General features: G+C 66.2%; 209 protein-coding genes, 3 tRNA genes, 3 rRNA genes, 7 pseudogenes and 1 riboswitch (2 of these 223 only partly in view). Of the genes and pseudogenes, 158 read left to right on the plus strand and 64 right to left on the minus strand.

Annotation, left to right across the window (positions count from 1 at the left end):
• From rpsJ to dsbD, 31 genes are all read left to right on the plus strand, one after another.
• A protein-coding gene (gene rpsJ / locus Bsp3421_RS31225; RefSeq protein WP_004199280.1) for a 30S ribosomal protein S10 crosses the window boundary here: on the plus strand, nt 1-187 show its 3' portion. The gene continues 125 nt to the left of window position 1, outside the view; 187 of the gene's 312 nt are visible here — the last part of the coding sequence; the start codon falls outside the window, past its left edge; its stop codon occupies nt 185-187.
• Nucleotides 188-374: 187 nt separating this feature from the next.
• Entirely contained in the window at nt 375-1,034 is a 660-nt protein-coding gene (gene rplC, locus Bsp3421_RS31230) for a 50S ribosomal protein L3 (RefSeq protein ID WP_274000700.1), read from the plus strand.
• Nucleotides 1,034-1,654 carry a 50S ribosomal protein L4 gene (gene rplD / locus Bsp3421_RS31235; protein ID WP_252988153.1) on the plus strand — a complete coding sequence of 207 codons (621 nt, stop codon included), beginning with the start codon at nt 1,034-1,036 and terminating at the stop codon, nt 1,652-1,654. The genes rplC and rplD overlap by 1 nt, the downstream gene beginning before the upstream one ends.
• The gene (rplW, locus tag Bsp3421_RS31240; RefSeq protein WP_004199275.1) at nt 1,651-1,965 is read left to right on the plus strand and encodes a 50S ribosomal protein L23; all 315 of its coding nucleotides are present in this window, start codon (nt 1,651-1,653) and stop codon (nt 1,963-1,965) included. The genes rplD and rplW overlap by 4 nt, the downstream gene beginning before the upstream one ends.
• Before the next feature lie 2 nt (nt 1,966-1,967).
• On the plus strand, nt 1,968-2,795 hold the full coding sequence (gene rplB, locus Bsp3421_RS31245) for a 50S ribosomal protein L2 (protein WP_274000701.1): 828 nt from the start codon (nt 1,968-1,970) through the stop codon (nt 2,793-2,795).
• A 10-nt stretch (nt 2,796-2,805) separates the two neighbouring features.
• Entirely contained in the window at nt 2,806-3,081 is a 276-nt protein-coding gene (gene rpsS / locus Bsp3421_RS31250; protein ID WP_004199273.1) for a 30S ribosomal protein S19, read from the plus strand.
• Between the two features lie 12 nt (nt 3,082-3,093).
• A complete protein-coding gene (gene rplV / locus Bsp3421_RS31255; RefSeq protein ID WP_004199272.1) occupies nt 3,094-3,423 on the plus strand; it encodes a 50S ribosomal protein L22 in 330 nt (109 codons plus the stop codon).
• An 11-nt stretch (nt 3,424-3,434) separates the two neighbouring features.
• The gene (gene rpsC, locus Bsp3421_RS31260) at nt 3,435-4,235 is read left to right on the plus strand and encodes a 30S ribosomal protein S3 (RefSeq protein WP_274000703.1); all 801 of its coding nucleotides are present in this window, start codon (nt 3,435-3,437) and stop codon (nt 4,233-4,235) included.
• 2 nt (nt 4,236-4,237) lie between these two features.
• Nucleotides 4,238-4,654: a 50S ribosomal protein L16 gene (gene rplP / locus Bsp3421_RS31265; protein WP_006029288.1), complete on the plus strand. Its 417-nt coding sequence runs from the start codon at nt 4,238-4,240 to the stop codon at nt 4,652-4,654.
• Nucleotides 4,655-4,663: 9 nt separating this feature from the next.
• A complete protein-coding gene (gene rpmC, locus Bsp3421_RS31270) occupies nt 4,664-4,858 on the plus strand; it encodes a 50S ribosomal protein L29 (RefSeq protein ID WP_004199856.1) in 195 nt (64 codons plus the stop codon).
• Nucleotides 4,855-5,127, plus strand: a complete 273-nt coding sequence (rpsQ, locus tag Bsp3421_RS31275) for a 30S ribosomal protein S17 (RefSeq protein ID WP_004201274.1) — start codon at nt 4,855-4,857, stop codon at nt 5,125-5,127. Before rpmC ends, rpsQ begins: the two co-directional genes overlap by 4 nt.
• Nucleotides 5,128-5,431: 304 nt before the next feature.
• Nucleotides 5,432-5,800 (plus strand): 50S ribosomal protein L14, encoded by a 369-nt coding sequence (gene rplN / locus Bsp3421_RS31280; protein WP_013696372.1) that lies wholly within the window; start codon nt 5,432-5,434, stop codon nt 5,798-5,800.
• 9 nt (nt 5,801-5,809) lie between these two features.
• Nucleotides 5,810-6,118, plus strand: a complete 309-nt coding sequence (gene rplX / locus Bsp3421_RS31285) for a 50S ribosomal protein L24 (protein ID WP_252984590.1) — start codon at nt 5,810-5,812, stop codon at nt 6,116-6,118.
• Nucleotides 6,119-6,135: 17 nt separating this feature from the next.
• Nucleotides 6,136-6,675 carry a 50S ribosomal protein L5 gene (gene rplE, locus Bsp3421_RS31290; protein ID WP_252984559.1) on the plus strand — a complete coding sequence of 180 codons (540 nt, stop codon included), beginning with the start codon at nt 6,136-6,138 and terminating at the stop codon, nt 6,673-6,675.
• 7 nt (nt 6,676-6,682) lie between these two features.
• The gene (gene rpsN / locus Bsp3421_RS31295; protein ID WP_274000710.1) at nt 6,683-6,988 is read left to right on the plus strand and encodes a 30S ribosomal protein S14; all 306 of its coding nucleotides are present in this window, start codon (nt 6,683-6,685) and stop codon (nt 6,986-6,988) included.
• 14 nt (nt 6,989-7,002) lie between these two features.
• Nucleotides 7,003-7,398, plus strand: coding sequence for a 30S ribosomal protein S8 (gene rpsH / locus Bsp3421_RS31300; protein ID WP_252984561.1), 396 nt, complete (start codon nt 7,003-7,005; stop codon nt 7,396-7,398).
• Between the two features lie 18 nt (nt 7,399-7,416).
• On the plus strand, nt 7,417-7,947 hold the full coding sequence (rplF, locus tag Bsp3421_RS31305; RefSeq protein ID WP_274000713.1) for a 50S ribosomal protein L6: 531 nt from the start codon (nt 7,417-7,419) through the stop codon (nt 7,945-7,947).
• Nucleotides 7,948-7,959: 12 nt separating this feature from the next.
• Nucleotides 7,960-8,325 (plus strand): 50S ribosomal protein L18, encoded by a 366-nt coding sequence (rplR, locus tag Bsp3421_RS31310; RefSeq protein ID WP_006477183.1) that lies wholly within the window; start codon nt 7,960-7,962, stop codon nt 8,323-8,325.
• A 14-nt stretch (nt 8,326-8,339) separates the two neighbouring features.
• Nucleotides 8,340-8,858: a 30S ribosomal protein S5 gene (gene rpsE / locus Bsp3421_RS31315; protein ID WP_007180127.1), complete on the plus strand. Its 519-nt coding sequence runs from the start codon at nt 8,340-8,342 to the stop codon at nt 8,856-8,858.
• 15 nt (nt 8,859-8,873) lie between these two features.
• Nucleotides 8,874-9,056, plus strand: coding sequence for a 50S ribosomal protein L30 (gene rpmD, locus Bsp3421_RS31320; protein WP_252984564.1), 183 nt, complete (start codon nt 8,874-8,876; stop codon nt 9,054-9,056).
• Between the two features lie 28 nt (nt 9,057-9,084).
• Nucleotides 9,085-9,519, plus strand: coding sequence for a 50S ribosomal protein L15 (gene rplO / locus Bsp3421_RS31325; RefSeq protein ID WP_274000718.1), 435 nt, complete (start codon nt 9,085-9,087; stop codon nt 9,517-9,519).
• 44 nt (nt 9,520-9,563) lie between these two features.
• Complete coding sequence (secY, locus tag Bsp3421_RS31330; protein ID WP_274000719.1) at nt 9,564-10,910, plus strand: preprotein translocase subunit SecY; 1,347 nt, start codon at nt 9,564-9,566, stop codon at nt 10,908-10,910.
• Nucleotides 10,911-10,919: 9 nt separating this feature from the next.
• The gene (gene infA / locus Bsp3421_RS31335) at nt 10,920-11,138 is read left to right on the plus strand and encodes a translation initiation factor IF-1 (protein ID WP_004521905.1); all 219 of its coding nucleotides are present in this window, start codon (nt 10,920-10,922) and stop codon (nt 11,136-11,138) included.
• 20 nt (nt 11,139-11,158) lie between these two features.
• The gene (gene rpmJ / locus Bsp3421_RS31340) at nt 11,159-11,275 is read left to right on the plus strand and encodes a 50S ribosomal protein L36 (RefSeq protein ID WP_004199844.1); all 117 of its coding nucleotides are present in this window, start codon (nt 11,159-11,161) and stop codon (nt 11,273-11,275) included.
• Nucleotides 11,276-11,314: 39 nt separating this feature from the next.
• The gene (gene rpsM, locus Bsp3421_RS31345; protein WP_252984566.1) at nt 11,315-11,680 is read left to right on the plus strand and encodes a 30S ribosomal protein S13; all 366 of its coding nucleotides are present in this window, start codon (nt 11,315-11,317) and stop codon (nt 11,678-11,680) included.
• Between the two features lie 28 nt (nt 11,681-11,708).
• Nucleotides 11,709-12,110 (plus strand): 30S ribosomal protein S11, encoded by a 402-nt coding sequence (gene rpsK, locus Bsp3421_RS31350; protein WP_010106947.1) that lies wholly within the window; start codon nt 11,709-11,711, stop codon nt 12,108-12,110.
• 138 nt (nt 12,111-12,248) lie between these two features.
• Nucleotides 12,249-12,872, plus strand: coding sequence for a 30S ribosomal protein S4 (gene rpsD, locus Bsp3421_RS31355; protein WP_274000721.1), 624 nt, complete (start codon nt 12,249-12,251; stop codon nt 12,870-12,872).
• 125 nt (nt 12,873-12,997) lie between these two features.
• The gene (locus Bsp3421_RS31360) at nt 12,998-13,975 is read left to right on the plus strand and encodes a DNA-directed RNA polymerase subunit alpha (protein ID WP_252984569.1); all 978 of its coding nucleotides are present in this window, start codon (nt 12,998-13,000) and stop codon (nt 13,973-13,975) included.
• A gap of 139 nt (nt 13,976-14,114) precedes the next feature.
• A complete protein-coding gene (gene rplQ / locus Bsp3421_RS31365; protein ID WP_252984570.1) occupies nt 14,115-14,510 on the plus strand; it encodes a 50S ribosomal protein L17 in 396 nt (131 codons plus the stop codon).
• Between the two features lie 138 nt (nt 14,511-14,648).
• The gene (gene cutA / locus Bsp3421_RS31370) at nt 14,649-14,975 is read left to right on the plus strand and encodes a divalent-cation tolerance protein CutA (protein ID WP_274000723.1); all 327 of its coding nucleotides are present in this window, start codon (nt 14,649-14,651) and stop codon (nt 14,973-14,975) included.
• A complete protein-coding gene (dsbD, locus tag Bsp3421_RS31375; protein WP_274000725.1) occupies nt 14,968-16,833 on the plus strand; it encodes a protein-disulfide reductase DsbD in 1,866 nt (621 codons plus the stop codon). Before cutA ends, dsbD begins: the two co-directional genes overlap by 8 nt.
• Before the next feature lie 69 nt (nt 16,834-16,902).
• Here the strand turns inward: dsbD and hemB are convergent, their stop codons facing one another.
• On the minus strand, nt 16,903-17,901 hold the full coding sequence (gene hemB / locus Bsp3421_RS31380) for a porphobilinogen synthase (RefSeq protein WP_274000727.1): 999 nt from the start codon (nt 17,899-17,901) through the stop codon (nt 16,903-16,905).
• A gap of 246 nt (nt 17,902-18,147) precedes the next feature.
• Nucleotides 18,148-18,807: a ribosome biogenesis GTP-binding protein YihA/YsxC gene (gene yihA, locus Bsp3421_RS31385; RefSeq protein ID WP_274000728.1), complete on the minus strand. Its 660-nt coding sequence runs from the start codon at nt 18,805-18,807 to the stop codon at nt 18,148-18,150.
• A gap of 215 nt (nt 18,808-19,022) precedes the next feature.
• Here yihA and Bsp3421_RS31390 point away from each other — a divergent pair, with 215 nt between their 5' ends.
• The 5 genes from Bsp3421_RS31390 to msrQ all read left to right on the plus strand — a co-directional run bounded on the left by Bsp3421_RS31390 (nt 19,023) and on the right by msrQ (nt 25,011).
• Nucleotides 19,023-19,676 (plus strand): c-type cytochrome, encoded by a 654-nt coding sequence (locus tag Bsp3421_RS31390; RefSeq protein WP_274000729.1) that lies wholly within the window; start codon nt 19,023-19,025, stop codon nt 19,674-19,676.
• Between the two features lie 124 nt (nt 19,677-19,800).
• On the plus strand, nt 19,801-21,996 hold the full coding sequence (locus Bsp3421_RS31395) for a cytochrome c biogenesis protein ResB (protein WP_274000730.1): 2,196 nt from the start codon (nt 19,801-19,803) through the stop codon (nt 21,994-21,996).
• A 4-nt stretch (nt 21,997-22,000) separates the two neighbouring features.
• A complete protein-coding gene (gene ccsB, locus Bsp3421_RS31400) occupies nt 22,001-23,194 on the plus strand; it encodes a c-type cytochrome biogenesis protein CcsB (RefSeq protein ID WP_274000731.1) in 1,194 nt (397 codons plus the stop codon).
• Nucleotides 23,195-23,353: 159 nt separating this feature from the next.
• Complete coding sequence (gene msrP / locus Bsp3421_RS31405; RefSeq protein WP_274000733.1) at nt 23,354-24,349, plus strand: protein-methionine-sulfoxide reductase catalytic subunit MsrP; 996 nt, start codon at nt 23,354-23,356, stop codon at nt 24,347-24,349.
• Nucleotides 24,350-24,357: 8 nt separating this feature from the next.
• Nucleotides 24,358-25,011, plus strand: coding sequence for a protein-methionine-sulfoxide reductase heme-binding subunit MsrQ (gene msrQ / locus Bsp3421_RS31410; RefSeq protein WP_274000734.1), 654 nt, complete (start codon nt 24,358-24,360; stop codon nt 25,009-25,011).
• 78 nt (nt 25,012-25,089) lie between these two features.
• Here the strand turns inward: msrQ and lysA are convergent, their stop codons facing one another.
• Both lysA and lptM read right to left on the minus strand, forming a co-directional pair.
• A complete protein-coding gene (lysA, locus tag Bsp3421_RS31415; protein WP_274000736.1) occupies nt 25,090-26,361 on the minus strand; it encodes a diaminopimelate decarboxylase in 1,272 nt (423 codons plus the stop codon).
• Between the two features lie 6 nt (nt 26,362-26,367).
• Complete coding sequence (gene lptM, locus Bsp3421_RS31420; protein WP_274004421.1) at nt 26,368-26,658, minus strand: LPS translocon maturation chaperone LptM; 291 nt, start codon at nt 26,656-26,658, stop codon at nt 26,368-26,370.
• Nucleotides 26,659-26,694: 36 nt separating this feature from the next.
• Between lptM and cyaY the strand changes: the two genes are divergently transcribed.
• Entirely contained in the window at nt 26,695-27,021 is a 327-nt protein-coding gene (gene cyaY / locus Bsp3421_RS31425; protein WP_274000738.1) for an iron donor protein CyaY, read from the plus strand.
• Nucleotides 27,022-27,098: 77 nt separating this feature from the next.
• Here cyaY and Bsp3421_RS31430 read toward each other — a convergent pair whose 3' ends face one another.
• Nucleotides 27,099-29,489: a penicillin-binding protein 1A gene (locus tag Bsp3421_RS31430; RefSeq protein WP_274000740.1), complete on the minus strand. Its 2,391-nt coding sequence runs from the start codon at nt 29,487-29,489 to the stop codon at nt 27,099-27,101.
• A gap of 235 nt (nt 29,490-29,724) precedes the next feature.
• Here Bsp3421_RS31430 and pilM point away from each other — a divergent pair, with 235 nt between their 5' ends.
• From pilM to ugpQ, 12 genes are all read left to right on the plus strand, one after another.
• On the plus strand, nt 29,725-30,654 hold the full coding sequence (gene pilM / locus Bsp3421_RS31435; RefSeq protein ID WP_274000742.1) for a pilus assembly protein PilM: 930 nt from the start codon (nt 29,725-29,727) through the stop codon (nt 30,652-30,654).
• On the plus strand, nt 30,651-31,289 hold the full coding sequence (locus tag Bsp3421_RS31440; RefSeq protein ID WP_274000743.1) for a fimbrial protein: 639 nt from the start codon (nt 30,651-30,653) through the stop codon (nt 31,287-31,289). Before pilM ends, Bsp3421_RS31440 begins: the two co-directional genes overlap by 4 nt.
• Complete coding sequence (locus Bsp3421_RS31445; RefSeq protein ID WP_274000744.1) at nt 31,286-32,137, plus strand: hypothetical protein; 852 nt, start codon at nt 31,286-31,288, stop codon at nt 32,135-32,137. Before Bsp3421_RS31440 ends, Bsp3421_RS31445 begins: the two co-directional genes overlap by 4 nt.
• Nucleotides 32,134-33,681, plus strand: coding sequence for a type IV pilus secretin PilQ (locus Bsp3421_RS31450; RefSeq protein WP_274000746.1), 1,548 nt, complete (start codon nt 32,134-32,136; stop codon nt 33,679-33,681). Before Bsp3421_RS31445 ends, Bsp3421_RS31450 begins: the two co-directional genes overlap by 4 nt.
• 84 nt (nt 33,682-33,765) lie before the next feature.
• A complete protein-coding gene (locus Bsp3421_RS31455; RefSeq protein WP_274004423.1) occupies nt 33,766-34,320 on the plus strand; it encodes a shikimate kinase in 555 nt (184 codons plus the stop codon).
• Nucleotides 34,317-35,396, plus strand: coding sequence for a 3-dehydroquinate synthase (gene aroB / locus Bsp3421_RS31460; protein WP_274000748.1), 1,080 nt, complete (start codon nt 34,317-34,319; stop codon nt 35,394-35,396). Before Bsp3421_RS31455 ends, aroB begins: the two co-directional genes overlap by 4 nt.
• 44 nt (nt 35,397-35,440) lie before the next feature.
• Complete coding sequence (locus tag Bsp3421_RS31465; protein WP_443111550.1) at nt 35,441-36,658, plus strand: deoxyguanosinetriphosphate triphosphohydrolase; 1,218 nt, start codon at nt 35,441-35,443, stop codon at nt 36,656-36,658.
• A gap of 80 nt (nt 36,659-36,738) precedes the next feature.
• The gene (gene ugpB, locus Bsp3421_RS31470) at nt 36,739-38,064 is read left to right on the plus strand and encodes a sn-glycerol-3-phosphate ABC transporter substrate-binding protein UgpB (RefSeq protein WP_274000749.1); all 1,326 of its coding nucleotides are present in this window, start codon (nt 36,739-36,741) and stop codon (nt 38,062-38,064) included.
• A gap of 71 nt (nt 38,065-38,135) precedes the next feature.
• Entirely contained in the window at nt 38,136-39,020 is an 885-nt protein-coding gene (gene ugpA, locus Bsp3421_RS31475) for a sn-glycerol-3-phosphate ABC transporter permease UgpA (RefSeq protein ID WP_274000750.1), read from the plus strand.
• Entirely contained in the window at nt 39,017-39,862 is an 846-nt protein-coding gene (gene ugpE / locus Bsp3421_RS31480; RefSeq protein ID WP_274000751.1) for a sn-glycerol-3-phosphate ABC transporter permease UgpE, read from the plus strand. The genes ugpA and ugpE overlap by 4 nt, the downstream gene beginning before the upstream one ends.
• A 25-nt stretch (nt 39,863-39,887) precedes the next feature.
• Nucleotides 39,888-40,973, plus strand: a complete 1,086-nt coding sequence (locus Bsp3421_RS31485; RefSeq protein WP_274000752.1) for a sn-glycerol-3-phosphate import ATP-binding protein UgpC — start codon at nt 39,888-39,890, stop codon at nt 40,971-40,973.
• Between the two features lie 17 nt (nt 40,974-40,990).
• Complete coding sequence (gene ugpQ, locus Bsp3421_RS31490; protein WP_274000753.1) at nt 40,991-41,755, plus strand: glycerophosphodiester phosphodiesterase; 765 nt, start codon at nt 40,991-40,993, stop codon at nt 41,753-41,755.
• 145 nt (nt 41,756-41,900) lie between these two features.
• On the opposite strand, the gene Bsp3421_RS31495 is transcribed toward ugpQ, so the two are convergent.
• Entirely contained in the window at nt 41,901-42,632 is a 732-nt protein-coding gene (locus Bsp3421_RS31495; RefSeq protein WP_274000755.1) for an OmpW/AlkL family protein, read from the minus strand.
• A 190-nt stretch (nt 42,633-42,822) separates the two neighbouring features.
• Here Bsp3421_RS31495 and Bsp3421_RS31500 point away from each other — a divergent pair, with 190 nt between their 5' ends.
• From Bsp3421_RS31500 to Bsp3421_RS34540, 5 genes and pseudogenes are all read left to right on the plus strand, one after another.
• Complete coding sequence (locus Bsp3421_RS31500) at nt 42,823-43,536, plus strand: transposase (RefSeq protein ID WP_274000757.1); 714 nt, start codon at nt 42,823-42,825, stop codon at nt 43,534-43,536.
• Nucleotides 43,537-43,814: 278 nt separating this feature from the next.
• Nucleotides 43,815-48,518, plus strand: a complete 4,704-nt coding sequence (locus tag Bsp3421_RS31505) for a glutamate synthase-related protein (RefSeq protein ID WP_274000758.1) — start codon at nt 43,815-43,817, stop codon at nt 48,516-48,518.
• Between the two features lie 93 nt (nt 48,519-48,611).
• Nucleotides 48,612-50,078, plus strand: a complete 1,467-nt coding sequence (locus Bsp3421_RS31510) for a glutamate synthase subunit beta (RefSeq protein ID WP_274000760.1) — start codon at nt 48,612-48,614, stop codon at nt 50,076-50,078.
• 212 nt (nt 50,079-50,290) lie between these two features.
• Nucleotides 50,291-51,784: an alanine/glycine:cation symporter family protein gene (locus tag Bsp3421_RS31515; protein WP_274000761.1), complete on the plus strand. Its 1,494-nt coding sequence runs from the start codon at nt 50,291-50,293 to the stop codon at nt 51,782-51,784.
• A 34-nt stretch (nt 51,785-51,818) separates the two neighbouring features.
• A pseudogene (locus Bsp3421_RS34540) lies at nt 51,819-51,920 on the plus strand (RNA 2',3'-cyclic phosphodiesterase); the annotation flags it as partial.
• A gap of 23 nt (nt 51,921-51,943) precedes the next feature.
• On the opposite strand, the pseudogene Bsp3421_RS31520 reads toward Bsp3421_RS34540, so the two are convergent.
• A pseudogene (locus Bsp3421_RS31520) lies at nt 51,944-52,126 on the minus strand (FAD-dependent oxidoreductase); the annotation flags it as partial.
• Nucleotides 52,127-52,142: 16 nt separating this feature from the next.
• Nucleotides 52,143-53,405 (minus strand): MFS transporter, encoded by a 1,263-nt coding sequence (locus Bsp3421_RS31525; protein ID WP_274000763.1) that lies wholly within the window; start codon nt 53,403-53,405, stop codon nt 52,143-52,145.
• Nucleotides 53,406-53,555: 150 nt separating this feature from the next.
• Here Bsp3421_RS31525 and Bsp3421_RS31530 point away from each other — a divergent pair.
• From Bsp3421_RS31530 to Bsp3421_RS31540, 3 genes and pseudogenes are all read left to right on the plus strand, one after another.
• A pseudogene (locus tag Bsp3421_RS31530) lies at nt 53,556-54,098 on the plus strand (helix-turn-helix domain-containing protein); the annotation flags it as partial.
• Between the two features lie 63 nt (nt 54,099-54,161).
• Nucleotides 54,162-55,424 carry an IS256 family transposase gene (locus tag Bsp3421_RS31535; protein ID WP_273998330.1) on the plus strand — a complete coding sequence of 421 codons (1,263 nt, stop codon included), beginning with the start codon at nt 54,162-54,164 and terminating at the stop codon, nt 55,422-55,424.
• A 42-nt stretch (nt 55,425-55,466) separates the two neighbouring features.
• A pseudogene (locus Bsp3421_RS31540) lies at nt 55,467-56,156 on the plus strand (ISL3 family transposase); the annotation flags it as partial.
• Between the two features lie 171 nt (nt 56,157-56,327).
• On the opposite strand, the gene Bsp3421_RS31545 reads toward Bsp3421_RS31540, so the two are convergent.
• Nucleotides 56,328-58,094, minus strand: a complete 1,767-nt coding sequence (locus tag Bsp3421_RS31545; protein WP_274000764.1) for an ABC transporter ATP-binding protein/permease — start codon at nt 58,092-58,094, stop codon at nt 56,328-56,330.
• A 240-nt stretch (nt 58,095-58,334) separates the two neighbouring features.
• Nucleotides 58,335-58,458: riboswitch (TPP riboswitch) on the plus strand.
• A 183-nt stretch (nt 58,459-58,641) separates the two neighbouring features.
• Between Bsp3421_RS31545 and Bsp3421_RS31550 the strand changes: the two genes are divergently transcribed.
• The 29 genes from Bsp3421_RS31550 to tatC all read left to right on the plus strand — a co-directional run bounded on the left by Bsp3421_RS31550 (nt 58,642) and on the right by tatC (nt 79,890).
• Complete coding sequence (locus Bsp3421_RS31550; RefSeq protein ID WP_274000766.1) at nt 58,642-59,772, plus strand: FAD-dependent oxidoreductase; 1,131 nt, start codon at nt 58,642-58,644, stop codon at nt 59,770-59,772.
• A 34-nt stretch (nt 59,773-59,806) separates the two neighbouring features.
• On the plus strand, nt 59,807-60,004 hold the full coding sequence (thiS, locus tag Bsp3421_RS31555; protein WP_274004427.1) for a sulfur carrier protein ThiS: 198 nt from the start codon (nt 59,807-59,809) through the stop codon (nt 60,002-60,004).
• A gap of 33 nt (nt 60,005-60,037) precedes the next feature.
• Complete coding sequence (locus Bsp3421_RS31560; RefSeq protein WP_274000767.1) at nt 60,038-60,853, plus strand: thiazole synthase; 816 nt, start codon at nt 60,038-60,040, stop codon at nt 60,851-60,853.
• Nucleotides 60,850-61,983, plus strand: coding sequence for a thiamine phosphate synthase (gene thiE, locus Bsp3421_RS31565; RefSeq protein ID WP_274000768.1), 1,134 nt, complete (start codon nt 60,850-60,852; stop codon nt 61,981-61,983). Before Bsp3421_RS31560 ends, thiE begins: the two co-directional genes overlap by 4 nt.
• Before the next feature lie 84 nt (nt 61,984-62,067).
• Nucleotides 62,068-62,886, plus strand: coding sequence for an ABC transporter ATP-binding protein (locus Bsp3421_RS31570; protein ID WP_274000770.1), 819 nt, complete (start codon nt 62,068-62,070; stop codon nt 62,884-62,886).
• On the plus strand, nt 62,883-63,650 hold the full coding sequence (gene mlaE / locus Bsp3421_RS31575) for a lipid asymmetry maintenance ABC transporter permease subunit MlaE (protein ID WP_274000771.1): 768 nt from the start codon (nt 62,883-62,885) through the stop codon (nt 63,648-63,650). The genes Bsp3421_RS31570 and mlaE overlap by 4 nt, the downstream gene beginning before the upstream one ends.
• 12 nt (nt 63,651-63,662) lie before the next feature.
• Nucleotides 63,663-64,187, plus strand: coding sequence for an outer membrane lipid asymmetry maintenance protein MlaD (mlaD, locus tag Bsp3421_RS31580; RefSeq protein ID WP_274000773.1), 525 nt, complete (start codon nt 63,663-63,665; stop codon nt 64,185-64,187).
• Between the two features lie 26 nt (nt 64,188-64,213).
• Nucleotides 64,214-65,089 carry an MlaA family lipoprotein gene (locus tag Bsp3421_RS31585; protein WP_274000774.1) on the plus strand — a complete coding sequence of 292 codons (876 nt, stop codon included), beginning with the start codon at nt 64,214-64,216 and terminating at the stop codon, nt 65,087-65,089.
• A 120-nt stretch (nt 65,090-65,209) separates the two neighbouring features.
• Nucleotides 65,210-65,836, plus strand: coding sequence for an MlaC/ttg2D family ABC transporter substrate-binding protein (locus Bsp3421_RS31590; protein ID WP_274000775.1), 627 nt, complete (start codon nt 65,210-65,212; stop codon nt 65,834-65,836).
• A complete protein-coding gene (locus Bsp3421_RS31595) occupies nt 65,833-66,102 on the plus strand; it encodes an STAS domain-containing protein (protein WP_274000776.1) in 270 nt (89 codons plus the stop codon). Before Bsp3421_RS31590 ends, Bsp3421_RS31595 begins: the two co-directional genes overlap by 4 nt.
• A gap of 156 nt (nt 66,103-66,258) precedes the next feature.
• Entirely contained in the window at nt 66,259-67,203 is a 945-nt protein-coding gene (locus Bsp3421_RS31600) for an ABC transporter ATP-binding protein (protein ID WP_274000777.1), read from the plus strand.
• Nucleotides 67,200-67,955, plus strand: coding sequence for an ABC transporter permease (locus Bsp3421_RS31605; protein ID WP_274000779.1), 756 nt, complete (start codon nt 67,200-67,202; stop codon nt 67,953-67,955). The genes Bsp3421_RS31600 and Bsp3421_RS31605 overlap by 4 nt, the downstream gene beginning before the upstream one ends.
• 69 nt (nt 67,956-68,024) lie before the next feature.
• Nucleotides 68,025-68,264, plus strand: a complete 240-nt coding sequence (locus tag Bsp3421_RS31610) for a BolA family protein (RefSeq protein ID WP_006406983.1) — start codon at nt 68,025-68,027, stop codon at nt 68,262-68,264.
• Between the two features lie 14 nt (nt 68,265-68,278).
• Entirely contained in the window at nt 68,279-69,631 is a 1,353-nt protein-coding gene (murA, locus tag Bsp3421_RS31615; RefSeq protein WP_274000842.1) for a UDP-N-acetylglucosamine 1-carboxyvinyltransferase, read from the plus strand.
• Nucleotides 69,628-70,284, plus strand: a complete 657-nt coding sequence (hisG, locus tag Bsp3421_RS31620) for an ATP phosphoribosyltransferase (protein WP_274000843.1) — start codon at nt 69,628-69,630, stop codon at nt 70,282-70,284. The genes murA and hisG overlap by 4 nt, the downstream gene beginning before the upstream one ends.
• Before the next feature lie 42 nt (nt 70,285-70,326).
• On the plus strand, nt 70,327-71,649 hold the full coding sequence (gene hisD, locus Bsp3421_RS31625) for a histidinol dehydrogenase (RefSeq protein ID WP_274000844.1): 1,323 nt from the start codon (nt 70,327-70,329) through the stop codon (nt 71,647-71,649).
• A gap of 85 nt (nt 71,650-71,734) precedes the next feature.
• Nucleotides 71,735-72,805 carry a histidinol-phosphate transaminase gene (gene hisC, locus Bsp3421_RS31630; protein ID WP_274000845.1) on the plus strand — a complete coding sequence of 357 codons (1,071 nt, stop codon included), beginning with the start codon at nt 71,735-71,737 and terminating at the stop codon, nt 72,803-72,805.
• A 55-nt stretch (nt 72,806-72,860) separates the two neighbouring features.
• On the plus strand, nt 72,861-73,448 hold the full coding sequence (hisB, locus tag Bsp3421_RS31635; protein WP_274000846.1) for an imidazoleglycerol-phosphate dehydratase HisB: 588 nt from the start codon (nt 72,861-72,863) through the stop codon (nt 73,446-73,448).
• Nucleotides 73,449-73,501: 53 nt separating this feature from the next.
• Nucleotides 73,502-74,122 carry a YchE family NAAT transporter gene (locus tag Bsp3421_RS31640; protein ID WP_274000847.1) on the plus strand — a complete coding sequence of 207 codons (621 nt, stop codon included), beginning with the start codon at nt 73,502-73,504 and terminating at the stop codon, nt 74,120-74,122.
• Nucleotides 74,119-74,760 (plus strand): imidazole glycerol phosphate synthase subunit HisH, encoded by a 642-nt coding sequence (gene hisH, locus Bsp3421_RS31645; RefSeq protein WP_274000848.1) that lies wholly within the window; start codon nt 74,119-74,121, stop codon nt 74,758-74,760. The genes Bsp3421_RS31640 and hisH overlap by 4 nt, the downstream gene beginning before the upstream one ends.
• 163 nt (nt 74,761-74,923) lie before the next feature.
• The gene (gene hisA / locus Bsp3421_RS31650) at nt 74,924-75,679 is read left to right on the plus strand and encodes a 1-(5-phosphoribosyl)-5-[(5-phosphoribosylamino)methylideneamino]imidazole-4-carboxamide isomerase (RefSeq protein WP_274000850.1); all 756 of its coding nucleotides are present in this window, start codon (nt 74,924-74,926) and stop codon (nt 75,677-75,679) included.
• Nucleotides 75,680-75,754: 75 nt separating this feature from the next.
• Entirely contained in the window at nt 75,755-76,528 is a 774-nt protein-coding gene (gene hisF, locus Bsp3421_RS31655; protein ID WP_274000851.1) for an imidazole glycerol phosphate synthase subunit HisF, read from the plus strand.
• Nucleotides 76,528-76,941 (plus strand): phosphoribosyl-AMP cyclohydrolase, encoded by a 414-nt coding sequence (hisI, locus tag Bsp3421_RS31660; RefSeq protein ID WP_274000853.1) that lies wholly within the window; start codon nt 76,528-76,530, stop codon nt 76,939-76,941. Before hisF ends, hisI begins: the two co-directional genes overlap by 1 nt.
• Entirely contained in the window at nt 76,938-77,303 is a 366-nt protein-coding gene (locus Bsp3421_RS31665) for a phosphoribosyl-ATP diphosphatase (protein ID WP_274000855.1), read from the plus strand. The genes hisI and Bsp3421_RS31665 overlap by 4 nt, the downstream gene beginning before the upstream one ends.
• Before the next feature lie 125 nt (nt 77,304-77,428).
• Nucleotides 77,429-77,818: a DUF4870 family protein gene (locus Bsp3421_RS31670; RefSeq protein ID WP_274000857.1), complete on the plus strand. Its 390-nt coding sequence runs from the start codon at nt 77,429-77,431 to the stop codon at nt 77,816-77,818.
• 22 nt (nt 77,819-77,840) lie between these two features.
• On the plus strand, nt 77,841-78,206 hold the full coding sequence (locus Bsp3421_RS31675; protein ID WP_274004428.1) for a histidine triad nucleotide-binding protein: 366 nt from the start codon (nt 77,841-77,843) through the stop codon (nt 78,204-78,206).
• 87 nt (nt 78,207-78,293) lie between these two features.
• On the plus strand, nt 78,294-78,524 hold the full coding sequence (gene tatA / locus Bsp3421_RS31680; RefSeq protein WP_274000859.1) for a Sec-independent protein translocase subunit TatA: 231 nt from the start codon (nt 78,294-78,296) through the stop codon (nt 78,522-78,524).
• Nucleotides 78,525-78,550: 26 nt separating this feature from the next.
• A complete protein-coding gene (tatB, locus tag Bsp3421_RS31685) occupies nt 78,551-79,075 on the plus strand; it encodes a Sec-independent protein translocase protein TatB (RefSeq protein WP_274000861.1) in 525 nt (174 codons plus the stop codon).
• A 38-nt stretch (nt 79,076-79,113) separates the two neighbouring features.
• The gene (gene tatC, locus Bsp3421_RS31690; protein ID WP_274000862.1) at nt 79,114-79,890 is read left to right on the plus strand and encodes a twin-arginine translocase subunit TatC; all 777 of its coding nucleotides are present in this window, start codon (nt 79,114-79,116) and stop codon (nt 79,888-79,890) included.
• A 260-nt stretch (nt 79,891-80,150) separates the two neighbouring features.
• On the opposite strand, the gene Bsp3421_RS31695 is transcribed toward tatC, so the two are convergent.
• Nucleotides 80,151-81,359, minus strand: coding sequence for a Do family serine endopeptidase (locus Bsp3421_RS31695; RefSeq protein ID WP_274000864.1), 1,209 nt, complete (start codon nt 81,357-81,359; stop codon nt 80,151-80,153).
• Between the two features lie 21 nt (nt 81,360-81,380).
• Between Bsp3421_RS31695 and Bsp3421_RS31700 the strand changes: the two genes are divergently transcribed.
• The 7 genes from Bsp3421_RS31700 (at nt 81,381) to Bsp3421_RS31730 (ending at nt 86,478) form a co-directional block, all read left to right on the plus strand.
• Nucleotides 81,381-82,127, plus strand: a complete 747-nt coding sequence (locus Bsp3421_RS31700) for a Nif3-like dinuclear metal center hexameric protein (protein WP_274000865.1) — start codon at nt 81,381-81,383, stop codon at nt 82,125-82,127.
• Between the two features lie 218 nt (nt 82,128-82,345).
• Entirely contained in the window at nt 82,346-82,966 is a 621-nt protein-coding gene (petA, locus tag Bsp3421_RS31705; RefSeq protein ID WP_274000867.1) for a ubiquinol-cytochrome c reductase iron-sulfur subunit, read from the plus strand.
• Nucleotides 82,967-84,349 carry a cytochrome b gene (locus tag Bsp3421_RS31710; protein WP_274000869.1) on the plus strand — a complete coding sequence of 461 codons (1,383 nt, stop codon included), beginning with the start codon at nt 82,967-82,969 and terminating at the stop codon, nt 84,347-84,349.
• A 20-nt stretch (nt 84,350-84,369) separates the two neighbouring features.
• The gene (locus Bsp3421_RS31715; RefSeq protein WP_274000870.1) at nt 84,370-85,128 is read left to right on the plus strand and encodes a cytochrome c1; all 759 of its coding nucleotides are present in this window, start codon (nt 84,370-84,372) and stop codon (nt 85,126-85,128) included.
• Nucleotides 85,129-85,221: 93 nt separating this feature from the next.
• Nucleotides 85,222-85,833: a glutathione S-transferase N-terminal domain-containing protein gene (locus Bsp3421_RS31720; protein ID WP_027797364.1), complete on the plus strand. Its 612-nt coding sequence runs from the start codon at nt 85,222-85,224 to the stop codon at nt 85,831-85,833.
• A gap of 62 nt (nt 85,834-85,895) precedes the next feature.
• Nucleotides 85,896-86,384: a ClpXP protease specificity-enhancing factor gene (locus Bsp3421_RS31725; RefSeq protein WP_274000876.1), complete on the plus strand. Its 489-nt coding sequence runs from the start codon at nt 85,896-85,898 to the stop codon at nt 86,382-86,384.
• Between the two features lie 18 nt (nt 86,385-86,402).
• Nucleotides 86,403-86,478, plus strand: a tRNA-Thr gene (locus Bsp3421_RS31730).
• Nucleotides 86,479-86,593: 115 nt separating this feature from the next.
• Here Bsp3421_RS31730 and Bsp3421_RS31735 read toward each other — a convergent pair.
• Nucleotides 86,594-87,717: pseudogene (locus Bsp3421_RS31735) on the minus strand (IS3 family transposase).
• On the opposite strand from Bsp3421_RS31735, the gene Bsp3421_RS31740 reads away from it, so the two are divergent.
• The 3 genes from Bsp3421_RS31740 to Bsp3421_RS31750 are packed head-to-tail and all read left to right on the plus strand — an operon-like array spanning nt 87,712 to nt 89,920.
• Nucleotides 87,712-87,969 carry a hypothetical protein gene (locus Bsp3421_RS31740; protein WP_274000877.1) on the plus strand — a complete coding sequence of 86 codons (258 nt, stop codon included), beginning with the start codon at nt 87,712-87,714 and terminating at the stop codon, nt 87,967-87,969. The pseudogene Bsp3421_RS31735 and the gene Bsp3421_RS31740 overlap by 6 nt on opposite strands.
• Before the next feature lie 11 nt (nt 87,970-87,980).
• The gene (locus tag Bsp3421_RS31745) at nt 87,981-89,138 is read left to right on the plus strand and encodes a DEAD/DEAH box helicase (protein ID WP_186073685.1); all 1,158 of its coding nucleotides are present in this window, start codon (nt 87,981-87,983) and stop codon (nt 89,136-89,138) included.
• Complete coding sequence (locus Bsp3421_RS31750) at nt 89,135-89,920, plus strand: hypothetical protein (protein WP_274000879.1); 786 nt, start codon at nt 89,135-89,137, stop codon at nt 89,918-89,920. Before Bsp3421_RS31745 ends, Bsp3421_RS31750 begins: the two co-directional genes overlap by 4 nt.
• Nucleotides 89,921-90,628: 708 nt before the next feature.
• On the opposite strand, the gene Bsp3421_RS31755 is transcribed toward Bsp3421_RS31750, so the two are convergent.
• Nucleotides 90,629-91,309 (minus strand): NUDIX domain-containing protein, encoded by a 681-nt coding sequence (locus Bsp3421_RS31755; RefSeq protein WP_274000881.1) that lies wholly within the window; start codon nt 91,307-91,309, stop codon nt 90,629-90,631.
• 86 nt (nt 91,310-91,395) lie between these two features.
• Complete coding sequence (locus Bsp3421_RS31760) at nt 91,396-91,647, minus strand: hypothetical protein (RefSeq protein ID WP_274000883.1); 252 nt, start codon at nt 91,645-91,647, stop codon at nt 91,396-91,398.
• A 391-nt stretch (nt 91,648-92,038) separates the two neighbouring features.
• Here Bsp3421_RS31760 and Bsp3421_RS31765 point away from each other — a divergent pair, with 391 nt between their 5' ends.
• Together Bsp3421_RS31765 and Bsp3421_RS31770 are read left to right on the plus strand one after the other, a co-directional pair.
• Nucleotides 92,039-92,914: a hypothetical protein gene (locus Bsp3421_RS31765; RefSeq protein WP_274004429.1), complete on the plus strand. Its 876-nt coding sequence runs from the start codon at nt 92,039-92,041 to the stop codon at nt 92,912-92,914.
• A gap of 84 nt (nt 92,915-92,998) precedes the next feature.
• Nucleotides 92,999-93,286 carry a hypothetical protein gene (locus Bsp3421_RS31770; protein WP_274000884.1) on the plus strand — a complete coding sequence of 96 codons (288 nt, stop codon included), beginning with the start codon at nt 92,999-93,001 and terminating at the stop codon, nt 93,284-93,286.
• Between the two features lie 288 nt (nt 93,287-93,574).
• Here Bsp3421_RS31770 and Bsp3421_RS31775 read toward each other — a convergent pair whose 3' ends face one another.
• Nucleotides 93,575-94,231 (minus strand): hypothetical protein, encoded by a 657-nt coding sequence (locus tag Bsp3421_RS31775; protein ID WP_274000886.1) that lies wholly within the window; start codon nt 94,229-94,231, stop codon nt 93,575-93,577.
• A 151-nt stretch (nt 94,232-94,382) separates the two neighbouring features.
• On the opposite strand from Bsp3421_RS31775, the gene Bsp3421_RS31780 reads away from it, so the two are divergent.
• From Bsp3421_RS31780 to Bsp3421_RS31805, 6 genes are all read left to right on the plus strand, one after another.
• On the plus strand, nt 94,383-99,278 hold the full coding sequence (locus Bsp3421_RS31780; protein WP_274000887.1) for a YadA-like family protein: 4,896 nt from the start codon (nt 94,383-94,385) through the stop codon (nt 99,276-99,278).
• Between the two features lie 112 nt (nt 99,279-99,390).
• Entirely contained in the window at nt 99,391-100,509 is a 1,119-nt protein-coding gene (locus tag Bsp3421_RS31785) for a helix-turn-helix domain-containing protein (protein WP_274000888.1), read from the plus strand.
• Between the two features lie 732 nt (nt 100,510-101,241).
• On the plus strand, nt 101,242-104,715 hold the full coding sequence (locus tag Bsp3421_RS31790; protein WP_274000889.1) for a type VI secretion system Vgr family protein: 3,474 nt from the start codon (nt 101,242-101,244) through the stop codon (nt 104,713-104,715).
• A gap of 82 nt (nt 104,716-104,797) precedes the next feature.
• Complete coding sequence (locus Bsp3421_RS31795; RefSeq protein ID WP_274000890.1) at nt 104,798-105,133, plus strand: hypothetical protein; 336 nt, start codon at nt 104,798-104,800, stop codon at nt 105,131-105,133.
• Between the two features lie 36 nt (nt 105,134-105,169).
• Nucleotides 105,170-106,579: a LysM peptidoglycan-binding domain-containing protein gene (locus Bsp3421_RS31800; protein WP_274000891.1), complete on the plus strand. Its 1,410-nt coding sequence runs from the start codon at nt 105,170-105,172 to the stop codon at nt 106,577-106,579.
• Nucleotides 106,579-107,214 carry a hypothetical protein gene (locus Bsp3421_RS31805; protein WP_274000892.1) on the plus strand — a complete coding sequence of 212 codons (636 nt, stop codon included), beginning with the start codon at nt 106,579-106,581 and terminating at the stop codon, nt 107,212-107,214. The genes Bsp3421_RS31800 and Bsp3421_RS31805 overlap by 1 nt, the downstream gene beginning before the upstream one ends.
• 30 nt (nt 107,215-107,244) lie before the next feature.
• Here the strand turns inward: Bsp3421_RS31805 and Bsp3421_RS31810 are convergent, their stop codons facing one another.
• From Bsp3421_RS31810 to tssJ, 3 genes are all read right to left on the minus strand, one after another.
• The gene (locus tag Bsp3421_RS31810; RefSeq protein ID WP_274000893.1) at nt 107,245-108,030 is read right to left on the minus strand and encodes a DotU family type IV/VI secretion system protein; all 786 of its coding nucleotides are present in this window, start codon (nt 108,028-108,030) and stop codon (nt 107,245-107,247) included.
• The gene (gene tssK, locus Bsp3421_RS31815; RefSeq protein ID WP_274000894.1) at nt 108,027-109,373 is read right to left on the minus strand and encodes a type VI secretion system baseplate subunit TssK; all 1,347 of its coding nucleotides are present in this window, start codon (nt 109,371-109,373) and stop codon (nt 108,027-108,029) included. Before tssK ends, Bsp3421_RS31810 begins: the two co-directional genes overlap by 4 nt.
• Before the next feature lie 109 nt (nt 109,374-109,482).
• Nucleotides 109,483-110,097, minus strand: coding sequence for a type VI secretion system lipoprotein TssJ (gene tssJ / locus Bsp3421_RS31820; RefSeq protein ID WP_274000896.1), 615 nt, complete (start codon nt 110,095-110,097; stop codon nt 109,483-109,485).
• Nucleotides 110,098-110,472: 375 nt separating this feature from the next.
• Between tssJ and Bsp3421_RS31825 the strand changes: the two genes are divergently transcribed.
• From Bsp3421_RS31825 to tssA, 9 genes are all read left to right on the plus strand, one after another.
• Complete coding sequence (locus tag Bsp3421_RS31825) at nt 110,473-111,150, plus strand: tetratricopeptide repeat protein (protein WP_274000898.1); 678 nt, start codon at nt 110,473-110,475, stop codon at nt 111,148-111,150.
• A 39-nt stretch (nt 111,151-111,189) separates the two neighbouring features.
• Nucleotides 111,190-111,705 carry a type VI secretion system contractile sheath small subunit gene (gene tssB / locus Bsp3421_RS31830; protein WP_252985181.1) on the plus strand — a complete coding sequence of 172 codons (516 nt, stop codon included), beginning with the start codon at nt 111,190-111,192 and terminating at the stop codon, nt 111,703-111,705.
• Between the two features lie 15 nt (nt 111,706-111,720).
• Nucleotides 111,721-113,211, plus strand: coding sequence for a type VI secretion system contractile sheath large subunit (gene tssC / locus Bsp3421_RS31835; protein ID WP_274000900.1), 1,491 nt, complete (start codon nt 111,721-111,723; stop codon nt 113,209-113,211).
• A gap of 72 nt (nt 113,212-113,283) precedes the next feature.
• Nucleotides 113,284-113,787, plus strand: a complete 504-nt coding sequence (locus tag Bsp3421_RS31840; RefSeq protein WP_274000901.1) for an Hcp family type VI secretion system effector — start codon at nt 113,284-113,286, stop codon at nt 113,785-113,787.
• A gap of 57 nt (nt 113,788-113,844) precedes the next feature.
• Entirely contained in the window at nt 113,845-114,327 is a 483-nt protein-coding gene (tssE, locus tag Bsp3421_RS31845) for a type VI secretion system baseplate subunit TssE (protein WP_252985184.1), read from the plus strand.
• An 84-nt stretch (nt 114,328-114,411) separates the two neighbouring features.
• Nucleotides 114,412-116,250 (plus strand): type VI secretion system baseplate subunit TssF, encoded by a 1,839-nt coding sequence (tssF, locus tag Bsp3421_RS31850; RefSeq protein WP_274000903.1) that lies wholly within the window; start codon nt 114,412-114,414, stop codon nt 116,248-116,250.
• Nucleotides 116,214-117,320: a type VI secretion system baseplate subunit TssG gene (tssG, locus tag Bsp3421_RS31855; RefSeq protein WP_274000905.1), complete on the plus strand. Its 1,107-nt coding sequence runs from the start codon at nt 116,214-116,216 to the stop codon at nt 117,318-117,320. The genes tssF and tssG overlap by 37 nt, the downstream gene beginning before the upstream one ends.
• A gap of 33 nt (nt 117,321-117,353) precedes the next feature.
• Nucleotides 117,354-120,017: a type VI secretion system ATPase TssH gene (gene tssH, locus Bsp3421_RS31860; protein WP_274000907.1), complete on the plus strand. Its 2,664-nt coding sequence runs from the start codon at nt 117,354-117,356 to the stop codon at nt 120,015-120,017.
• Between the two features lie 77 nt (nt 120,018-120,094).
• Nucleotides 120,095-121,228 (plus strand): type VI secretion system protein TssA, encoded by a 1,134-nt coding sequence (tssA, locus tag Bsp3421_RS31865; RefSeq protein ID WP_274000909.1) that lies wholly within the window; start codon nt 120,095-120,097, stop codon nt 121,226-121,228.
• Nucleotides 121,229-121,269: 41 nt separating this feature from the next.
• Here tssA and Bsp3421_RS31870 read toward each other — a convergent pair whose 3' ends face one another.
• From Bsp3421_RS31870 to Bsp3421_RS31885, 4 genes are all read right to left on the minus strand, one after another.
• On the minus strand, nt 121,270-122,217 hold the full coding sequence (locus tag Bsp3421_RS31870) for an OmpA family protein (protein ID WP_274000911.1): 948 nt from the start codon (nt 122,215-122,217) through the stop codon (nt 121,270-121,272).
• Between the two features lie 4 nt (nt 122,218-122,221).
• Nucleotides 122,222-123,211: a type VI secretion system-associated protein TagF gene (tagF, locus tag Bsp3421_RS31875; RefSeq protein ID WP_274000913.1), complete on the minus strand. Its 990-nt coding sequence runs from the start codon at nt 123,209-123,211 to the stop codon at nt 122,222-122,224.
• A complete protein-coding gene (tssM, locus tag Bsp3421_RS31880) occupies nt 123,208-127,056 on the minus strand; it encodes a type VI secretion system membrane subunit TssM (RefSeq protein ID WP_274000914.1) in 3,849 nt (1,282 codons plus the stop codon). Before tssM ends, tagF begins: the two co-directional genes overlap by 4 nt.
• A gap of 292 nt (nt 127,057-127,348) precedes the next feature.
• Entirely contained in the window at nt 127,349-128,197 is an 849-nt protein-coding gene (locus tag Bsp3421_RS31885) for a M15 family metallopeptidase (protein WP_274000916.1), read from the minus strand.
• Between the two features lie 123 nt (nt 128,198-128,320).
• Between Bsp3421_RS31885 and Bsp3421_RS31890 the strand changes: the two genes are divergently transcribed.
• Nucleotides 128,321-129,259 (plus strand): phage tail protein, encoded by a 939-nt coding sequence (locus Bsp3421_RS31890; RefSeq protein ID WP_274000917.1) that lies wholly within the window; start codon nt 128,321-128,323, stop codon nt 129,257-129,259.
• A 103-nt stretch (nt 129,260-129,362) separates the two neighbouring features.
• Here the strand turns inward: Bsp3421_RS31890 and Bsp3421_RS31895 are convergent, their stop codons facing one another.
• From Bsp3421_RS31895 to Bsp3421_RS31910, 4 genes are all read right to left on the minus strand, one after another.
• A complete protein-coding gene (locus Bsp3421_RS31895; RefSeq protein ID WP_274000919.1) occupies nt 129,363-130,808 on the minus strand; it encodes a TolC family protein in 1,446 nt (481 codons plus the stop codon).
• Nucleotides 130,805-133,051, minus strand: coding sequence for a peptidase domain-containing ABC transporter (locus Bsp3421_RS31900; RefSeq protein WP_274000920.1), 2,247 nt, complete (start codon nt 133,049-133,051; stop codon nt 130,805-130,807). Before Bsp3421_RS31900 ends, Bsp3421_RS31895 begins: the two co-directional genes overlap by 4 nt.
• Before the next feature lie 13 nt (nt 133,052-133,064).
• Nucleotides 133,065-134,327, minus strand: coding sequence for an HlyD family secretion protein (locus tag Bsp3421_RS31905; RefSeq protein ID WP_274000921.1), 1,263 nt, complete (start codon nt 134,325-134,327; stop codon nt 133,065-133,067).
• Nucleotides 134,328-134,477: 150 nt separating this feature from the next.
• Entirely contained in the window at nt 134,478-134,702 is a 225-nt protein-coding gene (locus Bsp3421_RS31910) for a hypothetical protein (RefSeq protein ID WP_274000922.1), read from the minus strand.
• A 528-nt stretch (nt 134,703-135,230) separates the two neighbouring features.
• Between Bsp3421_RS31910 and Bsp3421_RS31915 the strand changes: the two genes are divergently transcribed.
• The gene (locus Bsp3421_RS31915) at nt 135,231-136,277 is read left to right on the plus strand and encodes a transporter (RefSeq protein ID WP_274000923.1); all 1,047 of its coding nucleotides are present in this window, start codon (nt 135,231-135,233) and stop codon (nt 136,275-136,277) included.
• A 3-nt stretch (nt 136,278-136,280) separates the two neighbouring features.
• Here Bsp3421_RS31915 and Bsp3421_RS31920 read toward each other — a convergent pair.
• Nucleotides 136,281-136,430: pseudogene (locus tag Bsp3421_RS31920) on the minus strand (DUF1427 family protein); the annotation flags it as partial.
• A 23-nt stretch (nt 136,431-136,453) separates the two neighbouring features.
• On the minus strand, nt 136,454-137,431 hold the full coding sequence (locus Bsp3421_RS31925; RefSeq protein ID WP_274000924.1) for a quinone oxidoreductase family protein: 978 nt from the start codon (nt 137,429-137,431) through the stop codon (nt 136,454-136,456).
• Between the two features lie 127 nt (nt 137,432-137,558).
• Here Bsp3421_RS31925 and Bsp3421_RS31930 point away from each other — a divergent pair, with 127 nt between their 5' ends.
• Entirely contained in the window at nt 137,559-138,479 is a 921-nt protein-coding gene (locus Bsp3421_RS31930; RefSeq protein ID WP_274000926.1) for a LysR family transcriptional regulator, read from the plus strand.
• Nucleotides 138,480-138,602: 123 nt separating this feature from the next.
• Here Bsp3421_RS31930 and Bsp3421_RS31935 read toward each other — a convergent pair whose 3' ends face one another.
• Nucleotides 138,603-140,783 (minus strand): M1 family metallopeptidase, encoded by a 2,181-nt coding sequence (locus Bsp3421_RS31935; protein ID WP_274000928.1) that lies wholly within the window; start codon nt 140,781-140,783, stop codon nt 138,603-138,605.
• Nucleotides 140,784-141,463: 680 nt separating this feature from the next.
• On the opposite strand from Bsp3421_RS31935, the gene Bsp3421_RS31940 reads away from it, so the two are divergent.
• The 3 genes from Bsp3421_RS31940 to Bsp3421_RS31950 all read left to right on the plus strand — a co-directional run bounded on the left by Bsp3421_RS31940 (nt 141,464) and on the right by Bsp3421_RS31950 (nt 144,157).
• Nucleotides 141,464-141,970, plus strand: coding sequence for an LEA type 2 family protein (locus Bsp3421_RS31940; protein WP_274004431.1), 507 nt, complete (start codon nt 141,464-141,466; stop codon nt 141,968-141,970).
• Between the two features lie 114 nt (nt 141,971-142,084).
• Nucleotides 142,085-143,215: a class I SAM-dependent methyltransferase gene (locus tag Bsp3421_RS31945; protein WP_274000929.1), complete on the plus strand. Its 1,131-nt coding sequence runs from the start codon at nt 142,085-142,087 to the stop codon at nt 143,213-143,215.
• A gap of 93 nt (nt 143,216-143,308) precedes the next feature.
• A complete protein-coding gene (locus Bsp3421_RS31950) occupies nt 143,309-144,157 on the plus strand; it encodes a class I SAM-dependent methyltransferase (protein ID WP_274000931.1) in 849 nt (282 codons plus the stop codon).
• 10 nt (nt 144,158-144,167) lie between these two features.
• Here the strand turns inward: Bsp3421_RS31950 and Bsp3421_RS31955 are convergent, their stop codons facing one another.
• Both Bsp3421_RS31955 and Bsp3421_RS31960 read right to left on the minus strand, forming a co-directional pair.
• Entirely contained in the window at nt 144,168-144,749 is a 582-nt protein-coding gene (locus tag Bsp3421_RS31955; protein ID WP_274000933.1) for a DUF1415 domain-containing protein, read from the minus strand.
• 55 nt (nt 144,750-144,804) lie between these two features.
• Nucleotides 144,805-145,419, minus strand: coding sequence for a TetR/AcrR family transcriptional regulator (locus Bsp3421_RS31960; RefSeq protein ID WP_274000934.1), 615 nt, complete (start codon nt 145,417-145,419; stop codon nt 144,805-144,807).
• Nucleotides 145,420-145,566: 147 nt separating this feature from the next.
• On the opposite strand from Bsp3421_RS31960, the gene Bsp3421_RS31965 reads away from it, so the two are divergent.
• From Bsp3421_RS31965 to Bsp3421_RS31975, 3 genes are all read left to right on the plus strand, one after another.
• Nucleotides 145,567-146,850 carry an MFS transporter gene (locus tag Bsp3421_RS31965; protein WP_274000935.1) on the plus strand — a complete coding sequence of 428 codons (1,284 nt, stop codon included), beginning with the start codon at nt 145,567-145,569 and terminating at the stop codon, nt 146,848-146,850.
• A gap of 133 nt (nt 146,851-146,983) precedes the next feature.
• Complete coding sequence (locus Bsp3421_RS31970; RefSeq protein ID WP_274000937.1) at nt 146,984-147,589, plus strand: nitroreductase family protein; 606 nt, start codon at nt 146,984-146,986, stop codon at nt 147,587-147,589.
• 214 nt (nt 147,590-147,803) lie between these two features.
• Complete coding sequence (locus Bsp3421_RS31975; RefSeq protein ID WP_274000938.1) at nt 147,804-149,063, plus strand: Hsp70 family protein; 1,260 nt, start codon at nt 147,804-147,806, stop codon at nt 149,061-149,063.
• A 69-nt stretch (nt 149,064-149,132) separates the two neighbouring features.
• On the opposite strand, the gene Bsp3421_RS31980 is transcribed toward Bsp3421_RS31975, so the two are convergent.
• Nucleotides 149,133-149,336 (minus strand): cold-shock protein, encoded by a 204-nt coding sequence (locus tag Bsp3421_RS31980; RefSeq protein WP_252985999.1) that lies wholly within the window; start codon nt 149,334-149,336, stop codon nt 149,133-149,135.
• A gap of 436 nt (nt 149,337-149,772) precedes the next feature.
• Between Bsp3421_RS31980 and Bsp3421_RS31985 the strand changes: the two genes are divergently transcribed.
• Nucleotides 149,773-151,371, plus strand: coding sequence for an APC family permease (locus Bsp3421_RS31985; protein ID WP_274000939.1), 1,599 nt, complete (start codon nt 149,773-149,775; stop codon nt 151,369-151,371).
• A 95-nt stretch (nt 151,372-151,466) separates the two neighbouring features.
• On the opposite strand, the gene Bsp3421_RS31990 is transcribed toward Bsp3421_RS31985, so the two are convergent.
• The 7 genes from Bsp3421_RS31990 to Bsp3421_RS32020 form a co-directional block, all read right to left on the minus strand.
• Entirely contained in the window at nt 151,467-152,258 is a 792-nt protein-coding gene (locus Bsp3421_RS31990) for a DODA-type extradiol aromatic ring-opening family dioxygenase (protein WP_274000941.1), read from the minus strand.
• 124 nt (nt 152,259-152,382) lie between these two features.
• Nucleotides 152,383-152,979 carry a UbiX family flavin prenyltransferase gene (locus Bsp3421_RS31995; protein ID WP_274000942.1) on the minus strand — a complete coding sequence of 199 codons (597 nt, stop codon included), beginning with the start codon at nt 152,977-152,979 and terminating at the stop codon, nt 152,383-152,385.
• A gap of 10 nt (nt 152,980-152,989) precedes the next feature.
• Nucleotides 152,990-153,301, minus strand: a complete 312-nt coding sequence (gene grxD, locus Bsp3421_RS32000; RefSeq protein WP_252985995.1) for a Grx4 family monothiol glutaredoxin — start codon at nt 153,299-153,301, stop codon at nt 152,990-152,992.
• Between the two features lie 77 nt (nt 153,302-153,378).
• Nucleotides 153,379-154,227 carry a peptide chain release factor N(5)-glutamine methyltransferase gene (gene prmC / locus Bsp3421_RS32005; RefSeq protein ID WP_274000944.1) on the minus strand — a complete coding sequence of 283 codons (849 nt, stop codon included), beginning with the start codon at nt 154,225-154,227 and terminating at the stop codon, nt 153,379-153,381.
• Between the two features lie 10 nt (nt 154,228-154,237).
• Complete coding sequence (prfA, locus tag Bsp3421_RS32010; protein ID WP_274000945.1) at nt 154,238-155,320, minus strand: peptide chain release factor 1; 1,083 nt, start codon at nt 155,318-155,320, stop codon at nt 154,238-154,240.
• 78 nt (nt 155,321-155,398) lie between these two features.
• Nucleotides 155,399-156,697, minus strand: a complete 1,299-nt coding sequence (gene hemA / locus Bsp3421_RS32015; protein ID WP_274000947.1) for a glutamyl-tRNA reductase — start codon at nt 156,695-156,697, stop codon at nt 155,399-155,401.
• A 74-nt stretch (nt 156,698-156,771) separates the two neighbouring features.
• Nucleotides 156,772-157,479, minus strand: a complete 708-nt coding sequence (locus Bsp3421_RS32020) for a response regulator transcription factor (protein WP_274000949.1) — start codon at nt 157,477-157,479, stop codon at nt 156,772-156,774.
• Between the two features lie 179 nt (nt 157,480-157,658).
• Between Bsp3421_RS32020 and Bsp3421_RS32025 the strand changes: the two genes are divergently transcribed.
• Genes Bsp3421_RS32025 through Bsp3421_RS32040 form a run of 4 tightly spaced genes read left to right on the plus strand, consistent with a single transcriptional unit; the run spans nt 157,659 to nt 160,958 of the window.
• Nucleotides 157,659-157,913 carry a hypothetical protein gene (locus tag Bsp3421_RS32025; protein WP_252985990.1) on the plus strand — a complete coding sequence of 85 codons (255 nt, stop codon included), beginning with the start codon at nt 157,659-157,661 and terminating at the stop codon, nt 157,911-157,913.
• A 20-nt stretch (nt 157,914-157,933) separates the two neighbouring features.
• Nucleotides 157,934-159,748 carry an aminopeptidase P family protein gene (locus tag Bsp3421_RS32030; RefSeq protein ID WP_274000951.1) on the plus strand — a complete coding sequence of 605 codons (1,815 nt, stop codon included), beginning with the start codon at nt 157,934-157,936 and terminating at the stop codon, nt 159,746-159,748.
• 35 nt (nt 159,749-159,783) lie between these two features.
• On the plus strand, nt 159,784-160,338 hold the full coding sequence (locus Bsp3421_RS32035; RefSeq protein ID WP_274000953.1) for a cysteine hydrolase family protein: 555 nt from the start codon (nt 159,784-159,786) through the stop codon (nt 160,336-160,338).
• Nucleotides 160,335-160,958, plus strand: coding sequence for an HAD family hydrolase (locus tag Bsp3421_RS32040; RefSeq protein ID WP_274000955.1), 624 nt, complete (start codon nt 160,335-160,337; stop codon nt 160,956-160,958). Before Bsp3421_RS32035 ends, Bsp3421_RS32040 begins: the two co-directional genes overlap by 4 nt.
• Nucleotides 160,959-161,077: 119 nt before the next feature.
• On the opposite strand, the gene ettA is transcribed toward Bsp3421_RS32040, so the two are convergent.
• Both ettA and Bsp3421_RS32050 read right to left on the minus strand, forming a co-directional pair.
• Nucleotides 161,078-162,745: an energy-dependent translational throttle protein EttA gene (ettA, locus tag Bsp3421_RS32045; protein WP_274000957.1), complete on the minus strand. Its 1,668-nt coding sequence runs from the start codon at nt 162,743-162,745 to the stop codon at nt 161,078-161,080.
• Nucleotides 162,746-163,088: 343 nt separating this feature from the next.
• Nucleotides 163,089-163,400 (minus strand): DUF3761 domain-containing protein, encoded by a 312-nt coding sequence (locus tag Bsp3421_RS32050; RefSeq protein ID WP_274000959.1) that lies wholly within the window; start codon nt 163,398-163,400, stop codon nt 163,089-163,091.
• A 320-nt stretch (nt 163,401-163,720) separates the two neighbouring features.
• On the opposite strand from Bsp3421_RS32050, the pseudogene Bsp3421_RS32055 reads away from it, so the two are divergent.
• Nucleotides 163,721-164,067, plus strand: a pseudogene (locus tag Bsp3421_RS32055) (MmcQ/YjbR family DNA-binding protein).
• Nucleotides 164,068-164,169: 102 nt separating this feature from the next.
• On the opposite strand, the gene Bsp3421_RS32060 reads toward Bsp3421_RS32055, so the two are convergent.
• Nucleotides 164,170-164,727 (minus strand): hypothetical protein, encoded by a 558-nt coding sequence (locus tag Bsp3421_RS32060; RefSeq protein ID WP_274000960.1) that lies wholly within the window; start codon nt 164,725-164,727, stop codon nt 164,170-164,172.
• Between the two features lie 97 nt (nt 164,728-164,824).
• On the opposite strand from Bsp3421_RS32060, the gene gabP reads away from it, so the two are divergent.
• The gene (gene gabP, locus Bsp3421_RS32065; protein ID WP_274000961.1) at nt 164,825-166,222 is read left to right on the plus strand and encodes a GABA permease; all 1,398 of its coding nucleotides are present in this window, start codon (nt 164,825-164,827) and stop codon (nt 166,220-166,222) included.
• Nucleotides 166,223-166,279: 57 nt separating this feature from the next.
• On the opposite strand, the gene Bsp3421_RS32070 is transcribed toward gabP, so the two are convergent.
• Entirely contained in the window at nt 166,280-166,759 is a 480-nt protein-coding gene (locus Bsp3421_RS32070) for a hypothetical protein (protein WP_274000963.1), read from the minus strand.
• A gap of 391 nt (nt 166,760-167,150) precedes the next feature.
• Here Bsp3421_RS32070 and Bsp3421_RS32075 point away from each other — a divergent pair.
• A protein-coding gene (locus Bsp3421_RS32075) for an IS3 family transposase (protein WP_443111402.1) occupies nt 167,151-168,280 on the plus strand; the annotation gives its coding sequence in 2 pieces (ribosomal slippage) (nt 167,151-167,412 and nt 167,412-168,280; 1,131 coding nt in all).
• A 166-nt stretch (nt 168,281-168,446) separates the two neighbouring features.
• Here Bsp3421_RS32075 and Bsp3421_RS32080 read toward each other — a convergent pair.
• The 5 genes from Bsp3421_RS32080 to Bsp3421_RS32100 form a co-directional block, all read right to left on the minus strand.
• Nucleotides 168,447-169,001: a hypothetical protein gene (locus Bsp3421_RS32080; RefSeq protein ID WP_274000965.1), complete on the minus strand. Its 555-nt coding sequence runs from the start codon at nt 168,999-169,001 to the stop codon at nt 168,447-168,449.
• The gene (locus Bsp3421_RS32085; RefSeq protein ID WP_274000966.1) at nt 168,988-171,558 is read right to left on the minus strand and encodes a peptidase M23; all 2,571 of its coding nucleotides are present in this window, start codon (nt 171,556-171,558) and stop codon (nt 168,988-168,990) included. Before Bsp3421_RS32085 ends, Bsp3421_RS32080 begins: the two co-directional genes overlap by 14 nt.
• Nucleotides 171,559-171,584: 26 nt before the next feature.
• Nucleotides 171,585-173,675 (minus strand): type VI secretion system Vgr family protein, encoded by a 2,091-nt coding sequence (locus Bsp3421_RS32090; RefSeq protein WP_274000968.1) that lies wholly within the window; start codon nt 173,673-173,675, stop codon nt 171,585-171,587.
• A 270-nt stretch (nt 173,676-173,945) separates the two neighbouring features.
• A complete protein-coding gene (locus Bsp3421_RS32095) occupies nt 173,946-174,464 on the minus strand; it encodes a tyrosine-type recombinase/integrase (RefSeq protein ID WP_274000969.1) in 519 nt (172 codons plus the stop codon).
• Nucleotides 174,461-175,291, minus strand: a complete 831-nt coding sequence (locus Bsp3421_RS32100; protein WP_274000971.1) for a tyrosine-type recombinase/integrase — start codon at nt 175,289-175,291, stop codon at nt 174,461-174,463. Before Bsp3421_RS32100 ends, Bsp3421_RS32095 begins: the two co-directional genes overlap by 4 nt.
• Before the next feature lie 222 nt (nt 175,292-175,513).
• On the opposite strand from Bsp3421_RS32100, the gene Bsp3421_RS32105 reads away from it, so the two are divergent.
• Nucleotides 175,514-176,734, plus strand: a complete 1,221-nt coding sequence (locus Bsp3421_RS32105; protein ID WP_273998400.1) for an ISL3 family transposase — start codon at nt 175,514-175,516, stop codon at nt 176,732-176,734.
• A 67-nt stretch (nt 176,735-176,801) separates the two neighbouring features.
• Here Bsp3421_RS32105 and ychF read toward each other — a convergent pair whose 3' ends face one another.
• The 3 genes from ychF to Bsp3421_RS32120 all read right to left on the minus strand — a co-directional run bounded on the left by ychF (nt 176,802) and on the right by Bsp3421_RS32120 (nt 178,878).
• Entirely contained in the window at nt 176,802-177,896 is a 1,095-nt protein-coding gene (ychF, locus tag Bsp3421_RS32110) for a redox-regulated ATPase YchF (RefSeq protein WP_274000972.1), read from the minus strand.
• A 360-nt stretch (nt 177,897-178,256) separates the two neighbouring features.
• Nucleotides 178,257-178,622: a hypothetical protein gene (locus Bsp3421_RS32115; protein ID WP_274000973.1), complete on the minus strand. Its 366-nt coding sequence runs from the start codon at nt 178,620-178,622 to the stop codon at nt 178,257-178,259.
• Between the two features lie 133 nt (nt 178,623-178,755).
• Nucleotides 178,756-178,878 (minus strand): hypothetical protein, encoded by a 123-nt coding sequence (locus Bsp3421_RS32120; RefSeq protein WP_274000975.1) that lies wholly within the window; start codon nt 178,876-178,878, stop codon nt 178,756-178,758.
• A 232-nt stretch (nt 178,879-179,110) separates the two neighbouring features.
• On the opposite strand from Bsp3421_RS32120, the gene Bsp3421_RS32125 reads away from it, so the two are divergent.
• From Bsp3421_RS32125 to Bsp3421_RS32140, 4 genes are all read left to right on the plus strand, one after another.
• Nucleotides 179,111-180,292: a UbiH/UbiF family hydroxylase gene (locus Bsp3421_RS32125; protein ID WP_274000977.1), complete on the plus strand. Its 1,182-nt coding sequence runs from the start codon at nt 179,111-179,113 to the stop codon at nt 180,290-180,292.
• 96 nt (nt 180,293-180,388) lie between these two features.
• On the plus strand, nt 180,389-181,117 hold the full coding sequence (locus tag Bsp3421_RS32130) for a DsbC family protein (protein ID WP_274000979.1): 729 nt from the start codon (nt 180,389-180,391) through the stop codon (nt 181,115-181,117).
• 93 nt (nt 181,118-181,210) lie between these two features.
• The gene (locus tag Bsp3421_RS32135; protein WP_274000980.1) at nt 181,211-183,013 is read left to right on the plus strand and encodes a M61 family metallopeptidase; all 1,803 of its coding nucleotides are present in this window, start codon (nt 181,211-181,213) and stop codon (nt 183,011-183,013) included.
• 134 nt (nt 183,014-183,147) lie between these two features.
• Complete coding sequence (locus Bsp3421_RS32140) at nt 183,148-183,744, plus strand: FMN-dependent NADH-azoreductase (protein WP_274000982.1); 597 nt, start codon at nt 183,148-183,150, stop codon at nt 183,742-183,744.
• A gap of 646 nt (nt 183,745-184,390) precedes the next feature.
• Here Bsp3421_RS32140 and Bsp3421_RS32145 read toward each other — a convergent pair.
• From Bsp3421_RS32145 to rpe, 8 genes are all read right to left on the minus strand, one after another.
• Nucleotides 184,391-185,158 carry a uracil-DNA glycosylase gene (locus tag Bsp3421_RS32145; protein WP_274004432.1) on the minus strand — a complete coding sequence of 256 codons (768 nt, stop codon included), beginning with the start codon at nt 185,156-185,158 and terminating at the stop codon, nt 184,391-184,393.
• Nucleotides 185,159-185,200: 42 nt separating this feature from the next.
• Complete coding sequence (locus tag Bsp3421_RS32150; protein WP_274000983.1) at nt 185,201-185,824, minus strand: CYTH domain-containing protein; 624 nt, start codon at nt 185,822-185,824, stop codon at nt 185,201-185,203.
• Nucleotides 185,825-185,834: 10 nt separating this feature from the next.
• Nucleotides 185,835-186,620 carry an indole-3-glycerol phosphate synthase TrpC gene (trpC, locus tag Bsp3421_RS32155; protein ID WP_274000984.1) on the minus strand — a complete coding sequence of 262 codons (786 nt, stop codon included), beginning with the start codon at nt 186,618-186,620 and terminating at the stop codon, nt 185,835-185,837.
• 42 nt (nt 186,621-186,662) lie between these two features.
• The gene (trpD, locus tag Bsp3421_RS32160; RefSeq protein WP_274000985.1) at nt 186,663-187,694 is read right to left on the minus strand and encodes an anthranilate phosphoribosyltransferase; all 1,032 of its coding nucleotides are present in this window, start codon (nt 187,692-187,694) and stop codon (nt 186,663-186,665) included.
• Nucleotides 187,695-187,707: 13 nt separating this feature from the next.
• Nucleotides 187,708-188,295: an aminodeoxychorismate/anthranilate synthase component II gene (locus Bsp3421_RS32165; RefSeq protein ID WP_274000987.1), complete on the minus strand. Its 588-nt coding sequence runs from the start codon at nt 188,293-188,295 to the stop codon at nt 187,708-187,710.
• A 13-nt stretch (nt 188,296-188,308) separates the two neighbouring features.
• Nucleotides 188,309-189,802 (minus strand): anthranilate synthase component I, encoded by a 1,494-nt coding sequence (gene trpE / locus Bsp3421_RS32170; RefSeq protein WP_274000989.1) that lies wholly within the window; start codon nt 189,800-189,802, stop codon nt 188,309-188,311.
• A gap of 346 nt (nt 189,803-190,148) precedes the next feature.
• On the minus strand, nt 190,149-190,865 hold the full coding sequence (locus Bsp3421_RS32175; protein ID WP_274000990.1) for a phosphoglycolate phosphatase: 717 nt from the start codon (nt 190,863-190,865) through the stop codon (nt 190,149-190,151).
• Nucleotides 190,862-191,545, minus strand: a complete 684-nt coding sequence (rpe, locus tag Bsp3421_RS32180) for a ribulose-phosphate 3-epimerase (RefSeq protein ID WP_274000991.1) — start codon at nt 191,543-191,545, stop codon at nt 190,862-190,864. The genes Bsp3421_RS32175 and rpe overlap by 4 nt, the downstream gene beginning before the upstream one ends.
• Before the next feature lie 154 nt (nt 191,546-191,699).
• Between rpe and apaG the strand changes: the two genes are divergently transcribed.
• Nucleotides 191,700-192,074 carry a Co2+/Mg2+ efflux protein ApaG gene (apaG, locus tag Bsp3421_RS32185; RefSeq protein ID WP_252984817.1) on the plus strand — a complete coding sequence of 125 codons (375 nt, stop codon included), beginning with the start codon at nt 191,700-191,702 and terminating at the stop codon, nt 192,072-192,074.
• Between the two features lie 82 nt (nt 192,075-192,156).
• Complete coding sequence (mltA, locus tag Bsp3421_RS32190) at nt 192,157-193,386, plus strand: murein transglycosylase A (RefSeq protein WP_274000992.1); 1,230 nt, start codon at nt 192,157-192,159, stop codon at nt 193,384-193,386.
• 115 nt (nt 193,387-193,501) lie between these two features.
• On the opposite strand, the gene paaK is transcribed toward mltA, so the two are convergent.
• From paaK to paaN, 5 genes are all read right to left on the minus strand, one after another.
• Nucleotides 193,502-194,806, minus strand: coding sequence for a phenylacetate--CoA ligase PaaK (gene paaK, locus Bsp3421_RS32195; protein WP_274000994.1), 1,305 nt, complete (start codon nt 194,804-194,806; stop codon nt 193,502-193,504).
• A 42-nt stretch (nt 194,807-194,848) separates the two neighbouring features.
• Nucleotides 194,849-195,304, minus strand: coding sequence for a hydroxyphenylacetyl-CoA thioesterase PaaI (gene paaI / locus Bsp3421_RS32200; RefSeq protein WP_274000995.1), 456 nt, complete (start codon nt 195,302-195,304; stop codon nt 194,849-194,851).
• 1 nt (nt 195,305) lies between these two features.
• Nucleotides 195,306-196,097, minus strand: a complete 792-nt coding sequence (gene paaG / locus Bsp3421_RS32205; protein ID WP_274000996.1) for a 2-(1,2-epoxy-1,2-dihydrophenyl)acetyl-CoA isomerase PaaG — start codon at nt 196,095-196,097, stop codon at nt 195,306-195,308.
• A gap of 52 nt (nt 196,098-196,149) precedes the next feature.
• A complete protein-coding gene (pcaF, locus tag Bsp3421_RS32210) occupies nt 196,150-197,352 on the minus strand; it encodes a 3-oxoadipyl-CoA thiolase (protein WP_274000997.1) in 1,203 nt (400 codons plus the stop codon).
• An 89-nt stretch (nt 197,353-197,441) separates the two neighbouring features.
• Nucleotides 197,442-199,148 (minus strand): phenylacetic acid degradation protein PaaN, encoded by a 1,707-nt coding sequence (gene paaN / locus Bsp3421_RS32215; protein WP_274000999.1) that lies wholly within the window; start codon nt 199,146-199,148, stop codon nt 197,442-197,444.
• A 131-nt stretch (nt 199,149-199,279) separates the two neighbouring features.
• On the opposite strand from paaN, the gene Bsp3421_RS32220 reads away from it, so the two are divergent.
• The 8 genes from Bsp3421_RS32220 (at nt 199,280) to Bsp3421_RS32255 (ending at nt 209,886) form a co-directional block, all read left to right on the plus strand.
• Nucleotides 199,280-200,056 (plus strand): enoyl-CoA hydratase, encoded by a 777-nt coding sequence (locus tag Bsp3421_RS32220; RefSeq protein WP_274001000.1) that lies wholly within the window; start codon nt 199,280-199,282, stop codon nt 200,054-200,056.
• 515 nt (nt 200,057-200,571) lie between these two features.
• Nucleotides 200,572-202,097: ribosomal RNA gene (locus Bsp3421_RS32225) — 16S ribosomal RNA — on the plus strand.
• Between the two features lie 61 nt (nt 202,098-202,158).
• Nucleotides 202,159-202,235 (plus strand) — tRNA-Ile (locus Bsp3421_RS32230).
• A gap of 79 nt (nt 202,236-202,314) precedes the next feature.
• A tRNA-Ala gene (locus tag Bsp3421_RS32235) sits at nt 202,315-202,383 on the plus strand.
• A gap of 294 nt (nt 202,384-202,677) precedes the next feature.
• Nucleotides 202,678-205,548: ribosomal RNA gene (locus Bsp3421_RS32240) — 23S ribosomal RNA — on the plus strand.
• A 184-nt stretch (nt 205,549-205,732) separates the two neighbouring features.
• Nucleotides 205,733-205,846: ribosomal RNA gene (gene rrf / locus Bsp3421_RS32245) — 5S ribosomal RNA — on the plus strand.
• The 16S, 23S and 5S rRNA genes sit together here with 2 tRNA genes alongside, the layout of an rRNA operon.
• Before the next feature lie 160 nt (nt 205,847-206,006).
• Complete coding sequence (locus Bsp3421_RS32250; RefSeq protein ID WP_274001002.1) at nt 206,007-208,082, plus strand: molybdopterin-containing oxidoreductase family protein; 2,076 nt, start codon at nt 206,007-206,009, stop codon at nt 208,080-208,082.
• A gap of 130 nt (nt 208,083-208,212) precedes the next feature.
• Complete coding sequence (locus Bsp3421_RS32255; protein ID WP_274001004.1) at nt 208,213-209,886, plus strand: long-chain fatty acid--CoA ligase; 1,674 nt, start codon at nt 208,213-208,215, stop codon at nt 209,884-209,886.
• A gap of 111 nt (nt 209,887-209,997) precedes the next feature.
• Here the strand turns inward: Bsp3421_RS32255 and Bsp3421_RS32260 are convergent, their stop codons facing one another.
• Nucleotides 209,998-211,179, minus strand: coding sequence for a porin (locus Bsp3421_RS32260; protein ID WP_274001005.1), 1,182 nt, complete (start codon nt 211,177-211,179; stop codon nt 209,998-210,000).
• 277 nt (nt 211,180-211,456) lie between these two features.
• Here Bsp3421_RS32260 and coq7 point away from each other — a divergent pair, with 277 nt between their 5' ends.
• The 13 genes from coq7 to Bsp3421_RS32325 form a co-directional block, all read left to right on the plus strand.
• Nucleotides 211,457-212,083, plus strand: coding sequence for a 2-polyprenyl-3-methyl-6-methoxy-1,4-benzoquinone monooxygenase (gene coq7 / locus Bsp3421_RS32265; protein ID WP_274001007.1), 627 nt, complete (start codon nt 211,457-211,459; stop codon nt 212,081-212,083).
• Nucleotides 212,084-212,469: 386 nt separating this feature from the next.
• The gene (mraZ, locus tag Bsp3421_RS32270; RefSeq protein ID WP_274001008.1) at nt 212,470-212,898 is read left to right on the plus strand and encodes a division/cell wall cluster transcriptional repressor MraZ; all 429 of its coding nucleotides are present in this window, start codon (nt 212,470-212,472) and stop codon (nt 212,896-212,898) included.
• A 23-nt stretch (nt 212,899-212,921) separates the two neighbouring features.
• Entirely contained in the window at nt 212,922-213,863 is a 942-nt protein-coding gene (rsmH, locus tag Bsp3421_RS32275) for a 16S rRNA (cytosine(1402)-N(4))-methyltransferase RsmH (RefSeq protein ID WP_274001009.1), read from the plus strand.
• Nucleotides 213,860-214,189: a cell division protein FtsL gene (gene ftsL / locus Bsp3421_RS32280; RefSeq protein WP_274001010.1), complete on the plus strand. Its 330-nt coding sequence runs from the start codon at nt 213,860-213,862 to the stop codon at nt 214,187-214,189. The genes rsmH and ftsL overlap by 4 nt, the downstream gene beginning before the upstream one ends.
• Entirely contained in the window at nt 214,186-216,021 is a 1,836-nt protein-coding gene (locus tag Bsp3421_RS32285; RefSeq protein ID WP_274001012.1) for a peptidoglycan D,D-transpeptidase FtsI family protein, read from the plus strand. The genes ftsL and Bsp3421_RS32285 overlap by 4 nt, the downstream gene beginning before the upstream one ends.
• Nucleotides 216,018-217,562, plus strand: coding sequence for a UDP-N-acetylmuramoyl-L-alanyl-D-glutamate--2,6-diaminopimelate ligase (locus Bsp3421_RS32290; protein ID WP_274001013.1), 1,545 nt, complete (start codon nt 216,018-216,020; stop codon nt 217,560-217,562). Before Bsp3421_RS32285 ends, Bsp3421_RS32290 begins: the two co-directional genes overlap by 4 nt.
• Nucleotides 217,559-218,965, plus strand: coding sequence for a UDP-N-acetylmuramoyl-tripeptide--D-alanyl-D-alanine ligase (locus Bsp3421_RS32295; protein WP_274001014.1), 1,407 nt, complete (start codon nt 217,559-217,561; stop codon nt 218,963-218,965). Before Bsp3421_RS32290 ends, Bsp3421_RS32295 begins: the two co-directional genes overlap by 4 nt.
• Before the next feature lie 15 nt (nt 218,966-218,980).
• Complete coding sequence (gene mraY / locus Bsp3421_RS32300; RefSeq protein WP_274001016.1) at nt 218,981-220,150, plus strand: phospho-N-acetylmuramoyl-pentapeptide-transferase; 1,170 nt, start codon at nt 218,981-218,983, stop codon at nt 220,148-220,150.
• Between the two features lie 13 nt (nt 220,151-220,163).
• On the plus strand, nt 220,164-221,687 hold the full coding sequence (murD, locus tag Bsp3421_RS32305; protein WP_274001018.1) for a UDP-N-acetylmuramoyl-L-alanine--D-glutamate ligase: 1,524 nt from the start codon (nt 220,164-220,166) through the stop codon (nt 221,685-221,687).
• A complete protein-coding gene (gene ftsW / locus Bsp3421_RS32310) occupies nt 221,684-222,976 on the plus strand; it encodes a putative lipid II flippase FtsW (RefSeq protein WP_274001020.1) in 1,293 nt (430 codons plus the stop codon). Before murD ends, ftsW begins: the two co-directional genes overlap by 4 nt.
• The gene (gene murG / locus Bsp3421_RS32315; protein WP_274001022.1) at nt 222,973-224,076 is read left to right on the plus strand and encodes an undecaprenyldiphospho-muramoylpentapeptide beta-N-acetylglucosaminyltransferase; all 1,104 of its coding nucleotides are present in this window, start codon (nt 222,973-222,975) and stop codon (nt 224,074-224,076) included. The genes ftsW and murG overlap by 4 nt, the downstream gene beginning before the upstream one ends.
• A complete protein-coding gene (gene murC, locus Bsp3421_RS32320; protein WP_274001024.1) occupies nt 224,073-225,467 on the plus strand; it encodes a UDP-N-acetylmuramate--L-alanine ligase in 1,395 nt (464 codons plus the stop codon). The genes murG and murC overlap by 4 nt, the downstream gene beginning before the upstream one ends.
• Before the next feature lies 1 nt (nt 225,468).
• On the plus strand, nt 225,469-225,735 hold the start of the coding sequence (locus tag Bsp3421_RS32325) for a D-alanine--D-alanine ligase (RefSeq protein ID WP_274001025.1). 675 nt of this gene lie beyond the right edge of the window; the window shows 267 of its 942 coding nt (coding positions 1-267); its start codon is at nt 225,469-225,471; its stop codon lies beyond the right edge, outside the window.

The raw sequence follows: 225,735 nt of genomic DNA on the forward strand, positions 1-225,735 counted from the left end.
GCCGACCCGTATCCAGCGTTTCGACATCCTGCGTTCGCCGCACGTCAACAAGACGTCGCGCGATCAGCTCGAAATCCGTACCCACCAGCGCCTGATGGACATCGTCGACCCGACCGACAAGACGGTTGACGCGCTGATGAAGCTCGATCTGCCGGCAGGCGTCGACGTGGAGATCAAGCTGCAGTAAGGGCTGGCGCGCTGTCCGCCCCTGCGGACGGCGCTAAGTCTTTGATTGCTTGCGAAAATCGAAAGGCCTTGCTATAATGCTAGGCTTTTCGCGTATTTGCGTAAAAAGCTGGTTGGCGCGCGTTCTCGCGGGCCCCGGCGTTTTGTAAATTAGCCCCGACCAATCGCAGTCGGGAATGGAGAAAACGATGAGCCTTGGACTCGTAGGTCGCAAGGTTGGCATGACCCGTATTTTCACGGCTGAAGGGGATTCGATTCCCGTCACCGTGCTGGACGTGTCGGACAACCGCGTGACGCAGATCAAGACTGTTGAAACCGACGGCTACACGGCCGTGCAGGTTGCATTCGGTTCGCGCCGCGCCTCGCGCGTGGTGAAGCCGCTGGCAGGTCATCTCGCCAAAGCCGGCGTCGAAGCCGGTGAAGTCCTCAAAGAATTCCGCATCGATGCGGCCAAGGCTGCCGAGCTGTCGAACGGCGCCGTGGTCGGTCCTGATCTCTTCGAAGTAGGCCAGAAGGTCGACGTGCAAGGCGTGTCGATCGGTAAGGGCTATGCCGGTACGATCAAGCGTTACAACTTCGCCTCCGGCCGTGCCACGCACGGTAACTCGCGCTCGCACAACGTGCCGGGCTCGATCGGTATGGCGCAGGATCCGGGTCGTGTGTTCCCGGGTAAGCGCATGACGGGCCACATGGGTGACGAGACGGTGACGGTGCAGAACCTCGAAATCGCGCGTATCGACGCCGAGCGCAAGCTGCTGCTGGTCAAGGGCGCAGTGCCGGGCGCGAAGGGCGGTAAGGTTTTCGTGACGCCGGCCGTGAAGACGCGTGCCGTGAAGGGGGCGAAATAATGGAACTGAAGCTCCTGAATGCCAATGGTCAGGAAGGTTCGGTGGTCAATGCATCGGACGTCGTGTTCGGCCGTGACTACAACGAAGCGCTGATCCACCAGGTCGTGGTGGCTTACCAGGCGAACGCCCGCCAGGGCAACCGCGCGCAGAAGGATCGTGAGCAAGTCAAGCACACGACCAAGAAGCCGTGGCGCCAGAAGGGTACGGGCCGTGCTCGTGCCGGTATGTCGTCGAGCCCGCTGTGGCGTGGCGGTGGTCGGATTTTCCCGAACTCGCCCGAAGAAAACTTCTCGCACAAGGTCAACAAGAAGATGCATCGCGCAGGTCTCTGCTCGATCTTCTCGCAGTTGGCTCGCGAAGGCCGCCTGTCGGTCGTCGAGGACATCATCCTCGAAGCACCGAAGACCAAGCTGTTGGCTGAAAAATTCAAGGCCATGGGCCTCGAATCCGTGCTGATCATCACCGACACGGTTGACGAGAACCTGTACCTCGCGTCGCGCAACCTGCCGCACGTGGCAGTTGTCGAGCCGCGCTACGCTGACCCGCTGTCGCTGATCTACTTCAAGAAAGTGCTGGTCACGAAGGCTGCGGTCGCCCAGATCGAGGAGTTGCTGTCATGAGCGAGATTCGCAAGAACGATCATCGTTTGATGCAGGTCCTGCTCGCACCGGTGATTTCCGAGAAGGCGACGCTGGTCGCCGACAAGAACGAGCAAGTCGTGTTCGAAGTCGCGCCGGATGCCACGAAGCAGGAAGTGAAGGCGGCCGTCGAGCTGCTGTTCAAGGTTGAAGTTGATTCCGTCAACGTGCTGGTCCAGAAGGGCAAGCAAAAGCGCTTCGGCCGTTCGATGGGCCGCCGCAAGGACGTGAAGAAGGCCTACGTGTGCCTGAAGCCCGGCCAGGAAATCAACTTTGAAGCGGAGGCCAAGTAATCATGGCAATCGTTAAAGTTAAACCGACTTCGCCGGGTCGCCGCGCGATGGTCAAGGTGGTCAACAAGGATCTGCACAAGGGCAAGCCGCACGCGGCGCTGCTCGACTCGCAGAGCTCGACCGCCGGCCGTAACAACAACGGCCGCATCACCACCCGCCACAAGGGCGGTGGTCACAAGCAACACTATCGTATCGTCGATTTCCGTCGCATCAAGGACGGCATCCCGGCGAAGGTGGAGCGCCTCGAGTACGACCCGAACCGTAGCGCGAACATCGCGCTGATCGTGTACGCGGACGGCGAGCGCAGCTACATCATCGCATCGAAGGGCATGACGGTCGGCCAGCAGATCGTGTCGGGTTCGGAAGCTCCGATCCGCGCGGGCAACACGCTGCCGATCCGCAACATCCCGGTCGGTACGACGATTCACTGCATCGAGATGCTGCCGGGCAAGGGTGCGCAGATGGCGCGTTCGGCCGGTACCTCGGCGATGCTGTTGGCGCGTGAAGGCGTGTACGCGCAGGTCCGCCTGCGTTCGGGTGAAATTCGTCGTGTGCACATCGAGTGCCGCGCGACGATCGGTGAAGTCGGCAACGAAGAGCACAGCCTCCGCCAGATCGGCAAGGCAGGCGCGAACCGCTGGCGCGGTATCCGCCCGACGGTGCGCGGCGTTGCGATGAACCCGATCGATCACCCGCACGGTGGTGGTGAAGGCAAGACCGCGGCCGGTCGCGATCCGGTGAGCCCGTGGGGCACGCCGGCGAAGGGCTTCCGCACTCGCCGCAACAAGCGCACGACGACGATGATCGTCCAGCGCCGTCACAAGCGTTAAGGAGTAGGCAATGGCACGTTCTGTTAAAAAAGGTCCGTTCTGCGACGCCCATTTGCTGAAGAAAGTTGAGGCGGCTGCAGCTTCGCGCGACAAAAAGCCGATCAAGACCTGGTCGCGTCGTTCGACGATCCTCCCGGATTTCATCGGTCTGACGATCGCCGTTCATAACGGCCGTCAACACGTTCCGGTGTACATCTCGGAAAACATGGTCGGCCACAAGCTTGGCGAGTTCGCACTGACCCGGACGTTCAAGGGTCACGCGGCCGACAAGAAGGCCAAGAAATAAGGGGCAATCAAGATGGAAGTGAAAGCAATTCATCGCGGTGCCCGCATCTCGGCGCAGAAAACGCGCCTTGTGGCTGACCAGATCCGCGGTTTGCCGGTCGACAAGGCGCTGAACGTTCTGACGTTCTCGCCGAAGAAAGCGGCTGGCATCGTGAAGAAGGTTGTGCTGTCGGCGATCGCGAATGCGGAGCACAACGAGGGCGCGGACATCGACGAGCTCAAGATCAAGAGCATCTACGTCGACAAGGCTGCGTCGCTCAAGCGTTTTACCGCGCGCGCCAAGGGCCGCGGTAACCGCATCGAGAAGCAATCCTGTCACATCACTGTGACGGTCGGGAATTAAGGGGTCATACGATGGGACAGAAAATTCATCCGACTGGCTTCCGTTTGGCCGTCAGCCGTAATTGGGCGTCGCGTTGGTACGCGAACAACAACAATTTCGCGGCGATGTTGCAGGAAGACATTGGTGTTCGCGAATACCTGAAGAAGAAGCTGAAGAACGCTTCGGTCGGTCGCGTCGTCATCGAGCGTCCGGCGAAGAACGCGCGCATCACGATTTACAGCTCGCGTCCGGGCGTCGTCATCGGCAAGAAGGGTGAGGATATCGAACAGCTGAAGACGGAACTGCAACGCCGCATGGGCGTTCCGGTTCACGTCAACATCGAAGAGATCCGCAAGCCCGAAACCGATGCGCAGCTGATCGCCGATTCGATCACGCAACAGCTCGAGCGCCGGATCATGTTCCGCCGCGCGATGAAGCGCGCGATGCAGAACGCGATGCGTCTGGGTGCCCAGGGCATCAAGATCATGAGCGCCGGCCGTCTGAACGGTATCGAAATCGCCCGTACGGAGTGGTATCGCGAAGGTCGCGTGCCCCTTCACACGCTGCGTGCCGACATCGACTACGCAACCTCGGAAGCGAAGACGACCTACGGCATCATCGGCGTCAAGGTGTGGGTGTACAAGGGCGACACGCTCGGCCGCAACGATGCGCCGGTCGTGGAAGAAGTGGCCGAGGACAAGCGTCCCCGCCGCAACGCGCGTCCGGGCGATCGTCGTCCGCGTCGTGACGGTGAAGGCGGCGCTCCGGGTGCTCGCCGTGGCGCACCGCGCCGCGCTGCCGGCAAGCCGGAAGACGGCAAGACTGGAGAATAACGATGCTGCAACCGAAACGCAGGAAGTATCGCAAAGAGCAAAAAGGTCGTAACACCGGTATCGCGACGCGCGGCAACGCCGTGTCGTTCGGTGAGTTCGGCCTGAAGGCTGTCGGTCGCGGCCGTTTGACCGCGCGTCAAATTGAAGCGGCGCGTCGTGCCATGACGCGTCACATCAAGCGTGGCGGCCGCATCTGGATCCGTATCTTCCCGGACAAGCCGATTTCGCAGAAGCCGGCAGAAGTGCGGATGGGTAACGGTAAGGGTAACCCTGAGTACTACGTCGCCGAGATTCAACCGGGCAAGATGCTGTACGAAATGGATGGCGTAACCGAAGAACTGGCGCGTGAGGCGTTCCGTCTGGCCGCAGCGAAGCTGCCGCTGAAGACGACGTTCATCGTGCGTCAGCTCGGCGCCTAAGGAGAAAACATGAAGGCTTCCGAACTTCTCCAGAAAGATCAGGCCGCGCTCAACAAGGAGCTGTCGGACCTGTTGAAGGCGCAATTCGGCCTGCGCATGCAACTCGCGACCCAGCAGCTCACGAACACGAGCCAGCTGAAGAAGGTTCGTCGCGACATCGCACGTGTGCGGACCGTCCTGACTCAGAAGGCGAACCAGAAATGAACGATAGCGTGAAAACCTCGCTGAAGCGGACGCTGGTCGGTAAGGTCGTCAGCAACAAGATGGACAAGACCGTTACCGTGCTGGTCGAGCACCGCGTCAAGCATCCGATCTACGGCAAGTATGTCGTGCGCTCGAAGAAGTACCACGCGCACGATGAAGCGAACACGTACAACGAAGGCGATCTCGTCGAAATCCAGGAAACCCGTCCTGTTTCGAAGACGAAGGCCTGGGCCGTGTCGCGCCTCGTCGAAGCAGCCCGCGTGATCTAAGCACCAGGCGGAACCGCTGCAAGGCAGTAGAAGTACTTGAAATCGCAAAGTTTTTGCTTGCGTGACCGGGGTTATTTGTTATAATCCCGGTCTTCCCTCTTTAAGGGAGCCCCGTCGCGGGCGAAGTTACTGGTGGGGGAAGCGGATAGGCGTTCTGCCTGTTCCGAAGGATTCACCGATTTGCGATGGCGGGTTTCGTTAGCCGTCGCTGCTGTTCAAACCCAAGCAGCCGTTGGCTGACGGGACCAAGACTGACCGCATGCGCCATGGTGGTGCGTACGGATTAAGTTGGGAAAGACAAACCATGATCCAGACCGAATCTCGGCTTGAAGTGGCCGACAACACGGGTGCACGTGAAGTCATGTGCATCAAGGTGCTCGGCGGCTCGAAGCGTCGTTATGCCAGCATTGGCGACATCATCAAGGTGACTGTCAAAGAGGCAACGCCGCGCGGGCGCGTGAAGAAAGGCGAAATCTACAACGCCGTGGTGGTTCGCACCGCCAAGGGCGTGCGTCGTCAAGACGGTTCGCTGATCAAGTTCGACGGCAACGCCGCTGTGCTTTTGAATAACAAGCTTGAGCCGATCGGCACCCGCATTTTCGGGCCGGTCACGCGTGAGCTGCGTAGCGAACGATTCATGAAGATCGTTTCGCTGGCGCCGGAAGTGCTGTAAGGAGTCGCGATGAACAAGATTCGCAAGGGTGACGAAGTCATCGTCATCACCGGCAAGGACAAGGGCAAGCGCGGCGTCGTGTTGGCTGTTGGCGCCGAGCATGTGACGGTTGAAGGTATCAACCTCGTCAAGAAGCATGTGAAGCCGAACCCGATGAAGGGTACGACGGGCGGCGTGGAAGCGAAGACGATGCCGATCCGTATTTCGAACGTCGCACTGGTCGACGCGAACGGCAAGGCTTCGCGGGTTGGCATCAAGGTCGAGGAAGGCAAGAAAGTACGCTTCCTGAAGACGACCGGTGCTGTGCTGAGCGCTTGACGCTGCGGAGTATAGAAATGGCACGTTTTCAAGAGTTTTACAAAGAGAAGGTTGTTCCGGGCCTGATCGAGAAGTTCGGCTACAAGTCGGTCATGGAAGTGCCGCGCCTCACCAAGATCACCCTGAACATGGGTCTTGGCGAAGCCGTCGCTGACAAGAAGGTGATCGAGCACGCCGTCGGCGACCTCGCGAAGATCGCAGGCCAGAAGCCTGTCGTGACGAAGGCTCGCAAGGCGATCGCAGGCTTCAAGATTCGTGAAGGCTATCCGGTCGGCGCGATGGTGACGCTGCGTGGCCAGGCGATGTACGAATTCCTCGACCGTTTCGTGACTGTTGCGCTGCCCCGCGTGCGCGACTTCCGTGGCGTGTCGGGTCGTGCATTCGACGGCCGTGGCAACTACAACATCGGTGTGAAAGAGCAGATCATTTTCCCCGAAATCGATTACGACAAGATCGACGCGCTGCGTGGGCTGAACATCAGCATCACGACGACCGCGAAGACCGACGACGAAGCCAAGGCCCTGCTCGCCAGCTTCAAGTTCCCGTTCAGAAACTGAGGTTACCGTGGCTAAACTGGCACTGATCGAACGTGAAAAGAAGCGCGCCCGCCTGGTCGCGAAGTTCGCAGCGAAGCGCGAAGCGCTGAAGGCGACCATCGACGACCAAAGCAAGTCGGAAGAAGAGCGCTACGAAGCACGCCTGGAGCTGCAGCAACTGCCCCGCAACGCAAACCCGACCCGCCAGCGCAACCGCTGCGCGATCACGGGCCGTCCGCGTGGCACGTTCCGCAAATTCGGCCTCGCGCGTAACAAGATTCGTGAAATCGCATTCCGTGGCGAGATTCCTGGCCTGACCAAGGCGAGCTGGTAATAGGAGAAACGTAAATGAGCATGAGTGATCCTATCGCCGATATGCTGACTCGCATCCGCAACGCGCAGATGGTCGAGAAAGTATCGGTCGCGATGCCCTCGTCGAAGGTCAAGGTTGCAATCGCACAAGTCCTGAAGGACGAAGGTTACATCGACGATTTCGCGGTGAAGAGCGAAGGCGCCAAGTCCGAGCTGAACATCGCGCTGAAGTACTACGCTGGCCGTCCGGTCATCGAACGCCTCGAGCGCGTGTCGAAGCCGGGCCTGCGCGTGTACCGCGGCCGCAACGACATTCCGCAGGTCATGAATGGCCTCGGTGTGGCGATCGTGTCGACGCCGAAGGGCGTGATGACCGACCGCAAGGCGCGCGCTACGGGCGTCGGCGGCGAAGTCATCTGCTACGTCGCTTAACCGAAAGGAGAGAGGAACATGTCTCGAGTAGGTAAGAGCCCGATCGCGCTGCAAGGCGCGGAAGTCAAGCTGGCCGACGGTTCGATTACCGTCAAGGGCCCGCTGGGCACCATCACGCAAGCGGTGAACCCGCTCGTGAACGTGGCGAACAACGACGGCACGCTGAACCTGTCGCCGGTCGACGACAGCCGCGAAGCAAATGCACTGTCGGGCACGATGCGCGCGATCATCGCGAATGCCGTGCACGGCGTGACCAAGGGTTTCGAGCGCAAGCTGACGCTGGTTGGCGTCGGTTATCGTGCGCAGGCGCAAGGCGACAAGCTGAACCTGTCGCTGGGTTTCTCGCACCCGGTGGTGCACCAGATGCCGGAAGGCGTCAAGGCTGAAACCCCGACGCAAACCGAAATCGTGATCAAGGGGATCAACAAGCAACAAGTCGGTCAAGTAGCTGCGGAAGTGCGCGGCTACCGTCCGCCGGAGCCTTACAAGGGCAAGGGCGTGCGCTATTCCGACGAGGTTGTGATCCTCAAAGAAACGAAGAAGAAGTAAGGGTGCGCAATCATGGATAAGACTCAATCTCGCCTGCGCCGCGCTCGCCAGACGCGTATCAAGATCGCTGAGCTGCAGGTCGCGCGTCTCGCCGTGCATCGCACGAATACGCACATCTACGCTCAAGTGTTCTCGCCCTGCGGCACCAAGGTGCTCGCCAGCGCGTCGACGCTCGAGGCGGAAGTGCGCGCCGAGCTCGCCGACAAGTCGGGCAAGGGCGGCAATGTTAACGCCGCGACGCTGATCGGCAAGCGTATTGCCGAGAAGGCAAAGGCCGCCGGCATCGAATCCGTCGCCTTCGATCGCTCGGGCTTCCGCTACCACGGCCGCGTCAAGGCGCTGGCCGAGGCAGCTCGTGAAGCTGGGCTCAAGTTCTAAGGAAGGAATTCGTCATGGCAAAGATGCAAGCGAAAGTTCAGGCTGACGAGCGCGACGACGGCCTTCGCGAAAAGATGATTTCGGTCAACCGCGTGACCAAGGTCGTGAAGGGTGGCCGGATTCTCGGCTTCGCCGCACTGACCGTGGTCGGCGACGGCGATGGCCGGATCGGTATGGGCAAGGGCAAGGCGAAGGAAGTGCCGGTCGCTGTCCAGAAAGCGATGGAACAGGCGCGCCGCAACATGTTCAAGGTGCCGCTCAAGAACGGCACGCTGCAGCACGAAGTGCATGGTAAGCACGGCGCGTCCGCGGTCCTCCTCGCTCCGGCGAAGGACGGTACCGGCGTGATCGCCGGCGGCCCGATGCGCGCAGTGTTCGACGTGATGGGCGTGCAGAACGTCGTGGCGAAGAGCCACGGTTCGACGAACCCGTACAACCTCGTCCGTGCGACGCTCGACGGCCTGCGCAAGCAGTCCACCCCGGGCGACATCGCGGCGAAGCGCGGCAAGTCCGTCGAAGATATTTTGGGCTAAGCCCGGGTGGTCACCATGTCTGAAAAAACTGTCAAGGTTCAGCTCGTGAAGAGCCTGATTGGGACCCGCGAAACGCACCGCGCCACCGTGCGCGGTCTGGGTCTGCGTCGCCTCAATTCGGTCAGCGAGCTTCAGGATACGCCGGCGGTGCGCGGCATGATCAACAAGGTCTCGTACCTCGTTAAGGTCATCGATTAAGCGTCCGACTACGGATCAAGGAGTTGATATGGAATTGAATAACCTGAAGCCGGCAGAAGGCGCGAAGCATGCGAAGCGCCGCGTCGGCCGCGGCATCGGTTCGGGCCTCGGCAAGACGGCTGGCCGTGGTCACAAGGGTCAGAAATCGCGTTCGGGCGGCTTCCACAAGGTCGGCTTCGAAGGCGGTCAGATGCCTCTGCAGCGTCGTCTGCCGAAGCGTGGCTTCACGTCGCTGACGAAGGAATTCGTCGGTCAAGTGCGCCTCTCCGACCTCGAAAAGCTGCCGGTCGATGAAGTCGATCTGCTCGCACTGAAGCAAGCCGGCCTGGTCGGCGAGCTGACGAAGAGCGCGAAGATCATCGCCACGGGCGAACTGAAGCGCAAGATCGTCGTGAAGGGTCTCGGCGCCACCAAGGGTGCGCGCGCCGCGATCGAAGCGGCCGGCGGTTCGTTTGCCGAGTGACACGCCTAGCGTGCCGTCACTAGCATTTGCATCGGAGAAGGTACTTGGCTAACAGCCCGAGTCTCGCAAAACCCGGTCGAAGCACGGCGAAGTTCGGCGATCTGCGCCGGCGTGCAATGTTCTTGCTGCTGGCGCTGATCGTCTACCGTATCGGCGCGCATATCCCGGTGCCGGGCATCGATCCTGATGAACTGGCGAAGCTGTTCCAGAGTCAGGCGGGCGGCATCCTGGGCATGTTCAACATGTTCTCGGGTGGCGCGCTGTCCCGCTTCACGATCTTCGCGCTGGGGATCATGCCGTACATCTCGGCGTCGATCATCATGCAGTTGCTGGCGATCGTCTCGCCGCAGCTGGAAGCGCTGAAGAAGGAAGGGCAGGCCGGACAACGGAAGATCACGCAGTACACGCGGGTGTTCACCGTGGTGCTCGCGACCTTCCAGGCATTCGGCATTGCCGCCGCATTGGAGAATCAGCCTGGGCTCGTCACCGATCCCGGCATGGTGTTCCGGCTCACCACGGTGGTTACGCTGGTGACGGGCACGATGTTCCTGATGTGGCTGGGTGAGCAGATCACTGAACGGGGTCTGGGCAACGGCATCTCGATCATCATCTTCGGCGGGATCGCGGCAGGGTTCCCGAATGCCGTGGGTGGTTTGTTCGAGCTGGTGCGTACGGGTTCGATGAGCATCATTTCGGCGATCATCATCGTCGTCCTGATTGCTGCGGTGACTTACCTGGTCGTGTTCATCGAACGCGGTCAGCGCAAGATCCTCGTGAACTACGCGAAGCGCCAGGTCGGCAACAAGATCTACGGCGGGCAGTCGTCGCACCTGCCGCTGAAGTTGAACATGTCGGGCGTGATTCCGCCGATCTTCGCATCGTCGATCATCCTGTTCCCGGCAACGATCCTGAGCTGGTTCAGCTCGGGTGAACGCAAGAGCTGGTTCTCCGACACGCTGCACAACGTGGCGGAAGCACTGAAGCCGGGCCAGCCGGTGTATGTGCTGCTGTACACGCTGGCAATCGTGTTTTTCTGCTTCTTCTACACCGCGCTGGTGTTCAACAGCAGAGAAACCGCGGACAACCTGAAGAAGAGCGGCGCGTTCGTTCCTGGCATTCGCCCGGGCGACCAGACCGCGCGATATATCGACCGCATCCTCACGCGTCTGACGCTGGCCGGTGCGATCTACATCGTCTTCGTGTGTCTGCTGCCGGAATTCCTGGTGCTGCGCTGGAATGTGCCGTTTTATTTTGGTGGAACGTCGCTGCTGATCATTGTCGTCGTCACGATGGACTTCATGGCGCAGGTGCAGTCGTACGTGATGTCGCAACAGTATGAGTCGCTGCTCAAGAAAGCCAATTTCAAGGGCGGCAACGTCCCAATGCGTTGATAAAAAGATATGGCCAAGGACGATGTAATCCAGATGCAGGGAGAGGTGATCGAAAACCTTCCGAATGCGACCTTCCGTGTGAAGCTGGAAAACGGCCATGTCGTATTGGGGCATATCTCCGGGAAGATGCGGATGCACTACATCCGCATCCTGCCGGGCGACAAGGTGACGGTTGAGTTGACGCCTTACGATCTGTCGCGTGCGCGGATCGTGTTCCGGGCGAAGTGATTTGAAAAAAGGGTAATATCATGAAAGTGATGGCATCGGTTAAGCGCATTTGCCGCAATTGCAAGATCATCAAGCGCAAGGGCGTGGTCCGCGTGATCTGCAGTTCGGATCCGCGCCACAAGCAGCGTCAAGGCTGACCGCGCGTTTTGTTTGCGCTTTTTGTTTGAGGAAAAACAATGGCTCGTATTGCAGGGGTTAACATCCCGAATCACCAGCATACCGAAATCGGCCTGACGGCCATCTTCGGTATCGGTCGCACGCGCGCACGCGACATCTGCGTGTCTTCCGGCGTCGCGTTCTCGAAGAAGGTCAAGGACCTGACCGACGCAGACCTCGAAAAGCTGCGTGAAGAAGTGGGCAAGTTTGTCGTCGAAGGCGATCTGCGCCGTGAAGTGACGATGAACATCAAGCGTCTGATGGACCTGGGCTGCTATCGCGGCGTACGTCACCGTAAGGGTCTGCCGATGCGTGGCCAGCGCACCCGCACGAACGCACGTACCCGCAAGGGTCCGCGTCGCGCAGCGCAAGCGCTGAAGAAATAAGCGGCACTGACAGTTACAGGAAAACGTAATGGCTAAGGCTTCCAACTCGGCGGCGCAACGCGTTCGCAAGAAGGTAAAGAAGAACGTCGCGGAAGGCGTGGTTCACGTCCACGCTTCGTTCAACAACACGATCATCACGATCACCGATCGCCAAGGCAACGCGCTGGCATGGGCGACGTCGGGCGGTCAGGGCTTCAAGGGCTCGCGCAAATCGACGCCGTTCGCCGCTCAGGTTGCAGCCGAGTCGGCCGGTCGCGTGGCGATGGAATATGGCGTGAAGAATCTGGAAGTGCGGATCAAGGGCCCCGGCCCGGGTCGCGAATCGGCAGTGCGCGCACTGCACGGTCTCGGGATCAAGATCACCGCGATTTCGGACGTCACCCCGATTCCGCACAACGGCTGCCGTCCGCCGAAGCGTCGCCGCATCTAAGGATGCGTGGGCGTGATGCCTGTCGCCGCGCTGCGTCGACGGGCAGAAGCATTTTGATTGACTAAGTCCACCGTTCGCCCCAAAGGGTGCGGACTAGCGCGGAGCCGATCCGCGTGATGCTAGATAAAGGAATGTAACGTGGCACGTTATACCGGCCCGAAGGCCAAGTTGTCCCGCCGTGAAGGCACCGATCTCTTCCTGAAGAGCGCCCGCCGCTCGCTCGCCGACAAGTGCAAGCTCGACAGCAAGCCGGGTCAGCACGGCCGCATCTCCGGTGCGCGCACGTCCGACTACGGCACGCAGCTGCGTGAAAAACAGAAGGTCAAGCGCATCTACGGCGTGCTCGAGCGCCAGTTCCGCCGCTACTTCGCCGAAGCCGACCGCCGCAAGGGCAACACGGGTGAAAACCTGCTGCAACTGCTCGAGTCGCGTCTCGACAACGTCGTCTACCGCATGGGCTTCGGCTCGACCCGCGCTGAAGCGCGTCAGCTCGTGAGCCACAAGGCGATCACCGTGAACGGTATCGTCTCGAACATCCCGTCGCTGCAAGTCAAGGCGGGCGATGTGGTGTCGATCCGTGAAAAGTCGAAGAAGCAGGCGCGTATCGTCGAAGCGCTGTCGCTGGCTGAGCAGGGCGGCCTGCCGAGCTGGGTGGCGGTCGATGCGAAGAAGTTCGAAGGCACGTTCAAGCAAGTGCCGGAACGCAGTGATATCGCCGGCGATATCAACGAAAGCCTGATCGTCGAATTGTATTCGCGTTAAACCGATTGATAGCCGAGGCATCCTGGGTTGCGTTCCGCAATGCAGGGCCTCGGCTGTTTATTTTCTGGTTGTTACCGGTCAGCCTTATCGGTGTAACGAGCCGAGGGTATTGAAAAGGAAAACCTATGCAAACCAGTTTGTTGAAACCCAAGATCATCTCCGTGGAATCGCTGGGCGAGAACCATGCGAAAGTGGTCATGGAGCCGTTCGAACGCGGCTACGGCCATACCTTGGGCAATGCGCTCCGTCGCGTGCTGCTGTCGTCGATGGTGGGCTACGCGCCGACCGAAGTGACGATCGCGGGCGTGGTGCACGAGTATTCGACGCTTGACGGTGTGCAAGAGGACGTCGTCAACCTGCTGCTGAACCTGAAGGGCGTGGTGTTCAAGCTGCACAACCGCGACGAAGTCACGGTGACGCTGCGCAAGGAAGGCGAAGGCGTCGTGACCGCGGGCGACATCGAGCTCGCGCACGACTGCGAAGTCATCAACCCGAATCACGTGATCGCGCATCTGTCGAAGGGCGGCAAGCTCGACGTTCAGATCAAGATCGAGAAGGGCCGCGGCTATGTGCCGGGCAACGTGCGCCGCTACGGCGAGGAAACCGCCAAGATCATCGGCCGCATCGTGCTGGACGCGTCGTTCTCGCCGGTTCGCCGCGTGAGCTACGCCGTTGAAAGCGCACGGGTCGAGCAGCGTACCGACCTCGACAAGCTCGTGATGAACATCGAAACGAGCGGCGTGATCACCCCGGAAGAAGCGATCCGCCAGTCGGCCCGCATCCTGGTCGATCAGCTGTCGGTGTTCGCGGCGCTGGAAGGCACGGAAACGACCGCGGAAGCGCCGTCGCGCGCCCCGCAGATCGATCCGATCCTGCTGCGTCCGGTGGACGATCTCGAGCTGACGGTTCGTTCGGCGAACTGCCTGAAGGCCGAGAACATCTACTACATCGGCGACCTGATCCAGCGCACGGAAAACGAGCTGCTGAAGACGCCGAACCTCGGCCGCAAGTCGCTGAACGAGATCAAGGAAGTGCTCGCTTCCCGCGGTCTCACGCTGGGCATGAAGCTCGAAAACTGGCCGCCGGCCGGTCTCGACAAGTAATTCCGGCTGTAGCAGTCGCTGGTCAAGATGCGGATTTTCCTTTAAAATCCGCATCTTGCTTTTTTCGTTACCGGCCCGTGCACCGCTTTGCAGGTGCGATAGAAGAGCTGGATCAAAACTTTGAATCTAGGAAACTGAAATGCGCCATCGTCATGGTCTGCGGAAACTGAACCGCACGAGCAGCCACCGTCTGGCTATGCTCCGTAACATGTCCAACTCGCTGATCGAGCACGAAGTCATCAAGACGACGCTGCCGAAGGCCAAGGAACTCCGCAAGGTCGTCGAGCCGCTGATCACGCTCGGCAAGAAGCCGTCGCTGGCGAACCGCCGCCTCGCGTTCAACCGCCTGCGTGACCGTGATTCGGTCGCGAAGTTGTTCGACGTGCTGGGCCCGCGCTTCGCAAACCGCCCGGGCGGTTACCTGCGCATCCTGAAGTTCGGCTTCCGCGTGGGCGACAACGCGCCGATGGCACTGATCGAACTGCTCGATCGTCCGGAAGTCGACGAAGCGGAAAACATCCAGGAAGCCGAATAAGTTTCACCTCGGCAGGACTGCAAAAGGGTCAAGCGCATGCTTGACCCTTTTTGTTTGTGCGTCGTGCCCGTTGTTTAGGCAGACGCCTTGCGCGTGCGCTACGATATGACGTTTCGACAGGTCGCTGGAGGACCGCCGATGGTCGTGATTCTGATGCTGACGACGGTGCCCGACGCGGCCGTCGCGCAGGCGCTGGCCGAGAGCGCGCTGGCCGCGCGGCTCGCGGCGTGCGTGTCCGAGCAGGGCACGGTGCGCTCGCGCTATCACTGGCAGGGCAAGATCGAGACGGGCGAGGAGATCCAGCTGCTGTTCAAGACCAGCGCGGCCCGCGCGCTGGAACTCGAGCGTCACATCCGAGCTCACCATCCGTACGACACGCCCGAAATCCTCTCCTGGCAGGCAACCGCATCGGACGCCTACGGCCAGTGGGTCGCCACTGAAACCCAACGCGCATTCCATGTCTAATCGTCTTTCGCTTCGTCTGTTCCGCGTGCCGCGCGTGCTGTTCGCCGGTTTCTCGCTGTTTGTCCTGCTGCTGGGTTTCGGGGCCGCTGCGCGCGCCGCGGACGATTTCCTCGATCCCGCGGTTGCCTTCAAGTTCAGCTCGAGCGAGGCGCCGGGACAGGTCGACCTCCACTACACGATCGCCGACGGCTATTACATGTACCGCGAGCGCTTCGTGATCGCGGTGAAGAGCGGCGCCGCGGCGCTCGGCGAGCCGCAGATGCCGGCCGGCCATACCAAGTTCGACCAGACCTTCCAGAAGGAGGTCGAGACCTACCGGGGCGAACTGACGATCCACGTGCCCGTGAAGCAGGCGTCGGGGCCGTTCGAGCTGTCGGTCACGTCGCAGGGCTGCGCGGACGAAGGCATCTGTTATCCGCCCGCCGAGCACGTCGTGAAGATCTCGGGGGCGGCGCTGGGCGCGGCCGGCGCGGCGCTGACCGCCGCCGCGCCCACGACGCCGCATGCGGACGACGGCAGCTGGTACGAGCGCGTGACGAGCGCCGACTACGCGCAGTCGCTCCTCGAAGGCCACGGCTTCCTGACGATCATCGCGCTCTACTTCGTCGCCGGGATGGTGCTGAGCCTGCTGCCCTGCTCGTACCCGATGATCCCGATTCTGTCCGCCATCGTCATCGGAGAAGGCACGCGGGCCACTCGCGCACGCGGCTTCGCGTTGTCGCTGACCTACGTGCTCGGCATGGCGCTCGTCTATACGGCGCTCGGCATCGCGGCGGCGCTGGTCGGGCAGAGCCTCGGCGCCTGGCTGCAAAACCCGTGGGTGCTCGGCGCGTTCGGCGCGCTGCTCACCGTTTTCGCGCTGACCCTGATCGGCGGGATCGACCTCGCGCTGCCGCAGCGCTGGCAGGACGGCGCCGCGCAGGCGTCGAACCGTCGCTCGGGCGGGCGTTTCCTGGCGGTGGCGACGATGGGCGCGCTGTCGGCGCTGGTCGTCGGCGCCTGCATGACCGCGCCGCTGTTCGCGGTGCTCGCGTTCATCGCGCATACCGGCAACGCACTTCTCGGCGGCGCAGCGCTGTTTGCGATGGGGCTCGGCCTCGGCGTTCCGCTGCTGATCATCGGGCTCGGCGCCGGCACCGTGCTGCCGCGCGCGGGCGCGTGGATGGACGGCGTCAAGGTGTTCTTCGGCGTGGTGCTGCTCGCGGCCGCGCTGTGGATCGTCTGGCCGGTGCTCGGGGCGGTCGCGCAGCTCGGCCTGAGCGCGTTGTGGCTGTTGGTCGCCGCGGCCGCGCTGGGGTTGTTCACGCCGCAATCGGGCGGTGCGTCGGTGTGGCGGCGTCTCGGGCGCGGCTTCGGCGCGGCGCTCGCGATCTGGGCGGCGACCCTGCTCGTCGGCCTGGCGGCCGGCTCGTCCGACCCGCTGCGCCCGCTCGCGGTGCTGGCCGCGCGGGCGCCGGCCGGCGCCGCCGCCTCGGCGGCGCATGAAGGTCCGGCGTTCGCGGCGGTGCGTTCGAGCGCCGAACTGGATCAGGTGCTGAAGCAGGCGACGCAGCCCGTGATGCTCGATTTCTACGCCGACTGGTGCGTGAGCTGCAAGGAGATGGAGCACCTGACCTTTACCGACCCGCGCGTCTCGGCGCGGCTCGCGCAGATGCAACTGGTGCGCGCGGACGTCACAGCGAACAACGCGGACGACCAGGCGCTGCTCAAGCGCTTCGGCCTGTTCGGGCCGCCGGGGATCATCGTCTTCCGCGACGGCAAGGAACTGGGCCGGGTGGTCGGTTATCAGGCCGCCGATCGCTTCCTGCGCAGCCTCGACCGCGTGGCGGCATCGGACGGCAGCGCGCAGACATCGTAAGCGGCGCGCCATGAAAAACGGCGAGCCCTGCGAAGGGCCCGCCGTTTTTTTCGCCGATACGGCGCGGGCTCAGCGCTGCGCGCGCAGGAGCCGCGCGGCGTCGAGCGCGAAGTAGGTCAGCACGCCGTCCGCGCCGGCGCGCTTGAACGCGAGCAGCGATTCGAGCACCACCTTGTCGTGGTCCAGCCAGCCGTTCTGCGCGGCGGCCTTCAGCATCGCGTATTCGCCGCTCACCTGGTACACGTAGGTCGGGAAGCGGAATTCGTCCTTCACGCGCCGCACGATGTCGAGATACGGCATGCCCGGCTTCACCATCACCATGTCCGCGCCTTCCTCGATGTCGAGCCGCACTTCGCGCAGCGCTTCGTCGCTGTTGGCCGGGTCCATCTGGTAGGTCATCTTGTTGCTCTTGCCGAGATTCGACGCGGAGCCGACGGCATCGCGGAACGGGCCGTAGAACGCGGACGCGTACTTCGCCGAATACGCCATGATCCGAGTATGGATATGGCCTTCGCTCTCGAGCATCTCGCGGATCGCGCCGATGCGGCCGTCCATCATGTCCGACGGCGCGACGATGTCGACGCCGGCTTCCGCGTGCGCGCGCGCCTGGTCCATCAACAGTTCGATCGTCGTGTCGTTGATCACGTAGCCGCTCTCGTCGAGCACGCCGTCCTGGCCGTGGCTCGTGTACGGATCGAGGGCGACGTCGGTCAGCACGCCCAGCTCGGGGAAGCGCTGCTTCAGCTCGCGCACCGCGCGCGGGATCAAGCCTTCGGGATTGGCCGCCTCGGCGCCGTCCGGCGTCTTGAGCGACGGCTCGATCGCCGGGAACAGCGACAGCACCGGCACGCCCAGCTCGACACACTGCTCGGCGACGCCCATCAGCAGGTCGACCGACACGCGCTCGACGCCCGGCATCGACGGCACCGGCTGCTGCTGGTTCGTGCCTTCGACGACGAACACCGGGTAGATCAGGTCGTTGGTGGTGAGAAGGTTTTCGCGCATCAGGCGACGCGAGAAGTCGTCGCGACGCATGCGGCGCGGGCGATGCAGAGGATGGATGCTCATGGTGGAATGGGAGGAAAGGGGCCGGATGGAACCTTACGATTCCCTTCGGTAATTTTTCGAGACAATGGTATATGATAGCGATCGAGCATCGCGTATTACGCGATGTTCCCCGCTTCTCCTCCCTGAGCGGGTGCCTGTCGTTTTTCGATTAGGCTGTTTGACCCGCCGGAATACGGCGGGTTTTTTTATGAGCCCAACGAATGGCAGGTGCCGTCAGGAGCGCGTCCCATCGGACGCGTTGCCCGCTCATTGTGCTACAGCGTCGCCATCTTCGCTGGCGACCGACGGCCGCAGCCAGCTCTCGATCAATGCATGGGCGTCGTCGAGGCCGACCCGCTTGAGCGCCGAGAACAGCTGCACGGTGAGCGTGCCTTCGTAGCCCGCGGCGCGGTAGGCGTCGAGTTCCTTCTGGGTCGAGCGCAGCGCGTTGATGCTTTCCTGGCGCGTCAATTTGTCGCATTTGGTCAGCAGCGTGTGAATCGGCTTGCCGGTCGGTGCAAACCACTCGATCATGCGTCGGTCGAGTTCGGTCAGCGGGCGGCGCGAATCCATCATCAGAATCATCCCGCGCAGCTGCGGCCGGGACTGCAGGTAGCTCGACAGCAGGGCTTCCCAGTGGGCCTTCGCGGCCCCCGGCACTTCCGCGTAGCCGTAGCCCGGCAGGTCGACGAGGTTCGCGACCGGCTCGGCGGCCGGGCCGACGGAGAAGTAGTTGATGTGCTGGGTGCGCCCGGGCGTCTTCGACGCGAAGGCGAGCCGCTTCTGGTTGCACAGAATGTTGATCGCGGTGGACTTGCCCGCGTTCGAGCGTCCGGCGAAGGCGATCTCCGGCTGCACCGTCGGCGGCAGGTCGCGCAGGTGGTTGACGGTCGTGTAGAAGCGGGCTTGATGGAGCAGGAAGGCCATGGGAACCGGAGGGGCAGGGACGGCGCGGGCCGCCCGATGGGGTGGGAGTGGCTCCGCGGTAGCCCGGATAGGCGGCGGAGCTTTCATCGCGATATTGTACAATACGGCGGTTTTACCGAGGCCAGTGAAGCCGGTGCGGGTGCTTGTGCGGTAGACTGGTTGCCGTCGTTTTTTGCAGAACCTCTAATTCCCACAAGACGAAACAAGGTGTGCGAATGAATCGACTGTGCAAGTCTCTGATGGTGCTTCAGGTTGCAGCAGGGTTCGTTGGTTTCGTAGCAGAAGCAGGCGCGGCGGAAGCGGCCAAGCCGGATCTGGATCGCGGCAAGGCGATCGCCTCACAGGTCTGCGCGTCGTGTCACGGTGCGGACGGCAACAGTGCGACGGGCGCGTTCCCGAAGCTCGCCGGCCAGCATCCCGAGTATCTGGTCAAGCAGCTGAACGATTTCAAGACGCAACCCGGCGCGAAGCGGCCCACCCGCAACAACGCCGTGATGGTGGGCTTCGCGGCGGCGCTGAACGAGCAGGACATGCGCAACGTCGCGGCCTACTACGGATCGCAGGCGGCGAAGCCGGGCACCGCGCGCAACGCGGATACCGTGCCGATCGGCCAGAAGATCTATCGCGGGGGCATCGCGGAGAAGGGCGTGCCGGCCTGCGCGAGCTGCCACGGGGCGACGGGGCAGGGGATCCCGGTTCAATATCCCCGCCTGTCGGGGCAGTGGGCGGATTACACCGCCGCCCAGTTGACCGCGTTCCAGCAGGGCGCGGGCGCGCGCAGCAACAACGAGCCGATGCATCAGATCGCCTCGCGCTTGTCGGACAGCGAGGTGAAGGCCGTGGCCGATTACATCGCCGGCCTGCGCTGATGCGGTTCGCACGCGGATGAAACACGCTGGTTGCCAACGGGCGGCCGGTGCAAGAACAAGAAAAGGGTGGGGCGCCGCTGGCAAGCGGCCGCCTTGCCCTTTTTTGTTGTCAGTCGGAGTTTGAATGAGCGTTACCACATCGGGGTTGCAGTCCAAGTCGGGCCAGCGGGCCGCGAAGAGCGCGGTCGAGCTGCTGAGTTCGATGCGCTTCGCCATCGCCTTGCTGGTGGTCCTGTCGATCGCGAGCATCATCGGCACCGTGCTCACGCAGGACGATCCCTATCCGAACTACGTGAACCAGTTCGGTCCGTTCTGGGCCGACATCTTCCGCTCGCTGGGCCTCTACAACGTGTACAGCGCGTGGTGGTTCATGCTGATCCTGATCTTCCTCGTCGTGTCGATCTCGCTGTGCGTGATCCGCAACGCGCCGAAGATGCTCGCCGACGTGAAGAGCTGGAAGGACAAGGTCCGCGAGGGCAGTCTGCGCGCGTTTCACCACAAGGCCGAGTACGCGGTGCACGGCGAGCGCGCGCAAGTCGCCCAGACGCTCGCCGGGTTCGTGCGCAAGGCCGGTTACCAGCACGTCGTGCGCGAGTCGGACGGCGCGACGCTGATCGCCGCGAAGCGCGGCGCGCTGACCAAGTTCGGCTACATCTCCGCCCACCTCGCGATCGTCGTGATCTGCATCGGCGGGCTGCTCGACAGCAACCTGCCGATCAAATTCCAGATGTGGATGTTTGGCAAGAGCCCGGTCAACACGAGCGCGACGATCAGCGAGATCTCGCCCGATCATCGGCTGTCGGCGGCGAACCCGACGTTCCGCGGCTACGCCTGGGTGCCGGAAGGCCAGTTCGTGTCGACCGCGATCCTCAACCAGCCGAACGGCTCGCTGATCCAGGATTTGCCGTTCTCGATCCAGCTCAACAAGTTCATCGTCGACTACTACTCGACCGGCATGCCCAAGCTGTTCGCGAGCGACATCGTCGTGATCGACCGCGAGACAGGCCGCAAGATCCCGGCGCGGGTCGAGGTGAACAAGCCGTTCACGTACAAGGGCGTGTCGATCTACCAGTCGAGCTTCCAGGACGGCGGCTCGCTGATGGAAATGACCGCGTACCCGATGAGCGGCGACAGCCTCAAGACCTTCCCGGTCAAGGGCGCGATCGGCGGCGCGGTGCCGCTGCCCGGCCCCGACGGCGACACGATCGAGTTTTCCGATTTCCGCGCGATCAACGTCGAGAACATCTCGGACGCGAGCGGCAAGACCGATGCGCGCGGCGTCGCGACGACCCGCACGCTGCGCGAGGCGTTCGACGAGCGGCTCGGCTCCGGCGCGAAGACCTCCAAGCCGCTCGAACTGCACAACGTCGGGCCGTCGGTGCAGTACAAGGTGCGCGGCAAGGACGGCCAGGCGCGCGAATTCAACAACTACATGCTGCCCGTCGAGATCGCGGGCGAACGCGTGTTCCTCGCCGGCGTGCGCGCGAGCCCGAACGATCCGTTCCGCTACCTGCGGATCCCGGCCGACAGCCAGGATACGCTCGGCGAATGGATGCGCCTGCGCGCCGCGCTCGAGGATCCGGCCGTGCGCACCGAGGCGGCGCGCCGTTTCGCGCAGCGCTCGCTGTCCGGCGCCGAGGCCGGCCTGCGCGCACGCCTGAACGACAGCGCGCTGCGGGTCTTGACCCTTTTCTCGGCGTCCGACGACAGCGTCGGCCGGGGCGCCGACGGCCAGCCGCTCGGCGGGTTCCAGGCCGTCGCGACCTTCATCGACCGCTCGGTGCCGAAGGGGGAGCAGGAGAAGGCGGCCGGCCTGCTGCTGCGCATGCTCGAAGGATCGATGTGGGAGGTCTGGCAGGTCGCGCGCGAGCGCGCCGGCGAGCCGCCCGTGCAGCAGGGCGCGGATACGATCCGCTTCGTGCAGAGCGCGATCAACGCGTTGTCGGACAGTTTCCTGTACGGCGCCCCCGTTTATTTGCAGCTCGATTCGTTCAAGCAGGTGCAGGCGTCGGTGTTCCAGCTCACGCGCGCGCCCGGCAAGAATCTGGTGTATCTTGGCAGCCTGCTGCTGGTGCTCGGCATCTTCTCGATGTTCTACGTGCGTGAACGGCGGCTGTGGTTCTGGCTCAAGGACACGGGCACGGGCGTCAGCGTGGTGATGGCGATGTCCAGCGCACGCAAGACCTTCGATTTCGAGAAAGAGTTCGTGCAGACGCGCGACGCGGCAGGCGCCGTGTTGGGCGCCGCACCAGGCGACGCCGCCGGCGCGCCTGCCGCCCGCGCCCCGCAGGGCGCCGGCTCCGAGGAAACCATCCGGTAAGATCATGGACCTGACCCAAGTTACTTCCGCTTCTTCGTCGCCGCGCGCTCCCGCCGCGGCGCAGAACCCGCTCTTCGACGAGCGGCCGTTCCTGCGGCGCCTGTCGCTCGTCGACTGGCTGTTCGCACTGGCGCTCGTGGTGGGCGCGGGCTATGCGCTCGTGCATTACCAGGCGCACATGAATTACTACGACAAGGCGGTGCTGGTCGGCACCGTGCCGGCGCTCGCCATTCTCGGCTGGCGCTGGAAGCCCGCGCGGCTCCTGATGGCCTCGATCGCCGTGCTGTCGCTGCTGTCGATCCAGATTTACCAGGGCGATCTCGCCCGCGCCGATTCGGCGTTCTTCCTCAAGTACTTCCTGTCGAGCCAGTCGGCGATCCTGTGGATGAGCGCGCTGTTCGTGCTTGCCACGGTGTTCTACTGGATCGGCATGCTGGCGCGCGCGGAGACGGGCGGCGCGATCGGCCAGAAGCTCACCTGGGTCGCGGTGTTGATGGGCTTCACCGGCCTGATGGTGCGCTGGTATGAGTCCTACCTGATCGGCGCGGACGTCGGCCATATCCCGGTGTCCAACCTGTATGAAGTGTTCGTGCTGTTCAGCCTGATCACCGCGCTGCTCTATCTGTACTACGAAGGTCACTACGGCACGCGCGCACTCGGCGCGTTCGTGCTGCTCGTGATCAGCGCGGCGGTCGGTTTCCTGATGTGGTACTCGATCGCGCGCGACGCGCAGCAGATCCAGCCGCTCGTGCCGGCGCTGCAGAGCTGGTGGATGAAGATCCACGTGCCCGCGAACTTCATCGGCTACGGCAGCTTCGCGCTGTCCGCGATGGTGAGCGTCGCCTACCTGTGCAAGGAGCGCGGCGTGCTCGCGGATCGCCTGCCGACGCTCGAGGTGCTCGACGACGTGATGTACAAGTCGATCGCGGTCGGCTTCGCGTTCTTCACGATCGCGACCATCCTCGGCGCGCTGTGGGCGGCCGAGGCATGGGGCGGCTACTGGAGCTGGGATCCGAAGGAGACCTGGGCGCTGATCGTCTGGCTCAACTACGCGGCATGGCTGCACATGCGCCTGATGAAGGGGCTGCGCGGCACGGTCGCGGCCTGGTGGGCGCTGACGGGCCTGCTCGTCACGACCTTCGCGTTCCTGGGCGTCAACATGTTCCTGTCGGGGCTGCACAGCTACGGCAAGTTGTAAGATTCGCCGCGCTCGACCGACTCATCACCGCCGCTGCACCTCGTGCGCGGCGGTTTTTTGTTGCGCGGCCGGTTTCGCGGCAGGCTGAACGGCGGGCCCGCGCATGTGTCGAACGCTCGTCGGGCCCGTCGCCCGACCGGGCAGAATGGAGCATCAGCCATGTGGATCAAGCCTACGCAGCACGCCGACCTGGCCGGCGACGCAATTCCCCGCAGCGAAATCACCCCGCAAGCCGTGTTCGAGCAGCGCCGCCGCTTCATGCAGGCGGCCGGCGCCGCGGCGGCGGGCGGCCTGCTCGGCGCGAGCGCGCCGGCGTTCGCCGCTTACGCGTCGCCGGACCCGCGCGCGGCCAAGCTCGCCGCGCGCACCAATCCGGCCTTCGTCGTCGCCGACAAGGCCACGTCCTTCAAGGACCTCACCACCTACAACAACTTCTACGAATTCGGCACCGACAAGGGCGATCCCGCGCAGAACGCCGGCACGCTGCGGGCGCGCCCGTGGCGCGTGAGCGTCGAAGGGGCGGTCCGGCATCCCAAGGTCTATGACCTCGACGAGCTGCTGAAGCTCGCGCCGCTCGAGGAGCGCGTGTACCGGCTGCGCTGCGTCGAGGGCTGGTCGATGGTGATTCCCTGGATCGGTGTGCCGCTCGCGGAACTGATCCGGCGCGTGCAGCCGACCGGCAGCGCGAAGTACGTGCAGTTCATCACGCTCGCCGATCCGTCGCAGATGCCGGGCCTCGCCGCTCCGATCCTCGACTGGCCTTATTCGGAAGGGCTGCGCCTCGACGAGGCGATGCATCCGCTGACGCTGCTCACGATGGGCATGTACGGGCAGGTGCTGCCGAACCAGAACGGCGCGCCGGTGCGGATCGTCGTGCCCTGGAAGTACGGCTTCAAGAGCGCGAAGTCGATCGTGAAGATCCGCTTCGTCGAACAACAGCCGCCGACGAGCTGGAATACCTACGCGCCGAAGGAATACGGCTTCTACTCGAACGTGAATCCGAACGTCGACCATCCGCGCTGGAGCCAGGCAACCGAGCGCCGGATCGGCGACGACGGCTTCTTCACGCCGAAGCGCAAGACGCTGATGTTCAACGGCTACGGCGAGGCGGTGGCGTCCCTGTATCAGGGCATGGACCTCAAGAAGTTCTTTTGAGGCGTCGCATGAATTCCGACCTCCATGTGTCCTCGCGGACCGGCGCGCCGGCGCGGGCCGGCGGCGCGCCGCGCTGGATCGCCGCCGCGAAGCTCGCGCTGTTCGTTGCGTGTCTGTATCCGCTCGCGCGGATCGTGCTGTTCGGCGCGACCGGCCGGCTCGGCGCGAATCCGGTGGAATTCGTCACGCGCTCGACGGGCCTCTGGGCCCTCGTGTTCCTGTGCGTCACGCTGGCCGTGACGCCGCTGAGGCAGCTCGCCGGCCTGCCCGCGCTGCTGCGGTTCCGCCGCATGCTGGGCCTTTATGCGTTCTTCTACGCGACGCTCCATTTCACGACCTACCTGTGGTTCGATAAATGGTTCGACGTGCCGGCTATCGCGCAGGACGTCGTCAAGCGGCCTTTCATCACGGTCGGCTTCGCCGCGTTCGTGTTGCTGATGCCGCTGGCCGCGACCTCGCCGCGCGCGATGGTCCGGCGTCTCGGGCGGCGCTGGCAGAGCCTGCACCGGGCGATCTACGCGATCGCGCTGTTCGCGGTGCTGCATTTCTGGTGGATGAAGGCCGGCAAGCACGATCTCGGGCAGCCGAAGTTGTACGGCGCGATCGTGCTCGCGCTGCTGGCGGCGCGTCTGTTCGCGTGGTGGCGGCGCGGCCGCCGGTGACGGCGCAATAAAAAAGGCGATGGCCGGTGCCATCGCCCTTCTTCCTCGCGTGGGTGCCGCGCGCCGAAGCGCGGCGACCTACGCGTTGTCCGGCAGGATCGCCTCGTTGTCGAACAGGCTTTCGATCGTCTCGCGCGGCCGCACGAGGTACGCATTCTCGCCGTCGACGAGCACCTCGGCCGCGCGCGGCCGCGTGTTGTAGTTCGAACTCATCGTGAAGCCGTACGCGCCCGCCGAGCGGATCGCGAGCAGGTCGCCCGGCTCGAGCGCGAGCCGGCGCTCGCGGCCGAGCCAATCGCCGCTTTCGCAGACCGGACCGACCACGTCGTACAGCACCGGTGCGGCGTCGGCGCGCGGCTTCACCGGCTCGATCGCGTGATAGGCCTCGTACATCGCGGGGCGCGCGAGATCGTTCATCGCGGCGTCGACGATCGCGAAGTTCTTCTCCTCGCCCGGCTTCAGGAATTCGACGCGAGTCAGCAGGATGCCCGCGTTGCCGGTCAGCGAGCGGCCCGGCTCGAAGAAGATCTCGCGCTGGCCGTGCCCGCGCGCGTCGATGCGCGCGAGCACGGCGCGCACGAACGCGCCGATCTCGGGCGGCGCTTCGTCGTCATAGGTGATGCCGAGGCCGCCGCCGACGTCGACGTGGTGGATCGGCACGCCGTCCGCCTCGATCTGCTCGACGAGGTCGAGCAGCTTGTCGATGGCGTCGAGATACGGGCTCAGCTCGGTGATCTGCGAGCCGATGTGGCAGTCGATCCCGACGATCTTCAGGTTCGGCAGCGCGGCGGCGGCGCGGTAGGCCGCGCGCGCGTCGCTGAACGCGATGCCGAATTTGTTCCCCTTCAGGCCGGTCGAGATGTACGGATGGGTTTTCGGGTCGACGTCCGGATTCACGCGCAGCGACACGGGGGCCTGGCGGCCGAGTGCGCCCGCGACCGCATTGAGGCGGTCGAGCTCGGGCAGCGATTCGACGTTGAAGCACTTGACCCCGGCCTCGAGCGCGACGCGCATCTCGTCCGCGCTCTTGCCGACGCCCGAGAACACCACGTTCGAGGCCTGGCCGCCCGCCGCCAGCACGCGCGCCAGCTCGCCGCCCGACACGATGTCGAAACCCGCGCCGAGGCGTGCGAACACGTTGAGCACGCCCAGGTTGCTGTTCGCCTTGACGGCGACGTAGATCGCCGCGCGCCGGCCCTGGCAGGCGTCGGCGTAGGCCGTGTAGGCAGCGGTCAGCGCCGCGCGCGAGTATACGTACAGCGGGGTGTCGAAGTGTTCGGCGAGCTTGTCTGCGGGGATGCCTTCGGCGTGCAGCGTGCCATCGACGTAATCAAAGGCGGCTTGAGTCATGCGGAATCATTGGGCGGGGGTAACGCCGGACGCGGGCGTGGGCTGGACGGGAGCCGTGCGCAGGTCGCTCTGCGTGGACAGCTCGGGCGACAGCATGAGCGGCGTGCCGGAGGTATCGGGGACCGTGCCGTCCGGCGCGGATGCGGCGTCTGCATCGGACGCGACGTCGGCGGACGGCGGTTGCATCGGCAGGGCCGGCCTCGGCGGCACGACCGGCATGTACAGCGCGCCGCTCTGGCCGCAGCCGGAGAGCGCCAAAGCCGCTACAATCGCGCTCATCTGGAAAGCGATGCGCATCATCGTCCCTAAACAATTGAATCGACCGAGTTTAGCATGTCCGACACCGAATACCTGACCCGCGCCGAAGCCGTCCTGGCGGCCGTCGAACGCGCGGTCGACGCGGCCAACGAAGGCGACGCCGACATCGATCTGGAACGCAACGGCAGCGTGCTCACGCTGACGTTCGAGAACGGCTCGAAGATCATCATCAACCTGCAGCCGCCGATGAAGGAAGTGTGGATCGCCGCGAAGGCGGGCGGCTTCCACTTCCGTTTCGTCGACGGTGCGTGGCGCGATACGCGCAGCGGCCTGGAATTCTATGCGGCGCTGACCGACTATGCGACCCAGCAGGCCGGCCTGCCGGTGACGTTCGAGGCCTGAGCCGGCGCCGGACCGGCGCGGAATCAGGAAAAAAGCGGCCCTGAAGCCGCTTTTTTCTTGGGGAAGCCCGCGCGGCCTCAGTTGCCGCGGAACAGGTTCATGATGTCCTGCTTCTCCTGCTCGTCGACGTGTTCGGGCATCGGGCCGGATGCATCGTCGGGCGACGCGGCCTGGTTCACGCCGACCGTCGAGACGAAGCCGTGCCCCGGCGTGAACTCGCTGAAATACAGCTCGCCGCCGAGCGTCGCGACGCCGTCCGGCGTCGGCATGCGGTACTCCGGCACGTTCTTGAGCGCGGGCCCCATGTAGTCGATCCACACCGGCAGCGCGAGGCCGCCGCCGGTTTCGCGGTCGCCGAGGCTGCGCGGGCTGTCGTAGCCGATCCACGAGATCGCCGCGAGCGTGTGCTGGTAGCCGGCGAACCATGCGTCGCGCGAATCGTTCGTCGTGCCGGTCTTGCCCCCGAGGTCGCCGCGCTTGAGTACGTTGGTCTTCGCGCCGGTGCCGCGCTGCGCGACGCTCTGCAGCAGGCTGTTCATCACGAAGGCGTTGCGCGGATCGAGCACGCGCGGCGCGTTCTGCTCGGCGACGAGCGGCTGCGCGTGCACGACCACGTTGCCGCTCGGATCGGTCACCTCGGCGATCAGGTACGGATTGACGCGGTAGCCGCCGTTCGCGAACACCGAGAACGCGCCCGCCATCTGCAGCGGCGTGACGAGCCCCGCGCCGAGTGCCATCGGCAGGTAGGCCGGGTGGCGTTCCGCATCGAAGCCGAAGCGCGTGATGTACTGCTGCGCGTATTTCGTGCCGATATGGTTCAGGATCCGGATCGACACGAGATTGCGCGAGCGCTGCAGCGCGGTGCGCATCGACATCGGGCCTTCGAAGCCGCCGCCGTAGTTCTTCGGTTCCCACGGCTGGCCGCCCGTCTCGGCGGCGCTGAAGTACAGCGGGCCGTCGTTGATGATGGTTGCCGGGCCGAGGCCCTTGTCGAGCGACGCCGAGTAGATGAACGGCTTGAACGACGAGCCCGGCTGCCGCCAGGCCTGCGTCACGTGGTTGAACTTGTTCTTGTTGAAGTCGAAGCCGCCCACGAGCGAACGGATCGCGCCGTCCTGCGGCACGATCGAGATGAACGCGCCCTCGACCTGCGGCAGCTGCGTGATCGCCCAGCGGCCGTCGTCGTTCTTCACGACGCGCACGATCGCGCCCGGACGGATGCGCCGGTTCGGCTGCGCGTTCGCCGACAGCGCGCCCGCCGCGAAGCGCAGGTTGTCGCCGTCGACCGTGGCGGTGCTGCCGTTCACGAATGCGACCTGGATCTGGCGCGGGTTCGCGTCGGTCACGACGGCGGCGATCAGCTCGCCGTTGTCGGGGTGTTCGAGGAGCGCGTCGTCGATCGCCTGCTCGCGCTCGTCGCCGCCCGCCGGCAGCTCGATGAAGCCTTCCGGGCCGCGGTAGCCGTGGCGCCGCTCGTAATCCATGATGCCCTTGCGCAGCGCGCGGTACGCGTTGGTCTGATCGGCCGAGTCGATCGTCGTCACCACGTTGAAGCCGCGCGTGTAGGTCTCGTCCTTGTATTGCGCGTACATCATCTGCCGCACCATTTCCGCGACGTATTCGGCGTGCACGCTGTACTCGCGGCTCGCGCCCTTGACGACGAGCGGCTGGGCGATCGCCTCGTCGTACTGCTCGCGGGTGATGAAGTTCAGCTCGAGCATGCGCTGCAGGATGTACTCCTGGCGCACCTTCGCGCGCTTGGGATTGACGACCGGGTTGTACGCGGACGGCGCCTTCGGCAGCCCGGCGAGCATCGCCGACTCGGCGAGCGTCAGGTCCTTCAGGTCCTTGCCGAAGTACACGCGCGCGGCGCTCGCGAAGCCGTAGGCGCGCTGGCCGAGATAGATCTGATTCATGTAGACCTCGAGAATCTGATCCTTGGTCAGCGCACGCTCGATCCGGTATGCGAGCAGCATTTCGTAGATCTTGCGCGTGTAGGTCTTTTCGCTCGACAGGAAGAAGTTGCGCGCGACCTGCATCGTGATCGTGCTCGCGCCCTGGGTGGCGTGACCGTTCGTCAGCGCGACGATCCCCGCGCGCAGGATCCCGGTCAGGTCGACGCCGCCGTGATCGTAGAAACGTGCGTCCTCGATCGCGAGCACGGCCTTCTTCAGCGCGTCCGGCACGTCCTGGATGCGGACGATGTCGCGCCGCTCCTCGCCGAATTCGCCGATCAGCACGTGATCCGACGTGTAGATGCGCAGCGGCACCTTGGGCCGGTAGTCGGTGAGCGCGTCGAGCGACGGCAGGTTCGGCGATGCGACGACGAGCGCATAGCCGAGCACCAGCGCGATGCTGACGGCGATCGCCACGCAAACTCCCGCGAAGGCGAGCAGCAAGGTCAGCCACAGCGGGCGCTTGCGCGGCTCGGGCGCGGGAGGCGGGGACGTAGGAGTCGTGGATTGCATAGGCACACCAAAAAACAGTCCCGCGATTATAGCCGTCCGGTCTGACCGGCCCGGATCGGCCGTCCGGCCGATGGCCGGCGCACGGCGCGGCGCGCCGGCCGCCGGGCGCGGACCGGCGCGAGGTGCCGGCGGGCGCGGCGTTGGCCGTCCGGCCGACTGCCGTCCGCGCGCGCCGCTGCGCAGAATGGTCGCTCCATAGGACGCCTCCGCCGGGGGCGCGAACAGGAGAACCGGGATGCGGGAGCGACGTTCATTGTGGTCGGTCGGCCGGCGCTATGCGGCGGGCATCGACGTGAATTCGCGCGGCGTGCGCGTCGTGCTGCTGAGCCGGCGGCGCGGGGTCGCCGGCCGTGCGCGGATCGACGCGCTCGCGGTGGAGCCGTTGCCGGCGGGCGCCTATACAGGGGACGCGGAGGGCGACTGGGCGAGCGTCGGACAGGCGCTGACGAAGGCGCTCGAACGGGCGCGCCGGGCGGGGCGCTGCCGCGTGTCGCGCGCGGTGATGGCGCTGCCCGAGGCGGCGCTGACGGTCGCGTCGGTCGAACTGGGCGCGGCCGGCCTGCGCGCCGAGCCGATCGTGCTGGCGGCCGCCGAGCAGGTCACCGGGCTGGCGCGCGACACGCTTGCGTGCGACTGGCGGCCGGGCGAGGCGGGGGCGGCGACCTTCGCGGCGGCCGCCCGCGCGCAGGTCGACGCGCGCCTCGAAGCGGCCGCCGCGGCCGGCGTGGCGCTGACGGCGATCGACGGCGACACGTTCGCGGCCATGCGCGCGCTGCGGCTCGTGCTCGCGCGCGAGGCGCCGGGCTGCACGCCTTGCCTCGCGATGTGGATCGGCGACGGCGGCGTGCACGGTTGGCTGGTCGACAACGGCCGCGTCATAGAGGCGATCAGCTATCCGACGCCGGAGCATGCGGATCTCGCGGATGCGCTGCGCGACCTGGCGCGGACCGGGGCGCCGGTGCACGCGCTGGTCGGGGGCGAGATCGGCGAGCCGGGCGGCGCGCGCCTTGCGCTGGCGGACCTTGCGGACCTGCTGGGCTGTGAGGCCCGGCCATTCGGCTGCGTGTCCTTGTGCGAGCCCGGCTGGCCGGTTGACGAGGCGCTGGCCCGCGACCCGGGGTTCGCGGTGGCGGTCGGGCTCGCGCTGCGTGGGGTGGACGAATGATCGGGCATCCGTGGTACGGGCTTCGCGCCGCATGGGAGCGGCGGCGCCTGGCGCTCGGGGGCTTCAATTTGTTGCCCTACCGCGCGCGCGACCGGCGGCGCCTGAGGCGGCAGGTGCTCGGCGAGGTGGTGGTCGCCGCGCTGGCGGGGGCGGTGGGCGTCGCGTTGTGGTGCGGCGGCCAGGTGCTGGAGCGCCGGCGTGTCGACGCGCAGCGCCGGCAGGTCGAGCGTCAGCTCGCGGCGTGGGCGCCGCAGCTGCGGGCGGCGGAGCAGGCGGAACAGCGGCGGCGCGAGGCGCGCGTGCGGGATGCGCTGAGCCGTGAGCGGGCACTGCCGCGCGAGCGGCTCGTCGCGCTGTTCGAGGTGTTGCAGCAGGTCCGGGGCGACGGGGTGCGGCTCAAGTCGATCCGCAGCGGCGAACGCGATGCGCGGCTCGAGGTCGGCGCGCGCGATCCGGGCGCGGCCGCGCGCTGGCTCGGCGAGATCGGTGCGTTGCGCGGGGATTGGGTCATCGAGGTGGCCGGTTTGCAGGCGGGCGCGGGCGCGGCAAGTGGGCTCGGCATGCGCGGGCCGCTGGCGTTCTCCGTGCGGATCCGCTGGGCGGCGTCGGTCCGGCCGGAGCGGGAGGCGCGATGAGCATGGGCGGGTTGGGCCGCGCGCGCCGCACCGATCGGCTGGCGGGTGCGGCGCGCTGCGGGGCGGGCGTGGCCATCGCAGGCGCCGTATGGGGCGGCGGCGTCCTGGCGGGCGGCGCGGCGGACTGGAGCGGGCTCGGGCGCGAGCGCGCCGCATTGGTGGCGGTGGTGGCGCATGAGGCGCGGGCGGCGCAGCAGCTCTCGATACGGCGGGCGCAGGCCCGGGCAAGCGTGGCGCGGCCCGACGGACCGACGGGGTGGGCGCCGGGCGAACGCGTATTGCAACTCGCCGCGCACGCGCAGGCGTGTGGCCTGCAATTGCGCGAGCTGGATCGCGCGCCGGCCGGGCGCGACCCGGAAGCAGCGGGCCGTGCGGCCGAGGGCGGGCCGGACGAGCGGCTCACGCTGGTGGCGGTGGGCGGATTCGGCGCGATCCGGGCGTTTCTGGCCGGCCTGGCGGCGCTGCCGCAACTGGTCGTGCCGGCCCGGGTCGAGGTGCGGCGCGACGGTGAGGCGAATCGGCTGGAGACCCGGCTCGAGGTGTTCTTCAAGCTGGCGTCGCCGGATTCGGCCGTGGCATCGGGCGGCGTCGGGCACGGCGATCCGTTTGCCGGTGAACTGCACGCCGAAGCGGCGTCGCCGGTCTCTGGCGCGGCCCGTCTCGTCGGCGTGTGGCGCGATGCCGATCGCGGGCTTGCACTGTTCGAAGGTGATGGGGCGGCCTGGTCGGTCGAGACGGGCGAGCGTGTCGGCGAGGAGCGGGTGGCGGGGATCGATCTCGGCGGCGTCGTCCTGCGCGGGCGCGGCGCGCAGCGCCGGATACCGTTGCTCGCCGAGGCGGCGGGATGAGGCGCGCGACGGTGTGGCGCTGCCTCGGCGCCTTGCTGGCCGCGGCGCCTGTGCACGCGATGCCGCCGCCCCTCCCGGCAGGCCTGCCCGGCGGCGGCCTGACGATCGATTCCGGCATTCCGCCCGCCGCCTCGGCAGCCGACGACGCGGATGCCCGCCTCGACGCGGGCGCGCTGCGCGACGCAGGGCTTCCCGATGCATCCGGCGCGCGAGCCGTGCCCCTGCCTGCCGAGCCGACGCCCGGAGCGGCGGGGCTCGAAGGCCCGCCGGTGCCGCTCGCACCGGGCGCGCGCATGAGCGCCCCGACGCCGGACGAGGCCGGCCCGGATACGGCGGCCGACGACCGCCCCATTTCACTGCATCTGTCCGGCGCGAGCCTGGCCGCCGTGTTCGACGCCTTTGCCCGCTTCACCGGGCTCGACATCATCGTCAGCGAGCAGGTGCGCGGAAGCGTGTCCCTGCGCCTGAACCAGACGCCGTGGCGCAGCGCGTTCGATGCGCTGCTGGAGGCGAACGGTCTCGCGATGGCGCGGCGCGGGCGCGTGGTCTGGGTCGCGCCGGTGGCCGAACTCGCGGCGCGCGAGCGGCTGCGCTTCGACGCGCATGCGCGGGCCGCCGAGCTGGAGCCGCTCGAAAGCCGCACGTTCGCGCTGCACTATCCGCGCGCCGCCGACGTCCAGCGCCTGCTGGCGGGCGCGGGCGGCCAGCGCCTGTTGTCGCGGCGCGGCGCGGTGCTGGCCGATCCGCGCACCAACCTGTTGTTCGTCACCGACCTCGCCGCGCGCGTCGCGCAGATCGCCGACCTGATCGCGCGGCTCGACCGGCCGTCGCGCCAGGTGCTGATCGAGGCGCGGATCGTCGAGGGCGAGCGCGGTTTCTCGCGCCATCTCGGCGCGCGGCTCGCGTCGCGTCTGACGAATGGGGGCGAGCCGACAGGCCTGGTCGCGGGACGCAGCGGCAGCTTCCTCGACCTGTCGGCGCGGCCGCTTGCCGGGTTCGAAGCCGCCACGGCGGGTCTGACACTGTTTACATCGGGCGCGAGCCGGCTGCTCGACATCGAGCTGAGCGCGCTGGAGGCCGAAGGGCGCGGCCAGATCGTGTCGAGTCCGCGCGTGGTCACGGCCGACCGGATCCGGGCCATCGTCGAGCAGGGCACCGAGCTGCCTTACCAGGCCAAGGTGGGCAACGGGATGTCGGGCGTCCAGTTCCGGCGCGCGACCCTCAAACTCGAGGTGGAGCCGCAGATCACGCCGGACGGGCGGGTGATCCTCGATCTCGATGTCGCGAAGGACAGCGTGGGCGAGCAGACGGCCGCCGGGCCGGCGATCCACACGAAACATGTGCAAACGCGCGTGGAGGTGGACAATGGCGGAACGGTGTCGATCGGCGGCATCTACGCGAGCGACGTCCGCGACGACGTGGCCCGGGTGCCGCTGCTCGGCAGGATTCCGGTGCTGGGGGCGCTGTTCCGGCACCGGGCGCAGCGGGCGCAACGCAGCGAGCTGGTCGTCTACATCACGCCGCGGGTGGTCGGCGGCCCTTGATGGGCGGCCGGCGCAGGCTCGACAAGCCGGCCGCTTTGCCAGTAAGCTGCGCCACACCAGCAAGAAATGAAGCAGAGGAAGCCGTTGCAAGCGCGGGACTCACACGCAAACGTATTTTTCGTCGGGCTCATGGGCGCGGGCAAGACCACCGTGGGCCGGGCGGTCGCGCGCCGTCTCGACAGGCCGTTCTTCGATTCCGATCACGAGATCGAGGCGCGCACCGGCGCGCGCGTGCCCGTGATCTTCGAATTGGAAGGGGAGGACGGATTCCGCGAGCGCGAGGCGCAGATGATTGCCGAGCTGACGCAGCGCGAGAACATCGTGCTCGCCACGGGCGGCGGCGCGATCCTGCGCGACGAAAACCGCGCGCTGCTGAATACGCGCGGCCTCGTCGTCTACCTGCGCGCCAATCCGCACGATCTGTGGCTGCGCACGCGCAAGGACAAAAATCGTCCGCTGCTGCAGACCGAGGATCCGAAGGCGCGTCTCGAGGCGCTGTATGAAACCCGCGATCCGCTGTATCGCGAATGCGCGCATTTTGTGATCGAAACCGGGCGGCCGTCCGTCAACGGGCTCGTCAACATGGTGTTGATGCAGCTCGAGATGGCGGGCATCGTCACCAAGCCACTACAAGCATGATGATTGTCAACGTCGACCTGGGCGAGCGAGCCTATCCGATCCACATCGGCACCGACCTGCTCGGGCGCACCGAGCTGTTCGCGCCGCACATCGCCGGCGCGGCCGTCACGATCGTCACCAATACGACCGTCGATCCGCTCTACGGCGACGTGCTGCGCGCGGCGCTCGCGCCGCTCGGCAAGCAGGTGTCGACGATCGTGCTGCCGGACGGCGAGGCGTACAAGAACTGGGAAACGCTGAATCTGATCTTCGACGGCCTGCTGTCCGCGCATGCCGACCGCAAGACCACGCTGATCGCGCTCGGCGGCGGCGTGATCGGCGACATGACGGGTTTCGCCGCCGCCTGCTACATGCGCGGCGTGCCGTTCATCCAGGCGCCGACGACGCTGCTCTCGCAGGTCGATTCGTCCGTGGGCGGCAAGACCGGCATCAACCATCCGCTCGGCAAGAACATGATCGGGGCGTTCTACCAGCCGCAGGCGGTGATCGCCGACATCGGCGCGCTGCGCACCCTGCCCGATCGCGAACTGGCGGCGGGCCTCGCCGAGGTCGTCAAGAGTGGCGCGATCGCCGATGCGGCGTTCTTCGACTGGATCGAGGCGAACCTCGACGCGCTCAACGGGCGCGATCCCGACGCGCTCGCCGAGGCGGTGCGCCGCTCGTGCGAGATCAAGGCGCGCGTGGTGGCGGCCGACGAACGCGAGGGCGGCCTGCGCGCGATCCTCAATTTCGGCCACACGTTCGGCCATGCGATCGAGGCGGGCCTCGGCTACGGCGAATGGCTGCATGGCGAGGCGGTTGGCTGCGGCATGGCGATGGCGGCCGACCTGTCGGTGCGCCTCGGGCATCTCGACGAGGCCGAACGCGGCCGCCTGAACCGCGTGATCGCGGCCGCGCACCTGCCGACCCGCGCGCCCGCGCTGGGCGACGCGCGCTACATGGACCTGATGCGCGTCGACAAGAAGGCCGAGGCGGGGCAGGTCAAGTTCATCCTGCTCAGGCGCCTGGGCGAGACGATCATCACGCCGGCGCCCGACGACGCAGTCGTCGCGACGCTGGCGGCCAGTATCCGCTGAGGCGGTCCGCGCCGGACCGGCGCGCTTGAGGTGGAGGAGACACGGTGAGCGAAACATCCGGCAAGTTGCCCCGCGAGACCCCCGCCGGCCCGGGCGCGCCACCCGACGGCCCGCGGGTCGCGCCGACGGTCGCGATGCTGGAGGCGCAGCTCGCGCCGTATGCGGCGCACGCGTCGCATTCGCGCGGCAGGCGCTACCTGGAGGCGCCGCCCGCCGCGCGCACCGAGTTCCAGCGCGACCGCGACCGGATCGTGCATTCCACCGCGTTCCGCCGTCTCGAATACAAGACCCAGGTGTTCGTGAACCATGAGGGCGACCTGTTCCGCACGCGCCTCACGCACAGCCTCGAGGTCGCGCAGATCGCGCGCTCGGTCGCGCGCAACCTGCGCCTGAACGAAGATCTCGTCGAGGCGATCTCGCTCGCGCACGATCTCGGCCACACGCCGTTCGGCCACGCGGGCCAGGATGCGCTCAACGCGTGCATGCGCGACCACGGCGGCTTCGAGCACAACCTGCAGAGCCTCGCGGTGGTCGACGAGCTGGAGGAGCACTACGGCGGCTTTGACGGCCTGAATCTCTGTTTCGAGACCCGCGAGGGCATTCTCAAGCACTGCTCGCGCGACAACGCGCGCCTGCTCGGCGATCTCGGCGAGCGTTTCCTGCTCGGCCGGCAGCCGTCGCTGGAGGCGCAGCTCGCGAACATCGCCGACGAGATCGCGTACAACAATCACGACGTCGACGACGGCCTGCGTTCCGGCCTGATCACGATCGAGCAACTGGCCGAGGTCGAGCTGTGGCAGCGCCACTACGAGGCGGCGCTGGTCGAGCATCCGCACCTCGAAGGGCGTCGCCTCGTCCACGAGACCGTGCGCCGCATCATCAACACGCTGATCGTCGACCTGATCGACGAGACGAGCCGCAACCTCGAGCGCGTCGCGCCGGCGTCGCTCGACGAGGTGCGCGCGGCGCCGCCGCTCGTCGCGCACAGCGCGGTCGTGGCCGCCCAGGCCGTGTTGCTCAAGCGCTTTCTGTTCAAGAACCTGTACCGCCACTACCGCGTGATGCGGATGGCGAGCAAGGCGCAGCGCGTCGTCACGGGGCTGTTCGAGGCCTTTACCGGCGATCCCCGCCTGCTGCCGCCCGCCTACGTGGCCACCGACGCCGCGGAGCAACCGCGCCTCGTCGCTCACTACATCGCGGGCATGACCGATCGTTTCGCCTTGAAAGAGTATCAACGCTTGTTTGTCATAGACGACAACTAAACTGCCCGGTTTTGTTCGCCATGGGCGGGCAACCGGCGCGGCGTGCCTACGCCCGCGCCGTCAATCGAGGAGGGAAGTCGATGAAATGCAAGACGCTGGTGGGCTCGCTCGCGGTCGGTGGGGCGCTGTGTTTCGGAGTGCAACAGGTCGCGTGCGCGGCCACGGACATCCAGTTCTGGCATGCGATGGAGGCGGCGCTCGGCGAGCGCGTGAACGCGCTCGCCGCGCAGTTCAATGCCTCGCAAAGCGACTACCGGATCGTGCCGGTCTACAAGGGCACCTATGACCAGGCGCTCGCCGCGGGCATCGCCGCGTATCGCAGCGGCAATGCGCCGGCGATCCTGCAGGTCTACGAAGTGGGCACGGCGACGATGATGCAGGCGAAGAAGGCGGTCGTGCCGGTGTCCGAGGTGTTCCGGCAGGCGGGCGTGCCGCTCGACGAGAAGGCGTTCGTGCCGGCGGTCGCGAGCTATTACAGCGATGCGCGCACGGGCCGCCTGGTGTCGATGCCGTTCAACAGTTCGACGCCCGTGTTGTATTACAACAAGGATGCGTTCCGCAAGGCGGGCCTCGATCCGAACCAGCCGCCGAAGACCTGGGCCGACGTCCGCGCCGACGCCGCCAAGTTGCGCGCCGCGGGCCAGGCGTGCGGCTACACGACCGGCTGGCAGGGCTGGATCCAGCTCGAAAACTACAGCGCCTGGCAGGGCCTGCCGTTCGCGAGCCGCAACAACGGCTTCGACGGCACCGACGCCGTGCTCGAATTCAACAAGCCGCAGCAGATCGCACACATCCAGTTCCTGCAGGACATGGCGAAGGACGGCACCTTCACCTACGTGGGCCGCAAGGATGAGGCGTCGTCGAAGTTCTACAGTGGCGACTGCGCGATCATGACGGGTTCGTCGGCGGCGCTCGCGACGATCCGCAAGTACGCGAAGTTCGAGCTGGGCACGGGCACGCTGCCGTACGACGCGAACGTGAAGGGCGCGCCGCAGAACGCGATCATCGGCGGCGCGAGCCTGTGGGTGCTGGCGGGCAAGGACCCGGCCACCTACAAGGGCGTCGCGAAGTTCCTCGCGTTCCTGAGCCAGCCCGAGGTGGCCGCGAAGTGGCACCAGGACACGGGCTACCTGCCCGTGACGACGGCGGCCTACGACCTGACGCGCGAGCAGGGCTTCTACGCGAAGAACCCGGGCGCCGATACCGCGATGCGGCAGATGATGAACAAGCCGCCGCTGCCGTACACGAAGGGGCTGCGTCTCGGCAACATGCCGCAGATCCGCACCGTCGTCGACGAGGAACTGGAGCAGGTGTGGGCGCAGAAGAAGACGCCGAAGGACGCGCTCGATGCATCGGTCGCGCGCGGCGACGAACTGCTGCGCCGTTTCGAGAAGTCGGGCAGTTGAGCCCGGACGGCGCGTCGCATCGTGCGGCGCGCCGTCGTCCATCCGGTTCGACGTCGCTCGGAGTCCTGTCGATGCAATCCCGTTCCCGCTTCGGCGCTGGTTTGTTGCCGTACCTGCTGGTCGCGCCGCAGCTCGCGCTTACCGTGATGTTCTTCCTGTGGCCCGCGGGCGAGGCGCTGTGGCAGTCGACGCAGGCGCAGGACGCCTTCGGCACGTCCAGCGTGTTCGTCGGCGCCGAGAATTTCACGCGCCTGCTCGCCGATCCGCTGTATCTCGATTCGTTTCGCACGACGCTCGTGTTCAGCGCGCTCGTCACTGTGTCCGGATTGCTGATCTCGCTCGTGCTTGCCGCGTGCGCGGACCGCGTGATCCGCGGCGCGCGGCTGTACCGCACCCTGCTGATCTGGCCGTACGCGGTGGCGCCGACCATCGCCGCGGTGCTGTGGTCGTTCCTGTTCAATCCGAGCATCGGCATCGTCGCGTACGGGCTCGGCAAGTTCGGGATCGTCTGGAACCACGCGCTGAACGGCGGGCAGGCGATGTTCCTCGTCGTGGCGGCGTCGGTGTGGAAGCAGGTCAGCTACAACTTCCTGTTCTTCTACGCGGGCCTGCAGGCGATCCCGCGCTCGCTGATCGAGGCGGCCGCGATCGACGGCGCGGGGCCGGTGCGGCGCTTCCTCGACATCGCGCTGCCGCTGCTGTCGCCCACCAGCTTCTTCCTGCTCGTCGTGAACCTCGTCTACGCGTTCTTCGACACCTTCCCGGTGATCGACGCCGCGACCCAGGGCGGCCCCGCGCAGAGCACCCGCACGCTGATCTACAAGATCTACGCGGAGGGCTTCCAAGGGCTCGACATCGGCAGTTCCGGCGCGCAGTCGGTGATCCTGATGGTGATCGTGGTCGGGCTCACGGTCGTGCAGTTCCGCTTCGTCGAGCGCAAGGTGCAATACGCATGATCGAGAATCGCAAGGGCTTCGACTTCTTCTGCCATGCGGTGCTGATCGCGGGCGTCGCGCTGATCGTGTTTCCGGTGTACGTGGGCCTGTGCGCGGCGACCATGAATGCGCAGCAGGTATTCACGGTGCCGATGTCGCTGGTGCCGAGCACCCATCTGCTCGAGAACCTCGGCGACGTGCTGCGCCACGGCAGCGGCGGCGCGTCGACGCCGTTCGGCGTGCTGCTGCTGAACAGCTTCGTGATGGCGCTCGCGATCGCGTTCGGCAAGATCGCGGCGTCGATCCTGTCCGCGTACGCGATCGTGTATTTCCGCTTCCCGTTCCGCAATACCGCGTTCTGGCTGATCTTCGTCACGCTGATGCTGCCGGTCGAAGTGCGGATCTTCCCGACCGTGCAGGTCGCGTCGACGCTGCACCTGACCAATACCTACGCGGGGCTCACGCTGCCGCTGATGGCTTCGGCCACCGCGACCTTCCTGTTCCGTCAGTTCTTCATGACGCTGCCCGACGAGCTGATGGACGCGGCCCGCATCGACGGCGCGGGCGCGCTGCGGTTCTTCTGGGACGTCGTGCTGCCGCTGTCGAAGACGAGCATCGCCGCGCTGTTCGTGATCACCTTCATCTACGGCTGGAACCAGTATCTGTGGCCGATCCTGATCGCGAGCGACGCGTCGATGTCGACGGCGGTGGTCGGCATCAAGGCGATGATCGGCAGCGGCGACACCGCGACCGAATGGCATCGCGTGATGGCGGCGACGCTGCTCGCGATGCTGCCGCCGCTCGTGGTGGTGCTCGCGATGCAGCGCTGGTTCGTGCGCGGCCTCGTGGATGCGGAAAAATGACTATTTACCTGGAGATGGACGACGTATGGCGGCGCTGAGCTTGAAGGGCGTGAAGAAGACCTATGACGGCCGGCAGCCGGTGCTGCACGGGATCGACGTCGAGATCGCGGACGGCGAGTTCGTCGTGCTGGTCGGTCCGTCCGGCTGCGGCAAATCGACGCTGCTGCGCATGATCGCGGGGCTCGAATCGGTATCGGACGGCGAGATCGCGATCGGCGGCCGGGTGGTGAACGCGCTGGAGCCGAAGGATCGCGACATCGCGATGGTGTTCCAGAACTACGCGCTGTATCCACACATGACGGTCGCGCAGAACATGGGCTACGGGCTGCGGATCCGCGGCCTCGCGCGCGTGGAGATCGACGCGCGCGTCGCGGCGGCCGCGAAGATCCTCGAGCTGGAGCCGTTGCTGCAGCGCCGGCCGCGCGAGCTGTCGGGCGGCCAGCGGCAGCGCGTTGCGATGGGGCGCGCGATCGTGCGCGAGCCGTCGGTGTTCCTGTTCGACGAGCCGCTGTCGAATCTCGACGCCAAGCTGCGCGTGCAGATGCGGCTCGAGATCCAGCGCCTGCACGCGCGGCTCGCGACGACGAGCGTGTACGTGACGCACGACCAGATCGAGGCGATGACGCTCGCGCAGCGCGTGATCGTGATGAACCGCGGCCACGCGGAGCAGATCGGCGCGCCCGTCGATGTCTACGAGCAGCCCGCGACGACCTTCGTCGCGGGCTTCATCGGCTCGCCCGCGATGAACCTGCTGCACGGCCGGCTGGCGGAGGATGGCGCGAGCTTCGAGGTCGCGGGCGGCGGCCCGCGTCTGCCGGTGGCGGGCGCGCCCGGGATCGGCGCGGGCGTCGCGGCCGGCCGCGAGTGGATCCTCGGCGTGCGGCCGGAGCACATGACGCCGCAGTCGGGCCTCGCGCAGGCGCCGCTCGTCGTCGACTCGTGCGAACTGCTCGGCGCGGATAATCTCGCGCATGGGCGCTGGGGCGCGCACGATGTCGCGGTGCGGCTGCCGCACGCGGATCGTCCCGCGAACGGCGCGACGCTGCCGGTCGCGCTGCCCGCGCACCGGCTGCACTTCTTCGATCCCGATACCGGCCGGCGCGCCGGCTGACCGAACCCACGATGACCATGACGACACCGACCGCCTGGCCTTATCCGCGCCTCGTCGCGCACCGCGGCGGCGGCGCGCTGGCGCCCGAGAACACGCTTGCCGCGCTCGACGAGGGGGCGCGGCGTGGTTACCGGATGGTGGAATTCGACGCGAAGCTGGCGTCGGACGATGTTGCGTTTTTGCTACACGACGACACGCTGGAACGCACCTCGGACGGCGTCGGCCCGGCGGCCCGGCTGCGTTACGCGGAACTGGCGGCGCTCGATGCGGGGCGCTGGTTCGACGCGCGCTTCGCCGGCGAGCGGATGCCGACGCTCGAGCAGGCGGCCGCGCGTTGCGCGTCGCTCGGCCTGCTGGCGAATGTCGAGATCAAGCCGTGTCCGGGCCGGGAGCGCGAGACTGGCCGCGTGGTCGCGACCGAAGCCGCGTTGAGCTGGCGCAACGCGGCGGTGCCGCCGCTGCTGTCGTCGTTCTCGCGGACCGCGCTGGAGGCGGCGCGCGACGCGGCGCCCGGGTTGCCGCGCGGCATGCTCTACGAGAGGGTGCCCGCCCACTGGCGCGAAGAGGTGGTCGAGGCGCTGGGCTGCGTATCGTTGCATGCGCACCACGCCCAGTTCGACGAGGCGCTGGTGCAGGCGATCCACGCGGCCGGGCTGCGGATCCTCGTCTATACGGTGAACGACCCTGAGCGGGCGCTGGCGCTCGCGCGCTGGGGCGTCGATCTGATCTGTACCGACCGGATCGACCTGATGCCTGTGGATTTTCTCGGCGCAGGCGCATGAATCTGCCGTCGTGTGCGTAAAATGCGCACGAACCTGTGCTCCCGGCGCGATGCCGGGGCAGGAAATATCGACCGTCTCGTAACGTTGGGAAAATTCCGCTACAAATTGCAGCGGAATTAACCATTCCCCAAATATTCGACTACGCTTAGAAGCGGTAGCCGATGTTCAGGTAGGTGACGATCGGGTTCAGCGAGATCTTCGCCTTCGACGTTTCGGTCAACGTGCCGACCGCGGACTGTCGCGCGGTCGTGAACGTCGCGGTGACGCTGATCGGGATGTACGAGATCGACAGGCCGCCGAACCAGTGCTTCGTGAAGGCGTAGCTGAAGCCGGCGTTGAAGACGGGCGCCCACTGGTTGCTGGTGGTGGCGCTGGTCGGGCCGCCGAGCACGCCCTGCTCGAACGTGCCGTTCGTGATCTTCGCGCCGGTGAACCAGGTGTAGGTCGCGCCGATGCCGACATACGGGCGGAACCGCGATTCGGCGCTGTTGAAGTGGTAGCGGAGCAGCATCGTGGGGCTCCACTGGTATGCGCGCCCCAATACGCCAAACTGGGAGAACTGACCCTTGCCGGTGATGTCGAACTTCGGCGGAATCCCGGCGATGAACTCGGTGGAGATGTGATCGGTGATGAAATAACCGACCGCGAGGCCGAACGTATCGGAGTCGTTGATGCCGGCGCCGGTGTTGGGAACCGCTCGGTTGACGGGCGAACCGCCGACGTTATAGACGAACAACGGATCGCTGCTGTCCTGGGGGGCGAGATGGAGCCAGCCCGTGCTGATGTAAGTAGTCCCTGCCGATTGCGCATGTGCGGCCGTTCCTGCGAGCATGAACGACAGAGCAACAGCCCCCGTAATGGCCAGTTTTTGTTTCATCCCTTGTCTCCTCCGGTAAAGGCGTGCCCATTATGAACACGACGTTTCAAACAGAACAGCGTTGTAAGTTAGAGCTTTCTCCCTAGGATTCGCACGACCGTACTTGTTTCCCGCACCGCGCAGGGCTTTGCGCGAGTGCACCAAATCGGGCCTTCGGGTATTTCCTAACGCGATCAAACGGACATTCAGCATGGCACGGCTAGCACGACTCTATGTTCCCGATCAGCCGCAGCACGTGATTCTGCGCGGCCTGGACCAGCAACCGGCGTTCGTCGACGACCAGGATTACGAACTCTTCATTGATTGCCTGAAGGCGGCGGCGCGCGATCATCACCTCGGGGTGCATGCGTATGTGCTGCTGCCGCGCCAGGTGCAACTGCTCGTCACGCCGAGCGACGAGGCCAGCCTGCCGAAAGCGATGCAGGCGGTCGGCAGGCGCTACGTCGCCCACTTCAACCGCCGCTACGCGCGGCGCGGCACGCTCTGGGAAGGTCGCTACCGCGCGACCGTGATCGAGGGCGAGCGCTACTTCCTGCTCGCGAGCCGCGTCGTCGAGCTGAGCCCGGTGCGCGCGCAGCTGGTGACGGCGCCGGACGCGTACCGCTGGTCGAGCTATCGGCATCACGTCGGCGTCACCGTCGACAGCCTGATCACCGACCATCCGCTCTACTGGGCGCTCGGCAACACGCCGTTCGAGCGGCAGCGCGCCTACAAGGAGCTGTGCGAGCAGCCGCTCGACGAGCGCCAGGCCGACCAGCTGCAACAGGCGACGCTGAAGGGCTGGGTCCTCGGCGGCGACACCTACCGCGAGTGGGCGGCGCGCACCGCGAACCGGCGCGTGTCGCCGCTGCCGCGCGGGCGGCCGCGAAAGGTACGCGAGAACACCCCGCCTGTCCAGCAGTGAGCCCTCGGGCGGACAACGGAGCGGCATCCCCGGATGCCGCTTCTTTTTGCCCCATTTTGATACGCCCCCAATAAAACAGGTAAATCGTGCACCATGATGATAATTAGGGCTCAATCATCGAGCTTTATTTGCTATTCCCTTGATTCGTCGCGTATATTCCGAATTCCGGCGGTCCCGGGCGCAGGTCCGCCCGCCTCTGGCCAGCCGCACCGCCGCAGGGCGGCGGTCTACAAGAAAATGGTTTAACGGCCTTCAGGCCCCTTACAGACGGTGTCCCCATGAACGACCACCAGCAGCCGCACTGCGCGGTTCCCGCCGAGCAAGGTCTGTATGACCCGCACAACGAGCACGACGCCTGCGGCGTCGGTTTCGTCGCTCACATCAAGGGCAAGAAAAGCCACGAGATCATCGAGCAGGGCCTGAAGATCCTGGAGAACCTCGACCACCGCGGCGCGGTCGGCGCCGATCCGCTGATGGGCGACGGCGCGGGCATCCTGATCCAGATTCCCGACGCGTTCTACCGCGAGGAAATGGCCAGGCAGGACGTGCAGCTGCCGCCCGCGGGCGAATATGGGGTCGGCATGATCTTCCTGCCGAAGGAGAACGCGTCGCGGATCGCGTGCGAGCAGGAGCTGGAGCGTACGGTGAAGGCCGAGGGGCAGGTGGTGCTCGGCTGGCGCGACGTGCCCGTCGATGCGACGATGCCGATCTCGCCGACCGTGAAGTCGACCGAGCCGATCATTCGGCAGATCTTCATCGGCCGCGGCAAGGACATCATGGTGACCGACGCGCTCGAGCGGAAGCTGTACGTGATCCGCAAGACCGCGAGCCACCGGATCCAGGCGCTCAAGCTCAAGCACGGCAAGGAATACTTCGTGCCGTCGATGTCGGCGCGCACGGTGGTCTACAAGGGGCTGCTGCTCGCGGGCCAGGTCGGCGTGTACTACCGCGACCTGCAGGATGTGCGCGTGGTGTCGGCGCTCGCGCTCGTGCACCAGCGCTTCTCGACCAACACCTTCCCGGCCTGGGAGCTTGCCCACCCGTACCGGATGATCGCCCACAACGGCGAGATCAACACCGTGAAGGGCAACGTCAACTGGCTGAACGCGCGCACCGGCGCGATCGCGTCGCACGTGCTCGGCGACGACCTGCCGAAGCTGTGGCCGCTCATTTATCCGGGCCAGTCCGACACCGCGTCGTTCGACAACTGTCTCGAACTGCTCGTGATGGCGGGCTATCCGCTCGTCCACGCGGTGATGATGATGATTCCGGAGGCGTGGGAGCAGCACACGCTGATGGACGACAGCCGCCGCGCGTTCTACGAATACCACGCCGCGATGATGGAGCCGTGGGACGGCCCCGCCGCGATCGCGTTCACCGACGGCCGCCAGATCGGCGCGACGCTCGATCGCAACGGCCTGCGTCCGGCGCGCTACGTGATCACCGACGACGATCTCGTGATCATGGCGTCGGAATCGGGCGTGCTGCCGATTCCCGAGTCGAAGATCGTCAAGAAGTGGCGTCTGCAGCCGGGCAAGATGTTCCTGATCGACATGGAGCACGGCCGCATCATCGACGACAAGGAACTCAAGGACAACCTCGCCAACGCGAAGCCGTACAAGAGCTGGATCGATGCGGTGCGCATCAAGCTCGACGAGATCGAGCCGAAGGAGGAGGACGTCGCGGCCGGACGCAGCGAGGGCGCGGCGCTGCTCGACCGCCAGCAGGCGTTCGGCTACACCCAGGAAGACCTCAAGTTCCTGATGGCGCCGATGGCGCAGCAGGGCGAGGAGGCGGTCGGCTCGATGGGCAACGACTCGCCGCTCGCGGTGATGTCGAACAAGAACAAGACGCTCTACCACTACTTCAAGCAGCTGTTCGCGCAGGTGACGAACCCGCCGATCGACCCGATCCGCGAGAACATGGTGATGTCGCTCGTGTCCTTCATCGGCCCGAAGCCGAACCTGCTCGACACCAACAACATCAACCCGCCGATGCGGCTCGAAGTGTCGCAGCCGGTGCTCGACTTCCGGGACATCGCGAAGATCCGCGCGATCGACCAGTACACGGGCGGCAAGTTCAGCGCGTACGAGCTGAGCATCTGCTATCCGGTCGCCTGGGGCAAGGCGGGCATCGAGGCGCGGCTCGCGTCGCTGTGCGCGGAGGCCGTCGACGCGGTGAAGTCCGGCTACAACATCCTGATCGTGTCCGACCGCAAGACCGACGCCGGGCATGTCGCGATTCCCGCGCTGCTCGCGACCTCGGCGATCCACACGCATCTCGTCCAGCAGGGGCTGCGCACCAGCACCGGGCTCGTCGTCGAGACCGGCTCGGCGCGCGAGACGCACCATTTCGCGCTGCTCGCGGGCTACGGCGCGGAAGCCGTGCACCCGTACCTCGCGATGGAAACCCTGGCCAAGCTCGCGGACGGGCTGCCGGGCGACCTGTCGGCGGACAAGGCGATCTACAACTTCACGAAGGCGGTGGGCAAGGGGCTGCTGAAGGTGATGTCCAAGATGGGCATCTCCACCTACATGTCCTACACCGGCGCGCAGATCTTCGAGGCGCTCGGCCTGTCGACCGACCTCGTCGAGAAGTACTTCAAGGGCACGGCGTCGAAGGTCGGCGGCATCGGCCTGTTCGAGGTGGCGGAGGAGGCGATCCGCCTGCACCGCGATGCGTTCGGCGACGATCCGGTCCTGCGCGACATGCTCGACGCCGGCGGCGAGTACGCGTACCGCGTGCGCGGCGAGGATCACATGTGGACGCCCGACACGATCGCGAAGCTGCAGCATTCGACGCGCAGCAATTCCTACCAGACCTACAAGGAATACGCGAACCTGATCAACGACCAGACCCGGCGGCACATGACCTTCCGCGGCCTGTTCGAGTTCAAGGTCAATCCGGCGAAGGCGATCCCGATCGACGAGGTGGAGTCCGCCAAGGAGATCGTCAAGCGCTTCGCGACGGGGGCGATGTCGCTCGGCTCGATCAGCACCGAGGCGCACACGACGCTCGCGATCGCGATGAACCGGATCGGCGGCAAGTCGAACACCGGCGAGGGCGGCGAGGACGAGAACCGCTATCGCAACGAACTGCGCGGCATTCCGATCAAGAACGGCGATACGCTGAAGTCGATCATCGGCGACGAGATCGTGCGCGACATCGCGCTCAAGGACGGCGATTCGCTGCGCTCGCGCATCAAGCAGGTCGCGTCGGGCCGCTTCGGCGTGACGGCGGAGTACCTGGCCTCGGCCGACCAGATCCAGATCAAGATGGCGCAGGGCGCGAAGCCCGGCGAGGGCGGCCAGCTGCCGGGGCACAAGGTGTCCGAGTACATCGGCAAGCTGCGCTACTCGGTGCCGGGCGTCGGCCTGATCTCGCCGCCGCCGCACCACGACATCTATTCGATCGAGGATCTCGCGCAGCTGATCCACGACCTGAAGAACGTGAACCCGGTCGCGAGCATCTCGGTGAAGCTCGTGTCGGAAGTGGGCGTCGGCACGGTCGCGGCGGGCGTCGCGAAGGCGAAGGCGGATCACGTGGTGGTCGCCGGCCATGACGGCGGCACGGGCGCGTCGCCGCTGTCCTCGGTCAAGCATGCCGGCACGCCGTGGGAGCTCGGCCTCGCGGAAACCCAGCAGACCCTGGTGCTGAACCGCCTGCGCGGCCGCATCCGCGTGCAGGCCGACGGCCAGATGAAGACCGGCCGCGACGTCGTGATCGGCGCGCTGCTCGGTGCGGACGAATTCGGCTTCGCGACCGCGCCGCTCGTCGTCGAGGGCTGCATCATGATGCGCAAGTGCCACCTGAACACCTGCCCGGTCGGCGTCGCGACGCAGGATCCGGTGCTGCGCGCGAAGTTCTCGGGCCAGCCGGAGCACGTAGTCAACTTCTTCTTCTTCATCGCCGAGGAAGTGCGCGAGATCATGGCGCAGCTCGGCATCGCGAAGTTCGACGACCTCGTCGGCCGCGCCGATCTGCTCGACACCCGCAAGGGCATCGAGCACTGGAAGGCGAAAGGCCTCGATTTCGCGCGCGTGTTCTACCAGCCGGAAGGCTGCGAGGAAGTGGCGCGCCGCCATGTCGAGAGCCAGGAGCACGGCCTCGAACGCGCGCTCGACCATACGCTGATCGAGAAGGCGAAGGCCGCGATCGAGAGTGGCGAGCACGTGTCGTTCATCCAGCCGGTGCGCAACGTGAACCGCACGGTCGGCGCGATGCTGTCCGGCGCGATCGCGAAGCGGCACGGCCACGACGGTCTCGCCGACGATGCGATCCACATCCAGCTCAAAGGCACGGCGGGGCAGAGCTTCGGCGCGTTCCTCGCGAAGGGCGTGACGCTCGATCTCGTCGGCGACGGCAACGACTACGTCGGCAAGGGGCTGTCGGGCGGCCGCATCATCATCCGTCCGACCAACGATTTCCGCGGCAAGTCCGAGGAAAACATCATCTGCGGCAACACCGTGATGTACGGCGCGCTCGAAGGCGAGGCGTTCTTCCGCGGCGTCGCGGGCGAGCGCTTCTGCGTGCGCAACTCGGGCGCGACCGCGGTCGTCGAGGGCACGGGCGACCACGGCTGCGAGTACATGACGGGCGGCACGGTGGTGGTGCTGGGCGAGACGGGGCGCAATTTCGCGGCGGGCATGTCGGGCGGCGTCGCCTACGTGTACGACCCGGACGGCGCGTTCGCCGGCAAGTGCAACAAGGCGATGGTCGCGCTCGATCCGGTGCTGCAGCAGGCGGAGCAGGAACGCACGGTCGACCGCGCGCTGTGGCACGCGGGCGCCACCGACGAAGCGCTGCTCAAGGGGCTGGTCGAGCGTCACTTCCAGTTCACGGGTTCGCCGCGCGCGAAGTCGCTGCTGGAAAACTGGGATGCGTCGCGCCGCCAGTTCGTGAAGGTGTTCCCGCAGGAATACAAGCGCGCACTCGGCGAACTCGGCGCGAAGAAGGCGGCGAAGGAAGTCCTCGCCGCCTGAGCGCCCCGCCCCCGAACGCATAGCGACAGCGTCCGCCCGTGAAGGGCGGACGCGGCTCCCCTCACCCGATACACAGATTCAGACGAGAACCTTATGGGCAAGGCAACCGGTTTTCTGGAGTTCGAACGCCGCCACGAGGCGTACGAAGCACCGCTCACGCGCGTGAAGCACTACAAGGAATTCGTCGCGGCGCTGTCCGACGACGATGCGAAGGTCCAGGGCGCGCGCTGCATGGATTGCGGGATCCCGTTCTGCAACAACGGCTGCCCCGTCAACAACGTCATCCCGGACTTCAACGACCTGGTGTTCCGCCAGGATTGGCGCACCGCGATCGAGGTGCTGCACTCGACCAACAACTTCCCGGAGTTCACGGGCCGGATCTGCCCGGCGCCGTGCGAGGCGGCCTGCACGCTCGGCATCAACGACGACCCGGTCGGCATCAAGTCGATCGAGCACGCGATCATCGACAAGGCCTGGGCGGAAGGCTGGGTCGAGCCGCAGCCGAACGCGCGCAAGACCGGCAAGAAGGTCGCGGTGGTCGGCTCCGGTCCGGCGGGCCTCGCGGCCGCGCAGCAGCTCGCGCGCGCGGGCCATGACGTGACGGTGTTCGAGAAGAACGACCGGATCGGCGGCCTGCTGCGCTACGGGATTCCCGACTTCAAGCTCGAGAAGTGGCTGATCGACCGGCGCATGCGCCAGATGGAGGCGGAAGGCGTGACGTTCCGCACCAGCGTGTTCATCGGCAAGGAGCCGCTGCCCGCCGAGATCGGCAACATGGCGAAGGACACCCTCTCGCCCGAGACGCTGCGCGACGAGTACGACGCCGTGGTGATCGCGGGTGGTTCGGAAACGCCGCGCGACCTGCCGGTGCCGGGCCGCGAGCTGGCCGGGATCCATTACGCGATGGATTTCCTGCCCCAGCAGAACAAGGTCAACGCCGGCGACAAGCTGGTTGACCAGCTGCTCGCGAAGGGCAAGCACGTGGTCGTGATCGGCGGCGGCGATACCGGCTCCGACTGCGTCGGCACCTCGAACCGTCATGGCGCGAAGCAGGTCACGCAGTTCGAACTGCTGCCGCAGCCGCCCGAGCAGGAGAACAAGGCGCTCGTGTGGCCGTACTGGCCGATCAAGCTGCGCACGTCCTCGTCGCACGACGAGGGCTGCGAGCGCGACTGGGCGGTCGCGACCAAGCGCTTCGAAGGCAAGAACGGCAAGGTCGACAAGCTGATCGCGGTGCGCGTCGAATGGAAGGACGGCAAGATGCAGGAGGTCGCCGGCTCGGAGTTCGAGATCAAGGCCGACCTCGTGCTGCTCGCGATGGGCTTCACGCAGCCGGTCGCGCCGGTGCTCGATGCGTTCGGCGTCGCCAAGGACGGGCGCGGCAACGTGCGCGCGGCGACCGACGGCGAGCGCGCGTATCACACCTCGGTCGACAAGGTGTTCGCGGCGGGCGACATGCGGCGCGGCCAGTCGCTCGTGGTGTGGGCGATCCGCGAGGGGCGCCAGTGCGCGCGCGCGGTCGATGCTTTCCTGATGGGGCATTCCGAGCTGCCGCGCTGAGCGGTTCGGGCAGTTCGCACCGGCAACCGGGCGTCGCGAGACGCCCGGTTTTTTTATGGCCGCGCGCTTTGGCGCATCGCTTCACTTGCTTTCACAATCATCACAAATATTACGTTTTAGTAAGAGTTCGATAAACCTGTCATATCATGACGCCCCTTGCCCGGTCATGACCTGGAGCAAAAATTATCTGACCCCAATCAGGAGGCTAGCGGATGGAAGGATTTGTGCATGCGTTGATCGACGGCATCAACGGCATTCTCTGGAGCTACGTGCTGATCGCGCTGCTGCTCGGCGCGGGCCTGTGGTTCACATTGCGCTTCAGGATGATCCAGTTGCGGGCGCTGCTGCTGAGCATGAAGCTGGTCGGCAGCAAGGGCGAACCGGGCAGCATCTCGTCGTTCCAGGCGTTCGCGACCGGCCTCGCGAGCCGGGTCGGCACCGGCAACATCGCTGGCGTGGCGGTCGCGCTGACCGTCGGCGGCCCGGGCGCGATCTTCTGGATGTGGATGACGGCGCTCGTCGGGATGTCGTCGGCCTTCGTCGAGGCGACGCTCGCGCAGATCTTCAAGGTCTCGCACCATGACGGCACCTACCGTGGGGGGCCCGCGTACTATATTCAGATCGGGCTGCGTTCGCGCGGCTTCGGCGTGCTGTTCTCGCTGTCGCTGATCCTGGCCTTCGGTTTCGTGTTCAACGCGGTGCAGGCGAACGCGATCGCGGAGGCCTTCAACGCGTCGTTCGGCTGGAGCCGCGCGGCGGTCGGGCTGGGCCTCGTGCTGCTGACCGCGCCGATCATCTTCGGCGGGATCCGCCGGATCGCGAACGTCGCGCAGGTGATCGTGCCGGTGATGGCGATCGGCTATCTCGCGCTCGCGGTCTACGCGGTGGCGACGCACGTCGCGATGGTGCCGGAGATGATCATGCTGATCGTGAAGAGCGCATTCGGCCTCGAGCAGGCGGCGGGCGGCCTGACGGGCTACGCGGTGAGCCAGGCGGTGGCGATCGGCGTCAAGCGCGGGCTGTTCTCGAACGAAGCGGGGATGGGCAGCGCGCCGAACGCGGCGGCGACGGCCAGCACGCGCCATCCGGTCACGCAGGGCCTGATCCAGATGCTCGGCGTGTTTGTCGACACGATCGTGATCTGCAGCGCGACCGCGTTCGTGATCCTGCTGTCGGGCCAGTACGAGGTCGGCACCGCGATGGAAGGCGCGGCGCTCACGCAGCGCGCGATCTCGAGCCATGTCGGCGACTGGGGCGGGATCTACATGGCGGTCGCGATCTTCTTCCTCGCGTTTTCCTCGGTGATCGGCAACTACGCGTATGCGGAAGGCAATGTCGAGTTCATCACCAAGCGGCGCGGCGCGGTCCTGGTGTTCCGGCTCGCGGTGCTCGGGATGGTGATGTTCGGCAGTGTCGGTCAGCTGCCGCTCGTGTGGGCGATGGCCGACACCAGCATGGGCCTGATGGCGCTCATCAACCTGCTCGCGATCCTCGCGCTCGGCAAGTATGCGCATGCCGCGTGGCGCGATTACCAGCGGCAGCGCGCGGCAGGCGTCGCCGATCCGGTGTTCACGCGCAAGACGATTCCCGAGCTGGACAAGGTGCTGCCCACCGATGTGTGGGGCGAGCATGGCCCGCTGCCGCAGGGCGAGCGGCGCGGCGCGGCGCGCGAATCGGCCGGCGCACGCGCGGCGGCCACGCGCTGAGCATGGCGCCGGCCGGCCGCGCTGCTTCGTCGCGCTGGATCCCGACGCGGGTTCGCGCGAGGCGCTGGCGGCATTGCCGGTCGCGGCCGGCGCGCGGCGCACGCCGCGCGCGCAGCTGCAACTGACGCTTGCGTTCAACAGATCCTTGAGGAGTTACGCCGGCATCCCCGGCGCGGCCCACGGCGTCACGTAGCCGGGCGCGATGATGCCGGCATTGCCGAGGCTCGTCGCGAGCGCGGCGTCGGGCTCGCGCTCGATCGCCGTGACCTCGCAGCCGGCCTCGCGCAGGTGGAACGCGGTGGCGACGCCGATCGCCCCTGCGCCGAGAACGACCGCATGCATGGCGGCGCCCCGTGCCTCAGCCCGCGCCCACGCCGGCTTCCACGAGCGACTTGCCGCGGGTTTCGGGCAGCACGAGCGCGGCGACCACGACGAGCAGGTAGCCGCCGCCCGCGACGTAGCCGATCGCCTGCACGAGCGACATCGACTGCGACAGCGCGCCGACCGCGATCGGGAACAGCGAGCCGAGACCGCGGCCGAGGTTGTAGCAGAAGCCCTGGCCGGAGCCGCGGATCGCGCCGGGATAGAGTTCCGACAGGTACGCGCCGATGCCGGCGAACACGCCCTGCACGACGATGCCGAGTGGAAAGCCGAGCAGCAGCATGGCGTCGTCGGTGATGGGCAGCATGGTGTAGGCCATGCCGATCGCGAACGAGCCGATCGCGAACAGGATGAACGACGCGCGCCGTCCGATCCGGTCGGACAGGATGGCGCCGACCAGATAGCCGAGGAACGAGCCGGTGATCAGCACGATCAGGTAGCCGCTGGTGTTGAACACGGACAGGTGCCGGACGGTTTTCAGGTAGGTGGGCAGCCAGGTCGTGATCGCGTAGTAGCCGCCCAGCATGCCGGTGCACAGCAGGCTGCCGAAACAGGTCGCCTTCAGGTGCGCGGGGGCGAAGATCTGCAGGAACGGTGTGCGCTCGCCGCGGGCTTCGCGGGCGCGGCGAGCGGCGACGTACAGTTCGGGGTCGCGCACGTGACGGCGGATGTAGAGGATCCACAGCGCGGGCGCGAGGCCGATCCAGAAGCACGCGCGCCACGCATACTGTTCGGGCAGCAGCGCGAAGAACGCCCAGTACAGCAGCGCGGCCAGGGCCCAGCCGACCGACCAGCTGCTCTGCAGGGTGCCGACCGCCTTCGCGCGATGCTGCGGCGAGCGGATCGTCTCGGCCATCATGATCGTCACCACCGACCATTCGCCGCCGAAGCCGAGGCCCTGCAGCGTGCGGGTCGCGAGCAACTGCTCGAACGAGTTCGTGAAGCCGGACAGGCAGGTGAACAGCGCGAAGGTCGCGATCGTCCATTGCAGCACGCGCACGCGGCCGTAGCGATCGGCGAGGATGCCGGCGAGCCAGCCGCCGAGCGCCGACGACACCAGCGCGCTGGTCGCGATCAGACCCGCCTCGCTGCGCGTCATGCCCCATGACGCGATCAACGTCGGGATCAGGAATGAATAGATCATGAAGTCGAACGCGTCGACCCCGTAGCCGCCGAAGCCGGCGTAGAGCGTGCGGCGCTCGCGCGTCGACAGCTCGTGGAACCACTGGAATGCCTGCATGCGCGCCGTTGCTCCCGGTGTCGTGGGGGTCGCGGGCTATTGTAAGGGGCGGGGCGGCGGAGCAAAAAAGAGGTTCATCGCGGGAAACCGTGGAAGCTTTGGGTGCAGTTGGTAATCTGACGCCAGTGGAAACGGGCGTTGGAGGCCAAATTGCTGGATCGCAAAGCACTACAGGCATTGGGATGCTGGACGGGCTACCGGGTTGAGCGAGTGGAATGGCCGTCGGAGGCAAGCCGAACCCTGTCGCTGTATCTCAAGCCGGTCAGCAAAGTGATGGTCTGCGAGCAATGCGGCAAACGGTGCCAGCAGATTCACGAGACGACCGTTCGGCGGGTGCGGGATCTGCCCTTATTTGAATACCGGGTGGTGCTCCATGTGCCGCGCCGACGAGTCTGGTGCGACCACTGCGGCGGCCCTCGGTTGGAGAGGCTGGATTGGCTGGGGCGTTACCAACGGGTCACTGCCCGCTTTGCCAAGGCCTGCGAGATCTTGCTGAAGTCCGCCAGCGTACAGGCTGTTGCTGCGTTCTATGGTCTGAATTGGCACACTGTCAAATCGATCGACAAAGCCAGTTTGCAAGCCAGCATTGTTGAGCCGGATTGGGAACAGGTGCGGTATCTGGCCATGGACGAGTTTGCGCTCCACAAGGGCCATCGCTATGCCACCGTGGTTGTTGAGCCGATCAGCCGGCAAGGGACCTGTCCGGGATTTTGTGGGCGGGGCATATCATGAGAGGTAAAAGTCATGGATATGCCGATGCCGAAAAAACGAACAGCCGCTGCGCAGGCGGCGGAGCGGGGCCCGCTGCCGGACCTGCCCAAAGAACTGCTTGACCAGTTGGTTACTGGTCCAATGACGCCAGCCGAGGTGCAGAACCTGATGCTGGCCTTCAACAAGGCACTCATCGAGCGCGCCATGGGTGCTGAGATGAATTTGCACCTGGGTTACCCGTCCGGACAGCCCAAGCCACCTGGACAGGCCAACGAGCGCAACGGTGCCAGCGGCAAGACGGTCATGACGGAGCGCGGCCCGGTCCGGGTCGAAGTGCCTCGTGATCGCGACGGTAGCTTCGAGCCAATCCTGATTCCCAAGCACGAGCGCCGCTTTACCGGTTTCGATGAGCGCATCATCGCGATGTACGCGCGCGGCATGAGCGTACGCGAGATTCAAGCGTTTCTGGCAGAGAGCTACGGTACCGAGGTGTCTCCCGATTTCATCAGTTCGGTAACCGACGAGGTCATGGCCGAGGCTTTCGCCTGGCAAAGCCGGCCGCTCGAAACAATGTATCCGGTGGTGTTCTTCGACGCGCTGCGGGTCAAGATCCGCGATGACGGAATCGTCAGCAACAAGGCCGTGTATCTGGCACTGGGCATCCAGGCTGACGGCCAGCGCGACGTGCTGGGGCTGTGGATCGAGCAGACCGAGGGCGCCAAGTTCTGGCTCAAGGTATTCAATGAACTGAAGGTACGCGGCTGCCAGGATATTCTGATTGCCGTGGTTGACGGTCTGAAAGGACTTCCCGAGGCAATCGGCACGGTTTATCCCCAGACTACCGTGCAGACCTGCATCGTGCATCTGATCCGTAATAGTTTGGAGTTTGCCAGCTACAAGGATCGCAGCGTACTCGCCAGAGCGTTGCGCCCGATCTATGCCGCGGCCAGTGCGCAAGCGGCCCAGCAAGCGCTACAGGATTTCGCCGAGGGTCCATGGGGAAACAAGTATCCGATGATCGTCCAGTGCTGGCAGCGCGCCTGGGAGCACGTCACACCGTTCTTCGTGTTTCCGCCGGACATTCGGCGAGTGGTTTACACCACAAACGCCATTGAGAGTTTGAACATGCAACTGCGCAAGATCATCAAGACCCGCGGTCACTTCCCACACGACGAAGCCGCCGTCAAACTGCTCTGGCTCGCGCTGCGCAACGTGCTGGCCAAGTCGGTACGAACGACCTTCGACTGGAAATCCGCGATGAACCAGTTTGCTATTCTGTTCGGGGAGCGATTTACGCAAGCCCGCTGATCACTGGTTGTTCAACCGCCTCGCCCACAAAAATGCGGACAGGTCCGCCGGCAAGTGCTATGGATCGGCCAGGGCCGCTCACGCGAAACCGCCCGAGCCTTCTTCGAGCAGCTTCCCGAAGGCGTTGCCGAGCGCATCGAGGCGGTCGCCATCGATATGACGACCGCCTATGAGCTGGAAATCAAGGCGAACTGCCCGCAGGCGGAAGTCGTCTATGACTTGTTCCACGTGGTGGCCAAGTACGGACGTGAAGTCATTGACCGGGTACGAGTCGATCAGGCCAATCAGCTTCGGCATGACCGTCCTGCGCGCAAAGTACTGAAGTCGAGCCGCTGGCTGCTGCTGCGCAATCGCCAGAACTTGCGGGCAGATCAGGCGGTACATCTGAATGAACTGCTGGAAGCCAACCAGCCGTTGCTGTGCGTCTATCTGCTACGCGATGAACTCAAGCGACTCTGGTTCTACCAGAGACCCGCCTGGGCTCAGAAGGCATGGGGACAATGGATCAGGCAGGCTCAGCAGAGCGGCATTACGCCGCTCAAACTGTTCGCTGAACGCCTGCAAAGCTACTGGCACGGCATTCTGGCTCGCTGCAAACACCCGCTCAATACCAGCGTCGTCGAAGGCATCAACAACACCATCAAGGTCATCAAGCGTCGGGCCTACGGCTACCGGGATGAGGAATACTTCTTCCTCAAGATCCGCGCTGCCTTCCCCGGTAATCCGCGATGAACCAAAAAAGAAGCCGCGCTCGGAATGCGTGGGGGGCGGGTCGGGCCGGGAGCCGGGCCGGCGCCGGGGTCCGGCGTCGAACCTCGGCCGGGCGCGAGGCGCCCGGCGTCGCGCCAGCGGCCGGAGACCGCCGGCGTGAACCGACGCGCGCGAGGCGCGCCGGCGCTGGCGCTACGCGGCGAGCTTCTGGTCGGCGCGCTGCACGTCGAGCGTCTCGTGGTGGAAGCTCGCGAGCGATTCGCGGTGCGCGACGCTCACGATCGCGGCCTTCGGCAGGCGCTCGTTGAGCACGTGATAGAAGCGCGCCTCGTTGTCGGCGTCGAGCGCGCTCGTCGCTTCGTCGAGGAACAGGTAGTCGGGCTTGTGCAGCAGCACGCGGGCGCCCGCGAGACGCTGCTGCTCGCCCGGCGACAGGATGCGGGTCCAGTGGCCGGTCTCGGCGAGGCGCTCGGCATAGGCGTCGAGATGGCAGGCGCGCAGCGCGTCGCGGCAGGCCTCGTCGCTGAACGCGTCGGCGCCCGACGGATACGCGAGCGCCGCCTTCAGCGTGCCGATCGGCAGGTAGCTCTGCTGCGGGACGAACATCATGCGCGCGCCGGACGGCGCGTCGATCGCGCCGTCGCCGAACGGCCACAGGCCCGCCAGCGCGCGCATCAGCGTGCTCTTGCCGGCCCCGGAGGCGCCGCGCACGAGCCAGCGCGAGCCGGGGCGGATCGCGATGTCGCCGATCGTCGCGAGCGGCTGGCCGTCGGGCAGCGCGAGCCGCAGGCCGGCCGTCGCGACCCGGTCGGCGTCGACCTGGCGCAGCGCGATGCCGCCGTGGCCGTGGGCCGCGGCCTCGGCGCGCTCATTGTGCGACGCATGCGCGACGCGCTTGAATTCGCGCAGACGGTTGACGGTCGCGCGCCATTCGACGAGCGTGCCGTAGCTGTTGATGAACCACGAGAACGATTCGCTGACGGTGTCGAACGCGGCGCGGATCTGCATCAGCACGCCGAACGAGAACGCGCCCGCGAAGTAGCGCGGCGCGGCGACCACGATCGGGAAGATGATCGCGATCTGGCCGTAGAAGCTGAGCACGAACGAGAGCCGCTTGGTGTAGCGCATGATGCGCCACCAGTTGTCCTTGATGTGCGCGAACACGCCGTTGACGTTGTCGCGCTCCCTGCGCTCGCCGTCGTAGAACGCGATCTGCTCGGCGTTCTCGCGGATCCGGATCAGGCCGAAGCGGAAGTCGGCCTCGACCCGCTGCTGCTGGTAGTTGAGCGGCACGAGCTGGTGGCCGAACCAGTGCGTCATCAGCGAGCCGAATATGGCGTACAGCGCGGCGGCCCACACCATGTAGCCGGGGATCATGACCGGCGAGCCGCCGAGCGTGATGGTGAGCGCGCCCGCGAGCGACCAGAGGATCGTCACGAACGACACGAGCGTGACGACCGTCGACAGCAGGTCGAGGGTCAGCGCGAGCGTGGTGGTGGCGAACGACGCGAGATCGTCGCTGATCCGCTGGTCGGGGTTGTCGGCGAGGCGGTCGCGTTCGATCCGGTAGAACGCGCGCGCGCCGAGCCATTCCTCCAGGAAGCGCTCGGTGAGCCACTGCCGCCAGCGGAAGCCGAGCATCTGCCGCAGGTAGCGGCCGTAGACGAACAGGATGATGTACGCGAATGCGAGCCCGCTGAACACGAGCAGCAGGTGCGGGAAGTCGTGGACGTCCTTCGATTCCAACGCGTTGTAGAACTGCGCGTTCCACTTGTTGAGCTTGACGTTGATCGCGACCATCAGCAGGTTGATCGCGATGATCGTGATGAACAGCGTCCAGGCGATCTTCCATTCGGACGAGACCCAGTAGGGCTTGATGAGCCGCCACGCCGACACGTCGCGCGCGGACGCGGCGGGATCGTGCGGATCGGGGCGGGCGGAGGGGGGCGATTGGCTCATGGGCGTCCTGATGAGTGGACCGGATACCGCGCCGCGCGCGGCGCGCCTGAAAACAGTGCCGCATGGCGGCGGGCGTGCGCCGATTGTGTGGGGCGCGGCTTAAACGGCCCTTAACGCGCGGGCCGGGCGCGACCGGACCCGGCCCGATCATCGGGCATTGTGCCAGCGCGGCGGGGCGTCGGGCGATTTTGCCGCAGGCGCCGGTTTGCGGCCGTTTCCGCTTTTATGGTCTAATGACCGCCGACGAAACAGGGGTGCTTTGCACGCCAGCCGCCCGGCGACGGGCGTGGCGCGACGAGGCTGAGAGAGACCCTTCGCACCCGATCCGGGTAATACCGGCGCGGGAAGTTTCCGATCCCGCCGGGCCGCGCTGGCCGTCATTCCCGTTTCGCCAGCGCCTCGCACGCCCGGCCGGCCCTGGCTGCCGGTTTCGTCCTTTTGGGTGCGCGCGCCGCGTGTTGCGGAAGGATTCGATGACCGTTCATTCTTCATTTGTATGTTTCCCGTGGTCCTGCTGTCGCGCTGCTGCGCGGGCGGGGGGGCGCTCATGACGCCCGGATCGCAAGCCGATTTCGCGGTGCTGGGCGGCGGCCTGGTCGGTCGGCTGGTCGCATGGCGGCTGGCGGGCGAGGGCCATCGCGTCGTGCTCGTCGAGCGCGGCGACGCGGCCGGGTCGGGCGCGGCCGCCTGGGTGGCCGCCGCGATGCTCGCGCCGCTCGCCGAGGCGGCGAGCGCGGAACTGCTGATCACCGAACTGGGCGCCGCGTCGCTCGAGCGCTGGCCCGCGTGGCTCGCCGAACTGCCGGAGCCGGTGTTCTTCCAGCGCAACGGCACGCTCGTGGTCTGGCATCACGCGGATCGCGCCGAGGCGCCGCTGTTCGAGCGCCGGGTGCGCGCGAACGCACCGGCGGCGCTGGTCGACGGCGGCTTCGTGCCGCTTGCCGGCGCGCAGGTCGACGCGGCCGAGCCCGCGCTCGGCGGTCGCTTCGCGCGCGGCCTGCTGCTGCCGCGCGAGGGCCAGCTCGACAACCGCCAGACCTTGCATGCATTCGCGGCCGGCCTGGCCGAGCGCGGCGTCGAGACGCACTGGAATACCGTGGTCGATCTCGCGACCGCGCCGGCGGCGCGCGTCACGATCGATTGCCGCGGGCTGGGCGCGAAGCAGGTGTTCCCGACGCTGCGCGGGATCCGCGGCGAGGTGGCGCGCGTGCACGCGCCGGGTATCGGCCTGAGCCGTCCGGTGCGGCTGCTGCATCCGCGCTACCCGCTCTACATCGCGCCGAAGGAGCATGACCTGTACGTGATCGGCGCGACCGAGGTGGAGGGCGAGGACATGTCGCCCGTCAGCGTGCGCTCGGCGCTCGAACTGCTGAGCGCCGCGTTTTCCGTGCATCCGGCCTTCGGCGAGGCGCGCATACTCGAACTCAACGCGCAATGCCGGCCGACGCTGCCCGACCACCGACCGGCGCTGGTCTGGGACGGCGGCGCGCGGCTGGCCGTCAACGGCCTGTACCGCCACGGCTTCATGATCGCGCCGGAGGTGGCGGATCAGGCGGCGCGTTTCGCGTGCGCGCTGCTCGAACGCCGGGTGACGGATGCCGATACGTTTGCCGCCTGGCGCGCCGACGCCCGCTGGCCGGCGCTGCTGCAACTGGGCGAGGTGCGCGAGCCCGCGTGAGCGCCGCGCCGAACCGATACCGACTTTTCGCATGATGGACATCCAGATCAATCAACAGACGCTGACCCTGCCCGACGGCGCGACGGTCGCCGACGCCCTCGCCGCGTACGGCGCGACGCCGCCGTTCGCGGTGGCCCTGAACGGCGCGTTCGTCGCGCGCACCCAGCACGCGGCGCGTGCGCTCTCCGGCGGTGACCGGCTCGATGTCGTGCATCCGGTGGCGGGCGGCTGACGCCGCCGCTTCCGGCCCAACCAGGATTCTTCGATGACGCCCCTTCCTTCCGCCGACGCGCTCACGCTGTACGGCGAAACCTTCGCGAGCCGCGTGCTGATCGGCACGTCGCGCTATCCGTCCCTGCAGTCGCTGTCCGACTCGATCGCGGCGTCGCGGCCGGGCATGGTGACGGTCGCGCTGCGCCGCCAGATGAACGCGGGCGCCGGCGAGACCGGCTTCTTCGAACTGCTCAAGCGCCACGCGGTGCCGCTGTTGCCGAACACGGCCGGCTGCCAGACGGTCGCGGAGGCGGTCGCCACCGCGCAGATGGCGCGCGAGGTGTTCGAGACCGACTGGATCAAGCTCGAACTGATCGGCGACGACTACACGCTGCAGCCGGACCCGGTCGGGTTGATCGAGGCCGCCGCGCTGCTCGTGAAGGACGGTTTCAAGGTGCTGCCGTACTGCACCGAGGATCTCGTGATCGGCCGGCGCCTGCTCGACGCGGGCTGCGAGGCGCTGATGCCGTGGGGCGCGCCGATTGGCACCGGCAAGGGCGTGCTCAACCCATACGGCCTGCGCGTGCTGCGCGAGCGCCTGCCGGACGTGCCGCTGATCGTCGATGCGGGGCTCGGCGTGCCGTCGCACGCGTGCCAGGTGATGGAATGGGGCTTCGACGGCGTGCTGCTCAACACGGCCGTGTCGCAGGCCACCCATCCGGAGATCATGGCGCGCGCGTTCGCGCAGGGCGTCGAGGCCGGCCGCGCCGCATATCTCGCCGGCCCGATGGACGCGCGCGAGATCGCGCACGCGAGCACGCCGGTGGTCGGCATGCCGTTCTGGCACCAGGACGGGGGTGGGGCGTGAGCCTCGCGTTTCCGGCCGTGTTCTGGCCGCCCGCCGACGAACTGGCCGAGGCGGCCGGGCGGATCCGCCCGGCGCTGGGCGCGTGGCCCGCGCCCGCCGCGCCGCTGCGGCTGTGCGTCGCACGGCCGGCGCAGGCCGGCGCGGGCGACCTGCTGGTGACGCCCGCCGCCGATTGCGCGCCCGCCGACGCGGCGCGGCTCGCGGCCTCGGGCGCGGGCGTGATCACGTTCGTGGAACGCGCGGCGGTGCTGTACTGGGGCGCGGCCCGCTATCCGCTCGACGCCGCCGCGCCGCTCGCGGACGACTGGCTGGCCGCGTTCGCGGCGTTCCTCGACTGCGGCTTCGCGCCGCCCGATGCACTGGTGCTCGCGCTCGCGTGGCGCGACGGCGACGAGGCGGCCGGCGCCGACGCCTGGCCCGTCGATCCCGACCGCTTCCCGCGCGCCGCGGCGCCCGCGCTGCCGCCAGGCCCGGGCTTCGCGCCTTGCCCGGCGCGGCTCGGCCTGTATCCGGTGCTGCCGAGCGCCGACTGGGTCGAACGGGTGCTCGAATGCGGTGTGCGCACGGTCCAGCTGCGCGTCAAGGAGGCCGAGCCGGCCGTGCTGCGCGCGGAGATCGCGCGGGCGGTGGCGGCGGGGCGGCGCTATCCGGACGCGCGGGTGTTCATCAACGATCACTGGCAGCTGGCGCTGGCGGCCGGCGCGTACGGCGTCCACCTGGGCCAGGAGGATCTCGAGACGGCCGACCTCGGCGCGCTCGCGGCCGCGGGCGTGCGGCTCGGCCTGTCGAGCCACGGCTACTACGAGATGCTGGTCGCGCTGAGCGTGCGGCCGAGCTACCTGGCGCTCGGGCCGGTGTTCGCGACCGCCACCAAGGCCGTTGCTGCGCCGCCGCAAGGCCTGGCCCGGATCGCCCGCTACGCGCGCTTCGCGCTCACCCGGGCGCCGCTCGTCGCGATCGGCGGGATCGGCCCCGACACCCTGCCGGCGGTCCTGGCGACGGGCGTCGGCGGCGTCGCGGTGGTCAGCGCGGTGACAGGCGCCGCGGACTATCGGGCGGCCGTCGCCGCCATGCAGGCGCAATATTGCTGCAACGCAACAGCCGCGCCGTCACCATTTGACACTCTCTGACTGAGACCCCGATTCGTGCGTCGCGACATCATTCCAAGGCAGGCCCTATAATTCGGCGTTCTGCGTAAAAGGAATGCCAATTCCGTGAGCCCTCCTCCCGAGACCCTGCTTGAGCTTCGCGACGTCGATTTCGGCTACGGCGACCGTCTTGTCCTGTCGAACCTGAACATGCGTTTCGGACGCGGCCAGGTGGTCGCGGTCATGGGCGGCTCGGGCTGCGGCAAGACGACCGTGCTGCGGCTGATCGGCGGGCTCGTGCGCGCGCGCCGCGGGCAGGTGCTGTTCGGCGGCGCGGACATCGGCGCGCAGTCGCGCGACGGCCTGTACGCGCTGCGCCGCAAGATGGGCATGCTGTTCCAGTTCGGCGCGCTGTTCACCGACATGTCGGTCTACGAGAACGTCGCGTTCGCGCTGCGCGAGCATACCGACCTGCCGGACGCGCTGATTCACGACCTGGTGCTGATGAAGCTCAACGCGGTCGGGCTGCGCGGCGCGCGCGACCTGATGCCGTCCGAGGTGTCGGGCGGGATGGCGCGGCGCGTGGCGCTCGCGCGCGCGATCGCGCTCGATCCCGAGCTGATGATGTATGACGAGCCGTTCGCGGGCCTCGACCCGATCTCGCTCGGCATCACCGCGAACCTGATCCGCACGCTGAACCAGGCGCTCGGCGCGACCTCGATCCTCGTCACGCACGACGTGCCGGAATCGTTCGCGATCGCCGACTACGTCTATTTCCTCGCGAACGGCGGCGTGCTCGCCCAGGGCACGCCCGACGAGCTGCGCGCGTCGACCGACCCGAGCGTGCGCCAGTTCATCGACGGCACGCCGGACGGCCCGTTCCGGTTTCACTACATGAGCCAGCCGCTCGCGGCTGACTTCGGACTTGGCGGAGGGCGGGAATGATCAGCGCGATCGGACGTTTCGTGATCGGCGGCCTCGGCCAGGCAGGCTACGCGGCCCGCATGTTCGCGCGCCTCGTGCTCGAGTTCTTCCCGCTGCTGCGGCGGCCGCGGCTCGTCACGAAACAGATTCATTTCCTCGGTAATTATTCGTTCGTGATCATCGCCGTGTCGGGCCTGTTCGTCGGCTTCGTGCTCGGCCTGCAGGGCTACTACACGCTGAACCGCTACGGCTCCGAGCAGGCGCTCGGCCTGCTCGTCGCGCTGTCGCTCGTGCGCGAGCTGGGCCCCGTCGTGACCGCGCTGCTGTTCGCCGGGCGCGCGGGCACCTCGCTCACGGCCGAGATCGGCCTGATGAAGGCGGGCGAGCAACTGACCGCGCTCGAGATGATGGCGGTCGATCCGCTCAAGACCGTGATCGCGCCGCGCATGTGGGCCGGGATCATCACGATGCCGCTGCTGGCCGCGATCTTCAGCGCGGTCGGCGTGATGGGCGGCTACGTGGTCGGCGTGATCCTGATCGGCGTCGATTCCGGCGCGTTCTGGTCGCAGATGCAGGGCGGCGTCGACGTCTGGAACGACGTCGGCAACGGCGTATTGAAAAGTGTCGTATTCGGTTTCGCGGTGACCTTCATCGCGCTGTTTCAAGGTTACGAAGCGAAGCCGACGCCGGAAGGCGTGTCGCGCGCGACGACCAAGACCGTCGTGTACGCGTCGCTCGCCGTACTCGGCCTCGATTTCCTGCTGACTGCGCTGATGTTCAGCTAAAGCCTTTTTGGGATGACGATGAAAAAGACTGCTCTCGACTTCTGGGTCGGCCTGTTCGTGGTGTTGGGTTTCATTGCGCTGCTGTTCCTCGCGCTGAAGGTCGGCAACATGAGCTCGCTGTCGTTCCAGGCGACCTATCCGGTGAAGATGAAGTTCGACAATATCGGCGGCCTCAAGCCGCGCGCGGCGGTGAAGAGCGCGGGCGTGGTGGTCGGCCGGGTCGGGTCGATCGGCTTCGATACCAACACCTACCAGGCGCTCGTGACGATCGACCTGTTCCAGCAGTATCCGTTTCCGAAGGATTCTTCCGCGAAGATCCTGACCTCCGGCCTGCTCGGCGAGCAGTACATCGGCCTGGAGCCGGGCGGCGACACCGAGATACTGAAGGCGGGCGACACGATCACGATGACCCAGTCCGCGATCGTGCTGGAGAACCTGATCGGCCAGTTCCTGTACAGCAAGGCGGCGGATGCCGGCGCGGGCAAGCCCGCGTCGGGCGCCGCCGCACCGGCCGCGTCCGCGCCGGCCGGCCAATAAACGACAGAGAGAAGAGGGAAACCACCATGCAGACGATGCGCATCAGAAACGCACTGCTCGCGACGGCGGCCGTCGCGGCGATGAGCGGCTGTGCGACCGTGCAAACGCCGACCAAGGGCGACCCGTTCGAGGGCTTCAACCGGTCGGTCTACAAGTTCAACGACACCATCGACACCTATGGCCTCAAGCCGGTCGCGCAGGGTTATGCGTGGGTCGTGCCGCAGCCGGTGCGCGAGAGCATCGCGAACGTCTTCTCGAACGTGGGCGACGTCTACATCGCCGCGAACAACCTCGCGCAGCTGAAGATCGCCGACGGCGTCGGCGACATCATGCGGGTGGTGATCAACACGGTGTTCGGCGTCGGCGGCCTGTTCGACGTCGCGTCGGCCGCGAAGCTGCCGAAGCACAGCGCCGATTTCGGCACCACGCTCGGCCACTACGGCGTGCCGTCCGGCCCGTACCTGGTGCTGCCGCTGCTCGGCCCGAGCACGGTGCGCGACACGGCCGGCCTCGCGGTCGACTATCTCGGCAACCCGCTCACCTATGTGAAGCCCGACAGCGTAAGCTGGGCGCTGTTCGGCGTGAACCTCGTGAACACGCGCGCGAACCTGCTCGGCGCGGGCGACGTGCTGAACGCGGCGGCGATCGACAAGTACTCGTTCGTCCGCAACGCGTACCTGCAGCGCCGTCAGGCTCTGATCTCGGGCACCAACGTGCAGGACTACGGCAGCGAGGCGCTGCCCAAGTACGATCTGCCGGACGACGCCGCGGCGCCCGCCGCGGGCGCCGCGGCGGCCTCGGGCGCGGGCGCGCCGAATCCGGCGAGCGCGACCAACGTGCCGGCGCAGCAGTTCGTGCCGCCGTCGCCGGGCGGCGTGCGCCTGCCGAACATCCTGCGCTGACCCGCGCGGATTTACATTCGTTACAGCCGGAAACGATTCGGCGGGCGGCGGAGCCGAACTTGCGGCGCCGCTCCCGCTCCAAGCATCGCACCGACTTCATTGACGCAGGACCTCAATCCTATGAAGAAAATCTTTCTGATCCCCATGTTCGCCGCGTTCTTCGCGTTCGGCGGCGCCGCCCACGCGCAGGTCGACCAATCGAATCCGCAGGCCCTGATCAAGACCGCGACCCAGCAGGTGCTCGACGAAGTGCGCGCCCAGGCGATCAAGCCGGGCGACATCAACCGGGTGACGGCGATCGTCAACCGCGACATCCTGCCGTACGCCGACTTCCGCCGCACCACGCAGATCGTGATGGGCCGCAACTGGCGCACCGCGACGGCCGCGCAGCAGCAGCAGATCGTCGAGCAGTTCAAGATACTGCTGATCCGCACCTACTCGGGCGCGCTCGCCCAGCTGAAGCCGGACCAGCAGATCCAGTACCCGCCGTTCCGCGCCGATCCGGCCGACACCGACGTCGTGGTGCGCACGGTCGCGATGAACAACGGCCAGCCGGTCCAGATCGACTACCGGCTGTACAAGAGCGCGCAGGGCTGGCGCGTGTATGACCTGAACGTGCTCGGCGCGTGGCTGATCCAGACCTATCAGCAGCAGTTCAACGAGAAGATCCAGCAAAGCGGCGTGGACGGCCTGATCCAGTTCCTGACCCAGCGCAACGAGCAGCTGGCGGCGGGCAAGGCGTCGTGAAGTCCTTCAATGCCGGCGCGACGCTGACCCACGCGAGCGCGACCGCCGCGCTCGCGCAGGGGCTCGCGCAGATCGACGCGGGCGCCACCGTGGTCGACTGCGCGGCGCTCGCGCAATTCGACTCCTCCGCGCTCGCGGTGCTGCTCGCCTGGCAGCGCGCCGCGCGCGCGCGCGGCGTCGCGCTCGACATCCTTCATCTGCCGCCGAAGCTCGCGAGCCTCGCGCAGGCCTACGGCATCGACACGCTCCTCGCCGAGCGACATTGACGCTCGCCGCGTCAGGGCGCGGGTGCGGCTTTCGCGCCCGGCCCACCCTCCCGGTTTGGCCTATAATCGAACGTTTGCGGGCCGGCTGACCGGTCCCCGTTTTTCCCCATTCGCACCAGCACAGAGAAGGCGTCGCGGCCCGGGCCGCGCTCAGTCATGTCAGCCATAGAAATCCGTCACGTCAAGAAGCGCTACAAGGCGCTTCAGGCGCTCAAGGGCGTCAGCCTGTCGGTCGAGGAAGGCGAATTCTTCGGCTTGCTCGGCCCCAACGGCGCCGGCAAGACCACCCTCATCAGCATACTCGCGGGCCTCGCGCGGGCCGACGAAGGCAGCGTCGCCGTCCGCGGCCACGATGTCGTCAAGGACTTCCGCGCCGCGCGCCGCGCGCTCGGCGTCGTGCCGCAGGAGCTCGTGTTCGATCCGTTCTTCTCGGTGCGCGAGACGCTGCGGATCCAGTCCGGCTACTTCGGGCTGCGCCGCAACGACGACTGGATCGACGAGGTGATGGCGAACCTCGATCTCACCGACAAGGCCGACGCGAACATGCGCGCGCTGTCGGGCGGCATGAAGCGGCGCGTGCTGGTCGCGCAGGCGCTCGTGCACCGTCCGCCCGTGATCGTGCTCGACGAGCCGACCGCGGGCGTCGACGTCGAGCTGCGGCAGACCTTGTGGAAATTCATCTCGCGCCTCAATCGCGAGGGCCACACGATCGTGCTGACCACGCACTACCTGGAAGAAGCCGAAGCGCTGTGCGACCGCATCGCGATGCTGCGGCGCGGCGAGGTGGTCGCGCTTGAGCGCACCGCGGCGCTGCTGCAGCGCTTCGCCGGGCTGCAGCTGTTCCTGCGCCTCGCGCAGGGCGCGCTGCCCGCCGAGCTGCGCGCGCTTGAGGCCGATGGGGGCGCGGGCACCGGCGGCGCGCCCGCCCAGCCGGGCGAGCACCTGCTGCGCCTGACGAGCTACGACGAGGTCGAGCGGATCCTCGCGCAATGCCGCGCGGCCGGCTGCGCGTTCGACGAGATCGAGATCCGCAAGGCCGACCTGGAGGATGTGTTCGTGCAGGTCATGAATGGGGCAGAAGTCGTCGAGGGATTGGCATGAGCGGGTTTCGCACGCTGTTCTACAAGGAAATCCTGCGGTTCTGGAAGGTGTCGTTCCAGACCGTGCTCGCGCCGGTCGTGACCGCGCTGCTGTACCTGACCATCTTCGGCCACGCGCTGACGGGCCGCGTCGACGTCTATCCGGGCGTCGAGTACGTGAGCTTTCTCGTGCCCGGCCTCGTGATGATGAGCGTGCTGCAGAACGCGTTCGCGAACAGCTCGTCGTCGCTGATCCAGTCGAAGATCACCGGCAACCTCGTGTTCATGCTGCTGCCGCCGCTGTCGTACGCCGACATCTTCGGCGCGTACGTGCTCGCCTCGGTCGTGCGCGGCCTCGCGGTGGGCGCGGGCGTGTTCGTCGTGACGGTGTGGTTCATCCCGATGAGCTTCGCGGCGCCGCTCTTCATCGTCGCGTTCGCGCTGCTCGGCTCGGCGATCCTCGGCACGCTCGGCCTGATCGCCGGGATCTGGGCCGAGAAGTTCGACCAGCTCGCCGCGTTCCAGAACTTCCTGATCATGCCGCTCACGTTCCTGTCGGGCGTGTTCTATTCGACTCATTCGCTGCCGCCCGTGTGGCGCGAGGTGTCGCGGCTCAACCCGTTCTTCTACATGATCGACGGCTTCCGCTACGGGTTCTTCGGCATCGCCGACGTCAATCCGTTCGCGAGCCTCGCGATCGTCGCCGGTTTCTTCGTGCTGCTCGCGCTCGTCGCGATGCGGCTCCTCTCGACCGGCTACAAACTGCGTCATTGAGATGAAGCGCGCCGCCCGCGCCGCCTGCCGGGCGGGCCGGCGCGCATAGCGTATAGACAGGAGCATTCCATGTTGCCGACTCCCGAACAGGTCAAGCAATACATCGCAGGCGGGCTCGCCTGCACCCATCTGGAAGTCGAGGGCGACGGCCAGCATTTCTTCGCGACGATCGTCTCGCCCGCCTTCGAGGGCAAGCGGCCGATCCAGCGGCACCAGCTCGTCTACGCGGCGCTCGGCGACCGCATGAAGCAGGAAATCCACGCGCTCAGCATGAAGACGCTGACGCCCGCCGAATGGCAGAACGCATAACCGGAATTCACTGAGTGCAAGTCACCGTCAACGAACACGACGCCGTCGAGCGCGTCGCCACGGCAAGCCCGGCCGGCAATCGGGAAGCGCAGGGACATGGGATGGACAAGCTCGTGATCGAAGGCGGCCAGCGTCTGCACGGCGAGATCGCCGTGTCCGGCGCGAAGAACGCGGCGCTGCCGATTCTGTGCGCGGGGCTGCTGTCCGCGGAGCCGGTCGAACTCGACAACGTGCCTAATCTGCAGGACGTGCGCACCACGCTCAAGCTGCTCGGCCAGATGGGCATGCGCACCGAGACGGACGGCGCGCGGGTGCGGCTCGACGCGGGGCGCGTCGACAGCCCGGTCGCACCGTACGAACTGGTCAAGACGATGCGTGCGTCGATCCTGGTGCTCGGCCCGCTCCTCGCGCGCTTCGGCGAGGCGAAGGTGTCGCTGCCGGGCGGCTGCGCGATCGGCGCGCGGCCGGTCGACCAGCACATCAAGGGTCTGCAGGCGATGGGCGCCGAGATCAGCATCGAGCACGGCTTCATCGAGGCGCGCGCGAAGCGCCTGAAGGGCGCGCGGATCGTCACCGACATGATCACGGTGACCGGCACCGAGAACCTGCTGATGGCCGCCACCCTCGCCGACGGCGAGACGGTGATCGAGAACGCCGCGCGCGAGCCCGAGGTCAGCGACCTCGCGCACCTGCTGGTGGCGATGGGCGCGCGGATCGACGGGATTGGCACCGACCGGCTCGTGATCCGGGGTGTCGAGCGGCTGCACGGCGCGCGCCACGCGGTGATTCCCGACCGCATCGAGGCGGGCACGTTCCTGTGCGCGGTCGCGGCCGCGGGCGGCGACGTGACGCTGACGGGCGTGCGCCCGCACATCCTCGACGCGGTGATCGACAAGCTGCGCGAGGCCGGCGTGACGATAGTGGAAGGCGGCGACTGGCTGCGCGTGACGATGGACCGCCGCCCGTCGGCGGTGACCATCCGCACCTCCGAGTACCCGGCGTTCCCGACCGACATGCAGGCGCAGTTCATGGCGCTGAACACGATCGCGAGCGGCACCGCGCAGGTGGTCGAGACGATCTTCGAGAACCGTTTCATGCACGTGCAGGAACTGAACCGGCTCGGCGCGCACATCACGGTCGACGGCAACACCGCGCTCGTGACGGGCGTCGACACGCTGTCCGGCGCGAAGGTGATGGCGACCGACCTGCGCGCGTCGGCGAGCCTCGTGATCGCCGGGCTGCGCGCGGAAGGCGAGACCCTCGTCGACCGCATTTACCATCTCGACCGCGGCTACGACCGGATGGAGACGAAGCTGACGGGTGTCGGCGCGAAGGTGCGCCGGATTTCGGGGAGCGATGCATCATGAACGCACCGTTGACGCTGGCGCTCTCGAAAGGGCGTATCTTCGAGGAAACCGTGCCGCTGCTCGCGGCCGCGGGCGTGCAGGTGGCCGAGGATCCGGAAACCTCGCGCAAGCTGATCCTGCCGACCACCGATCCGAACCTGCGGGTGATCATCGTGCGCGCGTCCGACGTGCCGACCTATGTCGAGTACGGCGCGGCCGACTTCGGCGTGGCCGGCAAGGACGTGCTGATCGAGCACGGCGGTGGCGGGCTGTACCAGCCGATCGACCTCGACATCGCGCGCTGCCGGATGTCGGTGGCGGTGCAGGCCGGCTTCGACTACGCGAACGCGGTGCGGCAGGGCGCGCGGCTGCGGGTCGCGACCAAGTACCTGAACACCGCGCGCGAGCATTTCGCCGCGAAGGGAGTGCACGTCGACCTGATCAAGCTGTATGGTTCGATGGAGCTGGCGCCGCTCGTCGGCCTCGCCGATGCGATCGTCGACCTGGTCAGCTCGGGCGGCACGCTGCGGGCGAACAATCTGGTCGAGGTGGAGGAGATCATGCCGATCTCGTCGCGTCTCGTCGTGAATCAGGCTGCGCTGAAGCTCAGGCGCGCCGCGCTGAAACCGTTTCTCGACGCGTTCGAACGCGCGTCGCTGCGAAGCGGGGCCTGACCGCCTGGCGGTGAACAGCGCATTACCGGAACGGATAACAGCATGTCTATCAAGATTCGCAAACTCGATTCGACGAAAGCGGGCTTCGATGCGGAGCTGCGCGCGGTGCTTGCGTTCGAGGCGAGCGAGGACGAGGCGATCGAGCGCTCGGTCGCGTCGATCCTGGCGGACGTGAAGTCGCGCGGCGACGACGCCGTGCTCGAGTACACGAACCGCTTCGATCGCCTGAGCGCGCCCAGCGTGGCCGCGCTCGAACTGCCGCGGGAAGAACTGGAGGCCGCGCTCGAGGCGCTGGAGCCGAAGCGCCGCGCGGCGCTCGAGGCGGCCGCCGCGCGCGTGCGCGGCTACCACGAGAAGCAGCGGATCGAGTGCGGCAGCCATAGCTGGCAGTACACCGAGGCCGACGGCACGGTGCTCGGCCAGAAGGTCACGCCGCTCGACCGCGTCGGCCTGTACGTGCCGGGCGGCAAGGCGGCCTATCCGTCGTCGGTGCTGATGAACGCGATTCCCGCGCGGGTCGCGGGCGTGGGCGAGATCGTGATGGTGGTGCCGACGCCCGAGGGCGTGAAGAACGAGCTGGTGCTCGCCGCGGCGAGCCTCGGCGGCGTCGACCGCGTGTTCACGATCGGCGGCGCGCAGGCGGTCGGCGCGCTCGCGTACGGCACCCGCACGGTGCCGGCCGTCGACAAGATCTGCGGCCCGGGCAACGCCTACGTCGCGTCGGCGAAGCGGCGCGTGTTCGGCACGGTCGGCATCGACATGATCGCGGGGCCGTCCGAGATCCTCGTGCTGTGCGACGGCACGACCGATCCGCACTGGGTCGCGATGGACCTGTTCTCGCAGGCCGAGCACGACGAACTGGCGCAGTCGATCCTGCTGTGCCCCGACGAGGCGTTCATCGCGCGCGTCGAGAAGGCGATCGCCGAGCTGCTGCCGACCATGCCGCGCCAGGACGTGATCCGCGCGTCGCTCGAAGGGCGGGGCGCGCTGATCAAGGTGCGCGACATGGCCGAAGCCTGCCGGATCGCGAACGACATTGCGCCGGAGCATCTGGAGATCTCCGCGCTCGAGCCGCAGCAATGGAGCCAGCAGATCCGCCATGCGGGCGCGATCTTCCTCGGCCGCTACACGAGCGAGAGCCTCGGCGACTACTGCGCGGGCCCGAACCACGTGCTGCCGACCTCGCGCACCGCGCGCTTTTCGTCGCCGCTCGGCGTGTACGACTTCTTCAAGCGTTCGAGCCTGATCGAGGTGAGCGCGGAAGGCGCGCACACGCTCGGCGAGATCGCGTCGGAACTCGCCTACGGAGAGGGGCTGCAGGCGCACGCGAAGAGCGCCGAGTTCCGCATGAGACAGGGCGGCTGACGCCGTCCGCATCGGTTTCGCCACCGCGCGGGGCGGCTCGCCGCCCCGCCGATCACACGCCGGCGCCAAGCGCGCCGCTCGACCCATGACCACGCCACAAGACATCATCCGCCCCGACGTGCTCGCGATGACGAGCTACCCGGTTCCGGACGCGCAGGGCTTCGTGAAGCTCGACGCGATGGAGAACCCGTACCCGCTGCCCGAGGCGCTCGCGGCCGAGCTGGGCGCGCGCCTCGCGCAGGTCGCGCTGAACCGCTATCCGGCGCCGCGGCCCGCCGCGCTGCTCGACAAGCTGCGCGCGACGATGCGGGTGCCCGCCGGCTGCGAACTGATGCTTGGCAACGGTTCCGACGAGTTGATCAGCCTGATGTCGGTCGCCTGTGCGAAGCCGGGCGCGAAGGTGCTCGCGCCGGTGCCGGGCTTCGTCATGTACGAGATGTCGGCGAAGTTCGCGCAGCTCGAATTCGTCGGCGTGCCGCTCAAGGCCGACCTGACGCTCGACGTCGACGCGATGCTCGCGGCGCTCGAGACGCACCGGCCGGCGCTCGTCTACCTCGCGTATCCGAACAATCCGACCGGCACGCTGTACGCCGACGAGGACATCGAGCGCATCGTCGCGGCGGCGCGTTCGAGCCTTGTCGTGATCGACGAGGCCTACCAGCCGTTCGCGCAGCGCAGCTGGATGCCGCGCGCGGCCGAGTTCGACAACGTGGTCGTGATGCGCACGGTGTCGAAGCTCGGGCTCGCCGGGATTCGGCTCGGCTACCTGGCCGGCCCGCCCGCGTGGCTGACGCAGTTCGACAAGGTCCGCCCGCCCTACAACATCAACGTGCTGACCCAGGCGGCGGCCGAGCTGCTGCTCGACCACGTCGAGGTGCTCGACGCGCAGGCGGCCGAATTGCGCGCCGAGCGCACCCGGCTCGCGCAGGCGGTCGGCGCGCTGTCGGGCGCGACCGTGTTCCCGAGCGCCGGCAACTTCCTGCTGGTGCGGGTGCCGGACGCGGCGGCGGTGTTCGAGCGGCTGCTGACCGAGCGGATCCTGATCAAAAACGTGAGTAAAATGCACCCATTGTTGGCCAATTGCGTGCGTTTGACGGTTGGGTCTCCCGAGGAAAACGCCCGCCTGCTGGCCGCCCTGGCACTTGCGCTGCCCTGACGGGCCAGCGCGCTTCGCAGTCCCCATTTACATCCGTTCAAACCGAGGTATCCCCATGCGTGTGGCGGAAGTCGTTCGCAACACCAGCGAAACGCAGATCCGAGTGAAGCTCAATCTCGACGGCACCGGCCAGCAGAAGCTGGCCACCGGCGTGCCGTTCCTCGACCATATGCTCGACCAGATCGCCCGCCACGGGCTCGTCGACCTCGAGGTCGAAGCGCATGGGGACACGCATATCGACGACCACCATACGGTCGAGGATGTCGGCATCACGCTGGGCCAGGCCGTCGCGAAGGCGATCGGCGAGCGCAAGGGCATTTGCCGCTACGGCCATTCGTACGTGCCGCTCGACGAGGCGCTGTCGCGCGTCGTGATCGATTTCTCCGGCCGGCCGGGGCTCGAATTCCACGTGCCGTTCACGCGCGCGCGGATCGGCAGCTTCGACGTCGACCTGTCGATCGAGTTCTTCCGCGGTTTCGTGAACCATGCGGGCGTCACACTGCACATCGACAATCTGCGCGGCATCAACGCGCACCATCAGCTCGAAACGGTGTTCAAGGCGTTCGGCCGGGCGCTGCGCATGGCGGTGACGCTCGACGAGCGCGCGGCCGGGCAGATCCCGTCGACGAAGGGCAGCCTCTGATTCTCCGCTGACGCGGATCACCCTCTTGGCCGCGGCCTGCGCGGCGGCTTGCGATGGACCTGGTCAAATCATTCATCTCGCTGCTCGCGCTGATCAATCCGCTCGGCGCGATCCCGTTCTTTCTGAGCCTGACGGCGCAGCAGACGGACGTGGAGCGCCGCCACACGATCCGGATCGCCGCGATGTCGGTGTTCTGCGTGATCACGGTGACCGCGCTGCTCGGCCAGCAGATCATCCGCTTCTTCGGGATCTCGGTCGGCTCGCTCGAGGTCGGCGGCGGCATCATCATGCTGTTGATGGCGATCACGATGCTGAACGCGCAGATCGGCAATACGCGCTCGACGCCCGAGGAGCGCGACGAGGCGGAATCGAAGAACAGCATCGCGGTGGTGCCGCTCGCGATTCCGCTCCTGACCGGCCCGGGTTCGATCAGCACGGTGATCGTCTACGCGGCGAACGCGACGCACTGGTACGACCGGCTCGGGCTGGTCGCGATCGGTGCGATCCTCGCGCTGCTGTGCTTCATCGCGATGCGGCTTGCCGAGCCGATCGCGCACTGGATCGGCCGCACCGGCATCAACATCGCCACGCGTCTGATGGGTTTGATGCTGTCGGCGCTGGCGGTGGAATTCATCGTCGACGGACTGAAGGCTTTGTTGCCTGCTCTGAAATGAAAACTTCGATTGCGATTGTGGATTATGGGATGGGCAACCTGCGCTCGGTCGCGCAGGCGCTCAGGAAGGCCGAGCCGGCCGCGGACGTGACGATCGTCGACCAGCCCGCGGCGATCCGCGCGGCCGACCGCGTGGTGCTGCCGGGCCAGGGCGCGATGCCGGACTGCATGCGCTGCCTCGGCGAGTCGGGCCTCCAGGAGGCGGTGCTCGAAGCCGCGCGCAACAAGCCGCTGCTGGGCGTGTGCGTGGGCGAGCAGATGTTGTTCGACTGGAGCGCCGAGGGCGGCACCGACGGGCTCGGCCTGATGCCGGGCAAGGTGCTGCGCTTCGAACTCGACGGCCGGCTGCAGGACGACGGCTCGCGCTTCAAGGTGCCGCAGATGGGCTGGAACCGCGTGCGCCAGAGCCGCGCCCACCCGTTGTGGGACGGGGTGCCCGACGACGCATACTTCTACTTCGTGCACAGCTACTACGTGGCGCCGGCCGAGGCTGCGCTGACGGTCGGCGAGACGCTGTACGGCGCGCCGTTCACGTCGGCGGTGGCGCGCGACAATCTCTTCGCGACCCAATTTCACCCGGAGAAAAGCGCGGAAGTGGGGCTGCGGCTGTACCGCAACTTCGTGCACTGGAATCCGTGAACGTGGCGCGCGTGCCACAGCCGGCGCGCGCAGCGGCCACCGTCCGGTGGGCGTGAGGCACGAATTTACCGAAAGAGTTGTACTAAACTAGCGAGACGACAGGGTGCCGGATGGGCCGGCGCGCGTCTCAACCCTCATTTTTCCCACATAACACCCGATTGCTATGCTGCTGATTCCGGCCATCGATCTTAAAGACGGTCAGTGTGTACGCCTCAAACAAGGCGATATGGACCAGGCGACGATTTTTTCCGAGGATCCCGCGGCGATGGCGCGCAAGTGGGTCGATCTCGGTGCGCGACGGCTGCATCTAGTCGATCTCGATGGCGCCTTCGCCGGCAAGCCCAAGAATCTCGAGGCGATCGAGGCGATCCTCGCGGAGGTCGGCAGCGAGGTGCCGGTTCAGCTCGGCGGCGGCATCCGCAGCCTCGAGACCATCGAGAAGTATCTCGACGCGGGCCTGTCGTACGTGATCATCGGCACCGCGGCCGTGAAGGATCCGGGCTTCCTGCAGGACGCGTGCAGCGCGTTCGCGGGCAGCATCATCGTCGGGCTCGACGCGAAGGACGGCAAGGTCGCGACCGACGGCTGGAGCAAGCTGACCGGCCACGAGGTCGTCGATCTCGCGCGCAAGTTCGAGGATTACGGCGTCGAGTCGATCATCTATACCGACATCGGCCGCGACGGCATGCTGCAAGGCATCAATATCGAGGCGACGGTGAAGCTCGCGCAGGCGGTCGGCATTCCGGTGATCGCGAGCGGCGGCCTGTCGAACCTCACCGATATCGAGCAACTGTGCGAAGTGGAGGAGGATGGCGTCGAGGGGGTGATCTGCGGTCGCGCGATCTATTCCGGCGACCTCGATTTCGCCGCGGCGCAGCGCCGCGCGGACGAACTGAACGGCGAGCTGGACGACGCCTGAGCGGGCGCGGCCCGAGCCGCCCCGTCCCCACCGCCGCCCGCCCGGGCGGCCTTACCGCGGCATTTGCGCAACATCATGGCTCTAGCTAAACGCATCATCCCCTGCCTCGACGTCACCGCCGGGCGCGTCGTCAAGGGCGTCAACTTCGTCGAGCTGCGCGACGCCGGCGATCCTGTCGAGATCGCGCGCCGCTACGACGCGCAGGGCGCCGACGAACTCACCTTCCTCGACATCACCGCGACCTCCGACCAACGCGACCTGATCCTGCCGATCATCGAGGCGGTGGCGTCGCAGGTGTTCATTCCGCTCACGGTGGGCGGCGGCGTGCGCGCGGTGGAAGACGTGCGGCGCCTCCTGAACGCCGGCGCGGACAAGGTCAGCATGAATTCGTCGGCGGTCGCGAATCCGCAGCTGGTGCGCGACGCGGCCGACAAATACGGTTCGCAGTGCATCGTGGTCGCGATCGACGCGAAGCGGGTGTCCGCCGACGGCGAGCCCGCGCGCTGGGAAGTGTTCACGCACGGCGGCCGCAAGGGCACGGGCCTCGATGCGATCGAGTGGGCGCGCCGCATGGCGGAGCTGGGCGCGGGCGAGATCCTGCTGACCAGCATGGACCGCGACGGCACCAAGGCGGGCTTCGATCTCGCGCTCACGCGCGGCGTCTCGGACGCGGTGCCGGTGCCGGTGATCGCGTCGGGCGGGGTGGGCTCGCTGCAGCATCTGGCCGACGGCATCAAGGACGGGCGCGCGGATGCGGTGCTGGCCGCGAGCATTTTCCACTATGGCGAACACACGGTCGGCGAGGCGAAGCGCTTCATGGCCGACCAGGGCATACCGGTGAGGCTGTGATGAGCGATTCCGCAACGACGGGCAACTGGCTCGACAAGGTGCGCTGGGACGCGAACGGCCTCGTGCCGGTGATCGCGCAGGAGGCGTCGACGAACGACGTGCTGATGTTCGCGTGGATGAACCGCGACGCGCTCGCGAAGACCATCGAGACGAAGCGCGCCGTGTATTTCTCGCGCTCGCGCCAGCGCCTGTGGTTCAAGGGCGAGGAGTCGGGCCACGTGCAGCACGTGCACGAGGTGCGGCTCGATTGCGACGAGGACGTGGTGCTGCTGAAGGTCGAGCAGGTGTCGGGCATCGCGTGCCACACCGGCCGGCACTCGTGCTTCTTCCAGAAATTCGAAGGCAGCGCCGACGACGGCGAATGGGTCGCGGTCGATCCGGTGCTGAAAGATCCCGAGCATATCTACAAATGACGTCAACCACCGAAGACACACTGCTGCGCCTCGCGGCGGTGATCGACAGCCGCAGGGGCGGCGATCCCGAGCAGTCGTACGTATCGCGCCTGTTCCACAAGGGCGACGACGCGGTGCTGAAGAAGATCGGCGAGGAGGCCACCGAAGTGGTGCTCGCCGCCAAGGACGTGCGGCAGGGCGGCGCGCCGACGGCGCTCGTCGGCGAGGTCGCGGACCTGTGGTTCCACTGCCTCGTGATGCTGTCGCATTTCGATCTGAGCCCGGCCGACGTGGTGGCCGAGCTGGAGCGCCGCGAAGGTTTGTCGGGCCTTGAGGAGAAAGCGCTGCGCAAGAGCCGCGAGCGCGAGGAAAACGGCGGCTGAGCCGGCTGCGGACTGCGCAGTCGAGGACTGCGCGTCCCTGACCGGGCGTCCCTAACCGGGCGTCCCTGACCGGGCGTCCTTGGCTGGCCGTCCCGGAAAACTGTCATCAATTGGGGGTTAACATCATGCAAGATTCGCCGGGTCAGTTTCCGCCCTCGTACCAGAGCGCGTCCGAGAGCGAGCGGCAGAATTCGTTGCGCACCCTGACGCACGTGCTGTACGCGCTGTACGCGATCCATTGGTTGACGGGCGGCATCACCGGGATCATCGCGATCATCATCAACTACGTGAAGCGCGGCGATGTGGTCGGCACCGCGTACCAGGCCCATTTCGAATGGCAGATCCGCACCTTCTGGCGCGCGCTGATCGCCTATCTGATCGGGTTCGCGCTGCTGTTCGTCGGGATCGGCTTCGTGGTGCTGGGCGCGGTCTGGCTCTGGACGCTCTACCGTATCATCAAGGGCTGGCTGTTCCTGTACGACAACAAGACGCTCGATCCTCAGGCGTGGTTCTGAGCGGGTGGATGCCGGGAGCATGATGGATCACGATCCGAACTGCCTGTTCTGCCGCATCGCGGCGGGCGAGGTGCCGAGCGCGAAGGTGCACGAGGACGACGAGTTCGTCGCGTTCCGCGACATCCGCCCTGCAGCCGAGACGCACGTGCTGGTGATTCCGCGCCGGCATCTGCCGACATTGTCGTCGGCGCGCGCGGAAGACGCGCCGCTGCTTGGTAGAATGATGATCCTCGTCGCGCGCCTCGCCGAACAGCTGGGCTGCGCGTATACGGGCGGCGAGACCGGGTTCCGGACGGTGATCAACACCGGGCCGGGCGGCGGGCAGGAGGTCTACCACCTGCACGCGCATATCCTGGCCGGGCCGCGTCCGTGGCATCGCATGGGGTGACGGGCGTTTCCGTCACGGGACTGAATTGACGCCGGCATCGCCGGCATGTTGCGCCGCCGTCGCGGCGACGCTTGGGAGAGTGGCATCATGGGTGGACTGAGTATTTGGCACTGGCTGATCGTGCTGTTGATCGTCGCGCTGGTGTTCGGCACGAAGAAGCTGCGCAATATCGGCAGCGACCTCGGCGGTGCGGTGAAGGGCTTCAAGGACGGCATGCGCGAGTCCGAGGGTTCGGATGCGCAGCAGCTGCCGCGCGCGGGGTCGGTCGACGTCGACGCGAAGGAAGCGGCGCGTTCGTCCGATTCCCACAAGGCTTGACGCCCGCGCGCTGACGGATCGCCGCGATGCTCGATCTGGGTCTTTCGAAGATGGCGCTGATCGGCGTCGTCGCGCTCGTCGTGCTCGGCCCCGAGCGGCTGCCGCGCGTCGCGCGCACGGCCGGCGCGCTGTTCGGGCGCGCGCAGCGCTATATCAACGACGTGAAGGCGGAAGTCTCGCGCGAAATCGAACTCGATGCGCTGCGCACGATGAAGACGGATTTCGAGGCGGCCGCGCGCAACGTCGAAACCACGATTCACGACAACGTGCGGCAGCACGAGACCGATCTCAACGACGCCTGGCGTTCGACGGTCGATCCCGACAGCGCCGCGGCGACGGCCGCCGCGGCTGACGCCGGCGCGCCCGGGCCGTCCTCGTGGCGCAGCACGGTCGCCGCCGCGCCGAAGCGTCGCAACTGGCGTGTGAAGACGACCGCGACGCCCGTGTGGTACAAGCGCGCGACCGCGCGCCGCGCGCACGTGCAGTCGGGCGCCGCGCGCGTCGCCCGGCATCAGCCGGCGAGCCTGCGTCGCCCCGTGCGCTTCTTCTGAGCGATGATTCGCGCCCATTATTCCAACCGAGGGCCGGTGTGAACGACCCCCAGCGTAATCCGGACGACGCGCCGGAAGAAACCTTCATTTCCCATCTCGTCGAACTGCGCGACCGCATCATCCGGGCGGGCGCGGCGGTCATCGTCGTGTTCCTCGGGCTCGTCTACTGGGCGCCCGACATCTTCCGGCTGCTCGCGCGCCCGCTGATGCAGAACCTGCCGAAGGACGGCAAGATGATCGTCACCGACGTCACCGGCTCGTTCTTCGTGCCGATGAAGGTGACGATGCTGGTCGCGCTCGTGATCGCGCTGCCGATCGTGCTTTACCAGATCTGGGCGTTCGTCGCGCCGGGCCTCTACCAGCATGAGAAGAAGCTCGTCGGGCCGCTCGTCGGCAGCAGCTACGTGCTGTTCCTGTGCGGCATGGCCTTCGCGTACTTCATCGTGTTCCCCACCATCTTCCGCGTGATGGCGCACTACAACGCGCCGCTCGGCGCGGAGATGACGACCGATATCGATAATTACCTGAGCTTCGTGCTCGGGATGTTCATCGCGTTCGGGGTCACCTTCGAAGTGCCGGTGGTCGTCGTGCTGCTCGTCCGGATGGGCGTGCTGACGGTGCAGAAGCTCAAGGAGATCCGCCCGTACGTGATTGTCGGCGCATTCGTGGTGGCCGCGGTGGTGACGCCGCCCGACGTGTTCTCGCAGCTGATGCTCGCGTTGCCGCTCGTGGTGCTGTACGAGGCCGGGATCATCGCGGCGCGGCTGTTCGTCAAGCCGCCGGTGAAGGAAAAGGAAGCGGAAGCCGCGTCGTGAGCGTGCTTGGCGTGCCCGCTTCCGCTGGACGAGCCCTGCACGCTGCTTCCCTCTGCCTGATCGCGCATGGACATCCGGTCGGCGGCTGAGGCGACGCCATCCGCATCTTGTCGGGGCGGTTTTCCGGCCGGCCTGCCAGAATGAAAAACCCCGCGTCTGCATTGCGCAGCGCGGGGTTTTTTGTCGGACGCGTCCAGGCCATCCGCTGTCCGAAGCCCGCGCCGCGCCTCGACGCAACGGCGGGCGCGGCGCGCCGCCCGTTATTCCGTGTCGTCGCCTTCCTGGTCGCTCAGCGCCTGCTTCGGCGGCGGCGGACGCTTGCCGATCACGACCGTCAGGTCGAATTCCTTGCCCTTGCGCACGACGTGAACCTTGGTCGGCGTGCCGGGCTTGATCTGCGCGACGACGTTCAAGAGCCGCGTGGTGTCGGAGATCGTCTCGCCGTTGACCGACACGAGGATGTCGCCCGGCTTGATGCCCGCCTTGTCGGCCGGGCCGCCCTGCAGCACGCCGGCGACGATCGCGCCGCTCTTCTGTTCGAGCCCGAACGATTCGGCGATCTCCGGCGTGACGTCCTGCGGCTCGACGCCGATCCAGCCGCGCGTGACGCCGCCCATCGTGATGATGCTCTCGAGCACGGTGCGGGCGGTGGAGACGGGGATCGCGAAGCCGATCCCGAGCGAGCCGCCCGAGCGCGAGTAGATCGCGGTGTTGATGCCGAGCAGGTTGCCGTTCACGTCGACGAGCGCGCCGCCGGAATTGCCGGGATTGATCGGCGCGTCGGTCTGGATGAAGTTCTCGAAGGTGTTGATGCCGAGATGGTTGCGGCCGAGCGCGCTGATGATGCCCATCGTGACGGTCTGGCCGACGCCGAACGGATTGCCGATCGCGAGCACCACATCGCCGACGCGGGACTGGTCGGAGCGGCCGAGCGTGATCGTCGGCAGGTTGGTCATGTTGATCTTGAGCACGGCCAGATCGGTCTCGGGATCGCTGCCGATCACCTTGGCGGTGGCGGTGCGGCCGTCGGCGAGCGCGACTTCGATCTGGTCGGCGCCGTCGACCACATGCTGGTTCGTTAGAATGTAACCTTCCGAGCTCACGATGACGCCCGAGCCCAGATTCGCCGCCGGCTCCTCTTGTTGCTTGTGCGCATTGCGGTCGCCGAAGAAATACCGGAACAATGGATCCTTCGCGCGCGGATCCGGCGGCAGCGAGCCGTCCTTGCTCGAGAACACGTTGACGACCGCAGGCATGGCCTTTTGCGCGGCGTCCGCATAGGAAGTCTGCGCGGGCGCGCCGCCGACGCCGGGCGCCACCTCGCGCAGCGCCACGATCGGCGCCGCCAGCTGCTTGCCGAGCTGCCCCTGCCGCTGCAGCCATTGCGGCTTGAGCGTCGCGACGATGAACATCAGCGCGAGCAGCACCGTCACCGCTTGGGCGAAGAACAGCCAGAAGCGTCTAAGCATTTGAAGATATTAGAGGTTTATATGGATCGGATCGAACTTGAATTGTACTTGAACAATACCCTCGAAACCGCCCGCTTCAAGGACTATTGCCCCAACGGTCTGCAGGTGGAAGGACGTCGCCGGATCGAGAAGATCGCCACCGGCGTGACCGCATCGGTCGCGTTTCTCGACCGCGCGCTCGAGTGGGGCGCCGACGCGGTGCTGGTCCATCACGGCTACTTCTGGCGCAACGAGGCGCCGTCGATCACGGGCCGCAAGCACCAGCGCCTGAAGCGCCTGCTCGCGAACGACCTGAACCTGTTCGCGTTTCATCTGCCGCTCGACGCGCACCCCGAACTCGGCAACAACGCGCAACTGGGCGAGCGCCTCGGCCTGATCGGCGACGCGCGCTTCGGCGACCAGGACCTCGGCTGGCTGGCGACGCTGCCGATGCCCGTCACGCTCGAGCATTTCACCGCGAAGGTCGAGCAGACGCTCGGCCGCACCCCGCTCGTGCTCGGCGACGCGGATCTGCAGCTGCGCCGCGTCGCATGGTGCACGGGCGGCGCGCAGAGCTATTTCGACGCGGCGATCGAGGCGGGCGCCGATGTGTTCCTGACCGGCGAGGCGTCGGAATTCGTCACGCATGCGGCGGCCGAGAGCGGCGTCGCGTTCGTTGCGGCGGGGCACCATGCGACCGAGCGCTACGGGATCCAAGCGCTCGGTCGCCATTTGTCGGAGAAATTCGATCTCGAGCACCTTTTCATCGACATCCACAATCCGGTTTGAGGGTCCGATTTGGTGCGCTGCACCTAGAAAATCGAATGTAGTAAACGCTTAATATGCGATTGAAATAATCGCTTCGATAGTGCGTGGAAACCCTTATCAATCAAGGGCTTCAAGCAGTATTTCGCATCCGGGCCTTGTAAATGGCGACTCCATTCCCGCACACTAGCGGCGGTATGAAAAGTCGTGACGGAAAATCCAACTCAGAAGTGGGGCGTGTGATGCGAGACAAAGAAGAGAAACGCGTCGACAGCGGCCGCCGTACCTGGCTGATTGCGACATCCGTAGCAGGTGGCGTAGGAGGCGTTGCCACCGTAATACCGTTCGCGGCGTCGCTCGCGCCGTCCGCGAAGGCGAAAGCGGCCGGCGCGCCGGTCGAGGTCGATATCGGCGAGCTGAAGCCGGGCGAGATGCTCACCGTGGCATGGCGCGGCAAGCCGGTCTGGATCCTGAATCGCACCGAAGCGATGCTGACCGACGTCACCAAGGCCGACAAGGAAGTGGCCGATCCGCAGTCGAAGACCCCGTATTCCATGCCGTTGCCCGCGTATTGCGCGAATGAATATCGTGCGCGGGCCGATCGCAAGAACATCCTCGTCGTGGTCGCGGTGTGCACCCACCTGGGCTGCACCCCGACCCAGCGCTTCACGCCGGGGCCGCAGCCGAACCTGCCGGACGATTGGCCGGGCGGCTTCCTGTGCCCCTGCCACGGTTCGACCTACGATCTGGCCGGCCGCGTCTTCAAGAACAAGCCCGCACCGCAGAATCTCGATGTTCCGCCCTACATGTTCACGTCGGCCAACACCCTCGTGATCGGCAGGGACGAGAAAGGAGAAGCGTAAATGGCGACGGATAACAAGGAAGTCTCCACGACAGGTTTCATGGGCTGGGTCGACCAACGCTTCCCGCTCACTTCCACCTGGAAGAAGCACGTTTCCGAGTACTACGCGCCGAAGAACTTCAACTTCTGGTACTTCTTCGGGTCGCTCGCGCTGCTGGTGCTCGTGAACCAGATCGTCACCGGCATCTTCCTCACGATGAACTACAAGCCCGATGCGACCCTCGCGTTCGCATCGGTCGAGTACATCATGCGCGAGGTGCCGTGGGGCTGGCTGATCCGCTACTTGCACTCGACGGGCGCGTCGATGTTCTTCGTGGTCGTTTACCTGCACATGTTTCGCGGGCTGCTGTACGGGTCTTACCGCAAGCCGCGCGAACTGGTGTGGATCTTCGGCTGCGCGATCTTCCTGTGCCTGATGGCCGAGGCGTTCTTCGGCTACCTGCTGCCGTGGGGCCAGATGTCGTTCTGGGGCGCGCAGGTGATCGTGAACCTGTTCTCGGCGATCCCGTTCGTCGGTCCGGACCTGTCGCTGTGGATCCGCGGCGACTACGTGGTGTCGGACGTCACGCTGAACCGCTTCTTCGCGTTCCACGTGATCGCGATCCCGCTGGTGCTGGTCGGGCTCGTGGTCGCGCACCTGGTCGCGCTGCACGAAGTGGGGTCGAACAACCCGGACGGCGTCGAGATCAAGGCGAAGAAGGACGAGAACGGCATCCCGCTCGACGGCATTCCGTTCCACCCGTACTACTCGGTGCACGACTTCCTCGGCGTGTGCGTGTTCCTGATGGTGTTCGCGCTGATCGTGTTCTTCGCGCCGGAGATGGGCGGCTACTTCCTCGAGGCGAACAACTTCGTGCCGGCGAACCCGCTGCAGACGCCGCCCGAGATCGCGCCCGTCTGGTACTTCACCGCGTTCTACGCGATGCTGCGCGCGACCACCGACCCGTTCAAGATCGTGCTGATGATCGTGATCGCGGCGCTCGGCGTGCTGGCGCTGATCCGCGCGCGCGGCAGATGGAAGATCGGGCTGCCGGTGCTGGCCGCCGCCGTGGTCGTCTTCATGTACGTGACCGAGGCGAAGTTCTGGGGCGTGGTGGTGATGGGCGCGGCCGTCGTGTCGCTGTTCTTCCTGCCCTGGCTCGACCGCAGCCCGGTGAAGTCGATCCGCTACCGGCCGCTGTTCCACAAGGTGTTCTACGGCATCTTCGTGCTGGTGTTCCTGACGCTCGCGTTCCTCGGCACGCGGCCGCCTTCGCCCGCGGCGACGCTGATCGCCCAGATCTGCGCGCTCGTGTACTTCGCGTTCTTCCTCGGCATGCCGTTCTGGACGCCGCTTGGCAGGTTCAAGCAGCCGCCCGAGCGCGTGACGTTCAAGCCCCACTAAGCGAGCGAGGAGAACACGACATGAAGAAACTGCTTTCGACGCTCGCGCTGATCGGCGCGACGGCGTGTGCGCTGCTGGCGGCGCCGGCTTGGGCGGATGAGGGTAATTTTCCGCTCGACCGCGCACCGGATAACACGGAAAATCTCGTGTCCTTGCAGCACGGCGCGCAATTGTTTGTAAACTATTGCCTGAACTGCCATAGCGCGAACCTGATGCGCTACAACCGTCTGACGGATCTCGGCATTTCGCAGAAGGAGATCGAGAAGAATCTCCTGTTCACGACCGACAAGGTCGGCAACACGATGTCGGTCGCGATGCGGCCCGACGATGCGAAGAGCTGGTTCGGCGCAACGCCGCCCGATCTGTCGGTCGAGGCCCGGGCGCGCAGCCGCGACTGGCTGTATACATACCTGCGCAGCTTCTACCGCGACGACACGCGTCCGACCGGCTGGAACAACGCGGTATTCGAGAACGTCGGTATGCCCCATGTCCTGTGGCAGTTGCAGGGGCAGCGCACGGCGAAATTCGAAGAAAAGACGGACGAGGAGACGGGCGAGAAGGTGCGCAAGCTCGTCGGCTTCGAGCAGGTGACGCCGGGGACACTGTCGCCGGTGGATTATGATTCTGCCGTGGCCGACCTGGTGGCATACCTGAACTGGATGTCGGAGCCCGCGCAGCAGACCCGCAAGCGGCTTGGCGTGTGGGTGATGCTGTTTCTCGGCGTCCTGACCTTTTTCGCATGGCGGCTCAATGCCGCCTACTGGAAAGATATCAAGTAATCACGCCGTGACCGGCGTGGGGCCGGCGCAAGGAAAGGCCTGCGGGATGGGCTTTCTGCGCGCTGGCCTTCGGCTTTTTGAGGAAACGTAATTATGATGGTTCTGTATTCCGGCACGACTTGTCCGTTCTCCCAGCGTTGCCGGCTGGTGCTGTTCGAAAAGGGCATGGATTTCGAGATTCGCGATGTCGACTTGTTCAACAAGCCGGAAGATATCGCCGTGATGAATCCGTATGGTCAGGTGCCGATTCTCGTCGAGCGGGATCTGATTCTGTATGAATCGAACATCATCAACGAGTATATCGACGAGCGCTTCCCGCACCCGCAGCTGATGCCGGCCGACCCGGTGCAGCGCGCGCGCGCGCGGCTGTTCCTGCTCAATTTCGAGAAGGAGCTGTTCGTGCACGTGAGCACGCTCGAGAACGAGAAGGGCAAGGCGGCGGAGAAGAACCACGAGAAGGCGCGCCTCGCGATCCGCGATCGCCTGACGCAGCTCGCGCCGATCTTTCTGAAGAACAAGTACATGCTGGGTGAAGAGTTCTCGATGCTCGACGTCGCGATTGCGCCGCTGCTGTGGCGCCTCGATCACTACGGGATCGAGCTGTCGAAGAATGCGGCGCCGCTGATGAAGTACGCGGAGCGGATTTTCAGCCGCCCGGCGTATATCGAAGCGCTGACGCCGTCCGAAAAGGTCATGCGTCGTTGAGTCTGGTTGCGGAGCGGCGATGCGGCGGGGGCCGCGTCGTCACTCCCGTTTGAGGACGGTTGATGCAAGAGATTTCCACGAAGCCTTATTTGCTGCGCGCGCTGTACGAGTGGTGTACGGATAACGGCTATACGCCACATATCGCGGTGCGCGTCGACAATTCGACGCGCGTGCCGCGCCAGTTCGTGCGCGACGGCGAGATCGTGTTGAACATCAGCTTCGAGGCGACGAGCCAGCTGCAGATGGGTAACGAATGGATCGAGTTCACCGCGCGCTTCTCCGGTAAGGCCCACAAGATCGAGGTGCCGGTCGCCAACGTGCTCGCGATCTATGCGCGCGAGAACGGGCAGGGCATGGCGTTCCAGGTCGAGGCGGTCGCGGAAGGCGCGGGCGCGCCGTTGGAGTCCGAAGCGGAGGAAGGGGCGACGGTCGAGGAAGCGGGTGCGGCGGATACGGCCGGCAACGAGGCCGCCAAACCCGCCGATGAGCCGCCCGAGCCCGACGGCGACGGCGCGAAGGGCAGCAGGCCTCGCCTCAAGATCGTGAAATGAGGTAGAATTCGCGGCTACGCCGGCTTAGCTCATCTGGTAGAGCAGTTGATTTGTAATCATCAGGTGGCGGGTTCGAGTCCTGCAGCCGGCACCAAATACCTATCCAAGAGCATCCTTGGAAATCCTGAAACCCGTGATAGCATAAGGCTTCGCGGGTTTTTTTATTCCAGCGTTGTCCAGCGCTACCCGTCTGAATCCGGGTGTAGTGGTCAACTAATCCCGGACACTGCATTAAGTTTTTCTTCCGCAACCGCCGGCGCCAGTCCGTCATTGAACTGATGCGGCCGTATCCAGTTGTACCGGTGCATCAGGTAGTGGCTGATGTCCCGCTGTGCCTCCTGCGCCGACATGTAGCCCACTGACGGTAGCCATTCGGTCTTGAAGCTGCGGAACAACCTCTCCATCGGGGAGTTGTCCCAACAATTTCCTCGACGGCTCATGCTCTGCTGTATCCGATAGCGCCAGAGGCGCTGACGGAATCTCCGGCTTGCATATTGACCGCCTTGATCCGAGTGAAACAGCAAGCCTTGCGGTCGACCACGTTGCTCGTAGGCCATCTCCAACGCCTGCACGACCAGATCGGCATCAGGGCGTGTCGAGAACGCCCAGCCAACAGCCCGACGCGTGAACAGGTCGAGTACTACGGCCAGATAATGCCAACGGCCCTGCGCCCAGACATACGTGATGTCACCACACCACACCTGATTCGGCGTACCAACCTCGAATTCGCGATTGAGATGGTTCGGGATATCGATCCGCTCGACCGTGGCCTGCTTGTAGGCATGGCGGCCCGGCTGCTTGCAGATCAACCCGAGTTCTTCCATCAAGCGGCTGACCTTGAAGCGGCCAATCGCCGTACCTTCCTCGCGCATCATGCCCATGATGCTGCGACTGCCAGCAGAGCTTCGACTCTCGATGAATAGTTCGTGTACCCGGCTACGCAGTGCCATTCGCTCGGCATCAACGCGTCGGGTTCGCCCTCGATGGGCATACAGGCAGGACCGCGACACGTCGAATACCGCGCAGATCAGCTCGACCGATTCGCTTGCGCCAATCTGATCAATTACTTCGTACGTTCGATGCCTTCCGACATCAAGAGCGCGGCAGCCTTTTTTAAAATGGCCTTCTCACGCTCAAGGCGTTCGATACGCGCCTCGAGTTACTGAATACGCTGTTGATCCGGCGTGATTGCCTTGCCCTGCGGCGTGACGCCCTGGCGTTCCATCTGAAGTTGCTGCACCCAGCGGCGCAGCACCGTCTCGCCGACGCCGACCGAGCGGCTTGCTTCTATATGGCTATAGCCCTGGTCGAGCACCAGACACGCGGCTTGCATCCTTACTACCAGACGCTGGAAGCAAAGGACTCGATGCACGAATGCGTGCAACAGTACATCTTCGACGCTGTCGCTGAGTTCAAGACTGGCAAATTACTGTCGCGCGTCAACCCTGACAGCGTGCGTAGATTAAAGAATGACTTGTTGCGAGCGCGGGCGGCGCAACTCGACAACGCCGATGCCGAGGTCAGGGCGCAGGCGGAAGCTGATCTGTTCGGGCAAACATCCGAACGCACCGCCGGCGAAGGCTGAAAGGGTGAGGTATGCCTAAATTGACGCCGCGAGGTTGGCAAGTCGAAGCGCTCGCAAATTGGGAGCACGCTAACCATCGCGGTATCGTCAGCGTCGTTACAGGCGGCGGCAAGACGGTGTTTGCGCTGTCATGCATTGACCGCATCCGTCCGGTCGCGACACTAATCGTCGTTCCGACCACCGCGCTACTTGAGCAATGGTGGGAGGAGGCAGCGAGCTACTTCGATCTTGAGCTAGATGAGATCAACGTTATCACTGGAAGTCTGCGCTTTCGCCTTGGGGCGATCAACATCGCGGTACTCAACACGGCCGCCAAGCTGCCTGAACGCATGCAGGAGCAGCACAGGTGTTTCTTGATCGTTGATGAGTGTCACAAGGCTGCATCCGAACAGTACCGCTCGGCGCTTCAGGTTCCGACCTTCGCGTCTTTGGGGCTTTCGGCAACGCCCGAACGGCAGTATGACGACGGCCTAAAGGATGTACTTGTACCTGCCCTTGGAGACGTAATCTACAGCTACGGCTATGCGGACGCGCTGCGTGATGGTGTCATCGTACCGTTTGAATTGAAGAACATTGTCTTCGAACTGGAAGCAGACAGGCAGGCTGAGTACGACAAGCTTAGCAAGGCGATAGCGCGCTCCATTAGCCAGCATGGGATGGAAGCAGAGGAAACCGTCGCCCTGTTCCTGAAGCGCGCTCGCGTCTTGAATCTCAGCCTGAACCGCATCCGCTTGGCGCTAAAGCTCGTGGCGGCAAACCGCGGAAAACGCACGCTGGTCTTTCATGAAGACATCGAAGCCTGCGATCTGATCCATAGCGTGCTAGCGGAGAACGGCGTCAAGAGCGGGGTTTACCACTCCAAGATGCCGCTCCGCGCAAAAGCCGCGATGCTGGGACGGTACCGGCGCGGCGAGATCGATGTGTTGGTTACCTGTCGAGCTCTAGATGAGGGATTCAATGTGCCAGAGACAGAGATCGGCATCATCGCAGCCAGCACGGCAACGCGGCGCCAGCGGATTCAACGGCTTGGCCGCGTCGTGCGTCCCGCGAAGGATAAGGACGGTGCTTCCATCTATACGCTTGTCGCAACTGGACCGGAGATTCAGCGTCTCAAGGAAGAGGAAGAGCGCCTTGAGGGCGTGGCAACCGTGACTTGGAGTCGGGCATGAGAAAGCTTTTAACCGGCGAATGCCACCCGGACAATATTTTTCAACTCGTCGATCCAACGACGTATGTCGAAGGTGACTTCGAAGCGGAAGTCGTCAAAGCGCTGTCGTGTTTGATGCCGGAATATCGTTGCGGCGTGTTTGCTGGAGCGTTCGTCTTGGAGGGCGAGCGTCGCGTTGCGGACTTGGCGCTCGTTCACAGGACTTTGTCCCATTGGTTCGTCGTTGAGGTCGAACTGGCAGGGCATTCGCTGGAACACCACGTTCTTCCTCAAGTTCGCTGTTTCCGCTACGGTGACCCAGAGCAATCTTGCGTTACGAGCTTGGTACGGGCATTCGGAGATCTTAATCGCGAACAAGCCGAGGACCTGCTGAGCTACATACCTCGCTATGTCGCCGTCGTTGGCAATCTGCCTGATCCGATCTGGGCGACGAAGCTTAGCGCAGTTGACACGCAGTATTTGACCGTGTCTGTTTATCAGGATCGCAACGGACGAATAGCGCATGAAGTGGAAGGCCGACTATTTGTCAGAGCGCAGAGCATAGGTTTTGCGCGGTTCTCGGCGATTGACAACTGTTTACGCATCCCGAGCGGCTGCGGGCTTCCGGTTGGGAACATTCAAATCGTGGACCAATACGGCGTCGCTGGGGTATGGACGGTTCGCGACGACGCTGGAAATCTTTGGATTCAAAAAGAGCGTGGACCCGCGCTGATTCCTCACGATAGCCTAGTGCAAATCATCCGAAATTTTGAGGGTCGCATATCGATATTGCTGTCGTCGTAAGTACGGCTCGGGAACGAGGAGCATTCAAACGCGCCATGCCGATCGGTGTACATCGTGGCCGCACGCTTCCCACCGGAATCAGCGTCGGCGAACAAATAGTTTCGCCGGCTAAGCGAAGAGACGCGAGCCCAGTTTTCCGTCAAAGACAGAGCACCTTACTGCTGCTCGAATCGTTTAGTACACAGGGCGGCGAGTTCGCCCTCGGCGCCGTCTGGTACGCTAAAATTGTGCTCAACAGTCAGATGTCGCCGTTAGCTGCGCTCGATTCCGGCGTTGAAGTCGGATGAGCAACCGAATCAGAATGCCCCCAAGGATTGGGGGCACATTTGGGGGCACGTAGAAATTAGCGAGTCTCTCGAAGCCTTATATGACGAGGTTTTTCTGGAAGAATTCAATTCCTGCAGCCGCACCATATCCAGCAAGGGGTTACGCGATGTTTGCGTAACCCCTTCGCGTTTTCGGAGCACTCCCGCGTTTCCCAAACGCGTGCGGCGGTGCTCGTGGACGAACTCGTGCACGAAGAGCACATCCGAATAGGCCGCCGTGCAAGGTCGCATGACCGCGCGGTCGGCGCGGTCCACAACCACCATTCCAATAAGAACAGAGAGAACAGAGTGTGATCGTAGCCGCGCGCTTTGCATGCCGTCACCTCCGGCCAACCGTATTCGGCCAGGCATCGGCCGGCCCTCGGCCCTGTGTCTTGGTCGCCTATTCGGCCAGTCCGAAAAGATCGACGCGCAGATATCTAAGGACGATGTAATACCAGCCGATGTCATCTCGTCCCTTCCATGACTTGATGGTATTCCAGTTGTCGGCCAGCGTGATGTTCCAGACGGCGACATGTTCAAGTTCGTTGTCGTATGGCCAGGGGATTAAATTATTGCGCACGGCATACGACACGGTATTTGAGTAGCCGATCTCGCCTTCCCATTTATTTTCCTTGATTTCGATAATTAGTTTTTCCGCATTCTTCAGGCTGGTGCCGTATATGGTCGCGCCGGTACGTGCCACATCATTCTTATTGTTCGCTTTGAAGTACGCCCCTGTGAACGAACCTCGGTCGCTGAAGGATTGCGCTTTGATGAGTTTATGAGCAGGTAGGTTGACACCGGTCTCCTCGATGAATTCGCGTTCGGCGGCCGCGGCGGCCCCCTCGTTCTTGTGTATCCCGCCGCCGGGAAGCGCGTACTGCCCGGGGCCATTCGTTATGCGTATTCCTTTATGGTAGGCATCTCCCTTGCGGCCGTTTCCAAAATAGAAACCCTCGGTTCTCTTCTTGGCGATGATGAACCAGCCTTCCTCGTCGTATAGGACCGCATATGCAGAGGCCACGGTAATCTCCTTGATGATTTCGGCCGAAACAGGCAACGGAATTGGGAGTCTGCCCATGGGCCGGTTTTCAGCTTAGGACCGTTTTTGGCATGAAGGTAGCTACCATTTATAACAGGAATGGAAGCGCCGAATTATCCGAAACGTTATTTGGGATGTGATGTTGTTGGGAAATCAAATTCATCGATGGTGAGCGCGTCTCCCGGATATTGAGAAGGCTCGACGGGACGCCTTCCCTCCTCATGTGGCGGATCGACGCTGAACCAGCGACGCGAGGCATGGATCTCTCCAGGTCTGGTATGGAAGATCGGAAACTCAATAAATCCTCTTGGCGATTTCGTGGTATCTATGGCGCGCGGGTTAATTCTCGATGATTGTCTGTCGACCTTGTCGATCAAGCTTCATCGATCCCAAGCCCCAGCAGAACAACGATGTACAAGACGGTCTGTCGTATGGCGTGTGCCGGATTCGATGCAAGGGCGGTCGGGGAGTCAGCCGTCAACGCGAGCATGACGTGTCGTGTGTTCGCAATCGCGTCCGTATTGTCCGGTCCCGACACGCTCTATTTGACGACCTGTTCGCCGGCCCCCTCCTGCTGCTGGCTTTCGAATGCCGAGATGGCACAAACCGTCCATCCTCGGCCGCCGGTGTGCTTCCGGTCATTCGATCGATGATCGTTCCCATGTTTGTGTGGAGCATTGGCGGGGCGTGCGGCGGATTCGCGTCGACATCGCTTGATCCTGATAACAACCAATGCCCATCGAATGGCAAAACCTGGAGAGCCGTACCATGCAAGCACCGCTTCACCGCCACCATCTTCTCGCCCTTGCGCTGCTCGCGGCGACCCTTTCCGCCTGTGGCGGGGGAGATGACGGCGGGACATCCAGCACCGGATCAACCGCGTCGCCCCTGCCGGCGTCGCCCGCACCCGAAGCCCCCGCACCGTCGGCACAAGCCGCGTGCCGGCCGAGCGGTCGCTTTACCTATTCCGGCTCGGCTTCCCAGGTGGCGGCGAGCAACGGTCAACTGGCCGTGGTGGTCGTCCCGAGCCTGCCCACGGCGTATCAGAAGAAAAGAAACTTCACCGCACCGGCCGCGCCCGCATCGAGCCTGGTGCAGCAGCCGAGCGGTGGATTCACGACCTTGGCCGCATCGGCTGCGGCGACCGATTGTCTCGGCCTCGATCACGGGATGGTCACGGACATACAGAGCGTCGGCGCCGACGTGGCGATCGGCCGTTGGACTCAGGCCATGGACACGGACCGCAATACCTATAACGGCGAGCAGGGCGTCAGCTATGCGGTGGGGACGCCGTTGACGTTGTCCGCGACGAGCGGATCGCTCGTCTGCACGTCATTGATCGCGGGTCCGGTGGCAAACAACACCGGAGCGGAAGGGGGCTCGCTCGGAACGGCGTCGGCCACGCTCGATCTCGCCGCGCGCACGCTGAACAACCTGAGCCTGTCGATCACGGTGATCAATACGCCCTACACGGTGACGAAAGCGCAGACCCCGTTGAATGGGGTATCGAGCGAAGGAATGCTCACCGTCCAGTCGGTCGTCGTGGGACATGACGCGAAGCGGCCGCTGGTGGCGCTCGGCTACTCGGCAGCGCCGCCGAATACGCAAGGGGTCGGCGGCGTCGTGGTGATGTCGTGCCAGTAGTGATGGGCGCGTGACGTGACGGCGCGGCAATGTCGCGCCGGTCGTCGCGCGAGAGGATCGCCGCCACGCAGCGTGATGCCTGGCATGCAGGCGATCGGCAAAGCCGCCGTGTACTCCGGCGCCGGCGGCTTTTTTGCATCTGCATCTGGCAGCACGGCTTTTCCCGGCGCCAAGTCGGCCACCTACACCTTCAACTGGTATTTCACGCGTCGGCGCGGTTCGGATGGAATCCTCGGCACGTCTTCCACCCAGCCCACCCATCGCTGCGCCGACGTCGCATCCTGCACCGTACTTGCCCGATCCCACCTGGGGCTGCCCTGGCCACAGAGCCGCGAGCCGATGATCCGACGGCGATCACGACGCAATTTATAAATGGAATTGTTTGGAGATATCTGCAATTCAGGTGCTCGATACAGTCAATATTTGGCTGATCGATATTGGAAAACGTTTGCGGAAGAATTGCGTGTAAGAAGAAATAGGCCGTCGAAACGAAAAGAAGAAGCGCTCGATCCGAAATCTCATGATTCGTCGAGGGTGGCGGCCGCGAACTGCTTGCCCATGAAGGAAATGAGACGTACGGCATCATCAAATGAGACAAGGATGATGCGTCGGGATTGCGTATTTCTTGACGAATTTAAGAAATTAATGGTGAGTATTTTTTTAGGAAATTTCAATAGCGTGATTTTGCGAAATTTTACAAACAAGTGATTCGTTTTTACATTTCTTGAAGATTGTAAGTCGATCGTAGTCGATATAATCGTCGCGAAATTTGAGATTGTAAGGACGGACAGGATTGCATGCCGTCCGGAAGGAAGTTCGTGGGTCGGCCCATGACGATGGGGAAGGTGGTCTGTCATGCGGCAAGGCAGGTGATGGGAAGTCGAGTGTGATCCGGTAGTCCTGCGCACGGTGCGCAAATTTTCCACGTATTGGCGACGCGTCGAGCCGAGTGATTGTGCCCATTCGGAATGCATCGTCGCGTGGATCGATTCGTCGATATAGAAGAGCGGCCTTCAAAACCCGGTGTGATATCCGGTTGAAGATGCTTCCGGCCGCGCAGGTGAAAACAGAGACCAAGATGCCATGGAAACGCGAGAGAGTTCCGGGGAAAGCTGCGTCCGCATTCGGCCGTCGATCGGTGGTCGCGCAAATCGCGACGAACGTCGATGCCGTCACGCCGGATTTCAAGGCCGCTTCAATCCGTTTTCCAACGTGTTTCGTGCGTCGCCGCCGCTTGGCGATACCGCGGAAAGTCAGCCCGTAAAACCATAGAAATCGTGCAGACAGCGCGCCCGACGGCGCGTCATCTGCGATCACAGAAATAACACGGATTCGCCGCTGCGTAGTGGCGTCCGTGCGCTTCCTGGCGCTTATCGACGTACAGCCGTCCCCGGATCCTCCTCGCGAGGAAACGTTTCGTATTACTGAATATAAATCAACGCTACTCAAGAACATTAGGAGAGACCAATTGAAGAAGACGCATATTTCGATGCTTGTCACGGCGATGTTCGCGGGCGCCGGCATCCTGGGCGCAGGCACCGTGGCGGCGCAATCGAGCGCGAATTTCGTCGACCGGGGCAACCCCGACAACGCGCTCAACGGGCAATGCATCGACGGCACGACGTCCGGATGCATTTCCACCAAGAGCGGTTCGAACGTCGCGGTGAGCAGCTCGAGCTACAAGGCGGGCAACAACGCGCAAGCGGGCGCCGGCGGCATCGCGATCGGCGATCAGGCCAATGCGAACAGCAAGGGCGGCGCGGCGGGCGGCGGCGCGATCGCGGTCGGCACCGGCGCGCAGGCGCTCTCCAACTCGGCGACGGCGATCGGCACGGTGGCGATGGCCCAGGGCAATACGTCGCTCGCGGTCGGCCGCCAGTCGGCTGCGGTCGGCGATTTCTCGATGGCGGTGGGCAACGTCGCCGATGCGCGCGGCAAAAGCTCGATCGCGCTCGGCCATTCGGCGCTCGCGCAAGGCGACCGCTCGGTCGCGATCGGCGGGGCCAACCCGACGACGAGCGACGGTGTCTCGAACGGCGCATCCTACGACGCGGCCACGCAGACCCGCGCGGCCGGCACGCAATCCGTCGCGATCGGCGCAGGCGCGCAGACGGGCGGCGACAACCAGGTCGCCATCGGTTCCGGCGCGGTCGGCGCGGCGAACAACACGAGTCAGCCGGTGTTCGGCGGCACGGCCGCGCCGGTCGGCGGCGCGGTGTCGTTCGGTTCGACCGGCAAGGAGCGCCAGCTGAAGAACGTCGCGGCGGGTGTCGATGGCACGGATGCCGTCATCGTCTCGCAACTGAAGTCGGTCAACGACGGCCTGACGATGAGCATCAACAAGGTCGATGCGCGCGTGACCAGCCTGAGCACGACGGTCGGCGGCCAGATCGCGAACCTCAACACGTCCTTGTCGACGGCAACCTCGAACATCACGAACCTGCAGGCCGCCGACAAGCAGAACGTGAAGTACACGGACGGCAGCCACACCGCGATCGCGCTCGACGGGCAGGGCGGAACGACGATCGGCAACGTCAAGGCCGGCGTCGCGGATACGGACGCGGCGAACGTGGGCCAGATGAACAGCGGCTTGTCGACGGTGCAGGGCAACGTCAATACGCAGATCAACACCCTGGGCGCGTCGCTGAGCACGTCGGTGAGCAGCGCGACCAAGGACGCCGTTCAATACGACAACGGCCGGCACGACAGCGTGACGCTCGGCGGCGCGGGCGCAACCTCGACGGTCGGACTGCACAACGTGGCCGCGGGCGTCGCCGACACCGACGCCGTGAACGTCAAGCAGTTGAACGGCAGCCTCAGCAGCGCGGTCGCGCCGATCAACCAGAGCATCTCGAACCTGCAGACCTCGATCAGCACGACCAACCAGACAGTCGGCAACCTGAGCACGAGCGTCGCCCGCATCAATACGTCGTTGAGCACGGCGGCATCGAACATCACGCAGCTGCAGCAGCTGGACGCACGCAACGTGAAGTACGACGGCCCGGCGGGCTTCGAGACGGTGACGCTGCAAGGCGCGAACGGCACGACGCTTAAAAATGTCGCCGACGGCAAGGATACGCATGACGCGGTGAACGTCGGCCAGTTGAGCGGCGGCCTGTCGTCGCTCAGCACGAGCGTGACGAACGGTGTCAATGCGCAGATCCAGAATCTCAGCACGACGGTCAACAGCCAGATCGGCGCGGCGACGAAGAACGCCGTGCAGTACGACGACGACAGCCATGCGAGCATCACCCTCGGCGGCTCGGGCGCGAGCGGCCCGGTGAGCCTGCACAACGTCGCGGACGGCGTCGCGAGCCGCGATGCGGTCAACGTCGGGCAACTGAACGGCGCGATCTCGCCGCTTCAATCGTCGCTGTCGTCCGCGGCGACGAACATCACGAACCTGCAGGGCAATGTGAGCAGCCTGAGCACGTCGCTTGGGACGGTGAACCAGAGCGTCGCGAACCTGAGCACGGGCCTGGTCGGCACGCAGGCGGACGTGTCGAGCCTGCAGGTGGCCGACAAGCGCAACGTGAAGTACGACGGCCCCGTGGGCTTCGAATCGGTCACGCTGGCCGGCCCGAACGGCACCAGGCTGACCAACGTGAAGGCGGCGGAGCTGTCGGCGGCCAGCACGGATGCGGTGAACGGCAGCCAGTTGTTCGCGACCGATCAGGCGGTGGCGAAGCAAGGCGATTCGCTCACGCAGCTCGGCGCTCAGGTCACGCAGAACACGACGAACCTCGGCGCGCTGCAACAGGATGCGCTGCAATGGTCGGCGTCGGCGGGGGCGTACGACGCGTCGCACGGCAGCGGCGGCGCGCAGAAGATCACGAACGTGGCGGCCGGCGACGTTTCGTCGACGAGCACGGACGCGATCAACGGTGCGCAGTTGAAGAACGTGCAGGATCAGATCAACACGCAGATCGGCGGCGCGACGAAGAACGCGGTCGTCTACGACACCGATGCGACCGGCAACCGCGCGAACACGGTCACGCTCGCGGGCGGCGCGAATGGTCCGGTGACGCTCAAGAACGTGGCGCAGGGCGCGCTCGACGCGAACAGCACCGATGCGGTCAATGGTTCGCAACTGTTCGCGGCCAACCAGAACGCCGCGGCGCAAGCCTCGCGCGTCGACGCCCTGACGACGAATGTGTCGACGCTGACCAGCAACCTGTCGACGACGAACGCGAACGTGGCGAACCTGCAGGATGCGGACAAGCTGAACGTCAAATACGACGGCAGCGACAGGGGGGGCGTCACGTTCGGCGGCGCGGGGCAGGCGCCCGTCAAGCTGTCGAATGTCGCGGACGGCGTCGCGAACAACGATGCGGTCAACGTCGGCCAGCTGTCGAAGGCGACCGGCAACCTGCAGCAGCAGATCAGCACGCAGGGCGATACGATCACGTCGCTCGATCAGCGCGTCACGACGAATACAGCTGGCATCGCCGCGCTCCAGCAGGACGCGCTGCAATGGAACCCGACACTCGGCGCATACGATGCGAGCCACGGCAGCGCCGCACCGCAGAAGATCTCGAACCTCGCGCAAGGCGTGCAGGGCACGGATGCGGTCAACGTCGACCAGCTGAATTCGGCGGTGAAGAGCGGCGTCGGTGAACTCGATGCGCTCGCGGTGAAGTACGACGATGCGAGCAAGCGCCGGGTGTCGTTCGGCGCGGGCAACGGCGGCGCGCCGGTGCGCGTGACGAACGTGGCGGAGGGTGGCGTGCAGGCCGGCAGCACCGATGCGGTGAACGGCGCGCAACTGCGCTACGCGACGGACAGCGCGGCGGCGGCGCTGGGCGGCGGCGCGACGGCTAACACGAACGGCTCGATCACGGCGCCGAAGTACGCCATCGGCGGCGACACGTTCAACAACGTCGGCGATGCGCTCGGCAACCTCGACGGCCGCGTGACGAGCAATGCGACGACGCTGAGCCAGCACGATACGCGGATCGGCAACGCGGAGACGAGCATCGCCAGCCACACGACGGCCATCGCAGGTCTGGAGAAGGATGCGCTGAAGTTCGACGCGAACCTGGGCGCCTACAGCGCGGCGCGCGACGGCGCGGCCACCAAGGTCTCCGGCGTGGCGGACGGCAGCATCGCGGCGGGCAGCCAGGACGCGGTGAACGGCGGCCAGCTGTTCGGCGTGAAGTCCGATCTCCAGCAGCAGATCACGAACGTGTCGAATCAGGCCGGCGAGGCCGTGAAGCATGTCGTGAAATACGACGTGGACGCGAACGGCAACCGCCTGAACTCGGTGTCGCTCGCAGGCGGCGATGCGGCGTCGCCGGTCGTGCTCAAGAACGTCTCGGCCGGGGTGGACGACACCGACGCCGTGAACGTGAAGCAGCTGAAGAGCGTGCAGTCGAGCCTCAGCCAGCTCGGCGCGCTGGCGGTCACCTACGACGACAGCTCGAAGAGCGTGATCACGCTCGGCGGCGGCGCGGGCGGCACGAAGCTCACGAATGTCCAGGCTGGCACGCTCAGCGCGACCAGCACGGACGCCGTGAACGGTTCGCAGCTGCATGCGACGAACCGGCAGGTCGCGCAGAACACGACCGACATCACGAGCCTGCAGCAGAACGTGAGCAACGTGACCAACGGCAAGGCGGGCCTCGTGCAGCAGCAGGATCCGAACGGCCAGATCACGGTCGGCGCGGGCACGGGCGGGGCCTCGGTGAACTTCGGCAACGGCATCGGCGCGGATCGCGTGTTGACGGGCGTCGCGGCGGGCGTCAACAGCAACGACGCGGTGAACGTCGGTCAGCTCACGAATGCGCTCAAGGGCATGTCGGCTGACCAGGCGGTGAAGGCGGCCGCCACCGATGCGAACACGGGCTGGATCGCGCGGGCGGATTCGGGTGCGTTCGGTTCGTCGTCGACGGCGAGCGGCCGGAACTCGGTCGCGGTCGGACAGGGCTCGGTCGCGGATCGCGACAACTCGTTCGCGGTGGGCGCGAAGGGCAGCGAACGCCAGGTCACGAACGTCGCGGCCGGCACGGCGCCGACCGACGCCGTGAACGTGCAGCAGCTGAACGATAACGTCGCGGCCTCGTCGGCGGCGTCGCGCAGCTATACCGATCAACGCGTCGGGCAGATGTACAACGACCTGAACACCGTGAAGAAGGATATGTTCGGCGGCGTCGCATCGGCGATGGCGGTAGCGGGCCTGCCGCAGCCGACCGCGCCGGGGCGTTCGATGGTGTCGGCGGCGACGTCGACCTATCGCGGCCAGCAAGGCTTCGCGGCGGGCTATTCGTATGTGACGCAGAACGACAAGTGGGTCGTCAAGGCGTCCGTCACGGGCAACACCCGCTCGGACATCGGCGCGGTGGTCGGCGCGGGTTATCAGTTCTGATGACGGCGCTGTCGTAGCGATGCGCGTTCATTGCGCATGAGGTTCACCGGAAGCGACGCGCCCGTGAGGGGGCGTCGCTTTCGCATGCGCCGCGCACGGACGCGGCCGTGCCGTGTCGCTTATCGCGAGCAAAAACATTCGCAGGGAAACAGGCGAGGAGACCATGACTTCCGGGGAAGTCTTCCTTTCGACCGACACGGTCGAGCCCGCGCTGCGGGAGGGTTACTGGCGGCAAGTCATGCGACCGATCGCGGAGGTGGAGCGGGCCGACGGGGAGCCGGTCGCCGGGAGTCCGGCCGAAGGACATGACGATGCGGGGCTCGCCGCCACGCTCGCGTCGCGGATGTGCGGCGATATGCTGCTGTGGCGGGCGTCGGTCAATGCACAGCACTATCGGCGCGACAGCCGGACGATCCAGCAGAGCGGGCTCGATCAATACTGGGTGCAACTCGTGCAAGCGGGCGTGCACGCCGGTGATTTCAATGGCGCAGCGGCGCGGGCGGAGGCGGGGGACGTCTACGTCATCGATCTTGCGCAGCCGATGAGCAGCCGGATGGACGCAGGCGCATCCGTCGCGGTCATCATGCCGCGCGCGGAGCTCGATCGCGCCGCGGCCGGCCGGAACCTTCATGGCGCATTGCTGAAGGCGGGTGCGGGCCTGACGCCGCTGCTGGCCGATTATCTCGTCGGGGTGCATCAGGTCGCCGCACGGATCTCGGCGCGGCAGGCGCGGGTGGTCCAGGATGTACTGGCGGCGCTGCTCGCGACGGCGCTATCGGATACGCCGCGTCCTAGCGGCGGGCGCGCCGCGTCGCAGTCCGCCGCGTTGCGGCGGCGGCTCGTGCACTACATCGCGGAGCATTTGACGGAGCGCGAACTGAGTCCTGAATCGCTGGTCGCGCGCTTTCGTATTTCGCGCGCGCATCTGTACCGGGTGTTCGAGGCAGACGGCGGCGTGGCGCGGTTCATCCGCGAGCGTCGGCTCGATCTCGCGTATCGGGCGCTCGCCGATCCCGACGGGAAGGGCGAGTCGATCAAGGCCGTGGCGCTGCGTCACGGCTTCTCCAGCGGCGATCGGCTGGTGCAGGCGATGCGTCGGCGCTTCGGGGTGAGCGTGCGGGAGATCAGGACGGAGGCGGGGCCGCCGGAAGGGACCGGTGGCGACCTGGCTCGGCTGCATGAGCATTTCGCGCGGTTCGTGGTGCGCCGGGAGGGGGCGCGCGGCGATTGAGGCAAAGCCGGCATGTGATGGGTAAGCATGGGTTCCGTGCCATTCCAGTTTTCAGGGAAAGGCGGACGGGGAACCAGAGATGTCGTGTTCGACACAAGCGTATTCTCGAATGAAATAAGATTCACCCGATCAAGCCGTCGCGTCATCGCGGCGCAGGATCCGGGCCGCTCGGCGCTATCGTCTGCGCCGTTTTCTTCGTCGGGAGTCGTGTTATGGATAATCGGGTGTCAGCGCACTTTAATGCCGACGCTTCATCGTTTTTCTCACGGCATGGATTCGAGTGGCGCGAATCGTGAAAGCCCGGCGCGAACTCAGTAGCGGTATCGGCAGGATTCCACGCGATATGACATCACGACAATTTTTCAGTGGCCGTGACGTCGACGGACTGACTGAATATCGCTGAATGCCGCGTCGCAGCTGGGATCTCAGGGCCGCGTGCCAGCGCTTCCTCATTAGCCTGCTCCTCGCTTCCACTTGTGCATATTGCACCACTGTCGTTTTGATTTCTTTAAATCGGGTTAAATTACCTGCCTATCGAATTGAATCAGGTTTGTAGTCGGAAAAAACTACGTTAATCCATGGTCGCGGCATCGTCTTTTAAAGCGAATGCGTCATCCCACCTTTCATCAAAATCCCTTTCCTCGTTAAAATGACGCCCGACACAAATGCCGATAACGAGACAATCCATCTCGCCACAATCAGAAACCGGGCTGACCACTGAGGGGTAACACGTTGAACATGCAGGATCTGATCCGGGCCATCCAGGGAGGCCTGATCCAGCAAGACCGACTGTTGCGGTTGGACACACCGCTGCCGGCGAACACGTTCGTTCCCAGGCGTGCGTTGGCGGTCTCGGCACTCGGTCGTGATTTCAGCTGGACCCTCGATGTCGTATCCGGGGCGGGCGACGTCGAACTGAAGAAGCTGATCGCGCAGCCCGTCACCGCATGGCTGCAGCAGGCCGACAAATCGTATCGCCCGTTCAACGGCTACGTGCACACGGCCCGCCGCCTGGGCGCGGACGGCGGTCTGACGAGCTATCAGCTGGTGTTCGCGTCGTGGCTGCACTTCCTGCGTTTCCGGCGCGACGAGCGCATCTGGCAGGACCGTCCCGCCGACGCGATCATTGCCGACGTCTTCAACGAACACCCCCAGGCCCGGGGGCACTTCCAGTTCGCGCTGTCGAAGCCGCTGCCGTCGCGCTCCTACTGCCGCCAAAGCGAAACCGACTGGAACTTCGTGCACCGCTTGCTCGAAGCGGAGGGGCTGTACGGCTTCTGGCGCCACGCCGACGACGGCAAGTCGCACACGCTCATCATCACCGACACGCCGCAGTCGCTTGATGCGATGACGCCGGACACGATCCGCTTCCACCGCGCCGATCTCGGCAGCGAGCGCGACGCGCTCACGCAGTGGGCCGGCTCGCGCACGCTGCAAAGCACCGCGTTCGCGTCGCGCACGTTCGACTACAAGCAGCCGTCGACGCCGCACAACCCGAAGGGCACGTCGCTGCCGACCAAGGCGAACCAGGGCGAGCTGCCGGGGCAGACCGAGGTCTACGAATACACGGGTGCGTACACCTACGGCCCGCAGGCGAACGGCGACCGGCTGTCGGCGATCCGGCTCGAGGAATGGGAGTCGCGCGCGAAGCGTTTCCACGGCGCGGGCGGCGTGCGCGGCGCGGACGCGGGCCGCCGTTTCCATCTCGCCGGGCATCCGGAGCACGACCGCGACGCGGCCGAGCAGCGCGAGTTCGTGATCATCGGGATCACGCGCGTGATCGAGAACAACCTGCCGCTGGGCGGCGGGGAGACGAACTTCCCGCACAGCCTCGCCGGCGCGATCGCCGAGGCGCGCGCGACGGGCGCATCCGCCGCGGCGAGCGTGCCGCACGCGGGCGATGGCGCGCAAGGGTTCTACCACGTCGAGATCGAGGCGCAGCGCGCGTCGGTGCCGTACCGCAGCGCGTTCGAGCATGCGAAGCCCGAGATGCATCTGGAGACGGCGATCGTGGTGGGGCCGAAGGGCGAGGAGGTGTATACCGACGACCTGAACCGTCACAAGGTGCAGTTCGTGTGGGACCGCCTGAACGCGGGCGACGAGCGCGCGTCGTGCTGGCTGCGCGCGGCGTTCTCGGACAGCGGGGCGGGCTACGGCGCGGTGCATCCGCTGCGGGTGGGCGAGGAGGTGATCGTCGACTACGTGGGCGGCGACTGCGATCGGCCGCTGATTACCGCGCGGGTTTACAACGGGGCGGTGAAGCCGCAGTGGCATTCGAACGGGATCCTGTCGGGCTACCGCACGAAGGAATACACGGGCAGCGGCTACAACCAGATGGTGTTCGACGATGCGACGGGCCAGAACCGCGCGCAGTTGTTCAGCAGCCAGGGCAATACGCACCTGCATCTGGGCTACCTGATCCAGCAGGACGGGAATGCGCGCGGGCCGTTCCTCGGGCAGGGCTTCGATCTGCGCACGGACGCCTACGGCGCGGTGCGCGCGGGCAGCGGCCTGTATGTGACGACCTATCCGAAATCGGCGGCGAGCCAGCCGTTCGACGCGAGCGACACGCATCGTCAATTGGGCAACGCGCAGCAGCTGCTCGACGCGCTGTCGAACGCGAGCGCGACCCATCACGCGGAGAGTTTGAGCGAAGGGCGCGCGGCGCTGGGCGCGCTGAGCGACGTGACGCGCGACACGAAGCCGGGCGGTACGACGGGCGGACGCACGGCGGGCGGTGGGACGGGCTCGGCGGCGGCGTTCAAGGAACCGGCGATGCTGTTCGGGAGCCCGGCGGGGATCGGGCTGTCGACGCAGCAGAGCACGCAGATCAGCGCGGACCAGCACATCAACGTGGTGAGCGGGAAGAGCACGCACGTGGCGGCGGGGAAGTCGCTGATCGCGAGCGTGACGGAGAAGCTGAGCCTGTTCGCGCAGAACGCGGGGATGAAGCTGTTCGCGGGCAAGGGCAAGGTGGAGATCCAGGCGCACTCGGACAACATCGAGCTGACGGCGCAGAAGACGGTGAAGATCCTGTCGGCGACGCAGACGATCGAGGTGGCCTCGCCGAAGGAGGTGCTGCTGACGTCGGGCGGCGCGTACGTGCGCATCGCGGGCGGCAACATCGAGATCCACGCGCCGGGCAAGATCGACATCAAGGGCGCGACGCACGCGTTCGAGGGGCCGGCGCAGCGCGACTATCCGCTGCCGGCGCTACCGATTCCGGCCGACGCGAAGCGCTTCAGCAACCGCGTCGACTTCTCGGGCCTCGATGCGATCTCGGAGACGGAGGGCGGCGCGCACGCCTGGGCGCATACGCCGTACTACGTGACGGGCGCGACCGGCGCGGTGATCGCGAGCGGCGTGACCGATCGTTTCGGCCAGGGCGAGCGCTTCTTCACGCGCGAGCAGGAAGACGTGCACGTGTGGATGGAGAAGGACGAATGGCTGAGCAGCGAGGAACTGGAAGCACCGGCCGACGCGCCCGGCGCGCCGGCCGGCGTGAAGATGCCCGACTGTTCGTACCTCGACGGCTCGAAGGGCCGCATCGACGCGCCGCCTGATTTCTACACGCCCAAGAACACGGTCACGATGGAGCCGCCGCAGGACACGAAGTTCAAGTTCCCGGGCGGCGGCGAGCAGGATGCGCTGCTCTACAAGGCGAAGATCAACGATCATCCGTTCGACATCCTGGTGCCGAAGAGTGGCGGACCCACCGGCACGGCGCTGCCGGATGCTCAGAGCATGGCGACGGCACTCTCGCGAGTGTCGCCCAAGCAACTGGCCGACCTGAGCCGGGTGTCGATGAACCCGGCTCCGAATCCGGCCGATGCGGACTGGCGCGAAACCTACAACGATCCGAATTTCTACTCGGCGGCGACCGCGAGCATCGCGCAGGGTGTCGCGTTCTATCCGTGGAAGGGCTGGGAGACGATTCCGCAGCAGTACGTCGACAGCACGATGACGCACGAAACCGGGCATCTGTGGAGCGAGGCGCTGTGGAAGAACGCCAAGCTCAAGCAGGACTATCTGGCCGCGATCGCAAAGGACGGCAAGGCGCCGTCCGATTACGGCAGTCATAATCCGACCGAGGATTTCGCGGAATCGGCCAACATGTACTGGTCCAGCCAGGGGACACCGTGTGAACAGGAAGGGAGAAAGCGCTATCCGGCCCGCTATGACTACTTCGACAAGATTGCCAAATGACATTCGCCGCGCGTCGGTGACACTCGTCCTGTCGGCGCTGCTCGTGAGCGGCTGCACGTCAGGCGCATTGGGAGGACACAGCATGAGCAAACCATGGCCCCCGGGGGCACAGGATCCGAAAGCGCCGCATCCCGGCACGATCACGGTGAAATTCGCGTGGGACGGTTCGACCGTCGTCAAGGATGCTTCGAAGATGTCCGATGCATTCATCTTCCGCTGTGGCGATGCGAACGGCAATCAGGTTCCCCGCGCGGAGGCGATCTGGTGCATTCCCGTCGTCGAGATCGAGACGGTATCGGCCGACGAGGCCGGCAAGCCGGTGCCGCCGAGGGGGGCGTATACGGTGTCGAGCTCGGTCTACGGTCCGAATCACCTGTTCCTCGAACACGTCGCGTCGGCGCCGAAGCCGCGCCCATGAGCGTGTTCCCGACCGCCCGCCGCCGAGGGAATCGACATGACGGATGATCCGTCCATCTACACCGTGCAGCCGAACGACACGCTGAGCGCGATCGCGCACCGGAAAGGCGTGCCGTGGAAGGAGATCGCGCGCGCCAATCAGATCCACGATCCGCGCACGCTGCAGCCGGGCCAGCGCCTGAGGATTCCGAAGAAGGCCGGCAAGATCAACACCAACACGCTCGACGCGGAGCACAACCCGCTGCCCGATGCCCCGTACAAGATCCGCAGCGGCGACAAGGAAGTGTCGGGCCGCACCACGAAGAGCGGCCAGCTCTCGGAATTCCTGCCGGACTTCACGGGGCAGACGGTCGAGATCTTTTTCCAGAAGCTGAACGGCGAATGGAAGAAGGTCTACGAGACGGTGGCGGAGGAGACGAACAAGCTGGTCACGCTCGTCAGCCCGCGCCTGCGCATCAAGACCCAGACGGAGCCGCATCCGGAAGGCGGCGGCGCGGCGCCGCGCAAGCCGCAGCAGCCGGCGCCGAAGGCCAAGCCGGCGGGCGACCAGACCGACTCGAAGTTCGGGCCCGACAAGGGCGTGAAGAAGCAGCAGACGAGCGACAAGTCGGGCGCGCCGGACCTGAAGGTCACGAGCGACGATGCCTCGCTCGACGAGTTCCTCGACAAGTACACGGGCGACCCGATCACCGAGCAGGACTTCGCGGACGCCGCGAAGGAGATCGGCTGCAAGGTGAACGTGATCAAGGCGGTGCACCAGACCGAGGTGGGCGGCGGCAGCTTCACGACGGTCGACGGGCGCACGGTGCCGAAGATCCTCTACGAGCGCCACTATTTCTACCGGCTGACGGGCAACAAGTACTGGGACACCAATCCCGACCTGTCCTACCCGATCGGCTATTACCGGCTCGGCACGCGCTACATCAAGAGCACGATGAAGCTGGTCGGCGAGGACGGCAAGACGCACGACGTCGACATCTGGCGGCGCTACAACAAGAAGAAGGACAAGGACCACTTCAAGGAAAGCGAGACCGGCAAGGAACTGCTCGCCGAGGGCGTGCTGGAGAAGGATCGCGACCTGTACGGCTCGCTGAGCTACCGGCGTCTGCGCAAGGCGTTCCGGCTCAATGCGTCGGCGGCGCTGGAATCGTGTTCGTGGGGCGCGTTCCAGATCATGGGTTCGAACTACAAGACGCTCGGCTACGCGAGCGCGCTCGAGATGGTGAGGGCGCTGTCGCGCTCGGAACGCGCGCACCTGAAAGGCTTCGTGGCCTTCGTGAAGGCCAATCCTTCGCTCGTCAAGGCGGCCAAGAACGAGGATTTCGCGAGCTTCGCGGCCGGCTACAATGGCTCGACCTACAAGGAAAACAACTACGACGTGGTCATGAAGGGACACTTCGACGCGTTCGAGAAGGCGGATGCCGCCAAGCAGAAAAAGGGCACCTGATGAAACGTTTCTGGATGGGCTGGGTTGCCGCGGCGACCCTGATGGCGGCGGCGGGCCCGGCGGCCTCGGCCGACGAACTGCGCGCCGGCATCTACGACCTGCGCACCGTGCCGGGCACGACGCTCGACTATCGCAAGGTCTATATCGCGGTCGACCAGGGCCGCGTGTCGGGCTTCTTCGACAATCCGTTCACGACGCCGGCGCAGAACGACCCCGATCGCGATCCGACCTGCCGGTTCCTGCTCGAACCGGCGAGCGTCCAAGGGCGCAGCATTCGCTTCGCGACCGCGTTCGCGGGCGAGCAGGGCGACGCGCTGCAGCTCACGTCGAACGGCCAGGGCGACTGGAAGGCGCAGGTCGGCGGCACGCTGCCGAACTGCGACATCCCGACCATCGAGACCAACGACTACCTGCGCCTGAACACGGAAAAGCCGTGGATCGGCTTCGCGAGCGTCGCGGCCAAGCGCGCGGCGCTGTACACGGCGGCGAACGAGGGCGCGCGCGGCAAGGCGTATCTCGTCAAGAACGACGTGGTGGCCGTGCTGGAACGCATCGGCCCGTGGGCGCGTGTCGATTACTTCTCGCGTGGCACCGACCTGATCCGCTGGATGAAGCAGTCGGACCTGCGCGACTGAGCCGGCGGGCGGGCCCGCCCGCCGCGTCGCTCAGGGCAGCGAGATCGTGAGGTTGGCGGATTCGGGCCCGACCTTGATCACCTGCGAATACGGCGCGAGCGCGCGCAGCGTGCTGTCCTTCAGGTAGCTGTTGAGCCCGAGGAAGGCGAGCAGGCCGACGAGCGCGAACACCGCGCCGATCGTCCACAGCGGCACCTCGCGCTTGAGCCGGTGCGCGATCTGGTCGGGCAGCGGCCAGTGCGGCGCGAACGGCGCGCGCTTGCCCTTCATGTGCGAGATCTCGTCGCCGAGGCGCGCGGTCAGGTAGGCGAGCTTCTCGGGCCCTTCGAGCAGGTACTTGCCCTGGAAGCCGAGCAGCAGGCACATGTGGAACACCTCGAGCGACTGCAGCCGCGCCGCGCCCTGCGCGCGGCATTCCTCGAGATACTGGAAGAACTTCTCGCCCGCGAGCTGCTCGCCGAACAGCACGAGCTGCAAGGGCCGGCGCTCCCATTCCGGACGAATCCGGAACTGCGACGACAGCACCGACTCGTCGATCGCCGCGCAGAACGCGAACTTGGCGGCATAGACGTCCTCGGCGGCGATGTTGAGCTTCTTCGCGCCGCGCTCGAAATCGCCGAGGAATTCCTGGATGCGGGTGCCGAATTCCGCCGCCTCGCCGGGCTCGCGGCCGTTCTTGAGCAGGAACAGCATGAAGAACCCGTCGTACAGCAGGTCCAGCAGCGTGCGGGCCTGGTGGTTCGCATCGGTGGAGGACGCCGAGGGCGGGGCGGCGGGCGGCGCGTTGCCGCCGAACAGGGAAGGCGCGTAGCTCATGATGTGACGGCGATCAGTTCGAATTTGAGGTCGGCGATCCCCGAGGGCGCGTAGATCATCGCCGACTGGGACTGCAGCATGCGGTCATACAGCGCGCTGCGCGCGTCGAGCGCGAAGTAGCACGCGCCGGGCCGCACGGGAATCGCGGGCGGCACCTGCGGCGTGTACGACAGCCGCACGCCCGGCATCGCGGACAGCACCAGCTTGTCGACGTCGTCGGGCGCGCCGATCTTGAAGCGCGCGGGCACGGCGTCGACCAGCTCGACCGACGGCATGTCGGCCGAGACCGCGAGGTAGAACTCGGTCTTGTCGTCGATCTTGCCGGAATCGAGGCGGCCGATGTGGAACGACGGCCGCACCTCTTCGAGCGTGATCGCGAAGTAGCGCGTCGAGATCACGGTTTCGAGCAGGTCGCGCAGGATCGTGTCGAGGCGCGCGAAGCCGGGGCCCGGATCGTCGTGCCGGTAGGCGGGCAGGTCGGCCAGCGCGTAGCCCTTCGAGAACGTCATCAGCTGGCCGGCCAGGCGCAGCAGCTCCTGGAACAGCCGCTCGGGATGCAGCGCCGCGTGCTGGTGCAGGTGCGCGAGCGCGGCGAACGCGGCGCTCGCCGTGTGCAGCAGCCAGAACGACGCGATGTCGCCCGAGCGGAATTCGATGATGTTCTTGCTCGGCTCGCGGTGGAAGCCGTAGAGCGCGTTGACCTTCGCCTGCAGCGCGTCGATCAGCTGGCGCAGGCGCTGGTGCAGGATCGGCGAGGCCTCGATCGCGAGGCACGGCGGCACGAAGCTGTCGTCGATCTCGAAGCCCGAGGTGGCGGTGCGGCGCACGCGCGCGAGCGGGATCGACAGCAGCTGGTCGCGCGGCTCGCTGTGCGCGATCAGCTTGACGTTGGTCTTGAGAAAGGTGATGTCGGCCTCGGCCGCATCGGTGAAGTGGTCGGCGACGGGCGCCTGCTCGCTCACGAAGCGCGACACGAAGCCGGCGTCGCGGTGCTCCGCGTAGTTCGAGCCGTTCTCGCGCAGCGGATGCAGCGCGAGATAGAAGGTGAATTCGTTGATGCCGTCGGGCAGCGTGTCGAGCGCGATCGGCGGCGGCAGCTCGTCGGCCTGCGGCGCGGAATAGAGCGCGCCGTCGGGGAACACCAGCGACAGCTCGCTCGCTCGCAGCACGTTGCTGCCGAGCGCGTCGCGGTCGAAGCGCACCGAGCGCACCCCCCAGTTGTACGGCTGGATCGCCTGGATCGACTCGAACAGCCGAGCCTCGTGGTAGGCGTCCTGTCGCTGAAAGTGCTGGGGCCTCAGAAACAGCCCTTCTCCCCATAGCACCTTGGCCGAATAACTCATGTCGAACCCGGTTTAATGTGATTGCACGGCAAGCCGCTTTATTCGCGCCCTGAATTTAACGCGCAACTGTAAATTCGTGTTAAATGGCGCCATTGTGCCAGTCCTTCTTTTAGCCGCAGCTGACAGATGAAAGTAAATCGAGCCGGCCGGCCGGCACGCCTTGTTGCGGCGAGATTACGGAGCCGCCCGTCACGGTCATCGCGCAGTTGTGCAGGCCGATGATTATGCCGGATTTCTCGGACTTCGCCGGATCGAAAGTGAGCTTCCAGCGCTGCAATGCAGGATCGCGAAACAATGCGACGATGCCGAATGCCTGCGCTTCACGCGAGACTTTCTCGGTGGCGTTGTAACGCTGGCCCGGAATCAGCGTGATTTCGCGCACGCTCAACAGGTCGCCGCCCAGCGCGGCCTTTTCCTTGCCCGCATCGGTAAAACTGTCGAACGGCGCCTGCTGGAACGAGGTCGGGTCCTTGAGCGCGTAGAGGCGCACGACCAGCGCGAGCGGCCGGTTGTCGTTGGCGGCGTTGAGGTTGGGCGCCGCGTAGAGCGTGATGCCTAGATTGCGCGGCGGCTTCTGGGCGTCGGGCAGATCGGGCTTGCCGATCCCCGCCATCTGCAGCGCCGCGCTGCCCGCCGAGCCGAGCAGCGGAACCGCCGCGGCGCAGCCGCCCAGCAAGGCGCACGCGGCGAGCGGCAGGATGTAGCGATTCAAAAGCGAATTCATCGTGTTTCGGGGCGGATGCCCGTCACTCCCTGTCAGAACTACCAGTTCAATCGGATTGCGTGAAAGTGAAATCGCAGCTGGCTGCTCAACTATCGGGCATTAATGCGTTATCCACAAATAACGACGGAAATTTTTTCCGATAATCGTTTGAATGGGTATATTTCGGGTAATTATTGCCAATCGACAGGCTATGCGAATCGCTCCCTGGATTGCTCTCAGCCACAATCGATGCGGAGAACATGCGCTTTAAATGCGCTAAAGCCTCACATGAAGATTGAATTATGAAAAATTGATCGGTACTATACCCGCGCGCTTGTGGCAAAGCAAAACTGCCGATTCTCAACGATTTAAAATTTCCGCGCCGGTGATATAACGATGAAAGACCGTCTCTTCGCAAAACTTTCTGGGGTAGTGTTGGCATGCGGCGTGATCGCCGGCTGCGCTTCGACGCAGACCGCGGCGCCCACGCCCGAAGTGTTCAACAAGTCGTTGGCCGACGCCGACGCAGTGGCGAAGGGCGGCGATCAGGATCGCGCGATCGGCCTCTATCAGGAACTCGCCAAATCGGATCCCACGCGTGAGGAGCCGTGGTCGCGCATCGCGCAGATCCAGTTCCAGCAGGGTCACTACGGCCAGGCCATCGTGGCGGCGCAGGAAGCGCTGCAACGCGACCAGACCGACCGCCAGGCGAAGAGCGTGCTGGCCGTCGCCGGCCTGCGCATCGCCACCACCTCGCTCGGCGAACTGCGCCAGGACGCCTCGCTCGCGGGCGACGCCAAGTCGGATGCGCAGGCGCTCGCGAAGCAATTGCGCGACACCCTCGGCGAACAGGCGCTGTTCCCGGCCGACCAGCAGCCGAAGCCGGTCGTGAAGAAGCGCCGCATCGTGCGCCGCCTGAAGGCGCCCGCGCATGAGGGCGCGCCGGCCGATGCGACCACCGCCGCGGCCCCTGCCGCCGCGCCGGCCGCCGCGCCGGCCGCCACCGCACCCGCGGCGCCCGTCGCGGCCCCGGCGAAGGCCGCCGGCGGCGATCCGTTCAGCGCGCTGCGCTGAGCGTCGCGCGTGATCCATACCTAACCGGGAGCCGTCGAGATGGCCAAGAAAGAAAGCATCCAGAAGCGCTTGCAGAAAATCCGGCCGCCCCGCGTCCAGCTGACCTACGAGGTTGAGCGGGGCGATGCGATCGAGGTCAAGGAGCTGCCGTTCGTGGTCGGGGTCGTCGGCGACCTGGCGGGCCAGTCGGAAGTCGAGCAGCCGAAGCTGCGCGACCGCAAGTTCGTGAACATCGATCGCGACAATTTCGACGACGTGATGAAGGGGGTCGAGCCGCGCGCCGTGTACCAGGTGGAAAACCGCCTGAGCGAAGGCGGCGGCAAGTTCGCGGTCGACCTGAAGTTCAAGTCGCTCGCCGACTTCAATCCGGATGAGGTGGTCGCGCAGGTCGAGCCGCTGCGCCGCCTGCTCGAGGCCCGCTCGAAGCTCGCCGACCTGCGCAACAAGCTCGCAGGCAACGACAAGCTCGAGGATCTTCTGAGCGAGGTGCTGAGCAACACTCAGCAATTGGAGGCTCTGGCGAAGAGCTCGGGCGGCGACAAGCAGGGCGAATAAAGCACGGGGTGTGAGATGAACCAGCAAACAGCCGCCGTCCAGGCGAACGGCGCGGCAAGCAGCACCGAATCCTCGCTGCTCGACGAGATCGTCGAGAAGAGCAAGGTCGCGAAATCCGATTCCGAGCACGCGCGCGCGAAGGACCTGATCGGCGAACTCGTCCATCAGGTGCTCGACGGCACGGTGGTGGTGTCGGACAACCTGTCGGCGACGATCGACGCGCGCGTCGCGGAACTCGACCGGCTGATCTCCACGCAGCTGAGCGCGGTGATGCACGCGCCCGAGTTCCAGCGCCTCGAAAGCACCTGGCGCGGGCTCGACTATCTCGTGAAGGAAAGCAACACCGGCTCGACGATCAAGATCAAGGCGCTGCACGCGCCGAAGCGCGATCTCGTGCGCGATTTCAAGACCGCGAGCGAGTTCGACCAGAGCGCGCTGTTCAAGAAGGTCTACGAAGAAGAGTTCGGCACCTTCGGCGGCGCGCCGTTCGGCGCGCTGGTCGGCGACTACGAGATCTCGCGCCAGCCGGAAGACATGTACTTCATCGAGCAGATGTCGCATGTCGCGGCCGCCGCGCACGCGCCGTTCATCGCGTCGGCCGCGCCCGAGCTGCTCGGCCTCGAATCGTTCGCCGACCTCGGCAAGCCGCGCGATCTCGGCAAGGTGTTCGACACGGTCGAGTACGCGAAGTGGAAGTCGTTCCGCGACGCCGAGGATTCGCGCTACGTGGGCCTCACGCTGCCGCGCTTCCTGGGCCGGCTGCCGTTCAATCCGAAGGACGGCGCGACCGCGGAAGGCTTCAACTTCCTCGAGGAGGTCGACGGCACCGACCACAGCAAGTACCTGTGGTGCAACGCCGCGTGGGCGTTCGCCGCGCGCCTCACGGCCGCGTTCGACGACTTCGGCTGGTGCGCCGCGATCCGCGGCGTCGAGGGCGGCGGCCTCGTCGAGGACCTGCCGACCCACACGTTCCGCACCGACGACGGCGAGATCGCGCTCAAGTGCCCGACCGAGATCGCGATCACCGATCGCCGCGAGAAGGAGCTGAGCGACCTCGGCTTCATCCCGCTCGTCCATTGCAAGAACTCCGACTACGCCGCGTTCTTCGCCGCGCAGTCGGTGCAGAAGCCCAAGAAATACAGCACCGACAGCGCGAATGCGAATGCGGTGCTCTCCGCGCAACTGCAGTACATCTTCTCGGTGTCTCGTGTCGCGCACTACCTGAAGGCGATGATGCGCGACAAGATCGGAAGTTTCGCGTCGGCGCAAAACGTCGAAGTATTCCTGAATCGCTGGATTTCGCAGTACGTGCTGCTGGATGACAACGCGAGTCAGGAACAAAAAGCGCAGTTCCCGCTGCGCGAAGCCTCCGTGCAGGTCGCAGAGATTCCCGGCAAGCCGGGCTCGTATCGTTCGGTCGCGTTCCTGCGGCCGCACTTCCAGCTCGACGAGCTGTCGATCTCCCTGCGTCTGGTCGCGGATCTGCCCAAATCGGCAAACTCATAAACGAAGCAAAATCGCCCGGGCGGGCCGCCCGGGTAGGAAGTTAAAACCACCTCTTTGGGGAGTCGACGCGTCATGTTAGACATCTATCTGAAATTCGGGAACCCGGCCATCCAGGGTGAATCGCAGGACAAGGATCACGCCAACTGGGTCGAAGTGAAATCGTGGGATCACTCGATCGTGCAGCCGCGTTCGGCGACGTCGTCGACCTCGGGCGGCCACACGTCGGAGCGCTGCGAGCACGGCGACATGGTCTTCACGAAGGAAATCGACAAGGTCAGCCCGCTGCTGTACCAGCACGCATCGGGCGGCACCACGTTCGACGAGGTCTCGATCGACTTCATGCGCTCGGACGGCGAAGGCCAGCGCGTCAAGTACCTCGAGATCAAGCTGAAGTACGTGATCATCTCCAGCGTGACGCCGAGCGTGCAGAAGGAAGGCCTGCCGGTCGAGCAGTTCTCGCTGAAGTACGCCGCGGTCCAGTGGAAGCAGACCCAGCAGAAGATCGGCGGCAACCAGGGCGGCAACACCCAGGGCGCCTGGAGCCTGACGAAGAACGACAAGACCTACGCGGTCTAAGCGTTCGACGGAAACGGGGCACGGCGTGCCCCGTTTCCGTTTTGCGTCCTGCCTCCGATGAAACGCTTCGAGCCGAGTTTTCTCGACAAGCTGTTCGACGACGAACCGCATCTGCCGGCCTCTCCGGCCATGCGGCAGTTGTCGCTGGAAGAACTGAAGAACACCGTCGCCCGCGACGTCGAGGCGATCCTCAATACGCGGATCGCGCTGACCGAGCAGGATCTGGCGACGCTGCCGGAGTGCCAGCGCTCGGTGCTGACCTACGGGCTCAACGACTTCGCGGGGCTCAGCCTCGCGAGCCACTACGACCGGACCTTCATCTGCAAGTCGATCCAGCAGGCGATCGCGCGGCACGAGCCGCGGCTGCAGCAGGTCGCGGTCACGTTTGAACTGAACGAGCAGTCGACCAACGCGTTGTATTTCGCGATCCAGGCGCTCCTCGTCGTGCACCCGGCGGAAGAACCGGTGAACTTCGACGCGATGCTGCAGCCGTCGACGCTGCAATATTCGGTGACGCGCACGCGCGCCGCCAAGGTATAGACCAGCCTGCCGCGGCACGCGCCGGGCGCCGCGCGGCGCCCTTCGGCCGGTCGGCAGTGAAGTGTGAGGTTTCGGGGATCATCGATGGAAGAGCTGCTGCCGTACTACGAACGCGAATTATCGTTTTTGCGGCGCTATTCGCACGATTTCGCGAATCGATACCCGAAGATCGCCGCGCGCCTCGCGCTGTCCGGCGAGCACTGCGAGGATCCGCACGTCGAGCGCATGATCGAGTCGTTCGCGCTCCTGGGCGCGCGCATCAACAAGAAGCTCGACGACGACTACCCCGAATTCACCGAGGCGCTGCTCGAAGTCCTCTATCCGCACTATCTGCGGCCGTTCCCGTCGTGCTCGATCGCGCAGTTCGCGCCGTCCGCGACGCTCGCGCAGCAGACCGAGCCGTTCGTCGTCGCGCGCGGCACCGAGCTGAAGAGCCGCGCGATCCGCGGCGTGCAATGCCAGTTCCGCACCGCCTACGACGTGACGCTCGCGCCGATCCGCATCAGCGAGGCGCGCTACGCGTCGATCGCGACCGCGCCGAGCGCGACCGTGCTGCCCGGCAACGCCACCGGCGTGATCTCGATCACCTTCGAGTCGACCGCGCCGCAGCTCGATCTCGCGGCGCTGAAGGTCGGGCGGCTGCGCGCGCACCTGCACGGCGAGCAGTCGTTCGTCGCCGCGCTGTCGGACTGCCTGTTCGCCAATGCGCTCGCGACCTATGTCGAGGCCGAGCGCAACGGCCAGTGGCGCGCGGTGCGCCAGACGCCGTTCGAGCAGGCGGGCTTCGACGAGGCCGACGCGCTGATCGACTATCCGGCCAAGTCGCATCCCGCCTACCGGCTGCTGACCGAGTATTTCGCGTTTCCCGACAAGTTCGACTTCGTCGACTTCGATCTCGCCGCGCTCGCGCGCCAGGCGGGTCGCTGCCACCGGCTGACGCTGCACGTGGTGCTCAAGGAGGTGCGCGGCGACTCGCACGTGGCGCGGCTGCTCGACATGCTGTCGGCGCATCACTTCCGGCTGTTCTGCACGCCGGTCGTCAACCTGTTCAAGCAGCACGGCGAGCCGATCCGGATCAACCATCAGGCGGTGTCCTACCCGGTGATCGCCGAATCGCGGCGCGCCTTCGCCTACGAGGTGTATTCGATCGACTCGGTGCACCTGGTGCGGCAGACCGCGCATGAGGAAGCGGTGATCGAGTTCCGGCCGTTCTACTCGCTGCATCACGGCGAGGCGGCGCGCGCCGGCCACTACTGGTTCGCGCGGCGCAACGACTGGGTCGCGCAGAAGAGCCCCGGCTACGAGACCGAGATCTCGATCGTCGACATCGATTTCGAGCCGGCCGCGCCGCAGACCGACACCCTGAGCCTCGACCTCACGTGCACCAACCGCGACCTGCCGGCGGGGCTCGCGACGGGCCTCGAAGGCGGCGACCTGTTCCTCGACGGCGGCGCGCAGACGGGCGCGATCTCGATGCTGCGCCGGCCGACGCCGAGCGTGCGCTTCGAGCGGGGCCGCTCGGTGCACTGGCGGCTGATCTCGCATCTCGCGCTCAATCACGTCTCGCTCGCCGACCACGGGCTCGCCGCGCTCAAGGAAATGCTCACGCTCTACGACCTGCGGCGCACCGCGGTGTCGATCCGCCATATCGACGGGATCGTCGGCATCGAGCAGAAGGGCGCCGTGCAGTGGCTGCCGGGCAAGCCGTTCGCGACCTTCGTGCGCGGCATCGAGGTGCGCGTGACGGTCGACGAGGAGCATTTCGTCGGCACGAGCCTCGCCTCGTTCGTGCGGGTCATCGACACGTTCTTCGGCCTCTACGTGCACCTGAACAGCTTTGTCCAACTGATCGTCGTGTCGAAGCGCACCGGCGAGGAGATCATCCGATGCAAACCACGCAGCGGCGAATCGATCCTGGCGTAGTCGAGCGGCTGCTCGACGAACCGCACCGCTTCGAGTTCTTCCAGGCGGTGCGGCTGCTCGAGACCTGGTTCGGGCGGCGCGCCTCCGACGTGCGCTACGCGGCGCGGCCGGGCGAGATCGTCGCGCGGCGCATCGGCTTTCGCAACACGATCTCGCTCAGCTTCCCGCCGAGCGAGCTCGAGCGCGCGCGTTCGTTCGACGCGGCGGGCGCGCTGCTCAAGCGCGACGGCGACGGCGCGGCCGGGGAGGCCGAGACCGTACACGAGGTCGAGCGGGTCGAACTGACGCCGGCGTTCTTCGGGCTCCTGGGCGGACAGGGCGCGCTGCCGCTGCACTACACCGAGCAGATCATCGCGCGCGAGCAGATCAAGCGCGACCACGCGGCGCGCGAATTCTTCGACGTGTTCTCGAACCGCGCGACCGCGCTGTTCTACGCGGCGTGGAAGAAGTACCGGCTGCCGCTCCACTACGAGCTGGACCGCGACGAGCGCTACCTGCCGCTGCTGCTGTCGCTCGCGGGCGTGTCGAACGCCGACGCGCGCAGCAGCGTGCAGGAGGGCCCGGGCGCGCTGATCGACGAGGCGATCGCGGGCTATGCGCTGGCCGCGCGGCACCGGCCGGTGTCGGCCGCCTACCTGCAGCGCACCCTGTCCGAGTATTTCCGCGTGCCGATCCGCGTCGAGCAGTTCGTCGGCAAGTGGTACGACGTGCCGCCCGACCAACTGACCGTGATCGGCAACGTCAACGCGACGCTGGGCGCGACGGCGCTGGTCGGCGAGCGGGTCTGGCAGCGCGACATGCGCGCTCGGCTCGTGGTCGGGCCGCTGTCGAAGCGCGACTACGAGGCGTTCCTGCCCGGCGAGGAGCGCGCGGTCGCGCTCGAACGGATGCTGACGCTGCTGGCCGGCGTGACGCTCGAATACGAGGTGTCGCTCGTGCTCAAGCACAGCGAGGTCGGCGCGAGCGTGCTGAGCGGCGGCGCGCGGCTCGGCTGGGACGCGTTCCTGTGCACGCGCGCGGCGGTGCGCGACCGCGCCGACGCGCGCTACGAACTGCATGTCATTCACTGATAACAACGATCGAACCTGAGTGGACCGTATCCCATGAGCACGCCTCTGAAGACCCTGATTGCGAAACTGAATCCGATTTCCCGGAAGGCGACGGAGCGCGCGGCGAGCCTGTGCTTTTCACGCGGTCAGTTCGAGGTCGATCTCGAACACCTGTTCGTCGCGCTGCTCGACGAGGCGACGGGCGACCTGCCGCTCGTGCTGCGCGCGAGCGGCGTCGATCCGCACGCGCTGCGCGCCGACCTGGAGCGCGAGCTTGAAAAGCTGAAGACCGGCAACACGCGCACGCCGGTGTTCTCGGCGCATCTGGCCGGCTTGTTCGAACAGGCGTGGCTGATCGCGTCGCTCGATTCGCAGATCGGCCGGATCCGCTCGGGGCACCTGCTGCTCGCGCTGCTGACCGGGCCGGACCTCGCGCAGTTCGCCCAGCGCATGTCGCTGCAGTTCGCGCGGGTGCGCGTGACCGATCTCAAGCACAAGTTCGACGAACTGACGGCCGGCTCGGTCGAGGCGGAGCCGCGGCAGGGCGAGGCCGATGCGGCGGTGCCCGACGGCAGCGACGCCGGCGCGGCGGCCGGCCCGTCGAAGACGCCGGCGCTCGACACCTACACGACCGACCTCACGCAGCGCGCCCGCGAAGGCCGCATCGATCCGGTGATCGGCCGCGAGGCGGAGATCCGCCAGGCCATCGACATCCTGATGCGACGGCGCCAGAACAACCCGATCATGACCGGCGAGGCCGGGGTCGGCAAGACCGCGGTGGTCGAGGGGCTCGCGCTGCGGATCGCCGCGGACGACGTGCCGCCGCCGCTGCGCGGCGTCGCGCTGCGCGCGCTCGACATGGGCCTCCTGCAGGCCGGCGCGAGCGTGAAGGGCGAATTCGAGAACCGGCTGAAGAGCGTGATCGAGGAGGTCAAGCAAAGCCCGCACCCGATCATCCTGTTCATCGACGAGGCGCACACGATCATCGGCGCGGGCGGCCAGGCCGGCCAGAACGACGCGGCGAACCTGCTCAAGCCCGCGCTCGCGCGCGGCGAGCTGCGCACGATCGCGGCGACCACCTGGAGCGAATACAAGAAGTACTTCGAGAAGGACGCGGCGCTCGCGCGGCGCTTCCAGGTCGTGAAGGTCGAGGAGCCGTCCGAGCCGCTCGCGGCGGCGATGCTGCGCGGCATGGCGGGGCTGATGGAACGCCACTTCAACGTGCGGATCCTCGACGACGCGATCACCGAGGCGGTGCGCCTGTCACACCGCTACATCAGCGGCCGGCAGCTGCCGGACAAGGCGATCAGCGTGCTCGACACCGCCTGCGCGAAGGTCGCGCTCGCGCACAGCGCGACGCCCGCCGCGATCGACGACACCCGCAAGCGCATCGAGCGGATCGAGGTCGAGCTGACCGCGCTCGAACGCGAGGCGGCGGCCGGCGCGCATCATGACGCGCGGCTCGCCGAACTGCGTGCCGAGCGCGACGCGGACCTCGACGCGCTGCGCGCGGACGAGGCGCGCTACGCGGCGGAGCGCGCGCAGGTCGAGGAGATCGGCGCGCTGCGCGCGATGCTCGACGCGGCGCGCGAGCCGTCGGCCGAGGGCGGCCGGATCGACGCTGAGGCGACGCGCGCCCAGCTGGAGTCACGCGTGGCCGCGTTGCGCGAATTGCAGGGCGCGCAGCCGATGGTGCCGCTGCAGGTGGATGCGCAGGTGGTGGCCGAGATCGTCGCGTCGTGGACCGGGATTCCGCTCGGCCGCATGGTGAAGGACGAGATCCAGACCGTGCTGAACCTGCAGGGGCTGCTCGCCGCGCGCGTGATCGGCCAGGATCATGCGCTGGAGGCGATCATGCAGCGCGTGCGCACCGCGAGCGCGAGCCTGGAGGATCCGAACAAGCCGCGCGGCGTGTTCATGTTCGTCGGACCGTCGGGCGTCGGCAAGACCGAAACCGCGCTCGCGCTCGCCGACATCCTGTACGGCGGCGAACGCAAGCTCGTCACGATCAACATGAGCGAGTACCAGGAGGCGCACAGCGTGTCGGGGCTGAAGGGTTCGCCGCCGGGCTACGTCGGCTACGGCGAGGGCGGCGTGCTGACCGAGGCCGTGCGCCGCAATCCGTATTCGGTGGTGCTGCTCGACGAGGTCGAGAAGGCGCACCCGGACGTGCTGGAGATGTTCTTCCAGGTGTTCGACAAGGGCGCGATGGACGACGCCGAGGGGCGCGAGATCGACTTCCGCAACACGCTGATCATCCTGACCTCGAACGTCGGTTCGTCCGCGGTGATGCAGGCGTGCCTGAACAAGACGCCGGAGGAGCTGCCCGATGCGGACGCGCTCGCCGAGACGCTGCGCCCGCAGCTGTACAAGACCTTCAAGCCCGCGTTCCTCGGCCGCATGAAGGTGGTGCCGTACTACCCGATCTCCGACGACGTGCTGGCGGAGATCATCGAACTGAAGCTGGAGCGCATCCGCCGGCGCATCGAGACGAACCACCAGGCGGTGTTCGAATGGGACGAATCGCTGGTCGAGGCGGTGCTCGCGCGCTGCACCGAGGTCGATTCGGGCGCGCGCAACGTCGACCACATCCTGAACGGCACGCTGCTGCCGGAGATCGCCGGGCACGTGCTCGGCCGGATCGCCGACGGCGCGGCGCTGGCGCGCATCGCGGTGCGCGCGGACGACGCGGGCGCGTTCGAGTACACGGTCGAATGACGCCGCGGCGCCCGCGCGACAGGCGGGCGCCGCGCTTACACGGATTCACGCTGTCATGAATTGCTGAGCCTCACACCATGCCGATCAAGCTTTCCGAACTGCTGGCGCCTGTCAGCGACACCTCGCCGTGCGGCGACGATCTCCTGTTCTCGTCGGAATTCGACGCGATCCAGCACGCGCGCAAGTTCGACGATCCGTCGCTCGATCAGGGCGAGTGGATCACCGAGATCAAGGAGGCCGACTGGGGCTTCGTCGTCGATCATGCGGCCGAGCTGTTGCGCGGCCAGACCAAGGACCTGCGGCTCGCCGTGTGGCTCACCGAGGCGCTCGCGCTGGAGGAGGGCGTCACGGGGCTCACGCAGGGCTACGCGCTGCTGACGGGGCTGTGCCGTCAATACTGGGAGCAGGTGCATCCGCTGCCCGAGGGCGACGACGCCGAATACCGGCTCGGCAACGTCGCGTGGCTCGCGACGCGCACGGCCGAGCTGCTGCGCGCGGTGCCGCTGACGGAGGGCGCGTCGAGCGCCTACAGCGCGCTCGACTGGGAGATCGCGCAGCACGTCGCGCAGGCGGTCAAGCGCGATCCCGAGCACGCGGACGACATCGCGCGCGGCAAGCCCGCGGTCGAGCAGATCGAGGCGTCGAAGCGGATGACGCCGGTGGCGTTCTACGCGACGCTGCTCGGCAACCTGAGTGCGTTCGAGGTGGAGCTGAACGCGCTCGAACAGGAACTCGACCAGCGCGCCGGCGATGCCGCGCCGAGCTTCCGGCAGGCGCGCGATGCGTTCCGCGGCGTGTACCTGCTGGCCGAGCGCTTCGCGCGCGAGCAAGGCCTGTCGACCGATGCGCCGAAGGCCGCGCCGGCGCCCGATGCGCCGCCGGCGGTGGGGCGCGCGGAACCGTCGTTCAAGACCCCGCTTCAATTGGAGGAAGCCGTGCCGACCTCAACTGTCGCCGCCCGTCCGGTCACGCCGGCGCCCATCGTGATCGCGGGGATCCAGAACCGCGCGCAGGCCGTCGAGCAATTGCGCTCGGTCGCGCGCTACTTCCGTGCGACCGAGCCGCACAGCCCGGTCGCGTATCTGGCGGACAAGGCGGCGGAGTGGGCCGACATGCCGCTGCACCAGTGGCTGGCCTCGGTCGTCAAGGATGACGGCTCGCTCGCGCACCTGCGCGAATTGCTCGGCGTGAAGTCCGACGAGGGCAACTGAGCGCGCGGAGCACCCGGCCGGACTTGCCGCGCGCCGGACGCTTACTGCCCCGCCCGGAACTCGATCCGGCGGTTGCGCGCGCGCCCGTCGTTGCTGTCGTTCGATGCGATCGGCTGATCCGGCCCGACGCCCGTCGTGCTCAGCTGCTGCGACGCGATCCCCTTCGTGATCAGGTACCCCTTCACCGCATCGGCGCGCGCCTGGCTCAGCGCGATGTTCGAGGTCCGGTTCCCCGAGTTGTCGGTGTGGCCGATGATCTCGACGGTGCGGTTCGTCATCTTGCCGAGCGCGCCCGCCATCTGGTCGAGGATCTGCTTGCCCTGCGGCGTGAGGGTCGCGCTGCCGGTCTCGAACTCGATGGTGCGGTTCGCGAGCGTCTGGTCGAGCAGGCCCTGCTCGGACGCGCTCACGCGCAGCCCGTTGCGGATCGTGTAGGTCGGGTTCAGCGCGTTCGCCATGTCGCTAGCGAGCTGCTGGCGCTGCGCCTCGTTGTGCACCTCGCCCTTCACGTCGATCTGCGTGCCGTCGATCTTCAGCTGCCCCTTGCTGATCTGCTTCAGTTGCGGGCCGATCAGCTTCTGCACGTTCGTCGTCCAGTTCGGCGGCGTCGCGACGTCGCCGACCTCGATCTGGTCGACCACGTTCGCCGCGCCGTAGGTGTCGCGCAGCCGCTGCAGCACGGCGGCCTTGGTCGCCTCGTCGGGCACCTTGCCGCCCACCACCACCTGGCCCGGCGTCGCGTTCGCGGGCGCGGGCGTCGAGACCACCGCGCCCTGTCCGGCGCTGCCCGCGAGCGCGGGCGCGCCGGCCTGCGACGGCGGCGCGAGCACGGTCGTCTTCACCGTGATGCCGCTGTTGTCGACCGGCGTGACGGTCGCGGGCCCGAGATTGTCGGCGTGCGCGACGCCGGCGCAGAGGCCGCCGGCGAGGAGCGCGAGCGGCAGCGCACGCAGCGCGGCAAAGCGGAACGGGAGGCGCTTCTTCGTCATGGCGTCAGGCTCCGATGAACGCTTCGTGGAAGGTGTCGATGCCCACGCGGAGCGACAGTTGCGGCTGTTCGAGGTAGCTGACGAGCTTGCTGATCCCATGGTCATTCTGTGCATGTCCGTCGATCCACTCGGGATCGTCGATGTCGATGTTGTGTTCGGCGTAAGTCTGCGGATCGACCACGCTGTGCAGGGTGCGCGCGGATGCGCCGTTGAAGCCGATGATCAGCCGTTCGCGCTCGGCGATCGTGCCGATGAAGATCGCGAGTTCGAAATCGGCGCGCGACACGAACGGCGCGACGAGTTCGAGCCAGAACGCGGCCACCAGGCTGCGGTAGAACGGATCGACCGGCAGCGGCAGCGTGAGGCCGCGCTCGATGTGCGAGGAGCCGCTTTGCATGACCGGCCGCAGCAGCGAGCCGAGCGCGAGCATCGCGCCGCGCAGCCGCACCGGGTGGCCGCTCGCGAGCAGCATCTGTTCGAGGCCGGCCAGGGTCTGGTGCTCGACGAAGTCGTTGAAGGTGCCGTCGTGCGCGCTGCCCGGGCCGCCCGTGTCGATCGGCACCTGGGTGTCGCCGAGCGCCTGCAGCGCGCCCGGCGGCTCGTCCTTGCCGAGCAGCCCCTGCATCTGCGCGGCCGCGCGCGACCACAGCCGCGCGAACGCGAGCGGGCTGCGCGCGAGGAACGGCAGCGGCCGGTCGACCTCGAGCGCGGTCGCGGCGAGGAACGGGAAGCGCCGGTTCGACGCGTCGTGGCTCGCGACCATGTGGCCCGCGACCGCGAGCTTGCTGCGTGAGCCGAGGAACGCGAAATGCATCGGCTTCGCGCCCTCGTAGACGATCTTCCAGCGCGGATCGTCGGCGAGCAGCTCCATCGCGCGCGCGATCCACTGATCGAGCGTCTGCAGCAGCTGCGGGTTGTGCGGGCTCTTCACGAAGTCGCCGCGCGACGGGATCTTGCCGAAGTAGGCGATCTGGGCCTGGACCGTTTGCGTCATTGCGCCCCCTGTGCGTTCGATGCGGCCGCCGCGGTCACGGCGGCCGGTGCGGCGCCGGACGCGCCGACGGGTGACGGCGCCGCGTTGACGGCGTTGCCCGCGCTCACGTCGGCGACCGACGACGGCAGGCGCATGCCGCGCAGGCTCTGCTGCTGCGGGGCGTCGCCGCTGCTCGCGGTGGGCTGCGAGGTGCTGATGATGCGCATCGTCACCGACAGGGTCACGTTGCCCTGCGTCCAGGTCAGGTCGAAGGTGCCGTCCGGCCGGCGCTTGCGCTGCGCGGAGTTGATCAGCTTCTCGAGACCGTAGCGGCCCGGCTCGTTGACGATCTGCAGCGTGCGGCCGTCGAAGGTGGTCGCCGTCAGCGTCGCGCCCGCCGAGCCCTGCGGGTTTGGCCACACGAAGTTGGTCCACTGCGGCGGCGTGTTGCGGTAGCGCAGCTGCTGGCCGTCGATCGCGATCGTGTACTCGGTCGTGCCGCTGCTCGGCTGCGGCAGGATCTGGAACACGGTCTGCGGCTCGGACGAACCGCCCGCGCTCGCGGCGGCGGCGCCGCCCGCGAGCGGCGCGACCCAGCGCGAGAAGCCGCTCGTGAAGTCCGGCGTCAGCGCGAGCCCCATGTCGCCCCAGGTGCGCGCGGACAGCGAGTCGCCGCGGCGCACCGCGAGCGGCCCGAGCGTCGTGCCGACGAACTTCGCGATCGAGCCGTCCGGCCCGAACACCTGCGCGATCTCGCCCGCGCCGGCCTCGACCTTCGCGCCCGGCGCGAACGGATACTTGTTCGCGAGCGAGCCCTGGAACTGTTGGTAGACCTGCGCGTTCCACACCTTGTTGACCTCGACGCTGGCCGGCTGGATCACCACCGCGAAGGCCTGCATCAGCGGCCGCACGAGCAGCGGCCGCAGCGACTTGCGTTGCGAATCGGTGAGGCCCGTCAGCATCTGCTCGTCGACGAACTTGAGCGAATCCGCGAGTTCCGAGCCGCTGCCGTCGAGCGTCTGCTGCATCAGCTGACGCGCGCCCGGCCCCGGATCGCCCTGGTTCTTGATCACGTTGAAGCGGGTGCGGACCTTCGACAGCGTGTCCATGTAGCCGGCGAGCATCGAGGTGCCGTCATGGGTCGCGACGATCCGGCCCAGGCCGATGAATTCCTGCCCGATCGGGCCCATCGGCGTGTCGGCGGGATTGCCGTTGATGTCGACGTTGGCCGCGAGCTGGCCGCCCGGCTGGCGCGTGAACCACTGCTTGACCCAGTTGACCATGCCCGTCTGCGCTTTCTTGAGCGTCACGTTCGCGAGCGACGGGTTGTCCCACGAGGTCTGGTCGTAGGCGGTTTCGAGCACCTTGCGGATCGGCGAGTCCTGCGGGTCGCCGAGCTTGTTCATGCCGTCGACGGCCTGCCCGAAGCTGCCGAAGCCCTGCACCGCGATGCCCTGCATGAACTTCTGCCAGTGCTGCGCGTACTCGTTCTTGTACATCGCCACCAGGGTCTTCTGGATCTGCTCGGGGCTGCCTTCGAGCGTCAGGTCGTCCTGGGTCGCGGTGTTCAGCACCCAGTCCTTCGCCTGCAGCTCCTTGGTCGCGGCGTCGCGGATCGCGGGCTGCACGTACTGGAACCACGCGTCGCGCGTGAAGGTGCCCGGAATCGCGTAGCTGCCGGCGATCAGGTTGGTGTTGCCCTCGCCGACGATGCGCGCGATCGTCATCGGCGCGAAGCGGGTCGACGCGCGCGCCTTGATCTCCTCATACACGCGCTGGCGCGCCGGCATGCCGCGCACCACGCGGCGCAGGTTCTCGCGGGTCTGGTCGACCAGCGCGAGGTTCGAGTCGATCATCGGCCAGTCGTTGTCGGACACCCGCGACAGGTAGAAGGTGATCATCCGCTCCGCGCTCTTGATCATCTCGTCGCGCGGCATGTTGCCCCGGTTGGTTTCGAGCCAGCCGCGCCAGAAGCGCGCGATCTGGTCGGTCAGATGGGCCTGCTCGACGTGGCGCTTGTCGGACAGCATCAGGTAGGTCTTGAGCGCGTTGTACGCGTCCTCGACGTTGGTCGGCGAGGCGTCGTTGTACAGGCCGCCCTGCGCGTTCGGCGCGGGAACCTTGTCGGACACCGGCACCGCGCCCGATTCGGGCGCGCGCGTCATCGGCGCGAGCTGGTCGGGATGCGCGTTGACGTCCTTGAGGAACGAGGCGAGATTGCCCGCGACCGGCGCGAGCAGGATCTGGCGCACGCCGTTGTAGTACTCGGTCAGCAGGTGCTGTTCGAGACGGTCGCCCTGGTAGAGGCCGAGCGACACCGACAGCGGCTTGTCGCGGCGGAACTGCTCGAGCTGCTCGATGCGGTCTTCGAGGATGTCCATGGCCTGCAGGCGCGACTGCAGGTCGTTGCGGTTCTGCTGGAGGCGCGTCACGTTGTCGAGATCGGCCTGCACGTTGGTGACGAGCTGCTGGTTGCCGATCGTCGACCAGGTCCAGCCGCCGAGCGCGAGCGCGAGCACGGCGACGAAGCCGAAGAAGGTCGCGTAGCGCATCCGGGTCTTGGTCGGGCTCGCGAACTGGCGGACCGTCTGGCGGTCCGCGAAGATCACCTTCGAGAACAGGTCGCGCAGGAAGAAACCGTTTTTCGAGAACGCGCTGGCCGGCTTCGGCAGGCTCGAGGCGTCCAGCCCGAAGCGCGACGCGATGCGCTGCGCGGCCGCGCTGTTGGTTTCGCCCTCCTGCAGCGCGCTGGTGAAGTAGAAGCCGCGGAAGATCGGCTTGTACTGAAACGGATTGTTCTCGAACAGCGTCGCGAGGAACGCGCGCAGCGCGGGCTTGATGGTCGAGAATTCGAGCGGGAAGCTCAGCTGGCCCGGCGACAGCGGCTGGCCGCGATGGATCGACAGCTGCGCGACGCTGATTTCCTTGAGGCCGTCGTACAGTTCCTCGAAACGCTCGTCGAACTGCGCGACGACGTCGCGCTTCTCGTCCGGCTCATAGGGCAGGGTCGCGCCCCACACGCGGTCGTATTCCTGGCGGTCGCTGCTGCTGAAGAACTCGGTGAAGCCGGTGATCAGGTCGGCCTTCGTGAACATCACGTAGACCGGGGCGAACACTTCGAGCTTCTCGGTCAGCTCCTGCACGCGCTGGCGCAGGTTTTTCGCGAGGTTGATGGCGAATTCGGGGCGGTTGCCGGTGAGTTCGGCGATGCTGGCGGTGACGATGATGCCGTTGATCGGCGCCTTCGGACGGTAGCGCTTGAGCAGCCCGAGGAAGCCGAGCCACTCGGTGCGGTCTTCCTCGTGCACCGAGTAGCGGCCCGCCGTGTCGAGCAGGATCCCCTCGGTGGTGAAGAACCAGTCGCAGTTGCGGGTGCCGCCGATGCCGTGGATCACCGCGCTGTTCTTGTCCGCGAACGGGAATTGCAGCCCGGAGTTGATCACCGCGCTGCTCTTGCCGGCGGCCGGATTGCCGATCACGATGTACCACGGCAGTTCGTAGAGCGCCGACCCGCCGGAGACCTGGCCGATCTTCGAGGTCTTGATGGTCTTCACCGTATCGACGAGCCGGGTGCGCAGCGTGTCGAGTTCGGCCTGCTTCGCGGGCTCGGCGGCCGGGGTCGACTTGCCGACCTCGGCCTGCTGTTCGAGCATGTCGCCGAGCTTGCGGTTCGCGCTGCGCACCCGCAGGCGGCGCACGAGCCGGACCAGTAGCCACAGCGCGAGCACGGCGGCGAGCACGACGGCCGGCCACACGTAGGCGATCTGCAGCACGTCGGCGGCGATGAACAGGACAGCCGCGAGCGCGAGGATGCCGACGATCGAGAGCGAGCGTGGATGTGTCAACACGTTGAGGAAGCGTTGCATAGGACGTTCAGGTTCCGGTGCGATTCAATGGGGTGGGGCGCGCATGCGCCGCGCGCGGCGGGTGGGCGCGCGCATCGTTCCGCGTGACGGGGGGCGTCGGGGTCACGCGGTCGGCGATGCAAAACAGCGGGAAGCGGGCCGGGCGGCCGCGCGGGGCGCAGCGCGATGGCCGGAAGCGGGCAGGCCGCGGACGCGGCGCGCGCGGTGCTTGCGATGACCGGTGCAGGTCGCGCCTGCCGCCGGTGGATTGTTCAATTGCCCCATACCGCCCTCATTATTTCTTGCTCGTCCGTTATTGCGGATTCGGACGTCCCAGTTTGAAACCGGGTTTATGGTATTCGACGTGACCGAGATCCATCAATTTCCATCGGCCGCCCCAGGTCAGGCCCACCTGTTCGGCGACCTGACCATATAACTGATAGCCTCGCATGGCCCAGGGATCTTTTTCCGAGATGACCAGCTTGCCGTCGCGCAAAAACGCGTTGTCGGCCGCCAGTCCGTATTGATGGTAACTCTGGAACGCTGCCGCATTGGTGACGCCGCCCATTTGCGCGAGCCGATTTTGCCGTTCGGGGCTGCGATAACCTTCGAGCAGCGCCATTTCATAGCCGTATTGTTCGTGCATTATTTTATAGACGAGCAGCAGACGGGTTCTGAAATCGGCATCCAGCAGGTTCCAGTCGCGGCTCGCGTCTTTCAACGCGGGCCTGACTTGTTCGACTTCGCGCGTGGCGAACACTTCGGGCGGCAACGGCAGCGGCGGCACCAGCTGCTCGCCTTTCAGCAGCGCCGCGATTTTCTCGTCGGGCACGCGCGCGGTGTCGTCGTACTGGAACATTTGCCGGCCCCGCAATGCGATGGCCACCAATGGAGGCGTCGCAAGAATACCTGCCGAGATCATAATCAGCAAGCGCCGCCGAATCAGTAAATTTTGCAAATTGCTCAATGTCGATTGAGACAATTTTGCCGATCGGCTGATTTGGCTGCGGGTGCGCGTGGCGCGATCGAAGGCGCGCCGGCTTAATTTGCCGTGAAACTGGGCGACCGAATCGAATACCGTCGCCCGTACGGCCGGTAATAGCAACAATGCCGCGGCGAGGACCGCGAGCGCGAAATAGGCAACCAGAACGACGGCAATCAAAGAAATCCCCGGAATATGGAATCGATTGTAATTTGCAATGCTTACTCTTAGAATCAGGCCTGCTCCGAGAAGGCCGGGACATATTATTGCGTCGAATTAAACCAGGATTCAATGAGACACTGAATGAGCGCGCCGGAAGATTCCAATTCGAAAGCTCCGCCGAGCCTGCTTTCGGGCGCCCGTCCTGAAAGCGGCGCGAACCACTCGCGTATTCTCGCGAATCTGGAGGGCCGTGTCTCGCCCTCGACCGACGCCGCCGCCCCCCGTTCGCGCAAAACCCCGCTCGCCTTGCTCGCGCTCCTCGTGGTCGCGATCGGCGGCTGGGGCGTGTGGCGCGTGCAACAGCATGCGGGCAGCGGCGCCGAGATAGCGGCCGGCGCGTCGGCAAGCGTGGTGGCGAAGGCGGCCAGCAGTGTCGCGGCGAGCGCGCCGGCGGTCGCGCAAGCGGCCTCCGCGCCGCAGGCCGCGACGATCGTCAACGACGACAGCATCGCGAGCGACGTGAGGGCGGCTGCGCCGGCGTCCGCCGCGGCGGGCGACCGCTTGTCGCGCGCGCTCGCGAACGGCGCATCCGATGTGTCGCCGTCCGAGACGGCGGCAGTCGCGGGCGCGGCGGCGACGACGGCGGCGGCCGCCGCCAAGGCCGCGCATCCGACGAAGAGCGCGCAGGCCAAGCCCGAGGCGAAGCCGGCGAAGGAAACCAAGGCCGAGCTGGCGGCGCGCAAGCGCCACGAGAAGGCCCAGCAGGCGGAACTCGCGCAGGCGAAGAAGGCGCGTCAGGCCGCCGGCCGGAATGCGAACGGCAAGGACGATCCCGATGCCGATCTGCTGGCCGCGCTGGTCGCGCGGACCAAGCCCGCCGATCCGAAGACGAACGCCGCCGCCAAGGCCAATGCCGCGAAGGTCAGCACGGCCGCCGCCGATACGCCGCTCGCCGCGAAGGTGAAAGACTGTAGCCAACGCGGCTTCTTCGAAGACCAGCTGTGCCGCTGGCGCGTGTGCGACGGGCATTGGGGCAAGGATCCCGCGTGCCCGACGGCGGCGTCGCCGAAGCAACCCTGAGGCTGCGCCGGCCCGGGGGCGGCGACGCGCCCTGCCGCTGTCACGATGAGGCTGGCCTCGCCTCGCTGCGTTCCTCCGCGCGCCCGCCTGCCGGGCGCGCCCTTCACTGCACCGACCACAAGCCCAGATTGCCCAGGCTCGCCGCGAGCCGCAGCCGCGAGGTGCGCCACTTCGAGACCGCGAGCACGCGTTGCTTGCGCGCGTCGGCGAGCGCGGCCTGCGTATCCTGTAGTTCGGTGAAGGTGCCGACGCCGGCCTTGTAGCGGCCCCGGGCGATGTCGAGCGCGCGCTGCGCGTCGGCGAGCAGCGCGTGTGAGTTGTCGAGGTTCGCGGTGTCGGTCTGCACGCTCTGGTAGCTTTTCCACACCTCGAGTGAGACCTGCAGCTCGGTGTTGCGCAGTTCGGCCTCGCGCGCGTCGGCCTGCGCCTGGGCCTGTGCGACTCGATAACCGGATGCGAAGCCTTCGAACAAGGGGATCGTGACCTGCACGCCGATCGTGCTGCCGCGGCTCGCCGTGATCGGGACGGATTGCGGCTGCTGCTGATAGGACGGGTTGTTCTGCGAGAGGCTGCCGACCAGCGAGATGGTGGGGCGGCCCTGCGCGCGCACCACGTCGACGTTCTCGCGTGCCGCCTGCAGCTTCGCGCGCGCGGCGACGAGTTTCGGTTGTCGCGCCTTCGCCTCGTCGAGCAACTGATCGACGCCTTGTGCGAAGGCATCGTGCTCCGCGAGCGGCGGCGCGGGCGCGACGCGCAGCGGCGTGTTCGCGTCGAGCCCCATCGCGACGGCGAGCGCGCCGTCCGCGCCGTGCGCGTCGCCCTCGGCGCTCACGCGATCGAGCAGCGCGCGGCGATAGGCGGTCTGCGCCTGCAGCTGATCGCTCAGCGTGCCTGCGCCGGCATCGTGCTTCGCGCGGGCTTCCGCGAGACTCTCGCCGGCGATCCGTTCGGTCTGGCGCGCGGCGTCGAGCGCGGCCTGCGCGTCGCGCACCGCGTAGTAGGCCTGCGCCGCATTGAAGAACACGGTCTGCAGGGCGTCGTCCTGCGCCGCGTTGGCGGCCTCGAGCAGCTGGCGCGCCTGGCGCAGCCCGGCGCTGCGCTTGCCGAAATCGAACAGCACCCAGCTCAGGTTCAGCATGCCGTACTTGCTCGACGAATTTTGCGAATTGCGGATCGAGCCCAGGCCGATTTTCGAGTAGTCGTAGGTGGTCGACAGTGTGTCGCGCTCGTAGCCGCCGGTCGCATTGATCGTCGGCAGGAACGCGGCCTCGCTGACGCCGACGGCCGCGGCCTGCGCGCGCGCGTTCGCCCAGGCGAGGCGCGCCTGCGGGTTCGCGCAGACGGCCTGGAGAATCGCATCCTCGAGTTCGAGCGGGCGGTCGGCGACCTCGGCGACGCACGAGGCGTTCTTCAGCAGCGGCGCGGCGGGCGTGTCGGACACGAGCCGCTGGGTGCGATAGGCGTCGAGCCATTGCGCATGGGCCGCCGGTGAACCCAGCAGCGCGAGCGCCGCGCAGGCGGCGAGGGTAAGCGGCCGTATCGGTTTCATCGTTCCGTCGCGGCCTGTGGTTCGGTGGGCGCGCTCGCGGCGGCGTTCGATGCAGCGGCACCCGATGCAGCGGCACCGGCAGCGTCTCGGCCCGAGGCACCGTCCGCCTGTCCCGCGCCGAGCGGGGAAGTCGGCTGGTCGAGCGCGATCTTGCCGCCGTTCAGCAGGATCACGCGCGACGCCGACGCGATCGTCTCCGGCCGGTGCGCGACGATCAGGCGCGTCATGTTGAGCGACGCGACCGCCGCGTTCACCTGCTGCTCGCGCTGCACGTCGAGGTGGCTGGTGGCTTCGTCGAGCACCAGGATCCTGGGCCGCTTGTACAACGCGCGCGCGAGCAGCACGCGCTGCTTCTGACCGCCCGACAGCACCGTGCCCATGTCGCCGACCAGCGTGTTGTAGCCCATCGGCATCGCGACGATGTCCGCGTGCACCGCCGCGCGCTGCGCGCACTCGGCGACCCAGCGCGGGTCGGCCTGCGGATCGAAGAAGCTGATGTTGTCGGCGATCGAGCCGGCGAACAGCACGTCGTCCTGCAGCACGGTGCCGACCAGCGTGCGCAGCCGCTCGATGCCGAGCCGCTCCACCTCGACGCCGCCGATCCGCACGCAGCCGCCCGTCGGCGCGAGCAGGCCGAGCAGCACGTTGATCAGCGTGGTCTTGCCGCAGCCGGACGGCCCGACGATCGCGACCGATTCGCCGGGCGAGATCGACAGCGACACGCCGTCGAGCACGAGCGGCTCGCCGTCGGCGTAGCGGAACGCGAGCTGGTCGGTCTCGATGCTCGCGACCAGCTCGTCGGCCTCGCCCGGCACGTGGCGCAGGCTCGCGTCGGGTTCGGACTGCGCGAACACGATGTCGGCGAGCCGCTCGCCCTGCAATTGCAGCATCTTCACCTCGAAGTACTTGTCGATCAGGCTGCCGACGCGGCTGTCGAACTGCATGCGGTACGCGTTGAACGCCATCAGCACGCCGACCGTGAACTGGCCGTCCATCACGAGCCGCGCGCCGAGCCAGATGATCGCGATGCCTTCGAGGCCGAACAGCAGCCCGTTCAGTTGCTGATACAGCAATTGCAGCTTCTGCACATGGAGGCCCGCGTTGACCTGTTCGACGAACAGCGTGAGCCAGCTCGCGCGCCGCTCCTGCTGACGGTTGAACAGCTTGATGGTCTTCACGCCGCGCACGGTTTCGAGGAAGTGGCTCTGCTGCTTCGCGGCGTGGACGATCTGCTCCTCGGTCGCGCGCCGCAGCGGCCGGTACCAGAGCCAGCGCAGCAGCGCGTAGAGCAGCATCGCGCCGAGCGCGACGAGCGCGAGCTTCCAGCTGTAGAGGAACATCATGCCGAGCGTGACGATCGTCATCAGGCCGTCGATCACGGCGCTCAGGAACGAGGTGGTGAGGGTCTGCTGGATCGTGTCGACCGCGCCGAAGCGCGACACGACGTCACCGAGGTGGCGGCGCTCGAAGTATTGCACCGGCAGGCTCAACAGATGCGTGAAGACATTGGCGCGCCACTGCACGTTGAGCGTCGTGCCGAGATACATGAGCGCCCAGCCGCGGATCGCGTTGGTGGCCTGCTGCATCACCATCAGGAGTGCGAAGCCGAGGCCGAGCACGGTCAGCAGGTCGCGATCGGCGCTGACGATCACCTCGTCGATCACCCATTGCAGGAAGAACGGCGAGGCGAGCGCGAACACTTCGAGCGCGAGCGCCAGCAGCAGGATCTGCCCGAGCGAGCGCGAGAGCCCGGCGACCGGGCCGAGCAGCGCGCGCAGTTTGACGGCGGGCGCGCGCTCGCGCGGCTCGAAGCCGCCGACCGGCCACAGTTCGAGCGCGACGCCGGTGAACGCGCGCGAGACTTCGGCGAGCGTGAGCTTGCGGATGCCCTGGGCCGGATCGTGGATCGTCACGGTCTGGCCGTTCACCGCGCGCAGCACGACGAAGTGATTGAAGTTCCAGTGCAGCACGCAGGGCAGGCGCAATTGCGCGAGGTGATCGAGATCGAGCTTGAGCGCGCGGGTGCCGAGTTCGAGGCGCTGGGCGACCTCGATCACGCGCCCGAGTCCGGCGCCCTTGAGCGAGACCGGAAAGCGGCCGCGCAGCGTGGCGAGATCGACATGATGGCCGTGGAAGCCGGCGACCATCGCGAGGCAGGCGAGGCCGCATTCCGCGGCTTCGGTCTGCAGGATCATCGGCAGCGGGTTGCCGATGCCGAAGGAAAGCCGGTTGAGAAGGGACATGGGCGGGCGCGGGTCAGAGTTTGCCGGTGAGGCTGTAGAGCGGTTCGAGCACCCACTCGTACAGGCGGCGGCGTTCCTGCAGGATGTCGGCCTGCAGGGCCATGCCGGCCTGCAAGGGCTGCGGCTTGCCGTAGGCGGTGACGGACTGCGACCGCAGTGCGACGGTGACGCGGTAGTAGGTGCCGTCGCCGCTCGCGGGGCCGCCGCTCGACGCGAGGTCGGCCGTCGACAGCGCGGTGCGCGCGATCGAGGTGACGGTGGCCGCGTACTGGCCGAATTTCTGGTACGGGTAGGCCTGGTAGCGGATCAGCACGGGCGCGCCGACGTGGATGAAGCCGACCGCGGCGCTCGGCACGAACAGGTAGGCCTGCCAGTGCGAGCTCGCCGGCACGATACTGGCAAGCGGGTGAGCCGTGTCGACCATCTGGCCGGGTTCGGCGATCACGGCGGTGGCGGTGCCGGTCTCGGGTGCGGTGATCACGAGCTCGCGGCGGGCCTCGCTCTCGATCAGGCTCTGGTCGACTTCGCTGACGTTGCGGCCGAGCTGGGCGAGCTGGTTCTGCTGCTTGAGGGCGAGGCCGTCGAGATCGCTGAGCGCCTGGGTGAGCTGCTGCGTCGTGCCGGCCCGATCGCGCTGCAGGCCGTGCAGCTTCGATTGCTGGTCGAGCAGGTCGGCCTCGCGCTGTTGGGCCTGGTCCTTGGAGATGTAGTCCTTGGCGAGCAGGCCGGCGTAGCGCGCGGCCGCATCGGCCGCGAGCGAGGTGCGCGTGCGCTGGGCGGCGAGCTGGTCGTCGATGCCGGCGAGTTCGGCGCGCAGGCTCGTGATCTTGGCCTGCAGGGTATCGCGCTCGTCGCCCTGCAACTGGCGGGTCTTGGCCATTTCCTGCTGGAGCGAGGACTTGCGCTGGCGGGCCTGATCGATGATGGCGGCCTGGGTGTCGCCGGCGGCGGCGCTCTGCAGGTCGGTGGAGATCGCATAGAGCGGCTGGCCGCGCGTGACGGCGCGGCCCTCGGTCACGTACTTGCGCAGCACGATGCCCGGCTGCTGGGTGTAGAGCTTGACGAGCCCGGTGTCGGGCGTGAGCACGCCTTCGACCGTGGTGCGGCGCGTATAGGCGCCGAACGCGAAGAACAGGATCACGACGAGGGCCATGCTGACGGCCGCGAGCGTCAGGAAACGGAGCGAGACGGGGCGGATCAGGACGATCTCGCCGAGCGTGCGGGTGCGCTGCGCGTCTTGCGCGGCTTCGCGGAACAGGGGCGTGGGCGAGGTCACGGACGGGAGCGGTCGAATGGGGCGGCGTGCTTGGCGATGCGCCGCAAAAGCGACCCGGCATGCACGGCCGGAACCGTGCATGCCGGGCGGGCCGGCGACCGCCGCGAAGCGGCCGCCGGTCGTCGCGCGGGAGACGCTGTGCGCGAAAGCTTACTTCTTGATGCCGAACAGGCTGCCGATCAGGCCCAGCAGGGTGTTGCCCGTGGTGACCGCGACCGTCGTCACCGCTTCGCCCGCCTTGTACGCGGCCAGGCCGACGTTGACCAGGCCCTGGGCATATGATTCGATCAGATTGCCCGCCGTATCGAAAATGGTGCCGCCGTCATAGTGACCGCCCGAAACCAGCGCAACTTCCTGTTGGTTGAGTTCTTGCATGGATCTTCTCCAATAAATGCCAGATGGCCCATCTGGCAGGGTACCGATCTGCCGTGCCTTGTTTGCACTGTGCAAATCAATTCTCTTTAATATTTCGCGATCCTATATTTTCAACCGCGCCCTCATCAGGATTCATGCTCGAACATCGATTCAGAGGGGAATTGAAGGATGGGCGGGGCTGTTTTCCAGGTCGTGCTCGAGACGGCGGTTTTGTCCGATGAAAATTAACAAAGCTTGCGTGAGGTGAAAGTGCGGTAGCGTACTCAGCGTTCAGATTGCTAATTCGAGATAAAGCAGGATCTCGAAATAAGCGTCGTCGAGAATGTTCATTTAGCGGTGCGTAATTAAAAGTCGGTGTGATCCATTACGTCGCGAGGCGTGAGGAACGCGGAATGCCGTCGCTTGTGGGAAAGGCCGGCGCGGCGTCGGGCGAGACGGAATGGAGCCGGATACGCGTCCTGACATCGCCGCGACACACGACTGTGGCATTGGCTACGGATCCGAAATGCTGAGCAGGCGAACACCGCAATGAAACCCGAGTTGATCGTGCAAACCTATGGCGCCGACCTGTCCGGCATGGTGTGCGGCTTCCTGTTCGCGCCCGACGCCGCGGGCGAGCCGGTCGACGCCGGGCAGGTGGTCGAGTGGCTCGCGCGGCAGCCCGACGCGCCGGCGCGCGACGACGGCCGGCGCCCGTTCCTGTGGCTGCACTTCAATCTCGCGCATGGGGCGAGCGAGCGCTGGATGCGCGCGCACCTCGATTTGCCGGAGACGTTCTTCGAATTCCTGCGCGAAGGCTCGCATTCCACCCGGATCGAGCAGCAGGACGGCGCGCTGCGAGCCGTGGTCAACGACGTGATGTTCAATTTCGATCCGACGCCGGCCGAGATCTCGACGCTCTGGGCGTATGCGCACCGGCACCTGCTGGTCAGCGCGCGCCTGAAGCCGCTGCGCTCCGTCGACACGCTGCGCGCCTGCGTGCGGCAAGGCGAGCGCTTCCGCTCGCCCGCCGGGCTGCTGATCCATCTGCTGCGCGATCAGGCGGACCTGATGGTGGAGATCGTGCGGCGCACGAGCGTCGAGATCGACCAGATCGAGGATCGCTTCCTGTCGCAGCGGCCGACCGCGAACCGGATGGAGCTGGGCACGATGCGCCGCACGCTGACGCGCCTGCAACGCATGCTCGCGCCGGAGCCGGGCGCGATCTTCCGGCTGCTCGCGAAGCCGCCGGCGTGGCTCCTGCCCGACGACGTGCAGGCGCTGCGCGAATCGACCGAGGAATTTTCGCGCGTGCTGGCCGATCTCGCGGGGCTGGTCGAGCGGATCAAGCTGCTGCAGGAAGAGATCAGCGCGCGGCTCGCGGAGCAGAACAACCGCACGCTGTTCACGCTGACGCTCGTGACCGTGATCGCGCTGCCGATCAACATCGTCGCCGGTTTCTTCGGCATGAACGTGGGCGGCGTGCCGTTCTCGGAGAACAAGCACGGCTTCTGGATGATGGTGCTGCTGGTGGCGGGCTTCACCGCGCTGGCCGCGTGGTGGGCGTTCCGCCGCAACCGGGGCGGCGACCGCTGACTAGCGCAGCAGCGCGATCGCGCGCTCGCCGAGCACCATGCCGAGCAGGCCGACCAGTGCGACGAGCGGCGGCGCGGGCGAACGCACGTGCAGCAGCGCGTACAGCACGCCGACGCCGAGTCCGACGACGAGCGAAACCAGGTAATCGGTCATGGCCATCTCCTTCGTTGCGAGGCTCAGGGCTTGAGCAGGACACGTTCGCGCGCGCCCGCGAGCACCGCGCGGTATGCATCGTGCGCGCGTTCGAGCGGATACGTGTGATCGGCCGTGATCGGGAAGGCGCGCAGCGTGCCGCCCTCGAAGCCGGGCGCGAGCGCATCGAGGATCCGCGCGCTCGCGGCGCCGTCGAGCGCGAGCGAATCGACGCCGACGTAGGTGTGCTGGCCGCGATAGAACGCGAAGATGTCGAACGGCACGCTGCGTTCGAGCGTCGAGATGAAGATCTGGCGCGCGCCGATCGCCATCGCCGCGTTCGCCGCCGCGAAGTAGGGACTGCCGACGGTGTTGTAGACGAGATCCGCGCCGCGGCCGCCCGTGGCGTCGCGCACCGCGGCGGCGACGTCGCCCGCCGAGGCGTCGATCACGGGCACCGGCCCCGTCGCGTGGCCGCGATACGCGCCCGGACCGCGCTCGACGCCGATCACGGTCGCGCCGCGCGCGCTCGCCAGCTGGATCGCCGCCTGGCCGACCTTGCCGTTCGCGCCGAACACGAGCACCACCTCGCCCTCGGCCGGCAACCCGGCGCGGCGCAGGCCTTCGTAGGCGGTGATGAACGGCACGCCGACGCCGGCCGCCTCGTCGAGCGTCAGGCGCGCGGGCTTGCGGCGCACCTTGGCGGCGTCGAGCGCGAGCAGCGCGGCGTGCGAGCCGTCGCGGCGGATCCCCAGCTCGCCGCCCGAGCCCCACACCGGCGCGCCGATCCAGTCGGCGGGGCCCACGCGCACGATGCCGGACCAGTCGCGGCCCGGCGTGCGCGGCCAGATCGCGTGCGGCATGTGGCCGAGCGCGGCCTTCACGTCGCTCGGGTTCACGCCGGCCGCGTGGATTTCGATGAGCAGGTCGCCCGCGGCCGGGGTGGGCGCGTCGACCTCCCGGACGGCGGCGTCGAGCGCGTCGATGTCGGGGGCGGCGGTGTCAAGGCGGATGCTGCGCATGGCGGGCTCCTGGTGGAAGGCCGCCTCGGGCGGCCGGAGAAAAGGGATGAGGGCAGTGTAGGCAGGCGCGGTTGACGCGGAAAGATGCAAAGGCGCATGATGGTTTTGCATTCAACGCAAAGCCATCATGGACGATCTCCTGTCTCCCCATCTCTCGGTCTTCGTCGACGTGGTCGACCAGCAAGGCTTCTCGGCGGTGGCGCGGCGGCTTGGCGTGGCCGCGTCGTCGGTCACGCGCCGCATCGATCACCTGGAGGCGCAGCTCGGGCTGCCGCTCCTGCACCGGACCACGCACGCGGTGAAGCCGACCGAGGCCGGCCAGTTGCTGTACGAGCGGGCCAAGGGCCTGCTCGCGGAGATCCGCGGCCTGCAGGAGGACCTGCACAGCCGGCACAGCGAGCCGGGCGGGCTCTTGCGCGTCGATTGTCCGGCGCCGTTCGGCCGGCTCCACCTGATGCCGGCCGTCGCGGCGTTCATGCGGCGTCATCCGGCGCTCGACGTGGAGCTGCTGCTGACGGACAGCATGGTCGATCCGCACGGCGAGCGGCTCGGCGCCGAGGTCGATCTCGCGCTGCGGATCGGCCCGCTGGAGGACACGCGGCTGGTCGCGACGGTGCTCGCGCCGCAGCGGCGGGTGCTGTGCGCGAGCCCCGCCTATCTCGAGCGGTGCGGCGCACCCGCGTCGCTCGACGCGCTGGCGGAGCACGACTGCCTCGCCTGGGTCGGCGCGCCGCCGCCGGGCGCGTGGCGGTTCGGCGAGCGCCGGCTGCCGCCGGCGCGGCCGAGGTTCCGCAGCAATCATTCGGAGGCCTTGCTGGCGGCGGCGCTCGACGGGCTCGGCATCGCGCATCTGCCGACCTGGCTCGCGGGCGACGCGCTGCGCGCGGGAACCTTGCAGCGGGTGCTGCCGGCGCTCGGCGCGATCGAGGAGCGCGCGACGATCCACCTGCTGCGCCAGCAGGCGCGCGGCAGCGCGCGCACGCTGCGGCTCATCGAGTTCCTCAAGGCGTGGTTCGCGCCGCCGCCGTGGGAGCGCGAAGCGGGCTGAGCGCGGCGCGCGGGCGAAAAAAAACGGACCTCGCTGACGAGGTCCGTTGGTTGGGGCGGCCGGCCGCGCGGGGCGGCCGGTGTCGCGCGCGCCGTGCGACGGCCCGCGCGATCCGCCGCGCGCTTACTGCGTGTGCACCTGCCGCGGCACGAACTTGCCCTGGTAGCGCAGCGTCGGATAGTCGCGTTCACGTTCGTCCGTCGTGGCCGGCGCGAGCAGCGTGCTGCCGGACGGCACCTGACGCAGCGACATCGCAGCCGGCGAGTTGATCGTGCCGATGCTGCTCGAACGCGAGGCCGGTGCGAGGTTCGAGCCGACCAGCAGCGCGGCTTCGCTCTTCAGGCTTTGCAGCAGCACTGGATCGGTCGTGCGGCCGAGCTGCGGCAGCAGCGCGCTCCACGCGGCGTCGCTGTAGTTCGTCACGTAGTAGTCGTGGCCCGACGGGTTCGCGAGCACCGCCGAGCAGCCGTCGAGACGGATCTGCGTCTGGGTGTCCTTGAGCGCGAGCGTCTTGCGGTTGACGAGGCCGTCGCCGTACGCGAGCGTGACCGGCACCGTCCACTGCGTGCCCGGATACTTGTTGGTATTCGGGTACGGCGCCTGCTTCAGCGTGACGATGGTCTGGTTCTTCGTCAGGTCGCACTGCGTGTCGAGGCTCAGGAGCGGCACGCCGGTCTGGCGCACGTAGCTGTCGCCGATCGGCCCGACCTGCTGGCCGCTCGCCTTCGACAGCGCATCCCACAGCCGCTTCGGCGTGCCGTTGCCGAACGAGTAATCGGTCAGGTACTGCTGCAGACCCTTGCGCAGCGTTTCCTCGCCGAGATAGCCCTCGAGCATCTTCAGCACGTGGCCGCCCTTGTTGTAGACGAACGAGCCGCCGCCGAGCACGAATTCGTTCGAGCCCCACGCGTTGAAGTTCGGCGCGACCGGGAACGCGTTCGGCCCGATGTCGCGATTGATCACGCGATAGCGGTCCTTCACGTCATCGATCCAGTTGAACTGATCCGGGAAGAACTGGATCGTCGTCTTGGTTTCGAAGAAGGTCGCGAACGATTCGTTGAGCCACACGTTGTCCCACCAGTCGGCCGTCACGAGATCGCCGAACCACTGGTGCGCGACTTCGTGCGTGAGCACCTGGTCGCCGTAGCGCGACATCGGCTTGCCCGGCTCGGGCAGGATGTCGTCCGCGAACTCGAGAATCGAGCCCCAGTTCTCCATGCCGCCGAAGTTCAGGTTCTTCTGCGCCTTGAACGCATCGTTCGCGGCGACCGTGTCGAACTTGGTGAGCGGCAGCGGAATGCCCGTATAGCGGTAGTAGAAGTCGAGCGCCTGCTTGGTGCGCTGCATCGCGGGCTTCGCCCAGTCCCGCATGCCGGGCGGCGTGAACACGCGCAGGTGCAAGCCGCGGCCGTCGGGCAGCGGGCTCGTGAAGTCGTCCTCGAGCACGTCGAACTGGCCGCCGCCGAAGAACACCAGATAGGACGGCATCGGCGGCGTCTTCTCGAACGACACCAGCTTGTAGCCGCCGCCGACGTTCGCCGCCGGCTTCTCGGCCGCGTTCGACACCACGCGCCACGCCTGCGGCACCTCGGCCGTCACCTCGTAGGTCGGGCGGAACGCCGGCTCGTCCCAGCCGGGGAACCACTGGCGCGACAGGTCGGTTTCGCCCTGCGTGAGGATCGCGCCGCTGGTCTTGCCGTCGGTGCCTTTCAGGTCGACGCGGAAGATCCCTTCGGCGGCGGAGCAGCCGGGATACGGATCGTTGTCGCAGCTGCCGACGGTGCCCTTGGTCGGGTCGCCCTTCGACATGAAGTTGATGATGCCCTGCCATTCCATGTGCAGCGAATAGTTGCCCGGGGCGATCGAGCCGCTCGCGGGGCGCAGCTGGTAATAGTCGCCCTTGCTCTGTGGCGTGGCGATCAGCGGCACGTTGCCGGGCTGCAGCGTGATCCGGCCGTTGGTGAACTGGATCCGGTGCGCGGCGACGACGATCGCATTGACCGGCTTGAGCACCTTGATCTCGACGTCCGCGCGCCCGTTGAACTGGTTCAGGTCGTCGTTCGGGCGGAACCACAGCCGGTAGTTGACCGGCACCACCGTGTCGGGCAGCTCGACCGGCTTCGCGCTTTTGTCGACCGGGGTGGCCGCCGGCGTGCTGGCGGCGGGGGTGGCCACGGTCGGCGCGTGCGCCGCGCCGAGCGACGTGGCCGAGCCGCCGATGCCGCCGTCGTCGCCGCCGCAGGCTGCGAGCGCGAGCACGCCCAGCAGCGACAGGTAGCGAATCCTATGCGTATTGATCCACATGCTGAAACCTCGAATGGAAGAAAGACCAGACAGTCATGTTTTGCAATCGACCGGCAATAGTTCGCCCTCGCCGTTAATCGACGGCGAATGACGGTATTCCGGTGATATTCGAAAGGCGTGGTAATTGACTAGGTGAAGATAATCATGGAGTGGTGCCCCCTTTTGATTCTGGATTGTCGATCAAACTGCCGGCGCGGCCGAATCGGGCGTCAGCTCGCGCACGGCGGCGACGCGCCGCCGCGGCGCGCTTCACCAAGGCCGGGAGCCATATGGGCCGGCGACTTCCGCCGTCTGGCATAGCTTCGGCGCGCGCTTGAACGCACCCGCCCGCCAGAGCGGCGGAGGCGTGATTGTCAAGCACTTTTAAGGTATGTCAGGCGAATCGAAAGATGTGGGTCAATATACTTGATGATTTTCTGCAAAGGAAACGAAATTTTTCTAAAAATGCATATTACGTTTCTTTCAATGAATATGAATTGAGTGAGTTAATGGACAATATTTTCGGGTGATTGAATTTTCGTAGTGCGGCGCGCGCGGCCGGCGGCGCGCCGCGCGGAAACTACGAGATCCACCGGCCGGGTTCGTCGGACCAGGGCGCGCGCGACGGGGAGTCCGAACGAGGCGACGGGGCGGGCTCGGTACAATGGCCGGTCCGGGTGTTCCAAAGCGAGGTCGTCGTCATGTTCCGTTCGTTCCGTGCCGTTCCACGTGGGTGGCTGCTTGCGCTTGCCATGTTGCTGATGCTGGGCGGCTGCGCGGCGCTGTCCGGTCGCGACCCGGTGCGCGCGAACGTGGTGGGCCTCGAACCGCTGGCCGGCCAGGGGCTGGAGGCGCGTTTCAACGTGATGCTGCGGCTGCAGAATCCCAACGACAGCGCGCTCGACTACGACGGCGTCTCGCTCGATCTCGAGGTGAACGGCAAGGCGTTCGCGACCGGCGTCAGCGATGCGCGCGGCACGGTCCCGCGCTTCGGCGAGGCGGTGATCGCGGTGCCCGTCACGGTGTCCGCGTTCGCTGTCGCGCGGCAGGCGTTCGGCCTCGCCGACGTGGCCGGCGCGGGCAAGCTGCCCTATGTGATGCGCGGCCGGCTCGGCGGCGGTCCGTTCGGCGGCGCGCGTTTTCACGACGCGGGCGAGCTGAGCCTGCCGGCGTCGCCGCTGTTCGGCACCGCTCCCGCGCCGTATTGAGCTGGCGTGCCGCGCGGCCGGTCGCGCGGTTTTGCGGCCGCGGCCCAAAGCGCGCTACTGTGTGGTCCGTGCGATGCACGGCATCGCCTGTGATTCAACCGTTTTCGAGTACGTGTGACTGATTCCACTCTTTTCCATTGGACCGACGCTCAGGGCGCGGACTGTGTCGCGCGCTGGCGCTCCGAAGCGGGCGCGAGCCCGCCGCGGCGCGCGGTGCCGGCCGACGACCGCACCACGGCCGACGTCGCCTATCGCCTCGCGAGCGAGGGCACGGCGCTCGTCTGGCAGGGCGACTTCCAGAATGCGCGGCAACTGCTGCAGGCGCTCGCGCGCCGCCTCGACCGCAAGCCGCGCAAGGCGGCCGCGACGCCCGCCGACGCCTTCAATCTCCATCGGCTCGCGCAGTCGCAGCGCGCGCGCACGCTCGGCATGCTGCTGATCCCGCTCGAGGCGGACTACGGGATCGCGCTGCGGCGCGCGCCCGATTGGCGCGACGCGTGCGAGGAAGCCTACGGGCCGGGCGGCGGCGAGCGCTCGATCGTGTCGCTGCGCGAATTGCTCGGGCTCAACGGCGCGCACGAATGGCGCAAGAAAGGGGTTGAGATCGACGCGCTCGGCGCGCGCATCCATCCGCACTACGGCGTGTTCTCGCCGGTGCGCGGCGAGTACGTGACGCTGGTCGCGCGCGCGCCGCTGCCGTCGAGCGCGCTCGCATTCGACATCGGCACCGGCACCGGCGTGCTGGCGGCGGTGCTGGCGGCGCGCGGCGTGCGCCGCGTGGTGGCGACCGACCAGGATCCGCGCGCGCTGGCCTGCGCGCGCGACAACCTCGCGCGGCTCGGCTATGCCGGGCAGGTCGAGGTAGGCGAGGCGGACCTGTTTCCGGCCGGGCGCGCGCCGCTCGTGGTCTGCAATCCGCCCTGGGTGCCCGCGCGGCCCAGCTCGGCGATCGAGTATGCGGTCTACGATCCGGACAGCCGGATGCTCAGGGGCTTTCTCGCGGGGCTCGCCGCGCACCTGGAGCCGGGCGGCGAAGGCTGGCTGATCCTGTCCGATTTCGCGGAACATCTCGGCCTGCGCACGCGCGAGGCGCTGCTCGGCTGGATCGAGGCGGCGGGCCTGACGGTAATCGGTCGCGACGAGATCCGGCCGCACCATCCGAAGGCGGCCGATCCCGCCGATCCGCTGCATAGCGCGCGCGCGGCGGAGCGCACGTCGCTGTGGCGGCTCGCCGCGCGGGCGTGACGCGCCGCGCTTTTCGGTAAACTGAGGTTTTCTCCGCCTGCCTGTCCGCCGCGCGCCCGATCGATCGGGCGCGCGGCGGCTGCTTTCCGCACGATGTCGAACAAGACCTACGAAATCCGTCCGAACCAGTCGATCGAACTGCTCAAGGAGCTGCACATCCTGACGCGCGACGGCAAGATGAACCAGGACAGCCGTCGCAAGCTCAAGCAGGTGTACCACCTGTTCCAGTTCATCGAACCGCTGCTCGCGAGCGTGCAGCAGGACAAGGGCGGCGTCACGCTCGCCGATCACGGCGCGGGCAAGTCCTATCTGGGCTTCATCCTGTACGACCTGTTTTTCAAGGAGCGGCCGTCCGGCGCGTCGCACATCTACGGGATCGAGACCCGCGAGGAGCTGGTCGAGCGCTCGACCGCGCTCGCGGCGACGCTCGGTTTCGAGGGGATGTCGTTCCTCAATCTGTCGGTGGCCGAGTCGATCACGTCGCCGCGCCTGCCCGAGACGATCGACGTCGTCACCGCGCTGCACGCCTGCAACACCGCGACCGACGATGCGATCCGCTTCGCGCTCGCGAAACGCGCGAGCCATATCGTGCTGGTGCCGTGCTGCCAGGCCGAGATCGCAGGCGTGCTGCGCAGGAACAAGGGCAAGTCGCTCGGCAACGCGCTGACCGAGGTGTGGCGCCATCCGCTGCATACCCGCGAATTCGGCAGCCAGATCACCAACGTGCTGCGCTGCCTGCAACTGGAGGCGCACGGCTATCAGGTGAGCGTGACCGAGCTGGTCGGCTGGGAGCATTCGATGAAGAACGAGCTGATCATCGCGCAGTACAAGGACCTGCCGCGCCGCAAGCCCAGCGAGCGCCTGAACGAGATCCTGGAGATGTTCGGGCTCGCGGAACTGCGCGAGCGCTTCTTCGCGCCGGCCGCGGGCGAGGCCGCCTGACGCGTCTGCGTCAGCTTGCGTCGTCCGGGTGGTCGCCCGCCATCCATTCCCGCCAGCCGTCATGCCCGAGGCGGCGAAGCGTCGCCTGATTGCGTTCGTAGATGTCGGCGGCGTCGGGCACCGCGTCGACCGCGCGCGCGATGCTCGCCTCGCGCAGCAGATGCAGGATCGGATACGGCGCGCGGTTCGTGTAGTTCTCGATGTCGTCGGGCGCGCTGCCGTCGAACTGGTAGCGCGGATGGAAGCTCGCGATCTGCAACATGCCGTCGAGGCGCAGCTGGCGCAGCAGCTGGTCGGCGAACAGCAGCGCGTCGTTGTAGTCGGCGAAATCGGCGAGCGCGTCGGGAACGATCAGCAAGGTCGTGTCGACCTGCTCCGGATCACTTGCCTCGAGCGCGCGCAGCTCGGCCTCGAGGTCGGTCAGCGCGGCTTCGAACGAGGTCGCGCGGCTGATCGCGTAGCGCACCTGGTGCTTCACATGCACGCTCTTTGCGAACGGACACAGATTGAGGCCGATCACCGCGCGCGTGAGCCAGTTGCGGGTGGCGGCGAGGATCGTGGCGTCGTCTTCGGCGGGGCGGGGAACGGTCATGTCGGGCAGCGGCCTGGCGGGAAACGCCGCATTGTAGCGGGCGGCGCGCGCCGGTTCACGCGCAGGCGGCGTCGATCAGGAGCCGCGCGACGCGCGGCGCCTCGCCGATCGGGCTTGCGTCGGGACGGTAGGTCTGGCTTGCCGCGTAGATGCCTTCGATCAACAGCGCGAGCCCATCGGCGAGCGCCTGCGGCTCGCGCGCGCCCGCGCCGTGCGCGAGCGTGACGAGCCGGGTCATCAGGCGGGCCTTGTTGTCGGCGACGAACTGGCGCGCGGGATGGCTCAACTCCGGAAATTCCGCCGCGACGTTCACGAACGGGCAGCCCCGGTAGTCGGGTTGCAAGGCCCGCGCCGACAGATCGTCGAAATACTGGATCAGCTGCGCCTTCGGATCGTCCGGATGCCGGGCGGCGCTGGCGTCGACGCGCTCGAAGAAGCACGCATCCATTCGTTCGAGATACGCGAGCACCAGTTCGTCCTTCGACGAGAAGCGGCGATACAGGCTCATCTTGTTGACGCCGGCGCGCTCGACCACGGCTTCCACGCCGACGGCGCGCACCCCTTCCCGATAGAACAATTCCTCCGCCGCGCGCAGCAGATGCTCGTGCGCGGTGGCGCCCGCGATGGGCGCGCGCGCGCGTCGGACGGGTTTGGCGGCGGTGGCGGACATGAAAGACCTCGTCAGCGTTATTGGCTGCTTGACATGTTACCGAGCGGTCACTAGGATCGCAACCTAATGTGACCGATCGGTAACAGATTGGCTCGTTGTCAACAGAAATGGATGCAGCGTCCGCGCGGCGGACCAGGAGCGAAATCGATGAATTGGGCGGCGACAAGAATCGGCGGGCGTTTCCACTACGGATGGCTGGCGGCGGCGGTGGTGTTTCTGGTGCTGCTCGCGGCGGCGGGCACGCGCGCGACGCCGAGCGTGCTGATGGTGCCGCTCGAACGCGAACTGGGCTGGTCGCGCGCGACGATCTCCCTGGCGATCTCGGTGAACATCGCGCTGTACGGCCTGACCGGGCCGTTCGCGGCGGCGGCGATGCAGCGTTTCGGCGTACGGCCGACGATCCTGAGCGCGCTGACGGTGATGGGCGCGGGAGTCGCGCTGTCGTCGCTGATGACCGCGACCTGGCAGATGGTGCTGATCTGGGGCGTGATGGTGGGCGGGGCGACGGGTGTCGCGGCGCTGACCTTGTCGGCGACCTTCGTCACGCGCTGGTTCAGCGCGCGGCGCGGCCTCGTGATGGGGCTGTTGACGGCCAGCTCGGCGACCGGCCAGCTGGTGTTCCTGCCGATGCTCGCGGCGGTCGCGCAGCGCCACGGCTGGCGGCCGGTGGTGCTGGTGGTCGCGCTCGCGGTCGCGCTGGTGGTGCCGCTGGTCGCGTTCCTGCTGCCGGAGCGCCCGGCCGATCTGCGGCTGCGGCCGTACGGCGAGCCCGCCGACGCGCCGGTCGTGCCCGAAGGCCCGAAGCAGAATCCGCTCGCGGTCGCGTTCGGCACGCTGTTCTCGGCGGCGCGCACGCGCGACTTCTGGCTGCTGTTCTTCAGCTTCTTCATCTGCGGCGCGAGCACCAACGGCTACGTCGGCACCCATCTGATCGCGATGTGCAGCGACTACGGCATGTCGGAGGTGCAGGGCGCGTCGCTGCTGGCCGCGATGGGCGTGTTCGACCTGGTCGGCACGACGCTGTCGGGCTGGCTGTCGGATCGCTACGACAGCCGCGTGCTGCTGTTCTGGTACTACGGGCTGCGCGGGCTGTCGCTGATCTACCTGCCGCATGCGTTCGGCATCGATTTCTTCGGCCTGCCGCTGTTCGCGGTGTTCTACGGGCTCGACTGGATCGCGACCGTGCCGCCCACCGTGCGGCTCGCGACCGACGTATACGGCAAGGCGGCGGCGCCCGTGGTGTTCGGCTGGATCGTCGCGGGGCACCAGCTGGGCGCGGCGTTCGCGGCGCTGGGCGCGGGGCTCCTGCGCGCGAGCCTCGGCACCTACACGCTCGCGTCGATGATCTCGGGCGGACTGTGCATCGTCGGGGCCGTGATCGTGCTGCGGATCAAGCGCGGCGCGCCGCGCGCGCAGGCGGCCGCGGCCTGACGGCGGCGCCGGGAGCAAAGCAGAAAGCGCGATTTGCATTGGTGTGATGGATCGGGCGAGGCGGGGCGCGAGCGGTTATGCTTGCGGTTCTTCCCGGAATGCCGCGCCCTCTTTCATTTCGCAAGGAACCCGCATGACCGTCAAACCCGCCCCGACCTCCGTCTCGATTCACGAACTGATCGCCGGCCGCTGGAGCCCGCGCGCCTACTCGAACGCGCCGGTCAGCGCCGCAGACCTGCTGGCGGTGCTGGAAGCCGCGCGCTGGGCGCCGTCGGCGTACAACGCGCAGCCGTGGCGTTTCATCGTGTTCGACCGCAATCGGGACGAGGCCGCCTACAAGCGCGCGTTCGCCACGCTGGTGCCGTTCAACCAGGGCTGGAATGCTCCCGCGCCGGTGCTGATCGCGGTGACCGCGCACACCGTCAACACGAAGGGCGAGCCGAGTCCCACCGCGCTGTACGACGCGGGCGCGGCCGGCTTGTCGCTGGTGCTGCAGGCGCATGCGCTCGGCCTGGCCGCGCACCAGATGGCGGGCTTCGATGCGAAGGCGCTGCGCGAGGCGTTCCGCGTGCCGGCGGATGTCGCGATTCCCGCCGTCATTTCGCTCGGCCACTATGGCGACGCGGACAAGCTCGATCCGGTGCTGCGCGAGCGCGAGCGCGCGCCGCGTACCCGCCACGCGCTCGGTGAGGTGGCCTATGCGGGGGCCTGGAAGACGCCGTACCCGACCGTCGCCTGAGCGAGCCCGCTCGGGCCGGGCTCCCGACCCCGCGCGAGCGGGGCGTCTGAAAAATCGCTCCGGATCGCGCCCGGTGTCGTGCGCACCCGCGGCGGCGGGCCCGCCCAGGCCCGGACGATGCATGATCCGGGCGAGGCCCGGTTGTGACCGGGCCGCTTTCATGATAAAAACCCGGTCCTTCCGTTTTCGCGCCTGCCCAGCGGCGGCTTGAGCCATGACTTATTGCGCGATTGACTTCGGCACGTCCAACTCCGCGGTGGCGCTGCCGGACGGCGAGGGCGCCATGCGCCTCGCGCCCGTCGAGGGCGAGCACCTGACTCTGCCCACCGCGATCTTCTTCAACAACGACGAGGGCGCCCGCGAGTACGGGCGCGCCGCGCTCGCGTCGTATATCGACGGCTTCGACGGGCGGTTGATGCGCTCGTTGAAGAGCATCCTCGGTTCGGCGCTCGCGGAAACCACGACCGACCTCGGCGACGGCTCGGCGATCGCGTACACCGACGTGATCGCGCAGTTCATGCTGCACCTGAAGCAGAAGGCGCAGGCCTGCGCGGGCGTCGCGCCGCGGCGGGCGGTGCTGGGCCGGCCGGTGTTCTTCGTCGACGACGATCCGCAGGCCGACCGCCTCGCGCAGCAGCAGCTTGAAGCGGCCGCGCGCTCGGTCGGGTTCGAGGACGTGCATTTCCAGTACGAGCCGATCGCGGCCGCGTTCGACTACGAATCGCGGCAGGCGGAAGAGCGGCTCGTGCTGGTCGCCGACATCGGCGGCGGCACGTCGGACTTCTCGCTGGTGCGGGTGGGGCCTGAGCGGATGCGACATCTCGAACGCAAGGGCGACGTGCTCGCGCACCACGGCGTGCACGTCGCGGGCACCGACTACGACCGGCGCGTGGAGCTGTCGTCGATCCTGCCCGCGTTCGGCTACCGCGCGCTCGATCCCGAGGGGCGCGAGCTGCCGAACCGCATCTACTTCGATCTCGCGACCTGGCACCTGATCAACACGGTGTACACGCCCAAGCGCATCGGCGAGCTGAAGCTGATGAAGCACCTGTACCTCGAGGTCCGGCAGTACGAGCGCCTGCTGCGCGTGCTGGAGCAGCGGTTCGGCCACGCGCTGATGGCGCGCGCGGAAGAGGCGAAGATCGGGGTGTCGGCGGGCGGGGAGACGATGATCGACCTGAACGACGTCGAGGAGGATTTGCAGATCGCATTCGATGCGTCGCGGCTGATCGACGCGAGCCGCGACGACACCGCGCGGATCGTCGCGGCCGCGCGCGAGACCGTGCGGCTTGCCGGCATCGCGCCGCGCGAGGTCGGCGCGCTGTACTTCACGGGCGGCTCGACCGGGCTCGCGTTCCTGTCCGGCGCGCTCGCCCAGGCGTTTCCGGACGCGCAGCCGGTTTACGGCGACCGCCTCGCGAGCGTGGCGACGGGCCTCGGCATTTACGCGCGGCGCCTGTTCGCGGGCGCGTGACGTGCGGCGCACGCAAACAAAAAGCCCCGCCGGAGCGGGGCTTTTTTCATGAGCAGCGAAATCGCGCGCTTACAGCGGCTTGATGTTCGCAGCTTGCAGACCCTTCGGGCCGTTCTTGACTTCGAACTCGACCTTTTGGTTTTCTTGCAGCGTCTTGAAACCGTCGATCTTGATTTCCGAGAAGTGCGCGAACAGATCGTCGCCGCCGCCTTCCGGGGTGATGAAGCCGAAGCCCTTAGCGTCGTTGAACCACTTAACGGTGCCGGTTGCCATATTACTTTTTCCTAAAAATGTAAAACAGGGCCGAAGCCCGGGGAGTGCATGAAAATCAAGGAAGGGGGTAATGGGACCAACCGGAGTACCGTTGATGGGCGAACTACGAAAGAACCTATTCACACACTCGCCGCTTGAAATCCTGCCCGAACTTTATACGGCTAATTTTTTCGCCGGTCAACCGGATTTCCGTATTCGCTACAGAATCTTCGGGATAACCCTGAATTCTAGCTTACAAAACTTGCAAATGTGCTCACTTTTTTGTGGGGGCTGATCGATTTTGCGTCCCCATTCAGGTGCAACCGTTTAAACTACGCGCCGCGCGGAAGGGTTGCTCCGATCGGGTAATCCACCCCCCAAGAATGCATGTGCGGGACCGCCCCGGGCACTAGCCGGCGGCGATGTCGACCGTGCTTTTCGAGACACAGGAGAGGTTGTGAAGAGTTCTATTCAACGGAACATCGGTCCGTTCGCATTGATGCTGACCGGGCTGGGTTCGATCATCGGCTCGGGCTGGCTGTTCGGTGCGTGGAAGGCCGCGAAGATCGCCGGCCCGGCGGCGATCTGCGCGTGGATCATCGGCGCGGTGGTGATTCTCGCGATCGCGCTGACCTACGCGGAGCTGGGCGCGATGTTCCCCGAGTCGGGCGGCATGGTGCGCTACGCGCGCTACTCGCACGGCGCGCTGGTGGGCTTCATCAGCGCATGGGCGAACTGGATCGCGATCGTCTCGGTGATTCCGATCGAGGCGGAGGCGTCGATCCAGTACATGAGCACCTGGCCGTATGAATGGGCGCACAACCTGTTCATCAACGGGGAGTTGACAACACCCGGGCTGCTGCTGTCGGCGCTGCTCGTGATCGTCTACTTCCTGCTCAACTACTGGGGCGTGAAGCTGTTTGCGCGCGCCAACACCGCGATCACGATCTTCAAGTTCCTGATCCCGGGCCTGACGATCCTCGGCCTGATCCTGACGAGCTTCCACAGCGAGAACCTCGGCACCACGTCGAACGCCACGTTCGCGCCGTACGGCTGGTCGGCGGTGCTGACCGCGGTGGCGACGAGCGGCATCGTGTTCGCGTTCAACGGCTTCCAGAGCCCGATCAACCTCGCCGGCGAGGCGCGCAATCCGTCGCGCAGCGTGCCGTTCGCGGTGATCGCGTCGATCCTGATCGCGCTCGTGATCTACGTGCTGCTGCAGATCGCCTATATCGGCGCGGTGAACCCGGCCGACGTCGCGAAGGGCTGGTCGCACTTCAACTTCGCGTCGCCGTTCGCGGAACTGGCGATCGCGCTGAACCTGAACTGGCTCGCGATCCTGCTGTACGTCGATGCGTTCGTGAGCCCGAGCGGCACCGGCACCACCTACATGGCGACCACCACGCGGATGATCTACGCGATGGAGCGCAACAACACGATGCCGAAGATGTTCGGCAACGTGCACCCGTTCTACGGCGTGCCGCGTCAGGCGATGTGGTTCAACCTGATCGTGTCCTTCGTCTTCCTGTTCTTCTTCCGCGGCTGGAGCTCGCTCGCGGCGGTGATCTCGGTCGCGACGGTGATTTCCTACCTGACCGGCCCGATCAGCCTGATGGCGCTGCGCCGCGCGGCGACCGACCTCGATCGTCCGCTGTCGATCCCGGGCATGAAGCTGATCGCGCCGTTCGCGTTCGTCTGCGCGTCGCTGATCCTGTACTGGGCGAAATGGCCGCTGACGGGCGAGATCATCCTGCTGATGGTCGTCGCGCTGCCGGTCTACTTCTACTTTCAGGGCAAGTCCGGCTGGACCGGCTGGAGCCGCGACCTGAAGGCGGCCTGGTGGCTCGTCGCCTACCTGCCGACGATGGCCGTGCTGTCGCTGATCGGCAGCAAGGAATTCGGCGGTCATGGCCTGATGCCGTACGGCTGGGACATGCTGATCGTGGCGGCGATCTCGCTCGTGTTCTACTTCTGGGGCGTGAACACCGGTTACCGCACCGAGTACCTGAACGAACGCGAATCGCACGACGAAATCCTGGAAGGCGTCGGCGCCTGAGTCTTTCGTCGCGCGCCGACGTTCCCGCATGCAAAAGCCCGCCGGCGATTCGCCGGCGGGCTTTTTCCTTGCGCGCGAGGATGGCCGCGCGCGGCTCAGGCGCGAGCGGAGCCGAACACGTAGTTCGTCATCGCGAGCATCCGCTGATAGGTGCCGAGCGATTGGATGCCGAGCTGATAGTCGTCGTCGGCCGCGCCGAGCGCGGCGAACACCGGTAGCAGATGCTCGTCGGTCGGGTGCATGAGCGCCGCATGCGGCGCCTGGCGGCGGTAGTCGAGCAGCGCGTCGAGGTCGCGCGCGGCGAGGCGGGACTCGAACCAGTCCGTGAAGACCGCGACGCGCGGGTCGGCGTCGGCGGGCGCCGCGCCGAAATCGGCGGCGCGCAGGTTGTGCGTGATCTGGCCCGAGCCGATCACCATCACGCCTTCGTCGCGCAGCGGCCGCAGCGCACGGCCGACGCGGAAGTGGTGGCCCGGGTCGGCGAGCGGCTGGATCGACAACTGGGCGACCGGGATGTCGGCGTCAGGGAACATCAGCAGCATCGGCACCCATGCGCCGTGGTCGAGGCCATGCGCTTGCGTGGCCGTCTCGATGCCGGCCTCGCCGAGCAGCCCGGCCGCGCGCCGCGCCAGCTCGGGCGCGCCCGGCGCGGGATAGCGCAGCGCATACAGCGGGGCCGGGAAGCCGTGGAAATCGTGGATCGTGTCCGGATGCTCGGCGGTGCTCGCGACCGGCTGCCGGGTGCCCCAGTGCGCGGACAGGATCAGCACCGCGCGCGGGCGCGGCAGCTCGGCGCCGAGCCGGGTGAATGCGGCGGACGGCAGGGCGGGGTCGAGCGGCAGCGTGGGCGCGCCGTGCGACAGGTAGACAGCGGGAAGGCGGGTCATGCGGGGCTCCGGGAAGCAGGTTCTGCCGACCACTATAGAGGCGGATTCCGCATGGATAAATGCGGAAAGAGGATTTGATTGAATCCTTCTGGTTGTTAATCGCTGCGCGGCCGGGGGCCGGCGTTCAACCGTTTTCGTTCAGCCCGGACCACGGCGTGGTGAGGCGCGCGTCGAGCGGGAACAAGTCGAGGACGCGGGCCGCCGTGTGGTCGACCAGTTCGTCGATCGTCTTCGGCATCGCGTAGAACGCGGGCAAGGGGGGGAAGATCACGCCGCCCATCTCGGTCACGGCGGTCATGTTGCGCAGATGCGCGAGGTTGAACGGCGTTTCGCGCACCATCAGCACGAGGCGGCGACGCTCCTTGAGCGTGACGTCCGCAGCGCGCGCGATCAGGTTGTCGGACAGGCCGTGCGCGATGCTCGCGAGGGTTTTCATGGAGCAGGGCGCGACGATCATGCCCTCGGTCGCGAACGAGCCCGACGCGATGGTCGCGCCGACGTCGCGCACCGAATGCACGACGTCGGCGCGCGCGTGCACGGCGTCCTTCGACAGTTGCAGCTCGTGCTGGATGTTGAGCCAGCCGGCCGCGGACACGAGCAGGTGCGTCTCGACGCCGCCCGCCGCGCGCAGCAGATCGAGCACGCGCAGGCCGTAGATCGCGCCCGTCGCGCCGGTGATCGCGACGATCAGCCGGCGCGGGGCCGCGCCGCGTCCATTCACGGCGAGGGGGTCAGGCCGACGCGAACAGCTGCTGCAGTTCGCCGGACTGGTACATCTCCATCATGATGTCCGAGCCGCCGACGAACTCGCCCTTCACGTACAGCTGCGGGATGGTCGGCCAGTTCGAGAATTCCTTGATGCCCTGGCGGATTTCCTCGTCCTCGAGGACGTTGACCGTCTTGAACTGGTCGACGCCGCAGGCCTTCAGGACCTGCACGGCGCGGCCCGAGAAGCCGCACATCGGGAATTGCGCGTTGCCCTTCATGAAGAGCACGACCTGATTTTCGTCGACGATTTGCTTGATGCGTTGTTGGGTGTCCATGACTGACCTTGAAATGCGGGGCAATAGATGCGGAATGATACTGGATTTCACCGCGGCCGGCCGACGCCGGGCGCGCGTCAGCCGGGGCGGCGGCCGCCCGTGGCCCGCTCGATCGCGGCGAGGTCGGTGAGCGATTCGACCGCCTCGAAGCCGGCGTCGGCGAGCAGCGCGCGTACGGCCTCCGCCTGATCGTAGCCGTGCTCGATCCACAGCGCGCCGCCCGGCGCGAGGAAGGCGGCCGCGCCGGCCGCGATCGCGCGGATCGCGCTCAGGCCGTCGGCCTCGTCCGTGAGCGCGCCGCGCGGTTCGAAGCGCAGGTCGCCCTGGTCGAGGTGCGGATCGTGCCGCGCGATGTAGGGCGGATTGCTGACGATCGCCTCGAAGCGCAGCGCCGGATCGAGCGCCTCGTACCAGTCGCTGCGCAGCCAGTGCGGCGCGCCGCCCGGCCGGTTCGCGGCGAGCAGCCTGCGTGCGTTGCGCTGCGCGACGTCGAGCGCGTCTTCGGACTGGTCGAGCGCCCAGATGCGCGCGTCCGGCCGTTCGGCGGCGATCGCGATCGCGATCGCGCCGCTGCCGGTGCCGAGGTCGAGCACGCACGGCGCGGCGATGCCGTCGAGCGCGTCGAGCGCGGTTTCGACCAGCAGCTCGGTTTCCGGCCGCGGGATCAGCACCGCGGGCGTGACCTCGAATTCGAGGCCGAAGAATTCGCGCGTGCCGACCAGTTGCGCGACCGGCTCGCCGGCCGCGCGGCGCGCCTCGAGCGCGAGGTAGCGCGCGATCGCGGCGGCGTCGAGCGGGGCGTCCGCGCGCGTGATCAACTGGGTGCGGGTCCAGCCGAGCGCGTGGGCGAGCAGGATTCGCGCGTCGACCGCGTCGAGCGATGACGCGCGCAGCAGTTCGGCGGCGGTGGCGGGCGTGGCGTGCATCGCGGGCGGGTCAGTCGGCGTCGCCGAGCGACGCGAGCAGTTCGGCCTGATGCTCGCTGACGAGCGTCGCGATCAGTTCGTCGAGATCGCCGTCCATGATCGCTTCCAGCTTGTACAGCGTCAGGTTGATCCGGTGGTCGGTCATCCGCCCCTGCGGGAAGTTGTAGGTGCGGATCCGCTCCGAGCGGTCGCCGGAACCGATCAGGCTCTTGCGCGTGGCGGCTTCCTTGGCGTGCTGCTCGTGATACTGCTTGTCCTTGATCCGCGCGGCGAGCACCTTGAGCGCGCGGTCCTTGTTCTTGTGCTGCGAGCGGTCGTCCTGGCACTCGACGACGATCCCGGTCGGCAGGTGGGTGACGCGCACCGCCGAGTCGGTCTTGTTGATGTGCTGGCCGCCCGCGCCGGAGGCGCGGAAGGTGTCGATGCGCAGGTCGGCGGGGTTGATCTCGATCTCGCCGATCTCGTCGGCCTCGGGCATCACCGCGACCGTGCAGGCGGAGGTGTGGATGCGGCCCTGGGTTTCGGTGGCGGGCACGCGCTGCACGCGATGGCCGCCCGATTCGAACTTGAGCCGCGAATACGCGCCCTGGCCGGCGATCCGCACGATCACTTCCTTGTAGCCGCCCAGGTCCGATGCGCTCTCGGACATCATCTCGACCTGCCAGCGCTTCCGTTCCGCGTGGCGCAGGTACATCCGCAGCAGGTCGCCCGCGAACAGCGCCGATTCGTCGCCGCCCGCGCCCGCGCGAATTTCGACGAAGATGTTGCGCTCGTCATTCGGGTCCTTCGGCAGCAGCATCGTCTGCAGATCGATCTCGAGCTGCGCCATCCGGTCGCGCGACGCGCGGATCTCGTCCTCGGCGAAATCGCGCATCGACGCGTCGCCGAGCAACTCCTCCGCGGCCTGTTCGTCGTTGCGCGCGTGCCGCCATTGCGCGTAGTGTTCGACCACGGGGCCGATCTCCGCATGTTCGCGGGTCAGCTTGCGATATTGGTCGAGATCCGCGGTGACGTTTTCGCGGCTCAGCAGGTCGTTCAGTTCGGCCAGCCGGCTTGAGAGCTGGTCGAGCTTGCTTTGCATGCTCGTTTTCATGGTGTGGAGCGGGGCTCCCGGAGCGTGGAATCGGAGGTGGAAACGGCCGGCCGGACGGCTGGCGGGGCAGGACGGCCGCTAATGATCCGAGGAATCGGACGAGCGGGGCCCGTGCTGGTAAAACCCGCGCATCAGCTCGATCAACGAATCGCGGTCGGCGCCGTTCGCGCGGTTGAGCGCGGTCGTCGGGCCGTGAATCAGCTTGTTGGTGAGCGCCTGCGACAGCGCGTCGAGCACGGCGGCCGGATCGTCGCCGCGCGCGAGCATCTTCTGCGCGCGCTCGACCTCGGCGCGGCGCAGCGTGTCCGCCTGTGCGTGCATGTGGCGGATCACCGGCACGATGCTGCGCGAATCGAGCCACTGCATGAAGTTCTGCACGCGCGTCTCGATGATGGTCTCGGCCTGCGCGACCGCGGCCTGCCGCGACGCATTGCCCTCGCGGACGATCGCGCCGAGGTCGTCGACGGTGTACAGGAACACGTCCTTGAGCTTGCCGACTTCGGGCTCGATGTCGCGTGGCACCGCGAGATCGACCATGAAGATCGGCCGGTGGCGGCGCGCCTTCACCGCGCGCTCGGCGGCGCCGAGGCCGATGATCGGCAGCGTCGACGCCGTGCAGGACACGATGATGTCGAACTCGTGCATCCGCGTGGTCAGATCGGCGAGCGGCATCGCGCGGCCGCCGAAGCGCTCCGCGAGCTGCGCGCCGCGTTCCGCGGTGCGGTTCGCGACCACCAGCTCGCGCGGACCCTGCGCGGCGAAATGGGTCGCGCACAGCTCGATCATCTCGCCCGCGCCGATGAACAGCACGCGCTGATCCGACACTTTTTCGAAGATCCGCTGCGCGAGGCGAACCGCGGCGGCGGCCATCGACACCGACTGCGCGCCGATTTCGGTGGTGCCACGCACTTCCTTGGCGACCGCGAAGGTGCGCTGGAACAGCTGGTTCAGGTAGGTGCCGAGCGCGCCGGCCTCGGTCGCGGTGCGGACCGCATCCTTCATCTGGCCGAGGATCTGGGTTTCGCCGAGCACCATCGAGTCGAGGCCGGAGGCGACGCGGAAGGCGTGACGCACCGCCTCGGATTGCGGCAGCGCGTAGACGTGCGGGGCGAGTTCGGCGGCCGGGATCCGATGGTATTCGGACAGCCAGCGCACCGCGGCCTCCCGCGCCGCGCGGTCGTCGGTCGCGCAGTAGAGCTCGGTGCGGTTGCAGGTCGACAGGATCGCGGCTTCCGGCGCGTTGGGCGCGGCCCGGCCGAGGAAGATATTCTTGAACGTCGCCAATGCAGGCTTGAGCTGCTCGAGCGGAAACGCCACGCGTTCGCGCAAGGCGACAGGCGCAGTGTGGTGATTGATTCCGATCGTGAGGAGCTGCATATCAGAGGCTATCGTTTAGCCTCGCATTATAGCCTTTCGACGCGATTCGCATCGAGACCGCGACAGTTTGGCTTTCAGGGTTTGGGGGGCGGATCAAGCGGAATGGTGTCGAGCTGGTAGCCATAGCCGTAGAGCGGGGTGAGCCGGTAGCCGCGTTCCGGGTGCAGGCGCAGCTTGTTGCGCAGCCGGGAGGCGTGGGTGTCCAGCGTGCGGGAGTTCATGCCGCGGCGTTTCTCCCAGACCGACTCCATGATGTGTACGCGCGACACCGGCCGCGACGTGTTCGCGAACAGCAGCAGCGCGAAGCGGAATTCCTTCGGGGTCAGCGGCACGGCTTCGGAGCCGAAGCGCACGATGCTGTAGGCCGAGTCGAACGAGTACTCGCCGAAGGTGTCGCGGGTGCGGTTCGGCGGGCGCTGCACGCCGGCGCGGCGCATGAGCGCGTTGACGCGGGCGAGCAGCTCGGGGCCGCGCAGGGGCTTCTGGATGCAGTCGTCCGCGCCGGCCTGCAGGCAGGTGACGATCTCGCTCTCGCGCGGCGCTGTCATCGCGACCATCACCGGCACGCCGGGCAGCAGCGCCCGTGCGAGCGGGACCACCTCCTCGGCGGGCTGGTCGCCGGCCCAGCTCGCGGCGATGATGAGATCGCAGGTTTCGCGTTCGAGCCAATCGAGAAAGCGCGCGCTGGTGGGGAACGTGTGGCACAAATGGCCCCCGGCGAACAGCAGCCGGTTTACGAATTCCGCATGGCGCACATCGGGATCTATCAGGGCTATTCGCATGGGCGTGGTGTCAGCAGGGTAATACCAGGGTGCCCTTGCCTTACGTCATGCCGGACCCTAAACTCAACCGCTGCGCGGCGAGCCTGCTGATTTTTGAATAAGAAAGGCCGATGCTAGCTGCGTGAGTCGTTCGCGCCTATGGGACTAATCTGAAAATAGAAGCGAAAAGAGGGCGCTGAATGAACTGGCTTGGAATCGTTGTCCTGGGGATTGCCGTGGGTCTGCTGGGCGGATGGCTGCATCCGTCGCGCCGGGCCCGTCGCGCGCCGCTGTGGCGCGCCGCCGCGGTCGGCGTACTGGCCGCCGCCGCGGCCAAGATGGCCGGCAATGTCTCGGGATTCTTTTACGACGGGGAGACGCTCGAATGGCCGGTGTGCGCCGGCGTCGCGTTGCTTGCCGTTGCCGTGACGGCGGGGTTGTCGGCCCGTCGCTGAATGCTCTCAGGTGAACAATCATGAATGCCCGACTCCCCGAAACCTCGTCCGTGCCCGCGCGCCTCGCCTTGCTGCGCGGCGCGATGGCGCGCGAGGATCTGGCCGCCTATCTGGTGCCGTCCGCCGATCCCCATCTGTCCGAATACCTGCCCGAGCGCTGGCAGGCGCGGCGCTGGCTGTCGGGTTTCACCGGCTCCGTCGGCACGCTGGTCGTGACCGCCGACTTCGCAGGTTTGTGGGTTGACAGCCGCTATTGGGTGCAGGCCGAGGCCGAGCTGGCCGGCACCGGCATCCAGCTGATGAAGATGATGGCGGGCCAGCAGAGCCAGCCCCATGTCGAATGGCTCGCGCAGCACGTGAGCGCCGGCGCGACGGTCGGCGTCGACGGCGCGGTGCTCGGCGTGGCGGCCGCGCGCGCGTTGAAGGGCGCGCTGACCGCGCGCGGCATCGTGCTGCGCACCGATCTCGACCTGCTCGACACGATCTGGCCGCAGCGTCCGGCGCTGCCGGTCGACGCGGTGTTCGAGCATGTCGCGCCGCAGGCCGACACGACCCGCGCGGGCAAGCTCGCGCAGGTGCGCCGCGCGATGCAGGAGCAGGGCGCGCAGTGGCATTTCGTGTCGACGCTCGACGATCTCGCGTGGCTCTTCAACCTGCGCGGCGCCGACGTCAACTACAACCCGGTGTTCGTCGCGCATGCGCTGATCGGCCTCGAGCGCGCGACGCTGTTCGTCGCCGACGGCAAGGTGCCGGCCGCGCTGGCGGCATCGCTCGCGCAGGACGGCGTCGCGGTGCGGCCGTATGCGGCGGCGGGCGCGGCGCTCGCCGCGCTGCCGACGGGCGGCGCGCTCCTGATCGATCCGCGTCGCGTGACCTTCGGTTCGCTGCAGGCGGTGCCGGAATCGGTGCGGGTGGTCGAGGCGGTGAATCCGTCGACCTTCGCGAAATCGCGCAAGACGCCGGCCGAGATCGGGCATGTGCGCGCGACGATGGAGCAGGACGGCGCGGCGCTCGCGGAATTCTTCGCCTGGTTCGAGCAGGCGGTGAACCGCGAGGCGATCACCGAGGTGACGATCGACGAGAAGCTGACCGCGGCGCGCGCGCGGCGGCCCGGCTATGTGTCGCTGAGCTTCGCGACGATCGCGGGCTTCAACGCGAACGGCGCGATGCCGCACTATCACGCGACCCCCGCCGCGCACGCGGCGATCGCGGGTGACGGCCTGCTGCTGATCGATTCGGGCGGCCAGTACCTGAGCGGCACGACCGACATCACGCGGGTCGTGCCGGTCGGCACGGTCACCGATGCGCACCGCCGCGATTTCACGATCGTGCTGAAGGCGATGATGGCGCTGTCGCGCGCGCGCTTCCCGCGCGGCATCCGGTCGCCGATGCTCGATGCGATCGCGCGCGCGCCGATGTGGGCGGCGGGCCTCGACTACGGCCACGGCACCGGTCACGGCGTCGGCTATTTCCTGAACGTGCACGAAGGGCCGCAGGTGATTTCCCACTACGCGGCGGCCGAGCCTTACACGGCGATGGAGGAAGGCATGATCACGTCGGTCGAGCCGGGCGTGTACCGGCCGGGCAAGTGGGGCGTGCGGATCGAGAACCTCGTCGTGAACCGCCCGGCCGAGCGGACCGAATTCGGCGACTTCCTCGAATTCGAGACGCTGACGCTGTGCCCGATCGACACGCGCTGCGTGCTGCCCGCGCTGCTGCACGACGACGAGCGCGCCTGGCTCAACGCGTATCACGCGACGGTGCGCGAGCGGGTCGGCCGTCATCTGTCGGGCGACGCGAAGGCATGGCTCGACGCGCGCACCCGGCCGATCTGAGGCGACGCGCGACAATTCATCTTGCGGGGACGAACATGAGCAACAAGAATGCGGTGATCGTGATCGACATGCAGCGCGGGCTGCTGCAGGGCGCCAACCCTGCGCACCGGGTGGATGAGGTGGTGGCGGGGATCAACCGCCTGACGGCGGCCGCGCGCGCGGCCGGCGCGCCGGTGTGCTTCGTGCAGCACGACGGCGACGCGGACGACGACATCGTGCCCGGCACGCCGGGCTGGGAGCTGCATGCGGGGCTCGAGCGCCGGGACGACGACTGGTCGGTGCGCAAGACCGTCGGCGACGCGTTCCACGACACGCCGCTCGCCGCCGAACTGGACCGGCACGGCGTCGACGGCCTGGTGCTGTGCGGCTACGCGACCGAGTTCTGCGTCGACTCGACCGCGCGCCGCGCGGCGCTGCTCGGCTACCGCACGACCGTCGTTGCGGACCTGCACACGACCAACGACCGGCCGGTGCTGAATGCGGCGCAGGTGGTCGCGCATCACAATTTCACCTGGAAGAACAGCATGCTGTCGGGCAATCCGGTCACGCCGCGTCCGCTCGCCGACGTGCTCGCCACGGAGTTCGCATGAGCATCAAGGCAGTCGTGTTCGATTTCGGCGGGGTGCTGATCGACTGGAGCCCCGAGTACCTGTACAAGCAGCTGATTCCCGACGACGCCGAGCGCGGCTGGTTTCTCGCCAACGTGTGCGCGATGGACTGGGTGGTCCGCCAGGACGGCGGGCAAAGCATCGCGGAAGGCACGGCCGAACTGGTCGCGAAACACCCCGAGCACGAGGCGCTGATCCGCGCGTTCTATGCCCGCTGGCACGAGATGATCGGCGGCGTGCTGACGGCGGGGGAGGCGCTCGTCGACCGGCTCGACGCGGGCGGGATGCCGCTGTTCGGGCTCACCAACTGGTCGGCCGAGACTTTCCCGTACGCGTGGGAGCATTTCCCGGTGCTGCGCCGCTTCAAGGACATCGTGGTGTCGGGGCGCGTGAAACTCGTGAAGCCGGATCCGGCGATCTACCGCGAGATGCACGCGCGCATCGAGGCGCACCTGCCGGGCATCGCGTCGCACGAGCTGGTGTTCATCGACGACAACCCGCACAACGCGGCAGCCGCCACCGCGCTGGGCTGGCACGGTATCCACCATACCGATGCGGCCGTGACGGCGGCGCGCCTGCGCGAGTTGGGCGCGCTCGCCTGAATGAAGCCGGTGCGGCGGCGTGTGTGCCGCCGGGCATGAAAAAAGCGACCCGAGGGTCGCTTTTTTCATGATGTCGCCACGCGCCACGCCGGCCGGACCGGCGGCGGCGCGCGCCGCGTTCAGCGGCTGATCGGCTTGTAGCGCAGGCGCTTGGGCTTCGCGCCTTCCTCGCCGAGGCGCGCACGCTTGTCGGCTTCGTACTCCTGGTAGTTGCCGTCGAAGAACACCGCCTGCGAATCGCCTTCGAACGCGAGGATATGCGTCGCGATGCGGTCGAGGAACCAGCGATCGTGCGAGATCACGAGCACGGAGCCCGCGAACTCCAGCAGCGCGTCTTCGAGCGCGCGCAGCGTCTCGACGTCGAGATCGTTCGACGGCTCATCGAGCAGCAGCACGTTGCCGCCCGCGATCAGCGTTTTCGCGAGGTGCAGCCGGCCGCGCTCGCCGCCCGACAGGTTGCCGACCACCTTCTGCTGGTCGCCGCCCTTGAAGTTGAAGCGGCCGATGTAGGCGCGCGACGGCGTTTCGTACTTGCCGACCGTCAGCACGTCGGCGCCGCCCGAGATTTCCTCGAACACCGTCTTCGAGCCGTCGAGCGCGTCGCGGCTCTGGTCGACGTAGGCGATCTTCACCGTCGGGCCCTGGACGATCTCGCCCGAATCCGGCTGCTCCTTGCCCGTCAGCATGCGGAACAGCGTCGACTTGCCCGCGCCGTTCGGCCCGATGATGCCGACGATCGCGCCCGGCGGGATCTTGAAGTTCAGGTTGTCGATCAAGAGCCGGTCGCCGTACGCCTTGCTGACGTTCTTGAACTCGATGACCTCGTTGCCGAGCCGCTCGCCGACCGGGATGAAGATTTCCTGTGTCTCGTTGCGCTTCTGGTATTCCTGGCTGTTCAGTTCCTCGAAGCGCGCGATCCGCGCCTTCGACTTCGCCTGACGGCCCTTCGGGTTCTGGCGCACCCACTCCAGCTCCTTCTTGATCGCCTTCTGGCGCGCCGACTCGGAGGCCTCTTCCTGCTTCAGGCGGTCTTCCTTCTGGTCGAGCCAGCTGCTGTAGTTGCCCTTCCACGGAATGCCGTGGCCGCGGTCGAGTTCGAGAATCCACTCGGCGGCGTTGTCGAGGAAGTAGCGATCGTGGGTGACCGCGACGACCGTGCCCGGGAAGCGCGTGAGGAACTGTTCGAGCCAGTCGACCGATTCGGCGTCGAGGTGGTTGGTCGGTTCGTCGAGCAGCAGCATGTCGGGCTTTTCCAGCAGCAGCTTGCACAGCGCGACGCGGCGCTTCTCGCCGCCCGACAGGTGCTCGATCTTCGCGTCCCACGCCGGCAGGCGCAGCGCGTCGGCCGCGACTTCGAGCTGCTGCTCGGGGCTGCCGCCGTCGCTCGACGCGAGAATTGCCTCGTACTTCGCCTGCTCGGCCGCGAGCGCGTCGAAGTCGGCATCCGGCTCCGCGTAGGCCGCGTAGATTTCCTCGAGTTTCTTGTTCGCCTGGAACAGGTCGCCGAGGCCGTCCTCGACCGCTTCGCGCACGGTCTTGGTCGGGTCGAGCTGCGGCTCCTGTGGCAGGTAGCCGATGTTCAGGTTCGGCATCGGCGTTGCTTCGCCTTCGATGTCCTTGTCGACACCCGCCATGATGCGGATCAGCGTCGACTTGCCCGAGCCGTTGAGGCCGAGCACGCCGATCTTCGCGCCGGGGAAGAACGACAGGGAGATGTCCTTCAGGATCTGACGCTTGGGCGGCACGATCTTGCCGACCCGGTTCATCGTGAAAACGTATTGGGCCATGTGCGTGTGAAACTCAAAAGTTGCGATCGCCGCGCAGCAGGATCGCGGCGCAGCGTCGGGTGATTCGGTTCGGAGAGCGCCGCAGGTCGTGCGGCGGGATCGCCGCCTGGTCGGCGGCGCGAGCGGCTATTGTACTTCGGCGCAGGCCGCCGCTGGGGTGCGGGGGGCGGGCGTCGCGGCGGCGTGTCGCGCGGGATGGGACGCGATCCGTGCGCGGTCGGGCGTCCGGTGCGCGAGCGGCGCGTCGATCCGGCCGCCGCTTGCGCGCGTGAGGGAGGGTTCCAAGCCGCGACCGGTTCCCGTGCCCGTCGGCGGGCGCTCCGCCGGGGCGCCGCGAGCCGGTCTAGAGCCAAGCGGCGACGCCGCCGTGCCCCGAACAGGTGCCGCGCCGATGGCGGCTGAAGCTATAGGTGCCGTCACGGCAGCGCGCGCTCGCGCCCTCGGGAACGCGGCCCGATTTCGAATGGGCCGGGGCGTGCACGGTTTCGCCGTCGCTGTTCCGGTAGGTGTCGTGGCGGTCGAGGTCGGCTTCGTTGTCGTAGCCGGACGGGGCGCGGTACGCGAAGGCGGGGTGAGGCGCGAGGGTGGCGCACGCGATGAGCAGCGTGGCCGCGAGCCGCGCGATGCGGGTCGCGCGCGAAGCGGATACGGGCATGGTCTCTCTCGGTTCTTGGTATGTCTTGGTATAGGCGGGCGCGACGGCGGCGCGCCCGGTCCGCATGGTAGCCGATACGGCGCGACATGCGGGCTTGGAAGGCGCCCGGATTTGACGCAGGTCTGACTGGCTCGGATGACGCGTTGGTGGCAGCATGCCCGCAGCGGGGGATGGCCGGGCGCGAGATCTGGGTGGGCCGCCTTTTCCGGGTTCGCCGGGCGACGCTCCGGCGTGCGCGGTGTGTACAACGCGGGCCGGTTCGCGCAGGGTCGCGGACCATGATGGGCGAGGGCGCGATGCGCCCGGCCGGGGAGATCGGGATGACTTTCGACGAAGTGCGACGGATTGCGCTCGGCTGGCCGGGCGTCGAGGATGGCACGTCATACGGTACGCCCGCGCTCAAGGTGAAGGGCAAGCTGCTCGCGCGGCTGAAGGAGGACGGCGACAGCCTCGTGGTCAAGGGCGTCGGCCCCGACGAGCGTGCGTGGCTGATGGAGACCGAGCCGGACGTTTACTACATCACCGACCATTCCGCGGCTGGCCGATCGTCCTCGTGCGCCTGTCGAGGAGCGACCCGGAGACGGTGGCCGCGCTGTTATTGCGCGAATGGAAGGCAATCGCGCCGAAGCGGCTGCTGGCCGCTTATGACGAGACCGCTCGACGTTGAACGGCCGCGCGCCGATTGCGGGGCGTGCGGTAGGACTGCACGGCGGCGTTTGCGAGGCTATCGCTGAACGTCGTTGTCCGGCGGGCCGTGGGGCCGATGAATCTAGGCGCGATGTTTGCGCTGTGTGCGGTGGAGTGGCCTTGCGGCGTTCGCGAGGATGCCGTTGAACGTCGCTGCCCGACGAGCCGTGGGGCCGATGAATCTAGGCTCGATGTTTGCGCCTGTGCGGCGGAGTGGCCTTGCGGCGTTTGCGAGGATGCCGTTGAACGTCGCTGCCGGGCGCGCCTCGAAGCCGATGAACGCAGGCGCGATGTTTGCGTTGCGCGCGAAGGAACGGCGTTGCCGTGTTCGCGAGGTACTGCTGAACACTGCTGTCCGGTGCGCCTCGCGGCCCGCCGAACCCGGGCGCGGCGCGGCCGCGCGACTGTTCTGGTCGCCCCACGGCGAGCTGCGATTGCCGGCGCGTCGCAAAGTGGTTCTATCGAGCGGCATCAATTGGCTCTTAGTGGCCGAACCATTGCTGCTTACACTGCATCGGTTTCGCCACGCGCAGGCAATCATCGGACGGATACGGGCGACCTGCGCCGCCGATTCGGACAGGCGCTGCGATCGCGCATCGACGCGCGATCGCGCGCTCGTCCGTCGCGCATTGGACGGCATTCCCGATCGATACACACAGCCCGCGACCCCGCGACAAGAACCGGGGCGCGGACGCATTCCAGCAGCAGGCTCTCGCAGCCGTCGTTTTGGAGGGGACATGAAGGAAAAGAATGGCACCGGGCTCGGCACCGGTCTCAAGCAGCGCCACGTGACCATGCTGTCGATCGCGGGCGTGATCGGCGCGGGCCTGTTCGTCGGCTCCGGCCACGCGATCGCGGAGGCCGGGCCGGCCGCGCTGATCGCATACGGGATCGCCGGGCTGCTGGTGGTGCTCGTGATGCGCATGCTCGGCGAGATGGCGATCGCGCATCCGGACAGCGGTTCGTTCTCGACCTACGCGGATCGCGCGATCGGCCACTGGGCGGGCTTCACGATCGGCTGGCTGTACTGGTGGTTCTGGGTGCTCGTGATCCCGATCGAGGCGACCGCCGCCGCGACGATCCTGAATGCGTGGTTCCCGGGCGTCGCGACCTGGATCTTCGCGCTCGGCATCACCTCCGCGCTGACGCTGACCAACCTGTTCTCGGTCAAGCATTACGGTGAGTTCGAATTCTGGTTCGCGCTGATCAAGGTGATCGCGATCGTCGTGTTCCTGTGCGTCGGCGGCGCGGCGATCCTCGGCGTGCTGCCGGGCTCGAACGTATCGGGCGCAGCGCGTCTCGCGGGTGCGGGCGGCTTCATGCCGAACGGCCTCGGCGCGGTGCTGGCGGCGATGCTCACGACCATGTTCTCGTTCCTCGGCACTGAGATCGTCACGATCGCCGCGGCGGAATCCGACAATCCGGAGCGCCAGATCGTGCGCGCGACCAATTCGGTGATCTGGCGGATCTCGCTGTTCTATCTCGGTTCGATCTTCGTCGTCGCGGCGCTGGTGCCGTGGAACGACCCGCTGCTGCCGGCGCACGGCTCCTATCAGCGGGCGATGGAGCTGATCGGCGTGCCGCACGCGAAGGGCATCATCGACGTGATCGTGCTGGTGTCGGTCGCGAGCTGCCTGAATTCCGCGCTATATACGGCGTCGCGGATGATGTTTTCGCTGTCGCGGCGCGGCGACGCGCCCGCGCTTCTGCGCACCACCGACGCATCGGGCACGCCGCGCGCGGCGGTGCTCGCATCGACCGCGTTCGGCTTCGTGACGGTGATCGCGAACTACGTGATGCCGGAGCAGGTGTTCGGTTTCCTGCTCGCGACCTCGGGCGCGATCGCGCTGCTCGTCTATCTGGTGATCGCGGTGTCGCAGCTGCGGATGCGCGCGACGCTCGACGCGGGCGGCGCGCAGCCGGGGCTGCGGATGTGGTGTTTCCCGTGGCTCACGTGGGCGGTGATCCTGTTCATCTGCGGCGTGCTGATCGCGATGCTGCTGCGCGAGGACCATCGGATGGAAGTGAGCGCGACCGCCGTGCTCGCGGCGCTGGTGGTGTTCGCGTCGTGGCTGAATCGCCGGGCGCGGCAGGCGCGCGGCGGGGCCGGGCAGGTGTCGGCCCGTGCGCGCTGAGGCGTCCGGGGCTTGAATCGCGGCCGCGCCGGCGCGAGCCGGGCGGCCGCGCGGGCGTTACATCACCCGCTTCAGGAACACGACGTTGGGTGCGGCGCCCGGGATCGGGCCGCCGGCAAAGTAACCGCACTTCGACGTATCGGTGGCGTAGCCGACGGGATTCCAGTTGGACGGCCACGAATAATTCCAGCATGCGGAAAAGCTTGAGCCGACCGGCATGTTGTTGAAATAAGTCATTTCCTGCCAATTGGGACCCGGAAGTCCGCCCGGCGGAATACAGGTCGGATTGCTGCGCTGATTGGTGACGATCCAACCCGAGGTGATCTGGGCGGGAAAGCCGGGAATCACGCCGGTGCGGTAGTCGTAGAGGCACGCGGAAACGGTCGGCGCGCCGTTCTGGCCGACGCCCGGCGTCAGGCCGACGGCGGCGGGATTGGGAATCCCGGGAAGCGCCTGCGCGTAGAGCGGACCCGCGTGCAGAACGCACGCGGAGAGTGCGGCGTAAATGGCTCGGAATGACTTGCGGTGAATTTTCATGGGCCAGCCCCTTATATGATTGATCGTATAAAGCGACTTCGGCGCCTTCGGTGTTTTGTGCGGATGTCGAAGGCGATTTATTGTAATGGCGGATTCCGCTTTTAATATCGGGTTTATTTGATTTTCGATGGTGTTTTTGCCTTGTCATTGTTTTCGAAAATGCATTAAACGGCGCGAGTGATGATGAGTGCGGCGGGCGATGCTTCGACTGGCAGGTCGACGCTTCGCCGGCCGCGAGATGGATGCGCCGGGATTGCCGAAGATGAAAGCGCGCAGGGTGAATGAACTGGGCGCCGAGGGCGGGCATGGTGTGATCCGCTTTAGGAATTCTGGACCAATCCGAGTGCGAGTTTTGCGGCAAACTTGACCCTGAACCAGGAGGTCGTTTGTCATGAAACGGAAACGCTTTTCGATCGAACAGATTGTGGCAGTGCTGAAGCAAGCCGAACTGGGGATGCCGGTGGCCGATGTGATCCGGCAGGTCGGTATTTCGGAACAGACGTTCTATCGGTGGAAGAAGCAATACGCCGGGATGCAGTCTGATCAGGTACGCGAACTCAAGCAGTTGCAGGACGAGAATGCGCGGCTGAAGAAGCTGGTCGCCGAATTGAGCTTGGACAAGGCCATCTTGCAAGACGTAGCTGCAAAAAAGTGGCCCGGCCCGCGCTGAGACGAGACGTGGTGGATTACGTGGTGAGCCACTACGGATTGACGATGAGGCGGGCCTGTCGGCTCGTGAAGCAACCGCGCAGCGTTCAGTACTACAAAAGCATCAAGGACCCTCGCCCAGAACTGCGCTCACGTATGCGCGAGATCGCCTATACGCGTGTGCGCTACGGGTATCGACGCGTCCATGTACTGCTGCGCCGGGAAGGCTGGCAGTTGGGTCGGAATCAGGCGTACCGGTTGTATTGCGAAGAGCAGTTGCAGTTGCGCTCGAAATTGCCGAAGCGACGAAAGATGGTGGTGACGCGCGTGGCGAAGATCGTTCCGGTCAGGCCAAACGACGCTTGGAGTATGGATTTTGTGGCTGACCAGCTTGCTGATGGCTCGAAATTTCGCACTTTGACGATCGTGGATGTGTTCACGAAGGAGGCGTTGGCGATCGAAGTGGGGCAACGCTTGAAAGGCGAACACGTGGTATCCGCATTGAACCGAATCGCCGCTCGGCGCGGCGCTCCGCGGCATCTGTTTGTCGACAACGGCAGCGAGTTTTCCGGGCGCCTGCTCGATATGTGGGCGTACCACTACCAAGCAAAAATCGACTTCAGCCGACCGGGCAAGCCGACGGACAATTGCCACATCGAGACGTTTAACGGATCATTCCGCGATGAGTGCTTGAACCTACATTGGTTCGAGACGTTGGGCGAAGCCAAAGCGATCGTCGAGGCCTGGCGCCGGGATTACAACGAGAGCCGTCCTCACTCTGCTCTCAAAGAGTTGGCACCAGCTGAATTCGCCCGTCAGCTGATGCCTTTGCCGGGTTCAACCAGACCCGAAACGCCGGAAAACTCGCTCTAGATCTGGTCCGGGAAACCCAAGCGGATCAGCGCGGTCACTGACGCCTGCACAGCGCGCCCAGGATGCGCAGGCACGACAAACGATCAGTCGCGAACTGGGGCACGAGAGAACGCAGATTACTGCGGTGTGTCTGGGGCGATAGTGTGTAGCGGGTCTCCGGCGCCAGCTATCTCGGTTGCGCTTCGACATTCATTTCCACCGCTTTTAGAATTTCATGGAAAGCGGCAATGTCTTGATCATAGAAGGTCGTGCACTGGGACACTCGCACATAAATACTGCGAATCTCTCGGGAGGCAGATCCGCAAACGAGTGAAAAGCCAGGGTTTTCTTTTGGGGAATAATAATCGATGTCTTCACCCTTTACACTCCACCCCTTTACCGTGAGCAGTTTGGCCGCTGCGACATTTAGTGGCTTGCGTCCTTTGATTAGATCTGCGTGTGGCAAAGAGTTTGCGGCCGCTTGTGCCGTACCGTCGTTGTCACCGTTGAGTGATGAAAAGTCATCCTTGCTTTTAGCGGTGACTACCGTGACCTCCAGATATTCGAACGGGGTTGGTTGGGAGGCTTTGCTAACAAAAATCGTTCGACTTAGGTTTGGCCTCGTGAGGCAGGTGGCAAGTGTGTAGTTGGCATTTCCAATATCCTTAATGCATAGCTCGCTTGCGTAAGCGCTTGGCATAAGAAAGAGCGTCGATATTAATAGATGTCTACTGATCTTCACGAATATTATTCCAGATGATGTTGAAAGCGCTATGGCGCTCAGCATTGTGCAAAGGGATGCCGGAAGGATTTCCTCTATTAATCATCGATCCAACTCGAGTTATTGCTTCGGGTTGATCGCCCTGATCAGCATATCGATTTACCTTTTCGCGAGACCAGTAGAATCCCGACGCATCGCATGCATTGTAGTCATCCGTCGCAAGGAGTGCGCTGTTTGGGCCTGTCGTGAAGTTGCTTCCTCGATAATCTTGGTAGCTTTTATAGTTGCGTCTACCAGTAATTTGCAGAAATCCTCGTCCATGAAATCTGTTTCCGTCGCCAGTCATACCACCATTAGCAGCATTTGCCGCGCCGTTATCCATACCTGCCGCTTTTTGCGCGATCTGCCCTGGGCGAGTAGCTACGTAGTTCGGTCTATTGATGGTTGGCTTTGGATTTGGACCGGGGTTTGGTAGTTCTGTCGGACGTCGTCCGGATGGAAGATTGCGCTCTCTTGATACAGCCGTATCGTAATCTTGCCCAGCCTCTTCCGGTGTAATTGCCTCGTACATGGTCCGAAAGTACCGTTCATTTCCGAGCTCTTCCCGATATTGCCACCAACCAGTCTCGACCCCAACTTGTGCCAGAAAATGCGCCACACGTAAATAAGATCCTGATACAGAATATTTGGATAACATCCGATTCATCTGTATTCGTAGCGCATTTGCTCTTTGCTTTCCAGTTGCAGGTGCAGGCGATAATATGCTCAGTAACTCCGGTTCGCTAAACCATGCACATTTTCTAAAAATCTCAATAAAGCGCAATGGATGAAAGTGACAATGCATCTTGTCTAAGGCTAGGTCTTCCTTTGCAGCATCCTCCCAAAATGCAAGCGCCGCATGGTGGCGCTTGAACTTTTCATAGGCGTCAGGTGAAAGACAAATGCTGGTCAGTACGTTGGCGGGAATGTCGGTCGGGTCGTCTCCTTTGATCCAGCCCCAGCGCTTATCGAAGTCGTCGCGTGACCACTCGGTAGGTAAGTTGACCACGCAGTAGCTAAGGCGCTTACGCATCGTTCCAGAGTGGATCTTGGCATAGGCTCGCGTGAGGCGATCTTTGTATTGCAAGGCTGCATCGAATACCTTGGCGGCGGTATGCACGACCTCGCCAAGCACGCCCGGCAAGCCCGGTGCGGGATTGGGGGTTGGTGCCATTGGCTCGATCAGGTCGAGTAACTGTTTCGAGTCGCAGCGGCCGTTGTCATCTATGTCGTCGTCGATGAAGGTCCACCCTAACCAATGGGGAAAGTCGGCGTCGCTATACACCTTGACACCAGCTATGTTGAGATCGACGAACGCCTCCGCGCCTCCCTGGGTAACGATTTTGCGGAGGTGTGGCAGACGGCCGCCTTGCATATCAGTTGCGGCGGGCTCGTCGGGACCGAGGACGCGCCCAAAGCGCAGCATTTCATACCCGGCGCTTGGGCAACCTGGGTAGGTTTCGATTGCAGCCTTGTACAGGTTGTAGCTGCCATCTGCTTCCGTACACCGGCCAATCACGGTTCCATGGCGGTCGCGGGTAGTCAGGGTGATCGTTCCACGCTCTTCGCTCAAGGTGACGATAAGTTCGGCCGGTGTTCGTCCAGCGATAGTGGCTTGCCAGAGGCGCCAATCTTCGATGGTGAGATCCGAGGGGGGCATAGTGGCAGCGGCGCCGAACTGTGCTGGCACGCGTATGATGCGCTGGCTGACTGTACTTCCCGCCGTCACCGTTGACCACCAGTTGGCCGCCTTAGCGGGCGTGCCGTTGAGTTGACGAATGCGAGCTGGCGTGGTGTGGAAGCGCTGGGCGACCGAGTTAAGAGTATCGTTGATACCCCCTATGCCCGGACTGGAAGTACGTACCACGTAGGTCTTCGTTTCGATGCGGGGATCTTGGGCGTAGAAAGGAGTGCTGGCAGGCAAAACAATATGTATATCGCCCCACACGCTAGTCCGCCTACCTTGCTGAGCTGTCAGTTTGCCGGCGCTGCGCCCCATCAGGGCTTCCACGTTCCCTTTGTCTGCGATGATCTCGAAGTGGACGCGGTTGGGATTACCGTAGATGGCTCCTGCCTTGCCGATGGGGTCCTTGCGATAGACCTTGTCGCCCTTTTTCAGCGGCGTTTCGGTACCTGGCTTATTGGCTACGATATGTAGATGCTGATAGATGGAGTAAAAGGTCACTCGCACACCTTCACCGATCTCAGTTTCGTGCTTGAGAATCATGACGCCATTGCTGGTCCAACCTTTGTAGTACAGCAAAGGGTGGGCAGCTTTTATTTCGTCGCTGACGCTGTTGAGCGGCATCGGGTCGCTGTGTCGTGCAAACACCACCTGACCATCCGCGATGGCACGGACAGGCTCAGGTTTATTTGGTCCACCAGGAGCTACCAGGTGTACACCACCATGCCAGCCGAACTGATGACTGACAGGAAAGGCACCCTTACCGCTTTTCTCGCCCAGATTGAAGGTGCCATCATCGATTGCGTCCGTTTCTTGGAGATTGGCGTTTTGAAGGAAAGGGAAACTGATGATCATCGAAATCGCTCCTCAAGACAGGTCGGCTACTCGGAAAGCGGAAGACTGCTTGGGTCAAAGGGAAGACTAGGCATCGGTTGGCTATCCAGCGACAGTACATGGCTGCCCCCGCCAGCTTGTTGTGTCATCGGGCCTTTCAGGATGATGGCGATGCCATCCAGCGTGATGCCGCCGTCGTGCAGGGTGATCGTGCCTCCAGGACCGCGCAAACGTAGAATTTCTCCCGCCTGCAACTCGATGACGCGCGAACGCTGGCGAATGGCCTGGCCAGCCTGCAGCTCGGAGTAGCCCTCAACGGTGTGTTCCTGGTGCCCGCCGATGCTCACCCAGTGGTTGGCCACGGTCTTGTCGCGGCGGTTATTGCCGACCTCTTCGGTGCGGTCCTTGCCGGTGTGGAGGGTGTGGTTGCGGCCGACGGTAAGGAAGTCGTCCTGACCGATGTCGTGCCGGCGGTCCTGGCCGATGCTGACCTGCTCATCGTTGCCCACGGTCTCCTTGCGGTCGTGGCCGATGGCGATGGTCTCGTCGTGCTCGACCTGCTCGCTGCGGTCGTGGCCAACGAAGGTGGTTTCGTCGTGGTTGACGTGGATGTTCTGGTCTTTCTGCGCGTGGACGTAGATCTCCTCCTGATCCTTCTCGTCCTCGAAGCGCAGCTCGTTGTAACCCTCGCCCTTGTGGGTCTTGCTCTTGAGGGTCATCCGCGTCTTGTGACGGGGCAATTCATAGGGAGGCAGTTGTAAGCGGTTGTATACCCGCCCGGTGATCACGGGCTGGTCGGGGTCCCCTTCATAGTGAGACACGATGACCTCCTGCCCGATGCGCGGGATGGCCATGTGCCCCCAGGTGGCGCCGGCGATGTTCTGCGAGACGCGGATCCAGCAAGAGCTGTATTCGTCGTGCTTGCCCAGGCGGTCCCACGGGAACTGCACCTTCACCCGGCCGTACTCGTCGGTGTAAATCTCCTCGTTCGGCGGGCCGACCACCACTGCGTTTTGCGGGCCGTCGATGCGCGGCTTGGGCAGCGGCTCGGCGCGCCACTCGGCGTCGTCCGGTACCAACTCGGCCTCATAGTGGTAGTGGGTGCCGGTCTGCGCCTCGGCGTTCTCTTCGGCCTGGCTGGTGTGCTGCTTGCCGCGGTGGACGATGCTGACCGGACGCCAGCCGCGGTTCATGTCCTCGCGCGGGTGGCCGGCAAGAGTGAAGGAGACACCTGGCTGCAGGCGCGGGTCGTCGCCTTCGACCAGGGCGATGCGCGCATCGCGGCGGTGGCCGCGCAGGCGGTTCTCGGCGAAGGGCTTGCCGGCCTCGTCGAACTTGGCGCGGGCGGGGTAGTCGTAGCGCTCGTAGCGGCGGCCCTGATGCTCGAGGTCGACGCCGTCACGGCTGTGCTGGTGACTGTAGCGGGGATGGTGGAAGGTGTAGTCGCGCTGGGTCTGGCGCGCGGTGCGCACGTTCTCGGTATAGGCGAAGCGGCGCAGCGCGGGCTGCGGCTGGTCGCCGCCGGGCGTGGGATTGTACTGCACCGGTTCGTCGCCCACGCGGCCGTGGATGAACAGGCGGTCGCTGTGGACGAGCTGGTGGCCCTCGGCGCTGTGGCGGAAGGAATAGAAAAAGCCTTCCTCGCGCATGATGCGTTCGATGAAGTGGTAGTCGGTGTCGCCGGCCTGCACGCAGTACTCGCGGGCCTGGTGCTCGGTGGTGTTGCGCTGCTCGTAGTCCTGGGTGAGACCGTGAGCCTTGAGAACGGCTTCGGTGATTTGCGGGACGGTGAGGCCCTGGAAGATGCGCCAGTCGGAGCTGAGCTTCAGGCGAGCGAGGCGCGGCTCGACCACGGCGGAGTAGCGCGTGCGCCGGAAACCGGTGTCGCCCTGAACGAAGGAGGACACGGCGCCGTGAATGCAGCGCACCGGGGTATCGCCATGCCAGATGGTCAGACGAGCGGGGCGGTCGAGTATCTGGCCGAAGTCGACCGTGGGGTTGGCGCAGGTCAGTTCGACTGCGAGGTGGAAGGTCTCGGACAGCGCTTCGTGGCACTCGAACTCGACGACCTCGAAGACGTCGCGTGTCTCGCTGCCGACAAGGTCGAAGGCGAAGCGCAGATCGGATTGGGTAGGCATGACGTGCTCCCTGCAACGACAGACCTTTTCCGCCCACTTTGGGCGCACAGTCCGCCTGTGAACACGCGTCCGTGGAAAATGATGGATTGCAATGGACGCGCATGGATTCCCCCTCAATCCTGCACATGCGCCCACCTCCTGGATGTGAGACGAGTCCTATTTTGCTGGGGGGCAATCTGATGAATTGAAATACTTCGGCGACAGGCCAGTGCGACGGCCTCTCACGACCAATGCAGGCCTTAACCACAAGCTTGCGCGCCCAAACTTCAGCTAGCGTCTCTTGCTGGATCGTGTCTTCGTTGGGCGGCACGTGCATTCTTTGCGACTGCATCCCCGAAACAGCGAATGACATAACTCAGGCCTTTCGGCCTGAGTCGCAGTGCCACTCTGCATTATGCAATTCTCAAGATGTCGAGGTGCTTTCTGCCTCTTCGAGATAGCTGGCCCATTCTTGAAGCAAGGTCCTCCTCTCGTCCACAGCAGGGCCCTGTTGTAGGTGGCACGTACCTTGTTGTCTTCGACGTGGGCGAGTTGACGCTCGATGGCGTCAGGGCGGTAGCCGTTCTCGTTGGCCCAGGTCGAGAATGTTGTGCGCCAGCAATGTGGTGTCGCCCTGGGCCCCAGGTTCATGTCGCGCATGGCATAGGTCAGGCGATTCGGTATCGTAAAGCCCTTGCCGCTGCGATGTGGGAATAGGTAGCGCCCGGCTCCCGAAATCTGCCTGATCTGGCGCAGCACCTCGATGGCTGAGTCCGAGAGTGGGCAGACATGGTCACGTTTCGCCTTCATCTTGGCGGCAGGGCGACGCCATAGCTTGTCCTCGTAGTCTCGAATTCATCCCATTCGGCATCGGCTGCTTCGCCGGGGCGGCAGGCTGTCAGGGCGATCAGCTTTAGGCACAGGCATGTTTCCGGATAGCCACGATAGCTCTGTAGCTTGTGATAGAAGGACTGGATTTGCTCACGAGTCGTGACGGCCTTGCTCTGGTTGATGGGGGCGGGCAGCAGCCCACACAACCCAGGAATCGGATTGCTTTCTGCCAGGCCACGGACCACTGCAAACTCGAAGAGCGCCGACAGGTCGCCTTTCACATGAATGCCTGCCCATGCGCCATGCGCCTTGCACGCTTCCAGAATGGGGCGAATACGATTCGGGCCGATCTCATCCATGCGCAAACCGTTCAGCTTGGGGGCCAGGTACTTCCGGATGCGGGACTCTTTGGTGCGGTATGAGCTTGCGGCAAAGACAGGCTTGATATCTGCGAGGTAGGCCGCGGTCACCTTGGCGAAGGTGCCATCCTGTTCGCGTTTACGAGCCTCGGCTTCCTCAACATTGCGCCGCTTGACACTCTGGCGCTCATGGGAGGGGTGAATGCCTTGCCTGATTAGCGAGCGCGCAGTGTGGCGTGCTTTCCTCGCCTGGGCAAGGCTGACCTTGGGGAAAGCGCCGATGGCGAAGAGATTTTCCTTCCCATCGAGCCGGTACTTCCAGCGCCAGAGCTTCCCGCCGGATGGCTTGACCAGTAGAAACAGGCCTCCCCCATCTGAAAGCTTATAGGCACGCTCGGCCGGTTTGGCAGATTTGATCTTGAGGTCGGTAAGCCGATTCTCGGGCATCTCTCGTCTCCCGAGTGGGGGTAAAAGTACCCCCACTCTTGAACTCAGATACCCCCAGAAGTACCCCCAGCTTTTCTGGACTTCAGCAAACAATAGGAGCTATCAGTGGACCCTATTGTTTGTTTTAACCCCGTGATTTAAAAGGTTCATCGCGGGAAACCGTGGAAGCTTTGGGTGCAGTTGGTAATCTGACGCCAGTGGAAACGGGCGTTGGAGGCCAAATTGCTGGATCGCAAAGCACTACAGGCATTGGGATGCTGGACGGGCTACCGGGTTGAGCGAGTGGAATGGCCGTCGGAGGCAAGCCGAACCCTGTCGCTGTATCTCAAGCCGGTCAGCAAAGTGATGGTCTGCGAGCAATGCGGCAAACGGTGCCAGCAGATTCACGAGACGACCGTTCGGCGGGTGCGGGATCTGCCCTTATTTGAATACCGGGTGGTGCTCCATGTGCCGCGCCGACGAGTCTGGTGCGACCACTGCGGCGGCCCTCGGTTGGAGAGGCTGGATTGGCTGGGGCGTTACCAACGGGTCACTGCCCGCTTTGCCAAGGCCTGCGAGATCTTGCTGAAGTCCGCCAGCGTACAGGCTGTTGCTGCGTTCTATGGTCTGAATTGGCACACTGTCAAATCGATCGACAAAGCCAGTTTGCAAGCCAGCATTGTTGAGCCGGATTGGGAACAGGTGCGGTATCTGGCCATGGACGAGTTTGCGCTCCACAAGGGCCATCGCTATGCCACCGTGGTTGTTGAGCCGATCAGCCGGCAAGTGCTATGGATCGGCCAGGGCCGCTCACGCGAAACCGCCCGAGCCTTCTTCGAGCAGCTTCCCGAAGGCGTTGCCGAGCGCATCGAGGCGGTCGCCATCGATATGACGACCGCCTATGAGCTGGAAATCAAGGCGAACTGCCCGCAGGCGGAAGTCGTCTATGACTTGTTCCACGTGGTGGCCAAGTACGGACGTGAAGTCATTGACCGGGTACGAGTCGATCAGGCCAATCAGCTTCGGCATGACCGTCCTGCGCGCAAAGTACTGAAGTCGAGCCGCTGGCTGCTGCTGCGCAATCGCCAGAACTTGCGGGCAGATCAGGCGGTACATCTGAATGAACTGCTGGAAGCCAACCAGCCGTTGCTGTGCGTCTATCTGCTACGCGATGAACTCAAGCGACTCTGGTTCTACCAGAGACCCGCCTGGGCTCAGAAGGCATGGGGACAATGGATCAGGCAGGCTCAGCAGAGCGGCATTACGCCGCTCAAACTGTTCGCTGAACGCCTGCAAAGCTACTGGCACGGCATTCTGGCTCGCTGCAAACACCCGCTCAATACCAGCGTCGTCGAAGGCATCAACAACACCATCAAGGTCATCAAGCGTCGGGCCTACGGCTACCGGGATGAGGAATACTTCTTCCTCAAGATCCGCGCTGCCTTCCCCGGTAATCCGCGATGAACCATTTAAAAGGGGTTTGTTGTCCGTGGAGCGCTTTCAAGCTCCGCTGAACTCTAGCCAAAGGCCGTCAGACGTTGAACAAGAAGTTCATCACGTCGCCGTCGTGCACGACATACTCCTTGCCTTCGGCGCGCATCTTGCCGGCTTCCTTCGCACCCTGCTCGCCCTTGAACGCGACGTAGTCGTCGAACGAGATCGTCTGGGCGCGGATGAAGCCGCGCTCGAAGTCGGTGTGGATCACGCCGGCCGCCTGCGGCGCGGTGTCGCCGACGTGGATCGTCCACGCGCGCACTTCCTTCACGCCCGCGGTGAAGTAGGTCTGCAGGCCGAGCAGCTTGAAGCCTGCGCGGATCACGCGGTCGAGGCCCGGCTCGTTCATGCCCATGTCGGCGAGGAACGCTTCCTTGTCCGCGTCGTCGAGGTCGGCGATCTCGGCCTCGATCGCCGCGCACACCGCGACCACGGGCGCGTTCTCGCTTTCCGCGTACTTGCGCACCGCGTCGAGATGGGGATTGTTCTCGAACCCGTCGTCCTTCACGTTCGCGACGTACATCGCCGGCTTCGCGGTGATCAGGCAGAACGGCTTGAGCAGCGCCTGCTCGTCGTCGGACAGCGCGAGGCCGCGGGCCGCCTTGCCCTGGTCGAGTTGCGCGCGGACCTTCTCGAGCACCGCGGCGAGTTTCGCCGCTTCCTTGTCGTTGCCCGACTTCGCGGCCTTCGAGTAACGCGTGAGCGCCTTCTCGACGGTGCCGAGGTCGGCGAGCGCGAGTTCGGTGTTGATCACCTCGATGTCGTCGATCGGGCTCACCTTGCCGGCGACGTGAATGACGTTCTCGTCCTCGAAGCAGCGCACGACGTGCGTGATCGCGTCGGTTTCGCGGATGTTCGCGAGGAACTGGTTGCCGAGGCCTTCACCCTTGCTCGCGCCCGCGACGAGGCCCGCGATGTCGACGAATTCGACCACCGCCGGCACGACGCGCTCGGGCTTGACGATCTCGGAGAGCGCCTTCAGGCGCGTATCCGGCACTTCGACGATGCCGACGTTCGGCTCGATCGTGCAGAACGGGTAGTTCTCGGCGGCGATGCCGGCCTTGGTCAGCGCGTTGAACAGGGTGGACTTGCCGACGTTGGGCAGGCCGACGATGCCGCATTTGAGGCTCATGGGAAACCTTTCTCAATCAGTGGGTGGCCGCGGGCGCATGACGGGTGCCGCCGACGGGGGCGGACCGCGGAGACAAGCCGCAGCGTGGATCCGGACGCGAGGCGGGCGGCGCGCGGCGGGCATCGGCCCGGGGCGCGCGCAGGTCCTGCACTCGAAAACGGCAATTGTAACGCGTTCGAGGGGGCGAATCGGCGGCCGCGCGCCGGCTTGGCCGCGTGGGATGGGCACCCCGGTGCACGGTGAGAGGCGTGCGCCGCGGGGTCGAGCGCCCGAGCGGCGATCCTGACGGCGGAGGGGGCGGGACGTTCCAGGGCAGTTGGCGGGGCGGGGAGCTCCGGGGTATGCGGGGACCGGACTGCCTCAATCCGCGCCGCGCCGGTCGGCGAGCGCCGCCTGGCAGTCGTCGAGCACCAGCGCGACGAGCCGGGCGTCGAGGTTCAGGTCGTCGGTATCGATGATTTCCTCGACCGCGTCGCGCGCCCAGGCGGCGTCGACGAACTCGGCATGCTTGTGGGCGATGTCGAGCGCGACCGCGGCGAGCTTGGCGAGGGTCAGCCAGTCGGCTTCCCGCAGATGGCGGTCGAGCCACTTGTGCGCGGCCTGGACCTGGAAGCCGGCGGCGGGCCAGGTCTCGTTCAGGTAGTAGGCGCCGAGATTGCCGATCGTGAGCCAGCACAGCAGCTCGATGCGATCACGTTGGCTGAGGTTCGGGTGGACATCGCTCATGGCCATGCTCACGACAGAGGTTGGGAAGCGCGCTCCGGCAGCGGCCGCGCGGCTCCGACACTAAAACGATAGCACGCCGTGAACGACCTCATGCACCCGGGACAACTACCATGCCGCCGTGCGGCGTCCGGGCTCAGTACCGGTAGTAGTTGTCGCGATGGTGGTAATAGCCGCCGCCTTCCGGCACCACGATGCACCCGCCCAGCACGCTGCCCAGCACGATCGCCAGCGCAGCGAGGACCGCAATCCGTTTCATGGGGATCTCCCGTCGTTTGATGCGCTCAATGTAGCGACGGCCCCGATGACAAGCGGTGTGCGTTTGTAAGGAAAAGTGTGGCGTGTAATGCGCGTCCGAGCGCCGCCGGGCGGCCGCGTCCGGCGCGGTTACCGTTGCAACCGCCGCGTAGGAGAGGATGCGCCGCGACCCGCGGGTTCCCCTGATTTTCCGCAAACGCGCGGGCCGGAAAGGCCCGGAACGCCCGGCTATAATGCCCGCCATGACTGCCCATCACCAGAATTTCGACGTCGCCGTGGTCGGCGGCGGGCTCGTCGGCAAGACGGCCGCGCTCGCGTTGACCCAGGCCGGCTACAAGACCGCGCTGCTCGCGCAGCACGCGACGCCCCGTCCGGCGGATCTCGCGTTCGATTCCCGCATCTACGCCCTGTCGGCCAGCTCGCAGGCGCTGCTGGAGCGGTTGCGCGTCTGGCAGGCGCTCGATCACGTGCGGCTCGCGCCGGTGCACGACATGCGCGTCTACGGCGATGCGCAGGCCGAACTGCATTTTTCCGCGTTCCAGGCGTCGGTGCCGCAGCTCGCGTGGATCGGCGAGTCGACGCTCGTCGAGACCGCGCTCGACGCCGCGCTGCGCTTCCAGCCGAATCTCACCTGGCTCGATACGCGCGCGCAGGGCTTCGACGTGAAACCGGGCGGCGCCTCGCTCGCACTCGCGAACGGCAACGTGATCGAGGCCGATCTGGTGGTCGGCGCGGACGGCGCGCATTCGTGGGTCCGGGCGCAGATCGGCTCGAAGGTCGAGCGTCGTGATTATCGGCAGACCGGGGTGGTCGCCAATTTCAAGGCGTCGCTGCCGCACCGCGAGACCGCCTACCAGTGGTTCCGCGACGGCGAGATCATCGCGCTGCTGCCGCTGCCCGACGGCCACGTGTCGCTCGTCTGGTCCGCGCAGACCGCGCACGCGGATGCGTTGCTCGCGCTGGAGCCGGCCCAGCTCGCGGCCGAGGTCGAGCGCGTCACGCATCGCCAGCTCGGCGCGCTCGAGTGCGTGACGCCCGCGCAGGGCTTCCCGCTCGCGCTGCAGACGGTCGACCGGCTGATCGCGCCGCGCGTCGCACTGGTCGGCGACGCCGCGCACCTGATCCATCCGCTCGCCGGCCAGGGCATGAACCTCGGGCTGCGCGACGTCGCCGCGCTGGCCGATGCCATCGCCGGCAAGGAAGCGTTCCGCGATCTCGGCGACACTGTGCTCCTGCGTCGCTACGAGCGCGCGCGCCGCGAGGACATCCGTGCGCTGATGCTCGCGACCGACGGCCTGCAGCGGCTGTTCTCGCTGCCCGGCACGCTCGCGCGGGTGGCGCGCAACACCGGCATGGCGCTCGTCGGCGCGCAGCCGCTCGTCAAGCGCTGGCTCGTCGCCTCGGCGCTCGGCTGAGCGCCGGGCGAACCTTCGGCGCCGCCTTCGGTCGGACACTGTCTGGCCGTCGTCGTACACTGTGGCGGTATCCCGATCGATCCGAAGGAAATTTGCATGAAAAAAACGATTCGTATCGCCGCGCTGGTGCTGGCGGTTGCTTCGGCAACCCTCGGCTGCACCGCGCAGGCCGATCAGACGACCGACAAGCTCAAGGCGACACTGCAGGCGCGCCTCGGCAGCGAGGCTCAGATCAAGAGCGTGGCGAAGGCGCCCGTCGCCGGCCTCTACGAAGTGAACCTCGGTTCGCAGATCGTCTATAGCGACGCGACGGGCGACTACATGCTGCTCGGCGACCTCGTCGACACCAAGTCCCGCAAGAACCTGACCGAAGCGCGCCTGTCGGAGATCAACAAGATCGATTTCGCGAGCCTGCCGCTCGCGAACGCGATCAAGGTCGTCAAGGGCAACGGCGCGCGCAAGATCGCGGTGTTCTCCGATCCGAACTGCCCGTACTGCAAGAAGCTCGAAACGACCCTCAAATCGGTCGACAACGTGACGGTCTACACGTTCCTGTACCCGGTGCTGTCGCCCGACTCGACGGTGAAGTCGAAGTCGATCTGGTGCGCGACCGATCGCGTGAAGACCTGGGAAGCGTGGATGCTCGACCATCGCGCGCCGAGCGGCGCGGCCGCCTGCGACACCAGCGCGCTCGAGAAGAACCTCGCGCTCGGCCGCGGCATGAACGTGGTCGGCACGCCGACGATCTTCCTCGCGGACGGCACCCGCCTGCCGGGCGCGGTCTCCGCCGACCAGCTGAACCAGGCGCTGTCCACCGTGAAGTGACGCGGGGCCCCGCGCCCGCGTCGCCGCAGAGGCGCTGGCGATTCGCCAGCGCCTTTTTCGCATCCGATCCGTTTTCCCCGACCGATTTCCAAGATGAAGCCGATTCGCTACACGATCGTTCCGAAAGATCCCGCCGCCCACCTGTTCGAGGTCACGCTCACCGTCGACGCGCCGGATCCGGCCGGCCAGCGGTTCACGTTGCCCGTGTGGATTCCGGGCAGCTACATGGTGCGCGAGTTCGCGCGCAACATCGTGACCCTGCGCGCGTTCAACGACGCCGGCCGCAAGGTCGCGATCGCGAAGACCGACAAGCGGACCTGGCTCGCCGCGCCGGTGCAGGGCGCGCTCACGCTGCGCTATGACGTGTACGCGTGGGATCTGTCGGTGCGCGCCGCGCATCTCGACGACACCGGCGGCTTCTTCAACGGCACCAGCGTGTTCCTCGCGGTCGCCGGGCGCGAGGACGCGCCGTGCAGCGTCGAGATCGTGCGTCCGGCCGGCGATGCCGGCCGCCGCTGGCGCGTCGCGACGGCGTTGACGGAGGCGCGCGGCACGAAGCGCCACGGCTTCGGCGTCTACCGCGCGGACAACTACGACGAGCTGATCGATCATCCGGTGACGCTCGGCGAATTCGCGCTCGCGAGCTTCGAGGCTCACGGTGTGCCGCACGACGTGGTGATCGCGGGACGCGTGGCGGCGCTCGATATCGAGCGCCTCGCGGTCGACCTGAAGCGGGTGTGCGAGGCGCAGATCGCGCTGTTCGAGCCGAAGTCGCGGCGCGCTCCGATGGCGCGCTACGTGTTCATGACGCAGGCCGTCAGCGACGGCTACGGCGGCCTCGAGCACCGCGCGTCGACCGCGCTGATCTGCAACCGCGCCGACCTGCCGGTGAAGGGGCGGCCCGAGACGAGCGAGGGCTACCGCACCTATCTCGGCCTGTGCAGCCACGAGTATTTCCACACGTGGAACGTGAAGCGGATCAAGCCGGCGGCGTTCGCCCCGTATGACCTGTCGACCGAGAACTACACCTCGCTGCTGTGGCTGTTCGAGGGCTTCACGTCGTACTACGACGACCTGATGCTGATGCGCGCGGGGCTGATCACGCAGGCCGAGTATTTCTCGCTGCTGGGCCGCACGATCGGCGGCGTGCGGCGCGGCGCGGGGCGGCTCAAGCAGAGCGTCGCGGAAAGCTCGTTCGATACGTGGATCAAGTACTACCGGCAGGACGAGAACGCGACCAACGCGATCGTCAGCTATTACACGAAGGGCTCGCTCGTCGCGCTCGCGTTCGATCTCGCGATTCGCGCGCAGACCCGCAACCGCAAGTCGCTCGACGACGTGATGCGGCTCCTGTGGCAGCGCTACGGCCGCGACTTCTATCACGGCAAGCCGCGCGGCGTGGGTGAGGACGAGGTCGAGGCGCTGATCGCGGAAGCGACCGGCGTGACGCTCGGCCGGCTCTACGCCGACGCGGTCGAGGGCACGCGCGACTTGCCGCTCGATACGCTGTTCGCGCCGTTCGGCGTGACGCTCGCGGCCGACACCGGCGGAGGCGGCGACGCCGGGCCCAAGCCGACCCTGGGCGCGCGCATGCGCGGCGGCGCGGACTGTACGCTGGCGGCCGTCTACGAGGGCGGTGCGGCGCACCGCGCGGGCTTGTCGGCCGGCGACGTGCTGGTTGCGCTCGAGGGCCTGAGGATAACGGGGTCGAATCTCGATGCGCTGCTCGCGCGCTTCCGGCCGGGCGACAAGGTGGAACTGCACGCCTTCCGCCGCGACGAACTGCGCACGGTGCGGCTCAAGCTGGACGGGCCGGAAATCCTGCGCTGCCGGCTCAGCACGCAGGACAAGCCCGCGGCGCAGCGGACGGCCCGGGAGGCCTGGCTGGGCGCATGACCGGCCGCCCGGCAGCGGTGGATTGTTCTGCTGGTGCAACAATCCGTCGTTGCCGGGATGCTTTTTCCGGAAGGGGGGCGTGCGCACAATGGCGTCACTCGCGCTGATACGGCGCAACCCCAACGGAGCCCGACATGACGACCATCCTGCAAATCAATTCCGCCGCCCGCTCGCAAGGCGCGCAATCCACGCTGCTTGCCGACGAATTGACGGCCAAGCTGCAACAATCGAATCCCGGCGCCACGGTGACGGTGCGCAACCTGCTGGCCGATGCGCTGCCGCATCTCGACGACGCGGTGCTCGGCGCGTTCTTCACACCGGTGGACCAGCGCAGCCCGGAACAGAGCGCGATCGTCGCGAAGAGCGACGCACTGATCGACGAACTGCGCGCGGCCGACGTGATCGTGATCGGCGCGCCGCTGTACAACTTCGGCGTGTCGTCGCAGCTGAAGACCTATTTCGACTGGATCGCGCGCGCCGGCGTGACGTTCCGCTACACGGCGAACGGTCCGGAAGGGCTGATCACGGGCAAGAAGGTGCACGTGGTGTCGGCGCGCGGCGGCAAGTACGCGGGCACGCCGAACGATACCCAGACGCCGTTCCTGAAGACCTTCCTCGGCTTCGTCGGCATGACCGACGTGAGCTTCATCTACGCGGAAGGCCTGAATCTCGGGCCGGAATCGGCAAGCGCCTCGTTGGCCGGCGCGCGCGAGGCGATCGCCGCGCTCTGAGGCGTGGCTTGCGGATAGCACCGCGCCAATGACGACAAACGCGGCGTACCGGAAGGTGCGCGGCGTTTGTCGTTTTGGCCGCGCCGGCTGGACAGTCCGGCGCTTGCACGGCGAACCCGCGCGCTTCAGGCGAGCGTCGCGGCTCGGTCTGACGGTCTCCGGTCGCTCGATTTGCAGCCCGGCGTGGCTTGCGGATCGCCTCGCGCCTATGAAAAACGCCGCGCACCTTCCGGTGCGCGGCGTTTTTGTTTCATGCGCGCAACCGGACGCGGGCGCTTGCGCGGCGAACCGCGCCGCTTCAGGCGGGCGTCGCGGCTCGGTCCGGCGGTCGCTGGTCGCTCGGTTTGTGACCCGGCGTGGCTTGCGGATCGTCTCGCGCCAACGAAAAAACGCCGCGTACCAAAAGGTGCGCGGCGTTTTAGTTTCGAGCGCGCAACCGGATGCGGGCGCTTGCGCGGCGAACCGCGCTGCTTCAGGCGGGCGTCGCGGTTCGGTCCGGCGGTTGCTGGTCGCTCGGTTTGTGACCGGGCGTGCCTTGCGGATCGTCTCGCGCCAACGAAAAAACGCCGCGTACCAAAAGGTGCGCGGCGTTTTAGTTTCATGCGCGCAACCGGACGCGGGCGCTTGCGCGGCGAACCGCGCTGCTTCAGGCGAGCGTCGCCGCCTGATCCGGCAGCCGCCAGTCGATCAGCGCGCGGCCCTGCGCGCCCAGATAGTCGTTCGCGAGCGCGAAGTGGCGGCAGCCCAGGAAGCCGCGATGCGCGGACAGCGGCGACGGATGCGGCGCCTCGAGCACGCAATGCGCGTGCGGATCGAACAGCGCGCGCTTGGCCTGGGCATGCGCGCCCCACAGCATGAACACGAGCCCGCGATGACGCCGCGCGAGTTCGCGGATCAGTGTGTCGGTGCACGGCTCCCAGCCGCGCTTCGCGTGGCTCGCCGCGGCGGCCTTCTCGACCGTCAGCACGGTGTTGAGCAGCAGCACGCCCTGGCGCGCCCAGGTGTCGAGGCAACCGTGGTGCGGCGCTTCATGGCCGCAGTTCGCGGCGATTTCCTTGAAGATGTTGCGCAGCGACGGCGGCGGCCGCACCCCGGGCGGTACCGAGAACGCCAGCCCGTGCGCCTGCGGCGTGCCGCGGTCGTCGCCGTGGTACGGATCCTGGCCGAGGATCACGACCTTCACGTCGTCGGGGCTCGTGAGCCGCAGCGCGCGGAACACGTCGTCCGGATAGATCGTCTTGCCGGCGGCGCGTTCGTGGTCCACGAAGCGGCACAGCGGCGCGTAGGCTTCGCTGTCGATGAAGGGCGCGAGCAGCGCGTGCCATGCGGGCGGCAGCGCGTCGAACTGGGCGGCGAGCGACGCGGCCGTCGGCGTGGCGGCGGCGGGCGAATCGAAGAGCGACGGTTGTTGCATCGGATCGGGAACGGAACTGTGAGTCATGCGGAGCGCGCCGCGTCAGGCGCGCAGCTGGTAGCCGCGCTGCGCCTTGCTCTGGTTGTCGGGCGCGAGACCGGGCAGGGCGGCGGCGAGTTCGGCGGCGAGCGCGCGCAGCGCCGCCGTGTCGCCGTCGAGGAGTTCCAGCTCGATTTCGCAGATCGGCGCGCGGCGGGTGTCGCCGTCGACCTGCGCGGTGATCTCGCCGAGGTCGAGCGCGGCCTCGATGCGCGCGAGCGGCGTGTCGAGCTGCCACAAGGTGCGCGAGAAATCGGTGCGGAACAGCGCGATCAGCGTGGGCGCGGCGGTGCGCAGCGCGGTCGCGGCGGCCGGCACGTCGCACGCGGCGAGCAGCGTGTCGATCTCCAACTGGTCGCGCGCGACCGGCATTTCCCATTCATGCCGCCGGTGCAGCCCGTGCTCGGCTTCGCCGACCGTCTTGTAGGTCTGCAGCCAGCCTTGCGGCGCGAGCCGCAGGCGCACCGCGCTCTTGGCGCGGGCGAGCGCGAGATCGGGCGTGTCGAAGTACAGATTGGACAGCGTGATGTCGCGGCCCGGCGTTCCCGCGCGCGCGTCGAGCCAGCGTCGCGCCGCGTCGATCAGCCCCGACGGGAGCGCGAGCTTGATTTCCTGTTCGATGGCCATCGCGCGCCGCTCAGAAGAACATCCGCGCGAGTTCCTCGCCCGGCTGCTCGGCGCGCATGAACGCCTCGCCGACGAGGAAGGTGCGGACCCGGGCCGCCAGCATCCGCTCGACGTCCGCGCGCGACAGGATGCCGGACTCGGTCACGACGATGCGGTCGGCGGGAATCATGTCGAGCATGTCGAGCGTCGTGTCGATCGTGGTCTCGAAGGTGCGCAGGTTGCGGTTGTTGATGCCGAGGAGCGGCGTCTTCAGCGTGAGCGCCTCGGCCAGCTCGGCGCGGTCGTGCACTTCCACCAGCACCGCGAGCCCGAGCGAGTGCGCGTAGGCTTCGAGATCCTGCATGGTCGGCGTGTCGAGCGCGGCGGCGATCAGCAGGATCGCGTCGGCGCCCATCGCGCGCGCTTCGAGGATCTGGTACGGATCGACGATGAAGTCCTTGCGCAGCACCGGCAGGTCGCAGGCGGCGCGCGCTTCTTCGAGATAGCGCGCGCTGCCCTGGAAGAACTGCTCGTCGGTCAGCACCGACAGGCAGGCCGCACCGTGCGTCGCGTAGGAGCGGGCGATGTCGGCCGGCGCGAAGTGCTCGCGCAGCACGCCTTTCGACGGGCTGGCCTTCTTCACTTCGGCGATCACGGCGGGGTGTCCCGCCGCGTGCTTGGCGCGCAGCGCGCCGACGAAATCGCGGTGCGTGCGCGCCGACGCTTCGAGCTTCAGCGCTTCGAGCGGCGTGCTGCGCAGCGCGGCGGCGATTTCTTCGCGCTTGACGGCGATGATTCGGTCGAGGATGTCGCTCATGGGAGTCTCGTGCGTAAATCCGGTTCGAAGAAGGGCGCGCGTTCAGCGCGCGAGCTGCTGCGTGAAGCGCACCAGCTCGTCGACTTTCGCGCGGGCCCGGCCGCTCGCGATCGCTTCGCGCGCGAGCTGGATGCCGTCCGCGATCGACGCCGCGACGTTGGCCGCATAGAGCGCGGTGCCGGCGTTGAGCGTGACGATCTCGCGCGCGACGCCGGGCTTGTTGCCGAGCGCTTCGAGCAGCATGGTACGCGATTCGTCCGCGTTCTCGACCTTGAGGGTCCGGTTCGACACCATTTGCAGGCCGAAGTCCTCGGGATGGATCTCGTATTCGTGCACCAGGCCGTCGCGCAGCTCGCCCACGAGCGTGGCCGCGCCGAGCGACACCTCGTCCATCCCGTCCTTGCCGTAGACGACCAGCACGTGCTGCGCGCCGAGCCGCTGCATCACGCGCACCTGGATCCCGACCAGGTCCGGGTGGAACACGCCCATCAGCTGATTGGGCGCGCCGGCGGGGTTGGTCAGCGGGCCGAGGATGTTGAAGATCGTGCGCACGCCGAGCTCGCGGCGCACCGCGGCGATGTTCTTCATCGCGGGGTGGTGGTTCGGCGCGAACATGAAGCCCATGCCGGTCTCGGCGATCGAGGCCGCCACCTGGTCCGGCTGCAGGTCGATGTTCACGCCGAGCGCTTCCAGCACGTCGGCGCTGCCGGACTTGCTCGATACGCCGCGGTTGCCGTGCTTCGCCACTTTCGCGCCGGCGGCGGCCGATACGAACATCGTCGCCGTCGAGATGTTGAAGGTATGCGAGCCGTCGCCGCCCGTGCCGACGATGTCGACGAAGTGGGAGTTGTCGGGCACCTGCACGTGATTCGCGAATTCACGCATGACGGTGGCCGCGGCGGCGATCTCGCCGATGGTCTCTTTTTTGACGCGCAGCCCCGTGATGATCGCGGCCGCCATCACGGGCGAGAGGTCGCCGCGCATGATGAGCCGCATCAGGTGCAGCATCTCGTCGTGGAAGATCTCGCGATGCTCGATCGTGCGCTGCAGCGCTTCCTGCGGAGTGATGGACATGGGCGGGCTCCGGTTACGCGGGCAGGGTCGCGGCGCGCGCCTGCTTCAGGAAGTTCTCGAGCAGCGTGTGGCCGTGCTCGGACAGGATCGATTCCGGGTGGAACTGCACGCCCTCGATGGGCAGGGTCCGGTGGCGCACGCCCATGATCTCGCCGTCGTCGGTCCACGCGGAGATCTCGAGGCAGTCGGGCAGCGATTCGCGCTCGATCGCGAGCGAGTGATAGCGGGTGACGTCGAAGTGCGCCGGCAGGTCGGCGAACACGCCGCGGCCGTCGGTCTCGATCCGGCTCACTTTGCCGTGCATGATGGTCTTCGCTCGCACGACGCGCCCGCCGAACGCCTCGCCGATCGCCTGATGGCCGAGGCAGACGCCGAGGATCGGCTTCGTGCCGGCGAACGTGCGCAGCACGTCGAGCGTGTTGCCCGCATGCTGCGGATTGCCCGGGCCCGGCGACAGGCAGATCGCGGCGGGATCGAGGCGCGCGATCTCGTCGAGCGTGATCTCGTCATTGCGGTAGGTGCGCACGTCCTCGCCCAATTCGCCGAAGTACTGGACCAGGTTGTAGGTGAATGAATCGTAGTTGTCGATCATGAGCAGCATGGTCTGTCTCCGGTTAGAAGTCGCTGTCGAGGCCGTCCTGGACCTGCTCGGCCGCGCGCAGCACCGCACGCGCCTTGTTCTCGGTCTCCTGCCATTCGGATTCGGGCACCGAATCGGCGACGATGCCCGCCGCGGCCTGCACATACAGGTTGCCGTTGTGGATGAGACCGGTGCGGATCGCGATCGCGAGATCCATCTCGCCCGAGAACGACAGGTAGCCGACCGCGCCGCCGTACAGCCCGCGCTTGACGGGCTCGAGCGTGTCGATCAGCTCCATCGCGCGCACCTTCGGCGCGCCGGACAGCGTGCCGGCCGGGAATGTCGCGCGCAGGACGTCGTAGTTGGTCATGCCGGGCTTCAGCTTGCCCTCGACCGAGCTGACGATGTGCTGCACGTGCGAGTACTTCTCGATCACCATCTTGTCGGTGACGGACACCGAGCCGATTTCCGCGATGCGGCCGACGTCGTTGCGCGCGAGATCGATCAGCATCACGTGCTCGGCGATTTCCTTCGGGTCGTTGAGCAGCTCGGTCGCGAGTTCCGCGTCGCGCTCGGGCGTGTTGCCGCGCGGCCGGGTGCCGGCGAGCGGGCGGATCGTGACGATCTGGTCGTCGCCGCGCTGTTCCTGGCGCACCAGGATCTCGGGCGACGCGCCGACCACGTGGAAGTCGCCGAAGTTGTAGTAATACATATAGGGCGACGGATTCAGCGAGCGCAGCGCGCGGTACAGCGACAGCGGATTGTCGCGATACGGCTTGGTCAGGCGCTGGCCGACCTGGATCTGCATCAGCTCGCCCGCCGCGATGAATTCCTTCGCCTGGCGCACGGCGGCGAGGTAGTCGTCCTTCTTGAATTCGCGGTAAATCTCGGTGCGCACGCTGGCCGACGTGACGGGCGGCTGGACCGTCGTGCGCAGCCGCTGCTTGAGTTCGCGCAGGCGCTGCTTCGCCTTCGTGTAGGCCTCCGGCTGGCCCGGGTCCGCATAGATGATCAGGTAGAGCTTGCCGGCGAGATTGTCGATCACCGCGACCTCTTCCGTCAGCAGCAGCTGGATGTCCGGCAGGCCGAGATCGTCGCGCGGCGCGGTGTCGGCGAGCTTCTTCTCGATGTAGCGCACCGCGTCGTAGCCGAAGTAGCCGGCGAGGCCGCCGCAGAAGCGCGGCAGGCCGGGCCGCTGGGCGACCTTGAAGCGGGCCTGGAACGAGGCGATGAAGTCGAACGGGTCGCCGTCGTGGGTTTCGACCACCTTGCCGTCCTGCACCACTTCGGAGCGCCCGGCGCGGGTGCGCAGCAGCGTGCGGGCCGGCATGCCGATGAACGAGTAGCGCCCGAAGCGCTCACCGCCCACCACCGATTCGAGCAGGAAGGAGTTGGCGCCGCCGCGTTCCGACTGGGCGAGCTTCAGGTAGAGCGAGAGCGGCGTTTCGAGATCGGCGAGCGCCTCGGCGATCAGCGGAATGCGGTTGTAGCCCTCGTTGGCGAGCGATTGGAATTCGAGTTCAGTCATGTTCCGGTCCTGTTGGGACGAGCGGCGGGGCACGCCGGGGGATCACGTGGGACTGCGCGAGCGGCTGGAGCAGGGGGCCGAACCGGCGGTGCAGGCGACCCCCGCATCCGGACGGCGCGGCGCATCCGCGACCCGATCCGATCCGATACGGAGCGGGACGCGACTAGCCGGCAGACTGGATGGTGAGCGGGAGCGCGAACGCGCAGCGAAACAAAAAACAGGGCTGAAGACGAGCTTCAGCGTACCTCATCGAGGTTAGCGCGACCAGCGACGCCAGGGCCATGCTCCCCGGTCGATGCTGCTCAGACTCCGTTTTTTGTTCAGAAACATGCGGTGGTAGAAAAAATCAGAGGGATTGCCGGGCGGCGTTGTGCGCGGTGATTGCCCGCGCGGCGACCAGCAGTGAGTCGACTATACCATCCGAATTTATCGTTTGTATAGCGTTGCCATGGTTGTAGCCGTAGGGCACCGTGAGCGTCGCGGTGCCCGCCGCGCGGCCGGCGAGTGCATCGTTCTCCGAATCGCCGATCGCCACGGCGGCGTGCGGCGCGACGCCGAGCGCATCGCACGCGGCGAGCATCGGCAGCGGGTCGGGCTTCTTGCGGGCCACGCTGTCGCCGCCGAGCACGACGGCGAAATAGCCGTCGAGCCGGTATTGCGCGAGCAGCTCGACCGCGAAGCGGTGCGGCTTGTTGGTCACGCACGCGAGCTTCACGCCCGCGTCGCGCAGCGCGCTCAGGCCGGCCTCGACGTCCGGATAGAGGCGGGTGTGACGGCCGTTGATGCCCGCGTACGCGTCCTGGTACAGCGCGAGCGCTTCGCCGAAGCGGGCCTGCGCGTCGGCGGCCGGCAGGCGCGGCGCGAGCACCTGCCGGATCAGGCTCTCGGAGCCTTTGCCGATGTAGCGGATCACTTCGTCGCGGGTGGTCGGCCGCGCGTCGATCTGCGCGAGCATGCCGTTCAGGCCGGCCGTGAAGTCGTCGACGGTGTCGACCATCGTGCCGTCGAGATCGATCAGCGCCGCGTCGATGCGCGGCGCTGCGAACGCGGGCGCCGCGCTCATTGCGCGACGGTCGCGAGTTGCGCGCGCATCGCGTCGATCACCGCGCGGTAATCGGGCTTGCCGAAGATCGCCGAGCCCGCGACGAAGGTGTCCGCGCCCGCCGCGGCGATCTCCGCGATGTTGTCGGTCTTCACGCCGCCGTCGACCTCGAGATGGATCTCGCGGCCGGTGCGCTCGGTATAGGCGTCGATGCGCCGGCGTGCCTCGCGCAGCTTGTTGAGCGCCTCGGGGATGAACGACTGGCCGCCGAAGCCCGGGTTCACCGACATGATCAGCACGAGGTCCACGCGGTCCATCACGTGATCGAGATGGTTGAGCGGCGTGGCCGGGTTGAACACGAGGCCCGCCTTGCAGCCGTGGTCGCGGATCAGCGCGAGCGTGCGGTCGACGTGGTCCGAGCCTTCCGGGTGGAAGCTGATCAGGTTCGCCCCGGCTTTCGCGAAGTCCGGCACGATCCGGTCGACCGGGCGCACCATCAGGTGCACGTCGATCGGCACCTGGACGTGCGGGCGGATCGCCTCGCACACGAGCGGGCCGATCGTGAGATTCGGCACGTAATGGTTGTCCATCACGTCGAAGTGGATCCAGTCGGCGCCGGCGTCGACCACGTTGCGGACTTCTTCGCCGAGCCGGGCGAAGTCGGCCGACAGGATGCTGGGAGCGATACGGAATTGCGTCATGACCTTGGGGCGGGGAACATTGCGGGGCAAAACCCGCATTCTACCGCCGGGGCGCGCCGGGCGCGGTTGCGGGCGGGGGCGGCATCAAGCAGAATGCCGAACCAAAGCCGCCGCGCGCCGCGCGGCGAGGCGCGATCATCGATACGGACCCAACATGAGCCAGTACCAGTTCACCGTCTCGGTGAAAACGAGTTATTTGCCGGAACAATCCGACCCCGAACGCCGTCAATATGCATTCGCGTACACGCTGACGATCCGCAACACGGGGCAGGTCGGCGCGCAATTGATCGCCCGGCACTGGATCATCACCGACAGCGAAGGCGAGGTGCAGGAGGTGAAAGGGCTCGGCGTGGTCGGCCATCAGCCGTTGCTGCAGCCGGGCGAGCATTTCGAGTACACGAGCTGGGCGGTGATCGCGACGCCGGTCGGCACGATGCGCGGCGCGTACTTCTGCGTGGCGGAGGATGGCGAGCGCTTCGAGGCGCCGGTCGAAGAGTTTGCGCTGCACATGCCGCGCACGCTGCATTGAACGGGCGCGGGGCGCCCGGCGTCAGGACGGGTCGCGGCGGCCGGAAGGCTTTTTCTTTTTGCCGGATGCGGTCCACACGACGATGAAAGTGAGCAGGGCGAGCGCCAGCAGCGATTCCAGCGCGAAGATGAGCATCGGGTATTCGTCGAACAGATCAGACATGGCGGTTTCCATCAAGAACGAACATTGTAGGTGGTTTGGGCCGCGGCTGGCCGGTTGGGCAGCCGCGATCGTCACGGCGGCGCTGCTGGCCGCGTGCGGCGGCGCACCGGTCCGGCAGGGCGCACGGCCGCCCGGCGGCGCGGCGATCGTGCCCGGGCAGATCGCGGCGGAGCGGCTCACGCCGGTCGCGTGGCAGCAGGTGCCGGGCTGGCAGGACGATACCCTGATCGGCGCGACGATCGCCCTGCGACAAAATTGCACACGCCTCGCGCGCCAGGCGAACTGGCGGCGCGCGTGCGCGGCGGCCGAGCAGATCGACGACCTCGATCCCGGCGGCGCACGCACGTTTTTCGAAACCTACTTCACGCCGTTCCAGTTCGCGAACAACGACGGCACGCTCGACGGGCTCGTCACCGGCTATTACGAGCCGCTGCTGCGCGGCTCGCGGGTGCGGCGCGGCCCGTACCAGTACGCGCTGTACCGCTGGCCGGCGGGCTATCGCGCCGGCGCGGCGCTGCCCGCGCGGTCGCAGCTCATGCGCTCGGGGCTGCTGAACGGCAACGAGCTGGTGTGGGTCGACGATCCGATCGAGGCGTTCTTCCTGCAGGTGCAGGGCTCGGGGCGCGTGGTGCTCGACGACGGCGCGGTGATGCGGGTCGGCTACGGCGGCACCAACAACCAGCCTTACCGGTCGATCGGCAAGTGGCTGCTCGATCGCGGCGAGCTGGGCGCGGGCCAGGCGACGATGCAGGGGATCAAGGCCTGGGCGCGTGCGAACCCGGCGCGGGTCGACGCGCTGCTCGACACGAATCCGCGATTCGTGTTCTTCCGCGAGATGCCGTCGTCGGAGAGCGTGCCGCAGGGCGGCGCGGACGGTCCGGTCGGCGCGCTGGGCGTGCCGCTCACGCCGGAGCGCTCGATCGCGGTGGATCCGTCGGCGATTCCGCTCGGCACGCCGGTGTTCCTGCAGACCACGCGGCCGCTGACCAACACGCCGATGAACCGCCTGGTGTTCGCGCAGGACACCGGCAGCGCGATCAAGGGCGGCGTGCGCGCCGATTACTTCTGGGGGCTCGGCGACGATGCGGGAGACCAGGCTGGCCGGATGAAGCAGGTGGGCCGGATGTGGCTGCTGTTGCCCAAGTCCTGATGCCCTGAGCGATCGCGAGGCGGTGCGCGTGGCGCACCGGAGATTCAGCGGCGCCCCGCGCCGGCCGGTTGGCTGGCGCGGGGCGTTTTGCCGAGGGGTGGCGGCGGCGCGTGCTTCAGGCGCGGCGCTTGTCGATGATGCGCCGGGCCTTGCCGACCGAGCGCTCGATGCCGTTGACGGGCAGCACGTTGATGACCGCGGTCACGCCGATCAGCCCCTTGATGTCGTGCGCGAGCGCGCGCTTCGCGTGGTCGAGCGCGGTCGAGTCGGGCGCGGTGTCCGGACACGGCTCCACGTTGAGTGTCAGGACGTCGAGCGCGCCTTCGCGGGTCAGGATGATCTGGTAGTGCGGCGCGAGCGCGCGCTGCTTGAGCAGTTGTTCCTCGATCTGGGTCGGGAAGACGTTGACGCCGCGCACGATCATCATGTCGTCCGAGCGGCCCGTGATCTTTTCCATCCGGCGCATCGGGCGGGCGGTGCCGGGCAGCAGGCGCGTGAGGTCGCGGGTGCGGTAGCGGACGATCGGCAGCGCTTCCTTGGTCAGCGACGTGAAGACCAGTTCGCCCAGCTCGCCGTCGGGCAGCACCTCGCCCGTTTCGGGGTCGATGACTTCGGGGTAGAAATGATCTTCCCAGATGGTCGGGCCGTCCTTGGTCTCGACGCACTCGGAGGCGACGCCCGGGCCGATCACTTCGGACAGGCCGTAGATGTCGACCGCATCGATGCCCATCCGCTGCTCGATCGCGGCGCGCATGTCGTTGGTCCACGGCTCGGCGCCGAAGATGCCGATGCGCAGCGAGCATTCGCGCGGATCGACGCCCTGCCGCTCGAGTTCGTCGGCGATCGACAGCATGTAGCTCGGCGTGACCATGATGATGTCGGGGCGGAAGTCGCGGATCAGCTGCACCTGCTTTTCCGTCTGGCCGCCGCCGAACGGGATCACGGTGAGCCCGGCCCGCTCCGCGCCGTAGTGCGCGCCGAGGCCGCCCGTGAAGAGCCCGTAGCCGTAGCTGATGTGCACCTTGTCGCCGCGCCGGGCGCCCGCCGCGCGGATCGAGCGGGCGACGAGGTTGGCCCAGGTATCGATGTCGCGCGCCGTGTAGCCGACCACGGTGGGCTTGCCGGTCGTGCCCGACGACGCGTGGATCCGCGAGATCCGCTCCTGCGGCACCGCGAACATGCCGAACGGATAGTTCTCGCGCAGGTCGTCCTTGGTCGTGAACGGAAAGCGCGCGAGATCGGCGAGCGATTGCAGGTCGCCGGGGTGGACGCCGGCCGCGTCGAACTTGGCGCGGTAGACGGGCGAATTGCGATAGGCGTGGTCGAGCGACCACTTGAGGCGTTCGAGCTGCAGCGCGAGCAGTTCGTCGCGGCTGGCGGTCTCGATCGGGTCGAGCGGGAGCGGGGTCGGGGTCGTCATGGTGTCTCCTGTCTTTATAGATATGGCGGGAACGGGCGCGCGCTAGGGTTGCGCGCCGAGCACCGTTCCCCTGATCTGTGCCGATTTCCCCCGGAACATCGCCACCAGGTCGCCCGCCTGGTTCGTGACGCGGATGTCGTAGATGCCGTGCCGGCCGCTCAGCGCCTGCTCCTCGGCTTCGGCGGTCAGTACATCGCCGCCCGCCGCCGGCCGCAGGAACTCGATCGCGCAGCCGGCTGCGACGGTATTGATGTTGTAGGTATTGCACGCGAACGCGAAGGTCGAGTCCGCAAGCGTGAAGATCAGCCCGCCGTGACAGATCTGGTGTCCGTTCAGGAAGTCGGGCCGCACCGGCATGCGCATGCGCGCGTAGCCGGGGCGGACCTCGACCAGCTCGATGCCGAGCGCGCGGCTGCAGGCGTCCGCCTCATACATGGCCTCCGCGACCGCGCGAGCGAGGGCGTCGGCGGACGGGGCGTCGGGTGCGGAAGCGGCCATCTCAACGCCCCTCGAAGCGCGGCGCGCGCTTCTCGATGAAGGCCTGCACGCCTTCGGCGTAGTCGTGGGACTGGCCGAGCTCGCGCTGCAGGTCGCGTTCGAGATCGAGTTGCGCGTCGAGTGTGTTCGTGACGCCCGCGCGCATCGCCTGCTTGATGGCCGCGATTGCGCGGGTGGGCTGCTGCGCGAGTTGCGCGGCGAGTTGTGCGGCGGTGGCCATGAGCGCGGCGTCGTCGACGCTGCGCCAGATGAGTCCCCATTGTTCGGCCTGTTCCGCGCCGAGCTTGTCGCCCGTCAGCGCGAGGCCGAGCGCCCGCGCGAGGCCAGCGCGCTGCGGCAGGAACCAGGTGCCGCCGGAATCCGGCACGAGGCCGATCTTCACGAACGACTGAATGAAGCTGCTCGAACGCGCGGCGAGGACGAGGTCGCAGGCGAATGCGAGGTTCGCGCCGGCGCCGGCGGCGGTGCCGTTGACGGCGGCGATCACCGGGAACGGCAGGGCCTGCAGACGGCGGACGAGCGGATTGAAGTGCGCGTCGATCAAGGCGCCGAGGTCGCTCATCGCGCCCGGCGTGAAGTCGAGGTCCGCGAGATCCTGGCCTGCGCAGAAGGCGCGTCCCGCGCCCGTCAGCACGAGGGCGCGCACCTGCGCGGCCTGCGCGTCGCCGAGCGCGGAGAGCAACTCCGCGTGCATCGCGCGCGTGAAGCTGTTGAGCTTGTCGGGGCGGTTCAGCGTGATCGTCGCGACCCGTGCGGCGGGGTCGATTTCAATGCGAATCGTTTCATAGGACATCGGTTGTCTCCTCAGTGATGCCTGAACGAACGGGCGCGAGGCGCCGGATCGGTTACACGCGCTCGATCGCGAGGGCGATGCCCTGGCCTACGCCGATGCACATCGTGCACAGCGCGTAGCGGCCGCCGGTGCGTTCGAGCTGGTGCAGCGCCGTCGTGACGAGGCGTGCGCCGGACGCGCCGAGCGGGTGCCCGAGCGCGATCGCGCCGCCGTTCGGGTTGACGCGCGGATCGTCGTCGGCGATGCCGAGCAGGCGCAGCACGGCGAGCCCTTGAGACGCGAACGCTTCGTTCAGCTCGATCACGTCGAATTGGGCCAGGCTCATGCCGAGCTGCCGCAGCAGGCGCTGCGTGGCCGGCGCGGGACCGATGCCCATCACGCGCGGCGCGACGCCCGCCGTCGCCATGCCCAGCACGCGCGCGCGGCGCCGCAGGCCGTACTGTTCAAGGGCGGCCTGGTTGGCGAGCAGCAGTGCGCAGGCGCCGTCGTTGACGCCCGAGGCGTTGCCGGCCGTCACCGAGCCGTCGGGGCGGACGACGCCCTTCAGTTTCGCGAGGGCGTCGAGCGAGGTCTCGCGCGGGTGTTCGTCGTGCGCGACGACGAGCGGGTCGCCTTTCTTCTGGGCGATCGTCACGGGGACGATCTCCTGGGCGAGCGTGCCGTCCCGCTGCGCGCGCGCGGCCTTCTGCTGGCTGCGCAGCGCGAACGCGTCCTGGTCGGCGCGGCTCACCCCGTAGTCGAGCGCGACGTTCTCGGCCGTCTCGGGCATCGAGTCGATGCCGTGCAGCTTCTTCATCAACGGGTTGACGAAGCGCCAGCCGATCGTCGTATCGTGGATGTCGGCCTGCCGGGAGAACGCGCTGGCGGCCTTGCCCATCACGAACGGCGCGCGCGTCATGCTTTCGACGCCGCCGGCGATCATGAGGTGCGCCTCACCGGACTTGATGGCGCGCGCAGCGGACCCGACCGCGTCCATGCCCGAGCCGCACAGGCGGTTGAGGGTCGAGCCGGGCACGTCGGTGGGCAGGCCCGCGAGCAGCGCCGACATGCGCGCGACATTGCGGTTGTCCTCGCCCGCCTGGTTGGCGCAGCCGTACAGCACGTCGTCGACCGCGCGCCAGTCGACGTGCGGGTTGCGTTCGAGGAGCGCGCGGATCGGCACGGCGCCGAGGTCGTCGGCGCGCACGTCTTTCAGCGCGCCGCCGTAGCGTCCGATCGGAGTGCGGATGGCGTCGCAGATAAAGGCATCGTTCATGGGCGTGTCCTGCTGGAGCGAACCCGCTGAGGGGCGAGTTCGCTCAGGATAGTCGGGGAAAGTGGCGGATGTCGTGTCGGCCGAATGGCTTAGGCTGTCTGGCCGGCTTCCTGAGGCACGGCCTTCGGCGCAACATGGGCCCGGCTCTGCACTACGCGGAAGCGGTTCGCGACGAAGGCGGCGTCCGCGAGCGCGGCGTTGGCGGCGGGGTTGGCGCCCGTGCCGTGGAAGTCCGAGAACGCGGCCGATTGATTGACGAACACGCCGCCCGTCAGGTTGATCGACAGCGCCACGCCGCCGCGCACGGCCGCGTCGTGTGCGGCGTCGATCACGGCATCGTCGGTGCTGTAGACCGACAGCGTGAGCGCGCCGTGCTCCGCCGCGATGTCGCCGGCGAAGTCGAGCGACTGGCGGGTCGAGTCGGTGCCGATCACGAACGAGATCGGTCCGAACCATTCCTGTGTGAACTTGGCGCGCTCGGCGGCGTCGAGCTGCAGGACGAGCGGAGTGTGCACGCGGGCGCCAGGGAAGGCCGGGTGGTCGAGCTTCTGGCTGTCGGCGAGCACGCGGCCGAGCTGGCGCGCCTGCGCGATGCGCGTGACGACGCCGTCGTTCTGGATCGCGCCGATCAGGTCGACCGAGCGCGCCGGATCGCCGGTCAGCTTTTGCACCGCGCCTGCGATCGCCTGTGCGACGTCGTCGAAGCTCGCGTGGCCGTCCGCGGTGCGGATGCCGTCGCGCGGCACATAGATGTTCTGCGGGGCGGTGCACATCTGGCCGGAGTAGAGCGCGAGCGAGAACGCGATGTTCTTGGCGGCGGCCTTCAGGTCGTCGACGGAGTCGATCACGATCTGGTTGACGCCGGCCTTTTCGGTATACACCTGGGCCTGGTGCGCATTGCGTTCGAGCCAGGTGCCGTTCGGCGTGCTGCCGGTGAAGTCGATCAGCTTGATTTCCGGGCGCAGCGCGAGGTCCTGCACGAGGGCGCCGTCGTTCGGCTCGGTGGCGAGCAGGGTCACGACGTTCGGATCGAAGCCGGCTTCGCGAAGCACGTCGCGGGCGATGCGCACGGTGATCGCGAGCGGCAGGATGGCGCCGGGATGCGGCTTGACGATGACGGTATTGCCGGTCGCGAGATCGGCGAACAGGCCGGGGTAGCCGTTCCAGGTCGGGAACGTGCAGCAGCCGAGCACGAGGCCCGTGCCGCGCGGCACGATCGTGTAGCGCTTTTGCATCGCGAACGGCGGGTTCTTGCCCTGCGGTTTTTCCCAGTGCGCGCCGGCCGGAATCCGGCGCAGCTCGTCCCAGGCGTAGGCGACCGCCTCGAGTGCGCGATCCTGCGCGTGAGGGCCGCCGGCCTGGAACGCCATCATGAATGCCTGGCCGGTGGTGTGCATCACGCTGTAGGCGATTTCGAAGCTTGCGCGGTTCAGGCGGGCGAGGATCTCGAGCGAGACGCCGATCCAGACCGTCGGGCCGGCTTGGCGCCAGGCCGGCTGGGCCGCCGCCGCCGCGGCGATCAGTGCGTCCGGCGTCGATTTCGGGTAGCGCACGCCGAGCGCGAAGCCATACGGGGACAGCTCGGCGGCGGCCGTTTCGCCGCTTGCGGGCTGATCGAGCCGGAATGCCTGGTCGAGGTGCGACTTGAAGGCGGCCTCACCCTCCGCGTTCGCGCTTTCCCCGTACACTTTGGGGCTCGGCATCTCGGCGAACGGGCTCCAGTAGCCGCGCGTTTCGATGGCGGCAAGGGCGTGCTGCAACGTGTCTTCGTGTTTCGCGAACAGAGGATGGGTCATGACGGCGGGCCTGGTGAGCGTTGAGGGGATCGGCGACCTATTAATTAACCGACCGGTTGGTCGGAGAATGTTAGCATTAAATCATTGGCATGTGCGCGGCGTTTTGCGCTTCATTGATCGAGGAGGAGTAGATGGCATACGAGAACATCCTGGTGGAGACCCGGGGCCGGGTCGGGCTGATCACGCTGAATCGTCCGAAGGCGCTCAATGCGCTGAACGACGCGTTGATGGATGAGCTGGGCGCGGCGCTGAAGGCGTTCGACGCGGACGATGCGATCGGGGCGATCGTGCTGACCGGCAGCGAGAAGGCGTTCGCGGCGGGGGCGGACATCGGCATGATGGCGACGTACACCTATATGGATGTGTACAAGGGCGACTACATCACGCGCAACTGGGAGGCGGTGCGGCAGATCCGCAAGCCGGTCATTGCGGCGGTGGCGGGTTTTGCGCTGGGCGGCGGCTGCGAGCTGGCGATGATGTGCGACATCATTTTCGCGGCGGATACCGCGAAGTTCGGTCAGCCGGAGATCAAGCTTGGCGTGATGCCGGGTGCGGGCGGCACGCAGCGTCTGCCGCGCGCGGTGTCGAAGGCGAAGGCGATGGACATGTGCCTGACCGCGCGCCTCATGGGCGCGGACGAGGCGGAGCGGGCGGGGCTGGTGTCGCGGGTGCTGCCTGCCGACAAGCTGCTTGACGAGGCGATCGCGGCGGCGGCCACGATCAGCGAGTTCTCGCTGCCGGCCGTGATGATGGTGAAGGAGTCGGTCAATCGCGCGTATGAGACGACGCTGGCCGAGGGCGTGCAGTTCGAGCGGCGCCTGTTCCACTCGTTGTTCGCGACCGAGGACCAGAAGGAAGGGATGGCCGCTTTCGTCGAGAAGCGCAAGGCGGTGTTCAAGCATCGCTGATCGCGTGACCGTATCGGTGTGCTCGAGCGTGCCGATACGGTCGTTTAAAAATCTTTCACGAAAGGGCTTGCGCGGCGGGAAAAGCGTGCCTACAATCACGCCTCTTTCGCGCTAACGGAAACGCAGCGCGAAGGAAGAGAAGCAAAGCCTGGCGCGGGTTTCAAGCGTGTTGGGCAAAGATGGTTGATCGATAGCAGGACGATCAGCGCGATGAAAAAAGTTGTTGACGCGCTGCTCTGAATTGATCATAATCTCGCTTCTCTGCTGCTGAAAATGCAGCGCTGCTGAGAAGGTCGATAAGAAGTCCGGCCCGCCTCGCAGATGTGCTCTTTAAAAATTAACAGCCGATAAGTGTGGGCGCTTGATGGGATGCGAGTCTGATCTTCGGATCGGATCAAGCAAAAGTATCAAGAGTCTCACACTAAAGTAAGTCAGGTTTATGAAGCAATTCATATACCTGTCAGCTTTGAGTGAGCGACCGGTTTCTAACGAAACCGAAAACAGTAACAGGTATTGAACTGAAGAGTTTGATCCTGGCTCAGATTGAACGCTGGCGGCATGCCTTACACATGCAAGTCGAACGGCAGCACGGGTGCTTGCACCTGGTGGCGAGTGGCGAACGGGTGAGTAATACATCGGAACATGTCCTGTAGTGGGGGATAGCCCGGCGAAAGCCGGATTAATACCGCATACGATCTACGGATGAAAGCGGGGGATCTTCGGACCTCGCGCTATAGGGTTGGCCGATGGCTGATTAGCTAGTTGGTGGGGTAAAGGCCTACCAAGGCGACGATCAGTAGCTGGTCTGAGAGGACGATCAGCCACACTGGGACTGAGACACGGCCCAGACTCCTACGGGAGGCAGCAGTGGGGAATTTTGGACAATGGGGGAAACCCTGATCCAGCAATGCCGCGTGTGTGAAGAAGGCCTTCGGGTTGTAAAGCACTTTTGTCCGGAAAGAAATCCTTTGGGCTAATACCCCGGGGGGATGACGGTACCGGAAGAATAAGCACCGGCTAACTACGTGCCAGCAGCCGCGGTAATACGTAGGGTGCGAGCGTTAATCGGAATTACTGGGCGTAAAGCGTGCGCAGGCGGTTTGTTAAGACAGATGTGAAATCCCCGGGCTTAACCTGGGAACTGCATTTGTGACTGGCAAGCTAGAGTATGGCAGAGGGGGGTAGAATTCCACGTGTAGCAGTGAAATGCGTAGAGATGTGGAGGAATACCGATGGCGAAGGCAGCCCCCTGGGCCAATACTGACGCTCATGCACGAAAGCGTGGGGAGCAAACAGGATTAGATACCCTGGTAGTCCACGCCCTAAACGATGTCAACTAGTTGTTGGGGATTCATTTCCTTAGTAACGTAGCTAACGCGTGAAGTTGACCGCCTGGGGAGTACGGTCGCAAGATTAAAACTCAAAGGAATTGACGGGGACCCGCACAAGCGGTGGATGATGTGGATTAATTCGATGCAACGCGAAAAACCTTACCTACCCTTGACATGGTCGGAATCCTGAAGAGATTCGGGAGTGCTCGAAAGAGAACCGATACACAGGTGCTGCATGGCTGTCGTCGCGTGTCGTGAGATGTTGGGTTAAGTCCCGCAACGAGCGCAACCCTTGTCCTTAGTTGCTACGCAAGAGCACTCTAAGGAGACTGCCGGTGACAAACCGGAGGAAGGTGGGGATGACGTCAAGTCCTCATGGCCCTTATGGGTAGGGCTTCACACGTCATACAATGGTCGGAACAGAGGGTTGCCAACCCGCGAGGGGCTAATCCCAGAAAACCGATCGTAGTCCGGATTGCACTCTGCAACTCGAGTGCATGAAGCTGGAATCGCTAGTAATCGCGGATCAGCATGCCGCGGTGAATACGTTCCCGGTCTTGTACACACCGCCCGTCACACCATGGGAGTGGGTTTTACCAGAAGTGGCTAGTCTAACCGCAAGGAGGACGGTCACCACGGTAGGATTCATGACTGGGGTGAAGTCGTAACAAGGTAGCCGTATCGGAAGGTGCGGCTGGATCACCTCCTTTCTCGAGCTTCGCACAAAGTTGAGCGCTCACGCTTATCGGCTGTTTATCAAGACAGACTCAGGGGTCTGTAGCTCAGTCGGTTAGAGCACCGTCTTGATAAGGCGGGGGTCGTTGGTTCGAATCCAACCAGACCCACCAAGTTGTCTGACGTGTGATGGTTCAGTGCTTCGGTACTGTGCCGCTAACCGCGGGCAGAAACCTGAGGAAGTCTCTGTATGGGGGCATAGCTCAGCTAGGAGAGCACCTGCTTTGCAAGCAGGGGTCGGTTCGATCCCGTCTGCCTCCACAATCTTCAATGACAAGCGTTCGACGTGATCGAACTTTGTCATTGGCGATTGAGCCAGTCAGAGTGATATGAGTAATACCATATCGGCTGTCGTTCTTTAACAATCTGGAAGAAGTAAGTAATTTGGATAGCGGAAGCGTCTTGAGATGGACGTGAAAACTATCCGGGTTGTGATTGTATCGATGTATCTCAAGATGATTCGAACTTCATGTTCGGCTCAATTGGAATACGGCACAACGCGAGAACTCAACCTGTAACGGCTGTAAGTCGAAAGACGAGACAGACTCGTTATAGGGTCAAGCGAATAAGTGCATGTGGTGGATGCCTTGGCGATCACAGGCGATGAAGGACGCGGTAGCCTGCGAAAAGCTACGGGGCTGGCAAACAAGCATTGATCCGTAGATGTCCGAATGGGGAAACCCACTCCTTCTGGAGTATCCATAGCTGAATACATAGGCTATGTGAAGCGAACGCGGTGAACTGAAACATCTAAGTAACCGCAGGAAAAGAAATCAACCGAGATTCCCAAAGTAGTGGCGAGCGAAATGGGATCAGCCTGTACTCTTTATTTTTGTTGTTAGTCGAACGCTCTGGAAAGTGCGGCCATAGCAGGTGATAGCCCTGTAGACGAAAACAGCGAGAAAGAACTAAGTGTACGAAAAGTAGGGCGGGACACGTGAAATCCTGTCTGAAGATGGGGGGACCATCCTCCAAGGCTAAATACTCGTGATCGACCGATAGTGAACCAGTACCGTGAGGGAAAGGCGAAAAGAACCCCGGGAGGGGAGTGAAATAGATCCTGAAACCGCATGCATACAAACAGTCGGAGCCTGGAAACGGGTGACGGCGTACCTTTTGTATAATGGGTCAGCGACTTACGTTCAGTAGCAAGCAACCGTATAGGGCAGGCGTAGCGAAAGCGAGTCCGAATAGGGCGTTCAGTTGCTGGGCGTAGACCCGAAACCAAGTGATCTATCCATGGCCAGGATGAAGGTGCGGTAACACGTACTGGAGGTCCGAACCCACTAACGTTGAAAAGTTAGGGATGAAACTGGATAGGGTGAAAGGCTAAACAAACTTGGAAATAGCTGGTTCTCTCCGAAAACTATTTAGGTAGTGCCTCGTGTCTCACCTTCGGGGTAGAGCACTGTCATGGTTGGGGTCTATTGCAGATTACCCCGCCATAGCAAACTCCGAATACCGAAGAGTGCAATCACGGGAGACAGACATCGGGTGCTAACGTCCGGTGTCAAGAGGGAAACAACCCAGACCGCCAGCTAAGGTCCCCAAATATAGCTAAGTGGGAAACGAAGTGGGAAGGCTAAAACAGTCAGGAGGTTGGCTTAGAAGCAGCCACCCTTTAAAGAAAGCGTAATAGCTCACTGATCGAGTCGTCCTGCGCGGAAGATGTAACGGGGCTAAGCTATATACCGAAGCTGCGGATGCACACTAGTTGTGCATGGTAGGAGAGCGTTCCGTAAGCCTGCGAAGGTGCGTTGAAAAGCGTGCTGGAGGTATCGGAAGTGCGAATGCTGACATGAGTAGCGATAAAGGGGGTGAAAGGCCCCCTCGCCGTAAGCCCAAGGTTTCCTACGCAACGTTCATCGGCGTAGGGTGAGTCGGCCCCTAAGGCGAGGCAGAAATGCGTAGCTGATGGGAAGCAGGTCAATATTCCTGCACCATTGTTAAATGCGATGGGGGGACGGATCGCGGAAGGTTGTCCGGGTGTTGGAAGTCCCGGTCGCTGCATTGGAGAAGGCACTTAGGCAAATCCGGGTGCAGAATTCAAGGGTGTGGCGCGAGCTTCTTAGGAAGCGAAGCAATTGGAAGTGGTTCCAAGAAAAGCCTCTAAGCTTCAGTTTAACAATGACCGTACCGCAAACCGACACAGGTGGGCGAGATGAGTATTCTAAGGCGCTTGAGAGAACTCGGGAGAAGGAACTCGGCAAATTGGTACCGTAACTTCGGGATAAGGTACGCCCTTGTAGCTTGATGCCCTGCGGCAAAGGGTGAAGGGGTTGCAATAAACTGGTGGCTGCGACTGTTTAATAAAAACACAGCACTCTGCAAACACGAAAGTGGACGTATAGGGTGTGACGCCTGCCCGGTGCCGGAAGATTAAATGATGGGGTGCAAGCTCTTGATTGAAGTCCCGGTAAACGGCGGCCGTAACTATAACGGTCCTAAGGTAGCGAAATTCCTTGTCGGGTAAGTTCCGACCTGCACGAATGGCGTAACGATGGCCACACTGTCTCCTCCCGAGACTCAGCGAAGTTGAAGTGTTTGTGATGATGCAATCTACCCGCGGCTAGACGGAAAGACCCCATGAACCTTTACTGTAGCTTTGCATTGGACTTTGAACCGATCTGTGTAGGATAGGTGGGAGGCTATGAAACCGGAACGCTAGTTTCGGTGGAGCCGTCCTGAAATACCACCCTGGTTTGTTTGAGGTTCTAACCTTGGTCCGTGATCCGGATCGGGGACAGTGCATGGTAGGCAGTTTGACTGGGGCGGTCTCCTCCCAAAGCGTAACGGAGGAGTACGAAGGTACGCTAGGTACGGTCGGAAATCGTGCTGATAGTGCAATGGCATAAGCGTGCTTAACTGCGAGACCGACAAGTCGAGCAGGTGCGAAAGCAGGTCATAGTGATCCGGTGGTTCTGTATGGAAGGGCCATCGCTCAACGGATAAAAGGTACTCTGGGGATAACAGGCTGATACCGCCCAAGAGTTCATATCGACGGCGGTGTTTGGCACCTCGATGTCGGCTCATCTCATCCTGGGGCTGTAGCCGGTCCCAAGGGTATGGCTGTTCGCCATTTAAAGAGGTACGTGAGCTGCTGGGTTTAAAACGTCGTGAGACAGTTTGGTCCCTATCTGCCGTGGGCGTTGGATATTTGAAGGGGGCTGCTCCTAGTACGAGAGGACCGGAGTGGACGAACCTCTGGTGTACCGGTTGTCACGCCAGTGGCATCGCCGGGTAGCTATGTTCGGAAGAGATAACCGCTGAAAGCATCTAAGCGGGAAACTCGCCTTGAGATGAGATATCCCTGGAGGCTTGACCTCCTTGAAGGGTCGTTCGAGACCAGGACGTTGATAGGTCAGGTGTGTAAGCGCAGTAATGCGTTCAGCTAACTGATACTAATTGCCCGTAAGGCTTGATCCTATAACAAGTCTGTCTCGATGTCCGTCAGCGCTTCAGCGCAGACGGACATCGAGCGTCGAGTGCAAGGCACTCGATGTACGACGGTTGAAGTACCGCGTACGTGTGAGATACAACCTCACAACCCCAAAATTACTGCTTCTTCCCAGATTGGTCGCGTTGCGAAGCAGCGCGACAACCCTCTTTGCCTGATGACCATAGCGAGTCGGTCCCACCCCTTCCCATCCCGAACAGGACCGTGAAACGACTCTACGCCGATGATAGTGCGGATTGCCCGTGTGAAAGTAGGTAATCGTCAGGCTCCCTCTGCCAAAACCCCCGCCCATCCGGCGGGGGTTTTGCTTTTTGCGCGCCCGAATTCTCCCTTCTCCCTATAGCCGTCGACCGAGCGAGTGTCGGACAGGTTTGCCCGTCGAGCGTAAAATCCGTCGAACCCACACCTACGCCGACAACACGACACAATGAATGCTTCGATCCGGACTGCGCGCGCGGTCTGTCCGCATGATTGTCCCGATACCTGCGCGATGCGCGTTTCTGTCGAAGATGGCAGGGCGATCAAGGTAACCGGGGACCCGGATCATCCGCCGACACAAGGCGTGCTTTGCACCAAGGTGATGCGATACGCGGAGCGTGTCCATCATCCCGAACGTCTGACCACGCCGCTCAAGCGCGTCGGGCGCAAAGGCGAGGGACGTTTCGAACCGATCAGCTGGGACGAAGCGAATCGGCTCGTGGCGGAACGGCTCGGTGAAATCGCGGCGCGCGCGCCGGAGGCAATCGTTCCCTACAGCTACGCCGGAACGATGGGCCTGATCCAGGGCGAAAGCATCGCCCAACGTTTCTTCAACGTGCTCGGCGCTTCGCGACTCGAACGAACCATTTGCTCTGCGGCCGGCGCGGCCGGGTTGCGTTATACCTACGGCGCCAGCATCGGGATGCATGTCGAGTTCTTCGAGGAAAGCGAGCTGATCCTGATCTGGGGTGGCAACCCCATCGCCTCGAATCTGCATTTCTGGACCCGTGCGCAGGAAGCGAAGCGACGTGGCGCCAAACTGATCGCAATTGATCCCTATCGGTCGCTAACTGCCGAGAAATGTCATCAACATATCGCGCTGAAACCTGGCACGGACGGCGCCTTGGCGTTGGGGATGATGCACGTATTGATCGAGGAAGACCTGCTCGATCACGGCTATATCGATACATATACGCTCGGCTTCGAGGGCATGAAGGCGCGCGCCCTGAGCTATCCGCCGTCGCGCGCCGCCCAGATCTGCGGCATTCCGGCCGAGCAGATCATCGAGTTGGCGCGGTTGTACGGCCGCACCCGCAAGTCCGCGATCCGCCTCAACTACGGCATGCAGCGTGTGCGCGGCGGCGGCAACGCCGTGCGGGCGATCGCGAGCCTGCCCTCGCTGACGGGCGCGTGGCGGGATCGCGCCGGCGGCCTGCTGATGTCGTCGTCCGAGTGGGCGCCGACCAACCCGGCGGGACTCGGCCGTCCCGACTTGCTTCCCGGCTGGCCGGATCGCCTGCCGCGGCTCATCAACATGAACGCGATCGGCGACGCGCTCGTCCATGCGGGCGATGCCTCGTTCGGCCCGAAGATCGAGGCGATCATCGTCTACAACTCGAACCCCGTCGCCGTCGCACCGGACTCGGCGAAGGTCGCGGCGGGATTCGCGAGAGAGGATCTGTTCACGGTCGTACTCGAGCATTTCATGACCGACACCGCCGACTACGCCGACATCCTGCTGCCGGCCACCTCGCAGCTTGAGCACCTGGACGTGCACAAGTCGTACGGGCATACGCACGTGATGGCGAACCTGCCCGCGATCGCGCCGCTCGCCGACGCGCGTCCCAATACCGAAATCTTTCGCGGTTTCGCGAAAAGCATGGGACTCGATCATCCCGCGCTCTATGACGACGACGAGGCGCTCGCGCGCATCGCGCTGCGCTGGGACGATCCGATGCTGCAAAGCGACTGGGAAACGCTCAAGCAGGCGGGCTGGCTCAAGCTGAAGATCGCCGATGCGCCTTTTGCCGCAGGCGGTTTCCGTACCCCGTCCGGCAAGTGCGAGTTCCATAGCCCGCGCCTCGAGGAAATGGGCCTGGACCCGCTGCCCGATTACCTGCCGCCGTATGAGTCCGCGGACGGCGCACCCGAACTGGCGGCCCGCTACCCGCTGGCAATGATCTCGCCGCCGGCGCGCAACTTCCTGAACAGTACTTTCGTCAACGTGGCCAGCCTGCGCGCGACGGAAGGCGAGCCGCACCTCGACATGCATCCCGACGATGCCGCCGAGCGCGGGATTGCCGACGGCGATACCGTGCGGATCTTCAACGATCGCGGCGCGTTGAATGCAAAAGCGCGCGTGACGGACCGCGCGCGCGAAGGCCTCGTGGTAGGGCTGTCGATCTGGTGGAAGAAATTCGCGGCCGACGGGCGCAACGCGAACGAGGTCACGAGCCAGGCGCTGACCGATCTCGGCCGGGCTGCGACGTTCTACGACTGTCTGGTCGAAGTGGAGCGCGGATGACCGCTGGATGGTGGTTTCCGGGGTGGATGCAAGTTGGAAAGGAGCGTCTAACCCGGTTGTCTCGGAAGGGGTGACCGGCTAGGATGCGTTTTAGCACGACCATTCGAAAATCGCCGAGGAGACGCGTTGCATGGACAAGATTTGGCTGAAGTCGTACCCGCCCGGCGTTCCAGCCGAAATTGACGCGTCCCGCTACCCCTCCTTCACGGACCTGCTCGAGGAAAGCTTCCGCGATTATCGCGATCGTGCTGCTTTCATCTGTATGGGCAAGTCGATCACCTACGGCGAGCTTGACGCGATGTCGCGCAAGCTCGGCGCGTGGTTCCAGTCGCGCGGCCTCGCGCCCGGCGCGCGCGTCGCGATCATGATGCCGAACGTGCTGCAGTATCCGGTGGCGATCGCCGCCGTGCTGCGCGCCGGCTACGTGGTGGTCAACGTCAATCCGCTCTACACGCCGCGCGAACTCGAGCACCAGCTGAAAGACAGCGGCGCCGAGGCGATCGTGATCCTCGAGAATTTCGCTTCCACGCTGCAGGCGGTCATCGCGAAGTCTTCGATCAAGCATGTGATCGTCGCGTCGATGGGCGACCTGATGGGCCTGAAAGGGCTGCTCGTCAATTTCGTCGTGCGCCGCGTGAAGAAGATGGTGCCGGCCTGGAGCCTGCCGTCCTACACCCGTTTCAACACGGCGGTCGCGGAAGGCGGCAGGCAGGCGCTGAAGCCCGTCAAGCAGGGCCCCGGCGACGTCGCCTTCCTGCAATACACGGGCGGCACGACCGGCGTGGCGAAGGGCGCGACGCTGACTCATCGGAACATCGTCGCGAACGTGCTGCAGTCGGCCGCCTGGAATGAGCCGGCGCGTACCTTGCATCCGGAGGTCAAGGTGTTCATCACCGTGGTGGCGCTGCCGCTTTACCACGTGTTCGCGCTGACGGTCTGCGGGTTCCTGACGATGCGCACCGGCGGGACCGGGATTCTGATTCCGAACCCGCGCGACATCGGCGGCATGATCAAGGAATTGCAGGGCTACCAGATCTCGACGATTCCCGCGGTTAACACGCTGTACAACGCGATGTTGAATCATCCCGATTTCGACAAGCTGGACTTGTCGAAGCTGGCGATCGCCAACGCGGGCGGGATGGCGATCCAGGAAAGCATCGCGAAGCGCTGGGCCGAACGAACCAAGGTGCCGATCGTCGAGGGCTACGGCTTGTCGGAGACGTCGCCGTGCGCGACCTGCAATCCGGTGCTCTCGTCCGAATACAACGGCACGATCGGCCTGCCGCTGCCGTCGACCGAGGTGTCGATCCGCGACGACGCGGGAAACGAGGTGCCGCTCGGCGAACCGGGCGAAATCTGCATCCGCGGTCCGCAGGTGATGGCCGGCTATTGGAACCGGCCGGACGAGACCGCCAAGGTCATGTTCCCGGACGGGTTCTTCAAGTCCGGCGACGTCGGCGTGATGGACGAGCGGGGCTATGTGAAGATCGTCGACCGCAAGAAGGACATGATCCTGGTGTCCGGCTTCAACGTGTATCCGAACGAGATCGAGGACGTCGTCGCGTCGCACCCGGGGGTCTACGAGGTGGCGGCTGTGGGCGTGCCCGACGAGCATTCGGGCGAGGCGGTGAAGCTGTTCGTCGTGAGGAAGGATCCGGCCTTGACGGACAAGGACCTGATTGCGTTCTGCAAGGAACGCCTCACCGGCTACAAGCGGCCGAAGCTCATCGAATTCCGTACCGAGCTGCCGAAGACCAATGTCGGCAAGATCCTGCGCCGCGAGTTGCGCGACGGCAAGGCCTGAGGCTCGGGCCCGCCGCGCCGCACGCGCGCAGCGCGGGAGAGGGTGGCAAAAACAAGAAAGGCGCCCGAGGGCGCCTTTTGAGTATCCTACGGTCTTGTTGTTTGAGCTGGATCAGAACTTGTGGCGGATGCCGACCGTCGCGGCCACCTGGTTCGGCGACTTCGATGCCGTCAGGTTGTTGATGGCCGCCACCGCCGCCTGGCCGGTCGAGTCGTAGCCCAGCGCGTGCTGGTAGACGCCGATCACGTAGATGTCGGTGCGCTTCGACAGGAAATAGTCGAGGCCGAGGTTGACCTGGTGGTATTGCGCCGCGGCCAGCCCATTGACCTTCGAGCCGCGCGTGTAGTCGTACGCCACGCCTGCGAGCAGCGCCGGGGTCAGCTGATACTTGAAGTTCGCCTCGACGTTGTGGAAGGCCGCGGAGCCCTGCAGGTTCAGCGGGTTCAAGCCTACGCCGGCCGTCGAGCCGACATCGCCGAAGCGCGTGTAGCTGTAGGTCAGGCCGAGCGTGGCCGCGCCGATCGTGTAGGCGCCGCCCGCCGCCGCGATCTGCAGCGTGTTCGCGGACGCATAGCCCTTGTACACCGGGCTCGTCATGTTGAGCCCCGAGGTCGTGGAGGTCGACGGGTTCGAGTTCGGGTTGTTGCCGAAGAACGAGTAGTTCGGGTTGCGCGCGTTCACGTAACCGACGCCGAGCACCAGCGGGCCGTTCGCGTAACCGGCGCCGAGCGACCAGATCTGGTTGCGGCTGAAGTTGCCGGCGACGCCGCCCAGGCTGTACAGGCCGCCGAACGTGAAGCCGCCGTAGGTCGGGCTCGTGTACTTGACCGCGTTGTTGACGCGATTGGCGTTGTTCATGTTGTCGAGGTCGCCCGGGTGCGCACCGATGTAGCCCGCCCACTGGCTGCCGCTTTCCAGCGCGCCCGTGTAGTCGACGACGGAGTCATACTGGCGACCCAGCGTGACCGTGCCGTACTGGCCGCTCGACAGGCCGACGAACGCTTGCCGGCCGAACATGTCGCCACCTTGGCCGAGCGAACCGTTCGACACGCTGAAGCCGTTCTCGAGCACGAAGATCGCCTTCAGACCGCCACCGAGGTCTTCCGAGCCCTTCAAGCCGAAGCGGCTGCCCTGCAGCACGCCGCTTGACTGCTGGTACTGCTGGTGACCGCCGGCGTTGTTGTTGAACAGGATGCCCGCATCGATGATGCCGTACAGCGTCACGCTGCTTTGCGCGTGAGCCGCGCCAGCAAACGCGCTCAGCGCGACCAGCGCGAGAAGCGACTTTTTCATTAATGGATCTCCAAGGATTACGAAATTATTTTGGCAGGGCAAATAGTTATGTTTTGGTGAGGCGCCCTGCTTGAACTTCGAAAGAAGTCGCTCGTAATGTAGCAAAAGGAATTTTCGGGACAAAGAGAAAGGAGCCCGGTCAACTCCGGCATGTTTCCTTTATGCAACAATGCTTGGAATCACGGGTTAACCGCAATTTCCGCGTTGTGAACGGGTAGGTAACGCAATGATTTTCTTACCAAATCCTTTCGTTCGGCGCGGTGCATGGAGAAATGGAATGGTGTTTGACGAACTGATCAGCGAATTTGACCGCGGCCTGCGCTCGATGACGGGCATCAGCCGGATGAGCCGCCCGGTGCCGGCGCCGACGGCGTCGCCGCCCGCCGAACTGAGCGCGGAGGAGCGCAAGCACGCGGCTGGCCTGATGCGCGTGAACCATGTCGGCGAAGTCTGCGCGCAGGCGCTTTATCAGGCGCAGAAGCTGACCACGCGCTCGCCCGCGCTGAAGGCGATGTTCGAGGACGCCGCGCGCGAGGAAGAGGACCATCTCGCCTGGACCGCGCACCGGCTCAAGCAGCTGGACTCGCGCCCGAGCCTCCTGAACCCGCTGTGGTACGCGGGGGCGCTGGCGATCGGCGTGGTCGCGGGCCGGCTCGGCGACAAGGTCAGCCTCGGCTTCATGGCCGAGACCGAGCGTCAGGTCGAGAGCCACCTGGAGGGGCATCTGTCGACCTTGCCGGCGGTGGACGTCGAGTCGCGCGCGATCGTCGAGCAGATGCGCGTGGACGAGGTCAAGCACGGCAAGTCGGCCAGCGACGCGGGCGGCATCGAGCTGCCGATGCCGGCGCGCATGCTGATGCGTGCGGCCTCGAAGGTGATGACCAGCACTGCGTACTATCTCTGAGCGACACCCCCGGGCGGCGCGCGAGCGCCCGCCCGGTTCCCCGCGCCGAAATCCCGCCTTTCCTCTGCCTTTTTCCCCGCCAAAATGCCTGCCGCCACGCCCGTCTGGGCCGGACTTTTCACGTACCACCTTCACAACCTGCGGTAGCTCATTCATTTATAACGCTTTTTGGTATGAGGGTCAGCTTGAGGAGGTGAGCGTAAGTCCTTGTTCTAACTAACAAAATTCGTTAAAAAAACGCGCGACTCCCTTGACCGTCCCTGACCCTTCCTCTAAAGTGGGAGACAGTGTGAGAAAGTGTATTTTTGTGTGATCCGCGGGGCTTTTCCGGCTAGATTCGCAGCATCGGCCGGGTGCTTCGATGCCGAGAACGGGAGAGCGGAAAAGTGTTTCAAGGGGCGTCGGCGCTGACGCTCGATGCGAAAGGGCGCATGTCGGTGCCGGCTCGCTATCGCGAAGCGCTTCAAGGACAGGCAGAAGGACGGGTGACTGTGACCAAGCACCCGGACGGCTGCCTGTTGCTGTTTCCGCGCCCCGAATGGGAAGTGTTCCGCGCGAAGATCGCCGCGCTGCCCATGGATGCGCACTGGTGGCGTCGGATTTTTCTCGGTAACGCGATGGATGTCGATCTGGACAGCGCGGGCCGAATTCTCGTGTCGCCCGAGTTGCGGATGGCAGCCGGGCTGGAAAAGGAAGTCATGTTGCTGGGAATGGGAAGTCACTTCGAGCTGTGGGACGCACAGACCTACACCGCGAAGGAGCAGGCGGCGATGGCGCAGGGCATGCCCGATGCGCTGAAGAATTTCACGTTCTGATTGCGGTGACGGAGACGCCCGCGATGGGAAACGAATTGCAGCATCGGACGGTGCTGTTGGATGAAGCGGTCGACGCGCTCGTGACGCGCCCCGACGGGATCTACGTCGACGGCACGTTCGGGCGCGGCGGACACAGCCGCGCCGTACTCGCACGGCTCGGCGAGGCTGGCCGGCTGATTGCGTTCGACAAGGATCCGCTCGCGATCGCGACCGCGGAGCAGATCGGGGATGCGCGCTTCGCGATCGTCCACGACAGCTTCGCCGCGCTGCGCGGCGAGCTGGATGCGCGCGGGGCAGGACGGGTGTCGGGCGTGTTGCTGGATCTCGGCGTGTCGTCGCCGCAGGTGGACGATCCGGCGCGGGGCTTCAGCTTCCGCGCGGACGGCCCGCTCGACATGCGGATGGACCCGACCCGCGGCGAATCGGCCGCGGCGTGGCTGGCCCGGGCTTCGGTGCAGGAACTGACGGAGGTGATACGAGATTATGGGGAAGAACGGTTTGCTTTTCAGATTGCAAAGGCGCTTGTTGCTCGCCGGGCAGAGTCCGACCGTCTTGGGCCTCTCGACACCACGGGCGAGCTTGCCCAAATCGTGGGTCACGTCGTCAAAACCCGTGAGAAGGGCAAGGATCCGGCAACCCGCACCTTTCAGGCTATACGGATTCACGTCAATCAAGAGCTTGCGGAGCTGCAAGTCGTTCTAGAGGCAGCACTGTCGGTGTTGGAGCAAGGGGGGCGGCTGGTGGTCATCAGCTTTCATTCGCTCGAGGATCGGATCGTCAAGCGATTCATGCAGGCGCACGCGAGTGCGCCTGCGGTCGATCGTCGCCTGCCGATCCGCGCGGCCGACCTGCCGAGCCCGCCGCTCAAGGTGCTGGGTCGCGTGTTTCCGAGCGAGGCCGAAGTGGCGGCCAATCCGCGCGCGCGCTCGGCGGTGATGCGGATCGCGGAGCGCATCGCGCCATGAGCCGCCTCAATATCTTCCTGCTGATCCTGGTGATGGGATGCGCGTTGTCGGTCGTCAATTCGACCAACCAGCAGCGTCAGATCTTCATCCAGCTGCAGCGCGCGCAATCGCAGGAGCATCAGCTTCAGCAGGACTACGCGCAACTGCAATATCAGCAGAGCGCGCTGTCGAAGACCTCGCGCATCGAGCAGCTCGCCGACAGCGCGCTCAAGATGCAGTCGATCACGACGGGACGCACCCAGTACCTGACGCTGCCCGCCGGGGCCGCGAAGGCGGTCGACGCGCCGGAGCCGACCTCCGGCGCGGCGCAGGGGGGCGCGCGATGAAGCAGTCGTCGAAACGCCAGAGCGTGAAATTCTCGTCGAGTCCGGTGCTGTCGGTGCATTTGCCGATGTGGCGCTCGAAGCTCGTCGTGTTCATGCTGTTCATGGCGTTCGTCGCACTGGCCGCCCGCGCGTTCTGGATCCAGGGCCCGGGCAACGCGTTCTATCAGAAGCAAGGCGAAAGCCGCTACCAGCGCACCCTCGAACTGCCCGCGACGCGCGGCAAGATCCTCGATCGCAATGGCCTCGTGCTCGCGACGAGCCTGCCCGTGCGCGCGATCTGGGCGATCCCGGAGGCGGTGCCGGACGATCTCGGCGCCGACAAGCTCACCCAACTCGGCGCGCTGCTCGGCATGTCGCCGAAGGAGCTGCGCGCCAAGCTTTCCGAGGACAAGAGCTTCGTCTACGTGAAGCGGCAGGTGCCGACCGAGATCGCGGACAAGGTCGCCGCGCTCGGCATTCCCGGCGTTTACCAGCGCGGCGAGTACAAGCGCTTCTACCCGGAAGGGGAGATCACCGCGCACCTGATCGGCTTCACCAATGTCGAGGACGAAGGGCAGGAGGGCGTCGAGCTGGCCGACCAGAAGCTGCTCGAGGGCCTGTCGGGCAGCCGGCACGTGATCAAGGACCGGATGGGGCACATCGTCGAGGACGTCGACGAGCAGATGCCGCCGCACAACGGCACCGACGTCGATCTGTCGATCGACAGCAAGATCCAGTACATCACCTACGCGAACCTGAAGGCGGCGGTCGAGAAGTTCCACGCCAAGGCCGGCGCGGCCATGGTGATCGACGTGCGCTCGGGCGAAGTGCTGTCGCTCGTCAATTACCCGACCTACAACCCGAACGACCGTTCGCACCTGACCGGCGAGCAGTTGCGCAACCGCGTGCTGACCGACGTGTTCGAGCCGGGCTCGATCATGAAGCCGTTCACGGTGTCGCTCGCGCTCGACCTGCACCGGGTCACGCCGTCGACGCTCGTCGATACGGGCAACGGCCATTTCGTGCTGGACGGCGCGCCGATCACCGACGATTCCGGGTTCGGTACCTTGACGGTGGGCGGCGTGATCCAGAAATCGAGCAACATCGGCGCGACCAAGATCGCGATGACGATGAAGCCCGAGGAAATGTGGAATATGTATACCAGCATCGGCCTCGGGCAGGCGCCGAAGGTCGGTTTCCCCGGCGCGGTCGCCGGCCGCCTGCGGCCGTGGAAGAGCTGGCGCCGGATCGAGCAGGCGACGATGTCGTACGGCTACGGTCTGTCGGTGTCGCTGTTCCAGCTCGCGCGCGCCTATACGGCGATCGCGCACGACGGCGAGCTGATGCCCGTCACGATCTTCAAGACCGACAACGCGCAGCCGGCGTCCGGCCCGCAGATCTTCGCGCCGAACACGGCCCGCGAGGTGCGCGCGATGCTCGAGACCGTGGTCGCGCCGGGCGGCACCTCGCCCGATGCGGCCGTGCCCGGCTACCGCGTCGGCGGCAAGAGCGGCACCGCCTACAAGCAGGCCGGCCATGGCTACGATCACAAAAAGTACCGGGCGTCGTTCGTCGGGATGGCGCCGATGCCGAATCCGCGCATCGTCGTCGCGGTCTCGGTCGACGAGCCGACCACGGGCAGCCACTTCGGCGGCCAGGTGTCGGGCCCGGTGTTCTCCGCGATCGCGGGCGATACGCTGCGCGCGCTGAACGTGCCGCCGAACATGCCGGTCAAGCAGCTCGTCGTGTCGGACGACACGGCATCCGCCAAGCCGGTCGCCGCAACCGCGGCCGCCGTCAAGCACATGACCGTGTCGAGTTCGACACACCATCCACCAGGAGTAGTTCGATGAGCGCCGTGCGCAGTTCTCATCCGGCGCACCACCAAATCGCAGCCGCGCTCGCGTGGCTGCGCGCGCATGTTGCCCCCGGCGCGCAGCTGCACGCGGACACGCGCAGCCTGAAGGCGGGCGATGTGTTCGTGGCCTATGCGGTCGACGGGGCGGACAACCGTCCGTTCATCACCAACGCGCTCGAACGCGGCGCGGCGGCGGTGCTGTATCAGCCGGAAGGCTATGCGGCCGACGCGCTCGATCCGGCCGTCGCGTTCGCGGTGCCCGCGCTCGACGCGCTCGCGGGCGAGATCGCGAGCGGCTGGTACGGCGACCCGAGCGATCGCATGCTCGCGATCGGCGTGACCGGCACGAACGGCAAGACCTCGTGCACGCAATGGATCGCGACCGCGTTGAGCGCGCTGCACCAGCCGTGCGCGGTGATCGGCACGCTCGGCAGCGGCATGCCGGGGCAGCTCGTGCACAGCGGCTTCACCACGCCCGACGCGCCGCAGTTGCAGCGCTCGCTCGCGCAACTGCACACGGCGGGCGCCCAGGCGGTGGCGATGGAAGTGTCGTCGCACGCGCTGCACCAGGGGCGGGCCAATGGCACCGGCTTCGATATCGCGGTATTCACGAACCTTACTCAGGATCACCTCGACTATCACCAGACCTTCGACGCCTACGAGACGGCCAAGGCGAAGCTGTTCTCGTGGCGCGGCCTGCGGTTCGCGATCGTCAATCGCGACGACCCGGCCGGCCGGCGTTTGCTGGCGCGGCTCGCCGGGCGGGTGCGGACCATCGCGTATGGAATCGGGGCGAGCGCCTGGGACGTCGACGCCGATCGCGAACTGGTCGCGACGAACGTGCGCGCGACCGCGACCGGCACGGCCTTTCACCTGGCGTCGTCGTGGGGCGAGGCGGAAGTCGAGGTCGGCACGCTCGGCCTGTTCAACGTGAGCAACCTGCTCGCGGTACTCGGCACGCTGCTCGCGGCCGACATGCCGTTCGACGCGGCGCTTGGCGAACTGACCGGGCTCGAATCGGTGAACGGCCGCATGCAGCGGCTCGGCGGCCGCCTGCAGAACGACGAACCGCTCGTCGTGGTCGACTATGCGCACACCCCGGACGCGCTCGAGAAGACGCTCGATGCGCTGCGGCCGATCGCGCAGGCGCGCGGCGGCGAGCTGGTGTGCATGTTCGGCTGCGGCGGCGATCGCGATCCGACCAAGCGGCCGCTGATGGGCGAGATCGCCGAGCGGCTGGCCGACAAGGTCGTGGTCACGAGCGACAACCCGCGCAGCGAGGATCCGCACGCGATCATCGGCCAGATCGCGGCCGGCATGCGCGAACCCGCGCACGCGCGCCAGATCGAGGATCGCGCCAGCGCGATCCTGCAGGCGGTGCGCGGCGCCGCGCGCGAGGATGTGGTGCTGCTGGCCGGCAAGGGCCATGAGGCCACGCAGGAAATCATGGGCAAGAAACGGACGTTCTCCGACCAGGACCACGCGCGTCTCGCGCTGGCCGCGCGGGCGACGCATGCGCGCGGAGGCGGCGAATGACGATGCTGACCCTGCGTGAAGCCGCCCAGCTGATTCCCGGCGCGACCGTGCTCGGCGAGCCCGAGGCCGGCTTCGCGCGCGTCTCGACCGACAGCCGCACGGCAGGCCCGGGCGACCTGTTCGTCGCGCTCAAGGGCGAGCGCTTCGACGCCCACGATTTTCTCGGCGAGGTCGCCGCGCGCGGCGTGAGCGCCGTGCTCGCCGCGCGCACGCCGGCGGACTGGCCGGTGCCCACGCTGCGGGTCGCCGATCCGCGCGTCGCGCTCGGCGCGCTCGCGCACGGCTGGCGCCGCCGCTTCGCGCTGCCGGTCGTCGCGGTCACCGGCAGCAACGGCAAGACGACGGTGAAGGAAATGATCGCCGCGATCTTCGCGGCGGCGGTCGGCGAGCCGGCGCGGCTCGCGACCGCCGGCAACTTCAACAACGACGTCGGCCTGCCGCTGACGCTGCTGCGCCTGACGGCCGCGCACCGGCTCGCGGTGATCGAGGTCGGGATGAACCATCCCGGCGAGACCGCGATGCTTGCGCGTCTGACCGCGCCGACGGTCGCCCTCGTCAACAACGCGCAGCGCGAACACCAGGAATTCATGGCGACCGTCGAGGCGGTCGCGCTCGAGCACGCGTCGGTGATCCACGCGCTCGGGCCGGACGGCGTCGCGGTGTTCCCGGCCGACGATGCGTACGCGGGCATCTGGCGCGTCGCCGCGACCGGCAACCGGATCGTCGATTTCGCGCTGACGGGCAACGGCCAGGATCCCGCCGCGGCGGTAACGGGCGCGCTCGAGGGCAATCGTTTGGCGATCCGCACGCCGGCGGGCGCGCTCGATGTGCAGCTGCGCGCGCTGGGCGAGCACAACGCGCGCAACGCGCTCGCCGCGACGGCCGCGGCGCTGGCCGCCGACGTGCCGCTCGACGCGATCCGGTGCGGTCTGGAGGCGTTCGAGCCGGTCAAGGGCCGACTGCAGGTGAAGCGCGCGACGGTCGGCGCGCTTGCGGGTGCGACGGTGATCGACGACACCTATAACGCGAATCCCGACTCGATGCGCGCCGCGATCGACGTGCTGGCCGCGCAGTCCGCGCCGCGCGTGCTCGTGATCGGCGAGATGGGCGAGGTCGGCGACGACGGCCCGGCGTTTCACCGCGAAATCGGCGCGTATGCGCGCGAGCGCGGCATCGACGCGCTGTTCGCGCTCGGCGCCGCGACGCTCGACGCCTGCGCGGGATACGGCGCGGCCGCGCGCCATTTCGACGGGCTGGAGCCGCTCGTCGACGCGCTGCAGGCCGCCCGGTTCGGCCCGCGTGCGACGCTGCTCGTGAAGGGCTCGCGCTTCATGCGGATGGAGCGCGTGGTCGACGCATTGACGAATCAACCCGCATCGGGCGCGACGCCCGGCGCACACTGAGAGAAGGAAAGAAGCATGTTGCTGGCGCTGGCGCAATGGCTGCAAAATGACGCAAGCTTTTTGCGCCTGTTCACGTACCTCACGTTCCGGGCGGTGATGGCCACCATCACCGCGCTGGTGATCGGTCTCGTCTGCGGCCCGTGGGTGATCCGCAAGCTGACCCAGATGAAGGTCGGCCAGGCCGTCCGCAAGGATGGTCCGCAGACGCACCTCGTGAAATCAGGCACGCCGACGATGGGCGGCGTGCTGATCCTGATCGGCATCGCGGTCGCCACCCTGCTGTGGGGCGACCTCACGAACCGCTTCATCTGGATCGTGATGCTCGTGACCTTCGGCTTCGGCGTGATCGGCTGGGTCGACGACTATCGCAAGGTCGTCCACAAGGATCCGCGCGGGATGTCGTCCCGCGAAAAGTATTTCTGGCAGTCGGTGATCGGCCTGTTCGCGGCCGTCTATCTCGCGTTCAGCGTGTCGGAAGCGAGCACCGGCCGGGTCTTCGACCTGTTCATGGCGTGGGTGCGCAGCGGCATGTCGATGGGCCTGCCCGCGCGCGCCGACCTGCTGCTGCCGTTCCTGAAATCGATCAGCTATCCGCTCGGCGTGTGGGGCTTCATCGCGCTCACCTATTTCGTGATCGTCGGCGCGAGCAACGCGGTCAACCTCACCGACGGCCTCGACGGCCTCGTGATCATGCCGGTCGTGCTGGTTGGCGCGTCGCTCGGCGTGTTCGCCTATGTGATGGGCAGCGCCGTCTACTCGAAATACCTGCTGTTTCCGCACATCCCCGGCGCGGGCGAGCTGCTGATCTTCTGCTCGGCCATGGGCGGCGCGGGGCTCGCGTTCCTCTGGTACAACACGCATCCGGCGCAGGTGTTCATGGGCGACGTCGGCGCGCTCGCGCTCGGCGGCGCGCTCGGCACGGTCGCGGTGATCGTGCGCCAGGAAATCGTGTTGTTCATCATGGGCGGCATCTTCGTCGCGGAAACGCTGTCCGTGATGCTGCAGGTCACCTGGTTCAAGTACACGAAGCGCCGTTACGGCGAAGGGCGCCGCATCTTCAAGATGGCGCCGCTGCATCACCATTTCGAATTGTCGGGCTGGAAGGAAACGCAGGTGGTGGTGCGTTTCTGGATCATCACTTTGATGCTGTGCCTGTTCGGTTTGTCCACCCTCAAGCTGCGGTAAAGGGAAGGTAAGGATGTTTGGCGAGAAGTTTGCAGATCGGCAGCGGCCGATGGTGCTCGTGCTGGGGCTCGGCGAATCGGGTCTCGCGATCGCGCGGTGGTGCGCGAGGCACGCGTGCCGGTTGCGCATTGCCGATACGCGCGAGACGCCGCCCAACCTCGCCGCGCTCGAGGCCGCCGGGATCGAGGCCGAATTCGTCGGCGGGCCGCTCTCGCCCGTGCTGCTCGACGGCGGCGTCGAGCTGGTCGCGCTGAGCCCGGGGCTGTCGCCGCTCGCGGACGATCTCGCGCCGCTGCTCGCCGCCGCGCGCGAGCGCGGCGTGCCCGTGTGGGGCGAACTCGAATTCTTCGCGCAGGCGCTCGCGACCCTGCGCGACAACGGCTATGCGCCCAAGGTGCTGGCGATCACCGGCACCAACGGCAAGACCACGACGACGAGCCTCGCCGGCCTGTTGTGCGAACGCGCGGGCCGCAAGGTCGCGGTCGCCGGCAACATCAGTCCGGCCATGCTCGACAAGCTGGCCGAGGCGATCGACGCGACCGCGCTGCCGGACGTCTGGGTGCTCGAACTGTCGAGCTTCCAGCTGGAAACCGCGCAGAGCTTCGCGCCGGACGCCGCGACCATCCTCAACCTGACCCAGGACCATCTCGACTGGCATGGCGGCTTCGAGGCCTATGCGGCGGCGAAGGGCCGGGTCTTCGGCGCGCGCACCGTGCGCGTGCTGAACCGCGACGACGCCGAGGTGATGAAGTTCACGCCGCCCGCGGCGGCGGCCGATGCGCCGCGCTTCGTCACGTTCGGTCTGAACGAGCCGACCCGCGACGGCGATTACGGCCTGCTGCGCGATGGTGGCATCAACTGGCTCGTGCAGGCGCACGACCGCGACGCGAGCGACGAGCCGGTGTCGCCGCGCCGTCGCAAGCAGGAAGCCGCGACGCCGCCCGATCTCGCGCTCAAGCGCCTGATGCCGTCGGACGCGCTGCGGATCCGCGGGCTGCACAACGCGGCGAACGCACTGGCCGCGTTCGCGCTCGCCCGTGCGATCGACCTGCCGGCCGCGCCGCTGCTGCACGGCCTGCGCGAGTATCGCGGCGAGGCGCATCGCGTCGAGCTGATCGCGTCGCTGGACGGCGTCGATTACGTCGACGACAGCAAGGGCACCAATGTCGGCGCGACGGTTGCCGCGCTCGACGGCCTCGCGCAGCGCGCGGTGCTGATCGCCGGCGGCGACGGCAAGGGCCAGGATTTCGCGCCGCTCGCGGCGCCCGTCGCACGCTGGTGCCGTGCGGTGCTGCTGATCGGCCGCGATGCGCCCGCGCTGCGCGCGGCGCTGGCCGAGGCCGGCGTGCCGCTCGTCGACCACGCGACGCTCGAAGAGGCGGTGCGCGCGGCGAGCGCGCTCGCGGAGCCGGGCGATGCGGTGCTGCTGTCGCCCGCCTGCGCGAGCTTCGACATGTTCACCGGTTATGCGCAGCGCGCCGCGGTGTTCCGCAGCGCGGTCGAGGACATCGCACTGGAAAGGGGCACGACGATATGAGCTGGTCCGATCGTCTCGTTTCGCGTTTCAACGGCGCGCGCGATGCCGGCGGCTCGGCCGCGACGGGCGCCGGCGCGCGCATGAGCTCGGGCGCGCGCGCCGCGGCGGGCGGCCTCGCGAGCGTCGTGAACGGCGCGCGTCCGACCCGTTCGCGCATGCTCGATTTCGATTACTCGCTGCTGTGGGTGTCGATCGCGCTGCTCGGGCTGGGCGTGGTGATGGTGTACTCGGCGTCGATCGCAATGCCGGACTCGCCGAAGTACGCGTCGTACCACGACTACGCCTTCCTGCTGCGCCACGTCATCTCGCTCTGCGTCGCGTTCGTCGCGGCGGTGATCGCGTTCCGGGTGCCGGTGTCGACCTGGGACAAATACGCGCCGCACCTGTTCCTGATCGCGCTCGTCGGCCTCGTGATCGTGCTGATCCCGCACGTCGGCAAGGGCGTGAACGGCGCGCGGCGCTGGATCCCGCTCGGCATCACCAACATGCAGCCGTCCGAGATCATGAAGCTTGCCGTGACGATCTACGCGGCGAACTACACGGTGCGCAAGCAGGAGTACATGCAGAGCTTCGCGAAAGGCTTCCTGCCGATGGCGTTCGCGGTCGGCATGGTCGGCGCGCTGCTGCTGCTCGAACCGGACATGGGCGCATTCATGGTGGTCGCCGCGATCGCGATGGGCGTGCTGTTCCTCGGCGGCGTCAACGGCAAGCTGTTCGGCGGGCTGGTCGCGACGGCGGTCGGCACCTTCACGATGCTGGTGTGGCTGTCGCCGTGGCGGCGCGAGCGGATCTTCGCCTACCTCGATCCGTGGGACGAGCGCTATGCGCAGGGCAAGGCCTACCAGCTGACCCACTCGCTGATCGCGTTCGGGCGCGGCGAATGGTTCGGCGTCGGGCTCGGCGGCAGCGTCGAGAAGCTCAACTACCTGCCGGAAGCGCATACCGACTTCATCCTCGCCGTGATCGGCGAGGAACTCGGCTTCGTCGGCGTGCTGGTCGTGATCCTGCTGTTCTACTGGATCGTGCGCCGCGCGTTCGAGATCGGCCGCCAGGCGCTCGCGCTCGACCGCACCTTCGCCGGCCTGACCGCGAAGGGCGTCGGCATCTGGTTCGGCGCGCAGGCGTTCATCAACATGGGCGTGAATCTGGGCCTGCTGCCCACCAAGGGCCTGACGCTGCCGCTCGTCAGCTACGGCGGCTCGGGGATTCTGCTGAACTGCGTGGCGATCGCGGTGCTGCTGCGGGTCGATTACGAAAACCGGGTGCTGATGCGCGGAGGCAAGGTATGAGCGCATCGCAACCGACGCTGCTGGTGATGGCGGGCGGCACCGGGGGCCACGTGTTCCCGGGCCTCGCCGTCGCGCACCGCATGGCGGAGCAGGGCTGGCGGGTCGTATGGCTCGGCAACCCGGCCGGCATGGAGGCGACGCTCGTGCCGAAGCACGGGATTCCGATGGAGTACGTGCGCTTCGGCGGGTTGCGCGGCAAGGGCCTGAAGACCAAGCTGATGCTGCCGTTCAACCTGCTGCGCGCCTGCGCGCAGAGCCTCGCGGTGCTGCGCCGCGTGAAGCCCGACGTGGTGCTCGGCATGGGCGGCTACATCACGTTCCCGGCGGGCGTGATGACGGCGCTGACCGGCCGGCCGCTCGTGCTGCACGAACAGAACTCGATCGGCGGGCTCGCGAACAAGGTGCTCGCGAAGCTCGCGAAGCGCGTGCTCGTCGCGTTCCCGGATGCGCTGCCGCATGCCGAGTGGACCGGCAACCCGATCCGCGCGGAGCTGGCGCGCACCGCGCCGCCGCCGCAGCGCTACGCGGCGCGCGACGGCCGGCTGAACCTGCTGGTGGTGGGCGGCAGCCTCGGCGCCGCCGCGCTCAACGAAGTGGTGCCGCGCGCGCTCGCGCTGATGGCGCCCGGCGAGCGGCCGCACGTCGTGCATCAGGCGGGCGCGAAGCACATCGACACGCTGAAGGCGAACTATGAAGCCGCGGGCCTCGCGCTCGGCAGCGACGTGCAGCTCGCGCCGTTCATCGACGACATGGCGGCGGCCTACGCGGCCGCGGACCTGGTGATCTGCCGCTCCGGCGCGATGACCGTCGCCGAGATCGCGGCGGTGGGCGTCGCGGCGCTGTTCGTGCCGTTCCCGCATGCGGTCGACGACCATCAGACGACCAATGCCGCCTTCCTCGCCGATGTCGGCGCGGCGGTGCTGGTGCAACAACGCGACCTGTCGGCCGAATTGCTGGCCGACTGGTTGCGCAGCCAGTCGCGGGCAACGCTCGCGATCATGGCGGAGCGTTCGCGCTCGCTGGCCAAGCCCGATGCCACCGATGAAGTCGCGCGCGCATGCGCGGCGGTGGCGGGCGCGAACCTGAAAGGAATGCAATGAAACACATCGTCAAACATATTCACTTCGTCGGGATCGGCGGCGCGGGCATGAGCGGGATCGCGGAAGTGCTCGTCAATCTCGGCTACGAGGTCAGCGGCTCGGATCTGTCGCGCAATGCGGTGACCGAGCGGCTTCAGGCGCTCGGCGCGCGGGTTGCGATCGGCCACGACGCGGCCAACATCGAGGGTGCGAACGCGGTGGTGGTGTCCACCGCGGTGCGCTCGGACAACCCGGAAGTGCTCGCGGCGCGCCGTCAGCGCGTGCCGATCGTGCCGCGCGCGGTGATGCTCGCCGAGCTGATGCGGCTCAAGCAGGGGATCGCGATCGCCGGCACGCACGGCAAGACCACGACGACGAGCCTCGTCGCGAGCGTGCTCGCGGCGGGCGGACTCGATCCGACCTTCGTGATCGGCGGCCGGTTGATCAGCGCCGGCGCGAACGCGCGGCTCGGCACCGGCGATTTCTTCGTGGCCGAGGCCGACGAATCGGATGCGTCGTTCTTGAACCTGTATCCGGTGATCGAGGTGATCACGAACATCGATGCGGATCACATGGACACCTATGGGCACGACTTCGCGCGGCTCAAGCAGGCGTTCATCGAGTTTACGCAGCGCCTGCCGTTCTACGGCAGCGCGGTGGTATGTGTCGACGATCCGAACGTGCGCCAGATCATCCCGTTCATCTCGAAGCCGGTGGTGCGCTACGGCCTCGCGGCCGACGCGCAGGTGCGCGCCGAGAACATCGACGCGCGCGACGGCCGCATGCATTTCACGGTGCAGCGCGAAGGGCGCGCGCCGCTCGCGGTGGTGCTGAATTTGCCGGGCCTGCACAACGTGCAGAACGCGCTCGCCGCGATTGCCATCGCGACCGACCTGGGCGTCGCGGACGAGGCGATCCAGCAGGCGCTCGCGGAATTCAACGGCGTCGGCCGGCGCTTCCAGCGGCATGGCGAGATCCCGGTGGCGGGCGGCGCGTACACGTTGATCGACGACTACGGCCATCACCCGGTCGAGATGGCCGCGACGATCGCCGCCGCGCGCGGCGCGTTCCCCGGCCGCCGGCTCGTGCTGGCGTTCCAGCCGCACCGCTATACGCGCACCCGCGACTGCTTCGAGGATTTCGTCCACGTGCTGTCGACGGTCGATGCGCTGGTGTTGACGGAGGTCTACGCAGCCGGCGAGGCGCCGATCCCGACCGCCAACGGCGACGCGCTGTCGCGCGCGGTGCGCGCGGCGGGCAAGGTCGTGCCGGTGCTCGTCGAGCACGTCGACGCGCTGCCGGAGGCGCTCACGCAGGTCGCGCAGCCGGGCGACGTGGTGATCACGATGGGTGCGGGCTCGATCGGCGGCGTGCCGGGCAAGCTCGTGCAGGACACGCAACGGAAGGCATGAGATGAACGCGATCGATCCGCAACGATTCGGCAAGGTGGCGGTGCTGCTCGGCGGCGAGTCGGCCGAGCGCGAGGTGTCGCTCAACTCGGGCCGGCTGGTCGTGCAGGGGCTGCGCGATGCCGGCATCGACGCCCATCCGTTCGATCCGTCCGAGCGGCCGTTGGCGGCGCTCAAGGACGAGGGTTTCGCGCGCGCGTTCAATGCGCTGCACGGGGGCTACGGCGAGAACGGCCAGATCCAGGGCGCGCTCGATTTCTACGGGATCCGC

The sequence above is a fragment of the Burkholderia sp. FERM BP-3421 genome, from assembly GCF_028657905.1.
In the GTDB taxonomy this organism is placed as follows: domain Bacteria; phylum Pseudomonadota; class Gammaproteobacteria; order Burkholderiales; family Burkholderiaceae; genus Burkholderia.

Excerpts from the sequence above, each read along its gene's own strand:
- rplC (WP_274000700.1), top strand. The coding sequence starts at position 375 with ATGAGCCTTGGACTCGTAGGTCGCAAGGTTGGCATGACCCGTATTTTC.
- rplD (WP_252988153.1), top strand. The coding sequence starts at position 1,034 with ATGGAACTGAAGCTCCTGAATGCCAATGGTCAGGAAGGTTCGGTGGTC.
- rplW (WP_004199275.1), top strand. The coding sequence starts at position 1,651 with ATGAGCGAGATTCGCAAGAACGATCATCGTTTGATGCAGGTCCTGCTC.
- rplB (WP_274000701.1), top strand. The coding sequence starts at position 1,968 with ATGGCAATCGTTAAAGTTAAACCGACTTCGCCGGGTCGCCGCGCGATG.
- rpsS (WP_004199273.1), top strand. The coding sequence starts at position 2,806 with ATGGCACGTTCTGTTAAAAAAGGTCCGTTCTGCGACGCCCATTTGCTG.
- rplV (WP_004199272.1), top strand. The coding sequence starts at position 3,094 with ATGGAAGTGAAAGCAATTCATCGCGGTGCCCGCATCTCGGCGCAGAAA.
- rpsC (WP_274000703.1), top strand. The coding sequence starts at position 3,435 with ATGGGACAGAAAATTCATCCGACTGGCTTCCGTTTGGCCGTCAGCCGT.
- rplP (WP_006029288.1), top strand. The coding sequence starts at position 4,238 with ATGCTGCAACCGAAACGCAGGAAGTATCGCAAAGAGCAAAAAGGTCGT.
- rpmC (WP_004199856.1), top strand. The coding sequence starts at position 4,664 with ATGAAGGCTTCCGAACTTCTCCAGAAAGATCAGGCCGCGCTCAACAAG.
- rpsQ (WP_004201274.1), top strand. The coding sequence starts at position 4,855 with ATGAACGATAGCGTGAAAACCTCGCTGAAGCGGACGCTGGTCGGTAAG.
- rplN (WP_013696372.1), top strand. The coding sequence starts at position 5,432 with ATGATCCAGACCGAATCTCGGCTTGAAGTGGCCGACAACACGGGTGCA.
- rplX (WP_252984590.1), top strand. The coding sequence starts at position 5,810 with ATGAACAAGATTCGCAAGGGTGACGAAGTCATCGTCATCACCGGCAAG.
- rplE (WP_252984559.1), top strand. The coding sequence starts at position 6,136 with ATGGCACGTTTTCAAGAGTTTTACAAAGAGAAGGTTGTTCCGGGCCTG.
- rpsH (WP_252984561.1), top strand. The coding sequence starts at position 7,003 with ATGAGCATGAGTGATCCTATCGCCGATATGCTGACTCGCATCCGCAAC.
- rplF (WP_274000713.1), top strand. The coding sequence starts at position 7,417 with ATGTCTCGAGTAGGTAAGAGCCCGATCGCGCTGCAAGGCGCGGAAGTC.
- rplR (WP_006477183.1), top strand. The coding sequence starts at position 7,960 with ATGGATAAGACTCAATCTCGCCTGCGCCGCGCTCGCCAGACGCGTATC.
- rpsE (WP_007180127.1), top strand. The coding sequence starts at position 8,340 with ATGGCAAAGATGCAAGCGAAAGTTCAGGCTGACGAGCGCGACGACGGC.
- rpmD (WP_252984564.1), top strand. The coding sequence starts at position 8,874 with ATGTCTGAAAAAACTGTCAAGGTTCAGCTCGTGAAGAGCCTGATTGGG.
- rplO (WP_274000718.1), top strand. The coding sequence starts at position 9,085 with ATGGAATTGAATAACCTGAAGCCGGCAGAAGGCGCGAAGCATGCGAAG.
- infA (WP_004521905.1), top strand. The coding sequence starts at position 10,920 with ATGGCCAAGGACGATGTAATCCAGATGCAGGGAGAGGTGATCGAAAAC.
- rpmJ (WP_004199844.1), top strand. The coding sequence starts at position 11,159 with ATGAAAGTGATGGCATCGGTTAAGCGCATTTGCCGCAATTGCAAGATC.
- rpsM (WP_252984566.1), top strand. The coding sequence starts at position 11,315 with ATGGCTCGTATTGCAGGGGTTAACATCCCGAATCACCAGCATACCGAA.
- rpsK (WP_010106947.1), top strand. The coding sequence starts at position 11,709 with ATGGCTAAGGCTTCCAACTCGGCGGCGCAACGCGTTCGCAAGAAGGTA.
- Bsp3421_RS31360 (WP_252984569.1), top strand. The coding sequence starts at position 12,998 with ATGCAAACCAGTTTGTTGAAACCCAAGATCATCTCCGTGGAATCGCTG.
- rplQ (WP_252984570.1), top strand. The coding sequence starts at position 14,115 with ATGCGCCATCGTCATGGTCTGCGGAAACTGAACCGCACGAGCAGCCAC.
- cutA (WP_274000723.1), top strand. The coding sequence starts at position 14,649 with ATGGTCGTGATTCTGATGCTGACGACGGTGCCCGACGCGGCCGTCGCG.
- dsbD (WP_274000725.1), top strand. The coding sequence starts at position 14,968 with ATGTCTAATCGTCTTTCGCTTCGTCTGTTCCGCGTGCCGCGCGTGCTG.
- hemB (WP_274000727.1), bottom strand. The coding sequence starts at position 17,901 with ATGAGCATCCATCCTCTGCATCGCCCGCGCCGCATGCGTCGCGACGAC.
- yihA (WP_274000728.1), bottom strand. The coding sequence starts at position 18,807 with ATGGCCTTCCTGCTCCATCAAGCCCGCTTCTACACGACCGTCAACCAC.
- Bsp3421_RS31390 (WP_274000729.1), top strand. The coding sequence starts at position 19,023 with ATGAATCGACTGTGCAAGTCTCTGATGGTGCTTCAGGTTGCAGCAGGG.
- Bsp3421_RS31395 (WP_274000730.1), top strand. The coding sequence starts at position 19,801 with ATGAGCGTTACCACATCGGGGTTGCAGTCCAAGTCGGGCCAGCGGGCC.
- ccsB (WP_274000731.1), top strand. The coding sequence starts at position 22,001 with ATGGACCTGACCCAAGTTACTTCCGCTTCTTCGTCGCCGCGCGCTCCC.
- msrP (WP_274000733.1), top strand. The coding sequence starts at position 23,354 with ATGTGGATCAAGCCTACGCAGCACGCCGACCTGGCCGGCGACGCAATT.
- msrQ (WP_274000734.1), top strand. The coding sequence starts at position 24,358 with ATGAATTCCGACCTCCATGTGTCCTCGCGGACCGGCGCGCCGGCGCGG.
- lysA (WP_274000736.1), bottom strand. The coding sequence starts at position 26,361 with ATGACTCAAGCCGCCTTTGATTACGTCGATGGCACGCTGCACGCCGAA.
- lptM (WP_274004421.1), bottom strand. The coding sequence starts at position 26,658 with ATGCGCATCGCTTTCCAGATGAGCGCGATTGTAGCGGCTTTGGCGCTC.
- cyaY (WP_274000738.1), top strand. The coding sequence starts at position 26,695 with ATGTCCGACACCGAATACCTGACCCGCGCCGAAGCCGTCCTGGCGGCC.
- Bsp3421_RS31430 (WP_274000740.1), bottom strand. The coding sequence starts at position 29,489 with ATGCAATCCACGACTCCTACGTCCCCGCCTCCCGCGCCCGAGCCGCGC.
- pilM (WP_274000742.1), top strand. The coding sequence starts at position 29,725 with ATGCGGGAGCGACGTTCATTGTGGTCGGTCGGCCGGCGCTATGCGGCG.
- Bsp3421_RS31440 (WP_274000743.1), top strand. The coding sequence starts at position 30,651 with ATGATCGGGCATCCGTGGTACGGGCTTCGCGCCGCATGGGAGCGGCGG.
- Bsp3421_RS31445 (WP_274000744.1), top strand. The coding sequence starts at position 31,286 with ATGAGCATGGGCGGGTTGGGCCGCGCGCGCCGCACCGATCGGCTGGCG.
- Bsp3421_RS31450 (WP_274000746.1), top strand. The coding sequence starts at position 32,134 with ATGAGGCGCGCGACGGTGTGGCGCTGCCTCGGCGCCTTGCTGGCCGCG.
- aroB (WP_274000748.1), top strand. The coding sequence starts at position 34,317 with ATGATGATTGTCAACGTCGACCTGGGCGAGCGAGCCTATCCGATCCAC.
- ugpB (WP_274000749.1), top strand. The coding sequence starts at position 36,739 with ATGAAATGCAAGACGCTGGTGGGCTCGCTCGCGGTCGGTGGGGCGCTG.
- ugpA (WP_274000750.1), top strand. The coding sequence starts at position 38,136 with ATGCAATCCCGTTCCCGCTTCGGCGCTGGTTTGTTGCCGTACCTGCTG.
- ugpE (WP_274000751.1), top strand. The coding sequence starts at position 39,017 with ATGATCGAGAATCGCAAGGGCTTCGACTTCTTCTGCCATGCGGTGCTG.
- Bsp3421_RS31485 (WP_274000752.1), top strand. The coding sequence starts at position 39,888 with ATGGCGGCGCTGAGCTTGAAGGGCGTGAAGAAGACCTATGACGGCCGG.
- ugpQ (WP_274000753.1), top strand. The coding sequence starts at position 40,991 with ATGACGACACCGACCGCCTGGCCTTATCCGCGCCTCGTCGCGCACCGC.
- Bsp3421_RS31495 (WP_274000755.1), bottom strand. The coding sequence starts at position 42,632 with ATGAAACAAAAACTGGCCATTACGGGGGCTGTTGCTCTGTCGTTCATG.
- Bsp3421_RS31500 (WP_274000757.1), top strand. The coding sequence starts at position 42,823 with ATGGCACGGCTAGCACGACTCTATGTTCCCGATCAGCCGCAGCACGTG.
- Bsp3421_RS31505 (WP_274000758.1), top strand. The coding sequence starts at position 43,815 with ATGAACGACCACCAGCAGCCGCACTGCGCGGTTCCCGCCGAGCAAGGT.
- Bsp3421_RS31510 (WP_274000760.1), top strand. The coding sequence starts at position 48,612 with ATGGGCAAGGCAACCGGTTTTCTGGAGTTCGAACGCCGCCACGAGGCG.
- Bsp3421_RS31515 (WP_274000761.1), top strand. The coding sequence starts at position 50,291 with ATGGAAGGATTTGTGCATGCGTTGATCGACGGCATCAACGGCATTCTC.
- Bsp3421_RS31525 (WP_274000763.1), bottom strand. The coding sequence starts at position 53,405 with ATGCAGGCATTCCAGTGGTTCCACGAGCTGTCGACGCGCGAGCGCCGC.
- Bsp3421_RS31535 (WP_273998330.1), top strand. The coding sequence starts at position 54,162 with ATGCCGAAAAAACGAACAGCCGCTGCGCAGGCGGCGGAGCGGGGCCCG.
- Bsp3421_RS31545 (WP_274000764.1), bottom strand. The coding sequence starts at position 58,094 with ATGAGCCAATCGCCCCCCTCCGCCCGCCCCGATCCGCACGATCCCGCC.
- Bsp3421_RS31550 (WP_274000766.1), top strand. The coding sequence starts at position 58,642 with ATGACGCCCGGATCGCAAGCCGATTTCGCGGTGCTGGGCGGCGGCCTG.
- thiS (WP_274004427.1), top strand. The coding sequence starts at position 59,807 with ATGGACATCCAGATCAATCAACAGACGCTGACCCTGCCCGACGGCGCG.
- Bsp3421_RS31560 (WP_274000767.1), top strand. The coding sequence starts at position 60,038 with ATGACGCCCCTTCCTTCCGCCGACGCGCTCACGCTGTACGGCGAAACC.
- mlaE (WP_274000771.1), top strand. The coding sequence starts at position 62,883 with ATGATCAGCGCGATCGGACGTTTCGTGATCGGCGGCCTCGGCCAGGCA.
- mlaD (WP_274000773.1), top strand. The coding sequence starts at position 63,663 with ATGACGATGAAAAAGACTGCTCTCGACTTCTGGGTCGGCCTGTTCGTG.
- Bsp3421_RS31585 (WP_274000774.1), top strand. The coding sequence starts at position 64,214 with ATGCAGACGATGCGCATCAGAAACGCACTGCTCGCGACGGCGGCCGTC.
- Bsp3421_RS31590 (WP_274000775.1), top strand. The coding sequence starts at position 65,210 with ATGAAGAAAATCTTTCTGATCCCCATGTTCGCCGCGTTCTTCGCGTTC.
- Bsp3421_RS31600 (WP_274000777.1), top strand. The coding sequence starts at position 66,259 with ATGTCAGCCATAGAAATCCGTCACGTCAAGAAGCGCTACAAGGCGCTT.
- Bsp3421_RS31605 (WP_274000779.1), top strand. The coding sequence starts at position 67,200 with ATGAGCGGGTTTCGCACGCTGTTCTACAAGGAAATCCTGCGGTTCTGG.
- Bsp3421_RS31610 (WP_006406983.1), top strand. The coding sequence starts at position 68,025 with ATGTTGCCGACTCCCGAACAGGTCAAGCAATACATCGCAGGCGGGCTC.
- hisG (WP_274000843.1), top strand. The coding sequence starts at position 69,628 with ATGAACGCACCGTTGACGCTGGCGCTCTCGAAAGGGCGTATCTTCGAG.
- hisD (WP_274000844.1), top strand. The coding sequence starts at position 70,327 with ATGTCTATCAAGATTCGCAAACTCGATTCGACGAAAGCGGGCTTCGAT.
- hisC (WP_274000845.1), top strand. The coding sequence starts at position 71,735 with ATGACCACGCCACAAGACATCATCCGCCCCGACGTGCTCGCGATGACG.
- hisB (WP_274000846.1), top strand. The coding sequence starts at position 72,861 with ATGCGTGTGGCGGAAGTCGTTCGCAACACCAGCGAAACGCAGATCCGA.
- Bsp3421_RS31640 (WP_274000847.1), top strand. The coding sequence starts at position 73,502 with ATGGACCTGGTCAAATCATTCATCTCGCTGCTCGCGCTGATCAATCCG.
- hisH (WP_274000848.1), top strand. The coding sequence starts at position 74,119 with ATGAAAACTTCGATTGCGATTGTGGATTATGGGATGGGCAACCTGCGC.
- hisA (WP_274000850.1), top strand. The coding sequence starts at position 74,924 with ATGCTGCTGATTCCGGCCATCGATCTTAAAGACGGTCAGTGTGTACGC.
- hisF (WP_274000851.1), top strand. The coding sequence starts at position 75,755 with ATGGCTCTAGCTAAACGCATCATCCCCTGCCTCGACGTCACCGCCGGG.
- hisI (WP_274000853.1), top strand. The coding sequence starts at position 76,528 with ATGAGCGATTCCGCAACGACGGGCAACTGGCTCGACAAGGTGCGCTGG.
- Bsp3421_RS31665 (WP_274000855.1), top strand. The coding sequence starts at position 76,938 with ATGACGTCAACCACCGAAGACACACTGCTGCGCCTCGCGGCGGTGATC.
- Bsp3421_RS31670 (WP_274000857.1), top strand. The coding sequence starts at position 77,429 with ATGCAAGATTCGCCGGGTCAGTTTCCGCCCTCGTACCAGAGCGCGTCC.
- Bsp3421_RS31675 (WP_274004428.1), top strand. The coding sequence starts at position 77,841 with ATGGATCACGATCCGAACTGCCTGTTCTGCCGCATCGCGGCGGGCGAG.
- tatA (WP_274000859.1), top strand. The coding sequence starts at position 78,294 with ATGGGTGGACTGAGTATTTGGCACTGGCTGATCGTGCTGTTGATCGTC.
- tatB (WP_274000861.1), top strand. The coding sequence starts at position 78,551 with ATGCTCGATCTGGGTCTTTCGAAGATGGCGCTGATCGGCGTCGTCGCG.
- Bsp3421_RS31695 (WP_274000864.1), bottom strand. The coding sequence starts at position 81,359 with ATGCTTAGACGCTTCTGGCTGTTCTTCGCCCAAGCGGTGACGGTGCTG.
- Bsp3421_RS31700 (WP_274000865.1), top strand. The coding sequence starts at position 81,381 with ATGGATCGGATCGAACTTGAATTGTACTTGAACAATACCCTCGAAACC.
- petA (WP_274000867.1), top strand. The coding sequence starts at position 82,346 with ATGCGAGACAAAGAAGAGAAACGCGTCGACAGCGGCCGCCGTACCTGG.
- Bsp3421_RS31710 (WP_274000869.1), top strand. The coding sequence starts at position 82,967 with ATGGCGACGGATAACAAGGAAGTCTCCACGACAGGTTTCATGGGCTGG.
- Bsp3421_RS31715 (WP_274000870.1), top strand. The coding sequence starts at position 84,370 with ATGAAGAAACTGCTTTCGACGCTCGCGCTGATCGGCGCGACGGCGTGT.
- Bsp3421_RS31720 (WP_027797364.1), top strand. The coding sequence starts at position 85,222 with ATGATGGTTCTGTATTCCGGCACGACTTGTCCGTTCTCCCAGCGTTGC.
- Bsp3421_RS31725 (WP_274000876.1), top strand. The coding sequence starts at position 85,896 with ATGCAAGAGATTTCCACGAAGCCTTATTTGCTGCGCGCGCTGTACGAG.
- Bsp3421_RS31745 (WP_186073685.1), top strand. The coding sequence starts at position 87,981 with ATGCCTAAATTGACGCCGCGAGGTTGGCAAGTCGAAGCGCTCGCAAAT.
- Bsp3421_RS31750 (WP_274000879.1), top strand. The coding sequence starts at position 89,135 with ATGAGAAAGCTTTTAACCGGCGAATGCCACCCGGACAATATTTTTCAA.
- Bsp3421_RS31755 (WP_274000881.1), bottom strand. The coding sequence starts at position 91,309 with ATGGGCAGACTCCCAATTCCGTTGCCTGTTTCGGCCGAAATCATCAAG.
- Bsp3421_RS31765 (WP_274004429.1), top strand. The coding sequence starts at position 92,039 with ATGCAAGCACCGCTTCACCGCCACCATCTTCTCGCCCTTGCGCTGCTC.
- Bsp3421_RS31770 (WP_274000884.1), top strand. The coding sequence starts at position 92,999 with ATGCAGGCGATCGGCAAAGCCGCCGTGTACTCCGGCGCCGGCGGCTTT.
- Bsp3421_RS31795 (WP_274000890.1), top strand. The coding sequence starts at position 104,798 with ATGAGCAAACCATGGCCCCCGGGGGCACAGGATCCGAAAGCGCCGCAT.
- Bsp3421_RS31800 (WP_274000891.1), top strand. The coding sequence starts at position 105,170 with ATGACGGATGATCCGTCCATCTACACCGTGCAGCCGAACGACACGCTG.
- Bsp3421_RS31805 (WP_274000892.1), top strand. The coding sequence starts at position 106,579 with ATGAAACGTTTCTGGATGGGCTGGGTTGCCGCGGCGACCCTGATGGCG.
- Bsp3421_RS31810 (WP_274000893.1), bottom strand. The coding sequence starts at position 108,030 with ATGAGCTACGCGCCTTCCCTGTTCGGCGGCAACGCGCCGCCCGCCGCC.
- tssK (WP_274000894.1), bottom strand. The coding sequence starts at position 109,373 with ATGAGTTATTCGGCCAAGGTGCTATGGGGAGAAGGGCTGTTTCTGAGG.
- tssJ (WP_274000896.1), bottom strand. The coding sequence starts at position 110,097 with ATGAATTCGCTTTTGAATCGCTACATCCTGCCGCTCGCCGCGTGCGCC.
- Bsp3421_RS31825 (WP_274000898.1), top strand. The coding sequence starts at position 110,473 with ATGAAAGACCGTCTCTTCGCAAAACTTTCTGGGGTAGTGTTGGCATGC.
- tssB (WP_252985181.1), top strand. The coding sequence starts at position 111,190 with ATGGCCAAGAAAGAAAGCATCCAGAAGCGCTTGCAGAAAATCCGGCCG.
- tssC (WP_274000900.1), top strand. The coding sequence starts at position 111,721 with ATGAACCAGCAAACAGCCGCCGTCCAGGCGAACGGCGCGGCAAGCAGC.
- Bsp3421_RS31840 (WP_274000901.1), top strand. The coding sequence starts at position 113,284 with ATGTTAGACATCTATCTGAAATTCGGGAACCCGGCCATCCAGGGTGAA.
- tssE (WP_252985184.1), top strand. The coding sequence starts at position 113,845 with ATGAAACGCTTCGAGCCGAGTTTTCTCGACAAGCTGTTCGACGACGAA.
- tssF (WP_274000903.1), top strand. The coding sequence starts at position 114,412 with ATGGAAGAGCTGCTGCCGTACTACGAACGCGAATTATCGTTTTTGCGG.
- tssG (WP_274000905.1), top strand. The coding sequence starts at position 116,214 with ATGCAAACCACGCAGCGGCGAATCGATCCTGGCGTAGTCGAGCGGCTG.
- tssH (WP_274000907.1), top strand. The coding sequence starts at position 117,354 with ATGAGCACGCCTCTGAAGACCCTGATTGCGAAACTGAATCCGATTTCC.
- tssA (WP_274000909.1), top strand. The coding sequence starts at position 120,095 with ATGCCGATCAAGCTTTCCGAACTGCTGGCGCCTGTCAGCGACACCTCG.
- Bsp3421_RS31870 (WP_274000911.1), bottom strand. The coding sequence starts at position 122,217 with ATGACGAAGAAGCGCCTCCCGTTCCGCTTTGCCGCGCTGCGTGCGCTG.
- tagF (WP_274000913.1), bottom strand. The coding sequence starts at position 123,211 with ATGACGCAAACGGTCCAGGCCCAGATCGCCTACTTCGGCAAGATCCCG.
- tssM (WP_274000914.1), bottom strand. The coding sequence starts at position 127,056 with ATGCAACGCTTCCTCAACGTGTTGACACATCCACGCTCGCTCTCGATC.
- Bsp3421_RS31890 (WP_274000917.1), top strand. The coding sequence starts at position 128,321 with ATGAGCGCGCCGGAAGATTCCAATTCGAAAGCTCCGCCGAGCCTGCTT.
- Bsp3421_RS31895 (WP_274000919.1), bottom strand. The coding sequence starts at position 130,808 with ATGAAACCGATACGGCCGCTTACCCTCGCCGCCTGCGCGGCGCTCGCG.
- Bsp3421_RS31900 (WP_274000920.1), bottom strand. The coding sequence starts at position 133,051 with ATGTCCCTTCTCAACCGGCTTTCCTTCGGCATCGGCAACCCGCTGCCG.
- Bsp3421_RS31910 (WP_274000922.1), bottom strand. The coding sequence starts at position 134,702 with ATGCAAGAACTCAACCAACAGGAAGTTGCGCTGGTTTCGGGCGGTCAC.
- Bsp3421_RS31915 (WP_274000923.1), top strand. The coding sequence starts at position 135,231 with ATGAAACCCGAGTTGATCGTGCAAACCTATGGCGCCGACCTGTCCGGC.
- Bsp3421_RS31925 (WP_274000924.1), bottom strand. The coding sequence starts at position 137,431 with ATGCGCAGCATCCGCCTTGACACCGCCGCCCCCGACATCGACGCGCTC.
- Bsp3421_RS31930 (WP_274000926.1), top strand. The coding sequence starts at position 137,559 with ATGGACGATCTCCTGTCTCCCCATCTCTCGGTCTTCGTCGACGTGGTC.
- Bsp3421_RS31935 (WP_274000928.1), bottom strand. The coding sequence starts at position 140,783 with ATGTGGATCAATACGCATAGGATTCGCTACCTGTCGCTGCTGGGCGTG.
- Bsp3421_RS31940 (WP_274004431.1), top strand. The coding sequence starts at position 141,464 with ATGTTCCGTTCGTTCCGTGCCGTTCCACGTGGGTGGCTGCTTGCGCTT.
- Bsp3421_RS31950 (WP_274000931.1), top strand. The coding sequence starts at position 143,309 with ATGTCGAACAAGACCTACGAAATCCGTCCGAACCAGTCGATCGAACTG.
- Bsp3421_RS31955 (WP_274000933.1), bottom strand. The coding sequence starts at position 144,749 with ATGACCGTTCCCCGCCCCGCCGAAGACGACGCCACGATCCTCGCCGCC.
- Bsp3421_RS31960 (WP_274000934.1), bottom strand. The coding sequence starts at position 145,419 with ATGTCCGCCACCGCCGCCAAACCCGTCCGACGCGCGCGCGCGCCCATC.
- Bsp3421_RS31965 (WP_274000935.1), top strand. The coding sequence starts at position 145,567 with ATGAATTGGGCGGCGACAAGAATCGGCGGGCGTTTCCACTACGGATGG.
- Bsp3421_RS31970 (WP_274000937.1), top strand. The coding sequence starts at position 146,984 with ATGACCGTCAAACCCGCCCCGACCTCCGTCTCGATTCACGAACTGATC.
- Bsp3421_RS31975 (WP_274000938.1), top strand. The coding sequence starts at position 147,804 with ATGACTTATTGCGCGATTGACTTCGGCACGTCCAACTCCGCGGTGGCG.
- Bsp3421_RS31980 (WP_252985999.1), bottom strand. The coding sequence starts at position 149,336 with ATGGCAACCGGCACCGTTAAGTGGTTCAACGACGCTAAGGGCTTCGGC.
- Bsp3421_RS31990 (WP_274000941.1), bottom strand. The coding sequence starts at position 152,258 with ATGACCCGCCTTCCCGCTGTCTACCTGTCGCACGGCGCGCCCACGCTG.
- grxD (WP_252985995.1), bottom strand. The coding sequence starts at position 153,301 with ATGGACACCCAACAACGCATCAAGCAAATCGTCGACGAAAATCAGGTC.
- prmC (WP_274000944.1), bottom strand. The coding sequence starts at position 154,227 with ATGCACGCCACGCCCGCCACCGCCGCCGAACTGCTGCGCGCGTCATCG.
- prfA (WP_274000945.1), bottom strand. The coding sequence starts at position 155,320 with ATGAAAACGAGCATGCAAAGCAAGCTCGACCAGCTCTCAAGCCGGCTG.
- hemA (WP_274000947.1), bottom strand. The coding sequence starts at position 156,697 with ATGCAGCTCCTCACGATCGGAATCAATCACCACACTGCGCCTGTCGCC.
- Bsp3421_RS32020 (WP_274000949.1), bottom strand. The coding sequence starts at position 157,479 with ATGCGAATAGCCCTGATAGATCCCGATGTGCGCCATGCGGAATTCGTA.
- Bsp3421_RS32025 (WP_252985990.1), top strand. The coding sequence starts at position 157,659 with ATGAACTGGCTTGGAATCGTTGTCCTGGGGATTGCCGTGGGTCTGCTG.
- Bsp3421_RS32030 (WP_274000951.1), top strand. The coding sequence starts at position 157,934 with ATGAATGCCCGACTCCCCGAAACCTCGTCCGTGCCCGCGCGCCTCGCC.
- Bsp3421_RS32035 (WP_274000953.1), top strand. The coding sequence starts at position 159,784 with ATGAGCAACAAGAATGCGGTGATCGTGATCGACATGCAGCGCGGGCTG.
- Bsp3421_RS32040 (WP_274000955.1), top strand. The coding sequence starts at position 160,335 with ATGAGCATCAAGGCAGTCGTGTTCGATTTCGGCGGGGTGCTGATCGAC.
- ettA (WP_274000957.1), bottom strand. The coding sequence starts at position 162,745 with ATGGCCCAATACGTTTTCACGATGAACCGGGTCGGCAAGATCGTGCCG.
- Bsp3421_RS32050 (WP_274000959.1), bottom strand. The coding sequence starts at position 163,400 with ATGCCCGTATCCGCTTCGCGCGCGACCCGCATCGCGCGGCTCGCGGCC.
- Bsp3421_RS32060 (WP_274000960.1), bottom strand. The coding sequence starts at position 164,727 with ATGCCGTCCAATGCGCGACGGACGAGCGCGCGATCGCGCGTCGATGCG.
- gabP (WP_274000961.1), top strand. The coding sequence starts at position 164,825 with ATGAAGGAAAAGAATGGCACCGGGCTCGGCACCGGTCTCAAGCAGCGC.
- Bsp3421_RS32070 (WP_274000963.1), bottom strand. The coding sequence starts at position 166,759 with ATGAAAATTCACCGCAAGTCATTCCGAGCCATTTACGCCGCACTCTCC.
- Bsp3421_RS32085 (WP_274000966.1), bottom strand. The coding sequence starts at position 171,558 with ATGATCATCAGTTTCCCTTTCCTTCAAAACGCCAATCTCCAAGAAACG.
- Bsp3421_RS32090 (WP_274000968.1), bottom strand. The coding sequence starts at position 173,675 with ATGCCTACCCAATCCGATCTGCGCTTCGCCTTCGACCTTGTCGGCAGC.
- Bsp3421_RS32095 (WP_274000969.1), bottom strand. The coding sequence starts at position 174,464 with ATGAAGGCGAAACGTGACCATGTCTGCCCACTCTCGGACTCAGCCATC.
- Bsp3421_RS32100 (WP_274000971.1), bottom strand. The coding sequence starts at position 175,291 with ATGCCCGAGAATCGGCTTACCGACCTCAAGATCAAATCTGCCAAACCG.
- ychF (WP_274000972.1), bottom strand. The coding sequence starts at position 177,896 with ATGAGCCTCAAATGCGGCATCGTCGGCCTGCCCAACGTCGGCAAGTCC.
- Bsp3421_RS32115 (WP_274000973.1), bottom strand. The coding sequence starts at position 178,622 with ATGAGCGATGTCCACCCGAACCTCAGCCAACGTGATCGCATCGAGCTG.
- Bsp3421_RS32120 (WP_274000975.1), bottom strand. The coding sequence starts at position 178,878 with ATGAAACGGATTGCGGTCCTCGCTGCGCTGGCGATCGTGCTGGGCAGC.
- Bsp3421_RS32125 (WP_274000977.1), top strand. The coding sequence starts at position 179,111 with ATGCCCGCCATGACTGCCCATCACCAGAATTTCGACGTCGCCGTGGTC.
- Bsp3421_RS32130 (WP_274000979.1), top strand. The coding sequence starts at position 180,389 with ATGAAAAAAACGATTCGTATCGCCGCGCTGGTGCTGGCGGTTGCTTCG.
- Bsp3421_RS32135 (WP_274000980.1), top strand. The coding sequence starts at position 181,211 with ATGAAGCCGATTCGCTACACGATCGTTCCGAAAGATCCCGCCGCCCAC.
- Bsp3421_RS32140 (WP_274000982.1), top strand. The coding sequence starts at position 183,148 with ATGACGACCATCCTGCAAATCAATTCCGCCGCCCGCTCGCAAGGCGCG.
- Bsp3421_RS32145 (WP_274004432.1), bottom strand. The coding sequence starts at position 185,158 with ATGCAACAACCGTCGCTCTTCGATTCGCCCGCCGCCGCCACGCCGACG.
- Bsp3421_RS32150 (WP_274000983.1), bottom strand. The coding sequence starts at position 185,824 with ATGGCCATCGAACAGGAAATCAAGCTCGCGCTCCCGTCGGGGCTGATC.
- trpC (WP_274000984.1), bottom strand. The coding sequence starts at position 186,620 with ATGAGCGACATCCTCGACCGAATCATCGCCGTCAAGCGCGAAGAAATC.
- trpD (WP_274000985.1), bottom strand. The coding sequence starts at position 187,694 with ATGTCCATCACTCCGCAGGAAGCGCTGCAGCGCACGATCGAGCATCGC.
- Bsp3421_RS32165 (WP_274000987.1), bottom strand. The coding sequence starts at position 188,295 with ATGCTGCTCATGATCGACAACTACGATTCATTCACCTACAACCTGGTC.
- trpE (WP_274000989.1), bottom strand. The coding sequence starts at position 189,802 with ATGACTGAACTCGAATTCCAATCGCTCGCCAACGAGGGCTACAACCGC.
- Bsp3421_RS32175 (WP_274000990.1), bottom strand. The coding sequence starts at position 190,865 with ATGAGCGCGGCGCCCGCGTTCGCAGCGCCGCGCATCGACGCGGCGCTG.
- rpe (WP_274000991.1), bottom strand. The coding sequence starts at position 191,545 with ATGACGCAATTCCGTATCGCTCCCAGCATCCTGTCGGCCGACTTCGCC.
- apaG (WP_252984817.1), top strand. The coding sequence starts at position 191,700 with ATGAGCCAGTACCAGTTCACCGTCTCGGTGAAAACGAGTTATTTGCCG.
- mltA (WP_274000992.1), top strand. The coding sequence starts at position 192,157 with ATGAAAGTGAGCAGGGCGAGCGCCAGCAGCGATTCCAGCGCGAAGATG.
- paaK (WP_274000994.1), bottom strand. The coding sequence starts at position 194,806 with ATGACGACCCCGACCCCGCTCCCGCTCGACCCGATCGAGACCGCCAGC.
- paaI (WP_274000995.1), bottom strand. The coding sequence starts at position 195,304 with ATGGCCGCTTCCGCACCCGACGCCCCGTCCGCCGACGCCCTCGCTCGC.
- paaG (WP_274000996.1), bottom strand. The coding sequence starts at position 196,097 with ATGTCCTATGAAACGATTCGCATTGAAATCGACCCCGCCGCACGGGTC.
- pcaF (WP_274000997.1), bottom strand. The coding sequence starts at position 197,352 with ATGAACGATGCCTTTATCTGCGACGCCATCCGCACTCCGATCGGACGC.
- paaN (WP_274000999.1), bottom strand. The coding sequence starts at position 199,148 with ATGACCCATCCTCTGTTCGCGAAACACGAAGACACGTTGCAGCACGCC.
- Bsp3421_RS32220 (WP_274001000.1), top strand. The coding sequence starts at position 199,280 with ATGGCATACGAGAACATCCTGGTGGAGACCCGGGGCCGGGTCGGGCTG.
- Bsp3421_RS32250 (WP_274001002.1), top strand. The coding sequence starts at position 206,007 with ATGAATGCTTCGATCCGGACTGCGCGCGCGGTCTGTCCGCATGATTGT.
- Bsp3421_RS32255 (WP_274001004.1), top strand. The coding sequence starts at position 208,213 with ATGGACAAGATTTGGCTGAAGTCGTACCCGCCCGGCGTTCCAGCCGAA.
- Bsp3421_RS32260 (WP_274001005.1), bottom strand. The coding sequence starts at position 211,179 with ATGAAAAAGTCGCTTCTCGCGCTGGTCGCGCTGAGCGCGTTTGCTGGC.
- coq7 (WP_274001007.1), top strand. The coding sequence starts at position 211,457 with ATGGTGTTTGACGAACTGATCAGCGAATTTGACCGCGGCCTGCGCTCG.
- rsmH (WP_274001009.1), top strand. The coding sequence starts at position 212,922 with ATGGGAAACGAATTGCAGCATCGGACGGTGCTGTTGGATGAAGCGGTC.
- ftsL (WP_274001010.1), top strand. The coding sequence starts at position 213,860 with ATGAGCCGCCTCAATATCTTCCTGCTGATCCTGGTGATGGGATGCGCG.
- Bsp3421_RS32285 (WP_274001012.1), top strand. The coding sequence starts at position 214,186 with ATGAAGCAGTCGTCGAAACGCCAGAGCGTGAAATTCTCGTCGAGTCCG.
- Bsp3421_RS32290 (WP_274001013.1), top strand. The coding sequence starts at position 216,018 with ATGAGCGCCGTGCGCAGTTCTCATCCGGCGCACCACCAAATCGCAGCC.
- Bsp3421_RS32295 (WP_274001014.1), top strand. The coding sequence starts at position 217,559 with ATGACGATGCTGACCCTGCGTGAAGCCGCCCAGCTGATTCCCGGCGCG.
- mraY (WP_274001016.1), top strand. The coding sequence starts at position 218,981 with ATGTTGCTGGCGCTGGCGCAATGGCTGCAAAATGACGCAAGCTTTTTG.
- murD (WP_274001018.1), top strand. The coding sequence starts at position 220,164 with ATGTTTGGCGAGAAGTTTGCAGATCGGCAGCGGCCGATGGTGCTCGTG.
- ftsW (WP_274001020.1), top strand. The coding sequence starts at position 221,684 with ATGAGCTGGTCCGATCGTCTCGTTTCGCGTTTCAACGGCGCGCGCGAT.
- murG (WP_274001022.1), top strand. The coding sequence starts at position 222,973 with ATGAGCGCATCGCAACCGACGCTGCTGGTGATGGCGGGCGGCACCGGG.
- murC (WP_274001024.1), top strand. The coding sequence starts at position 224,073 with ATGAAACACATCGTCAAACATATTCACTTCGTCGGGATCGGCGGCGCG.